Origin of the sequence: Pleionea sediminis (assembly GCF_007570825.1) — a bacterium.
Classification (GTDB): domain Bacteria; phylum Pseudomonadota; class Gammaproteobacteria; order Enterobacterales; family Kangiellaceae; genus Pleionea; species Pleionea sediminis.
Genome location: NZ_SUNB01000001.1, coordinates 1,153,430 through 1,384,115, shown reverse-complemented (window position 1 = coordinate 1,384,115; position 230,686 = coordinate 1,153,430). Strand labels below are relative to the sequence as shown.

The following is a 230,686-nucleotide window of genomic DNA, read 5'->3' as shown; positions in this document are numbered from 1 at the left end:
ATAACTACGCCCTCTCCTCCCGGAGTACCAACACCGCCAGCAATCGACCTTTTGACGGCAGATTGCGTTTATGTCTCCGCACCTATTGATGAAGTTGATGCATCACTACTTAAAATTGGACAACCGGTGCGTGTGAGTCTTGATGCTTATCGAGATATAACGTTTCAAGGGAAGTTAACTCGTATATCACCTTATGTTGAAGATTTTGCAAAACAAGCAAGAACTGTCACTATAGATGTCAACTTTGACACTCAAGAACAGTCATTACTTGTGGGCTACAGCGCTGACGCCGAAGTTATTCTCGCCAATCGAGAAAGTACGATCAGGATCCCCACGGAAGCTTTAATAGAGGGCAATAAGGTTTGGATAGTCAGTAAAAACAATATTGTTGAAGAACGTGAAATAAAAATTGGTATTGGAAACTGGAAGTTTACAGAAGTTACTGAAGGTCTATCACCGGGTGATAAAGTGATAACCTCTTTAGGTCAAAATGATTTAAAGCCAGGCATTACAGTGCGTACATCAATAACGGATTAGCTCAATGATTTTACTGAAAGATGTATGCAAAACTTACGAATTAGGAGAAACACCTCTAAAAGCACTCGACCATGTCAATTTGTCTATTAACCCGGGCGACTACTTATCGGTTATGGGTCCATCTGGCTCGGGAAAAAGTACCTTACTTAATATGATAGGTTTACTGGATCGCCCAGACTCAGGTGAACTATATATCAATGACATTGCAACTCACTCTTTGATCGAAGAGGAGCGAGCAAAATTACGCCAAAATAACATTGGATTTATTTTTCAATCATTTCATCTGATTCCCAGATTAACTGCCTTGGAAAATGTAGAAGTCCCGCTTATGTTGAGCAAAACCCCTAAGCATGAGCGTCGCGAGCAGTCAATGAAGATATTGGAACAGTTGGGCATTAGCAGCCGCGCCGATCATTTACCAAAGCAATTATCGGGCGGTCAATTACAACGCGTAGCAATTGCACGGGCCTTGTTGATGAAACCCAGTATTCTATTGGCCGATGAGCCGACAGGGAATCTTGACAGCCGATCCGGAAGTGAAGTGATTGAACTTTTAGAAAAATTCAATCAGGAAGGCATAACATTGATGATGGTGACCCACGATGTTCAACTCGGCTCCCGAGCTCCGAGGAAATTACAGATCATCGATGGAAAATTGTCGGAAGTAGAAAAACACCATGCGTTTAGTTGATTATTGGGAATTTAGTGTTCCTGTATTTAAACGTCACATACCTCGCACTTTATTATTAACATTAGCGATAGCAATCGGTGTCTGCTCTGTAATTTTATTGACTAGTCTGGGTGAAGGTGCTCGTCGATTTATAGAGCAAGAATTTTCAAGTTTGGGAGCCGATTTACTCATCATATTACCTGGAAAGAAAGAAACCCAAGGAGGAGCACCACCGATTTACGGAACAACAACGAGAGACTTAACACTCGAAGATGTTCAAGCTATTGAGCATATAAGCACAATTGATAAAATCGCTCCCATAATTGCCGGTACTGCATTAATAACGTTTCAGAATCGAAGCCGAGAAGTGATTACAATGGGTTCAACACCTGCAATATTTCCTATTCGGGATCTTACTCTTGGCGAAGGACGAGCCTTACCGGAAAACTCTTCAACTCAACATGTTCCCGTTATTGTACTGGGCTCAAAAATAAAAAAAGAACTTTTCGGAAATCAGTCAGCTGTTGGAGAATGGGTACGTGCAGGTGATTATCGCTTTCGTGTAATAGGAGTCCTTGAAGAGCGTGGTGAATCACTCGGTCTTGATCTCAGAGATATGGCAATAATTCCGGTGCGTTCTGCAGAAATGCTGTTCAATTCTCCGGCTCTTTTTAGAGTCATCATTCAACTGTCGCAAAGTAATAGCGAAGCCTATACCGAACAGCGTATTCGCAAAATAATTGCTGAACGACATGAAGGAAAAGATGATATTAGCTTTGTTAGTCAAGATTCTATCCTGAGCGCATTCAATTCAATAATGCTCACCGTTACTGCGGTTGTTGGTGCGATAGCCGCAATTAGTTTAGTGGTTGCTGGCGTTTTAATTATGAACGTTACTTATATCTCAGTAGCTCAACGACGCCATGAAATCGGATTATTAAAAGCTCTTGGCGCAACTGGATTACAAGTAAAACGCATATTTATTGGCGAAGCTCTATTGCTGACCACTGCCGGCTCAGTCATCGGTATGCTTCTCGCCTTTTCTGGTATTGAGTTTGTGCGCTGGTACTGGCCAGATTTCCCCATTGCAGCTACTTGGTGGGCTGTCATTTCGGCTATTGTAACCGCATTTATTATGGGCGCTCTTTTCTCCTGGTTACCTGCAGCTAAAGCGTCCAAACTGGATCCCATACTTGCGATGCGAGGTTTTTCATGAACTGGGCCGATCGTTTCGAATGGGTATTTCGCTCGCTGAGCTCCTACCGTTTAAGAAGCTTATTAACTATTTTAGGATTTGCAGTAGGCATAGCATCGGTAACATTACTCTCAGCGCTTGGTGAGGGAATGCGGCAGTTCATAATGAATGAGTTCACTCAATTTGGTAGTCGTATTATCGCGATTACTCCCGGTAAAACTGAAACCTTTGGTTTTGGTGGTCTCCTTAATACAACACGACCGTTAACTCTCGATGATGCTATTCAATTAAAGTCATTAAGAGCCGTAGAGCATGTGGTTCCGGTCGTATTTGGAACTGGTCAAATAGAGTCAGTAAATCGAAGTCGTTATACGGATATTGCTGCTGTTGGTCCTCAAGCTGCGAAAGCATGGAAAATAGATGTTGCACAAGGTCGTTTTCTTCCAGACGATAACATTCAACAACCAAGAGCCTATGCAGTATTAGGTAGCGAATTAAAAAAAGAACTTTTTGGCAACAAAGGAGCTCTTGGAGAAATTGTGCGTATTGCGCAAACTCGCTTTCGTGTTATTGGGGTTATGGAAAGTAAAGGCGAATTTTTAGGTACTAATCTAGATGATCTTATTTATATCCCGGCACAAAAAGGCCTGCAATTATTTAACAGAAACAGTTTGATGGAAATTGACGTTTTTTATTATGAGAATATTTCTTCTCACGACATTGCTGAGCTAGTAAAACGAAAATTGATTGAGCGTCATGGAATGGAGGATTTTACATTAATCACACAGGACGCCATGCTTGATAGCATGGATGATATTTTACAAATAGTTAAAGTCGCAGCAGCCGGTTTAGGTAGCATCGCACTATTGGTCGGGGGAGTTGGGATTCTCACAATCTTTAGTATTACTGTTACCGAAAGGAAACAAGAAATTGGATTGCTGCGCGCTCTCGGATTTACGTCAATTCAATTAAGAAATTTGTTTTTATATGAAGCCATCGCCCTTGCAATTTTTGGTGGATTATTAGGCTACAGTTTGATTTTACTGCCTTCTGTTGTCGCACACTATCTCTTTCCTGATTTTCCAATAGAGCTCGAACTGTCTGTGCTAATTTTAGCGCTGCTGGTATCAGCAATAATAGGTGTAATTGCCGGCCTTAAACCGGCTATCGATGCCTCAAAACTTCCACCTATTGAAGCGTTAAGAGATGAATAAAACTGCCAGTTTAGTATTTAAAACAGTTTTTATTCAATCTAACTTGGGGTAGTACAATAGAATCTCCTAAAGGCAAATATTCAATTACTTCTTCCCGCTCTTCAACTTTAATTGATATGGATTCTTTTATATCATTAAAAACGATACTACCACTCATTAGCTTCTGGCCGTCTCTCAAACCGGCTTTATAGGCAGCAGAGTTCTCTTTAACACCAGATATAATATGTGTATCAATAGAAGTTTTATGATCAAAGCCACTATCCCAGGTAGCTTTGTCTTCTAAAGAAAAAATAGCGCAATTTCGTAAAGACCAGCGTTGCCAATCTGGCATACTACCATCTTTAATAAAAGACATAAGTCCATCCATTTTATTGGGTGGTATTTGATATTTTATACTCTCTCGAAAAACGGAGTTATCGACACCGCCTTTCCATTCGTCTGAAATCAACCATTCTTTAATAAGCTTTGAAATATCGAATCCCTGTCTTTTTTGTAATGATATATCCAGTAACAAAGCCGCCAACTCACCTCTTAAATAAGGTAGTTTTTGATAGTCCTGCGACATCCAAAAGTTTTTAGCGATCGATACGTTAGTCGCGTTTTTCACGGGGTTTGTACTATATTCTTCCAAAGTTTTATTTAACTCAATTTGAAACTTCGAAAAATCAATGAGTTTACTCTTCAATAATACTTTCCTAGTTAAATAATTAGTAAACCCCTCTGAAAACCAATACATGGTGCCTTCTTCGACAGAGCTTTTTTGCTGCAGCTTGCCACCAATCCACTCATGCATCATTTCATGTGCTAATAAATTAGTAACCGGAGAGCCCTCAGATGTATCAACTTCAATTTTTGTTGCTGGATTTAAAAACAAGGCAAAGTTATTATGCAGTTTTGTGCCACCAAAACTATAGCCGTTTTCTAATGGTTCACCAACACTGATTGCATTTATCCAGTAGAATGGAAAGTCATGATCTTCAAAGTAATCTCTCTCTGCGGCTGTAATTGTTTCAGCTATATCGGCTAATTCTTTAAGTTTAAAATTCCAGTTTTCGCCATGAAGCGTTATTAAAAGTGGGTTTCCTTTGATCATTCTTGTTTCAAGTTTTAACGGACCTGCAACAAATAACGAGTTATGAAGTTCCGATAAATTGGCAACAAATGTTTTACTGCCATTTTGAAGACCTAAGGATGAGACTGTTTGCCATTCTCCAATATTTTGCCATGTAATGTTAACGCCAAGTTTTCCATCGAGATGTTGTGGAAGTACCAGTCCAGTGCTTCCAACCATATGGAAAAGTTGACTATTAACAATAGGGCGGTAATACATTCGGTCACTATTAGATAGCTGACGCTCATTTACTTCTAACGTGTAACTAATCGTTAAATTTAACTGGTGAGCATGATCAACTCGCCAGTGACCATCCGCAATTTCAGAAAAATCTAATTTTCTGCCAGCAGTTTTCACCTGAAAGTTTGTTATATGAGAAGATAGATTATCGAGTCCACCCCATGAATTAAGCTTTAATTCAGTAACTCCGCTTTCATGACCAATGAACTCAATTTCAATATTTACACTATTGTCAATTTGCTTATCAAAGGAAATAAATAGATCCGGAATTTTTGGTCGAGTATCCAATCCTGATTGGTGCATGCACCCTGATAATGTAAGTAATAAGACAATCCAAATATACTTCACCTTTACTCTCCAAAATAAAATTATGTCGTAACTGACTTAAAATCATGAGTCCACTTATGTTTCAGACAAAACCAATAACTCATTTATACTTCAAAGGGACCATATGATTCTCTCAAGCAAGCAATGCCATAAAACGATAGAATAACCTAACTAATGTATTGCGTAATAGATATTGAATGAAAAATACACTTCTCTACATTGCTACAGTAATTATTTGGGGAACTACGTGGTTTGCTATTGAATTTCAACTCGGTGAAGTCGCCGTTGAAGTGTCTCTTATCTACCGATTCTTAATTGCCGCGATCATTATGTGGACATTTTGTTCATTTGCAAAAATATCACTTAAATTGAGAGCAACGGATCATTTCTTTATCTTCATTCTGGCTGGATTTAACTTTGGCTTTAACTATCTCATTCTTTACTGGGCGCAAGAATATCTTACATCGGCCATGAGCTCGATTGCATTCTCAACACTTTTGTTAATGAATATTGTTAATACAAGAATATTTTTCGGCAAACCCGTTGCAAAGCGAGTAATAGTAGGCGCTTTAATGGGTGTATGCGGTATTGCTGCCTTATTTTGGCAAGATATTAAAGATTTTAATTTAACAGGTGCCGCGATTACCGGTTTACTGCTTGCTTTAGGAGGGACGTTTCTTGCCTCACTCGGTAATATGGTTAGTGTACGTAATACATCTAAAGGAGTCTCAGTCATACAAGGTAATACTTGGGGGATGCTTTACGGCACAATAATTCTTGCACTCTATGCTTTGGTGAGAGGTTCGGAGTTCACAATAAGCTTGCTACCCAGTTATTGGATCTCACTGCTCTACCTAGCTATATTCGGCACAGTCATTGCGTTTGCTTGTTATTTCATCTTATTTCAAAACATTGGTCCAGAAAAGGCGAGTTACGTTATTGTCTTATTTCCTCTCGTTGCGGTCATACTCAGTACCCTTTACGAAGGTTTTATTTGGCACCTGTCGACAATTATTGGCTTTACACTTGTTTTATCAGGTAACGCATTAGTTTTAACCCCACCCGAAAAATTCTCACGTTTATATCGTTGGTCACTAAGGCAAAGTTCGCCTCAAAAGACTACTGACAAGTGTAATTTTTAGGTTTGTTTAATCCTTTTTACTCCTGATTTGCCGTCTTACGTGTAAGACGGCTTTTTTAATGGAGCCAATCAAACTTAGTATGGAATTTTGTTTTCGTTAGAAATCCAGCTGTCAAAAACTTTAGAAGCCTCTTCCATTGGCATGTGCTCGCACGGTACAAGCTTCTGATTTTTCATATCGGCTATCGCTTCGTACAATACCTCATCATCAAAACCGGCTTTAGCAGCTCCGTAACGAGTTTCTGCATAAACTACTCGATCCACTCTTGCCCATACCGCCGATGAAAAACACATGGGACAAGGCTCACATGAAGAATACAGAACTGCTCCAGACAGTTCATTTGTATTGAGAGCGTCGCAAGCACGCCGTATTGCCACAACTTCAGCATGTGCGGTTGGATCTTTTGATGAAACGACTTGATTCCATCCTTCAGCGATTATTTCTCCGTTTTTTACAATAACGGCGCCAAATGGACCATTGTCTCCAGCTTTTGAGTTTTCAGCTGCTAAAGCAATTGCCCTTTCTAAAAATTCTTTATCACTCATAAACATCTCCGTAAAAATCGACGATATTATACAAGATGAATCGAATAATAGAGCAGATTGCGTTAGCAAATTACTAAGCTCGCTAGTGACACTCAATATTCATTAATTATTTTAAGGTTAATAATACCCAAGTTTTGTACAATTAAGCCTCATAATGACTGTTTAAAAAATTTAAGAATAACCTATTACTCACGAACTCAAGCCTTAAAATAAGTTTTCCGGAACGTATTATAGTTAATATTACCAACAACTTAATGCACTTAGACGTACAAATACTAACCCTTCAAAGCCTTTAATCTCACTTGCCAATAATTATTAAAATAGTGCGCTTGTCACATTTTTTTAACAACTTCAGTAAATCTCTTATTTTCATGACTTTTTTTAAATTTGATTAATTTTTCTAATGCGAATTAAAAATAAAAATACATTGAGACAAATTCATTTCTCGCAATAATACGCGCAAGTTTTCGTTATCCAGTCGAAACAATTATTAGGAGATCTACCATGAAAGGTTTTACCAAAGTTTTAGCATCTGGCGTAATCGTATTGGCAAGCAGTGCAACTTTCGCGAATGACTTTTTTAACTTCAGCGAAAGCGATTCAAAAACGTTCAGCTCAGAAAATGGCGTTGAATCAACAGTACAAGTAATCGACACTAGCGGCAATTGGAAAAAATTTAATCAATACTTAGGTAAAGAGAATCAATGGATTTGGTCAACAAGTAACAGCCAAGTTCTTGGATGGTACTCAGAAAACGGTGACCGTCAAGTTCTTGTAAACTTCGAAGATACAATCGGAACGACTTACAACGTCGATATCGATAATTGTATCAATCAAGCAACGATTGCATCAAAAGGGCAGACAGTTGTTACTTTAGCAGGCACTTTTAGCGATACTGTTGAGCTAACATTCTCTGGCGACAGAAGTTGTGCGGCGGCTGGTATAAGTTCCGCTATTTTCGCGCGTGGCATTGGTTTGGTTTCTTATTCAAGACCAATCTACGGAAATATCGCATTCGAAACTACAAGACTTACTTCCGCAATCATTGATGATGTTGAATACCCTATTTTTAACGGTATTGAAGTATCTGCTAAATTTCCAGCTGGCCGAGTATTGAATAACCACATCGATAAAGTTTCTGCGTACTTAACTATCGAGAATAAAAGCGACAGTGCTCAAGCTTTCACTTTTAACTCATCTAAACTTTTCGATATCGTAATTTTTGATAGCAATGGCGTAGAAGTTAATCGTTGGTCTGCAAATAAACGTTTCTTAATGGCCCTCCAAAATGTTGAAATAGCAGCTGGTGAGTCAAGAACTTTTGGTGGTGACATTAGCTTAGTAAATATCAACACTGGTCGCAGCTTAGACGTCGGTTCTTACACAATTCGAATCGAATTAGCTGGCACTAACAAACCTGAAGCAAGTGCTTTCGACTCAGTTCCTTTTGCTGTTGAATCTCCACTTTATATCGACCAACGCGTTTCTCTTTAGTCGATTAGATTAGCAGTAAAATTCTAAAGGCGAGCTTAGCTCGCCTTTTTCTGTTATACCTTGACCGAATCAGCCTTTTACTTTCCTAATGCTTTGAATCAATGCACAAAATCAACATCGTTCCTTTGACTTCCTGAAGCTCCCTATTCTAATCTAAATGGCATCATAAATGATGCGAGAAGATTCGTGAGATTACTCAGTTATATTCTACTTTCTTTATTCGTTACTGGATGCTCAAATAACAACGTCAGTAAACAAAATCCGTCTAAGCCAATGGCGAGAAGTATTTCCGCGGCCGAAAGCTCTCAGAATAGACAATCTTCGTTATCAAAATTTGATTTCAATAAACCTTTTGCTGTTCGATTTGCTGCTATGGGATGTGGTATTGGCTGTCCAATTTACCAGCTGGTTATTCAAGGTGATTTTTCAGCAACCTATAAAGGAATCGCTTTCGTTAAAGAAAAATCTGAAACTCAGTTCTTGTTGATGTCAAATCACAGGTTGGCTCTCAAGGAATTCTTATCCAGCGAAACGTTTACCAACTTAGAGTTATATCCGCCGACTTGCAAATACCTCCCCACCGACAATGTAAGGTACCGAGTAACAGTTATACAAGCTAATCAAGAATTCAATACAATTATCGAGCAAGGATGCCAAGATGCTGCTTTAAAGCCATTGGAAAAGCTTCTGGATGACATAGTTGGCCGTTGGAAAGGACGATACAACAAGGCCGTTAGGTAGCCTTTCCCCCAAGCCTAAAATCAACTCAATCGAGAGATATTTTATTCAACATTGTGACAATCTCAAGAAATTCGGCAGAACGTTTGTGAGACATTGACGCTTTGTATTGTAATGCTAGTGACTTGCGCCGTGAGTTATCTAAACTAGTAATGAGGTCCCAGATAATAGTCTTTCTCGGACCAAAAACATCATTCGCACGGATAACGAGGTAAAGGCGATGCAATCAAAAATCAAAGTACTTATTATTGAAACTTACGGTATTGATATCGCACATGGCATTGAAAATAGTCTTGAACTCGGTGGCTGTGAAGTAACAACTTCTACCTCCCATGCTTTGAGTCTTGCTCTTATTAACAATGAAACCTACGACATCATATTGATAAATATGGAACCCGATGGAAATGGAGGAATTTCTGGCATCAACTATTTGCATGAAATTCTGGAACAAAAGCATTTACAAAACTCTGTTTGCTTCGGTGTCAGTGCTCAGTCGGGAATTTCAGTATTATCCGCTCATTCAGATTATATCCAAGATCTTTCAATTTTAGTCGGTTGGCTAATTTTGCCAATCATGCCAGAAAAAGCGACTCAACTAATATTAGACGCTGCGTTCAACCGAGAGCGTTTATGTATTCAATCAAGAATTCATAAACGAAAAGCAAAAAGCCAAATTAAAGTCGCTTAAGATTCTACGGATATCAAAAAATGGCGTCCTATAGGACGCCATTTTTCATTACTCAAATACAAAAACATATTTTCTACTGAGGCAAATAATAGTTCTCTTGTGTCGGACATCTACCATGAATTGTCTGGCTACCTTCATACCAGGCACCACCACCCCACCAACCTTTACTTTTAACAGTGACCGTTGTTCTTAGACAACGGGTTTTATCAGGATCTGGGGCTATCGTTTGCGATGCACTACCATCTCTGGGAGAGTTTGACCTCGCAACATTTACATGAGCGCCTGCTGGAGCTCGATTCCCATGATTGTATAATACATTCCCATTAATTTGCGTATATTGCTCACCAGTATCGACAAGACACTCATTATTGGTTAAACAGACTTTTGCAGTTCGAGTACCAGAGTTTCCACCACAAAACGCTCCACAGTTATCTACATAAAAGTATGGAATAGTTGATGTATTTTGTTCTGGTGAAGCAACGCTATATAAATCCGGAATATTGTTATATGCATAATTGACTACATTCGTATTCACAGGATTTTGACAGCTTGGCCACTCTTGCCCAAAAGCACATCGCTTAACTTGTTGTCCTAAATTAATTGCTGCACTATTGCAACGATATTTATATTTGGAAGATCGTATCTGAGCATCAACATCTTCAAGAGCAACACAACGACCATGAACCTGACTATCAAGAGCAATCCAACGAGATAGTTGTTTCTTTATAGGACGATAGTCTCTAAATACTTGAAAGTGATTTAGATTATTATACTGTAATGGCACGGGATAATAACTCAACTCTTTATCCAATGCGACATAACCACTTTCATCAACACTATCAATAAAGTCGTCAAGATAATCTCTTACTCTATCTAGAGATAAATTTCTTATATTCGATGATTGAGAGTTTCCACCTTCAGTAAGGACTTTTATGCGAATCTGATTTTGCTCAAAAAACTCTCGCGTTTCCCTCGAAATATTTCCCGAAGAATTTGCCTCAATTACACTACTAAACTTAATTTGAGCTTCATAAGATATATCTTCCATTTCTGTGGTTTTTATATTTTTATTGCTAATTTCTAACAATAGAAATGCTCGCGCACCAGTCACCACAGAACTAACATATTTATCACCACATAAGTTTCTAAAGTGAGTTTCTGTTACAGTAGATGAATTATTTGGATTGATATAATTGTTTACGTAATAATTTTTTAAAGATCTCGGACTTGAAGATCGTAACGTCAATTTTTTACCCCGACGCTGCCACTTCACTAAAACACGAGAGAAATCTTGTGACATTTCAGTTTCTCTAAAAAGCTCATAGGTTCCTTCAGCTTGGGCTGAAAATGCGCCAATTGACATCGACATATCGGCAGAAATATCCATGTCTAATTTTTTATAAAGGTCTTCAGAGGTTTCGATTTGATAATAGTCTAAAGTGTCATTTAATAGAGGTTGCTCTTGAACATAGAGATTATTTGTTTTCATACAAATATCTTCTGGTGCATAGCGACCTTCGGTCAGCAAAAAGCCAATACCTAAATTAAATGGTTGAGTATTCGAAGTTCTTGCGGCAGACCCCGATTTAAATTGAGAGCCTGCTTGATTACGTCGAGAAACATCGACAAAGCCCGGATTTGCGGCTTTAAACACAGAGTCGCCCTGACGGGAAGATTCTAATCCAGGATATAAAGAAGAATAGTTTGGCTCTGTTACTTGACTGACTTTCATTTGAAGTCCAGTACGGAAAGAACTACAACCTTTTGTGTTACAACCACGAACTCGATATTTGTAATTTCCGTTACTCTTATTGTTAACTGTAAAATAAGTTCTAGATCCAGAATAAATTTGTTGCCATGACCCATTATTTCTTTGTTCTTCTAAGCGATAGCTCACAGAGTAATTGTAACCATTACTTCGTCCCCAAGTTATTTTGTTATCTCCATAAGTAAAGGCGTCGTATTGAATACTTGTAGGAGTTGAAGGTGCCCTGTAGGGGCCCGTAGGTCCACCGCCACCATCGTCACAATCATCCGTTGGTGTTGGAATTCTCATAGAATTAGTTTTAGCCGCAATGGGACAAGGAAAGTCAGGAGGAGAGGCTGCTTGATTTTGTTTTTGAATAGCGTTTTGCTCTATCACCTTACTTTTATCTTCATCCGCGATAACAGACGCACTCAAAAAAAAAACTATTGAGCACGTTAACAATTTTATTTTCATTTTATTTCTCCAGTTAAAAATGACCGTTCATCTCAAATATCAAAGTCAACTCGATAATTGAGGTTAAAATTTGACACAAACAGAGAAAAAAAAATGAAGGTGAAGTGAATAATGCATTAAGAATTTCATATAAAGTAAGTATGATTGTGAAGCAAATATTAAAAATGACGATTCTGTATGGGAAGTAATCAAAATAAGTTTTTAGTGAATGGAAGAATAGTCGATGCCCGAACTTTGACTATATCTCATAACATGAATAGCCAAAAAATAGAACCAAGAGTTTTAGATGTGCTTTTATTACTCGCTAAATCTCAAGGAGAGCTAGTAACTCGAGAGCAAATATTTTCAGAGGTATGGAAAGACAGAATCGCTAGCGATAATTCATTAAATCGAAATATCGCTACTTTAAGAAAAATACTTGATGAACCAGAGAGTAAAGAGAGTGTCATACAGACGGTGCCCAAAAAGGGTTACATATTACGTTCTCCAATAGAAGTTCAATCATCTTCAACCAAAAGATCACATCAATTAAGATTAATGCTTCTTATACCAATATTTGGGTTCGCGATTTACGGCCTTTATAGACTATTCTTCTTCAATGATAGTTTGAGCGTCAATGCCCCTAAAATAGCAATCCAGTTTGAGTATTTAACTGATGAGTTTGCAAATAAGAAAGATATACAGTTAATTTCTAATAAATTCATTGAGAAATTAATGAAATTAGAACCTATTAATATATCGTCACTTACTGTAAAGACTTATCAACTCGAGGCTCCGTTAAATTATGATGCTTTAAATTCAGATTACTTGTTGAGAGGAATACTATTACCCGATGATGAAAATGCAACGCTTTCTTTGTACTTAATAGATCTGAAACATTCAATTTACCTCTGGAACTACAGTTTAACTTTAGAAGACATAACTCCTGGATATTTTGAGCTTCCTTTAATAGAAGCTGTAAAACAGATTCAGTCAAAATTGAAATTATCCAATACAGAATCAGACTCACCCATTAACCAAATATCTGATGTTGAAACTATTAACGAGACTCGATTGCATCCAAAAGAAAAAACTAGAGCTTTTTGCTTAGATGGTGTCGACGATTTTGTTGAAATTCCACATCGTTCAGAAATTGACATATCTGATAATGACTATTCCATAACCACATGGATTAAAACTCTAACTCTAGACACGCGAGTAATCATAGATAAACGATTCGAAAAGTTTGAAGGAAATGTTAAGGGATACAGCGTACATATACATAATGGATTTATTGGAACACAACTTGCTGACGGAAAAGGTTCTTGGTATTGCGACGGAGACCCGAAAAACTCTTCATGTACTAATTATATTTCCAGAACTTTTATTGCTGATGGTCAGTGGCATTTTCTCGCAATAACGGTTGATCGCGATCAACCCGATGGACTAAAAATTTATATTGACGGCCAATTAACGGATACTCATAACCCAACTGTTCGTCAGGGGAGCTTGTCAAATTCAAAGCCATTAAGAATTGGTAGTCGCTCTTCCTCAGTATCTGGTCTGTTTAAGGGAAGCATTGGAGAAGTCGCTATTCACAACTTTTCGCTTTCACCGGAGAAGATTGGTATCTTATACAATGAAGGTGCGTCTCGGCATTGCGAGCTTCCGATGAAATTACAAGTTATAAGTCGTAAATGATAAATGGGCTTATTAAACCTTATCGTCATGTTAACCGCCTGCAATTCTCTAAGCCACATCCACCAAGGATTGATCTACCCCCGATTTGACGGACACCTTATATTGATGGGAAAAAATATCCCATCAATATAAGGTGTGTTGATGAAAAGAAACAAAGACGAACGTTTACTCAAGAGAATAAATTATAAGCGGTTAAGTTAGCGAAAAGCTCCGACAAACCTATGTAGCAGATAGCGCGAGAGCTAGATATCATCTCAACTCCGACGCTTCAAACTTTCTTCATATATAGAAAATTTTGGACTCTCGTCGACTACAATAGATAGTAGGTCGAAGTTCTTTAATCTTGCTTGAAGGTTCTTTAGCGTTAACTTTTTGAATTTGCATAAAAAAACCTGAGACGATGCTCAGGTTTTAAAGAATTCGAATGGTGGCCCGGGGCAGAATTGAACTGCCGACACAAGGATTTTCAGACCGTTGAAAGCTAACACGTTTTACCACATTCATTCTTGACTCGTGAAAATATAAGAAGTAACTACTCATCATTGCACGATGTTCCTCAGGAATGTGGACACTTTTGTGGACTTCGAATTTTTGATTAAGCTATTTCCACAAGTGTTTTTAGCTAAGTATTATTGTTCACTTAAATGATTTTTGTTTTGCTTGTCTAAATAAATTTATTCTGCTGTATAGCGACTACACAGATGAACTGCTGGTAGCTAGATACATCTGAAGAAGTAAAAGTATTTGAATTTAACAATATCCTAGTAAATAGCATATTGTTCGAGAAGTGTGTTGAAGTAGACACGGTATCTCGAGTTAGAAAAAGAGTCTTGAAAGTGCATTATGTCTTGGTAATTTGATTTTGCGTTCTCTGCAAGTGTTTCTTTATCTCCATTATTATAAAGTGATGCGAAGAATAAATATGACCGGTAAAAAATATAGCCTGCTTCAATATCATGTTTTTCCCCTAAAAACTCTTCTTTAAGGAAGTCTAAGCTTTCTTTTGCTTTAAATAGATGATTTTTTCCATTTGAATTGATGAACCTCTTAGTTAGATAGTAACTATCACTTGGGTGCATCTGAACATCTGTTTCTGGACCAAAAAACAAGTAGAGATAAATAGCTGTGTAACGGCAGCTCACAGAACTAGGATACTTGAATATACAATGGTCTACAGCTATTTGAGCATTTTCAAAGCTTTTTTCAATGTTTAAATTATAACCTTGGCGATATAAGTCTGCTTTCATAAAAAGAAAGGACTCTTCATTGGGATATTTAGAAACAAGTTTTTCTATATTCTCTGTAGTTTTATGCCATCTTCGTGAAATGAGTGCTTTTTCTTTTTGGTCTTTAATAAGTGGAGGAAAAATATCAATCTTGCTTTTAAAAAACTTATGCTCTTTTAATAATTCCTCCCAGAGAGCTTTTTCATCATTGCTTAATTTCTTGGTATCCAAGTCAGGAGTTTGATTTTTGCAGCTTTGAAGAAATAGTATTATTGAAAAAATAACTAATCCAAATTTAAAAGGTTTTTCCATTATTAAATCGCCTATAGATTTACAAAACTAAGCTTTGCTTAAATATCAGTTTATCAAAAATCTTCAAATTAGTCTTACATGGAAGTCGAGCTCTAAAAGACCTAAAAAAGTGGAATTAACTTCCTAGAAATCTTTTAAAAATTAAATTTATGGACACACAAATATATAAATAAGAAGCTTAATTTTTAGGAATATTTTGACTTAGTCAGTAACTTATTGATTTAAAAGGAAAACATAGGGCTACTACTAGGAAAAATGGTGGCCCGGGGCAGAATTGAACTGCCGACACAAGGATTTTCAGTCCTCTGCTCTACCAACTGAGCTACCAGGCCATCTAGATAGTTTGAACAATATTTGCGTTTTAAAAACTATCCAATCGCAATCGCTATATATGAGCGTTTGCGAAAGAGCGCGTATTAAACCGATTTAGCGATTCGAAGTCAAGCCCCGGATGTTAAATTATTGGCTTTTTTCCGGAGGAACGTATCCTTCGGGCATATCGTAATCACCTCCGAAAAGAAACTTCTCCATTTCTCCCGCCAAATAAGTACGTGTTTCTGGTTCTATAACATTCAAACGTTTTTCATTAATGAGCATCGTTTGGTGCTTAAGCCATTGTTGCCAAGCTTCTTGAGAAACATTGTTGTATATTTTTTGTCCGAGCTCTCCCGGGTATGTCGGTGCATTTAATCCTGGAAGATCCTTTTGTAATTTCTGACAAAAGACAGTTCTAGACATATTTTATCCTATGGCGACCAATGAATGATTTAAATTTGAAAGCAACTTTAAAACGGGACTGGGTAAGCCCACGTCATGCAATTTGTTGAGATCTTGCCATCGAAAACGGTCATCGTCCATAACTTGAGGATTTAGTTGTTCGACACGGTAGATGATTGGTTGAATCATCAAGTGGTAGTGACTAAATGTGTGTTTAAACTCAGATAGTTCTTCCTGGTAATCCGTTTCGATATTTAAACCATAAATAAATTGTTCAAGCTCTTTCTTTTCAGATGATTGAGGTAATGACCAGAGACCACCCCAAATTCCCGATGACGGACGCTTTTCGAGCAAGACTCGATCTTGGTGATGAATTATCGCGAACGCTGCCTGCTTGACTGGCTTTTTCGTTTTGGGTTTTGGATTCGGATAGTCATGTGGATTGCCTTGCTTTAGAGCAACACAATGTGAATTTACGGGACACTCTACGCACAATGGATTTCGGCGTGTGCAGATGGTGGCTCCCATGTCCATCATAGCTTGGTTATACTGCGCAACTTCTTTTTTTGGTGTTAGCTTTTCAGCAATCTCCCATAAAGAATTATGCACCGCGGTTTTTCCTGGCCAGCCGTTAACTGCATAAAATCTACAAAGTACTCTTTTGACATTACCGTCCAAAATAGTCGCAGGCTGGCCTGTAGATAATGAGTGAATTGCGCCGGCGGTAGAGCGACCGATACCAGGAAGAGACTCTAATTCATCAACATTATCTGGCCAATTACCTTGGTAATCATTTATTAGAGTTTGCGCGCATTTATGTAAATTTCTCGCTCTGGTGTAGTAACCGAGTCCTGTCCAAAGAGTAAGCACATCATCGACAGAAGCTTGCGCCAAGGCTTCTAAGGTAGGAAAGCGATCCATAAACCTTTGATAGTAAGGGATGACGGTTGCAACTTGAGTTTGTTGCAACATAATTTCTGAAATCCAAACTCGATAATGAGTTTTGTTATGTTGCCACGGTAAATCTTTACGTCCTTTTTGTTGATAAAACTTTAAAATGGCACTTTGAAATGCAGAAGGCTCCAAATTCGGTTTCCTGTGAGTATAGTGTTTGCGTAGTGTAATTAATTTGAGAGAGCGACTAAAGGTTTTAGCCGCTCTACATCTCTTTATTGCGGTGTAAGAGGGTGCATTATTGGAATGACAAAAGATAGTACTAGCCACATTAAGATAACGAGTGGTACACCAATACGAACGAAATCGGAAAAACGATATCCACCGGCATTCATGACTAGCAAGTTGGTTTTGTAAGCAACAGGAGTGGCATAGCTCATGTTAGCACCGAACAACACAGCAATTACAAAAGGCTCGGGAGATAAATTCAATTGTTGTGCAACTGATATGGCGATAGGCGTGCCGATAACGGCTGCTGCATTATTTGATACGACATTGGTGAGCAACGCCAGTAAGAGCATGAGAGCACTAAGAATGACGACGGGAGGTGCCCCAGAAAATATTGCGACGAAGCTCTCTGCCAGATAATCAGCCCCGCCTGTTTTCAGTAGTGCATCACCTAATGCCAGCGATGCCACGACAATTAGAACCACTTGAGTACTTAACGCAAGAGAAGCATCTTTCCAGTTCATGCAGCGTGTAAGAAGCATTAAAATAACGCCGCAAAGTGCGCTTACCGCTATTGGTAACAAGCCAATCGCTGCGAAGAAGATAATGCTCGCCATAATTAGTAAAGCAATCGGTGCTTTTTCTGAATGTGGTAAATCGGTTGTAGCATCAAGAACCAGTAAATTGCCCTCTTTTTTCATGCTGGCGATGTTCTCCCTTGGTCCTTGAACCAGTAATACGTCACCAACATGCAATGAAACATTGCCAAGTTTTCGATAGAGGTCAATCGCTTTACCGCCTCTGTGCAGTGCGATTGCAACAAGTTTAAATTGGTCTATGAACCTGACATTTTTTAAAGTAGAACCGGCCAGCGGAGAACCCGGAACTACGACAACTTCCGCTAATTGTTGATCCTCGGCAATTAGCGGATGTTCATCGTCAACTCGGTGTTTTCCTTTAAACAATTTCGCACCAAGAGAAGCTTCGTAGTCTTTTAGATTCTCTGGTGTGTCCGATACTCGTAATCTGTCGCCCGCTTTCAATACAACATCCGGCATCGGCATAATTCGTGTTTCATTAGTCTCACCACGCTGAATTCGCTCTACTTTTAAGTGACCACCGGCATGCTCGATAACGTCAGCGAGACGTTTATCAACCGCATAGCCATCTTCTTGAATCGTTAAGTGGGCTGTAAATAATCGTGGCGAACTGTCGCTCATGGATGCCTGTCTGTTTGGCATGATGCGCGGTGCTATAAGCCAAAGGTAAGCAATTGCAAAACTTCCCGCGATAGCTGCTGTTGCAAGAAAGTCGAACATTTCGAGACGTCTCATCCCCATGTCCGCTGCAACTGAGACAACAAGTAAGTTGGTAGATGTACCAATACTGGTTGACATTCCACCAACAATCGTTGCTAGTCCCATCGGCATTAATATCCCGGAAGCAGATGACTTTGTGCGCAAAGAAACACTGATTAAAATTGGAAGTAATAGGACAACGATTGGAGTGTTGTTCATAAAAGCACTTAAAATCGCACCAATTACCAAGGTTAAAAGTAAGGAAATTGCAGGTGCGCTTTTCCAGAGTTTTGCCAGTAATCTTCCTATCGGTTCTAATGCGCCGGTTCGAACGAGGCCTTGCCCTGCCATCATGAGTGCACATACAGCGACCAATGCTTCATGTCCGAAACCAGAAAAAAAGTCGGTCGCTTTGACGACGTTGTCTCTTCCTTCTGGAATAAAAGGAAATACCTCAAAGCCGATGATTAATGTTAAAAGCACTCCGAGGCAGCTTGTCTCAAGTGGAATGTCTTCTCGCCGAAATAAATACAGTGCGAACACCGTCAGTAGCAAAACGGCAAGCGCATGGTTATTAGGAACCGCAGGTAAATCGAACATGAATTAAGCAACTTTCATTTAGATTATCGTTAACTTTAGTGACTTTGATTGTAAAAATAAAACTTTTTAAGAATAAGTTGGAATAATTCATATAAAACATCAGTATAAAGAGCATAATGCTCAAAAAGATGTCAGTTTTTCTACTCTTTGGTACAATCTCGCTCATTAATTTTTACGGCATTTTATTTCTTAGAACACACTACTATGACGGATAACAATAAACCGAAGCACATGCGCGAGATTCGCAGTTTTGTCAAACGAGAAGGACGGATGACAAAGGGGCAGCAACGTGCAATGGATGATATTTTTCCGCATATGGGGGTTAATTTTGCCAAGGAGAAACTCGATTTAGTCTCGCTGTTTGGAAATGATAATCCCGTCATTTTAGAAATTGGCTTTGGCATGGGAAAGTCGCTCGCTGAGCAAGCTGCAAATTATCGGGATAGAAATTATTTTGGTATTGAGGTTCATAAACCAGGTGTCGGAGCTTGTTTGTTATTGGCGGAAGAGTTTGAGTTAACAAACTTAAGAGTGATTAATCATGATGCGGTTGAAGTTCTTAACAAGATGATTCCAGATAACTCTGTTGCGGGAATTCAAATTTTCTTTCCAGATCCATGGCATAAAACGCGCCATCATAAAAGACGAATTGTACAAAAGAACTTTGTTGAATTATGTCATTCGAAATTAATGCTGTCAGGCTTTTTACATTTGGCAACCGATTGGGAAAACTACGCACAGCATATGTTGTCTGTTTTAAAAAGCTGCGATGGTTGGAAGAATTTATCGGATGACGATAACTATATTCCTCGCCCTGATGATCGACCTCTCACAAAATTTGAGCATCGAGGAGAAAAGTTAGGGCATGGTGTTTGGGATTTGATGTTCGAGAAATGTTAGTCAACTTTTTTAATATTAATTTTTTCGGGTATATTTGTATTTTCGGACATAAATATTTCAAGTAGTTCATTGAGAAACTGGTGGCCCAACTCAGTTGTTTTTATATAGCCATTGGTTACTTCAATCAAATTTTTTTCTCTAGCTTTTTCCATCGAATTATCAATGCTATGTATTGATAAACCTGTTCTTTCAGTAAATAAAGAAAGTGGAATTTCTTGCTTTAGTCGAAGTACGTTCATCATAAACTCGAGTGGAAGATCATTACTCGCTATGACTTTTTTATTTTGAGTAAAAGGCTTATCTTTGTTTAAATAATCTTTTGGATTTCTGAACTGACTGTATCTTAAAATTTTATTTTCTGCGGGCATTGTGAGTTTACCATGAGCGCCTGCTCCGATAGCCAAGTAATCACCGAAAGACCAGTAATTTAGATTATGGCGGCTTCGATCAGTTTGTGATTTAGAAAAAGCAGATACTTCGTATTGGTTAAATCCCGCTTTTATTAATGTCTTTTCTCCACTCTCTTGAATATCTGCGAGGGCATCATCTTCGGGGAGTTTGGGCGGCTTTTGGTAAAATAGAGTGTTAGGTTCTAATGTTAATTGGTACCAAGAAAGATGAGAAATACCTAATGAGATTGCGGTATCAAGGTCTGACAATGCTTCATTTATGGTTTGACCAGGTAAACCATGCATAAGATCAATATTCACCCGTTCAAATTGCGCATCGTGGGCAAACTGTACCGCTCGCTTTATTTCGTCAGAACTGTGTATTCGACCGAGTTTTGCCAGGTGCTCATTGTTAAAGCTTTGGCCACCAATCGAGAGTCGATTAATTCCAGCTTGGAAAAAGCCCTTAAACTTGCTGGCTTCAGCGGTACCTGGGTTAGCTTCCATTGTAATTTCAATATCAAAAGCAAAAGGAATAAGTGCTCTTATCTGACTTATCAAATATTCAAATGATTCTGTTGAGAATAAACTGGGGGTTCCGCCACCTATGAAAATACTTGTGAGCTTGCGTCCCCATACATTGGGAATTTGTTGCGTCAGATCTTCTATTAAAGCATCCACATAATCTTTTTCTGGTAAAGTTTGGTGTTCAATTCCATGCGAATTAAAGTCGCAATAGGGACATTTTTTTACACACCAGGGAATATGTATGTATAAAGATAACGGAGGAAGGCTAGTTAGAGAGAGCATTAAAATTTTATGTCTTTGAAAGCAGCAAAAAGTTGTGACAAAGCTTTACCCCGGTGACTAATAGAGTGCTTTTGTTCGGCTGTTAAATTCGCTGCAGATGTTTTATGTTCTGGGCAGAAAAAAAGAGGATCGTAACCAAATCCACCATCGCCTTGTGGTTTTGTAAGAATACTTCCTTCCCAGTGTCCCTGACAGATAAGGGGTGTTGGGTCTTTATGATGTTTCATGTAAACAATGACACACTGATAGCGTGCTGTTCTTTTTTCTTGTGGAATATCTTGGAGTTCGAGTAACAATTTTTCGTTGTTACTTTGATCGGTAGCATTTTCGCCAGAATATCGAGCTGAATAGATTCCAGGACGGCCCTTCAAAGCATCAACTTCAATGCCTGAGTCGTCCGCGATTGCTGGAAGTCCACTGTGTAAGCTGGCATGTCGTGCCTTTTTAATTGCATTTTCTACAAAACTTAAACCATCTTCTATTGCATCCGTTATTGATAAGTCTCGCTGAGGAATAATCTCGTGTTCGAAATTTTTCATGATTTCACGAAGTTCAGAAACTTTCTTAGTATTTCCACTAGCAAGAACAATTTGAGACATGGTTTAAACCAGGATGGTGGTTAATTAGGCTGGTATTATAAGGGACTTGATTTAAAGATGCATCAATCAAGGCTAGCTAGAAGCTAGACTTGATATCTATTTATCCATATAAAGTTTCTTATCGAACTCTAAAGAGAGCTCTTTATCAACGCCATCGGGCTTTATTGTTAAACGGAATGACAGTTGTTCTTGATCGGCAAAACGTAGATTTGCAAAGTAATAAACTGCATCGGTTTCTTTGACTTCTTTAAAAGCTAAATCTTTTTGCTGGCCTGCAAGATTATAAGCCTTGCCAGATATTTGAGCAGTAATTGCTTTATTGTTCGCAGTATCTTTGACTGTAATGTTAACTAACGCTACCGATTTAGAGCGCTTTAAACCATATTGGTTTGCCGTTTCTGGTTGCAAAAAAGTGCTGTTAAACACGTTGTAATGGATAGTGTATTCACCAATTTGTTTGGTGTTCTCATCAGCCAAAGAGCTAAAACTAAATAAGGAAACGAGCATTAGACTGATAAAACGTAAGTAACGATTCATTGGTCTCTCCCGAGATTTAAGGGGCAACTGGTACCCCATAAGAAAAAATTTAGGTTCAATGTTTAGTATAGCGGCTTTAGCAAAACTTATCGACGTGCAGTAGCAAGTTCCACCACATTTGATGTTGGCTTTTTAGGAGCTGAGCTACGTAGTTTTTCTACCGAAGTACTTGCATTGTGCACTTCTGTTTCCAACTCAAAAATAAGCGCGTTTAATGCTTTTAATCGGCCTTCGACAGTCGCTTCATTTTTTTGTAATGAAATCAGCTGGTCGTGGTTGTCTTCTAAAGTATTGCGTAATGAGTTGACCTGCTGGACCAAAGGCAACATGACTTCATGTGACCATTGCCTAACTTCTTTTCTAACACGTTTGAAAAAGATGGCAACGGCACTAACCGTTGACGTGAAAAAGCGTCGAACAGCAACGCTTTGTTCAGTCAGCGTCAGCATCAGGTTTCTGTTCAACTGATCTGCATCGTCGAGAATGTTTTGTAGTTGACGTCGATAGTGTTTGGCTTTCAGATAACGAGCTTGAAGCAACTCAATGTCGAAGTCTCTCGAAAACTTTTCGAACATAGATTCAGCCATTTTGTTACTCAGTTCTGCTTCGCGGCAAAACTCGTTCATCATATTTTCAATCGCTTGGTAGAAGCGTTTTATGGTACGCATCATACCAACACTAGTTTTGCTTTCGACAAGTTCTTTTAGTGTGCGCTCGATAATTTCTTCGAGTGCATCGTGTGAAATGACATCAAGCAACACTTCTGATTGTCGCTCCAGAAGTCGTTGGCTGGGTTTTAAAGCCAGGTGACGTTTTTTAAATTCGGTACGGGCAATTCTGCTTTTTTCAACCAAGTCATGTAACTGGTTTTCATTGTTGCCTTGTAGCCCTTTTATTTCATCTCGTTGCTTTTCAAGTTGTTCTTTTCTGCTCTGTAAAACTTTTTTGGCATCTTCCATCAAGTGTGTGGACTCACCTAGAATATTGTCCCACATTGCATTTTCTTTATTACCCAATACGGTTTTTGACAAAACATTTTCTATCTCGTCAATTTGACTACGGGCTTTTAAAGGTTCATCGTCTCGTATGCGCGCAAGTAAGGCTTTTTGCGCTGAAACGGGAAGGATGTCTTCATCAGATATTTTTAAATGTCTAGCGGTTTGTTTGACAACTCGACTTATGGCTTTTTCGGTTTTCTTTTGGTCGCTCAGTTCGTCCCATAAAACGTCAATTTTATTGAGTACGGCGTATATGCCTAAATTAGGACGATTTTTAAGTTGTTCAATGTGCTCTTCCCAGATTTGCATATCGCTAGCGGTAACACCGGCGTCTGCTGCAAGTACAAATACCACAGCCTGAGCTTGTGGAAGAAGGTTGTATGTTAATTCTGGCTCGCTACCCAATGCATTGAGGCCCGGAGTATCAACGATTCTCAGGCCTCTTTTCAGCAACGAATGATTGAAACTAACCATAGCATGGCGCCACGCTGGAATTTCTACTTTTTCAGGGTTCTCTTCACACTCATCGAGCATATTTGAGTCGAATCCTAGCTCCAACGCTTCTTTACGAGATACCGACTTTGTCTGCGTGATGCTTTGCATGGCTTGTGCCATTTCTTTGGGTTCATCAGTGAGGAGGGGTATTTCAATCCATGACTCTTTCATATTTTGGTAATCAGAAAGAGGAGTATCTTTCAATCGAGTTTCGATCGGTAACAGTCGAAGATAAGAGCTCTGGGCTTGAATATCGTAAAACAACTCCGTTGGACACATGGTTGTCCGACCGGCTTGTGATGGCAAAATGCGTTGTCCGTATTCGGAGAAAAATATGGCATTGATCAGTTCTGTCTTTCCGCGAGAAAACTCGCCAGCAAAAGCAATCGTTAGATACTCGCTATCTAGGGTAGAGAGCATTTGTTTTATTCGGGTATCGCTCTCTTCATTGCTAAGTTGATTGCGGCGCATCCACAAACGAAAGCCTTTCAGCTCGCGAGCAATAGATTGCTTCCATTGCTCGAAATCGTTAATCGATTCGACAAATTGACCTTGATCCATAGATTCACTACCTGAAAGGATTTGGTTAAAAACTAAACAAGTATTCTAGCAGAAAAAGCCCGCAAAAACGTGACCTTGCGAACATTTTTTCAGAATTAATCTGAAGTCTGTGGGCAATATTACCCTTATTCTTCTTATTCAATTACTAAACGGAGCTTAAAGCAACTTAATATGTTGATATCCGGTGTTAAGCCCTCCAGTGAGGAGATATCTTAACACCAGAGACAGATTCTTGTCTCAAATAAAGAAAAGACCAGGAGCAATTGACTGTGCTACCTTATTTAGCACCATTTGGCTTACCCATATAGCCGCAAACAGAAGTATCGGCGAAAAGTCGAGTACGCCAACCGGAGGAATAAGTTTCTGAAATGGTCGCATGATTGGTTCGGTTATTTGAAATATCATCTCGGCAATAGGATTTTGATGAAATCCTTGCCCCATCATTACAAAGCTCATAATGATTCTGATAATTAAAAGGAAAAAGAACAGATTGAGTATGGAGTAGATGAGTTGGCCGATAAATAAGATTAAAAAAATAAAAAGGTTAGATAGTGATATTGCTTGCCAAAGATTAAACGCGAGGCTTAGAACGATACTAGAGATAATAAGAGCAAGAACTAGGCTAGCGATATCCATGTTCCGAAAACCAGGAATTATTTTTCTTAGTGGAATCAATGGCGGATTGGTTAATTTCACTATCGATTGAGACACCGGGTTGTAAAAATCAACGCGAAAATACTGCATAAAAAACCTGAGCAGCACAAAAAAGCCGTAAAATTTTAAAGCGTAAACTGCTAAATTAAAAAGTATGTCCATTGGTTTTCCATCGTTATTTTTATCTTTATATATGGGCTTATAGCAAACTCTAAAGCCCATACATATATTTAAATACAACTTATTTAGCTATCAGCCAGTTCTTGGCCACGCTTCACAGCAGCATTAACAGCATCTTCAGCCATTTTGGCTATTCCACTGTGCTCCAGACTATCGAGTGCAGCTGCTGTGGTTCCATTGGGTGATGTGACCTGTTTTCGACGTTCACTGATTTCAATGTTAGGATGATTATCGATTAAAGTTGCGGCACCAAGAGCGCTTTGCACCACTAAATTGCGGGCTGTTTTTGGAGGCATACCTTGCTTAATCCCTGCTTCTATCAGGGTTTCCATGAACCGGAAAAAGTAAGCAGGTGAGCTTCCTGCAAGGGCTGTCACGGTATCCATTAAATCTTCTTTAGGTACCCATTCAAATTTACCAATGGCGCCAAACACGTAATTAACCGCGCTACTGTGTTTAGCCTTGGTATCATCATCAGCATAAAGCCCGGTCGCACCACACAGTTCAATTGATGGGGTGTTTGGCATAGAGCGAACAATGGCGACATTGTTGTTTGTAAATGTTTTCAGTTTTTCCGTAGGTAACCCTGCGGCTACTGATATTGCGCATTGCACAGAAGTGAAGTCGAGACGTCCGATAGCGTCAGCCATCATTTGTGGTTTAACTGAGAGTAAAACGACGTCTGCTTCCTGACAAACTTCTTGATTGTCTTGGGTGGTTCGGACAGAGAGCTCTGCAGCTAGATCATCTAGTTTGCCTTTACTACGGTTCGACATAATAACTTTGTCTGGCGCATGCCCTTTTTTGATTAGGCCTCGCGCAATAGCTGAAGCCATATTGCCGGCACCAATAAAACCAATGGTTAGCTTTTCGTTAGAATCAGTCATGAATTACCTTTGAGTTGCTGTTTCCAGTTTTCGGGGCGAGCGCCAAACAGAGCTGTTCCTACTCTGACCATGGTGCTGCCCTCTTCGATAGCTGAGATCATATCACCTGACATGCCCATTGAAAGGGTGTCGACCCCAGAATATGTCGACTTGATGCGGTGAAATAACTCCTGAAGCTTATGGAATTGTTGTTTTTGAGCCGCTTCTGATGATTGTTTGGGAGGAATGCTCATCAATCCTTTCAGGTTGAGATTGGGTTGTTGGTTGATAAAGTCCAATAAATCGTAAATTTCAGTAATGCTTGCGCCTTGCTTTGTTGACTCATCAAACATATTGATTTGTGCCGTAATATTGAGTGCTCCAAGGTTTTCTGGGCGTTGTTCACTAAGTCTCCGCGCAATTTTAATTCTGTCGACACTCTGAACCCACGCAAAATGACTCGCGATTTCTTTGGTTTTGTTGCTCTGTATCGGACCAATGAAGTGCCACTCTATTGGGTATTCTTTCAATGAAGCTATTTTGGGAATGGCTTCTGAAAGATAACTTTCTCCGAATAGTTTTTGTCCTGCTTTAAATGCTTCTTCTATCTTATTGATTTTCTGAGCTTTACTCACTGCTAACAATGTGACAGAGTTAACGGCTCTACCTGCCTTATGCGTGGCATCTTCTATTTGCTGCTCTATTTGGCGTAAATTTTCTGCGATCGACATGCTCATAACTTCGTTCAATGAACTGATGTTCGTAATTCTACGGTAGAAATGCGAAGGAGGGTCTAAACTATAGTTGGAAAACCTTCCTTAACGGATGTTTTGTGCATTATTACGAAATTAACTTAACGAATAAACTGGATGAGCAAAATTCCGGGGTCAAATACTGATGGATATTACTGAGTTACTAGCGTTTAGCGTAAAAAACAAAGCGTCAGACTTACATCTGTCGGCGGGTCTACCACCAATGATTCGTGTCGATGGAGATGTCCGGCGTATCAATGTTCCACCATTGGATCATAAGACAGTGCACTCTTTGGTGTACGATATTATGAACGATAAACAGCGAAAAGACTTCGAGGAGTTTTTGGAAACTGACTTCTCATTCGAGCTACCTGGCATTGCTCGTTTCCGTGTCAACGCTTTTAATCATAATCGGGGCGCTGGCGCGGTTTTCCGGACCATTCCGTCCCAGGTACTAACACTGGAAGAGTTAGGTGCTCCAGCGGTTTTCAAAGAAATTTGTTTGCACCCTCGAGGACTTGTCTTGGTTACGGGACCTACCGGTTCGGGTAAATCAACAACACTTGCGGGCATGATTGATTATATTAATGACAACGATTATGGCCACATTTTGACGGTCGAGGATCCGATTGAGTTTGTGCATGAGAGTAAGCGTTGTTTGATTAATCAACGTGAGGTACATCGAGATACTCTCGGTTTTAATGAAGCATTGCGTTCTGCGTTGCGGGAAGATCCCGATATTATCCTGGTTGGTGAGATGCGGGATTTGGAAACTATCCGCCTGGCATTAACAGCTGCGGAAACGGGTCACTTAGTATTTGGTACGCTACATACCTCTTCTGCTGCCAAAACAATTGACCGGATTGTTGACGTATTTCCTGCTGCCGAAAAAGACATGGTTCGCTCGATGCTCTCAGAGTCCTTAATGGCGGTTATTTCGCAAACGCTTCTAAAGAAAGTCGGTGGTGGTCGTGTTGCCGCGCATGAAATCATGGTGGGTACACCAGCGATAAGAAACTTAATACGAGAAGATAAAATCGCACAGATGTACAGTTCGATTCAGACAGGTGCTCAATACGGCATGCAAACACTGGATCAGAATTTGAAAGACTTGTTAGGAAAAGGTCTAATCACGCGCCAAGATGCTCGTGAGAAAGCTAAGAGTAAAGAAGATTTTTAGTTGAGAATTGAAAAAGCTTGAAAATTAATAGAGCCGCATAGAAGGACGAACTGATGGATTTTGAAGCCCTGCTGAAATTAATGGTGCAAAAAAAAGCATCGGATTTATTCATTACCGCAGGTATGCCCCCGTCGATTAAGATAAACGGTAAAATTATGCCTGTTACACAGCGGGCATTAAATGGTGAGAAATCACGTGAAGTCGTGTTGTCGGTTATGAATGAAGAGCAACGTCGTGAATTTGCTCGTCATCACGAATGTAACTTTGCGATTAGCGCTTCGGGTATCGGGCGTTTTCGTGTTAGTGCATTTCAACAGCGCAATGAAGTTGGAATGGTACTGAGACGGATTGAGACAACAATTCCAACGCTAGAAGAATTGCGTTTACCGACGGTACTGAAAAAGTTAGCTTTGACGAAGCGTGGTTTGATCATTTTCGTTGGTGCGACAGGTACCGGTAAATCGACATCACTGGCGGCAATGATTGGCTATAGAAATCGAAGTACGACAGGCCACATCATAACAATTGAAGATCCAATCGAGTTTGTCCATCAACATAATAAGTGTATTGTTACTCAGCGTGAAGTGGGTCTTGATACGGAATCATTTGAAACAGCGTTAAAAAATACGCTGCGACAAGCTCCTGATGTCATTCTGATTGGTGAGGTGCGAGCTTCAGAAACTATGGACTACGCAGTGGCTTTTGCGGAAACGGGTCATTTATGTATGTGTACATTGCATGCCAACAACGCGAATCAGGCGTTAGACCGTATCATTCACTTTTTTCCCGAAGAAAAGCGGCATCAACTGTTGCTTGATCTGTCTTTGAACTTAAGAGCCATAATTGCTCAACAATTGATACCAACTCCTGATGGTAAAGGTCGTAGAGCTGCAATTGAAGTTTTAATTAACACGCCGTTAGTGGGTGATCATATTCGAAAAGGTGAAATGCACTTAATCAAAGACTTAATGTCGAAATCCACCGAACATGGAATGCAAACTTTCGATCAGGCTTTATTCCGCTTGTTTAAGAGTGGTGAGGTTACTTATGAAGATGCGCTGCATCATGCTGACTCGCCTAATGACTTGCGCTTAATGATAAAACTTGACGGATCAAATAAAGATCCTGAGTTACAGATTGGAGCAGGTGAAGCTCAAGGTATGAGCTTGGAAGATGCTGACGATAATCCATTTTAGACCTGGCAATGGAGCATTAGACTTCGGCGTTCTCTGAAAACCAGGACTCGAGAATAATGACTGCTGAGGCGTTGTCGACAGCGCCTTTGCTTAACGCTCGATACCCGCCCTCCTCGAACAATCTTGATTTAGCTTCTACGGTGGTGAGTCGTTCATCAATTTGTTCTACTGGTAAGCCAAATCGTCCGTGAAGTCTCTTAGCAAATTTTCGAGCGCGAATGGTGAGCTCTTGTTCGGAGCCATCCATATTTAATGGACAACCAACAATGAGTAAGTCAGGTTTCCATTCTTTGATTAACTTGCTTACTATTTCCCAGTCAGGTTGACCATCTCGCGCTTTCAAGGCGGTTAGTGGGCGCGCACTTTGTGTGATTATTTGACCGACTGCGACACCAATTGAGCGGTCGCCAAAATCAAAGCCCATAAGCTGTTGATATTTTTTTTCCATGAATTTTGTCTATGAATCAGGCGTGACCCGCCTCAAATGAGAGTTGAGAGATATCGATACCCAGTAAAGCCGTTGCTTTGTTCCAGCGTTCGCTGACTTTGGTCTTGAATAAAATATCGGCTGAAGCAGGAGTGCTCAACCAGGCATTTTCGGCCAATTCATTTTCCAGTTGCCCTGGCCCCCAGCCAGCATAGCCTAGAGCAATAAAAGCGTCGGACAGCGTGTCGTCATGTGGAAAGGCTTTTAAAATGTCTTGCGAAGTTGTAATGATAATATCTTTACTAACCTCTAGACTCGACTGCCAATGTTTATCATTTCGGTGAATAACGAATCCGCGGTCGGTTTGAACGGGTCCACCCGCTAGCACTGGTCGTTCGTTAAAATCAGGGCTAATTTTAATTTCCAGGTGATCCAGAAGTTCCGACGTGGTCACTTCGGTAGGATGGTTGACGACAATCCCCATTGCACCTTCTTCGTTATGCTCACACAGAAGTGTAACGCTCCTAACGAAGTTGGGGTCCTGAAGACTGGGCATTGCTATCAGGAAATGATTTTTTAAACTTTGAAACTCGCTCATACCCTAATTGTTGGGGTGGATGAGCGAAAATACAAGAGAAATCAGATAAAGCGTTGCATATAGCTAATTAACTGTTATCGCGTTGTTACGATATCTCCGGGTTCAAATTGCCAAAGTCTGACAATTTCTAGAACGTCTGTATTCTTACGTAATTCTTCATCAAAGGGTGCGAAAGGAGCGGCTTGTCGAACAATTCTTATGGCTGCATCATCTAGTACCTTGTATCCTGAACTGCTCATAACGGTTAAATCTCGCACTGTACCATCCGAATTTACAGCAACCTTCAAGATAAGTTCACCATACACTTTGTTTTGTTTGGCGAGTTCGGGGTAATTGCGATTACCAACTTCCTCTATTCTGCGGCGCCAGGTGTCGAGATATAGCGCATCCGTCGACTGATGAATTGACGCTGATACTTGGCGTTTTCTGAGGTTTCTTGAAGCCAGTTGATGCTCTTGATCAAGTTGAGCGTTCAAGCCTGACAACTCATAGCTTTTTTGAATCAGGGTTGCTGTATCCATCAAAGGTTGATCGGATTGGTCGGGCGCGTCCACCCGTTCTTTCAGGAATATTTGATTTTCAGAATTACCTGTCATCATTTCGGGGGTTGGCTGAATCTTTTTCGCAGCGGATGATTGCATCGCTGAGACCGATGCTTGTTTTGACGGATCCGGTATTTTGGCTAACTCAGTCGTTGTTGGCGCCTGGATTATATCTTCTTGGCCGCCGCCTTGTTGATTGTCTTGCCCAATAAAGTCGGCTTTTTCGGGTTTCTCAAGTGCATGGTATTGAGCTAATACCACTTGCATAACTGGAGAGGATGCCTGAGTTTGTTCTTCTGGCAGAGTAAAAGCGATTCCCAAAAATAACATGGCGTGAAAAGCAATAGCCAAAATAGCCGAGAAAGTCAGGCGGTCTGACTCTCGTACTTTAGGATTCTGTTCTTTGTCGATACCAGTTTCAATCATATTAATTGCTACGTTTTGTTAGTTCTTTTTCTAATACATTCCATAGTTTAGCAGGAATCTCAGTATCAAATTTCGAATCAATTTCTCGGATGCATGTTGGGCTTGTTACATTGATTTCTGTGAGATGGCCGCCGATGATATCCAGACCAACAAAATAGAGGCCTCTTTTCTTCAGCTCTGGGCCAACAATATCGGCAATTCTTTGCTCTTCTTCAGTTATTGCCATTGGTACGCCTCTTCCACCTGCGGCAAGGTTACCTCGGGTTTCTCCATCCGCCGGTATTCGTGCGAGAGTATATGGAATGGCTTCTCCGTTGACCATTAGTATTCTCTTATCTCCTTCTGTGATGGCAGGAATAAATTTTTGCGCCATGGCAAGTTGGGCTCCATGTTGGGTTAGCGTTTCAATAATAACGCTAACATTGGGATCACCAGTTTTTATGCGGAAAATCGAAGCTCCGCCCATTCCATCGAGTGGCTTCAAAATTACGTCGTTTTGATTTTTGATGAAATCTTTGATTAGGTTTGCGTTGGCTGTAACTAATGTTTTGGGACAAAGCTCGGGAAACCAGGCTGTAAATAGTTTTTCATTACAGTCTCGTAAACTTGCAGGGTGATTGACTACCAGACTTCCACCTTCTTCAGCTCGCTCTAAAATGTAGGTTGCATAAACAAAGTTCATGTCGAACGGAGGATCTTTACGCATTAAAATGATATCTAACTGCGTCAAGTCGATATCTTGTTCAGAACCTAATTTAAACCAGCAGTTCTCGTCTTCAAATACGTCAAGAGGCGCACATAGTGCGAAAGGCTTCCCATCTCTAAGCAGTAGATTTTCAATTTCAATATAAAATATGTGATGATTACGCGCTTTTGCCTCCAGAAGCATGGCAAAAGTGCTATCTTTTTTAATGTTGATCTTGGATATTGGATCCATGACAACGCCAACAGAGATGGGCATGATTAGACTCCGTGGTGGTAAATCAGTATAAAGGTGTTGAGCACATTTGTGCTTTAATTAAGAGACTGTATTTATTTCGAATCGTGAGTATATCGTTCAAAGGCTTCATTCTCTAGTAGTTACAGATTTTCAAAAATAGCGATTTTACTTTAGCTTTGTTAGCTAACTTATTCTATATTAAGTAAAATCAGAGTGGATCAATAGATTCACTTATGGTAAAACCGGTGCTATAGAGGGTGAATAATTGTTTGTGTATCTCAATTAATGATATAAAGTGGGCGTTTTACAATACCCACGAGGGTGTGTGAATGGAAAATTCCTTCGAAGGCTTAAAAGCAATGGTGATCGATGATAGTAAGACTATCCGTCGAACAGCAGAAACTTTACTCAAAAAGGTTGGCTGCGAAGTTGTCACCGCGACTGATGGTTTCGACGCGTTGGCAAAAATTGCAGATCATAAGCCGGACATAATTTTCGTTGATATTATGATGCCTCGACTCGATGGTTATCAGACTTGTGCTTTAATTAAAAATAACAAAGCGTTTCAATCAACGCCTGTGATTATGTTGTCGAGTAAAGATGGTTTGTTTGATAAAGCGAAAGGGCGCATCGTAGGTTCTGACCAGTATCTCACCAAGCCTTTTAGTCGAGACGAATTACTCAATGCTATTCGATCGCATGTTAGTGGCACCCAGCAAACTGCTTAGGGTGGAACCTTTTAATTTTAATGAATATCCTGAAGTAAGAGGGGGATTTTAAATGGCACGCGTATTAATCGTAGACGATTCGCCTACAGAAACGCATGTTCTTAGTAGCATTTTGGACAAGCATGGACATGAAGTGCTGACTGCAGAAAATGGTGAAGCAGGCATTGAGGTTGCAAAAGCAGAAAAACCCGATTTAGTTTTGATGGACGTAGTTATGCCCGGACTTAACGGTTTTCAGGCAACTCGTCATCTTAAGAAAGATCCTGAAACATCGAACATCCCAGTCATCATTGTAACAACTAAAGATCAGGAAACTGACAAGATTTGGGGTATGCGTCAAGGCGCTAAAGACTACCTCACGAAACCTGTGCAAGAGAGCAATTTGATGAAAGTCATTAACTCAGTTCTTGAGGGTTAATGGGGGTATCCAAGACTCTAGGATAAGGTCGCCTATTAAGTATGGTTGAAGCTACAAATAATCCCGCTTTTGAAATTCTAGCGGACATCGAACAGCGCAGCTATGGCGCTTCAGCTGTACCTCGTGCCGAGCAGTCGGGACGTTTCTGGACAGGTATCGGCTTTCGTTTGAATGAAAGTCGATACGTTGCACCACTTCAGGAAGTCGCTGAAATTTTACGAATGCCAAATTACACCAAAGTTCCCGGGGCTCGTTCTTGGGTCAAAGGCATTGCGAATATTCGCGGCACTCTTTTGCCCATTATGGATTTGCATGGCTTTTTGGGGCGAAAAGTTCCATCGTCTATGAGGCAACAGCGGGTTCTCGTTATTCAACATAATGGTATCGATAGTGGAATTATCGTTGATGAAGTTTTAGGGCTTCAGCATTTTGAGGACAGTGAGCGTATCACTGACGTTAATGATGATGAGGCCATTACACCTTTCCTTTCAGGCCGTTTTGAGCGAGGCGGTGACGAGTGGAAAGTTTTCAGTCCTTATGCTTTGGCTGAGCACCCCTCGTTTTACGAGGTAGCACTTTAATACATTGGCATTCGGCGTGCCGACGTATTGAATACATTTTCATAAAGTTACGTAGTTGGGAAATAAACTATGAATGCACCAGTAAAAGATAAAAATCTACAAGAAGGTGGGAGTTCTGCCCGATTTGTAATCTTCTTTCTCTCCCTCTCTCTGATTGTAACGATAGCAAATTTATTTATGGGTTATCGTACCGGTAACAATGTTCAGAGTTGGTCAGAGAAAGCTGAGGATCTTCGTGTAATTTCTCAAGAAATTGCAAAGAATGCGTCAGAGGCTGCTCAAGGTACGCAGCCTGCGTTTGAGGCTCTCGGAAAATCGGTGGCTCGTTTCGATTATTTAGTAGAGCAATTAGACAATGTGCAGGGAAGTAATCCTTTAACCAAAATTGATGATACGCCTGACTATATAAAAACAAATGAGTTTTCCGCTCTTAGAAGCACTTGGGCAGACGTTAAAGGTGACGCTGATGTCATATTACAGAGTGAAGAAACGGTTACTGGTCTTTATTCTATTCAAGCTGAATTGTCAGCAACTATTCCTCAAATTCAATTTCTCTACACGACAGTCAACGATATCTTGCTAGATTCTGGTGCATCTGGTGAGCAAACGTTTTACTCAACTCGCCAATTATTTACTGCCGAACGTATCGTTCAGAGTTTCCAAAAAGTTTTACAAGGTGGAGGCGATTCTGCAAATGCCGCTGAAAACTTTGGGCAAGATGTGGAGCAATTTGGCGGAGTTCTTGATGGGATGCTAAATGGTGATGCCATGATGGGCATCAGTCGAGTAAGAAACCCGGAAGCTCGTGAAGCTCTGAATGAAGTGGCAACTCTATTTCAGAGTGTAAAAGAAAACGTGGATTACGTAATCGGGCAAACGGATGCATTATTTAAAGTGCAAGAATCCTCTTCACGTATTTTTGATCGCTCGAACAAACTGTTCGATCAAGCGGATCTTCTCGCTGACGCTTATCGTAATTATGGAACTAAGCTCGATTACAATACGGGTAATTATTTAGTTTCAATCGGTGGCGGAGCGTTTATTCTCTTTTTCTTATTTCTCTTAACACTACAAATTCGAAGCGCGGATAAACGTCGAGAAGCGCAAGTGCGGGTTCAAGCTGATAGAGAAAGAGAGCAAAACGAAAGAAATCAACAAGCGATCATTCGACTTCTTGATGAAATGGAAGGACTGGCTGACGGGGATTTAACAGCCAATGCAACGGTAACCGAGGATTTCACGGGAGCGATAGCCGATGCGATGAACTATACCATCGACCAACTCAGGTCTCTGGTATCGACGATAAACGAATCGGTTTCTCGACTTTCAAGTGCAACAGAAGAAACCCAGGGCATATCGAACGAACTGGCACAAGCATCTAAAAATCAGGCGCAGGAAATTACTGGGGCGTCTGCCGCGATCAACGAAATGGCGGTATCGATTGAGCAAGTATCTGCAAACGCAGCTGAATCCACCCAGGTTGCGGAAAAGTCGGTTGATATCGCTAAGAAAGGTTCCGAAGTTGTACGGAATACAATTCGCGGGATGGATACTATTCGTGAGCAAATACAAGAAACTTCAAAACGTATTAAACGTCTGGGTGAATCATCACAGGAAATCGGTGATATCGTATCGTTGATCAACGATATCTCCGAACAAACAAACATACTCGCACTTAACGCGGCAATACAGGCATCGATGGCGGGTGAAGCCGGACGTGGTTTCGCGGTTGTTGCCGACGAGGTACAGCGACTGGCGGAACGTTCCGGTAACGCAACCAAACAGATTGAAGCTCTGGTAAAAACGATCCAGACGGATACTAACGAAGCGGTTATATCGATGGAAGCTTCGACATCTGAGGTGGTACGTGGAGCAAGGTTGGCACAAGATGCGGGTGTTGCACTGGAAGAAATCGAACGCGTATCGTCAAATCTTGCGGAATTAATCCAAAACATATCGAACGCCGCGAGACAGCAAGCTGCCTCGGCCGGTCACGTATCTAATACGATGAATGTAATCCAAGAAATCACTAACCAAACTCTGCAAGGTACATTAAATACAGCAAGCAGTATCGGTAAATTGGCCGAACTGGCAGATGAGCTCAACGGCTCTGTTGCCGGATTTAAATTACCAGAAATGTAAGCAACGGGATAACAGCCTAATATGGCGGCTTATGATCAAATGCCAGATATGGACTCAGAAGAGTTCAAACGTTGGCAGTCATTATTGGAAGAGCGAACCGGTGTTTGGTTGTCTGAAAATAGAAAATCTTTTCTGATAACCAATCTAGCGCAACGCATGCGAGAAAAAGGTTTCGACTCATACCAAGCTTATTTTGAAAGTCTAGACCGAAGTGTGGGCTCGGCAGTTGAGTGGGCGAGTCTCGTCGATCTATTAACGGTTCATGAAACGCGATTCTTTAGAGATAACGAGTCTATTGAGCTGGTTAAAAAGCACGTTGAAAAAATGATTAAAAATGCTTCTAAATCCGATTCAGCCCAGCCATTAAACGCGCAAGTTTGGAGTGTTGGTTGTTCTACGGGCGAAGAAGTGTACAGCTTGGCAATGATGTTAAGCGATTTGGATACCTCTAAACTAGAGCGTACGAAAAAGTTTTATTTTGGATTAACAGGAGTCGATATTAGCTTTCCCGCTTTAGCTCAAGCAAGGGAAGGTATTTATCATCAAAGACGATTGATGCATGTATCTCCTGTCTTAATCGAAAAATATTTCGACAGTTTAGCTGATGGTTATTATCAGGTGAAAAATCAACTCAGGCATCGAACCTGTTTCGTTCAGGCAAATATACAAGAACTTGAGTCGTCGCCAAAGCAGTTATACGACGTGATCTATTGCCAAAATGTATTGATTTATTTTCAAAATAATCGACGCCAACAAATTGTTGAACAGCTAGTTAACCGACTTGCACCTGGTGGATTATTAGTATTAGGACCCGGAGAGCTTAATAATCTTTCCCACCCTTTAATAGAAAAAGTATCCACCAAACACTGCCAAGCTTATTTACGTGCTGGTGGTTAAAAACAGAAGTTACACGGAGCAGGCATGATGGCCGATTCGAATGAACAATTAGCACTGGGTTGGGTGCGCAAAGAAATAAACAAATCTCTGGATCAAGCACGTCAGGGTTTGGAAGCCTTTGCCGAAAATGACAGTGATGTTACGCAAATACGTTTTTGTATAAGCTGTTTGCATCAAGTACGCGGTACTCTACAAATGTTAGAGTTTCGTGGTGCTGCACTGTTTGCTGAAGAAATGGAATATCTGGCTCAAGCAATTGCTGATGGAAAATTTGTTGCTAAAGAAAAAGCTTTAGAAGTTTTGATGGCAAGCATGTTGCAGCTGCCATCTTATCTGGATCGCGTTCAATCAGGTCAACGAGATGTTCCAGTTATATTGTTGCCGCTACTTAACGACTTGCGCAGCTCGCGTGGAGCAGGACCTGTTTCTGAGAGTGCTATATTCACACCTGATATTTCTGGTGTGGAGCCTCCATCATCTGCAGCAGGTAAAAAGCCTGTCGACGAAAAATCTTTCTCTGAATTTGCAAAGAAATTTCGTGCTCATTATCAAAAAGGTTTACTTAATGTAATGCGCGGACAGGGTGTCAAAGAAGGCATCCAGCGAATGCATAAGGTTCTAGAAAAGCTTGAAGAAGTTACCTCTGGATATTCTGTTGCGCATTTGTGGTGGGTTGCCGATGGATTTTTGTTTTCGATCCTTGAAAAGGGATTATACAAAGACGCTGCGGTTCACGGTTTATTAGGAAAAATAGACCGTCATATAAAACGTCTCGCAGATCTTGGGGCAAAAGCTCTAGAAGACACTATTCCAGATGAATTATTGCAAAACTTACTGTATTACGTTGCTAAATCAACTTCTAAAAATGAGAAAGTTGTTCGTTTAAAAGAGCGCTTTAACTTAAGTTCTAGCATGCTTACAGACGATGAAGTTGAAGAACAGCGACGTCGATTGAAAGGCCCAGACAGTGGCGCGATAGAAACTGTTGTTAGTGCGATAAACGATGATTTAATTAATGTAAAAGATACGCTCGACTTGTTTGTTAGAGGTGGCGATAAGAGCAATAGTAAAATAAAAGATCTTTTACCTAGCTTAAAGCAAATTACTGACACGCTTGGAATTTTAGGGCTTGGTATACCACGGGATGTTATTAAGCAACAAATCGCAACACTCCACAAAGTTGTTGAGTCAGGTGAAGAAATATCTGATGCAATTGTAATGGACGTAGCTGGAGCGTTACTTTTTGTTGAAGCTAACTTGGCGAATGTGAAGTCTGAAGATGTTGGCTTATCTGAAGAAAATACTCCTGAAGAACTGGCACAAAAACAAGATCAAGCTGCTGCAGAAGCGCAGCTTGACGATGCCAAAATGCAGTTACTTAAAGCCAGCCGTGGTAATTTGCAAAAAGCAAAAGAGAAAGTTGTCGATTTTATCGCATCGTCTTTTAACTTCGACCTCCTAAATGATGTCCCCATGCTGTTGATTGAGATTCAAGGCGGACTTCAAATTGTAGGCTTTTCAGAAGCGTCGGAGCTTTTGGCTAAAGCCCATGAATTTATCGAGCGACGACTATTAAAAGATCACTATAAGCCTGAAGAAAAAGTCATGGATGCTTTGGCTGATATTGTGACTTCAGTTGAATACTGCCTTGAGAATTATGGTGAAGTTGCTTCGGCAGCAACACATTCAATACTGAAAGCGGCTAAAAATAGCGAAGCAATATTAGATGAAGAGCTTGCGAAAGCTAGCCCTGAGCAACCTCCTGAGGTTACTCCTGAACCTGAAGTTGAAAAAGAAGTTACTCCAACGGAGCCCAAGCAGCCTGAATCGAAGCCAGCTGAAGCAGCGGCAGAGCCTCCCAAGCAACCGCAAAAGGAGCCTGAAAAGCCACAACCAGCAAAAGATTTCGATGAATCGCTTATCGATGACGATGTTTTAGAAATCTTTTTAGAGGAAGCGGAAGAAGAGCTTGAGAGTATTAATAGTCTTTATCCTAAATTGGTTGCTGATCGTGATGATTCTGAATCTTTATCAACAATAAGACGCTCGTTCCATACTTTAAAAGGAAGTGGTCGGTTGGTCGGTGCGAGCCTAGCTGGAGAGCTGGCTTGGTCGATCGAAAATATGCTAAATCGTGTTATTGATGAAACGATCAATCTGGATAAAGATGCTCTCGATGTCATGAAAGATGCAACAGATTTCATGCCTAAACTGGTAGATGCGTTCTCTAAAAATAAAGTTCCAGATGAAACACCAGATGAAATAATGGCGCGGGCTCATGCCATCGCTAAAGGTGAAAAATATGTTGCGCCAACAGCTGAGGAAAAACCCGCAGAACCTGTTGCTACTGAGACACCACCGCCTGTTGAAGAAACGCCCCCGCAAGTTGAAGAAACAACTCCTCAGGTTGAAGAACAAGAACCTGAAATTACTCCGGATGTTGAAGTAATATCTTTAGAGCCAGAACCGGAAGAAGAGTCTGTTCCTGAACCTCAATTGGAAGAAGAAGCAATTGAGTTACCGGAAGAGGAAGTTCCAGAAATTGAATTGACCGAAGAAGAAATTCCAGAACTCAGTGAAGAAGATTCTGAAGGTGACTTTGAGCCTGTCGGTGTTGATGATGTGCTTGAAATTTCTGAGAGCATGGCAGAAGAGTCAGACGAAGAAGATATACCTGCTTTAGATTTGTCTGATAGTGAGGCCGACGTAGAATCTTTGGATACAGATTTTCCTGATGTCGAAGAGCCTGAATCGGCTCGTCCACAAATCGGAGCTTCAAAAGCAACAGAAGAATCGATTAGTTCTGATATTGATCCCGTATTACTTGAAATATTTGTTCATGAAGCTGAAGGTCACTTAGAAGTCATCACTAATACGATTGATAATTGGCAGAATGAGCATGGTTCAAAAGCAACAGATGAACTTTTAAGAGCAATGCATACCTTAAAAGGTAGTGCTCATATGGCCGAGGTGCCTGAGGTTGCTGATTTAGCTGGACCCCTTGAATCCTTAGTAAAAGAGTTTAAACAACGGGACGTTAGCCTTCATGATGATTTTAGAGATGCCTTAGTTGATGCGAATGAGTATTTAGGACATTGCATTGACTCATTGAAATCACATAAGCATTACATCAGCGATCAAAAAGACAAGTTGATGCAAGTATTCAATGACCAACGGTCTGCATTGTTGCAATTATCAGGAGAGCCACAGTCTAAAGAAGCTCCTGTTGTTCATCGCGATCCAGAATTATTAAGTATTTTCCTTGCAGAGGGAATGGACATTGTTTCTGAAGCTCAAGACTTATTGAATACTTGGCAAAATAAAGGTTCTATTGAAGCTCAACATAATTTGCAAGCTGAAATGCACACCTTAAAGCGTGGTGCGAATATGGCAATGCTTGAAGAGGTTGAGTCTTTGGCCACCGCACTTGAAAGTTTCGTATCAAAGCCCGATCAATTAACAATGGATGACGAATTTTATACTCTGGGATCTCGCGCATTAGACTGCGTGCTGGAGCTATTAAATACGGCCGCTGTTGAGCACAAACTTGATGACCCAAGTGAGCTCATTCAAGAGCTCAAAGAGTGGCATGCTAAAAAGGCAACGTCTCAACCACAAATTGTTACTCATAAACCAGAGCCTGTTGAGGAATCTGAAGAAGTTTCTGAGACCATTCGTCCGGAAGATGTTCATGAAGCCGAAGATGAAATTGACGAAGAATTACTTGAGTTCTTCCTTGAAGAAGCAGAAGAACTGATTGAAGAAATTGAAACTAACTTAGAGAGTTGGAGCGAAAAGCCACAAGATCTATTGCCGGTTAATAATCTTCAAAGAAATTTGCATACTTTTAAAGGTAGTGCTCGTATGGCGGGCATCATGAGCGTTGGTAATCTTGCGCATGCCTTAGAAGATTTATATGAGGCCATTAACACTGAGCAATTAGAGCCATCGCCTGCACATGCGCAACTTTCTTATGAAGTATTGGATAATTTCCGCAATGTTGTCGAACAACTAGGTGACGACGGAAGTTATGATCAAGATGAATCGCTCATTGAAAAAATACGAAAAGCGATTGCAGGTGAAGCGATCTCTATTACTGAGCCTGAAACTACTCCGGCTGAAACTGTCGAAGAAGAGCAAGTAACAGAAACGCCTGAACAAGCTGCTGAACAACCAGCAGAGGCTGAAGCTCCTGCCGCGGAAGGTGAAGTACATAAAGTTGAATTAGATGAGGATGGCGAGGAAGTCCTCGAAATTTATCTTGAAGAAGCTGAGGAAATTCTGCAAAACATGGATGAAGCACTTCAACATTGGAGTGCCGAACCATCAAATAAAGAAGACATCGAAAAATTACAACGAAGTCTTCATACGCTGAAAGGTGGTGCACGACTTTCTAATCTTGAGTCATTGGGTAATTTAACTCACGAACTAGAAACCTATTTTGAAAAAGTAGCTGAAGGTTCTATTGAACCCAAACCAACTCATATTCAATTTGTAATGCGCGGTTATGATGTCATTCATAAGATGGTTGATGAAGTTGGTGCTTCAAGAATGTTAACCACACCTGCTGCTTATATGGAGCAGTTAGACGTTCTTAGTAAGACAGGAGACTTACCGGCAGCGCCAGCTCAAACTTCTGTTCCAGCTCCGAAAACAGAAGCGGATGTTGTTCCAATTGTAAAACCCGAAAAGAAAAGACCTGCGGAAAAGCGCGAGCGAAAAGCGTCGGGTGATAAAGATAAGCGCGCGAAGCAACAAGAAGTTGTGCGTATAGCTTCCGACCAACTAGAAAGTCTGGTTAATCTGTCGGGTGAGACCTCAATATTTAGAGCGCGTCTTGAACAGCAAGTGACGGTGCTAAGATACAACCTTGATGAGATGACGCAAGCGCTAGAGCGAATGCGGGAGCAATTGCGTAATCTTGAAATAGAAACGGATGCACAAATTGAGTATCGACGTGAAATAGCGGGTGTCGATTATGAAGAGTTTGATCCGCTAGAGTTTGACCGTTACACACGTCAACAGGAATTAACTCGAAGCCTTGGTGAGTCGGCGGCTGACCTTGCAAACTTAAGAGATACTATCGATAACCTGGCTTCTGATTCGGAAACTTTGCTGTTGCAGCAAGGACGAGTGAATACCGAAATGTCCGAACGTTTAATGCGGACACGTATGGTTCCTTTTGAAAGCTTGGTTCCACGACTGAGAAGAATTGTGCGTCAAATTGGTAATGAATTGAACAAAGCCGTTGACTTGTCTATCGTGGCAGAAGGTGAGATGGATCGCACAGTACTTGAGCGTATGATTGCTCCGATTGAGCACATGCTTCGAAATGCCATGGACCACGGTATTGAAAATCCTGAAGAGCGTCAAACTTCTGGTAAGTCTGAGACCGGTAAAATCAGAATTCGTTTATACCGTGAAGGTTCAGAAATATTTATAGAAATACAGGATGATGGTCGTGGATTAAACATGAGTGCTATTAAAAAGAAGGCACTCGAAAGAGGATTAATTACCGAGCAGTCTGAATTAAGTGATCATGAGTTACAGCAAATGATTTTTGAAGCAGGCTTCTCGACGGCACAAAAAGTGACTCAAATCTCGGGTCGTGGTGTCGGGATGGACGTTGTAAGTAGTGAAATTAAGCAAATGGGTGGGGTTGTTGAGATCCACTCAGAGCAAGGTAAAGGTGCCACCTTTACGGTTAAACTTCCTTTCACGGTGTCCGTGAACCAGGCATTAATGATCAAAGTCGGCGAAGATGTTTATGCGGTACCGCTAACTAATATTGAAGGTATTGTTCGAGTCAGTCCATTTGAAATACAAGAATATTACGACAATCCTGAAGCACGTTTTGAGTATGCTGGAATGCCATATCACATGCGTTATATGGGTAATTTGCTAGACCACCATACTCGCCCCGATTTAGAAGGCATTACTAAGCCTTTACCTGTACTTTTGTTGCATGGCGCAGAGCATCCGACAGCTGTTCAAGTTGATGAATTGATGGGTAGCCGTGAGATCGTTGTGAAATCTGTTGGCCAACAATTAAGTCTTTTAAGCGGCTTGTCTGGCGCAACAATTCTTGGTGATGGCCGAGTCGTATTAATACTTGATGTACCTGCATTAACGCGTCGTGCAGATGCTGTCATGGATATTGACTCCGCAGTTTATGAAGAAGTTGAAGAAGATAAAGTACCGACCGTAATGGTTGTTGATGATTCGATAACGGTCCGTAAAGTTACACAGCGCTTGTTACAACGTCATGACTATGAAGTTGTTCTGGCGAAAGATGGTGTTGATGCTCTTAATGTTCTTCAAGAACATCAACCTGATGTTATGTTACTCGATATTGAAATGCCTCGAATGGATGGATTCGAACTCGCGACCATCATTCGGCATGATGACAAGTTAAAGAAATTACCTATCATTATGATCACATCTCGTACTGGTGAAAAACACAGAGAGCGAGCTGAGTCAATTGGTGTAAACCGCTACATGGGTAAACCTTATAATGAAGTCGACCTGTTACAAACAATAGAGTCACTATTACCCGGAAAGCAGTAAATGAGTAGTGGGGAAAGTTTATCAATTGGGCTCATCACTTCAGGTGGTGACGAATCTCAACGTTATGCAGAATTGCTTGAGCAACGAGGCATTCCTTTTTTATGCGAAGTTGCTCCTGCAGAAATTACCGCAGAGCATATTGATCGTTCAGATCTCCATATTTGGTTATTGGATATCAATGATGAGGACTGGACCGATCAATTAGATGATTTATTAGACCAGTCTAAAGTGGCTGTATTTTTTCATGAACGAGGATCTCTGACAAAACAGACACATCCAGAATTCTGGATAGAAAAACAAATCGAGCGCCTCTACGATATGGCGGGCGTCGAAATGCCTGCTCAACGACAGGAAAGTCAAGACACTCCTGATTCTCAGCAGTCCTCTGAGTCGGATCAAAGTGACCTTTCTTTAGATAGTGAAGAAACAGACGGTTCCGTTGACCGATTAAATGAGGCAACAGAAATGTTGTCCGATACTCTGCAAGATTTAGCTGATATAGGAGAAGCCAAGTCTGAGTTGGCAGATCCCATTCAACAAGTTGCTGATGAGTTATCGAGTACTCTTGATGTTGTCAGTGAAGATGCAGAGAATGAAACTTCAGCTTCAGAAGATGCACACATTGATAATGATTCATCAGGACTAGAGGATATATCAGAAAACTTATCATCAGTATCAGATTTAATGGATGCCGACAGTTATGACTTGAGTGACGTCGCGGATCAAGATGGGAATGATTCGATTGTTGAGCAGGAAAGCACGAGCGCTAGTTTTAGTGTCGAAAACTATTCGAACGATATGGACAGTTTTGAATCTGAATTAGATGCTTTTCTTGAGTCTAGCGGTCGCGAAGTTGTAGAAAAAGAAAATTCAAAAGAAGAGTTAGATGAGCCCGAAGAACCAGTGGCTACTGGATTGACTGTCGAAGATTCTTCAGAATCAAAAAGCGATGAGAGCATCGTTAATGAAGAGTCTCCGATGTTGCTAGATGAAGAACAACACTCATCGGACCAAGAAAGTTTTACTGACTCGTATGAAAGTGAACCCCCGGCATTAAATCGTGAAGATCATACTGAAAAGCCAGAACCATTTTTTGAAGCACCAGAGGGTTTCGATTTAGATGAAGATGACTCAAGTTTTGAGCTATCGGATAGTGATGAGCTTTCATCAGAAGAAGCCTTCGATTTGTCAGATGGGCTCGAACTGAGTATTGAAGACGAAAGAAAATCGGAGATCGAGTCCGATTCACAAGAACAAAATATTGTTGAACAACATGAAAGTCTTGATCTTGGAGGTGAGTTAGATTCAACTCCCGATTTCGAAAACACTAAAGACAATGACTCTACTGAAGATTTTTCACTAAGTTTTGATTCAGAGGATAATTTTTCAGGAAAAGTCGAGCCATCATTTGATACGCTCGATTCTCAGGAAGAATTTAACCTTGAGTTAGATTTGTCGAGCGATGGTGACTCGAATAACTCTCAATCTGATTCTGAATCGAGTGATATTAGTTTTGATTCTTCAGAATGGACGTTAGAAACAGATTCTGACTCAGAAGAAGTTAATGACTCCATAACTCCAATAGATGCCACCGAATCAGAACTCTCTTTGAGTTTAGAAGCAGAAGATGAAAGCGATGATTCAAGTGATGAAGAATTTTCACTCGATATTGAAGATCATGAAATAGATGAACTTGAGTCTAAATCAGAGTCACCGACGTTGTCTTCAGAAGATCATCAAGAATTAGAATTAAACGAACTGGGTGAAAGTTTAATGAATGAAGGATTGGAATTTTCTACGGACACTAATCCTGTTGTTCATCCTGATGAGGAATCATTGGGTGATGTTTACCCCACGGATCTTCCTGAACATGAATTAGAATGGAAGGAGCACCCAACAGAACATGAAAATGGTTCTATTTCAGGACAAGAGTTTTTAGAGTCGGATGACGCTCAGAACGAAAGTTTGGAATTAGGAGTTCCCGAAAGCGAAATTGAACTAGCAGAAGTTGAAGAGAACGAAGATATTCCGTTACTTGATGATACCGCTGCAGATATGCAATTTGTTGAACTCGAAGAAGAGTTTGAAGATGTGCCAGACCAACAACTGTGGATTCTTGGGGCTTCGTTAGGTGGGCCGGCTGCGGTAAAGAGGTTTTTGCAAGCTTTACCCGCTGAAACTGAGTCGGCATTTGTTCTTGCACAACATATTGATGAAAGTTTTTTGCCTGTACTTTGTAATATTTTGGATTCTCAAACAGCATTTCGCTCAGTTATTGTTGAGCAGCAAATGAAAATAGAAAAAGGATGTGTTTACATAGCACCAATAAACAGCAAATTAACTTTTGATAAAGATGGCTTTGTTGATGTCACTAGTGAAAAATGGACACCACCTTATTCTCCGTGTATCGATGATGTGATCGTTGAGGCGGGACAAGTGTATCAACATAATTGTGGTGTTATCATATTTTCTGGAATGGGCAATGATGGTAGCGTGGGTGTAGAGCAAGTCGCTAACCATAAAGTCAGAGTTTGGATACAGTCGCCAGAGTCTTGCGCTAACAGCAGCATGCCAGAAAGTATACTTGAGAAAGAAAGAGCGGATTACGTTGGGAATCCAGAAGAACTTGCCGAACACTTAACTGAGTATATGCACAACGCGCGAGTTAAAAGCGCATAACCGATCGAGGTGAATCAAGTGTCAGAATCAACGGTACCAGAAGTTTACAGCTTAATGATTCCAATCATCGAACAAAGCATTCTTCTTCCTAATGCAACGGTTTCCGAGATTGTTCCTTTTAGTGATGTTGAGCTCGATAAAACAGGACCAGATTGGTACATTGGTACAGTTCATTGGCACGGGCAAGATTTGCCGATGGTGTCGCTTGATGTTATGAATGGCGCATCAGATGCGCAAGCAAATAAACGAGCTCGTGTTGCAATAGTAAATACCTTGAATGAACACGAAGACATGACTCACATAGGAATTGTCGTGCAAGGTATACCTAGACTAACCCATGTTACAGAACCTTCTGTTTCCATGGTTGAAGGTGCTGAATTAGGAGCTGCTGATAAAGCCAAAGTGCAAATTGGTTCTATCCAGTCCACCATTCCAGATCTTGATAAAATTGAGTCGTTAATTAGAGAGCTTCGAAGTGCTTAGTTTCAACTGATTGGTTTTAAGCTGGTAATTCTTGCATCCATTTAATACTACTCCCGATAGATGGATTTTGCTGCCACGGCCCTTGTCCGGTGAGAGCAATCTGTCGCATAGCACTGACTAATTCTCGCGGTGCATCAGGTGTCACGTTCTCTCCACTCGAATCGAGTCGTCCCCGGTATTGCAACTCCATACATGCGTTAAATCCGAAAAAATCAGGAGTGCAAACAGCACCATAGCGTTTAGCAACTTCCTGAGTATCATCAACGAGGTAAGGAAAGCTAAAATTGTATTGGTTAGCGACAGTTTTCATGTACGATAATGACTCTTCTGGAAATTGCGATGGATCGCTAGAGTTAATTGCTACCACACCAATTCCCATTTTCTGCAGCTCTTTAGCGTCGTTGACTAAATGTCGGCGAATTGCTTTCACATAAGGACTATCGTTACATATGAACATTACGAGTAGTCCCATTGCACCACGGCATCGCTGCAGATTACAGATGGTTCCGTCGACATTCATTAAAGCAAATTTTGCGGCTGGCCAACCGAAATTACAGGAGGGTGTCTGTAATCTAGACATCAGTTCGATTCCGTGAGTCATTAAATCAATAAATGGCGCGTATTTTATCGGTATTCCCTTGTAATATTAAGACCAAACTTGCGATAAGATTAGCAGTGTGAATTAGTTCACTTTCTAAACATTCGGTCAAAATCGAGATATTTGTAAATATCTAGTGATTCAGTTCCAGAGGATATTTTGTAACGTAGAATCAAGCATTAAAGTCTGATACGTTGAGTAGTCACAAAAAGGGTGAAAGTTGCGTCGGATCACAGTAGAATTGGGCGCATTTGGAAGTCTAGCAGTCTGCTAAAGAGCGTGAGACTCTTATCATATTGAAATCATTGAAGATCCCGAGGGTTCGGGACTTTTATTAACATGAGGATTTATAGCCAATGGCGGAATATCAAATATTTACTTCAGAATCTGTTTCCGAGGGCCATCCCGATAAAATGGCTGACCAGATTTCTGACGCCGTTCTCGATGCAATCATCAAAGACGATGCAAACGCAAGAGTTGCTGTTGAGACCATGGTTAAAACAGGCATGGCAATTATAGCTGGAGAGGTGCGTACCTCGACATATGTCGATTTGGAAGATGTTGTTCGAGAGGTTATTCGAGACATTGGATACACGAGTTCGAAAGTTGGTTTTGACGCAGATAGCTGTGCTGTTTTGAATGCGATCGGTAAGCAGTCGGCTGATATTGCAATGGGTGTAGATGAAGCTGATAATAAAGATTTAGGTGCTGGTGACCAAGGTTTAATGTTTGGGTTTGCAACGAACGAAACAAAAGTTCTCATGCCCGCTCCTATTCATTACTCGCATCGGCTTGTTGAGCGACAAGCTGAAGTTCGCAAAAATGGAAGCTTGCCTTGGCTTAGACCTGATGCAAAGTCACAAATTTCGATGCGTTATGATAATGGTAAACCAGTCGCGATAGATGCTCTCGTTTTATCGACACAGCACGACCCCGAAGTTAGCCAATCACAAATTCATGAAGCCGTGATGGAAGAAATTATTAAACCGGTTATTCCTGCCGAATGGCTTCATAGCGACACTAAGTATCATATAAATCCAACGGGGCAATTTATCATTGGTGGGCCGGTAGGTGATTGTGGACTTACCGGTCGTAAAATTATTGTTGATACATATGGTGGAATGGCCCGACATGGTGGCGGAGCTTTCTCAGGTAAAGATCCTTCAAAAGTCGATCGCTCTGCTGCATATGCGGGACGTTATGTCGCTAAAAATATTGTTGCAGCTGGTTTGGCCGACCGTTGTGAAATTCAAGTGTCTTATGCAATTGGAGTTGCAGAGCCAACTTCAATTTCTATCAACACGTTTGGTACCAACAAAGTTGACGAAGGACGAATGGCAGAGCTTGTTCGTGAACACTTTGATTTACGACCTCAAGGCATTATTGACATGTTAGATTTGAAGCGTCCTATCTACCGAAAAACTGCCGCATATGGCCATTTCGGTCGAGAAGATGTCGATTTTACTTGGGAAAAAACGGATAAAGCAGACGCTTTACGCAAAGCAGCTGGTATATAATAGCAAAATTTCCACCCAACTGAGGGGCGCTGCAGCGGAATATTTCTGTCACGCTCAGTTGGGATCTCACACTTTCTAAGGGCGCCCATTCGAATAGAATGGAGAGACAATAATATGTCGAATGCAGAGCAGAAGGTTCATGATATGACCTCAGATTTTAAAGACTATCATATTAAAGACATTTCTTTGGCTGAGTGGGGCCGCAAAGAAATTAAGATCGCAGAAACGGAAATGCCTGGATTAATGGCAATGCGCGAAGAGTATGGCGACAAGAAGCCGCTTAAAGGCGCTCGTATAGCTGGCTCATTGCATATGACGATTCAAACTGCGGTTCTCATCGAAACTTTAACAGCATTGGGTGCTGAAGTGCGTTGGGCAAGTTGTAATATATACTCAACACAAGATCATGCTGCGGCTGCAATTGCGGCAACAGGCGTCCCTGTTTTTGCCTATAAGGGCGAAACCCTTGAAGAGTACTGGGAATTTACTCATAAAATTCTTGATTTTGGTAATGGCGAAACAGCAAATATGATTCTGGATGATGGCGGTGACGCAACGATGGCTGTCGTTCTAGGTCGAAAAGCGGCTAAAGATATTTCTGTTTTAGACAATCCAGACAGTGAAGAAGCCAAGTTTTGTTTTGCTTCAATTAAAAAGCAGTTAGAAATTGATCCCGAATTTTATGAACGCGCAGCTAAAAGCATTCAAGGGGTTACCGAAGAAACGACGACTGGTGTTAATCGCCTTTATCAAATGCAAAAAGAGCCAGAAGGTTTACCTTTCCCAGCAATCAATGTAAATGATTCAGTAACTAAATCTAAGTTCGATAACTTATACGGCTGCCGTGAGTCGTTGTTAGATGGTATTAAGCGAGCTACTGATGTAATGATTGCGGGTAAAATGGCAGTTGTTGCTGGTTATGGTGACGTTGGTAAAGGTTGCGCGCAATCATTGGCTGCACAAGGCGCAACAGTATTTGTCACTGAAATTGATCCAATCTGCGCACTTCAAGCAACAATGGAAGGTTTCCGAGTTGTAACAATGGAAGAAATGGCTCCTATGGCCGACATCTTCGTTACTACAACGGGCAACTTTAATGTGATTACCGAAGAGCATATGCTTGCTATGAAAGACCAAGCGATCGTCTGCAATATCGGACACTTCGATAATGAAATTGAAGTCGCAAATCTTAAAAAGTACGAGTGGGAAAATATTAAACCACAAGTTGATCATGTCATTTTCCCTGACGGTAAACGCATCATATTGCTTGCTGAAGGTCGCTTGGTGAATTTGGGTTGTGCAACGGGGCATCCAAGTTTTGTTATGTCTGCCTCATTCACTAATCAAACCATTGCACAAATTGAGTTATGGGCAAATGGCGATAACTATGAAAAGCAAGTTTATGTTTTACCAAAACATCTTGATGAAAAAGTTGCTCGATTGCACTTGAAAAAGATTGGAGCCAACTTAACAGAACTTTCAAAAGAACAAGCTGACTACATTGGCGTTCCTGTTGAAGGTCCTTACAAGCCAGATCATTATCGTTATTAAACGTTACTTAGGTGATGTTGCAAAAAGCCCGCATTAAGCGGGCTTTTTTTGTTGTCAGTCTTAAACCACCTCCTATGGAGGTGGTGATCGTTCTTGGGGGCTGTGCCCTAAAGGTGCCCATATTAAATACTTATTTCGTTTTGTTGGCAGCAAAAAGAAGAGAGGTAAATAACATGAGCTGATACAAGCAGGCTTCGCACGTATTTTATAGTTGTCAGTATCACATAGTTTGGACACCTAAATATAGATACAAAATCTTAAAGGGTAATGTCGGAAAAGAGGTTTATAGAAGTATTTATGTATATTGCAGTATGAAAAGGTGTCATGTTGTCGAGTTAAACGTTCAGATTGACCACGTACACTTAGTAGTACGCAACCACCGAGTGTGAGCGTTTCAGACTTAATGGTGTTCATCAAAAGTCGAATAGCAATAAGGTTATTTAATAAGTTTCCGTATTTAAGAAAGAAGAAACTTTAGGGTAACCATTTTTGGCAAAGAGACTACTTTGTTGATTCAGTCGGTGCGAATGAAGAAATTATTCGTAGTTATGTGAAGTACCAAGATATAAAAGCTAAAGAGGATGAAGAGCGTTAAATGAGTTTGGATATGGGGACATAATGAGTAGCCTCCTTCTCTAGTCAGCCTTTAACCACTTCCTATCAAGATGGCTTTTACAATTGTATTCAGATATTTTCGAAATTAATGAGTATCCTCACTGAATTTAGTGGAACGATAGAAAATAAAGCTCGGTCTGATTAGCTCTCAGGAAACTCTCTTTATTTGGCTTTCTATGGATGAACATTCATTCTACGAGCATATCCTTGCTATTCGCATTCCCTGGATTTTTGAACATGTCGAGTTTAACAATCAAGAAAATACCGTTTACGTCAACTTGTCATCGGATAAACAGCAGGCCTATGCTTGTCCGAATTTAGGAAAGTCCGCCAGCTTATACGATAGTCGTCGTATTCGAGAGTTAGAAAAGCAACTGAGATTAGTTGAAGAGGAAAAAGAAATCCTAAAAAGGCTAGCCGCACTTATGGAGAGTTCGTTTTTTTATGACAAAGTGTTGAACTGTTTGTCGAAGACCGAAAGCGGGGTGACGCTCAGTTACGGTTACAACAACAAATCGTTTTTAAGCGATATTACCATCGGCGATGCAACGCGTGAGTTCCAATACGATGCCAATGGCAACATGATACAAAAAGAGGATATGTTTTTTGGATTTAATCAAGCTAATCGACTGAGTTCGATGACTCAAGGTTCAACAACAGCGTCGTATTTATACAACGCGAGAGGCGAAAGAGTTTATAAAGAGGTTAATGGCCAAAAGACTTATTTTGTTTATGATATTACGGGACAATTGATTGCTGAAGCAAGTGACAGTGGTGTAACTAAACAGTATGTTTATTTTAATGGTATGCCTTTAGTTCAGTTTTCTAGCGGGAATACTTATTTCTATCACAATTCTCACTTGGGAACATCTGAGTTTATGACCAATGCCGGTAAATCTGTAGTTTGGGAAGCTCAATACACACCTTTTGGTAAGGCTAATGTTTTATCCCAGATAGTAACCAATAATATTCGATTCCCGGGGCTGTATTTCGATGCAGAGTCTGGGCTTCATTACAATTATTTCCGTGATTACGATCCAGAAACAGGACGTTACATTGAAAGTGATCTGATAGGATTATCGGGAGGCTTAAATACTTATTCTTATGGACTACAAAATCCTATTTATTTCATAGATCCTGATGGTCGGATTCCTTTACCTCTTTTTACTGGTGCGATTGGAGCTCTCGCTGGAGGTATTGGGAATTTAGTTGGACATTTATTTACAGGTGATTGCATTGATTGGGGAAATGTCGCAATTGCTGCAGGTACAGGTTTTGTTGCGGGAGCTGCAGCCCCATTTGTAGCAACAAGCTATGCTGGAGCTATGGCTTTAGGTGCAACAGCGAACGTTGCTCAATATGCTGCAACGCAACTCTCTAATGGCGACCCGATATCTGCTGGAGGTGCTTTAATTAATGCGGGTACAGCAGGGGCTCTTGGTGGTGCAGTTGGAGGTCCAGTCTCTAGATACAGTGGTTTAAGATGGGCTGAAAATTCACCTTGGCTAGATAGTGGAGTTGCTCGAAGTATAAATAATAGTTTGGATGTAGGTGCAAATTCAGGAGCTTCAAATTTAGCTAGAAACCTTGGTGCAGGAGTAACTTCAAATATTGATCCAAATGATGTTGACCCTACTGATGGATGTGATTGCTAATGAAATTACATTTTAATTTGGTTTCTATTTATTTAGTATTTTCGTCGCTTTATATCTGTATGCTAATTGTTGCCTTGACTATAAATTTTCCTGGGCTTTTCGAAATAGAGATAGATATCGAAAAAGAGGCAGTTTTATATAATCGACTTTGTTTTGTTTGTTAGTGCATTTGTTTTTACTGATATTTTACTAAATCAGGTAAGAACAAATATCACCGAGAAAGGCATCGATAAGAAAGGGTTATTTATCTCAAACAGGTTGGAATGTCATGAACTTGAAAGCTGGAATTATAGTAGCACCTTATTAATTCTTTATTTTAATAAAAATAAAAGTGTAAAGTTAAACTCTGCGTTTATAAAAAATATTGAAGAAGTGGTGACGTACTTAAATAGTAATTATCCAAGTTTGGAGAAGTAGTCTGCAACTATTTAAGAGATATTTGAACGTTCATATTCGGTGCTCTAGCGAGCACCGAATATAACCATCGTTTTCCCTTTCACGCGAATGTGTTCTTGCTCTTCGAGTACTTTAAGAACGCGCCCAACCATTTCGCGAGAACATCCGACTATGCGACCTAGTTCTTGTCGAGTAATCTTGATTTGCATGCCTTCTGGATGGGTCATTGCATCTGGCTCTTTACTTAAATCAAGAAGTGCTCGTGCAACACGTCCGGTGACGTCCATAAAGGCCAAGTCGCCGACTTTTCGACTGGTGTTTCTTAGTCGAATTGCCATTTGGGCCGAGAGTCGCATTAATATTTCAGGGTTTTCTGTGGTGAGCTGCTGGAATTTGTTATAGCTGATTTCAGCAATTTCACTCTCGACTTTAGCTTTTACCCAGGCACTGCGGATATCTTGACCATCGAATAAGCCCATTTCTCCAAAGAAATCTCCGGCATTTAGGTAAGCTAAAACAAGTTCTCGTCCATCATTATCTTCAATAACAACACTGACAGAGCCCTCAAGAATAAAATACAATGATTCAGATTTATCACCCTGATAGATTATTGTACTTTTCGCTGGATAACGCCTTCTATGGCAGTGTGAGATGAACCATTCCATCGTTTCGTCTTTGGCTATAAATCTCGGTAATGACATATGAGTCGACGTCCTTTATTAGTCTACCTCTGGAAAGATTATCTTTAACTTTAGCACAAAGTCAAAGTATTGGTGTAGATATAAATAAATCAAGAGCTTATCTTAATGAGTTAACAGTTTACTTAATTTGGAGAATAAACTTTGAAAGCACAAGTCACTTGGCAAAAAAATTTGAACTTCGTCGCAGAATCTGACAGTGGACACCGTATAAATCTTAGCGGAGACGGAGAATTCCTATCTCCAATGGAAGCTGTTTTACAGTCAGTAGGCGCTTGCTCTTCTATTGATGTAGTGATTATTTTAGAAAAAGCACGGCAGCAAATTACAGGGTGTCGTTGCTTATTGGAAGCTGAGAGAGCTCCCAGTGATCCTAAGGTGTTTACCAAAATAATGGCAACTTATGTCATTTCTGGAAAGGACATTTCTGAAAAACATGTGAAGCGCGCGTGTGAGCTTTCATTAGAGAAGTACTGCTCTGTTGCATTGATGCTTAAAGGAAATGTCGAGATCGAGTATCAGTATGAAATTAAAGAAGACGCTTAAGGTAAAGCGAATTTAAAGTTAGGTATCACTTTGTGATTTGACATAAAATGTCTTGACGTTGTGTATTCGAATGTATACAATTGTATATAACAAGCTTGTAGTGAATACGGAGTTATTCAATGACCGGTCGGACAGTTCCTTTGAGTGTCCGTGTCTCTCCTGAAGATGCTGAATTTTTAGCCTCTTTTGAAATGGAGGGCGCGGATACTCCAAGCGAGAAACTTAGGGCGTTAATTTCTGAAGCTCGAAAAAGACAAGATTCCATGAGTGGATTTTCTGAAGCTCAAATGGAATTAAGGCGGACGATTCAACCGCTTATGGAAAAAATTCAAGATCATGAAGCAGCTCACGAAACTTATTCGCAGCTGTTGCACCTAGGTCTGGAGTGGATTCCTGAGGCAATGGCTGAGTTAGTCGCTCAACGCTTTAGAATCACGAAAGATGCTTCTGAAGAAGAGATGATTCAACTAGAGCGTAGAGTGACTGATAGAGTTTTCCGCCTAATAGAAGGTTTTTTGCGACTTGCTGTTACGCAAGATTGTGAGGGGTACGATCCTCAGGTTATAAAAAAGCGACTTCCCAGAGTTCAACAGTTGATTGAATTAGTGAGAATAATGGAAAAAGAAGCGTCTACCTGAGATCGAGTGCCAAATTGGTAATCGTATTAGAAAAGGAGGCGTTTTATGGGGATTATAGTCGTTTTGATCGGTGTGCTGATTTGGTACCCAAGTTTTTTTAATCTTGCTCTATCTATATTGGGTATGGCTTTGTTACTAAAATATGCATTTAAAGTTTTAAAAGTAAATTCCACGGGTATTGCTGCTCAGGAATCACTGAATAATTTATAAGTTAAATATCTGGGAGTTTATTACATGAACCGAATTTTTCTGGGGATGCGTGGAGTCGCTATCTGTATCGACAAAAAGTCTGGTGAAATTGTTTGGAAGACTAAATTAAAAAGCGGCAGTTCGGTAACGAATGTTACTGTTGATGGCGATGATGTGATTGTGTATTCAGGTGGGCATTTATTTTGTCTGGATATTGATTCAGGGACAGAAAAATGGTCGAATTCCTTAAAAGGAATGGGTTATGGCCATTGTATTATTGCAAGTGAAAATAGTGCCTCAGCTGTTGCTGCAGCACAGTCTTCGCAAGCTGCAGCGGCCAGTGTGGCAGCTAGTACCGCTGCTATTGCAGGCTCAAGTTAGAATAGCTGCCTGCATAAATTTAATTAAATGTGGTAAACCGTTTTGGTCATGACTTTAGACATGACAGTCATAGCAAATTTGATCGGTTTTGGAAGTTCAGCTCCTCCAGCTTGTAATGCGGTTGTTGCATGCTGTTGCTCATCATCTTTCATAACTTCTAAAATTCGGATCGAACGCTTATCATGTTCAGGTAATTGTTTGAGGTGACTTTCGAGGTGTTTTACGACCTGACGTTCTGTTTCAACGACAAATCCAAGGCTCCATTTGTCACCTGCGAGTCCTGCAAGAGCTCCCAGGCTTAAAGAGCTTGCGTACCAAAAAGGATTTAGATAACTGGTGTGTGTATCGAGTTCTTCAAGACGCTGGTGGCACCACTCGAGATGGTCGTTTTCCTCTTTAGCTGCTTCTTGCATTTTGTTTCTTATTTCGGGCAATTTAGCAGTTAATGATTGACCTTGATAAAGGCCTTGTGCACAAACTTCGCCACAGTGATTGATGCGCATTAACCCGCTTACTTTTCGTTTTTCACTGTCGCTGAGTGTTGTTTCGGGTTCTTTTTGAGCAGGTGACGTACGGCTTGTCGTTTGATAGCCTCCCGCTAATGTTCTTAATACATTATCGGCAGTGCCAACCAGAGAGTCGATGAATGTGTAACGTCGCATAATGGCCTATTATTCAAGTGAATGCTCAGATTATACGGCGAATCATAACGAATTGCCTATAGAACTAAATGACGTGGGTCAAATTTAACCAATTTATTAGTGGGAAATATTAGAAATGATAAGTCATGGCGATCGTCACGACCTGGAAATATTAATTGATTCCAGAAATCCAATTATAAGTATAGAAACACATGAAGAGACACGGGCACTTCAGTTATTAGCCGATATTGCCCGTGATTTAAACAAACCTTTATTTACATGGGATGTTGTTGATGGTCTAAAGAGGTTTGGGTTATTTGATATTGTAGACCCGTTAAGTGATACCCATAATCCAGAAGATATGTTAAAACATATTTTATCCGCGCCGCGACCATCTATATACGCTTTATGTGACTTCCATCCTTATCTTGAAGAGTCTCCACAAATTATCCGCCTAATCAAAGAAATTGCGTTAAAACACTCCGATCTTGGGCATACCATTGTCTTTGTTTCACACGAGTTGAACTTACCAAAAGATATACAGCGTTTTGTTAGTCGATTTAATATGGCACTCCCTAATAAAGAACAGCTCGATAAACTCATTCGTCGAGAAGCGCTAGTTTGGTCGCGAAGAAATGGGAAGAAGGTTAAAACTGATTCTCGCACGCTAGAGCGATTGATCAGTAACCTTCAGGGATTAACTTTGAGTGATGCACGTCGGTTAGTTAGGAATGTGATTAGAGATGATGGTGCTATTACAGAAGATGAGTTACCTGCTATTAACAAGGCAAAATTTGAATTGCTTAATATGGATGGCGTACTTAGTTTCGAATATGAAACATCTAAGTTTGCTGAGGTTGGTGGACTTAATAATTTGAAAAGGTGGTTAAAACAGCGAGAGGTTGTTTTTCATCGGCGGGAAAAAATAAAAATTGATCCACCAAAAGGACTTATGCTTGTTGGTGTTCAGGGTGGAGGTAAAAGCCTTGCGGCAAAGGCGGTGTCAGGTATGTGGAATGTACCACTGCTACGTCTTGATTTTGGTGCTTTGTATAACAAGTATCATGGTGAAACAGAGAAGAATTTAAGAGAAGCTCTTAAAATGGCTGAGCTGATGGCTCCTTGTGTTTTATGGTTTGATGAAATAGAAAAAGGAATATCCACTCAAGATAACGATGGTGGCACATCGCAACGTGTTTTGGGTACTTTATTAACCTGGATGGCTGAAAATCAAAAGCCAGTATTTATAGTGTCGACTGCAAACGATATTTCACGACTGCCACCAGAATTAATTCGTAAAGGTCGTCTTGATGAGATTTTCTTTATTGATCTTCCTGATAGTGAATCTAGGCGAGAAATATTTGCAATACACTTAGATAAGAGACAGTTAAAGTCTGAAGATTTCGATTTGCATAAATTGTCAGAAGTTTCTGATGGATTTACAGGTTCTGAAATTGAACAAGCTGTTGTTTCGGGTTTATATCATAGCTATGGGCAAGATTGCGATTTAACAACAGATATATTAATTGATGAAATCACGAATACGAGGCCTCTTTCCGTCGTTATGGCAGAATCATTAGCTGCTTTAAGGCAGTGGGCTGCTGGCAGAACTATAAGCGCAAATTAAAGGAAAAATATGAAACTTTTCATTTCAACAGCGTCTCCTTATGCCAGAACAGCGCAAGTGGTTTTGAGAGAAGTTGGATTAGATCCAAAACTAATCGAATCGGAAACACATCCGTTTAATAATGAGCAGGAATTTTTACGAGCGAATCCATTAGGCAAAGTTCCCTGTATGTTATTAGATGATGGTAGTTCAATTTATGATAGTGAAGTTATTTGTCAATACTTAGACTTTGAGTTTAATCAAGAAAAGCTTTGGCAACCAATTATGCAAAGTTGGTCGCTTAGAACACTGTACTCACATGTGTCAGGACTTCTTGATTTAGCTGTTGCTTTAAGACAGGAAAAAATGCGAGAAGAAGAAAAGTTGCGTTCAGATTTTTGGTGGTCTCGATTTGAATCTGGGTTATTGAGAGGATTTAGTTTTTTGGAAAATAATATCTCTCGCTTGCCTAACGATTTGTCTTTACTGCATATAAATTTAACATGTTTAGTTGACTATATGAGCTTTCGTCACTCTGACATTAAGTTGAAATGTGATCAAGTAAACCAATTATGCCTTGAGTTAAAAAGCCGGCAGTCGTTTAAAGCAACGGAACCGAAAGGGTAATTAGAGTATTTGTTTTTAAGCAATATTTAAGGAGCTTATATAATATGGAGATTATATTGGAGGTTGTAAGCCATTCCTTTAGATTTATTTTATATTTTCTTTGGGACGTTGTTTTTGAGTTTTTAATTCGACTAACCGGTTATTGGATATGTCGCATTTTTAGTAGCAGTGTGAAAGAAGAGAGTTTACTTACGGTGTTTGTAGGTTTGGCTTTCTGGGTGTTAATTGTTTTTATTATTTTTGGTGTACTTATCTAAGTAGGCGCCTATTCAGGCGCCCAATCTATAAAAAGGTCTTTACGGTTTTTAAGGTTTTTTAATCCACTTACCATCCGCATAAATAAAGTGACCTGACTTTGTTTTTTCTAAAGCTTTTTTACCAGCGATAACTTCCACTTTGCTTAGAGCAATTTTCCGTTGATCTGCAACCTCTTGATATTTCGCTTTTCGCTTTTCGTTAACTGACTTAATCATTGCTTTTACATCATCGGGCGCATTTTTTACAACCAAACCGAGATAACCATCAGGTTTTTCTCCGATGAGTCCCTGAGCTTTTGCCGAATCTAGATCTGCCGCCCATGCTTGTAGTGAAGCAACAGATAAAAGAGCTATTGCGATAAATTTTTTTAAAAATAAGGTGATTTTCATGTGCATCTCCTAAAATAAATCGTCATCACTAAGAATATCTTCGACATCTTTTTCGACTTTAATCAATATTTCGTGTTTAATATTGACATTGAACTCCATCGGCTTATCTCCCCCTTCAAGTCGAATGGTGGGATTACATGCACATAAGAGTACTGCAGTTGAGAGCGCTATTGTCGTTTTTAACATTGCTTGCCTCCAATATAAAGGGCTATAGTTGGCAGACTATAACACTAATTGTTAACGCAACCTGAATATAACTTTTCTTTGTTTAGTTTTTGTATGTTGTCCTGGCCCAATAATAGTAGATAAAGTAAGTTTACGTTGGACTTCGGATTATAGTTTATATTGAATGCCTGATTTTTATCACTACCCAAGTCAGGATTTCTTCCTTCGAGTCTAATTTTTATATCAAATTCACAGGGGCTTCCGTGGTCAAGTTTAATTTTCATTAAGTCAAAATGAAAGTTTTGTAGTGTAATATTAGCAATATTAGAGATGTTTTCCTGAGTTAGGGCTATTTTTTTTCCTTCTGGTAAATAATTAATCGTTCCCTTGCTGGAATCGAGCTTGCCATTATTTAGGTGGAATACTCCGTTTTTATTTGAAAATGGAATCTCACCTGAAACTATGCCTGTCATCTTTAGTTTTGGGTCATTCATAATTTCCGACACTTTACTTAAGTCTATAGACTCCAATCTTATTAAACCACTTAAGTTGCTAATAGTAGTCAATTCGCCTTGAGTATTAGCAAATATTTTGCCATTTAACATGTTTGAACTGTATTTAAGACTACCTATTTTAATTTCAGGATAAATTGATAAGTTGCTCTCTAGATTATGCTGCTGTAGATCTTTTTTTAGGTAATTTATGGTTGTATTTACTTTTAAGGAAGGAGTGCGCCAGCTTCTTTTATTCCAATTTAGATCAATATTGGTATTACTAAATTCGTTATCTGCCAGTATAACCGTGTTGCTCTTTGATTCAAGTTTACCACTAAGTTCAATATTCTCTAAAAAACTCTCCGATAAATCTTCCATTTTACCACTGATATCAAGGGATATATTAATATGATCTTTATTGATAGTAATAGTATCCAATATTTCTATTTGTTGGGGTAAATAAGTTTTCAGTATTTCTCGGATACTAAAAATATCCAAATCATTTTTTGTTGTGAATGTAAGGCTCGCGCTATTATCTTCTGACTGGGTGGAAAAAATTCCTGAGAAGCTCCCTGTTATTGACACAGAGTTACTCTCTGAACTACTTTTGTATAATGTGCTGAGTAAATATGTATTTTTATTCTTTATTAATTTGCTTTCCAAGTCAATTTTAGTAGAGGCTTTCTTGTCTAAGCTTTGTAGTTCTAAATCTTTAGCGCCTAAGATAATAGACTTAAAAGGTATGTCTGAAAAACTAAACCTTGGTTTCCAGTTAGGACTTATAGTCATTTTTTTTACTGAAGAAATTATCTTGTTTTTATAATGAAATTCTTCAAAATTAATGTCGTTGTTCTTGAGGTTCTCTATATACCAATTACCATCTTTCAAAAGTTTAAAATCAAACGTGGTACCAAGTTTATTAAAGGATATATTTTCAAAAATAGGCGACCAACTTTGGTCTAAATTATAGATTTGAATGTTAACTTTATGTTTTGATGCAACTGATGGATTTAAGGGAATCTCACTTTTAAGTTCAAATAATTGCTCATTATCTAGCTTAATGTCTATATTTGAGAATATAGCATTGTTCGTCAAACTTAAACTCTTAATTTGGCCACTGAAATGAATTCTCTCCTTTTTTAAAAGAGGCATCGGTTCAATGAAATTGAAATATCCTTGAATTGAAGATTGTTCGATATTCAAGAAATCTCTTTTATTCAGTATTATTTCACCGCTTACTTGAGTAAAGTTTATATTCTCAGTGCTAAAATTAACTTTTGAAAGCTGAAGAGTAGATTTGATAGCTTCGATATTGAACCCATCTAATGATTGTTTAATATGAGCTTGGTATTCTCCGTCGAGTCTTCCGGAATAATCAGATATCGGTAGTTTAGTTAGTTGTTCAATCACTTTAAGATTAGTTAAATCAAGATTGATAAGTTGTCCATTAACATAAAAATCAGATTTATTTTCGCTATTAAGTGAGAAAGCTCCAATGGTCTTGTCATCAGAATCAACGTTTATTTTTGCGCCAATCGAAAGATTACTTAAATTAAAATTACCATTGATGTTTATTTTGGGGTAGTTTTCTACTGTAGAAGTAAGAGAAAAAGACTCAATAAAAGTTGGTGGAATGTTTAATTCAGAAATTGGAACGAGAGTTGTTTTATCGGTCTCTTCATTATCAGATATTTCTGACAACTCAGCCTGTATGTTTTTTACGTTAATTTGAACAATCTCTAGTGAAGTAAGTGAATAGTTAATATCGATTCCGTTGAATGCAATACTTCCACTTTGATTTTTAATAAGCTTTAATTTTAAATTTTCTATTTTTAATTGATTTAGGCTCGGTCGTTCAACTTTCAAGTTAATCAACTTTAGATTATCAGGAAGCTTTTGCTCAATAAGATATGCTGCGATGGATGGGAAAAATGCGTATCCACCAATTAGCATTAGTAAGCTGATAATTAGGCTAGAGATTAGAGCTCGTTTTATATATTTCATAATAAAAAGGACACTTAAGTGTCCTTTAGCTTTTCCTATTGTTCTCGAGCAATCGCTCGATGTCCTATGTCAGTTCGATAATAAACATTATCCCATGTTATCGTTTTGACTCGTTCATAAGCTTTTTGTTGAGCTTCCGTAACTGTATCTCCCAGACCTACAACGCAGAGTACTCGTCCGCCAGCTGTTACGATATGCTCACCATCCTCTTTTGTTCCAGCTTGAAAGACTTTCGTGTCAGGAATATCGTCACCTAATCCAGAAATTGGATTGCCTTTTTCATAATCTGCTGGATAGCCTCCGGCGGCTAAGACAACGCCTAAAGCTGCTCTACTGTCCCATTCACAAGTTGCTGTATCTAGTTTTTGTTGATTGGCTAACATGCAAAGTTCAACCAAATCCGATTTCATCCTGCTCATTATGGGTTGTGTTTCGGGATCTCCGAATCGGCAGTTGAACTCTAATACTTTTGGAGTGCCTTCAGAATCTATCATTAATCCAGCATACAAAAAGCCTGTGTAGGGATGCCCTTCTTCTGCCATTCCTTTTACAGTTGGAATGATAACTTCTTTCATTGCACGATCGTGAATTTCTTGAGTAACCACCGGGGCTGGAGAATAAGCTCCCATTCCGCCTGTGTTTGGACCTATGTCTCCATTATCTCTTGCTTTGTGATCTTGTGATGTGGCTAATGGAAGAATATTTTCACCGTCAACCATTACGATAAAGCTTGCTTCTTCACCTTGCAAAAATTCTTCAACAACAACTCGAGAGCCAGCATCGCCAAATTTATTTCCTTCAAGCATGTCCTCAATTGCAGCAAATGCTTGGGTTTCGTTTTCGGCAATTATCACTCCTTTACCTGCGGCTAAACCATCCGCTTTGATAACAATGGGAGTTCCTTGCTGCTTTACGTAGGCTTTTGCTTCATCGATATCGGTAAAGTTTCCATAAGCAGCTGTTGGAATTTTGTGTCGAGCAAGAAAGTCTTTTGTGAAAGCTTTAGAGCCCTCAAGCTGTGCGGCCCCTTTAGTAGGCCCAAATATATTGAGTCCTGCACCTTGAAAGCTATCAACGACACCTAGAACGAGTGGTGCTTCTGGTCCCACGATCGTCAAGGTAATTGAGTTTTCCTGGGCAAATTTCAAAAGTCCTTGGATATCATCGGCTTGAATAGCGATATTTTTTAGTTTGGATTCTGTTGCTGTGCCTGCATTGCCAGGAGCAACAAATACGGTAGTCACTTCAGGATTTTGCGCTGCTTTCCATGCCAGGGCATGTTCGCGGCCACCGCCGCCGATTACAAGGATTTTCATAGCTTATGCTCACTCTTAAATCGAAGAGCGAATTTTAGCGTGAATAGCGATAAGGATAAAGTTGAAAGGCCGCTAAAGCGGCCTTTACTGGTTATGAAAAAGAACTAGAACTTCAATGAAACGCCAACACCATAAAAGTCATCATCTCGATCAGTCATGTCGTAGCGGACGTAGGCGCCAAAATTGTCTGTAAAACTTTGACGTGCACCAATTCCTATTGTTGTGACTGTGTAGGAGTCAATATTTCCATTAGTAACTTCTCCGAATAACTCTGTGCTGTTTGTAACCATTGAGCGAATACCAGCAGATAAGTTGTAACCATCTTCCGAAAAATCGCCAAAGTCAGTATCGACAGAATAGTCGGTATACTCTAATTGTCCGTACAAAGAAGTACTTGCACCGATGGTCGTTTTATAACCTGCACCAATTGAGATGGCTGTCAAATCATCACCAGCATCATCCTCAATCTCGTAAGAAGCAACACCATAAAAATTTGTATTAAACTCGAAATTACCCAAAACTTTCTTTGAGTCGCCGTCATCATATTTGACGATACCGGCCTCAACAAAGTTGAAAGATGGTTCTGCAGTAAAGCCAGATACAGAAGCTGCTGTTAACGCTGTTGCGATTAATAATTTTTTCATCTCAGTTTTCCTTATTAAGTATATTAAATTTTACATTCGCAAATAGTGATTGCTTGAGGTGCATTCTAAGGAAGTTAGCTGAACGAAAACTGAATTAAAAAAATAAAAAAAGGCGAACAAATATTCGCCTTTTTAAAAAGTTAAATATCTAAATTAGTGTCGGAAATGACGCATACCTGTGAACACCATCGCTAAATTGTGTTCATCTGCAGCTGCAATTACCTCTTCATCGCGCATTGAGCCGCCAGGTTGAATAACAGCGGTAACGCCTGCTTCTGCTGCTGAATCGATACCGTCGCGGAAAGGGAAAAAAGCGTCAGATGCCATAACGGATCCTTTTACAATAAGGTTTTCATCAGCGGCTTTTATTCCTGCGATCTTTGCTGAATAAACTCTGCTCATTTGACCAGCACCAACACCAATTGTTTGTTCATTTTTCCCATAAACTATGGCGTTTGACTTAACAAACTTTGCAACTTTCCAAGTAAATAGTAAGTCACGAATTTCCTGTTCGGTAGGCGTTCTTTTGGAGACTATTTTTAGATCATTGATACCAATAGAGCCCGTATCGCGGTCTTGAACTAGCAAACCTCCATTGACTCTTTTAAAGTCGAGTCCAGATGTTTGAGATTGCCATTCGCCGCAAGCGAGTAATCGTACGTTTTTCTTTTCGGCAATGATTTTAGCGGCTTCGTCTGATATTTTAGGTGCGATAATGACTTCTACAAATTGTCGATCAATTATTGCACTGGCCGTTGCTTTATCGAGTTCTCGATTAAAAGCGATGATTCCTCCAAATGCAGACGTTGGATCCGTTTGATAGGCTCTATCATAGGCTTCAAGAATGTCTTTTCCTTTAGCTACACCACAAGGGTTTGCATGTTTTACAATGACGCAAGCAGGGGATTGGAAACTTTTGACGCACTCAAGCGCGGCATCTGTGTCTGCAACATTGTTAAAGGATAATTCTTTACCTTGAATTTGCTGCGCCGTTGAAACGCTGGCTTCTCTCCCATTTTGTTCAACGTAAAATGCAGCTTTCTGGTGTGGGTTCTCGCCATAACGCATGTCTTGGGCTTTGGTAAATTGCATCGACAAGACTTCAGGAAACTCACAGGGCTCTTCTTTGCTTTTCAGTCGAGCGCTTAAATAATTGGCAATCGCACCATCGTATTTTGCCGTGTGAGCAAAAGTTTTTGTTGCCAGCTCAAATCGTAAATTTAAATCAACGCCATTGTGTGACTTGAGCGAATTAATGACCTTGGAGTAGTCGTTGTGATCGACAACAACCGTTACATCATTATGATTTTTTGCTGCTGCTCGCAGCATGGTTGGTCCGCCGATATCAATATTTTCTATGGCATCAGGCAATGTGCAGTCTTCTTTCGAAATAGTTTGCTCGAAAGGATATAAGTTAACACACAATAGATCGATGCCGATAATATCATGCTCAGCCATTACTTCATCATCTTTTCCTCGGCGTCCTAATAAGGCGCCGTGAATTTTAGGATGCAGTGTTTTGATTCGCCCATCCATCATTTCGGGAAAGCCGGTGTAGCTGGAAACTTCAGTAACTTTTACATTATTTTCTGCTAATAGCTTTGCAGTTCCACCTGTAGATAAAATTTCAATATCGAGATCTGAAAGTTGTTTTGCAAAATCGATAACACCAGTTTTGTCCGATACACTGATCAAAGCGCGTCGGATCGGTCGTAACTCTTGCATTGAAAGCCTCTTTATAGAACGAGTAAAGAAAGTTGATTTTTAAGGGTGCTAGAAATGAAAAAGCCGACGCAGCGTGGGCTGGGTCGGCATTAAGTAAAAATTAGTTTAAGCCGTAGATTTTAAGTTTCTTACGAAGCGTTCCTCGATTCAAACCTAAGATGATAGCTGCTTTGGTTTGGTTGCCTCGTGTGTATTCCATTACGCGCTCTAGTAATGGCGCTTCAATTTCCGCTAGAACCATATCGTATAATTCTGATGGAGTTTGACCATCAAGAGAATCGAAATAGTTTTTGATTGCTGTATTAACACTTTCACGTAAAGTCGGTTGCTCCGTTACCGGATTGGTATTTACGCTTTCAGTTGCTTGTACGGTTTCCATTGTTTCTAGAATGCTCATGCTACTCTTGCCTGTTTCAATTTTTGTTGTTGAAAGAACTGCTTCGCAGCCAATAACTGTTCACTTGCTTGTTCAATACGAACAAAAGCATTGCGAAACTCTCGGCTATCGGACTGCTCCTTCAAATACCAGGAAACATGCTTCCGGGCGATGCGTGTTCCCTGACCTTCCCCATAAAACGAATGCAGATGACTAATATGTCGCAACATAATGTCTTCTACTTCGCCTATATCTGGTTCTGCTAACCTTTGTCCTGTTTTCAAGAAATGATCAATTTCTCGAAATATCCAAGGACGACCTTGAGCTGCTCTACCTATCATCACTGCATCCGCCTCCGTATATTGGAGTACTTTCAGTGCTTTTTCTGGTGATGTGACATCGCCATTGGCAATGACAGGAATAGATACGCTTTGCTTGATAGCGCGGATCGTATCGTATTCGGCTTCACCTTTGTAGCCACAACTTCGGGTTCGACCATGTATGGCCAGCGCTTTAATGCCTGCTTGCTCTGCAAGTCGAGCTATTTCTAGCCCATTTTTATTATCACTGTCCCACCCAGTACGAATTTTCAACGTAACTGGAACCGAAACGGCACGTGTAACAGCGTTTAAAATGTTCTCAACTAAGCCAGGGTCGCGCATTAAAGCTGATCCAGCTGCTTTATTGCAAACTTTTTTTGCCGGACATCCCATATTAATATCGATAATCTGGGCGCCTTGATTCACGTTATATACTGCAGCTTCCGCCATCATGGCAGGTTCTGCACCGGCAATTTGTACTGATCGAATGCCAGTTTCGCCACTATGATCGGAGCGAAGCAGGCTTTTCCGAGTATTTCGTAGCTTTGGATTCGCCGCTATCATTTCCGACACGGTCATGCCAGCGCCTAGCTCTTTGCACAACATTCGAAAAGGACGGTCGGTTACGCCTGCCATAGGTGCCAGAACCAACTGATTGTCCAGTTCGTACGGACCTATTTTCATCAACTGCGAAAAACCCTAATCAGACCTGGTTAAGAAAGCGCCAAATCATACACTTTTTAATCTAATTTGAAAACGAAAAATTTGAGAGATTTGGACTTGAATTTTACTAAAACAGTTAAAACAAATAGTTAGGATAACAACGTAAAGTTATAGAAGACTGTTATCTATACATATGAATAGTTTAACCGGTATTTTGAGTCGTTAATTTTACCTATTTGAAATTTTATTAGATCTGACTTATCTGAAATCAAACTCAAAGCCAAAAGCATTAGCGTGGGATTCTTTGGCAATGACTAAGATTAATGCCTGCTGATTGGGTGGCATTAAAGTATCTTTCAGTTCGTTTGATAAATAGTCATTTGGTGTGTGAACTTCTGTCGAGACTACTTTTCCTTTTGTATCCGTAAAATGTATTTCAACACTAGGATAAGGTTGTTCGAATGTGGCGTTGTTACGAATCATCAATTTAAATTCTGAGCGATTCGGATCATCTTCACTCGGACGAATATCCCTTTGGATCAACTCGATAGCTTTTACATCTCTTCGTTGCTTCAATTCACAAGGAGCAATGGAGCACATCGAATGAACTAATGAGCCCCAAGTGTCGTCCCATGCGAGCGTTTGGCGTTCAACCCAGAGAGTTGTAATTCCCCAAGATAAACCGGCAAGTACAATACCGACACCTGCTAGCCATTTATACTTGTGGCTTTTTTGCTCAATAATTTCATCAAATTCATCGAGTGGATCGGGCTCTAATGTTTCACCTTGAAGTGAACTTTTTACATTGGCAATGGGAACGTCTGAAGTTTCAGATTGTTTTGAATTGGAAGTCGTTGCCTTTGTTACATCGCTCATAGACATGGCTTCATCAATAATGGCTTCTTGCTCCGGCGACGGTTTTAGATCTTCTTCATTCGGTTTAAATCGTTCAAATTCAAACTCAGGTATTTCATCATCATCTAAGTTGCGGTTTGCTTCTTGCTCTTGCTCTTGCTCTTGCTCTTGCTCTTGCTCTTGCTCTTGCTCTTGCTCTTGCTCTTGCTCTTGCTCTTGCTCTTCGATGAGATCAATTAAAGGCTCATCGATAATTTCGTGATCGTTTTCTAACTCCAGTTGCAAATCTTCTAAATTATCAAAATCACTGTCCAGATTGATTTCGTCTTTAAAATTTTCTACTTTTGAATTTTCTGCGTTTGATTCGTGAGATGAGTCATCATTTGGAGTAATTTCTAATAATTCGGAATCATCATCTGGCGGCAATAATTCATTTGTCTTTGCAAATATTTGTTCTTCGTCTTCGATAATATCTGATGTGTTTTCTGTGTTTTCTGTGTTTTCTGTGTTTTCTGTGTTTTCTGTGTTTTCTGTGTTTTCTGTGTTTTCTGTGTTTTCTGTGTTTTCTGTGTTTTCTGTGTTTTCTGTGTTTTCTGTGTTTTCTGTGTTTTCTGTGCTTTCTGGTAAAGCAGTTGATTCTTCATCCGAGTTTATTTGCGGTTGTTCAGAAAAACCGGCGGGTTCAGAGAACGGTTCACTTATTTCTGTATTTTCAATATCGGCAGGTGTATCGGGTTCGTCGACTTTAGGAGCAAGTTGAACTTCATTATTAGTTTCGATTGAGGATGTTGAGATTTCTGAAGATAAGTTTGATGCGGCTTCTTTTGACGGTGCTTCGGTTGAGAGTTCGTTTTCTTCGACTTCTTTCTTTTGTTTGGGTTTTACTAAGTTCTCAGTTGCTTTAAATACATGCAAGCAAGCACCGCATCGCACTCGACCTTTCGCTGTTTTCAACTGTTGCTCGGCAATGCGAAACACCGTCGAGCACTCTGGACATCGGGTGTAAATGGATTGCGCCATTGAGTATCCTTTTGCTGTTGGCTTACCGGAGCAACCGGCGTCTATTTTTATTATAAGATCATTTTAACGCTTTGTATTAACGCTTCGTACCTTCGAGTCTTATCCAATCCTCTTTGTCGACAGCGGGTTTCATATTAAACCATTTGCTATAGCATTGGCTAATTTCATCAGCTTGCTCTTTTAGGAGGCCAGAAAGAACGAGCTTGCCCTTAGGATTAACTTTTTCTGCGATTGATGGTGCCAGCTCTTTTAATGGTCCAGCTAATATATTTGCAATGACAATATCAAACGATTGATTCTTAGCAATTTCGGGAAGACCGCGTTCAATACTAGAGTCTGGTAAATGATTGCGCGCCATATTATCTGTCGTAGCTTTAATTGCTTGGGGATCGATGTCAATTGCTGTGACTGACTTGGCACCTAACTTAGCCGCAGCTACGGCAAGAATACCGCTGCCACAACCGTAGTCGAGAACAGAACAATTTTCAAAAGATGCGCCATCCATCCATTCTAAGCAGAGCGCGGTCGTTGGGTGTGTTCCTGTGCCGAATGCTAAACCGGGGTCTAGCAGTATGTTGGTTGCCTTTGGATTGGGTGGTTCATGCCAACTCGGAACAATCCAAAGACTGTGTCCGAACTGAATAGGATGAAAGTTATCCATCCAGGCTCGTTCCCAATCTTTATCCTCAAGTTGTTCGAACAGAGGATTTTTAATGCTTTCAGCAAAATTACTTTGCTGAATAATATCCAGAACATCAGCTGTATTGCAGTTGGCATCAAATAGGGCCGAGACAATTAAATTATCCCATAGAGGTGTCTCACCGGGGAGTGGCTCCAAAATGGGGTTGTCTTGAGCGTCTTCATAGGTCATTGATAGAGCACCAAGTTCCATCAAATAATCAGATATATTATCGACGTCTTGTTGTTCTGTAGAGAATTTTAATTGAAGCCAAGGCATGTATTTATTCTTGTGTATTTAGAGTGTGTTTTTAATGATATCAAAGTCTACCGCTCCGTTTAATCTCAAAATAGCTATTTACTATTCGACTGGCCAAATGACTGGGTATGGTATCGAGAGCGATGACCCCTCGATTGACGCATTGATTTTGAACCTTCTGTCGTTGTCTTATAAAGTTTAGGGATTCTGTATATTTTAATGCATCCTCGAAATTAGCTACTGGATTTTCAATACTTTCATCAAGTGCGTGCTCTCTTAGGTTTGCTAGCATTACTAAATGATGCTCGTTCAGTAATTTGATGGCTGGTTCTAGCTCAAACAAATCTTCATCCCGGCAGTTGGTAATTAACACAACCAATGAGCGCTTTCTTATCCGTGAGTTGAGTTCAGTAGCTGCTTCAATAAAATCTGATGCGTTTAATGTTGGGTGACAGTCATAAACTTGATTGAGGATCATGTTGATAAAGTGAGTGCCCTTTTGAGGTGAGAGCCATCGAGATATTCCTCCAAAACTTAGAAAGCCGACGGCGTCTCCTTGCTTTAAACCGATGTAAGCTAAAAGTAACATGGCGTTGAGAGAATGATCAAAATGACTTAAATCTTGATCTTGAGTTCTCATTCTGCGCCCACAGTCCAATAAAAAGACAATATTTTGGTCTTTTTCTTCCTGGTATTCTTTTGAAATTAACTTATTTAATCGAGAGCTTGCACGCCAGTCTATTTGGCGTAATGAATCACCAATTCTGTACTCTCTTAACTGATGAAATTCTAAACCATCACCTCTGCGTTGCGAGAGCCGAATGCCCATTTGAGACGACTGTTGATCTGCTGATAGTAAAATATAATCGTGAATAGCGGCAAAGTTAGGATAAACTTTGATCGTTTCACAAGTACCATCTTGAATAACTTTTTCCCAAAGACCAAGCGTTGACTGAATTAGAAGTCTAATTAAACCAAATTCAGCATCACCTCGGTGGAGTATTCTTATTTTGTAGTATAACTCTGCAAAGCTTCCCGTATTTATAGTTACTGTTTGGGGTAGGTCTTTAACTTCGCTATGCTGTGGATAATGATCGCTAACGAAGATATTCAGAATTCGATTTGATCGGTTGTTTATTTTCAAACTAACAGTTGTGGTTGCTCCTACAGCAAGATTTTTAGTAACTTTTCGGGATGCGCTTACATGCTTACTTTCTTTTAAACTCAGTAAATCAAAAAATAGTAAAGATCCGCTGATAGCGCTTCCCCATAGCCAAATTTCATACAGGTATGCCGACAATATAGGAAATGACTCGAACGCACTCTCTAATATTGCTGAAAGTGCCGACAATAAGGCGACGAACAACCAAAACAATATTAATTGAATTAAGCGCTTAGCTGGTCTCATTTGCGAGGTGCTTCTACTTGATTGAGTATATCGTCGATAACATCGTCAATTTGTATTCCCTCAATTTCCAACTCGGCTGAAAGCTGGATCCTATGTCTTAGCACAGGCATAGCGATTGACTTGACTTCATCTGGAGTTACGTAGGACTGACTTCGAATTAGTGCTAGAGCTCTGGCGCAACGAATTAATGCAATGCTGGCCCGTGGACTAGCTCCCATTCTTATTCCTGGCCATTCCCGGGTTGCTGCGACAATTTTAACCGCATATTCGAATAACGAATCATCGACTGGAATTTCTGCAGCTAGTTTTTGTGCTTTCAAAATACTCTCTGGAGAGGCAACTTTGTTCACTGCGTTCAGAATGCTACTGCTCGATACCTTACCCGTAGTGACATTTTTAACTAATGTTACTTCATCTACCTGACTTGGGTATCGCATATATACCTTCATAAGGAATCGGTCGAGCTCCGCCTCGGGTAGTGGGTAAGTCCCTTCTTGTTCAAGAGGATTCTGTGTTGCCAAAACCATAAATGGTGGCGCTGTTTTATAAGACTTACCTTCGATAGTGATTTGTTGCTCTTGCATAACTTCAAGTAAAGATGCTTGGGTTTTTGCTGGAGCTCTGTTTATTTCATCAGCTAATAATAAATTTGTGAATGCTGGACCTTTTCTAATTTGAAATTTTTCAGATTTAGGGTCGTAGATTGCATGTCCCGTGACATCGCTTGGCATTAAATCTGGTGTAAACTGAATGCGAGAGAAGTTGCCATCAAAGCATTTGGCGAGCGCACGAACTAAAAGGGTTTTTCCAATTCCCGGAACACCTTCCAATAGCAGGTGCCCTGCAGCAAACAAACAAACTAATGAATGTTGTAAAACTTCTTCTTGACCGATCAATACTTGGTTTATTTCGTGCGTCATTTTGTTAATTAATTGAGCATAAGACTCAGTTGATATTTGCTCAGAGCTTTCAGGTTTTGGTATTTGTTCATCACTCATAGTGTATTCCCATGAAGTAGGTGTCGCACCTTTTGCAACGTTTGTATTTGATTAGTGAATTCAATTGGATTGTTAGGTTCAGAAAAAAAAGCTTTCTCTAAATCATTTGTATCGATATTTGTTAACTTATGCATATAACTTAATTGTTCGGCTTTATCTTGACTCTTTAATAGCGGATGGCTCCTTTTTAAACGGCGTTCAACGTCTTCGCGTGTGTCTGTCAATAATTGACTTTTGTTACCGTAACGCCACTTAAATTCAGAAGCTGCCAAAATATGTTGCATTAACTTTCTGCTATCAAATGAAAATATTGGAAATATAGGCCCTGTTTTTATTTGATAAAACCAAATGATTACTAATAAAAGTAAAAGCGCATTTAATATAATATGATGACCATGTTTCCATAGTAGTTCTATAAATGACTCGTATTGGGGATTATAAACAATCCATACTTTTTCGGAGTCTTCAGTCAGTTGATAGAGGAACATAGCGTGATCTTCGGCGTTGAGCTTCTTATTACTCCAAATATATGTACTACTTAATACGGTAATTAAGCCTTCCCCATAGTTATATTGAAGTACATGTCTCGAACTGTCGGTTCCTGCGTTAAAGACAGCGTCGCCGGATGCATCAAGTAAATAGTGAAAGTTTGGAAATATTATTGATGTTTCCTGTGAGTAGTTTTTAAACTTAATTTTTGTCTTACTGCTAGAATCATAAAAACGATCTTTTTCTATGTCATCGAGTGCATCCCATTCATCAGGCGTTAAAGTATTGATATCACCGTAATTACGATAAAGTCTAGCGCCTATTTCGTCTAGAATTGGAGCACCGCTGCTACCAGTGTCATCCTCAAAATTCTCTACCGCAGCGAGAATTAAATGACCACCTTGTTTTACGTAGCTTTTGATGACTTGCAGTCGACTTTCACTCAGAGTTTTTCTGCTGTTGGTAATAATCAAAGAATGATTAACAGGAATTTCGCTATCAAAAATATTGTAATTTCTAGTTAACTCGACCTGGATTTCTTGGTTTTCAAGAAAAAACTCGGCTGCTAAAAATGGATTTTTTTTTGCTTGTTGTGAGTACCCTTGATCCTTAGTAACGTAAACGGTTTCAGAATGACTAATAAGGTAGGTCCAAATTAAGCCTGGTATTAAAATCAATATTGCGGTTAGCCAAACAATAGGGCGAACAGTTATATCTGTTGATATCATTGTGCTGTACCTTCAGCATTTGATTGGCTATTGGGACTAAAAATTAAACTCCATTGATGACAAAGCTCTTCGACATCATTGTGCTCTGGTATTTGCTGTCCATAGGCGAACCTTCGCCATATTTGAATAAGATTTGCAAAGTATTGGCTCAGATTTACAGGCGTTTCTGCCTTAACTATTTTGGCACATTCTAATTCTGTGTACCCATCTTCGAACTCGCAATTGTATTGTGAAATGATCTCTTTAAGGGTTGCTCTTAAAAGAATAGATAAAGATTTTCGATATTGTTTTTTATTCCACAGTTGCAAGGCCACCTCTGCTGGGTTGTCCGGCAGTGATTCTGGAGACATGGATATTCCAAATAAAGCATCGGGAGACGACTTACTGTTGTCACTTGGATTTATTCTTTGGAACATTGAGCGATTTTCAATGACTTTATATACAAACCAACCAATTAATCCAAATACAAACACCCAAAGTAATAGTTCAACCAGCTTCGCTACCCCAGTAAAAATGCTGGCGGAATTATGATTATATTGGTCTTCACTACTCGACTTTTCTGTTTCGAAATTGTAGAAGGTTTCTTCTTCTGTAACTTCACGTTTAAACGGTTCTTTGTTTAAAATTTCTTCTACTTCTTGTTTTGCTGACTGGTGTGTGAGTTTTTCTTCTGTTTCCGCTTTGGCTATATTAGAATTTGTCGCAAAAATACTGGCTATCAGAAGAGGCGCACAAAGACTTCCTAATAGTTTTTTGCGTTCTGTTTTCTTTTTATAATCTTGCATGCGGTTTGCTAGTTTTCGAAACACTAACTCTATATCCCAAGCTTCTAAAATAGTTCTTTGATTGATGTAAGTGGTAAATCCACATGTAATGTAGAACGGACTGAAAAAGCCAATGATAAGATACATCAAAAAAACTTGAATTGTTTGTCCAGCATTGGAGTTTGAGGCCCACAAAAAGTCGCCAAAGTGGTCGCCAATATCTTGTAAATAAATATCAGGTATAAACCATAAGAGTAATATAATGATATTGAAGTAAAAAAAGACATGTAGAATTAAAAATAAAACGGTAAGCCAAGATGCTGTTCCGGTATTAAAGGAGTGTAATGTGCGTATTCTATTCGCTCGGCGAGATCCTTTTAGTCCCTCAAGTTGACTGACGGCCAAATCCATTGATCGAGTAGGGCTAAGCCTTCGCCATGATAAATTAGAAACTACCTGTTTAAACGCATAAGTATGGAAATCTTTAAGAGTTTGTTTAATTGTTGGGTATTCTCCAAAAAGAGCTCGACTAACGTAATTTAGTAAAGCGGAATCAAATATTGGTTTTAGCCACCAAAATACAACAATTAACCAAAAAAGATGTTCTTGTAAAACAGCAACACCCAGCACGAAAATAGGCAGTGTTACAGTAAACCAAATTCCATAAAGTGATCGCCAGTGGTGTTGAACCATTTTAAATCCGAGGTCAAGGGATTCCCAACCTCGTCTTGGCTTAATTTTGGCCGTTACACGTTCGAGATTCATTTGCTTACCAACTTTCTTGGCCAGAGTAAGTAAACATAAACGAAAATCCAGAGGAAAGTGCCCACAGAATATTTTGTGGTTGTGGTCAGTAAAGTGCTAGAAGACCAAAAAGCTTCAATAAATGCTGCAATTAATAAGAAAAGAGCTGCACCATAAACAAGAAGAACCGCTTTTTCTGTCGCTAATTTAAGCGAGTCTAAACGAGTTAAGTTGCCTGGCGCAATGATTGACCAACCTAGCTTAATACCCGCCATCCCACAAATGACAATTGCTGTAAGCTCAAAAGAGCCATGACCTATTACAAATGGAAAAAACGTGGAAGTATATTTAATGTTTATTATATGGGCACTGATAGCGCCAAAAAAGAGCCCGTTAAATGTTAAGAAAAAAATAGATCCCATTGTAAAAAGAATGCCGGTAGCGAAGGTTCTAAAACCAATTCCTATATTGTTCCAAATATAATGACCGAACATGTAAAAGTCGGAGTCAGACTCTCTTTCTCGTCCAAGCACGCTTGCTTCAGGGTCATACATAGATTCGATTTGACTCACCTGGTTGGGAGGAACAATACTATAAACAAGATCGGGATTGAGTATTGTTAGAGTCAACAAAATTAGACTTGGTCCAAAAAAGATAAGCATACTCATCCAGAATAGTAACTTCTGTTTTTGTATTTCCGAAGGAAAGCCATGAGCAACAAAGTGGATAATTTTATATAGAAGATATGTTCGTTTGGAATAAAGTATTTGATGTCCGCGTAGTACGAGATTATCGAGATATTCAATTAAGTATGGACTGTACTGGCGCTCTTTAGCTATCGCTAATGAGTGACAAAGGGCGCGATATAGATTGGGTAGTTGATTCAGAGTCTCTTGATCTAATTTTTTTCTTTCTGAGCGAGAGTCGAATTGATTGAATAACTGTTCTGACTCTTGCCAAATTGATGTGTATTGTTTTTCAAATTCTTCTTGTCTCATCGACGACCCCTGAACCAATTGGCCATAGATACGATGTTTGACATTCGTTCTTTGGCGTCTTTTCCTTCTAAAATAGGCGATAATATATCAGCGAGCTCATGATTTCGTGCTTCGCTTAATTGGTGACTCCGTTCACCAAAATGCAAAATTGCGCGTTGTTCTTCTAGTGTAAGGTTAACAGGAGCTTGTTGTGGTTTTTCATTTTGCAAGCTGCCTGAGGGTGTATAACTATTTTTATGAATGACGAGAGTGCCTGCCGCTAAATCTCCGAGCCGTTTAAATTGATGGTGAATCATCATTGATATCAAACCAACCAGGTAGAATACTGGAAACGCATCTGCTGCGCGGAGTAAGTTGCGGACTATCGAAGGGCCCCAAGTAATTGGAGTTCCATCATCATTAACAACCTTTATTCCCATCATTTTTTTGCCTGGCGTTGCTCCTTGATTATAAATTTCAAATAGAATTGGGTAGGCCCATTCCAATAAAAAGATAAAAATCAAAAATAATCCGCCACCAAAGCGGCCCATTACGCCAAATATTGTACCGATAACAAAATAAACACCAATGCGTATGGCCATATCTATCATGAATGCCAATGACCGCACAACTGGACCTGCGAGAGGTAAGTTAAGTTCTATTCCTTCGGGTACTTCTACCGTGTGATTCGTGTCCAGCATAGTTAATTATTAATTTCTTCGTTGAAGGACCTTAATTTTTTTATTCGTGCTGATAAGACTTATTTAGAAGTCGTTTTGCAGAGTCGAGAGAGTATCGGTTGCTATAAGTGTACTTTATTTTCATGATAGTGCCCACATGTCTCAGGGGATGTTCCTGTTTCGTGATGAATTGGCGATTAATCAACCTAAAATGATAACCGATTCTCAAATTGCTTTGTTACTACTTTATGTTTTAAAAGCAACTAGTTATGGTGTTTTTGAAGGCTGTTAATTGACTCAGAATTCCACGGATCGGTTGGCTTTCTCGCCCCGACTAAGCCATGAATAGGTAGGTGCATTCTTAATCTGAGTTAACAATGGTTTTCATCCTAGTTGAACTGACTGATATTTCGACCCCTAATTTTGCCTCGTCTTTGACGAGGCTTTTTTTATTCGCTTCTTCTAATTATTCCTATAACTTGCAGTGAGAACAATTAAGTGATTAATTATTACCACACAATAAAAAAGTGAATAATAGCATGACAATAAAGTTAACCGAATACAGTCATGGTGCGGGCTGTGGCTGTAAGATAGCACCAAATATTTTAGATAAAATACTACAGACAGGCTTTAAATCGCTCGTCGATCCTAATTTGCTTGTGGGTAATGACAAAAAAGATGATGCGGCAGTTTATCGTTTGAATGATGAAATTTCGGTAGTCAGTACCACCGATTTCTTTATGCCGATCGTTGACGATCCTTTTAATTTTGGCCGAATAGCTGCAACCAATGCGCTTAGTGATGTTTATGCGATGGGCGCAACTCCAATTATGGCAATTGCTATATTGGGATGGCCTGTTAAACAACTTTCTGTTGAGATTGCGGCAAAAGTCGTCGATGGAGGAAGGCAGGCGTGCAAAGAAGCCGGTATTGTTTTAGCCGGTGGCCACAGTATTGACGCTCCGGAGCCAATTTTTGGATTGGCTGCTACTGGGCAGGTACCAACGGCATTTATTAAGAAAAACCATACCGCAGAAGTGGGTGATCGTTTGGTTTTAACCAAACCACTTGGTGTTGGTATTTTAACAACGGCACAAAAGAAAAAGCGATTGTCGTTAGACGATGAATCTCGAGTCATTGAGGCAATGTGTCAATTGAACTCTTTAGGTGCGGAGTTAGCAGCTAAAAAATCCATACATGCAATGACAGATGTTACTGGATTTGGATTGGCAGGTCACTTGATTGAAATGTGCGAAGGCGCAAACGTTTCGGCACAAATTAACGCCAACAAGCTCCCTTTATTGCCTGGAGTACGAGATTACATTGAGCAAGGGTGCATTCCTGGTGGTGTCGAGAGAAATTGGCAAAGCTATGGCCAACATATTCATGTCGAGCAAGAATTAATTCGGACGATTATATGCGACCCACAAACCAGCGGTGGTTTATTGATATCTGTGAGTCCGGATGAGGCGGAAAGAATTTTGTTGATGGCACAAGAAAGAGGCTTTATCGCTTCGGATATTGGCGAAGTTATAAATCGACAAGACAAACGTTTAATTGTATCGGAGCGTTAAAATTCATGAACTGGATTGTAGCTGATCAGTTTGAGTCTCTCTTTAAATACGATACTCCTTTCATTGATGTACGTGCGCCCATTGAATCAATAAAAGGTACTTTTCCAACAAGCTTTAACCTTCCTATTTTAAATAATGATGAGCGTGCCAGAGTTGGCACAGAATATAAGCGAAACGGAAAGAGCGCTGCTATTGAATTGGGATACCAATTGATTCAGGGCGAGACAAAAGAAGAGAGAGTGAGGAGTTGGATAAGCTTTTTTCAAAAGTATAAAGAGTCTTGCTTATATTGTTTTCGGGGAGGACTACGTTCAAAAATATCAGCTGAATGGTTATTGGAGCAGGGGATTTCTATTCCTGTGATAGAGGGTGGCTACAAGGCGCTTCGTCGATTTTTACTGAAAGTAATTTCTGATCTGAAGCCCGAAAAATTTCGAATATTAAGCGGCATGACTGGTGTTGGTAAAACTGAAGTTATTCGTCTGTACTCTAATGCTATTGATTTAGAGAAGTTGGCTAACCATCGTGGTTCCAGCTTTGGTAATTATGTTTCCTCTCAACCTTCGCAGGCGAGTTTTGAAAATAGTCTGGCTATACAGTTAATTAAGCTATCCGAAAGTACGGATATTTTGCTTGAAGATGAAAGTCGATTGATAGGTAAATGTTATATTCCAATAGAGTTACAAACAGCGATGAGGCAGGCTCCTGTCATTGTTATTGAAGAGGTATTTGAAGAACGAATCGAAAGAATTTATCAAGAGTATATAATTAGAATGATTACAGATTTTCAAACAGAGTATCCTTCAAGCTGGAAGGACCATTTTGAGCTCTATTTAATGAATAGTTTGCTCAAAATGAAAAAACGCCTTGGAAACGAATCTTATTATGATATTTCTAGACTTATTCAATATGCGCTAAAAGGGTCATTTTTTGAAAATAAACATGAGCAGCATTATGAGTGGATAAGCTTACTTCTAATAAACTACTACGATCCTATGTATCGATATCAAATCGCGAAGAAAGCTCAACGTATTGTTCATAAGGGCAATTTAGAGAGTGTTAAAGCTTATCTAAAGGTCTTTGAATGATTCGAAAGCTTGGCTTTTATATTGTTCCTTTATTTATGGGTTTGGTAACTACTTCTGTTGCCGCCGACAGTCAATGCTATGGTACAACAGCAAAAGGTAAGTTAAAGAATGGCGTCGAGTTACCCATGTTAGGCAAGAATTTTGTCAGCTATGGTCAGTTAGCAGGAGCGTTGGGGCGCACCTATGTTCATAGCACTGTAAGAGATATTGTTTTGGGTGCGTATCATTCTTTGCAAAGCTCGCATCCTGATAAAGTGTTTAAATATGCTGAGACAGGATTTAAAGAGGGCGGTCGATTTAAACCCCATAAAACTCATCAAAATGGACTATCCGTTGACTTTATGACACCTGTAATTGATATCAATACAAAAAACTCTGTACATTTGCCAACACATGCGCTTAATCGTTTTGGGTATGATATCGAGTTTAACAATAATAGCCGCTATGAAAATTATCAAATCGACTATGAGGCAATTGCAGCTCACCTTATTGCGCTTCACAAAGAATCGATAAAGTATGGTGTGGAAATTTGGCGCGTAATATTCGACCCGAAATTACAACCAATGTTATTGAGTACATCGGGTGGCGAGTACATTAAAGCAAATATTGAATTGTCGAAACGACGATCTTGGGTGCGGCACGATGAACATTACCATGTTGACTTTAATATTCCCTGTTTACCATTAAAGTAACAGATTTTATCTCTTCAACTAAACTTCCTTCTAATTCTCTCTATAATATTTTAATTGGATAGCTTTATGTAACGTTGCGGTGAGTAAATAAACCAAGTGTTTTTTTAGACTATAGATGGGAAATCTGATGGAATCATTATTTGGCTTAGACTGGCAAGAAATTTATGAAAATTTGATAAAGTTAGGTGCTGCATACTTATTCTCGCTTCCCATTGCTTATGACCGCGATAAAGAAAGTCGTGGTGCTGGATTGCGGACATTTCCTTTAGTTTCATTGGCTGCTTGCGGATATGCATTAGTGGGTATGTCAGTTTTAAGCTCAACAGAAGCAGAGGCTAAAGTGATTCAAGGAATTATTACTGGAATTGGTTTTATTGGTGGCGGTGCTATATTAAAAAATAATGGCTCTACTTCTGGAACGGCCACTGCAGCGAGTATCTGGAATACTGGGCTCATTGGTGTTGCCGTTGCTTTTGAGCGGTATGAAATAGCGCTCTTGCTATCGACGATAAATTTTATAACGTTACGATACGTTAAGAAATTTAAAGATAGTGACAGTGATAATTAATGACTCTTGAGCAATAAAAAGGCCGCTAAAAAGCGGCCTTTAATATTTACGAGTATTTTAATCTCGATAACTGTCTATGGTTGGACAGCTGCACATCAAGTTTCGATCGCCAAATACATCATCAATACGATTTACTGATGGCCAAAATTTGCTTGTAATTTGATCGGCAAGTGGGAAGCATGCTTCTTTTATTGAGTAACTTTTTTCCCACACTGTTAAATCGAACTGAGTGTGAGGAGCATTTTTTAAAGGGTTATCCTCTTTATCTAATGCGCCGGTTTCAATTTTGTGAATTTCTTGCTTGATAGCAATCATGCTTTCAATAAAACGATCCAGCTCAGCTTTCGATTCACTTTCCGTTGGTTCTATCATCAGAGTTCCAGCAACAGGGAAGCTCATTGTAGGAGAGTGGAAGCCGAAGTCGAGTAATCGCTTTGCAATATCAACTTCTGTAATGCCAGTGTCTGCTTTTATTGGTCTTAAATCGATAATGCACTCGTGTGCAACGCGATCATTTCTTCCGGTGTATAAAACTGGGTAGTGATCGGCCAGCCGTTTGGCTAAGTAGTTTGCATTGAGCAATGCATACTCTGTCGCTTCTCTTAGACCCTTGCCACCCATCATGGCAATGTACATGTAGCTGATTGGTAGAATTGAAGCACTGCCGTAAGGTGCGGCTGATACCGCACCGTTTTCTCTGTTAGGTCCTTCAATTGTTTTTACTGCATGGTTGGGAAGAAACGGAGCAAGATGTGATTTTACTCCAATTGGCCCCATGCCTGGGCCACCGCCACCATGTGGAATACAGAATGTTTTATGGAGATTAAGGTGAGATACATCTGAGCCAATTAAGCCCGGAGCGGTAATACCCACTTGCGCATTCATGTTGGCGCCATCCATATAAACTTGACCACCGTGTTGGTGTACGATGTCGCAAATATCTTTTATTGATTCTTCGTAAACTCCATGAGTTGATGGATAAGTCACCATAATAGCGGCTAAGTTTTCAGAGAGTTCTTCTGCTTTTTTCTTTAAGTCGTCGATATCAACGTTGCCTTTATCATCGCAATTCACAACGACGACTTTCATATTTGCCATTTGCGCACTGGCAGGATTAGTGCCGTGAGCTGAACTTGGAATTAGACAAATATTGCGATGTCCTTCGCCGCGGCTTTCATGGTACTTCATGATAGCAAGCAACCCAGCATACTCTCCTTGAGCTCCTGAGTTGGGTTGCATCGAAATATTATCGTAGCCCGTAATGGTCACTAGCCAATCGCTTAATTCTTGGATCATTTGTTGATAACCTTCCGTTTGATCATTTGGCGCAAACGGATGGATATTGGCAAATTCTGGCCAGGTGACGGGGATCATTTCGGATGTTGCATTGAGTTTCATGGTGCAAGAGCCTAATGCAATCATCGAGTGAGTTAACGAAATGTCTTTATTTTCCAGTCGCTTTAAGTAGCGCAACATCTCTGTTTCTGAGTGATAAGAATTGAATACTGCGTGGGTTAAAAACTCACTATTGCGTTGTAACTCAAGGGGCACACTGCTTAAAGTGTTAGCAACCAGTTTCGCATCTTCTTGCTCTAAATCGAAAGCAGGTGATTTACCGGTGATAACTTCTAATAGAGTTTTTATGTCTTCTCGAGTTGTTGTTTCATCGATCGAAATACCAAGGTTACCCGTTTCATCGACTCGTAAATTTAATTGGTTGTCGTTTGCTCGTTGTAAAACGGAGGCTTTATCTGACACTTTAATTGTTAGAGTGTCAAACCAATGCTCGTTTTCAATTGTCACACCAGATTGTTTTAATCCTTCTGCCAGAAGTGAGGTGAGCCTGTTGATACGAGTTGCAATTCTTTTTAAACCTTCTGGTCCATGATACACCGCATAAAATGAAGCCATATTGGCAAGTAACACTTGAGCAGTACAAATGTTCGACGTAGCTTTTTCTCGACGAATATGCTGCTCTCTTGTTTGCATAGCCATGCGCAGAGCTTGATTACCGTGCGTGTCTTTTGATACGCCAATAATTCTGCCAGGCAAAGCACGTTTGTAGGCGTCTCTTGTTGCGAAGAAAGCGGCGTGAGGGCCGCCATAGCCCATTGGTACACCAAATCTTTGAGCTGATCCAAGTACTACATCGGCGCCCATTTCTCCGGGTGATTTTAGAGTGACTAAGCTCATTAAATCGGTTGCGACAGCGACAATGGCTTTTTTCTGGTGCAACGTTTCAATCGTATTTTCAAGAGGAAGGATATTACCAAAGCGATCTGGGTATTGAAGGAACGCACCAAATACATCGTGATTTGCGGCATCGTCCGCTGGACCGAAAATCAACTCAAAGCCAAAGTAGTGCGCCCGTTCTTTCATTACATCGATGGTTTGAGGATAAGCATTTTGATCGATGAAAAAGGCATTGGACTTTTTGTTTTTTGAAACACGTTTTGCTAATGCCATTGATTCTGCAGCAGCGGTTGCCTCGTCTAGTAAAGAAGCACTGGCTAAGTCTAATCCGGTCAAATCCATGGTCATTTGTTGGAAGTTAATGATTGCTTCCAATCTGCCTTGCGCACCTTCTGGCTGATAAGGCGTATAGGCCGTGTACCAACCTGGATTCTCGAGCACATTTCGCAAAATAACAGTTGGGGTTTTTACGTTGTAATAACCCATTCCGATGTAAGATTTGAATACTTTGTTTTTGCGCGCCAGACTATGAAGGTAGCTGAGAGCGTCAGATTCGCTTTTGGCCGCTGGGAGAGGAAGAGGTTCCGCTAATTGGATTTTTTTGGGAACGGTTTGCTCGACAAGCTCTTCAATTGAATTCATGCCAAGGGTCTGGAGCATTTCGGCAGTTTCTTCTGCACTGGGACCGATATGCCGTTGAACAAACTCTTGATTGTTTTCCAATTGGGTGAGGGTTTGAGTATTTGACTGATTCATTCGTGAACTTCTTCCAGTAATAGCCGGTTTAAGACTTCGCATTATACGGCAGTCGTTTTCAAAAATTGCAGACTATAAAAACAAAAGCCTCAACAAAAATTTGTCGAGGCTAATTGAGTTGTTTGTTTCCGACTTATTCGTCGGCGATAGACTCTTGGTAAGCTTCAGCGTCCATCAAATCTTGATAATCCGTTTCGTTGCTCGGCTGAATGCGAAACATCCAGCCATCACCATAGCAATCGGTATTAACGGTCTCTGGAGCGTCTTCCAGAGTATCATTTATTTCAATGATTGTTCCGGAGATAGGAGCGTAAATGTCCGAAGCGGCTTTAACCGACTCAACAACAGCGATTTCATCGCCAGCTCCAATATCTGAGTCAATCTCAGGTAACTCGACGTACACGACGTCTCCAAGAAGACCTTGCGCATGGTCAGTAATACCGACAACTATACTGCCATCGTCTTCCAGGCGAGCCCATTCATGGCTTGATGCGTACTTTAACTCGCTAGGGATATCGCTCATTTAAATAATCCTCGTTGCTTCATTTACTGTTATTTTAACGTAATTTTAAAATTCTTCTTAAACTATCTATCGGTCTAAACGAGAGGCTCGCCTTTACGCACGAAACATGCCTTTACAACCTTGGCAGGAACCTGCTTGCCACGCATTTCAACCATGACGGTTTCGCCACATGTTTTTGGAACCCGAGCAAAAGCAATGCTCTTTTTTAATGTGGGTGACATGGTGCCGCTAGTTATTTCGCCTTCACTGCCATCTTCACAAATAACTTTCATGTGGGGCCGTAAAACGCCTTTGCCTTCCAGAACCAATCCAGCGAGTTTATTTTTGACACCTTCTGCTTTTTGTTGGGTGAGTGCTGTGCGACCAATAAAGTCTCTGTCTTCGGGCTCCCAACTAATAGTCCAGCCCATGTTGGCTTCGAGAGGTGATATATTTTCGTCCATATCCTGGCCGTATAAGTTCATTCCGGCTTCCAGGCGTAGAGTGTCTCTGGCTCCCAGTCCGCAAGGTTGTACGCCTGCTTTTATTAGCGCTTCCCAAAAACTGGAAACCTTGTCGAGTGGAATCATGATTTCAAAGCCATCTTCGCCGGTGTAGCCTGTTCGAGCGATGAAGAATCCTTCGGTATCGACCGCGAAAAAAACGCCTAAGCCTTCAATTGCTTGCTTTTGCTGCTCACTCAATGCGGCTTGGGTTTTCTCAATTGCGTTGGGTCCTTGAACAGCCAACATGGCGTAGTTTTTATTATGGTCAACAGAAACTTCGAAGTTTTGAGCTTGCTTCTGCATCCACTCTAAATCTTTTTCACGTGTAGAAGCATTGACAACGACGCGATAAAACTCCTCGTTAATGAAGTAAGTAATCAGATCATCGATTACTCCACCATTTTCGTTGAGCATGCCACTATAAAGTGCCTTACCCGGTTTGTTGAGCTTAGCAATATCGTTTGCGAGAAGTTTTCTTAAGTATGGTTTTGCATCTTTACCTTGAACATCAACGATTGTCATATGGGAAACGTCAAACATGCCTGCGTCTTGTCGAACGGCATTGTGCTCTTCAATTTGAGAGCCATAATTGATGGGCATATCCCATCCACCAAAGTCGACCATTCTAGCCCCAGCGTCTACGTGAAGCTCATGAAAAGGCGTTTTTAAACCCATAAATAAATTCCTGTCTTTCTGGACAACACTCTATAAAGTGAACTTCACAGTTAGAGGCTGATTTTTATGCTTAATTTTTGAGCGCGAATTATACCTGTCATTGGCGTATTAACAAATCGGATTTTATTGATTCAAACAAACTGTCATTCGATTTGATTTTATAAAAGCACAGAAAAAAATTCATTATTGCTTTTATTGTGTTGTATCAGATTGCATATCACGCCCCGAATTGGCGAATACTTGCTCAACATCGATAGCATCAAACTCGTAGTGGGTTTGACAAAACTCGCAATTCATCGAGACTTTTCCTTCTTTTTCAATAATTTCTTCGAGTTCGGCTATAGGGACCAATAGCAATGAGTTTAATGATTTCTGGCGACTGCACCCACAACGGTAGTTAATTGTTTTCGGCTCAAAAAGTCTTAGGGGATCTTGGTGGAATAATCGATGTAGCACGGTGTTTGAATCGAGAGACAAGGCTTCATCTTGACTTAGTGTGTTTGCCAGTTGGCTGAGATGCTCAAAGCCACTTTCGTCGTTTTCTTCGGGCATCGCTTGTAAAAGAAGCCCTGCAGCCTTGTCTTCACCGCAAAAAAGCCAAATTCGAGTTGCTAATTGCTCCGACTGTGCAAAATAGTCTTCAATGTTTTCGGCAAGACTAGGCTTATGCATGGGGACAATTCCTTGATATCGACGACCACCTTCTGGTTCGATCGTTAATGCCATTTGTGCACCTGGCATCAGAGTTTTGATGTCTTCAGACTCAGGAACGATATCATTGTGTCGAGCGACACCTCGAAACTCATGCTCATGATTGGCCTGAATGAGGAGGATTTTTAAATCCCCGCCACTTTGAGCTTGCAGGGTTAGTCGCCCCTCAAATTTAAGCGTTTCTGCCAGTAAATTTGTCGCTAGAGCTGATTTGAAGAGCTGTTTTTTGACTGGCGCAGGATATTCGTGTCCTGCAACCAACTCTTTTAAACTGTTGCTCAAAGCGATCCATTGGCCTCTAACTGCATGTTCTTCAAATAAAAAACGTTGGATGTAGTCTGTTTCTCTAATATCGTTCATAGCACTAATTCTTTAGGAGTCAGTCGGATTGCGAGTATTTTACTCTTCTGTATTGATTCGTTTAAAGCGATGAATTTGGCGGCGTTGTTTTTTATCGGGTTTTTTCTGTGGAGCGGTGATTCCCGCTGCTTTTCTTAGGGCACGGGCTTCTTCTCGTGATTTGATGCTTTCTTCGGTTTCTTCGTACAGTTTTTGTGCTTCTGGTGCAGGCCCACGTCGATCACTGATCGATTTGATAATAATTTCTTTTTCATCAAAACCAATTCGTAAGGTTACTCGACCATCAATTTGAGCAGAGCGACCAGGTTTCACTCGTTGCCCATCATAATGGACTTTTCCGCCTTCAATTGCGGCTTTGGCAAGGGCTCGTGTCTTAAAAAAGCGTGCGGCCCAGAGCCATTTATCTAATCGGACCTTTTCTTCCATTTGCATCGTTTATAGAGTCACTTGGTAGATTGTGTTTGTGTATGGTGTGGATTGGCGAGTTCTCATAGCAAATTTTATCGAGACACGTATAGCAAAATTTATCTTAAAAGGATATTTTTGTGAATAGTACCCGGTTTACATAAGAGATCCACCAGATTTTTTGGTATGCTAGCGAGTCTTCGCGAATATGCGGTTTAGAATAATAAAATCAGGGCCTTGGCAAGGCAGCGAACTTTAGGAATTTGAGATAATGCAACTTGATGCAGCACTAGTCAATCGGTTTAACAAACCCGAACCTTGGATAAAACTGGGGAGTGGTGTGTTATTAGTGATCAGTTTGTATCTGCTCGCGAAATTGGTATGGCTTTGGGTTGATGCATCGGTGGCTGATTACCGAGTGACTCCGCCTGCTCGGCAAGCAACAGCTGGCCCTTCTCAGCAGGTGCAGGTTTCAGTTAGAGCGATTACCAGCAAGCATTTATTTGGCGATGCCACTGCAATTCCTCAGGCGGATCCCGAACCTATTGAAGAAGAGGTAGCGGGTGAAACACCTCTTCCTCTTAAATTACGAGGTATTTATGCCTCTGACGACAGCGAACGAGCTAGTGCAATTATTGAGTCGGGTGGTGCAAATCAAGAAGTTTATTTTTTAGGCGATGTTGTCAGTGGCGCTCAAGGAGCTAAGCTACATCAGGTGCAGGCCAATAAAGTTATTTTGAATAGAAATGGAAGACTGGAATCGCTGACTTTGGAAGAGTCAGAGTCTGTTATTTCTATGCAAACCGATGCTCGCCAACCAGAGATTCTGCCCGAAACGCCGGATAGAGGCGAAAGTTTGGTGGTTGATAATGCGCGCGTAAAGCGCGAGTTTGCTGATTTAAAAGAGAAGTTGCAGTCTGATCCGGCGAGTCTTAAAGATTTAATACGTTGGCAACCAGTTATGGAGAATGGTCTTATTAAAGGGGTTAAAATTTCTCCTGGTAAAGCCCGGCGGTTATTTTATGAGTTGAAACTCAGAAGAAATGATATTGTCACCAATATCAATGGAGTGCCATTAAACGACCCTTCCCAATTAATGATGTTGCAACAAAATTTAGCTAACGCCTCTGAGGTAAGCTTAACGTTATTAAGAAACGGGCAGTCTCAGGACATCACGGTCAAACTGGGTGGACAATAAGCGAAGCAATTTATTTTGGCTTTTTTAACGATAAACAACACACGATGCTTGGCAAAGTACGATAATACGAGTTATGCAGGTACACATATGATTTCGAAAGTAAGGGACCGATCAATGAAAAAATATTGCCTTATGGCGATACTGATGGTGCTTCTGACCCCTTTTTCGTGGGCGGGTAAAGCGACCGTCAATTTAAAAGATACGGATATTAAGGTTTTTATCGAAACAGTGAGTCGTTTAACAGGTAAAACGATCATTCTTAGCGATAGAGTCAAAGGGAAGAAGGTCAACGTTATTTCCCAAACTCCGCTCGATGAAGATGAGATATGGGGGCTTTTTCTGAGTGTCTTGAAACTCAACGATTTTGGTGTCGTTGAACAAGGAGATATCGTTAAAGTCGTACAGCTTCAAGAAGCCAAGCAAGATGCGACTCGTGTGGATTCTGGTAATTTAGATGCTCCTGCCGATGAACAGGTAACACGAGTTATAAAAGTTGAAAACGTCGATGTTACCCAGCTAGTTCCGGTGCTTCGTCAATTGATCCCTCAACGAATGCATATGGGGCAAATTAGAGCCACTAATGTTTTGTTACTTCATGACTCAAAAGCTAATGTGGACCGAATTGTGAAAGTAATTCAACAAATTGATCATGAGAGTAATGAAGAATTAGAAGTTATCGAGCTTGAACACGCAGCGGCGTCAGAAGTTGTGCGTATTTTAGAAACATTACAGAAACAAGGTGCTCAGAAAGAAGTGGGTACTTCGCAACCTCGGTTCGTTGCAGATGAGAGAACTAACAGCATATTGTTGAGTGCCGAAAAACGAGACCGGCTTCGATTGCGCGCATTGATTTCTCGACTTGATGCAGAAAATAACGCTGATGGAAATACCAAGGTTATTTATCTCAATTATGCGCAAGCCTCTGAAGTTGCTCAACTTTTAGAGGGCGTTGGAGAATCCATCGAAGAGCCACAAGGTAAAACCCAACAACGTGCTAGCGGTAAACCCTATTCAATTAAAGCGCATGAAGGCACCAATGCACTTGTTATCACTGCTCAGCCGGACATGCTCAAATCTTTCGAAGCTGTTATTCGCCAACTCGACATTCGTCGCGCTCAAGTTCACGTTGAAGCAGTTATTGCCGAAGTTTCCGATGTTGGTTTGAAACAATTAGGGGTTCAACTTGCGTCCGCAGCTGGAGCTTTTACCAACTTTGGAAACAACGGAGCCTCAATTGTCGGTGTTGGTCAAGGCATTGCTGCTTTGCAAGGTCAAGAGACGGGCGGCGAAGCTATTTTCGATAATAATGGTAACGTAATTGGAACCAATCCGGTACGTCAGCAAGGTGACAATGGTGCGGCACTCGCTCAGGCTCTGGCTGGTTCACAAGGGGTTGTTTTTGGCTTTGGTGAATCGGATGCGAGTGGCGATTTAGAGTGGGGAGCTTTAGTTCAGGCCTTGGGTCGAGATACCGAGTCAAATGTTTTATCGACACCGAGTATCACCACTTTGGATAACGAAGAAGCGGCAATCAGTGTTGGTCAGGAAGTTCCAATTGTTACTGGGTCAGCTCTTGGAAACAATAATTCAAATCCGTTTACTACGGTCGACCGAAAGGACGTGGGTATCAAACTAAAAATTACTCCTCTCATTAATGAGGGTAATTCTGTTCGCTTACAGATTGAGCAAGAAGTCTCTTCTATCGCTGGTACATCTGGAACTGACATTATTACGAACAAACGACAAATCACTACAACAGTTCAAGTGAACGACGGCGGTATGGTGGTTTTAGGTGGTTTGATTGATGAAGATATTCAAGAGTCGCAAGAGAAGGTACCAATTCTTGGTGATATTCCGCTAATTGGCAGTTTGTTCAGTTCAAATCAAACTCGTAAAACAAAGCGTAATTTGATGGTATTCATTCGTCCCAAAATTTTACGAGACGATTCAAGCATCCATGAATTAAGTTCAAGAAAATATAATTTTATTCGCGGCAAGCAAATCGATATGCGTGCCAAGGGCGTGTCACTGTTCGATGATGATGATACTCCAATGTTGCCCACATGGAATGAGAAGTTGGAATTACCTCCAACATTTGATGAAAGTATGAAGCAGCAGAAAAACGAGACATTGCCAGAAGAGAACCAGGACAATGACAACTGAGATAGAACACGCTGACGATACTTTGCTAGATAGCACCATGCAGCCGGCTGATGAAATGCCGATAGCTGATGATGAAGCTATTGTTCATGCTCGATTACCGTTTGGTTTTGCAAAACGGCATGGAGTAGTTGTTGTTGATGATAAGGCTTCTCCTGCAGTCGTTGTTTCGCGTCAAAATGTTAGTCGAGATGCAATTGTTGAAGTGCGACGGTTTCTCGACCGAGAAATGACTCTGAAGTCGGTGCCTGATGAAGAATTTGAACAACACTTAGGCGCGGTATACCAAAATGATTCTTCTGAAGCGATGCAAGCAATGGAAGACATCGGTGAGGAAATGGATTTATTTCGCTTAGCGGAAGAGTTGCCAGAAACAGAGGACTTACTTGAGAACGAAGACGATGCGCCAATTATCAAGCTCATTAACGCATTGTTAACGGAGGCAATCAAGGAAAGTGCTTCCGATATTCATATCGAAACTTTTGAAAAAGAATTAACCGTTCGCTTTCGTATCGACGGTGTTTTAAGAGAAGTTTTATCACCTAGTCGAAAGCTAGCACCGCTACTTGTGTCACGTATCAAAGTAATGGCGAAACTCGATATTGCAGAAAAGCGAATTCCTCAAGATGGTCGTATCGCTCTAAGAATTGCAAATCGAGCAGTTGATGTTCGTGTATCAACCATGCCATCGAGTCATGGTGAGCGTGTCGTATTACGTCTGCTCGATAAACAAGCCGGGCGACTCGATTTTACTCACCTCGGAATGCCGAAGCAGTTAATGCAACAGATGAGTAGTATTCTGCATAAACCGCATGGAATTATTTTGGTAACCGGTCCTACTGGTTCTGGTAAAACAACAACACTTTATGCTGGTTTAACAATGTTGAACAGCAAACAAAGGAATATTTTGACCGTCGAAGATCCAGTTGAGTATTTGCTCGATGGTATTGGTCAAACTCAGGTTAATACAAAAGTCGATATGACCTTTGCACGCGGGCTGCGTGCGATTCTTCGACAGGATCCTGATGTTGTGATGGTTGGTGAGATTCGAGATTTAGAAACCGCACAAATTGCTGTTCAAGCGTCATTAACGGGTCACTTGGTTTTATCTACTCTACATACAAACACTGCTGTTGGTGCGGTAACTCGATTAGTTGATATGGGCGTCGAACCATTTCTATTGTCATCTTCAATGCTTGGTGTGTTAGCTCAACGACTAGTACGTACACTTTGTAACGACTGTAAAGAACCTTATTTGCCCGACGAAACAGAATGTCGATTGATGGGATTTGATGAGACAAATCCGCCACAAATATATCGAGCAAAGGGTTGTGAAGAGTGTCGGAATCTTGGTTATCGAGGTCGACAAGGTTTATTTGAATTGCTTCTAGTTGATGATGAAATGCGAACCATGGTCCATAACGGCGATAGTGAGCAAAAGGTTGAGCGTCATGCCCGTCAATTTAGTCCTTCAATTCGAGAAGACGGAAAAAATAGAGTGCTGGAAGGCATGACCACCATCGAAGAAGTTCTCAGAGTAACGCGAGAAGACTGATGGCAGCATTCGAATACAAAGCACTGGATGCAAAGGGGCGTCAAAAGAAAGGTATTTTAGAAGGCGATACCCCGAGACAGATTCGCGCAAATTTACGTGATAAAGGATTAGTACCTTTAAGTGTTGAAGCGGTAACGGAAAAACACCGCAAGCAACAATCCAAAAAGCCTATTTTTGCTTCGCCAGGAATGAATTCAACTGACCTGGCATTAGTTACCCGTCAACTTGCAACGTTGATTAATGCAGCTATTCCGGTGGAAGAGTCACTAAAAGCCGTCGCCGATCAATGTGAAAAACCAAAACATCAAACGATTATGATGGGTGTTCGTTCGCGAGTTGTTGAGGGCCATACTCTAGCCGATGCACTCAGAGAATATCCGCGAGTCTTTGACGATTTATTTTGCTCTATGGTTGCAGCTGGTGAAAAATCTGGTCATTTAGATGAAGTTCTAGAGCGTTTAGCCGACTACACTGAGCGGCGGCAAGAAATGAAGTCAAAGATTTCTTCGGCTATGGCTTACCCAATTATCTTAGCCTTTGCGAGTATTGCCATCGTTATCTTTTTATTGGCTTACGTAGTCCCACAAATTGTTGATCAGTATCGACATATGGGTGGAGAGTTACCTGCCCTGACTCGCGGATTAATTTGGACCAGTGAATTTGTTCAAAACTGGGGCGTGATGATCTTTATCGCTTTTATCTTAATTTATATTGGTGTGAAAACCTTATTAGCGAATCCAAAGCGTAAAACAAAATGGCATAGAACTATTCTAAACCTGCCATTTTTAGGAAGAGTTTCCAGAGGTGTGAATGCAGCCAGATTTTCCAGAACCTTATCTATTCTAAATTCAAGCTCAGTTCCTTTGCTTGATGCCTTAAAAATTTCAGGTGATGTAATGACAAACCTCGAACTTAAAGATGCAGTTCATGAAGCTGCCTTTAAGGTTCGTGAAGGAACATCATTAAAAGCTTCTCTACAAGCAACCAAACATTTTCCACCCATGATGTTACATATGATAGGCAGTGGAGAAGCTTCGGGTGAACTTGATCGTATGCTTGAAAAAGCAGCGGACAATCAAGACCGCCAATTTGAAACTTTAGTTAATACGGTTACTAATTTGCTTGGACCATTGATGATTTTGATTATGGGTGGTTTTGTTGTCACCATTGTTCTAGCAATTTTGTTACCAATTTTTAATATGAATCAATTACTTAATTCGTAGTTTTAAGGAGTCTTTTCGAATGCGTCGTCAAAACGGTTTTTCATTAATGGAAATATTAATAGCGCTCGTGATTATTGGAATCTTGGGATCGCTTGTGGTTGGAAATTTTATGGGAGCTGTTGATGACTCTCGGTTCACAAAATTAAAGTCAGACTTTAAGGCTTTCGAGAGTGGGTTGATGCGATATTACAGCGACAATGGTTTTTACCCCTCGACTCAACAAGGCTTAGCTGCTTTAGAGCAACGGCCAGATAGTAATCCCGAACCGACGAATTATCCACGCGGCGGTTATTTAAAAATTGAAAAAGATCCATGGGGTAATGAGTATTTGTACCTTTCTCCTGCAGAATATGGAGAAGGTGATTATGAAATAATTTCTCTAGGTAATGATGGTCAAGAAGGTGGCGAAGGTATGGCAACTGATATTGCGAATTGGAACGTCGATGAATACGTTCAAAGTATGAAGCAAGCGAATCAGTAACATTTGAAAATGCATAACCATCAATCTCTCAAGCGCAAAAATGGTTTCACATTAATCGAAATTTTGATTGGATTGGTGGTTGTCGCACTATTAGCTTCGTTATCAGTTGTCGCATTCTCTGACAAAAGAAAAGAAGAACTCGAAGAGCAGTCATACCGACTTTATGCTTTGTTAAGTCAAGTTAAAGATGAAACCTTATTACGAGGAATCGATATCGGTTTGAGGTTAGAAGAGCAGAAGTATTTGTTTTATGTGTACGACCTTGAAAATGAAAAATGGCTGCCACTAACTGATGATGAACTTTTTCGGGAACGAGAAATTCCTGAAATTTTAGAATTAAAAGTTGTTGTTGATGGTAATACCATCTTCTCTGAAGATGATGCGGAAGATGTCGATATTTTTGAAAAAGATGTTGATATTTTCGAAGAAGAAGAGGAAAAAATTGAGCCGCCTCAGATTTATGTATTGTCTTCTGGAGAAATGAATGATTTTAAAATTGCGCTTGGATGGATTGATGAGGATCCTAAATATTATTTGATCTCAGGCAATGTATTGGGTGAGCTTGAGTTAGAGGGACCTCTGTCTGGAAATATGAGAGATGAAGTGAATGACAACAGCCTACTTAATTTCGAATAAATCCAAAATTAAAGGGTTCACTCTACTAGAGGTTTTAATTGCTTTGGTTGTTTTAGCCTTAGCTTTTACAGCTTTGAATAACTCAATTTTTGAATCGGGAGAGTCGCAACTCTATAGAAAAGAGAAAACGCTAGCCCACTATGTTGCTATGTACCGTTTGAATGAAGTAAAGCTTGAAGAGCCGTGGCCTAATATCGGTACAACCCGCGGTGAAATTCAAATGGCTAAACAGAACTGGACATGGCAACAACAAGTTTTAAAGACAACTGAAAGTGGATTTAGAAGAGTCGAAGTGTCTGTTGGGTTAGAAAGAGATCCTGATTATAAATTGGCAAAAGTGGTCGCTTTTGTTGCAGAGCCATCAGAAGATGGCCAACGTCGCTAAATAGGTATTGTTAGATTGTTTAAGAGTCAAGGTTTTTCATTGCTAGAAATTATTGTTGCAGTAGCTATTACTGCAATAATTTCTGTCTTGGCTTTTCAGCAGCTAAGTACGGCTGTAGGTACTCAAGAAAGTGTTAAGCAAAGCGATGACGCGTTAGCACAATTGCAGCGTGCGATTAATCGCATTTCGACGGATCTCCAGCAAGTTGCAGCGAGATCTGTGCGTAATGAATATGGTGATAAAGTTCCAGCTTTGATGGGTGATAAAAATGGTGCTGAGAGTTTTTTGAGTTTTACGCGTCAGGGCAAAAGAAACCCGGCAAATTTGCCAAGAACTGAATTAGAACGTGTTACCTATCGTTTGGAAGAGGACAAGTTAGTTCGCGAACAATGGGCTACCCTTGATATTGCCTTAGAAGAACAAAAACTTCCATTAACCTTAATGGAAGATGTCCTCAAGTTTGAAGTTGAATTCTATGCCGACGAAGAATGGATGGAATCTTGGCCCATTGAAGATTATATGGGAGCACCTCAAGAACAATTATCTAATAATTTCCCTCGTGCCGTTAAAGTTACCATTGAAACAGCCACCCTTGGGCAATTGATTCAAATTTACCCATTAGGAATTGGGTCATGAAAAAGCAAGGTGGCGCAACATTATTGATCGTCTTGATGGTGATGGCATTAGCGACGCTTATTGCAACTCAGTTAACGGAGCACAGTGTGTTCAGTAAAAGACGTACTGACTTAATGTTAGGACGAGATCAGGCGCACCAATTGGCTTTAGGTGGAGAGGCTTTAGCAAAACAGTGGTTAGCAAAAGGATTTGGTAAAGATGCGAGTACGGTTCACTTGAAACAACCTTGGGCAACAACACCTTTTGAATTTCCTATCGAGGGAGGCTGGATAAAGGGAACTGTAGAAGATGCGTTGACTTGCTTTAACTTAAACTCTCTTGATACCGCAGCGACAGAAGGTGGAGATGGAGGTCCAGGTAGAGATGGAGATCCAGGTGGAGATGGAGGTCCAGGTGGAGTTCGAAATGGAACTCAGAGAGAGCCCGAAGCACAAATAGTTTACAAAAATCTGCTAACTGAAGCTTTAAGAGAAGTGGATGATATAGAGCTACAACCGGATAATCTTATTGCTCCGGTTGTTGATTGGATAGACTCTGATATAAATCCTACGGGGATTAATGGTGCTGAAGATATGTTGTATACGGGATACGAAATCCCATATCGAACGGCGAATAGTTGGATGGCGAGCAAATCAGAATTGAGAGTTATTCAAGGTTATACAGCTGACGTTTATAAAGCAGTGAAAGATTATGTCTGCGCAATACCGGCTAATGATATCAGTAAGATCAATATTAATACTGTTACCGAAGAAAAAGCCGCTGTATTAGCAGCTGCTCTTAATACTGATACGGGAAAAGCTCAAGAGATTATTAGCAATCGCCCGGAAGATGGATACAGTGACGTTAACGAAATTAATGAGTACTTACCCCAGGGGCAAGGCACGAATAGAGGCGGAGCTCCGAGTTTAGAACGCGTCTCAGTAACTAGTAATTTATTTGTGTTAAATATAGAAGTCGAATTTAAAGGTGCAAAATTTAGGATGAGTTCGTTAGTTGAACGGTCAGGAGATGCCAAAGATGCACCCTTTCGTGTGAAAGCACGATATTTTGGAGAGTTTTAATGAAGAAACGGCTTTTTATTCAATTGCCAGACGACCCTAATAATGCGCTTATTTGGGGACAATGGAATTCTGATGATGAGCGATGGGACGATCGAGGTGAAGTTTTGTCGGTTGACCTGGTTGCGTTAGCCGAAAGAGCTCAAAAATGCGAAACGATTGTAATAGTGCCCGCAAGTAAAGTGACTTATAAGCAAGTTACAACGCCTGCGAAACAGTTAAAGCAAATTCAAGCGGCTGTCCCTTATATGCTTGAAGATCAATTAGCGAATCCGATTGATCAACTTCATTTTGCTTACGGAAAGCGAAATAAAGATGGGAAAGTTGATGTCTTTTGGACGACTCACGAGCAGATGGAACAATGGCTCGAATGGTTTGATCAAGCAGAAATAGCAGCTGATGTCATTGTAAGTGAAAATGCTTTATTAAAAGACGCCACCGACGCAACTGAAATTATTCTTAACGATAGATTTGCATTGGTTAACGAGGTGGGTGGAGAATGTTGGAGCTGCCAGCGAGATCTGCTCCCTTTAATATGGAAACCAAGCTCTGATCAAGCAGCAGGTGATTCTGAAGAGAAAAGTTTAGAAAGCGAAATTGATCTTACGATGATCCGTATTTTTCATACGGGTGAGCTTGAGTCTGTATGGCAGGAAAAAGAAAATGTCATTGCACAAGCTTTAACAGAGTACGAATTATTGGATTTGTTTTGTCAAGAGTACAGTAAAAATGCTGTCAATCTTCGACAGCTTGAATATGTTGTAAAGAAGCAGTCTAATCTTCAATGGAAAAAATATAAAGCACTAACCTATGTTTGCGGGTTCTCTTTTGTAACCTTTCTAATTTACCAAGGTTCTAGCTTTTTTGTTTTACATCAGGAAAACAAAGTTGTTCGCGAACAAGCTGAACAAAAATTCCAACAGGTGTTTTCAAGAAGGCCTCGTGCTGGCAGCATTTTTGGGCAGGCTAAGCGATTAATTCAACGCCAGGGTTCTGGAAACGAACAAGGCGAGTTTCTTAAGTTGCTTGAACAAACGTCAACTCAAATCGCATCTATCGATCAAATTCGGCCGACAAGTATTACCTATGATGGACGAAAGGGAGAGTTAAGACTCGATGTTCTTGCGCCAGACTATCAAGCTCTTAATAATTTCAAAGACACTTTAGTCAAAAGCGGTTTACAAGTTGATATGTCATCCGCTAGTGCTCAGGGTGATGCTTACTCAACAAGGCTAGTGATAAGGAGTCGATCATGAATCAGATAGTTCAATGGTATGAGCAGCTTGCTGAGCGTGACAAGAAAATTGTCCAAATCGCAAGTCCGGTAGTTGTCTTATTACTAATTATTTTTGCCATTATTTTACCTGTGAACAATCTTGTATCTGACTTAAGAGATGATGTGAAAGATAATAAGCAGGCTGTTGTTTATTTACATCAGCAAGCTCCTCAGTCATCTGGAAGTGGTAAACGAAGCTTTTCTTCGCTTACCAGTGTTGTTACGAGCACGACTCGACAAAAGCAATTTCAACTAGCTAGATTTGAGGAAAAGAAGAACGGGGAAATTAATGTTTGGTTTGATGAAATCTCTTTTGACAAGATGTTAGAGTGGCTTGCTGATTTAGAAAACGATTATGGAATTACAACTTCTTATATCAATATTAGTCAAACACAAGAGATCGGGATTGTCAGAGCGAATGTGCGTTTGGTTTCAAGCTAACAACGAATCAAGTTGTGTCAAAATTGCATTCGATACAGCGAAAAAATTGAGTTTTATATGACTAAAAAAACATTATTTTTATCAGTTTTATTGTTTTTAATTTTTTTGATTGCGACAGTACCTGCTCGCACGGTAGTTAACTTACTGCCAGAATCCTTGCCTGTGAAAGCAAGTGGTATTTCTGGGAGCCTTTGGTCAGGATCCGCCGCGTCATTACAAATTAATCGTCAAGGTATATCTAATGTTGAGTGGTCGCTAAATCCTATTTGGTTGTTCACTGGTAAAATTGGTGGTTCTATTTCAATGGACGATGATAACGTTTCAGCTGATGGTGGTTGGAAAGTTGGATTCGATGAAACCTTGTACCTTAGTAACATGAATGTGAAATTACCTGCTGACAAATTGTCTGGGTATTTACCAATGCAAGGCATGAGACTGAGCGGTGATTTTCGTCTTGAAATTAATAATTTATCTTTTAATGAAGTCGAAGGGCCAAAAGATGTATCTGCCAATATTTATTGGATGAAAGGGGCTGCTTCAATTGCGGGACCAATTATTGATTTAGGTGATTTTACACTTGCCGCAGAATCAAAAGATGATTCAAAGATTGAAATAGTTGTTAAACCTTCAAAAAATGTTCTAGACGCACAAGGATCTGCAGTTGTAAATTGGCCAGAAGATGTTGCTTTAGATATCTCCGTAACCGAAAATGTTCCTGAGCAATTAAAAAGTACAATCGCTTTTTTGAAAAAATCAGACAATAATCGTCGTACTCTTCAAATGACATTACCACTTAGGCGATAAACATATGCCTGTATCTCTCGACTGGAGTGCTATCGATACGGTTTTACTCGATATGGATGGCACAATTTTAGATCTCCATTATGATAATTTTTTCTGGCTTCAATATTTACCTGGTGCTTTTGCGGCAAAAAATAATATTGATGAGCAAGAAAGCCGAGAGATTCTCAAAGCAAAATTTGATTCACAAAAGGGTAAGTTGAACTGGTATTGCTTAGACTATTGGACGAGAGAGCTTGATCTCGATATTGTTTCTTTGAAGAAGGAGATCGAGCATAAAGTTGCCTTTCGGCCAAAAGCCGTAGATTTTTTGAAATATCTCAATCAAATCCAAAAGCGAGTGATACTTGCAACGAATGCACATCAGCAAGTACTTGAAATAAAACTTTTGAATACACAATTTCATCAGTATTTTGAAGAACTTGTTTCATCTCACGAGTTTGGTTTGCCAAAAGAAGAGCAAGGATTTTGGATGTGTCTTGAAGAACGATTAGGTTTTGATAAGAATCGGACTTTATTTATTGATGATAGTATTGATGTGCTAAACTCTGCCCAAGAATACGGAATAAGATTTTTATTGGGTATTGAACAACCCGATAGCCAGCAAAAACCCCGGTCGATGAAACCGTATGGAACTCTTTCTTGTTTTTCTGAAATAATGGCCATTGAATGAATAAAAAGCCAAAAATCCTTAAGCAAACAGAAGTAGCGCGAACACGAATTTTTTGTGTTGAAGAGTTAGAGCTAGAGTTCTCCAACGGAGAACAGAGAATATATGAAAGACTTAAAGCGGGTGGTTCAGGTGCTGTGCTTGTTGTGCCAATTAACGAAAACAATGAGTTGCTAATGATCAGAGAATATTCTGCAGGGATAGATGATTACGAGCTTGCATTGCCCAAGGGACTTATAGAAAAAGGAGAGCCGGTGTTGGATGCCGCAAATCGTGAGCTGAAAGAGGAAGTAGGCTTTGGTGCTAACCATTTAACCGCATTAAAAACTATAACGCTAGCGCCTGGCTACTTAAGTCATAAAATGGATATTGTGTTAGCTCAAGATTTATTTCCTGAGAAGCTTGAAGGTGATGAGCCAGAACCAATAGAAGTTGTGCCTTTTAATTTCAATCAGATGGATGAGCTTATTGCTCGAGAAGATTTTACTGAGGCTCGTAGTATCGCTGCCTTATATCTTGCCCGAGAATACCTTAGTAAAAGAGTTAACTAATAATCGCCTGTAATCACTCGTTGAATAAAAATAGACAGTAGGAATATCACGTGGACTACCAAGAATTAATAGAACCAGTCATAAACATTTCAAAAAAGGCAGGTGAAGCCATTTTGAAAATTTATAATTCAAGTGATTTTGGTGAAAGAATTAAAGAAGATAAATCACCATTAACGGAAGCTGATTTAGCTTCTCATCAAATTATTTGTTCTGAATTGGAAAAGTTAACACCGGAAATTCCCGTTTTGTCGGAAGAAAGCAAAAATATCACGTTTGAACAACGGCAATCGTGGCAAACGTATTGGTTGGTGGACCCATTAGATGGTACGAAAGAGTTTATCGCGAGAAATGGAGAATTTACGACAAATATTGCTCTAATTGTTGATGGACGACCTATTCTAGGCGTGATTTTCGTCCCTGTTAAAAATACGTTTTATTATGGCGCGCGACATTACGGTGCTCATCGAATTATTGCCGGTCAGCCGGTAGAAAAAATCCAAGTGCGCTCCGTTCCCTTGGAGCAAGGTGAAAAACATTACACTGTCGTTGCGAGTCGCAGACATGGGCTCGATAAAGTCGAAGCCTTGTGCCAAAAGATGTCGAATGTCGATCTAACGAGTAAGGGTAGCTCATTAAAAATGTGTATGGTTGCTGAGGGTGAAGCTGACTTTTATCCGAGACTTGCGCCAACCTCTGAATGGGATACTGCTGCAGCGCAAATTATTGTTGAAGAGGCAGGCGGGCAAATTGTCAAAACTGATTTTTCTCCACTTGAATACAATACCAAAGAAGAGCTTTTGAACCCGCACTTTTTAGTGCTTGGTGACTCAAATGAAAATTGGCAACAACTTCTTAAATCATCTTGAGTTTATATCTGTGAACTAACTTCATTTATGAATTTGTAATAATTCGTCGAGTGTGTAGACTAGTTCGGGCGTTGGAAGTTATCGAAAGGAGCATAAATGTACAAACCCTGGATACTTATATTGGTTGTGCTTTCGCTTTGTGCTTGTGTCAGCAAAGAAGAACAACTATCTGAGTGGATAGCTGCTGATATCCCGCAGGTTGAGCGAAGTTTAGCCAATTTGAAATCTCAACTGGACGCTGGGAAACTGACAAATGCGCGAAAACTAGAATCATACGCGAATGCCATGCGAAGGGCTCAACCTCAGTATGCTTCTTTATTCGATAATATGTCGAAGAATGCACTGTCTAGCGGACCCATGTTTCAATCGTTGGAAGAGCGTTTGCGAGAGGTTAAGACTAAACCTGGCAAAAGCATTACAGAGCTAGAGAAGAGTTTAAATGAACTCTATTACTTGAAAGAAGCTGCACAGCCTAAAGTTTTTAATGATGCACTTTCTGATAGCGTCAACGTTTTAGCTGACATGTCTGGTGGTAAGTTAGACCGAGTGCAGGCAGTATCGCGAAGAACTGAGAAAGCCAGTAACCCCGACATTAATTCTGCTCCAGGCTCACAATTAATCGGCAATCCTCAATATGGTCAGTGGGTTGATGATGGTAGTGGCGGTTTTATGTGGCAATGGTTTGCTGCTTATTGGCTCTTTGATGAAGTCCTTGATCTGGACGACGTTTTCGAACGCAAAAGATATTATGGGTATTCCAGTTGGTCTTACCGAAGACCTTATTCGTATTATCACGATTATGGAAGATACCGTTATACCAGCCCAAAAAGAATTCAAAAACAAAGCCGTATAGAGCAAAAAACAGCTAAAAATTATCGGCAGAGTGGTAAGCGATTCAACAGTCCTTACGCTAAAAAACGAACCGGTGCGAGTCGCTTAAGTAGCGTGAGTCAAACCCGGCCTTCATCTGGAAGTTTCCGAAAGGCATCTTCGTATCGAAATTCTTCTACCAGCTCAAGTCGACGCGGATACTCACGCACTAGCCGTGGTCCGAGTCGAGGAAAATAGATTTTAAGGGGACATGAGTATGCAATTTAATTCTATTGATATTTGGAGTTTACAAGCAGTTTTGCTCGACTTGCTTGTCGTTGTCGTTCTACTTGTGAGTCTCAAGTTCGTTAAAGGTCTTTTATCGAACGTAAATTCTCAGAGTGAATTGGTGGATAAAAATAATGCGGCGTTTGGAATTAGTTTTGGCGGCGGTATTTTGGCATTAGGAATCGTGCTTACAGGTGTCTCTTCAGGAGAGTTTGCTGATTCGCTGGTACAAGAAGTTTTATCTATGGCCGTGTTTGGTGTTGTTGGTTTAGTACTAATTCTTGTTGGTCGTTTAGTACAAGACAAACTCGTATTAAGACAAATTGATATTCACGGTGAGCTCGCTAAGAATAATGTTGCATGTGCTTTAGTGGATGTTGGTCATATGGTTGCTATTGGCTTGATTATACGAGCGGCGATGATTTGGATTCCAACGGCAGACTTTTCTATTATTCCTTTGCTGCTTGTTGCATTTGTCCTTTCACAACTTGTTATGTTATTGGCTTCCGCTTATCGAATTAAATTATTCAAGTCGCGTAATACAGGCCATTCTAATTGTTTACAATCTGCTATTTCCGAGGGCAACGCTGCGCTTGCGTTGCGTTATGGAGCGTTTATGGTTGGTGCTGCTTTAACGGTTACAGCTGCTTCTCACTTGGTAGTCTATAATCCTGACAACCAATGGTTATCTGCCGTGTTCTGGTCCGGAATCTCCGTTGTTTCTGTTTTAGTTTTTGCCTTGCTTGTTTTGATAGTGCGAAAGCTTGTTCTCTCTGGGGTTGATGTTGCTGAGGAAGTTGACCGTGAAAAGAATACTGGTATAGCTGCCGTTGAAGGAGCCATTTTTGTTGCTGTAGGTGCTGTTCTAACAGCCTTGATCTAAGTCCTTTTATGCAGCAAATCTTTCAGTCGCGCCGCTGGCAGCTGATTTCTCATGATGCCTTTTTACTAGGCATCATGATGGTGTTAGCTGCGTGCGGGCTAATCTACGAATATCTGTTATCACACTATGCTGGACGTGTTTTAGGCGTCATGGAATCTACTATTTATGCCATGATCGGTTTAATGATTGTGGCCATGGGTCTAGGAGCATGGGCAGCAAAATGGTTTAAAAGTCCTTATTCGGTTTTCGCTTGGTTAGAAGCAACAATTGCTCTAATTGGTTGTACTGCCACTTTAGTGATTGCCGGAGCCATTGCGCTAACGGGCCGATTGCCAGAACTAATTTCATCAGCTTATAACTTACCTCCTGATACTGTAATTAGCGGTGGCGTTTTCGAGCAGCTGCAGGTTATTAGTCGATATCTTCCTTATTTCGCAGGATTTGTCTTGGGATTGTTCATCGGAATGGAAATTCCACTTATCGCAAGAGTTCGAGAAGATGTCTATGGTCAGCATCTAGAAAATAATGTTGGTACGATTTATGGAGCCGATTATATTGGAGCAGGGTTTGGCGCGGTTATTTGGATAACTTTAATGTTGTCGATGGATATAACCGTAGCTGCGATTTGGACCGCTCTTTTTAATGTGTTGGCTGGTTTTTTGTTTCTCTGGAGATACTGGAAAAAAATAAAATTTCCCAAAGCTTTAGCTGCTCTCCATGTGGGGCTTTTAGCCTTGCTTATCGTTATTGCAGATAGCGGAGCGCGTTGGATGAGTGATTTTTCCAATGTTCTTTATCGAGACCGAGTCGTCTATCAAACTCAAACTCGCTTTCAGAATATTACATTTACTCAACGCTCTTTTGGCTCTCGACAACAGCCCGTGATTGATATGTATCTCAATGGCCGGCTTCAGTTCAGTAGTTTTGACGAAACGATTTATCATGCAATGCTCACCTATCCAGCGTTGTTGGCTTCTGCGCGCCAAGATAACGTATTGGTTATTGGTGGGGGGGATGGATTGGCTGTTCGAGATATTCTGAAGTGGGAGCCTGAATCGGTGACTCTAATTGATCTTGATGAAGGTCTTGTGGAATTGTTTTCAGAGCGTTTTGCGCAGTCGAGAGATGAAGAGTCTGAAATTCTAAGAGAGAAGCTTCTGGAGCTCAATGAGTCGGCATTTGAGGATCCAAGAGTAAATGTGATCTTTGGCGATGCGTTTGTTGAGCTAGACAAGCTGCTTGAGCAACAAGTTTATTACGACACGATTATTATTGACTTGCCGGACCCAAGCCATCCGGACTTAAATAAGTTGTACTCAGACCACTTCTACGCAAGAATTTCCAAGCTTTTAGTGGGTGATGGTGTACTGGTCGTCCAATCAACATCTCCATTTCATGCTAAAAATGCGTTTATTAGTATCGGCAAAACAGTTGAATACGCCGGATTCACTAATGTTGAGCAATATCGGCAAAATGTACCTTCCTTTGGTGAATGGGGCTGGACTATCGCAACTAAAATGGGCCAGTCAGCTAAGCAACGAATTCAAAACCATACTCGACTACCGGTTGAAAGCAGCTATATTAACAAGGACATTCTGATGGCAGCATTTGCTATGCCGAATGACTTTTACCGGGGGGCAGACGATGTATCTGTTAATATTCTCGGTACAGGAACGATTTATCAATACCATACTCAGGCCTGGCAAAAAGATGTTGGGGTTTATTCGTCCGGGCAATAAAGAAAATTTAGTTAAAGGGCTTGACATTTTATGTCGAGTTTCGTATCTTATTTCTAACGCGACATTTTATGTCATTAACAATGAGGATAAAAGAACCATGTCATTAAAGGAACTGGCTATCCAACTCAATGGTTTTATTAAAGATGGTTTCACTCTAGATGTATTGCCAATGCAAGAGAGTGGGGATGGTGAAATTACCGTACTTCAAGTTGTTGTTGAAGGATTTGACGAGTTACCAATTTTTGTCACTGCAACAGAAGAACAAATACTTTGTGTAACGAATTTGTTTACCAAAGATGAAGTTAAAGCTGACACTTTGGATGAGCTTAATGCAATGCTTCTTAAATTAACGGTAAATGTGCCATTAAGTTCGTTTGGCATGATTGATGACCAGTACGTTTTATTTGGAGCTATGAGTGTGACTACCTTAGTTGACAATATTGCTCACGAATTGGTTACTCAGGCAGAGAATTCACTTGAGGCTTTGGAAGCCTTAGAACAGTTTTTAAATTAATCAGCATGGACGTTTAAGCGTTAGGAGAAATAGTATGAGTATTTTAAAGAAACTTGTTACAGCCATTCGTGGTGGTGCTCGAGAAGTCGGAGAGGCGATTGTTGATACCAATGCTATTCGAATTCTTGAGCAAGAAATTAAAGATCAAGAACGAGCTATTGCAAAAGCGAAAGACTCTTTAACTGATGTCATGGCAGATCAATCAAAGACAGCTCGGCAAATTAATGCTCTTAATGATCGAGTCGCGGAACACGAAGGTTATGCAACTCAAGCACTTGAAAAAGGCGATGAAGCTCTAGCGTTAGAAGTCGCGGAAAAGATTGCTGAATATGAGAATGAAAAAGCAGAATTGGAACCTGTTCTGGCAAATTACAAAGCAAGTGTTGCTAGTTTAAAAGACCAAATTCGAAGAGCTGAGAAAAGCATTCAAGAACATAAGCGTGAATTGTCGGTAGTTAAAACGACAGAAAGTGTACAAAAAGCTCGAGTTTCGGTAAATGAGTCTCTGTCATCAAACTTGTCTAAAACAACGGCCGCTCGTGATTCTTTAAATCGAATTAAAGAGCGTCAGCAACGAACTGAAGATAAAATAAAAGCTTCGGAAGAGTTAAATGCTGAAGGTAGCGATAAGGCACTTAAAGACAAGTTAGCGCAAGCTGGAATTGGTGAAACTAAAACTAAAGCTAATGATATCTTAGCTCGGTTAAAAGATAAAAAATAAATATTGAGGAAGGGTTATGTTCGGTAAGTGGTTTGGTAAAAAGGAAGAGAAAACCCGTATTCTTGAAAAGCCAGAAGAACTTAATGTTGGTGATATGGTTGAAATGGTTGACTCATTCGGTCTTCCTGCAGAAATACGCGGCGAAACATTTCAGATAATGGAAATCAACACTTACGAATATAAACATGCGCGCGAAACGGAATTTTTACTCCAAGGATCGGAGGGAATTCCCCTTCATTTAACCGTCGAAGTAGAAGATGGTGAAGAGTGGCTCAACTTCACTCGAAAAATTGAACGCAGTGATGTTGAGCAGCTTTTTGATATGGATGCTTTTGGTCTTGTATTTGATGAAGAAGTTAGTAGAGAAAGCATTCGTGTCATTGGAGATAGCTCGAAGTATGAGCGATGGCTAGCAGACAGCTACTATCAAGAAGGCGAATGGACGCGAGGGTATTTTCATAAGTCCGACTTCCGAAAAAAATCAATTTCTCGATATGAAGACGACGACAATGGAGAGGCTTTTGAATCTGTTTCTTTAGTTTCCGAAGATGATATGCACCGAGTGGAAATAGAGGTGTGGGAAGATGGAACTACCGATGTTTCTATTGGCGTATCACGACCTATTGCTGACATAAAAGCTTTATATGGAAAAACTTAATTCCGATGGCGAAATCAAATCAAAAGTGGGATAAGCAAGCTCAGGCGGCGAAGGCTACTCAAGTTGCTTTTGACGTTAGCGAATCAGTCCACAATTACATACAGTTGCAGTCTGTGAAAGATCAATTAAAACCGTCCGACTATATCCGAAAAATTTTAGGACTGGACTTCAAACGCAAAAAAGTGCGTCCCAGACTCACAGTGACTCTCAATGAAGATGATTATGACTTTTTAGGGAAAGAGTTTGGAATCGATTCTTCGGACCGAATTGCGATTAAGCATGCTGTTACAAAGCGACTTATTGAACTAGCAGAAAATAAAGAATAAAACTATGTTTCGTCGATTAGCAAAGTTACTACAATGGCGAAGAAAACGTCTTTTGTCGAAAGGATTGGTTACAAATACTAAGAATCGCATTCGACAACTCTTTATAATGGTTTTAGCCATTATTTTATTACACACCATTGCTATGGTTGTATTTGAAAAACTATCGTTTGGCGATGCTTTATGGCTGAGCTTAACAACGATCAATACGACAGGGTATGGTGATCTAAGCAGTAGTACATTCGTAGGAAGATCATTTACCGTCATTCTCATGTATGTGCTTGGTATTACTATTATGGCTCAGTTAGCGACTGAGTATATAGAGTATCGTATTGAAAGAAAAGATCGCAAGATTAAAGGCTTTTGGAACTGGAATATTATGAATCAACATATTGTTATTATTAATACACCACAACATAATCCAGAACTTTACTTGGAAAGACTATGTGGTCAATTACGCAATACACCTGCATTTAGTGAAACGCCTATTTGTATTTTGTCCGATAAGTTCCAAGATGGTTTACCCGTAACTTTAACGGATCAAAATGTTGTTTATGTTCATGGTGATGCTCGTGATCCAATGGTACTCGACAGAGCGAATGTTGATGAAGCTTCGCATATAATTTTAATATCGCCTAACAGCGCTCTAACTTCATCGGACTCAGTTACCCTTGACGTTTTATTCCATTTAAAAGACCGTAATTTAATAGGAAAAATAATTGCTGAAGCCGTTAAAGATGAAAATCGTAAACGCTTTTCAGATATAGGAGCATCCGCTGTTATGCGTCCAATTAGAGCTTATCCAGAACTAATGGTAAGGGCTCTCGAAGCACCAGGTACTGAACAGTTTATGGAAAATCTTTTCGGTCACGATGGCGATCGACCGGTACGTTATGATCATTCATTTAAAGTTTCTCAGTGGGCCAATTTGGCGTGTAGTATTATGCAAAAGGGTTTGGGTACGCCTGTTGGCTTTATAGATTCTACCGGAGATGTTCACACTAACCCTGCTCCGTTAAAGCCTGCCGTTGGCGAAGCTATTTTATTATTAGTTCATCATGAACACATTCCAGATAAAAATCATGTTATAGAAGCCATTGAGTCGGTTTCAAAGGAGGTTGAAAATGCATAAGCCAAAAGGTGCAGGTGGAACTAGTGGCGGTATTGGTCGATTTTTAATTGGCTTAATTATGATGTCAGTTGGCGGATATTTATTTCTCTCAAAAGTTTTGATAACTACTGCAAACTCGATGCGCGGCTTTGGTTTTGGAACTAGCTTATATTCATTTGGTGGCGGTTTTTCCATTACAGGTGGCATGATTTTTGTTCCATTTATTATCGGAATTGTCATGATATTTTGGAATAGTAAAAATATTTTCGGCTGGATGCTTAGTGGTATTAGCTTAATTGCATTTATCGTTGGCGTTATTGTTAATATTCGAGTTTCCTTAGCACCAATGACAGCATTCGATATAGTTGTATTGATTATCCTAATGGCTGGTGGAGCAGGAATGTTTTTTAGCTCACTCAAGAACTTTGACGCAAGTGAAATCTAAATGATATCTTAACTAATTAATCATTAGTTAAGATATCAAGAACCTGGACCACAGCTAGAAGATAAAACTCAAAAATTTAAAAGCTTACTTTTGGGTTTTATCTTCGATACTGAACGGATTTATATCCTAAATAGATTACAAGCATCAAGATAATTAAAGCGATAATGAGTAAGTAGGATAATATTTGGCGAAGAAAGAACCGGTTTTTATCATGAACACTAGCTTCTTCAAATATCAATCCTAAAGAAGCCTCTGCAGAGTGTATTGGGTTATAGAACCATTTGTGTGGCACATTATCTATTGTTTGAATTGTATTTCCTTGGTGACCTTTTATCATTTCTTTTCCAATAAATTTTATTGATTCATTTGGATCATTGAGTATATTAAATCTCTTCGATAATTTTAGGCCCTCACTGTCAGTCGAATGCTCGCCATCTTTATTGACAATTTCTGATACAATAAAGTTTGGATTCCAATGATACCAGTAATACCCATCTCGACTTAGTACAACCATTTTCGTTGTAATATCCATTTCCTTTTTTAATTCAAACTCAAATTCCTTAAGCCAACCATTAAATAGCTCCCATGGAAGAGTTGCGCCAATTAGTCCTATAATTTCGTTTTTATTATTCTGTATCGGATGGGCGACTACGATTTGTTTCGTATTAGTTGTGTAAGATACCATTGGATTAGAGACGTAAGTTGATGGGTTGCTGGGTCTTAAATAACCTACGGTTTTTAGCCAGTAGTCACGATTGTCGATTTTCTTTTTTGGGGAATCTGGTATTTTGTCGTTATGGGTTCGATACATTCCTTGCGCTGGGTTTCCCCCTGATGTGTTCAGAAAGTTACCGTGAATATCTCCTATAATAAATTTTTCATACTTAGTGACTTTTGATTCTAGATAATCGAATAAGAAGTTTCTTGCGCTTAAGAACTCTCCTTTTCTTAAAGCGGGATGTGTAGACAATGCCTTAACCTCATGTTTGTAGGCCTGAACTCTGCCCGATAGTTTTTCAGAAAAATATGCGGTTTTTTGGTTTAGGTAGTTTTCGACAGATTGGTTAGTGTATTGCTCGATTGTAGAGTAAATAAAACGTACCATGCCCGTTAAAAGTATAAAGGTTATGGTAAAAAGAAAAAGTAGCCGTTTTTTATAACTTGCCATCAACAAAAGAGCCAAATAAAGATAATTATAGAAAACAATTTGTATTATGTCTCGGCAGTGTATTCTGAATACTTCTTCTGTTAGATTGGTCGCTAATAGTTCAGAGTAAAGCAGATTCACGATTAATTAATTGAGTGAGTACCATAGTTGTACTATCGAGAAGTTAGTGAGTATCCAATAGAATAAAAAGCTAACGTCTTTATTCTATTGGAATCTTTATACTGCATAATTTTAAGAACTTTTGTTCGTTATACTTCTCAGTTTTGCCTCAATTTCTGACATTTTCTTATGTGTCTTTAAGTCAAGGTCCAGCTTTCCGTCCATTACTCTAACCAGTGGTAGCAGCGTATTCTCGAAAGTCTCTGCAATAGTCTTAAGTAACTGATCAATCCCTGGAACAGGTTGATTGATGACTTCAATATTGGGTCTATTTTCTTGCCAGCTGTCAGATAATTTGGCTAGTTGATAGCATATTTTTTCAATTGCCGGTGTTGTGCTATCTATCTTGTCCTCAGCGGTTGTACGTTTCCCTAACTTTTCGACTTGTTTAACGAGATCATTGAGCTGTAGAACAATCTTCTTTCCTGAATCGGAATCATCTCCACCCATAGATTGATTGCGTTGAAAGTTCTGTTTAATTTCTTCCCATCGAGTCTCTTGTTTAGTCGTCATGTTGCCACGTAGTTCGGCTAATTTAAGTAGATTTTCCTCAGCTCCTGTTGTTAAAAGCTGTGCTTCTCCTTGATAATGATCGCTTATCAGTTGTAATAATTCATCATCTGTCATAACAGAAGAAACTTTTTCCGCCATTTTATTCATATTACGGTAAGAGCCTTGAAGTTTGAATGGGGGCTCCGTGCGATAGCGATCGTCTTGAGCGCTAGACGATATGTAGTTTTGATTAATCCTAGATACGATTTTTTGAATCGTAAACATCTTCTTTAAAATATCGGTTATCTCATTTACTTCTGCGCCACTGTACTGATAACTTAAATCTGTTGTTGCTGTCGATCCTCCCTTGGCAATATCAATAAACTTGTAGACATCACCCATTTCGCGTGTTGCCAATGGCGCTAATACTCTATTTGACGTTAATGAGTTCTCGATATAACTCAGCTCAAAAACGTCTTCTTGACCTGAAAGCATGTCGCCTAAGTTGTAGATGTCTGCGCGGTTAGCTAACATATCTGGAATCTTGAAAAGTTCGCCAGATTCTGTGTATGGATTTCCAGCCATTACCACGCAAAATTTACTTCCGCGCATATCGTACGTTTTCGACTGACCTTTCCAGACACCTTCTATTCGGCGTGTACCGTCACAAAGCGAAATAAATTTTTGTAAAAATTCTGGATTAGTGTGTTGAATATCATCAAGGTAAAGCATGACATTGTTGCCCATCTCCAGAGCAAGATTTAACTTTTCCAACTCTTGTCGGCTTGCGCTATTGGTTGCTTGAGCAGGATCTATTGACGTAATATCATGCCCGATAGCAGGACAATTTATTTTCATAAATATAAGCCCAAGTCTATCGGCAACGTACTCCATGAGTGTTGTTTTACCATATCCGGGGGGCGAGATCATAAGTAATAAACCCATTAAATCGGTTCTTTTACTATCGCCTAACGTTCCCATTTGTTTAGCGAGGTTGTCGCCGATAATAGGTAAATAAACATCATTAATTAGCTTATTCCTAACAAATGATGTTAGGGGTTTTGCTATAAAATCATCGACGCGTAGTTCTTCTTTCAATCGCTCAATTTCTGTGTGTCTAATTTTTTGATATTCAAAATATTTTGGTATAACTTGATAATGATGACGTGTCATAGATTCTAAAAACACATCGAGATTTATTGTGAGATTTTGATCTTCAAGCTTCGAGTGTTGACCAAGAAGGTCAGATATTTTAAATTGAAGATCAACTTGATGTAAGTGGCGATCAAGTGCTTGATCGACGATTATCAAACATACCGCTTCAGGAATATAGTTTTTTAACTCTGGTTCCTTGTGATGCACAAATCCACTAATCCAGTGAGATGCAAGATACCAGCGCTTTCCTGAATGACCTTCTAATTCATGCAGTGCTGCTAAAAAGTCTTGCCATGCTCCCTCCGATTCTAAATACAACTGAAAGCTTTTTTTGAGTTGCTCAGCGTATTTTGAAATAGCGAACTGAACAGGTTTTTGTCCAAGCTCTTCAATAAGATATTCTGAAGCGCGGTCGAGTGCGTGGTGTGATATATCGAGAGAATTGAGCTTTACGTAATCTATTAGCTTTGACTTTATATCCAGTTTAAGTTGCGAAAAATAGGAGTTGTCAGAAAATAAAGCTCGCATTTTTAATGCATTTTGAGCTCTTTGGTGCCAACTATTATGCTGAGCGTCTCTCTGAAATTCTGACCAATATAATGTTGCTATCGCGCGACTTAATGGAGTAAATTTTAGCGAACCAGCTGCTTCGAAATTAGGAACAAGTTTCTGCAAAAGTTTTGCCGCATCATGATCGTGTATTCCTTTTTCATAGCCCTCTTTATATCGTGGAGCTATATAGTTTTTAATCAATGCCAATAGTTCTTCTTCATTTGCCGTAGCTTGAGAAAGCTTTTGCCAATCAAATCCATCTGAGTTGCTTCGTGCTGAATCAAGAATAGCAAATGCAAGGTATTCACCTCGATAGACATCTTCGGACTCTGAAGGAAGGTTCATTTTCCAAAAGTCACGATAATTATTAAGTGGGCTGTCTATGAGTTCTTCATAATAATCGGTACCAGAGAGATGTACATACATTCGTTCATTCCGAGGAAGTAATGTAATATCCAACTCTTGAGTATTTACACTAAACTTGTGTTTAGTGCCCAACTTAATTATTTTTCCGCCCTCCTCATAGATGTCACTTTTGTCACGCAATGCACGAATGGCATTTTCTTTTGCTGACTTTAATTGTGATTCAAGATCATCTGCTTTTACTGAGTCCTCAAGTTCGCGTAATTGTTGAGTTAATTGTTGGAGCTTTCGGACCAATCCATCGGATGCAAAAAAAGAGTTAAGCTCATCTTGTTCGCTAATTCGCTGTGCTCGACGACTAATGCTTTGAATAATTCTGGTGGCGGCATCAAATAAAGTTTGAGCTTTTCGTTGCCTGGCATCAATAAGACTTTGTTTATGTGACTCAAATGTTTCAAAAATCTCTTCGCGTTTGCTTAATATATCTGCCAAGAAGTCGTCGTATTCACTGAACTGTCCTTCCAGTTCCTCTAGCTGAACCATTAATCGAGAGAGTTGCTCATCACATTTTTCGGGAGTCTTGGCTAAACCCAGTGCATTTTGAACACTCTGTGATAAAAGTTTAAACTGAGCTGCAAATTGTGCTGTTGCTTCTTCAGAACCAAAACTTTGTTTTTGATGTTGGAGTTTTGCTTTAAGTTGATTGAGCTTTGAGTAAATGCTAGATATGGATTCGATTATTTGGGTCTGCAATGTTGCGTCTGGCACTTTGAGTGATGCCATTAACTCTGACAGCAAATCGAGAGAGTTTGCCATCTTATCGACTGACTCCATTAAAGGAGACAGTTCTGAAGATGTTTTACATTGTTCTCGCTCTTGGTGAATGTGTCGAATATCGTCTTCATAACTGGATAAAGCATCTGGACTTGCTAAAAAGTCGACAGTTCGATCGTTAAGTTGTTCTTCTTTTTCTATAAGTTCTGATTCCAACTCATCAATTTTTTTACGGTCAATATAACGTAGCTCTCGAATTGTTAATAAGTGACCTCTTTGATGATTAAGCCTTGAAAGTGCTTCAACAAAATCTTGAGCGTTATGCCAGTTTTCTGACTCTAAGTCGCGAACCAATGTTTCTTGTTCTACTATGGCTTCTCTGAGTGCTTTAGCGGACTGCTTTTGGATATTTTCAACTTTCTCATACTCGTCGATGACAAGTTCAGATGTTTTGCTTATTTGCTTTAAGCAACTTTCAATATCTGTCATTTCTGAAGCTGTTAGCCAGTGATAAGAGTCAAAAATCTTAACACTCCGTTTTGCCAAGTCGTTGTAGTGCACAACTGACGCATCTTCAGATTTTATTAATCTAGATATCGAGAAGAGTTCAGAAATGCCTCTTACAAGTTCAGCATTACCAATTTTGCCAAAAAAGCTCACACTTTCTGGTTGGCTACTTGCAAATTCATCGGAGAAAAATGGCGTTTGCCAGATTTGAAGAGGATGAATTCTTGTCGCTTCATCCTGAGCATAAAAAATGAGTAAGCGACCATCGGGATAAAAGCCGTAACCATGTCCAAACAAAGGGTTTTGCAGCGACTTGTTGATCAAGTTGTAGGCATATAGGCCAACAATATTCGAGTCGGGCTGATAAAAAACGTAAAGAACATCCTCACCATTTGGTGATCGCATCGTGCGTTTAAATTTTAAGTTTGTATACTCATGGTCAAAACTTTTAAATTCACCCGTTGTTAAATAATATCCACCGGGAAACATCAGGCCGTGGTCTTCTGGTAATTGAACGCAAGAATCGCCAATGGCATCAATTCTGATAACTTGTTCTGTGTTCTTATTGAATACAAGATAGCGCCAAATCTCTTCCTGATAAGGACGTATTCTTAAAAGTATTAATGAGCCAACTTCACTGTATAAGAATTCTGCATCATCTAAAGACTGGGTTGAGTCGTCAACTGGTTCCGAGTAGATTCCTTTCCCAGAGTTAGTGTTATTTTCAATTTTTACTGTTAAATCGCTGCCTAACGTATCAACAAAAATAGTGTCTAGAATATTAATATGTGGATGACGGCCATTGATAACATCTTCCCGCTGGCATTCTATCCATTCAAAATCATGGCTAGCTGGCAATTCAATATCTCGTTCGCCTCTATTGTCAATATATTGAATGCTTTTTCCGTCATCTGAAATATTCCACCGAAATACACGAACGTCGGTAATGCGTTCTCCTATTTGAAAAGATGCGAGTAATTTATTATTTTTGACAACTAATTGGGACAGAGCTGTATCTTTGTAGTAAGTGTATAGCTCCCTAAAATCACCAACAAATTGCTGATCGGATAGAAAAGTGCTTTTTAAGTTTACGGGGTCAAGATCGTAGCCATCTTCTTTTTCTTTCAATCGATAAACAGAAAATACATCCTCGACTAGAGTTTCTTTTTTTAAACCCAAAAAAACGTTATAACCGAATAGAACTAGGTCGCCAACGAGCACTAAATCTCGTGCCTCGCAGTTATGCTCTGTGCGTAAACGTAACCGGCTGAGTACCTGCATTTCGGTACTGCCAAATTCTTCTTGCCGTTGTTGGTTAAGATTTTGAGTTAGTTCAGAGAGTTGTTTTCCATGATCGAGTAAGCGCTTACGAATAACTTCGTATGCTCCGCCTTCAGCGACGGCTTGTTCTATTCGACTCTCTGACTCAGAAGTAGAATTTGATTCAGCCACAATAACCTTTCCTTAAAATAGAAAATAAGCACAAATGAAAGAGAGCAGCACCAATAAAAGGTGCTGCCATAAGGCTTAAGCGCTGTCTTTCGGCGCTGAATTAATATCTTTGGTTGCCGCATTACCGCCCAAAAACTTTTCGAGCAGAGACGAGACAACTGGCGACTGGTCCAGGAAGCCATCGAGTGCTTTACCCATTCCCATTCCTTTGGCCATTTTGTCGAAGTAGTCATTGCTGCCACCAACAATATCAATGTTGGCGTTTTCCAGAGCTTTGGCGATAACCGATGCCTGGTCGCTAGCAACATCTTTGCTCGCATCAACTTTAGCAAGTTCTTCCTTCAAGTGGGCTTCAAGTTTCATTTTAAATTGTTCAAACTCACGAGCTTCAGGAGTCATACCATTCATGGCATTAAACTTCTCAATTAATCCTGCAGCTTCAGCTTTTGCTTGTTCAACCGTTACTGCTGCTTGAGCTAAGCCTTTTTCTTTTGCGGCATGTGCTTCGGCAAGTCCTAACTGTTCAAGGCCTCGAGCTTCTGCAGTATGTTTTTCTTCAAGAACTTTTGCTTCAGCGAAACCTTCTTTTTCAAGAGCAACAGCAGCAGCTTCTTTAACTCGTACTTCTGCAAGACCTTCTTTCTCTTTCGCATCAGCTTGTGCATGAATAACTTGTGCCTCTGCTAAGCCTGAAGCAGCCATTTGAGCTTGTTTACCTTCGGCTTCTTTCTTTTGAGCTTCTGATTTCTTTGCTGATGCTTCAAGTTCTGCTTGTGCGATCATATTGATTTCTTTCGCACGATGTTCAGCTGAGCGTTCGTCGGCCTCCGCTTGTTTAATAGCTTTGATCATTGCTTCTTCGGCTTCAGCTTGAGCTTCAAGTACTCGGACTTGTTTTTGCCTTTCGGCGTCAGAAACAATTTGAACTTCTTTAATACGCTCTTCTTCTTCGGCAACTTTCTTTTCGACTGCAATGCGCTCGCTAATCGTTTGAGCAATAATTTTACGCTCTGCTTCAAGTGCTTTTTCTTTATTTATAGTTTCGAGCTCAACTTCACGCTGGCGATTTACTTCTTCAAGCTCTTTCGCTTTGATGACTTTTTCTTGTTCAATCACAACGGCACGTTGTCGATTTTGTTCTGCGACTTCAATTTGTCGCTTTTTGTTTTCTTCACGAATCGCAACTTGTTCTTCAGTAGCAATTCTTGCTTCTTCCGATTTTAATTGTTCTTCATAGCTAACTTTCTTCGTTTCTGCTTGTTCTCGAGCCTGTATCGTTTCGACTTCGCGTTTTTGTTTGGCAGTTGCATCGGCTTCTTGGCGTTCTAGCGCGAGCAAAGCTTCTTTTGTTTCTACATTTTTCTTAGTGATTGCGAGTTCTTCATCTCGCTCAAGTCGATTGGTTTCAACGTTTCTTGTCGCTGTTATTTCTGTAATTCTTCGAATACCTTCTGAATCAAGAATGTTAGAGCGATCGAGGTGAGATTTTGGTGTTTGTTCTAAGTAATCTATGGCAACATCTTCCAGAACATAGCCGTTCATGTCTTCGCCAATGACTTCGACAATTTTTTCTCTAAATGAAATCCTATTTTCGAAAAGATCAAGGAAGTCCATTTGCTTACCAACCGTTTTTAATGCTTCAGAAAACTTTGCATTAAACAGGAGGTTCACCGCTGCTTTATCGGAAGCTCTATCGACACCGATAGACTTTGCAACTTTCAGCACATCATCAGCGGTTTCATTAACTCTTAAGTAAAAGGCAACAGTGATATCAGCACGCAAATTGTCTTTACAAATTAAACCTTCTTTTCCTCGGCGATCAATTTCCAAAGTGATTAAAGAAATTTTCATCACTTCCATTTTATTGATCACCGGGATAACCATCGAGCCGGTAAAGCTAACCTTTGGCTTGCTAGACATGTTATTGACGATTAATGCGTAACCTTGAGGTACTTTTTTATAGACTGAGGCAATAAAAATACCCAGTATCACCAAAAAAGCTAGTGCACCACCGACTATGATAAATATTAAGTCACCCATATTTCCCTCGTTATATTAACTGTTATGAAAATCGTTTTTATCGACTAAAAAGTAAACACTTTTAGTAGCATCATAGTCGACAATGTAGGCGGTATCACCGCGCTTAAATTGGTATTTTTCGTCTGCACGAACTTTTAGTAGTAAACTGGCGCCATCAAAATCACAAACTGCCTCACCAAAAGTTTTATTTACCTTTGAGGAGCGAACTCGGCAAGGACGACCCAATAAGTTTTTGTTATCGCTACCGCCGTGAAGTTTTTTAAATAATTTTCTTAATGGGCGTATACACCAAGCAGTAATAGGAAGAGCAAGGGCAAGGCTTCCTATCGATGTAAGGCTTCCAATTAGCCACATTAAGCTTTCACTCTCAACCCAAAAAAATAAATATTTCGATGCAATATAGCTAATGAGCCAGGCGCAAAACATTAGTATTGTTAATACGATGGTAATAGGTACACCTGTTAAACCTAGTGTTGCGAGAAATGTGGCAAACCCGCTCAGATCGGAAACATCTGCATCGGTATCGATATCTAAATCGAAAAAATCAAAGTCGAGTAGTCCGAATGCAACTATTAACCAATATCCTATTAATATTAAGTTTATTGTCGTAAAAATAGACGTTGGAAAACTACTGGCAATACTCCAAATTTCATTCATAAGCTTTCCCCCGAAGACTTTGAGTTTTCTTTCACTAAGTAGGCAGCGATTATGCCGCAAATAAATCCTGCTAAATGTCCTTCAAAACTGATAAAACCGCGAAAATCGATTAAGCTAAAAAATAGGCCACCATAAATAAACAGCGCAACAAAACTAAGTAATATATTTTTAATCGAATGATTGATCCAACCATTGGCGAGTAAGAATCCCCAATAGCCAAGTACTAAACCTGATGCACCAATATGATACGCATGTCGCCCGACCAACCATACAATTAAACCGGAACCTAGCCAGACAATGAAAGTGACTGCGAGCAAGTTACGTGTTTGATGAACTAAAAATGCAAGTATTGCAAGCGGAATGCTATTCCCAAGCAAGTGCCAAAGTCCACCATGGATGAGCGGAGCCGTGAAAATGCCGTAAGCATGTGACCATTGTCTTGGTAAAATACCAAAACTTTCAAGCGCTCGCCCTGTGAATATATTGATAAATTCCACAAGCCAAAGGATCGCTATGGCAAATAGTATAAATTTTATTCCGTTTAGTTGATATTTCACTCGACATTCATTTCCTTGACAGTAACCGTTAATCCAAAGATTTTGTTGTTACTATGATAGTCAAAGAATGCCGAGTTTTATTACATTTTATTGTTAATATGAAAAATTAATCAGGAAGGATAACTGCTGTTCGATCAAGGTTAGTTTGCGTCTTATCGACAAAGCGAAACTTGCTATAGCCAATCTCTATTAGATCACCATTGTTAAGCTTTTGTTTTTCGATTTTTACGCCATTAACACGCGTTGAGTTGGTACTTTTTAAATCTTCAATTTCATAGTGATTTTGATCTTCGAGATATTCGTCTTCCTCGTGCAAAATTTGAGCATGAAAGCTGCTGACCGAATTATCCTGAATTTGCACGTCATTATCGGGTGCACGACCAATTGTAAGTACACCGTTATTCAATTCGAATTTATTGACAACCACGTCATCAACAATTAATCCTAAATAAGCCATTAATTACTCCACTGTTAATGTTGAGCTACAACGATTAATGATACGTTATCTGGCGCGCCTGCACTGAGCGCTTCATCAAGTAATTGTTTAGTTGATTCGTTTAATGCGTATTGTTGTAGTGTATCGCTAATAAATGCGTTTGACATGCAGTTGCTTAGACCATCACTGCATAACAAGAAACGATCTCCTTGCTGAATCGCGATTGACAGAATTTGTGGTGTCAGCGTTTCTTTAGAGCCCAATGCCTGAGTGAGCACATTTTTATAAGGCGAGCTATCGATATTTTCTGGACTAATTTGACCTTTTTCGAGCCAGCTTTGTATGAGTGTATCGTCTCGAGTAAGCTGTTGTAATTCGTTGTTGCGAAAGCGATAACATCTGGAGTCGCCAATGTTGACTATCCAGCACTGATTGGCGTAGAGAATGATTGCAACCATTGTCGTGCCAAGACCTTCATCTTCTGGATGTTGCTTGGCATGCTGCTTAATCTGAACGTCAACTTGAGAGACGTAGTCCGACAAGGCTTCACGCATTGTTTGTTCGTTAGGGAAACTATCGTTTGGGCTCGAGAATAGCTCTTCAACCAAATCTAGAAATTGAGTTCGGGCGATATTACTTGCAACCTCTCCTGCGGCATGTCCGCCCATTCCGTCAGCAATAACAGCGCACAACCAACCCTTGTCAGCATCGACTTGCCAGCCAATAGCATCTTCGTTGTTGGGGCGCTTTTTGCCCTGGTCTGACATTCCGGTTACCTTCCATGTAAAAGGTTTCATGGGGTAAGAAGAATCCTCTAGTTAAACGGGCTGAGATTAAAATCGCGCCTTAAAGCATTTTCTAAGGCTTCTTGAAACTCATCGACCGATTGATATCGCTTTTCAGGCTCTTTCTGTAATGCCTTATTAATAATTCTACTCGCACTTGGCGGTAAATCAGCCCGAATTTTGCGAACCTGTTCATGTTTCTTAGTAGTAATTTTAAGAGCTACCGTTGCTAGCGAGTCTCCAGTAAATGGAAGTTCACCGGTCAGAAGCTGGTAGAAGGTTACACCTAAACTAAAAATATCACTGCGACCGTCGACACGTTTACCCTGAATTTGTTCTGGAGACATGTAAAAAGGACTGCCCAAAATAGCACCAGTCCGAGTTTTACTTTGATCTGTGACATGCGCTATGCCGAAGTCGGTGATAATAACGGAATGCTTTTCGTCATCGTAAATGATATTGGCTGGCTTAATATCTCTATGAACAACACCTTTTTGGTGGGCATAACTAATCCCTGCTGAGATTTGAACTAAAATCTGATAGACCAAAGGTACGGCCAAAAGCGTATTGGGTTTATTATGTTTATCGAGAGGTACGCCCGGTAATAAATCCATTGCGATAAACGCGAGTTCATTTTCTTCACCCACATCGTAGATCGTAACAATATTCGGATGATTGAGCTTTCCTGCAGTTTCTGCTTCACGGAAAAAACGCCGTCTTGCAGTTTGCTCTTCGCCATCATCGAATTCCTCTGACAAGGCAAGTGTTTTAATGGCGACTTCGCGATTAATTGCGGGATCAATACCGCGATAAACCACACCCATTGCCCCCTTTCCGAGTACACTGTCAATTCGATAACGACCCAGAGTTGGTGGTTGAATGGCGCCACCTGGCACCATCAGCGTACTTTCTAGAGCAATAGTCCCTGTGAAACCTGGATTGGTTTGCCGTATTTGAGAGAGACGCTCGAGTTTGGCATGACTGTCTTTAAATCCTTTGCCTTTACTCAGAGTTTGGTATACCTCTTTGGCGAGCTCGTATTCTCTTTTCCTTTCACAGTGTTCGGCAAATTGATAACTCAATTCCAGAACATCACGGTGCTGCCCCAGTTGCTTGAGAATCTCCCAGGCTTTACTGAGTTGATTTTCATTCTTAAAATATTTGGCAGACAAGAGTCCCCACTCTCGCCGAGATTCAAAAATATTTTGCAAAGGGTATTCGTGATATTTTTCGATAAGTCCAAAAACCCAACCTAATAAAATAAATGCGGAATACTCAATAATTGGAAATTGCAATTGTTTGGACGCTGCATACCACCAATACCCAGCCCAAAAAATCATGCTGCTTACCAACAAAATAAGTGTGCTAACGCTTATTTTTAGTCGATATGCTAAGACAAAACTGGTAATGCTTATGAGTACGCCAATGCCGACTATGATATCCAGATAAGGCGTTGGACCAGTAATTTTGGCAACGATCAGCTGGTTGATGGGTCCATATAAAGGTATCCAATAGCCTGCCCAATGGCATATTAGTACGCCAGCGGAAGACACTAGCAACATCATTAGCCATCCGCTCGAAAAGAGTGATAGCACATTGGGAGATTTGGGCCTGAATAGCATCTAGAGTATTTGTATTATAAAGCCTCGTAAGATATTGAGCATAACTGATCATCTGCGATGTCTCAAAAAGAACCTGTTATTGATTCTCGAAACAGCGAACTACTCCGCGGTAATGCATGGGGGATGATATCTGCACAGATGAACTTTGAGCGTTCTCATGTATAATCGCGTTTCTAGTATTCGAGATTCTTTTTAGTACAGGTACATTATTCATTATGTCGGCAACACCTTCTTCGATGGTTTTATTGATCCTCGATGGCTGGGGATACAGTGAAGAGCCAGAAAACAATGCTATTTTGGCGGCAAACACCCCCAACTTCGATCGGTTATGGAGCAATTCTCCTCATACATTGATATCAGGTTCTGGAATTGATGTCGGCTTACCCCAAGGACAAATGGGTAACTCCGAAGTGGGTCACTTAAACCTGGGAGCGGGTCGAGTGGTTTACCAAGATTACACGCGTATTTCAAAATCGATTCAAGATGGCGATTTTTTTGAAAATCCAGCTTTGACAGCAGCAATCGATAAGGCGATCAAGAATGATGGTGCTGTCCATTTGATGGGCTTACTATCGCCTGGCGGAGTCCATAGCCATCAAGACCACTTATTTGCTTTGATGGAAATGGCGAAAAAGCGCGGTGCTAAACAATTGTATATTCATGCCTTTTTGGATGGTCGAGACATGCCTCCGCGCAGTGCAAAAGAGTCTATCGAGGCCGTTGAAAAGAAAATAGAAGAACTTGGTCTAGGAAAAATCGTTTCCATGACTGGGCGTTATTTCGCGATGGACCGAGATCAACGATGGGATCGAATCGAAAAAGCTTACGATATGATGACTTCAGGCATCGCCGATTTCCAGGCAACGTCCGCTTTAGATGCTTTAGAAGCTGCCTACTCTCGTGACGAAAATGATGAGTTTGTTCGCACAACGCTAATTGGCGACCCTATTACCATTGGTGATGGCGATGCTTTATTATTTATAAATTATCGAGCTGATCGAGCACGGCAGATTTCTCGTGCTTTTGTTGATAAAGAGTTTGCGGGCTTTAAGCGTAAAAAGAACCCTAAGTTAGCGGACTTTGTGATGCTCACTCAGTACGCAGCGGATATAGATGCTCCTGTCGCTTTTCCTCCTCTCCGGCATAAAAATGTTTTGGGCGAATATATTGAATCACTGGGCTACAAACAATTACGAATTGCAGAAACAGAAAAATACGCTCATGTAACCTTTTTCTTTAACGGTGGTGTGGAAAAACCATTTGATGGAGAAGAAAGGAAGCTTATTCCTTCACCGAAGGTTGCAACCTACGATCTGCAGCCAGAAATGAATGCTGAAAAAATGACGGATGAATTGGTTGAAGCTATCGAGTCTAAACAGTTTAAAGTGATAATTGGTAACTATGCTAATCCAGATATGGTTGGACATACGGGTAATTTTGAGGCGACGCGTAAAGCGATAGAAACCATTGATGTTTGTTTGGGAAGAATAGTTAGTGCACTCGACAAAGCTAGTGCAGAGGTTTTGATTACTGCAGACCATGGTAATGCGGAGAAAATGCTTGATCATTCGACGGGACAAGCTCATACAGCGCATACCAGTGGTCCAGTTCCCTTTATTTATTATGGACGCGATGCAGACGTTGTCGTTGAAGATGGAGTGTTGGCCGATGTTGCTCCAACATTACTTTCCTTGTTGGGGCTCGAAATTCCAAAAGAAATGACGGGACGCCCCATTATGAAACTGACTGAACAATAGAGTCGGAGTTTCAATTGTCAATTTCCCGATATTTTGGATTAAGTTTGTTAAGTCTTGCTCTGATTTTGAGCTCGCTCTGGTTGCAAGCGAGCGAAAAAAAAGAGCAAGCTGAAAAGGAATTGCAGGAAGTTAAAGAAAAGATTCAGTCGGTTCAAAGAAAGCTTTCAAGTCAACGTAAAGAATACAATAGCGCTACTCAGTCCTTACGCAAAACAGAAAAAAGAATTAACTCGGCAGCCAAAATATTGAGAGCTACCCAGAACCAAATTAGTCGTGAAGAAAAAAAGCTTGCTTCCAATAAGGTCCAAGAGAAGGAACTCCAAAAACAAAAAGTGAAACATCAGGCTGTGTTAGCGCAACAATTGCGTAGCGCTTATTCAACTGGAAGGCAGGAATATTTAAAATTATTGTTAAACCAAGAGCATCCTGAAAAGTTAGGCCGTATTTTAAGTTATTACGATTACCTCAATCGTGCTCGTACTGACAGTATTAAAGAGTTAGGTGAAACGATCGTTGAGTTAGCTCAAGTGCGTGAAGATATACAAACCGCTATAAAAGAACTGGCCGTCTTAGAAGCATCACAGAAAAAAGAGCAAAAAAGACTTTTTTCTTTAAAAGAGCAACGAAAAAAAGAAGTTGCTCAGTTAGCAAAAAGCATCGCATCACAAGACAAAAAGTTATTGAACTTAAGAGAGAATGAAGAAGAACTTGAGTCTTTACTTCAGCAAATGCAGCGAGCTTTGAGGGAAATTTTTAAACAGCAAAACCTGGAAGGCTTAGCAAAAGTTAAAGGTAAACTTGCCTGGCCGATTAAAGGACGACTTTCTTTAAACTATGGTGAAAGAATTAACCAGGGAATTCGAAGTAATGGTATTCGGATATCAACTTCGGAAGGTAAAGAAGTTGCCGCTGTTTTCCATGGAAGAGTAATTTTTAGTGATTGGTTAAGAGGATTTGGATTGTTAGTTATTGTCGATCATGGCAAAGGCTATATGAGTTTGTATGGAAATAATCAGTCTTTATTCAAAGAGGTTGGTGACTGGGTGGAAGCAGGAGAGATGATTGCGACTGTAGGACAAAGCGGAGGTAAGCAGTCTCCAGGGTTGTATTTTGAAATACGTCATCAAGGTAAAGCTCGAAACCCCATGCAATGGATTCGCAGTTAAGTTAGCCCCAGTGCATTTGAGTGAGCATGAATGGTTCATTTTAGTGCATATTAATTTCTCAAGTTATTGATCAAATTTCATTAGTTCCAGTTTCTGTGAATCAAAAATGTTTAATTTTTGTTAATAGAAAAGGTATAACTTTTTTAATAATAGTTATTCAAAGACCCGCTAAATAGAATTTAATTCTTAAAACCACTGTAGTTAGAGTGATTTTTATCATTATGAGGAATATTGCAGGCATAGATTTATTGATTGGTCTATAGTGAAAATAGAGCGGTTTTGAATTGAGGTCTGTATTATGCTTCGCTCCTTGTTGCGATCCTTGTCTGCATTTTTTCTTTTGTGTCTATGTTCTTCGGCTGTTGCACGAAATGCCGAAAAAGACTCTTCACGGTCGGTTGAACCTCCAATCCCAATGGAACAACTCAAAGCTTTCGCCGATACTTATTGGAAAATTAAGCAAAGTTATGTTGATCGAGTTGATGACAAACAACTATTAGAAGGGGCAATTAACGGAATGCTCAAGTCGCTGGACCCTTATTCTGGCTACTTAAATGAAGACGATCTAATGGACCTTCAAGCAAGTTCTGAGGGTGTTTACGATGGATTGGGCGTCGAAGTTGTTTCTGAAGAGAAGCATATTAAGATAGTGAAAACATTGGATGGCTCACCAGCTCAAAGGGCGGGTATAAAAGCGAATGATTTAATTGTTGCGGTTGATTCGATTGTAGTCGCAGAAGCGGGAGTTGATAAAGCCATTGATGCAATGCGAGGAAAAGCGGGCGAACCGATTCAGCTCCGTGTCGTTCCACAAGGAAAAGGAGAGGAAATTCAATATCACTTAATTCGCGAAACATTAGAGATGAAGAGTGTTATTGTGAAGGAACTCGCAGATGGTTACTGGCATGTAGAGTTAAGTGTTTTTCAACGAGATAGTGGCTACGAATTAGAAAAAGCTATTTTGAATCAAACATCAGGCAAAGCAATGAATGGCTTAATTCTTGATTTAAGAAATAATCCTGGTGGCGTTTTGAGAGCTGCTGTTGATGTTGCTGATTTACTACTCGAGACTGGAGTTATCGTTTCGACCGAAGGTCGAGCTGCTGATAGTATTCAACGTTACTTTGCAAATCCAGGAGATTCTTTAGAGCTTGTGCCAATGGTCGTGCTCATCAATGAACGATCGGCATCAGCTTCGGAAATTGTTGCTGGTGCTCTACAAGATCATCATCGCGCTCTTGTTTTAGGTAGTAAATCTTATGGAAAAGGTGTTGTGCAATCCATCTTACCCATTCGTCACAACGCTGCCATCAAATTAACAACGTCTCGGTATTACACTCCAAAAGGACGCTCTATTCATGGACTTGGTATCAAGCCAGATGTGACTGTTTCCGCAAATTCGGAGGACGGCTCTGAGGATTTGTGGTTAGAGCAGGCGGTGACCTTGCTAGCGGAGCAATCAGAGCGTAAGCTCTAGAAAAAATAACAATTGAAGTACGCGGATGTTACGAGTTTGCTGCCTGTTTATAGGTTTATTCAGCTTTAACTGTGCTGTTGCCCTGGACCGAGGCGAATACCTTCTTCCTGTGAAAAAGCCTAAATTAATTCTGATAATAGATGATCTCGGTGATAATTTTCATTTGGGAAAGCGAGTGCTTAATCTTCCCGTAGCGTTAAATTTAGCTTTTTTACCGAACACTCCTTTTGCAAAGCGTTTAGCAGAACAAGCTTTTTTGAAAGGGCACGACGTAATGTTGCACTTTCCTATGGAAGCAACAACTCGGCCAGACCTATTAGGAAAGGGTGCCTTGGTCAAACGACATAATGAACAAGAAGCCCAAAAATTGTTCGATGAAAACTTACGTCAAATTCCTTTTGTTATTGGGTTTAATAATCATATGGGAAGTGTCATGACGGGTTCAAAAGCTCATATGGACTGGATTATGAGTCATGCAGCAAAGCATGGTTTGTACTTTGTCGATAGTAAAACGGCGGCGAATTCTGTAGCCCTTCAGTCCGCTGAACTTGCTGGTATCCCTTCACTCGATCGTGATGTCTTCTTGGATCCATCAAAAGAGCAGCATGTGATTGAGGAGCAATGGCGAAGAGCTTTACAAATTGCTGATGCTCAAGGAGAAGTTGTTGTGATTGGACATCCATATCGAGAGACATTGAAGTTGTTGGAGCGAGAACTACCGAATATCGCAGAAAGATATCAGTTAGTTACCGTTTCAGACTATTGGAAAGAAAAGCTTATTCCTGAAATCAAGTTACCAGTACCTGCGATTGGTGATGGCGACAACCTCTCCGTCAGTAAGGAATCAACTCACAGAGCAACTCTAGCTCTATAAAAAGCCTTTTTGTAAAAGTAAATATTACCTAATTCTTCAGCTCATCTTTGCTTTCCGAGTAAAACTAATATTATGATGAGTGAGATTTTGAACACTCAACGATAAAAAAAGCCAGAAACGTTATGACTCGACATAAAAAGACATATTTGAGTATTGCAATTGCGGGGCTAGTTACTGCTGGTTCTCAAAGCTTATTTGCAAAACCTGTGACCACTGACTTTCCTCACTTCGATCATTACCCGAAAAATGCGATCGTCATGACGAAAGTGAACCCTAGTTCTGCGGATGTATTACATTTGATTAAGAAGAATGCAGCGGCGCTAGGTGTCGAAAACTCGATTGAATCGCTGGCATTTGCCTATAAAAAATCGAGCCTATTAGCGGAACACTATTACTTTGATCAAAAAATAAATGGGTTAAAAATTTGGAATGCTTCCTTTAGCGTTTCTATCAATAAGCGCGATAGTTCGGTCATAAAGTCATATAACACGCTGGTTGAGCACGTTAACTTAAAGTCTCAAAATTGGCCTGATGAAGCAAAGTTGTCGAAGGCAGAAGCGAATGAGGCTGGCTGGCAATTTTTACAGCCGACGGGCTTATTGTTGAGCAAGCCAGAAACAGAGCTCGGTTATTTGGTGCGCGGTGATCGTTTAGTCTTGGTCTACAAAAACCAAATTGAGCTAACTAGCCCACGCGGTGCCTGGCAACAATGGGTTGATGCGCAATCGGGCAAAGTAATTTACTCGGAGCGTTTAGACACTGCAAGAAATGATGATGCGCCATTAAAGAAAAAATACTATAAGCCTTTTGCATCGCAAAAAAACTCAATTTCCTACAGCGACGCCTTGGCGAAGTTTGAAAATAGAGCGTTAGGCAAATCAGCTTCGAAAAAAGGCAATGGTGCAATCCTGGCCGAAGGCTCTGCGACTGTTTTTGATCCCGACCCAAGAACAACATTAAATGATGAGACTATTAACCTGCGGTCGACAGAAGACGCCTTTACTGACGCTTACCTACAAAGAGTTTTAAACGATATTACTCTCGCAGATGGCGTGTATTCTCTGGTTGGTCCGTATGTTCAGATCGAAGACTGGGATTTGCCAGAGTCTCGTCCAAGTACGACAACTGATGGTCAGTGGACAGCAACGCGAGAGGATTTATCCTTTCACGACGCGATGACTTATTTCCATCTTGATCAAACGCAACGATACATTCAGTCACTTGGATTTACCGGTGACACAGGTATTCAGGAGCTATCCATAACTGCAGATTCAAATGGTATGGAAGGCGCTGACAATTCATCATTTACTCCTTCTTCGAACCGATTGTCTTATGGTCATGGTGGTGTTCCGGACCCAGAAGATGCCGATGTTTTGTTGCATGAGTATGGTCATGCGATTACTTTTGGCATCAATGAAGACTTTACAGGTGGTGATACTGGGGGTATCGGTGAAGGATTTGGTGATTATTGGGCCGGATCTTACAGTTACAGTACCCCGAATGGTCAGACTTTCAGACCTGAATGGGTCTATACCTGGGACGGTCACGACGAGGTGAATACTTGGCCCGGCCGTACGCTGGATCGTCTTGATTTAACTTATGATCCCTCAAGAAACTATGGTGCTCACGACACGATAGAAGATATTGATGACTATAGTGACCAGCTATGGTCTGCCCCCTTGTTTCAATCGTTAGTCGAAATTATTAATCAAGGCGGAACACGTGAAGAAGTTGATCAAATTATGCTTGAAGGACAATTTGGTCTTGGAGCAAACGTAACGATGCCAGAAATGGCGGTCTCCATTATTCAAGCGGCGCAAGCGCTCCAGCCTGATGGCGTTCATGCAAATGTTCTTTATTCCATGTTCAAACAAGTGAACATTATTCGACCCCTGTCGCGAAATGAAATTGTTTACGAGCGCGCTGGTGAAAATGGAGCTCCTGATCCCGGCGAGAAAATAGAATTTAAAATACCACTTCGTAACGCCAACACTTTGGCAAGTGAGGGTGTAAGCGCTACAGTGACTGTTAGCAATGAACTGGTGGAAGTGCTTAACGGAACATCCACATACCCAGACCTTTCGACCAGTGCACAAGCGCTCAACACGGATAACTTCGAATTAAAAATCGATAGAAGTTTAGTGTGTGGAGCAAATATCGAAGCGCAGCTTGATATTTCTTTTAATATCGAGGGAGACAATGAAAATGAGCAACAGGAGTCTCTCGACTTTATTATCCCGACGGGACGGCGAGTTGTTAATTCATACTCTGGAAATACCGAGTTAAGAATCCCCGATGCAAATACAACAGGCATTAGCTCCGATGTTGAGGTGGCAAATGCTGGTAATGTCATAGACGATAATTTTAGTGTTGATGTTGAGATCACCCATGAAAATGTTGGTGATTTAACAATATCTTTAGTATCTCCTACAGGTACAGAAGTTGTCCTAATCAATGCAGACATCAATGACAATCGCCAAAGTTTGATTGGAAATTTCCCAGACGACTTTGAACCTGTCGGGGATTTTACTCGATTTAATGGTGAAGACTTCAATGGTGATTGGGAGCTCAGAGTTAAAGATATTTTCGCCGAAGATGAAGGAACCTTGACGTCTTGGCAACTTAATTTATCTGCCCCCCCCACATGTGAAGATACAAGTCCTGAGGATAACTCGACGCAGAACACATTGTATGCACTTGCTGGCATTATCTTGTTTGGTACGGAAGCAGGGAGCTTTGGATACGTATTAATCTTGTTGCTGTTACTGGCCCATCAACGCCGACGTTGATCATTCATTTTTGGTGTGTTGCGCAGTCTCTTTGCGTAATACACCAATGATGATTAAATGTCAGAATAATTACTCCTTATAAACCAATGGCCTACAGCTATTTTTGCACCACAATCGTTTTTTGCGCATAATGCCTGCCCCAATACAAAACGATAACATCTTGCTAGGGAAACTATGCAACAATTTGTTGAATTTTTATCCAATCATCCTGTGTTAACAGGCGCTTGGTTGTTAGTCGCAATTCTTCTTGTTGTGGCTCAAATTAAGCATTTAAAAGTTGGTATTAAGGCGCTTGTTCCACAAGAAGTGACCTACCTGATTAATAAAAAAGATGCGGTAGTCATTGATATGCGACCAATTGCTGACTTTAATAAAGGTCACATCGCGGGATCAAAAAATATACCTCAGTCGAAATTAGATGACAGTCAAAAAGAACTTGAAAAGCATAAAAACAAACCCATTATCATGGTTTGCGCCAACGGTATCCAGGCTGGACCCGCTGGAACCAAACTTAAACAAGCTGGGTTTGAAGAAGTGTTTAAATTATCTGGCGGTTTTCAGTCTTGGTTAGGAGAAAACCTTCCGACGGTAAAAGGTTAACTGCCATTGTAAAGGCAGATTTTTAGGGGACCGATGCTAAGCAATCGGTAATTATTAGTCCTGATGTGGTGTCTAAACCAGAATTATCAGGAAACAAAATTATAGATGTTAAAGTGAGATTATTATGACAGATCAAGTAGAAGTTAAACCAGAAGGCGCGCAATCTAACACTCAGACGCCAGAAGGCGTTCAAGTTGGTATTCAACGTGTTTACACAAAAGACGTTTCTTTTGAAGCTCCAAATTCTCCAGAAGTTTTTCAAGATGCTAATTTCAAGCCTGAAGTAAAAATGGAAATGAACAGCAAATCACGAAAGATTGCTGATGATTTTTACGAAGTTGTTTTGACGATTACCTTAACGGCCGCTTCTGGCGAAACAACTGGATTTCTAGTTGAAGTTCAGCAAGCTGGTTTATTTGGTGTTCGTGGTTTGAACGACGGTCAGTTACGTCATCTACTAAGCACTTTCTGTCCTGAGTCTTTATATCCCTATGCACGTGAAGTGATTTCAAGCTTAATTACTAAAGGTGGTTTCCCTCCTGTGTATTTGGCACCTGTTAATTTCGATGCTCTTTTCCGTCAACAAATGGAGCAACAGGCACAACAGCAAGGTGCTGGACAGCCTGAAGGCGAGAAAGCAGAGTAATTAGTGTGACAACTGCACCAGAGCAGTTTTCACCAATAGCAGTACTGGGAGCCGGTTCTTTTGGTACTGCTCTAGCCATATTATTGGCGGGTAATGGAAATCCGACACGCTTATGGTGCCGCGATCCCGACCAAGCAAAGCACATGCAGAATGAAAACTGCAACACCAAATATCTGCCTGAAGCTCCCTTTCCATCGACACTCGAAGTATCCGATAATTTAGAACAGACGCTCAAGGGTGTTCGTGATGTTTTAGTGGTTACTCCTAGTGGCGCATTTTCTGAGACATTGAAAAAGATAAAGCCATTGGTGCCTAAAGACGTTCGAATCGTTTGGGCGTGTAAAGGGCTTGAACCTGGCAGCGCTCGATTTTTACATGAAATTGCGCTTGAAATCTTTGGCGATAAAACTCCGATAGCTGTTCTATCTGGACCTACTTTTGCTAAAGAGCTAGCAACAGCGATGCCAACGGCAATAACCTTAGCCTCAAATGACGAAGCCTTTTCTGAAGAGTTAGCTGAGCGACTCGTGAACAATACGTTTCGAGTCTATACCAGTTGTGATTTAGTCGGTGTGCAGATTGGTGGTGCTCTCAAAAACGTTATTGCAGTTGGAGCTGGTATTGCAGATGGTATGGGGTTTGGTTCAAATGCTCGCACAGCATTAATCACTCGTGGATTAGCCGAGATTCAACGACTGGGATTAAAGCTAGGCGGACGTCCTGAAACTTTTCAAGGATTAGCAGGTCTGGGTGATTTATTGCTAACTTGTACAGATAATCAATCGAGAAATCGACGATTTGGATTGGCTGTTGGTTCGGGAGAACCTGTAGAGTCGGCGATCGAGAAAATAGGGCAAGTTGTGGAAGGCGCAAAAAACGCGCATCAGGCTGTGTTGCTTGCTGAGAAAAACAACGTTGATATGCCCATTTCAAATGCGATTTATCGAATTGTTCATGAAGGCGCTGATCCTGAAGAGCAGGCTTATTTATTATTAGGTCGCCAGATGAAGTCCGAGGGCGAATAGATTGAAAGCCGTCGTTTTGGAAAAAGTTGTCTTTGTGATTCTACTGATTGCTGCAACCGTGATTTCTTATTTTTGGGGGCAGCAAGTTGGACAAGAGAGAGCAGGAAAGCTCTACCAAGAGCAGACAACTATTCATACTGTTGAACAGCTTGGGCAAGATATTCAAAGTTATACTCTAATTAACCTAGAAAAATTAGAAGAGCTGAAAGCTTTATTGAAAAGTCGAATTCTCTCGAATAAAACCGCTTTAGAGTCTCAAGTTGCTGATCAAGAAAGCAAAAATAAACTTGTCTCAGATGCGGTGTTTACGGCTAATTCTGTTCTAAAACATTAGGCTCTTGTTCGTCCCTGATGTGTTTCAAACTCCTCTACTTTAAACTCACTTATACCGATATCGATAAGATTAGCTTATAAGCAAGCGAATCGATAATTCTCTACTATTATTAAGAGAGTAGAATTCAGGTTCGTTAAGATAGTGCCATATATTTTTTGCTTAATTCTTATAATCTTGTCGCCTAACCTTTTGGCAGCTAGTTTTGAGCTGAAAGAGTCCCGAGAGTATTCTGTTGGTCAATCTATGGAATGGATGACTTTGGATAAAGAAGTATTTATCGATGAGGTAATCTATAAAACTCAAGACTGGAAATCTTTGCCTGATAACAATACTACATTTGGCTCGGTTGCAAAGGTTCATTGGTTTCGTTTAAAACTTAAAAACTCCTCTCCTAATACGGATTGGCTATTTTCTTTTGACAATAACACACTACAAAATATTGATGTTTGGCTGGTTAGTAGTAGCGGCAGGACTCAACAATGGAAATTGGGCGGCAATTTTTCAACAGAAGTGGGCAGAACATTCTGGTTACCTACTTTAAATCGACGATTAGTTATTCTTGAAAATCAAACAGTCGAACTTTATTTTAAGATTGATCAAAAAGCAATTCTTGATGTTGCCTCCAAAATTTCTCCATTAAAGGAAGCTTTGAATGACAATATAAAAGATCTAGCTTTGGATGCATTTTATTTTGGCTTGCTTTCAATACTTGCATTATACCATTTATTATTATTTATCGGCTCTCGCCAATCATTTTATCTATTTTATTCAGTATTCACATTATCAATTATTCTTCTGTTAGCGTTTGTTCAAGGTTATTTGTATTTTGTATTTGATAATTATTTTTTCTTAACTTTTCCAATCGGCCAAAGTTCATTAGCAATTCTGTCGATCGCGAGTTTATGGTTCTTAGTTTCATTTTTTAGTTTGCACGTGAAATTAAAATGGATAAAACCTGTGAACATAGCTTTTTCTGGCGTTGCATTGCTATTAGTTTTATCCAGACTGATTATACGTCCTGATATCTTTATTAATTTATCATTAATATTTATGTTCTGCTGTAGCATTTGGGTTTTGTATTTGATTGTGACTTTAGCATTTAAGATGAAGCTAAAGTTAGCGATGTACTTTTTTATTGGTTGGTCTGGTTGGATTCTTTGGGCTATTTACATCATTCTAGGTGCATTACAGGTCTATTCATTTTCACTGGCTGAAAACTGGTTTGGCTTTAAGTTAACCATTCTATTTCAGTTTTTATTTTTTGCTTGGTTAATCTCACTTCGAATACAGGATCTTAGAAGGCAGGCAGAGTTTGCTGAAGCAAGAGATGTGGCAAAAAGCCAATTACTGGCTCGTGTTAGTCATGAGCTGCGTACACCCCTCAATGGAGTTATTGGCATAACAAAAATGCTGGAAAATGAGCGTATATCAAAAGAAGGGAAAAAGTTACTTAAAGTTTTGAATAGTAGTAGTGAGTCGTTAATTAGTATAGTGAATGACTTGCTAGAAGTATCACGACTTAATCAAAACAAGATAGAATTAAATTACGAAAACATAGAAGCACGCCCCTTCTTTGAGTCGATTTGGGGATTGTTTGAGTTTCAAATTAAAAGTAAAGAGATAAAGCCCGAGCTAATTTTGGATGAGTCGCTACCACGATATATTAAAGTCGACTCCGAACGCTTAAAACAAATTTTGATAAATTTAATTGGAAACAGTTACAAGTTTACGGATAAAGGCTCGATAAAATTTCAGGTTGCGTTTAACGATATGAAATTAGAGTGTCAGATTTCGGACACTGGAAGAGGAATTAAGTCGGAAGATATTAATAAAGTATTTGAGCCGTTTGAGCAAATCATTAATGAAAGTGAGGAAGTAAAGTCTGGTACTGGACTAGGGCTTTATATAACAAAAGAACTTATTCGTCGCATGAGTGGCGAGATTAGTGTTGAGTCAAAGCTGCGAGAGGGCACAACATTTAAAATCTCGATACCATGTGAAGAAGTAGAAAGCTTCGAAAATATTATATCGCCTAACCCGGTGATGGGACGAAAGCTTTCCATTTTAGTTGCAGAAGATAATCCTGTGAACTTTTTAGTGATTAAAAATTTATTGGAAAAGCTGGGGCATGATTTAGTGCATTCGAAAAATGGAGAAGAAGCTTTTAATTGGTATAAAAGTCATTATAGTGAATGTGATATCATTTTAATGGATTGTGAAATGCCTATAATGAGTGGATATCAAGCGGCAGAAGAGATAAGACGATATGAACTCGAAAACTGCATGACTCGTATTCCCATTGTCGCTGTCACAGCTCATGTCTATGATGAACACTTTGAGAAAATCAAACTTGCCGGTATGGACCGACAAGTCAATAAGCCACTGAAGGAAGCGGAAGTTAAACAAGTTTTAGTCGAGTTAACCTCTTAAGCTGTTAATACTCGAGCAATAACGCCTTTAATATATTCAGTTTCAGGAATTGATGGGTGAATTGGATGATCTTGTCCTTGGTGACAATGCTCAAGCAGTTGAACTGTTTTATCTAAGTGGCGACCAGCTCCCCTGACACAGTCTTGTAATTCATTCGACTTCAAATGCATTGAACATGAAGCTGATAGTAAGATGCCGTCTTTTTCCAATAATCTTATTGCTGCTTCATTAACTTTACGATAAGCGCTTAATCCTGCTTTATGGTCTTTTTTCTTTTTGATAAAGGCAGGTGGATCGACGATAACAATATCAAATTTTTCACCTTGTTGCTTTAATTCTTTCATTGCTGTGTGAGCATCGCCTTCAACTAAAGTTATTTTATCATCAACTTTATTTAATACTGCATTTTGCTCTTGTTCATCTAGGGCTTTTGCTGAAATATCAATTGACCATAGTTCACTGGCACCGTGTGAAAGCATTTGCAAACCAAAAGCGCCAATATAGCTGAATACATCAAGAACTCGCTTGCCTTCGCAGTACTTGGCTATTTGCTGTCGACTTACTCGATGATCATAAAACCACCCTGTTTTTTGTCCGGTGTGCGGCTTGATGAGAAACTGAGTATTATTTTCAGTAATTAAGACTTCGTCGGGAGTTAATCCTTCTGCTTGCTCTATTTCAGGGGAGAGCGCTTCTGCTTTTCTTGCATTCGAATCATTTCGCAGCAAAATGGAGCTTGGTTTATAAACTTTGCTGAGCGCCTCCACAATATCATCTTTTATTGCTTCCATACCTGCGGTAGTAATTTGTACTACCAAATGTTCTCCAAACCGATCGACAATAAGTCCGGGCAATCCGTCACTTTCGCCATAACAAGCCCTATAAAATGGTTGTTTGAATAATCGTTCTCGGATGGACTGAGCTATTTTAAGACGATGAACAAATAATGATTTGTCTATCGGTCGTTTGTAATCGCGGTTAAGGATGCGTGCGCAAAGTAAGTTGTTTGGATTGATATAGCCAACTCCCAATGGCTTTCCCTGAGAGGATTCAATAATAATTTGTTGGCCTACGTTAAATTGCTTGAGCGGTGTCGCTTGGATATCAACTTCATTGCTGTATATCCACAGGTGTCCACTTTTAATTCGCTTTTCTTCGTTCTTTTTTAGCTGGAGTTTAGCTAAGCTCATAAGGTAGGCTCTTACTATTAAAATATATCTTCTTCATATTGTAACAACGAATAAAGGATGTAAGCCATGAAAATGAAGTTACTGATTTCAGTGTTTGGGAAAGATCGCCCTGGACTTGTAAAGCGAATTTCAGATTCTGTACGAACTCAGGGTGGTAATTGGCTAGAAAGTCGGCTTTCCCATTTAGGAGGCAAGTTTTCTGGTCTCGTTTTAGCTGAGTTTGAACAAAGCAATGTTGAGCAGGCTAAAAGTGAACTTTTGCAGTTGAGCGATGACCAATTGGATGTTTTGGTCGAAGCGTCTGTAGAACCATTAGATGGTGAGTTAGTAAAAGTTCAGTTAGTTGGAAACGATAAAACGGGAATTGTTTATGAAATAGCTGATGCGCTCAATCAATTGAATGCCAATGTTGAGAAAATGGACAGTCAAATTGAGCCTGCTCCCATGTCTGGAGGGGAACTATTTAAAGCAAAGCTGCTCGTGAAGCTACCTTCTGGGTTAAATTTTTCCGATGTTAAAGAAAAACTAGAATCTTTAGCGGACGATTTAATGGTTGACCTGATCATCGATTAATAAATTTTGTGCGAAAATAAGTATTGGCTAATAGTTTGAATATTTGTGGGGCGAGTTCTTCTGATGGAGAAAATTAATTCATTTGTCCGAAAATCTTTGATAGGCGGCATGTTGGTTGTATTGCCTATCGCTATATTTTTTATTGTTTTTCGATGGTTGTTTTTTCTTGTAACAGACCTGATCCAACCGCTAACAGATTGGCTTGTTCCACGACTGCAGTTGCCTGAGTTGGTGGCCGACGGTATTGTTGTTGTTTTACTGGTACTGGCATGTTTTCTAATAGGCACACTTGTCTCTACAGGCATTGGAAAGTGGCTTCATCTTAGATTTGATGGCTATTTGACTCGGCTGGCGCCAGGGTATCGAATCATTAAAGAAATCATCGGGCAATTTATGGGAGACCCTGAGTCTTCGCCATTTTCGAAAGGCGAGGTTGTTCGAGTTAGACTCTTTGGCGCGCAATCACCAACAACTGTTACCGCGATAACAACATCTCGTAATAGTGATGGTACGATGACTATTTTTATGCCGACCGGCCCGAATCCGACCTCTGGCAACATTTACCATGTGCCCGAAGAACTAGTGGAGGTCATTCACGGAGCGACAGTAGAATCAATGATGCGATCGATTATTGCCTGTGGCGCCGGTTCAGATAAACTTTTTCAATCAAAAGCAGGTTAAATATTGAACAAAATCACAACTAATGTGGTCAAAATGATGTAGAATAACTAAAGAGTTCGAAAGAGTATCCGTTTTATTCTCTAACGAGATGAAATTAAACGGATTTTTCCATTCCCGATTGCATAAAGTCATTAGTCTTATGGTTGAAGATATCGTTTTAGAGAGCCCCGATCGTGCGGCATCTCAGTTATTACCTCCGGTTGATAAAGCTCGTCACGTGAATTATGAGTACGAGGTCAAGCCTAAGTTTTCACCAAATCAGTACTGTTATCGCATTTTTAACAATGCATTTTTGGAGATTGAGAAACGAGATAAGCATGGAAAGAAGATCGCTCAAACGGCGTTTCACCTCGGACTACTTGAACCAAAACCGAAGAAATCCAGAAGCACAGCCTGGTTTATGTTCATCGGGGCCATTTTAACGGCTGTTGCTGCTATGACGATGGGGCTTTATTTAAATGATTTGGTATTGGCAGCAGGCACAGGTGCATTTAGCTTGATGCTATTTATTGTTCATTATTGTTCTTATCGTGAAATATCTTTTTTCTACTCTCGATCTGGTAAAGCTCCGTTGGTCGCCTTGAGCCATCGCTGCGGTTGTAAGAAAAGCTTGCGCAAATTTGTTGAGCATTTGAAACGCGGCATCGAGAAAAACACGCTTCCCGCCTCCTCTCAGTATTTTGCCGAAGAAACCAGATGGCACCGAACGCTAAAAGATGAAGGCTGGATATCAAACGAAGACTATCAAAAAGCACGCAATCGAATTATGAAACAATTTAACCGGCGTGTTCGATAAGTTTATCGGGATTTTATTTTTAAGGATGAATTAAAAGTTTTTCTATTCTGTATCGGGCATTTGTAATAACAAAGCGACTCGTCTGTTTTTTTGCCTTCCTTCTTCAGTCTCGTTACTGGCTAAAGGCTTTGTATCAGCATAACTAATAGCACGCAATTTGTTCTGCTTCATTCCTTGTGACACTAAGAATTTAACGACACTGCTAGCCCGAGATGCACCGAGTTCCCAGTTAGAGGGAAAACGGCTTGTATCAATAGGCACATTGTCAGTGTGACCTTCAACCAGAATTGTGCCTGCAGACAATTGAAAAACTGGAAGTAAATTTGAAAGCACTTGCTCTCCCTCGGGCTTTAAAGTGGCCTTACCTGAATCGAATAGCATTTTATCTTCAATTTGGATAGCAATGTAGTCGTCATCCAGTGTCAGTGCAATATCGTCACGTAATTCGATCGAGTCCAATACTTGATGAACGCGTTCTTGCCAATGCTCTAAAACGATTGAGCTCCGTCCTTCTTGTTCCAATTGACGCAATGGTTCAATTTTTTCTTGTAATTGATCGATTTTTTTCGCTTGAGCTTCCACTTGATTGAGAGAAGTCGTTAAGTCGTAAGATGACAAAGACAATAAAACAATAAACATCATTGTCAGCAAAATAAAAACATCAAGATAAGGGAGTAACCAGCCATCTTCTCCATGATGGTGCTTTGACTGTGTTAAAAGTCGCTCAATCGGATGTAGATTTTCGCTATTTTTCATCTTTAAGAAAGATCTTTAGGTTCAATACGATGTCGCATTTCTCTATCAGAGTTACGCACAACCCTATCAGAACGTAGTGACGGGTCATCTAATTCCTCTAAATCAACCGGATCATGTAATTCGTCTTCATGTTGGGCAATGAATGAATCCAGTGTCGCTCGAATAAATGAAGGTGTTCTACGTTGGCTCATCAAGGTAATTCCTTCCATAACCATCGTCATTAACATGACTCGCTTTTCAGTTCTGCGCTCTAGTTTTGTAGCAATAGGTTTAAAAATAAGATTGGCTGCCAGCAGGCCATAAAATGTGGTTACTAATGCGATTGCCAGGTTAAATCCAATTTCTGTGAAGTCCCGATTGTCCATAATACTTAACATATTAATCAGGCCAATTAATGTCCCAAGCATGCCAAAGGCAGGAGCAAAACTTGCCATCGACATAAACATTTGTGCCTCGGCTTGTTCTTGTGCTCTAAGCCTGGTAATTCGCCAGTGAAGCAGATCGATAATATCTTCCAATGGTGTTTTGTCGATAACTAGCTGAACGCCTGTTTTAAGAAATTTATTATCAATACTTTCAATTGCTCTTTCGATTCCACGAACATCATCACGAAACCACTGGCGCGCGAGTTGTTCGATCTCGACAATTTGTTCTTTCGCACTAACCTCATTGTCATAGAGAACCAGACGAATAAGTTTAAATATTCTGAAAAACTCTTTCCCTGGATAACTGACCATCGTCGCGGCTAATGTACCGCCTAAAACTATGATTATTCCTGGTACATTTAAAAATGACATAGGATCAATAGCACTAATTAGAACAACAAATGTAATAATCGCTACACCAATAATAATTCCTAGAATGGTCGAAAAATTCACATTATTTCCTGATATCGAGTTGGAGTTTTTCAGTTACCTACTTAATAAAAGTCAGTTACGATTAAAGCTTTTCGATTGATGCTATTGCTAGCATTTACCTCTTCTGTAACTGATATAAGTGTAGTCGATTGTGAGCAAGTCGGGATGATCTCGCATCATGGTATAATTGAAACTTTTGAAAGTATTGGATTAATTGAGTGTTCAGGAACTTATATTTACATTTGCAGAACAAATCGATGCACCGACAAACGTTCGCTCTCGCTATTCCTATGATTTTGTCAAATCTTACGGTTCCCATTACTGGCCTTGTAGATACGGCCGTTGTGGGTCATTTGGACCATGCACATTTTTTGGGAGCTACGGCAATAGGAAGCTTAATAATCACCATGATTATGTGGGCCATGGGATTCTTAAGAATGAGCACAACTGGCTTGACAGCTCAGGCTAATGGCTCGTCCGATGGATATGCGATACGACAATCATTGTTTAATGCAGTATTACTGGCATTGGCAATTTCACTCATTGTGTTAGTGCTAAGAGGAACTATCTGGCAGTTAGCCATGGCATTTATGGGAGCAAGTGACGCTGTCTATAGATTTGCAACTGAGTACTTCGACATAAGAATTTGGGCAATGCCAGCGTTATTACTTCGATATGTTTTTATCGGATGGCTTTTGGGCATGCAGAATGCGAAAGTGCCTCTATTTATCTTGTTCATTTCTAACCTGGTCAACATCGGTCTCGATATCCTTTTTGTTGTTTATTGGGATATGGGAGTTGCTGGTGCGGCCTGGGCTAGCTTGATTGCCGATTATAGTGGATTAGTTATTGGTGCACTGGCGGTCTATTGGGTATTAAAAAATATACCTCGAGAAAAGGAGAGCCGTCCTCTTTTTGAATCATCTGCATTTAAGCGTCTTTTAGGGTTAAATCGCGACATTTTTATTCGTACGCTAGCATTGGAATCGGTTTTCTATATTCAAACTTCGGTTGGCGCCAGTTTGGGCGACAATATACTGGCCGCTAATGCAGTATTGATGAACTTTGTTATGATAATGGCACATGGGTTGGATGGATTTGCTAATGCCGTTGAGGCTCTTGCAGGTAAAGCTTTTGGTAAAAAATATCACAAAGAATTTTGGGACGCTTTAGTAACTTCTGGATTTTGGTCTCTAATATGCAGTGGTTTCTTTGTCTTACTTTATTGGTTAATCGGCGAGTGGATGGTTAGGTTCATGACGGACATTCCTGAAGTGAGAAATGCGGCTTTCGTATATTTACCCTATCTGGTGTTTGTTCCGTTGATTGCCGTCTGGAGTTATTGGCTAGATGGTATTTTTGTTGGAATAACACGTACATCGGAAATGCGAAACAGTATGTTGATTGCCGTAATATTTGTTTTTATTCCAGCTATGTTTTCAGTAAAATTGTTTGGCAATCATGGTCTTTGGCTGGCTTTCTATTGCTTTATGTTAATGCGAGCATCCGGGCTTGTTTATTACTTGATTAAGCTCGAGAGAAAGCAATTGTTATGTTAGTTAGATTAGTGTTTATTTAAGGTTAAATAATGAAAGAGAAAATTCGGTCATTTGTCGAGCGGAATGGGTTTCAAAATTTTATTATCGCGGCCATTGTCATTAACGCCATTATTCTTGGTCTCGAAACCTCGTCAGTTGTTATGGCAAAAATCGGAGGTCTATTATTAACGTTAGACTCAATAATACTGGGAATTTTTGTGGTCGAGATAGTGCTTCGTTTATATGCTTATCGGTTGAAGTTCTTTAAAGATCCTTGGAGTTTATTCGATTTTACTATTGTAGTTATTTCGCTCATACCTGCCAGCGGTCCTTTTGCTATTTTACGAGCATTGAGAGTGCTTAGGGTTTTACGGCTGGTTTCTGTTGCTCCCAGTATGAGAGCCGTTGTGACTGCACTTATTCAATCTCTGCCCGGAATGGGGGCAATTGTTGCCTTATTAAGTTTAATTTTTTATGTCTCTGCAGTAATGGCAACAACATTATTTGGTGAAAACTTTCCTGAGTGGTTTGGCACTTTAGGTAAGAGTTTTTATACATTGTTTCAAATAATGACTCTTGAAAGTTGGTCTATGGGAATTGTAAGACCGGTAATGGAAACTCAGCCTCATGCTTGGATTTTCTTTGTACCATTCATTTTGATTGCGACTTTTACCATGCTTAATCTTTTTATTGCGGTTGTTGTTAATGCCATGCAGACTCGGCATGAAATGGATCAAGGTAAGTCTGATCGAGAAGCACTCGAAGAAGCACATGATGAAAGGAAAGTATTGTATGATGAAATATCAATTCTTCGAGAGGAAATGAGAATATTAACCACTCGTTTAGATCGTGAAAATAAAGAATAGTATCTTTGGGCTCGTATTTTTTATTTATCAAGGATTACGAGATCCTTCATCTCCAATTAAAATATAAAGTCGACGCTGCATTGAAATTCTTAAAAAATTCAGTCTTATTAGGAATTTTTTACTATCTTAGAGATTAAAGATTCGATGGAGCGCAAAAATGATAGTTCGTTACAGCTTGTTATTTATTTTATTTATGATTATGGGCTGCACATCCAAACCCTCACTGGACTCAGTAAAAAAGGAAGTTGCTGAGTACTTTAAAGCCCGAGGCAGTTGTTATGCATCACGATTAACAATGGATCCTCTTCAACATCAACCAGTATATAGTAATAATTCGAGTAGTTTGTCTTGTGAAGAAAAATCGCTCGATGAAATAACAAGTGCAGTAACACTTTTCTCGGATAACCGATGTACCAAGCCATTTAAGTTCAATCCAACGACAGTTAAAGAATTTTGTGATGAGCTAATGGCGGATGAAAGGGATTATTTGGGTAATGCGGCTTCTTGGTACTGGCGTGAAGATGAGTGGACATTACAACCTTCTTCAAGACTCGACTTTAATTTGATATCAACCAAAAATAACCTTCAGCCCTTTATGCTTCGAAAGCGATATAAAAACGTAGCAAGTTACGATGAATATGCGTCTTTTAATGAGCAAAAAAAATTAGTGCTTAGAGGGTTGGGTGAGTGTCAGTTAGAAATGAGAGTTTATAAAAATGATGTAAAAGCGACAGGCCTAAAATCATTAATAATTTATCATGGCGGTGGTTGGGCATTCCGAGGAACTGGAATCGCTGCAGTTGAAAGCGCAATATCACACTTTACAAAACGTGGGTATGTTGTGTATTTGCCATTTTATCGCTTGGCTGGTGAGCATGATGGTAACTATGAATGTAATGGAAGTTACTGGCGTGAAATTACTAGTGACGCATACGACGCTTATAGCTGGGTCAAAGATAACGCTAGTGAATATGGTTCGGATAGTGGGTCAATAGATTTATTGGGTGGTTCAGCAGGCGCATTTTTGGCAATTTGGCTTTCTGTATATCATCCTGAGTCTATCAACAAAGTTGGCGCCTTTTATGGGCCAACAGATTTTAAGTACTACGCCCAGCAAGCTAAGTTAAGCCCAGGTTTACTCAAGGGTGAAAAAATTATGCGTCGATTTTTAGATGAAGACGTACAAACCATTAGTGAAGAAAGTGAAGCTATTGTAAGTAACACATTGACTGAAATTGTTGTAAATGCTCCACGTAATTATCCCGAATATTTTTTATTGCATGGAGTTAGCGATACGCTAGTACCATCTGATCAGTCCGTTCGCTTTTGTAATGCCTTGTCTGGAAATATAGAACAAGGACCTGCCGAAAATTTTGGAGGCAATCCTGAAGAGGGTGAGTATCGTAAAATATACCATTGCTCCAATAGAAACCAGCTACATTTGTTTGCGGAAGCGGAACATACTTTTGACTTTTGTATTCAAGGTTTAGAGTGCAACGCTGGTTCTAAGCAAAGCCAGAAAGTTATACGAGAGTCTATGCAGCAATTATTCGATTGGTTCTCTTCATAAAATTAATACCCAAAAGCATTGGCTATGGTATTGAGGAGTAAGTATGTTTAGAAATACGCTGATTATTATTATCTTTTTTTTGTTATTTGGATGCAGAACTTTTCCTGATTACATTAGACTTGTTAGTCAACCTCCAACGATGGCTCCTTTATCAAAACCTCTCGCTATTGTTGATAGGAATAATATTTTCGCTAAAGTAGGTGACGATATTATCATCTCGGCACAAAAAAGCCGATCGTCAGATCTCTCCCTAATAAATTATTCATGGAAGGTTATTGAACGACCTAATGGGTCTGGTTCTGAATTGGCCAATAACGATCGCAGTGAAACTTCATTAAAAATAGATATGGCTGGTCAATACAAAATTGAATTAGAAGTTAAAAATAACTCTGGAGCTGATAGATCTTTTGTGCTTATTTCGACAAATCAAAATGATTTACCGACAATTAACTTTATTGCTCTTGGTGATTATGGAAAAGGAAATGATATTCAGTACGCTCTTGCTAAAACTATGGTGAATGTATGTCAACAAGAGTCATGTGACTTTGTAATTGGCCTCGGTGACAATATTTATCCCTTTGGAGTTGAGTCGACTAAAGATTCCTTATTTGAAAAAAAATTCGAAGAACCTTTTTCGGAGGTCGCTATACCATTTTATCAGGTGCTCGGTAATCATGATAATTCTGGTATTTTGAAAGAAGGAAGTGGTGCTTTAAACTATCGAGGTGATCTACAAATCGCTTATTCAAAACGAAAGAAAAAAAGCAGTTTTCAATTTCAACTACCAGCACGATATTATCATTTTGATACTCCGTTGGGTAATACAAAACACCCATTAATTCGATTTTATGCGCTAGATTCAACGGTTTTAACTTCTCCAGTTGGCGTTGAGAAAAGCTATCGAGCGAAAGATTACACAAGTCGACAACAGAGTTGGTTAAAGCAACGAATTAATCGTTCGAAAGCAATGTGGAACATTGCTTATGCACATCATCCTTACCGCTCTAATGGTGAACATGGTAATGCAGGTAATTATGAGGATTTAGATCTTGCTAAGAGTAACAGTCCTGATGGATTGCAACGCGCTTTAGGTGTTTGGTGGAAGGGTTTTATCGAAAATAATGTATGCAATAATGTTGATGTATTGCTTGCAGGTCACGAACATAACCTTCAATACTTAGAGAGTCCAAATAAATGCAAAAGTACTGAATTATTTGTCTCTGGATCTGGGTCAAATATTACTCCTTTAAAACAAAATGCAAATAATAACCTTAAGTGGTATGAAGACAAGAAGCCTGGTTTCTTCTTTTTTTCTATTAAGGGAAATACAGCACAAGTAACTTCATTCGTTGTTGAACCCGATGGTTCATATTCAGCTTCAAAAGTTACCGAGTTGAGAAAATAAAGACTGCATCCTTGCAGTCTTTATTATTGCTAGAAGTCTTGTCTTTTTATTAGATATTGATTTGATTGAAACTCATTGCCTCGAATATTAATGAATATTTCTGCAACATTTGAGTTGTCAGTTCCATCATTCGCTTGAACTTCAATAAGATCTGTTCCAAAAAATCCTGGGCCCGGAGTGTAAATATAAGTGGGGCCATCGCCTGATATTGTTCCAAAGAAAGGTCCTCCAACAATGGAGAAGGTTAGTGGATCGCCATCAGCATCCGAATATCTAACGGTAAACTCAAGCGGTGTGTCTTGGAAGCCAATAAACTGGTCATCCTCGACAACGGGTGGCGTATTTTCAAATGGAGCGACATTGAGCGTAACTGTCGCAATATTTGAGTCTACTTGGCCGTCATTGGCTTTAAAGCTAAAGCTATCGGTGCCACTAAATCCACTATTTGGAGTGTAAACATAATTTGGTCCAACACCTGTTAACACACCTTGACTAGGCTGCGACGTAATGGAGTAAGTCAACGAGTCATTGTCGCCATCGGTAGCGACAACGGTTATGTCTTTTGGTGTGTCAACAACAACATCAAAAGTCGCATCTTGTGCAACAGGAGCTTCATTTAATTCAATTACATTTATTGTAATCGTCGCAATATTGGAATCGACAAGTCCATCATTGACTTTAAAGGTGAAGGTATCGGTTCCAGTAAAGTTGAATGGTGGTGTATAAAAGTAACCATTACCACTGCCAAATAAAGAACCATTGGGTTGACTGACAATAGTATAGGTTAGAGGATCACCATCGCCATCGGTTGCAGTAAGATTAATAAAGAAAGATGAGTTTACATCCACTTCAAATGAGTCATTTTGTGCGATAGGAGCGACGTTAACTTCTAAGACTTCGATGGTTGCTGTCGCGACATTTGAGTTATCTTGACCATCACTCGCTATGAATTCAAATGAATCCGTTCCAACAAAACCTGGATCCGGTGTGTAGATATAATTTGGTCCATCTCCGGTTAACGTTCCGTTCTCTGGTTGCGTAACTATGATGTAGGTTAGTGGGTCGTTATCCGAGTCGGACGCGACAACCGTGACATCGAGAGGCGTATCTTCTAATCCTTCAAAAACGAGATCTTCAGCCACAGGCGGGCTATTCAAATCTGCAACGTTTATTGTAATTGTCGCGGTATTTGAGTCTGCTTGACCATCATTAGCAATGAATGTAAAAGAATCTGAACCACTAAAATTTAAATTAGGTGTGTAAACAAAGTTTGGACCATCACCAGTTAGTGTTCCATTTTCAGGCCCTGAAATAACTTGATAGGTAAGAGAGTCTCCATCTGCGTCAGTGGCATTAACGGTAATGTTTAATGGTGTATCTTCTTGCCCTTCAACTAATGAGCTTTGCGCAATGGGAGGATTGTTACCAGCGTTGATTTCAACCGTGGCGGTAGCGACATTTGAATTATCTTCGCCGTCACTCGCAATGAATTCAAAGGTATCGATACCCGTAAATCCTGGATCTGGCGTATACACATAGTTGGGCCCGTCACCGGTAAGTGTACCATTTTCTGGTTCAGTAACGATGATATAAGTTAGCGGGTCGCCATCTTCGTCTGTTGCTACCACATTGATATCGACGGAAGTATCCTCTGGGCCATTAACGAATAAATCTTCTGCAACAGGCGGATTATTCACTTCGATGATTTCTAAAGTTGCTGTTGCGACATTTGAATTATCTTGTCCGTCACTTGCAATGAACTCAAAGGTATCTGTACCTGTAAAACCAGGATCTGGCGTATACACATAGTTGGGCCCGTCACCGGTAAGTGTGCCATTTTCAGGTTCAGTAACGATGACATAAGTGAGTGGGTCACCATCTTCATCAGTTGCTACTACCAACACATCTAGAGGACTATCTTCCTGACCTTCTGCAATTATGTCTTGCGCAACTGGAGGATTATTAACGGGTATCACATCAATAATTACAGTTGCAATGTTAGAGTCGTTCTGACCATCATTGGCAACAAATGAAAATGTATCAATACCAGAAAAATCTGGATTTGGTGTGTAAACATAGTTGGGACCTTCACCAGTGACAGTCCCTTCGGCTGGTGGTGTTACAATTTCATAAGTTAATGGATCTCCATCAACATCACCGGCTTCAACAAAAATATTCAACGTTTCATTTTCTAACATACTAACCCGACGATTCTGGGCGACGGGTGGTGTGTTAAACTCTTTAACTTGAATCGTTCCTGTAGCAATGTTTGAATCGTCCTGGCCATCGTTCGCAACGAAAGAGAATGTGTCGATACCTGTAAATCCTTCGTCAGGCGTATAAACAAACTCAGGTCCGCTTCCAGTAATTGTTCCATTTTCTGGTTGCTCTACGATAATGTAAGTTAGAGGATCCCCATCGGGATCACTTGCTTCTACCTCTAAGTCAATGGACGTATCAATTAATGTGCTAACCGTTAAGCTTTCAGCAACAGGAGGTTGATTAGCGTCAGGTATAACTTCTATTGTTGCTGTTGCTGTATTGGAATCGACTTGTCCATCATTCGCGACGAAAGTAAACGTATCTGTACCACTAAATCCTGGATTCGGTGTATAAATATAGTCAGGTCCGTCACCAGTAAGTGTCCCGTTTTCAGGAGGCGTTACAATTCTATAAGTTAAAGGATCATCGTCGGCATCAGTCGCAATGACTGTGAGTGATAATTGGGTATCTTCGGCAGCTTGTGTTTCCAAATCTAATGCGACTGGAGGAGAGTTATCATCAAGCGTACAACTGCCCATTCTGAGAAATTCAAAAGATAACCAGCCTTGTCCGTTTAATCGATAATCGATCAGTTGAATAGTTGCAAATTCAGAAACTTGATAATCGAAATTACTACCTTGTCCTCGATTGCTTGACCAGACAGGTATATCAATAGGAACACCGATGAGAGCATCCAAATTATCACGGATAGCTCGACTATTTTTAACACCGGGACGACCTTGAACAAAATCACCAATTGATAATTCAGTATCACTTGAATTATCTGGGTTAATGTAGTTATCGCTATTACCTGGAGGAACTAAGCTTTCAGCCAAACTTACTGCATCATTCGCACCATCCCAAGTTAACCAACTGTAATTTCCTGGACCAGTGCCGGTTGGAATTTCACTAAATTGGTCGCCGGTTTCCGCATTTGTAAAAAATGTTTGAGCTACTGTGATTGGATAAAGTTCACATAATGCTTGCGAGACATTTAAAGTTACTGTTGCGAGTTGTGAGTCAACTTCGCCATCATTGGCGATAAAAGTAAATGAATCGGTACCTATAAATCCTGAATTTGGAGTGTAAGTATATTCGGGTCCTGATCCTGTTAGTGTTCCGTTTGTTGGTGAATCAATGACAGAGTATGTGAGTTCATCACCGTCAGCGTCGAGAGCTGAAACATTAAATGTTACAGGTGAGTCAGTTGTACCATTAATTGTTATGTCTTCCACCGTCGGTGCTTCATTTCCTTCGGGAGAGCAATCGTTAATTCCCAAGTAAGTAAACGAAATCCATCCCTGACCATTGAGGCGATAGTCGATAAGTTCAATAGAAGCAAAAGTCGCTACTTCATAATCAAACAAACTACCTTGTCCACGATTACTTGACCAAACAGGGACTATAATTGCTTGTCCGAGAAGAGCATCTAATCTATCACGAACTTGTCGACTGTTCATGACGCCAGGACGACCTTGCACAAAATCGCTAACTGATAAAAACGTATCACTTGTATCGTCTGGATTAATATAAGTTTCGACATTTCCGGGAGGCACTAAACTTTCTGATAAGGTTACAACATCGTTAGAACCATTCCACGTTAACCAGCTGTAATTGCCCGGGCCTGTACCATTGGGAACTTCTGAAAACTCTTGACCAAGAGTTGCATTTTCTAATAGCGTTTGCGAGACTGTTAGTGGATATATTTCACAATGGTCACTTGCTTTGGTTTGAAAGGAAATAAAAGTTATAAAAGACAATACAACTAGGTTAATCGTTCGCATAGTACACCTCTGATTAAATACTTCACCCATTGTCTTAGTACAACTTACTACAGATATTCATTATTAATTTGCGATATTAAAAAACTAAATAGTTTTTTATTGCAAGGAGTCGATAAGGTTTCCTCGTTTGTGTTTTAAATCACTTTATTTGATTCGTAATTAGAACCTGAAATTTGCTTGAATTGTGCTAGTTTTAATTATGAGAATAAAAAAGGGGAACCTTATGAAAAACATAATAAACATTTTTATAGTAAGCCTTTCTTTGATGCTTTTTTCAGGAAATCTATTGGCAAAGGGGGTAAACGTTACTGTTACACTAACGTTTAATGCTGATCCGAGCTGTATCGTGGATGGAAAAAAACAGGAAGAGCGAACATTTCGAAAATACGATGAAGATTCTATTTCTTGGTCTACAGGATGTTCAATAAGTTTACCAAAGAAAATATCTCACTGTGCGCTAACTGGACAAGGTGTGTATGACTCTGACTCCATTTCGACATGGTCAAGTGTTTACTCTGGAGGTGAAATCTTGACTGAGCTTAAATCGGAAGCTGATATCAACACGACTTTCGGTAAGCTTTACGTTACTTATTATTGTCATTGAAATTAAAGTTATCATCGATTTTAAGAAGCTTGACGGCGCTTCAGGCTTCTTAAAACCAACCTTTCACTTTTAAATAAATTATTTCAATAATCGCAATTATTAACAACACAGAGCAAACCCACCAAAAAGCAGAATTTGCTTCAACGCCCGGCATACCGCCTACATTAATACCCAATAACCCAGTTAAAAATGAGACGGGAATAAATATTGCGGTGATCACAGAAATTAAATATAAATTTTTATTTACTCGCTGAGAAAGTTTGTTTGAGAGTAAGTTTTCTAGTTGCTGGCATCGTTCTCTTACAAGAGCTAGCTCTTCTACTTCATAAATCATTTCATCTTCAAGCTCTTGTAGTTGATGTTTCGTTTCAGTATTTAGCCAGCTAACGGAAACACGTGTTAACTTTTCCAAAACATCTTTTTGTGGTGAAAGGTAGCGCCATAACTTAGCTGAGGTGCGTCGAATATTTTCGACCTTCTCAAAATCAATGTTTTCCCCACTGTCGACGGCATCTTCAAGATCGTCCAGTTTATTCGCCAAAGACGTTACTTGCTTCTCGATTCGAAATAAAATTTCTCTTAGTAGGTGAGTAAATAACAGTTGTAGGTTAGGCAGCTCTGTTGGATTTTTTTCTAGAAATTGACGTGTTTCTGAAATTGTTTGTAAACGTCGACTGCGAAAGCAAAGTAAGTGATTTTGATCAAAGTAAATTCTAATACTTACCATGTCTTCAGGCTCAGACTCTGGATTAAGATTAATTCCTCGAATAAACAGTAATATCTTCTCGTCAGAAGTGACCAAAAGCCTGGGTCGAATCTCGGGGTCGACTAATGCATTTCGCTGAGTTTCCGATAGAGGCAAAGAATCGAAAATTGATAATAGATTACTTTCATCTTTATAATCTAAAGTGAACCACTTTGAATGACTTGAATGGAACAAGTCAATACTTTTACAGGATTCCCACTGTCCATCTGATAGTTGCATTAAAATGGGTGGATTAGTCATTAATTTTTAAGCTCCTTTAGTCTTATCACTTCGAATGTGTAAGTCTCTTTGTGGAAAAGGAATTTCAATACCGTTTTCTCGGAATGATTTATCGATTTGGTAATTTAAATCACTACGTACATTCGGGATATCTGAAATATTATGAAGAAATACTCGAATTTCAAAATTTAAACTGCTGTCACCAAAGGACGAAAAATGGATCTGACAAGGATAATCATCATTATCTGAAATTGTTAACGGATGATTTAATGCGATCTCGGTGAGTAATTGTTTAACTTTCTCCGTATCACTACCATACGCAACACCAATGACTAATCGGAGCCTTCCAATTCGATCATTAAGCATCCAGTTAGTAACTTGAGTTGTAATAAGATCGGAGTTGGGAATGATGATATCTGCTCGATCGAATGTTTGTATTTGAGTCGCTCTAATATTGACATTCTTAACTATTCCCTCTGTATTTCCTGTTATTATCCAGTCGCCTTTTTTAATGGGGCGTTCAATTAATAGGATAAGACCTGAGACAAAGTTACTCACAATATTTTGTAAACCAAAACCTATACCGATACTGAACGCGCCTGCTACCAGAGCTAAATTTTGAACCGAGAAGCCGGCAATTGAAAGAGCTATTAAGGCTGATGTGACTACGGCTGAATACCAGAAAATCGCAGCTATTGCTTCTTGCCCATTTTTGGCGATATTTTCGTTAACAGAATCATTTTTTTCTAACCTGGCTTTTAAGAGGCTTGAAAAACCTAATAGCATACCGAAAATTACTGTTGCCTCTAAAAGAGATCGAATAGAAACAGTAATAGTTCCTATTTGAAAACCTTCGTTAATGGCTGAACTTATTTGCTCTGTATAATAATCTGGGATCCCAAGAATAGTCATTTGCGACATAAAAACGAGAAGCGATATGCCTATAGTTAAACCCCAACGAATCCATCCCTCTCCGGGTAGCAATGGAGCATTGCGTTCAATTGACTTTAAAAAATTTATTTTAGAAATTAACCAAAAATAATATCGACAAATGTCTGGTCCTACATCGTGAATCAATTTCACAAATAGCCATAGCGTGCGGAATGTGATTGAGGTTAGAATTAATTGATGAGCTAATTCATGAAAACCTGTCGCATCAAGTGCTAACACGAAAGTCGTTGAAAGCCAGAAAATAAGTTTTTTCCTGTTGCTTAGTGAGCTAAAAGATAAGTAAAGAATAACAGCCCAAAAACATATTAGGGAAAAGTCTGCGATGAGTAACCAGTAGTTGTTGCGATTAACTAAATCACTTGTTAGTAAATCTGCACTGAAAACTGAGCCTGAAAATAGAAGCAAGCATTTAATGAAAGTACTGAATTTAAACTTTTTTAGCCAAGACAAATAAAGCGATGCAGTGAATAACAGTGTGTACCAAGTTTCAATTTCATAGTAGTGTGTTGTGGTATTTGTAAACCAAATGGCAATAAATGCTATGGTACTCATTATTAATATTGAGTGAAGTGACCAGTGTGTTGATTGATTGTTTCTATTGTCAATACGGTTTAGCTTTTTCAATATAAGCCATGAAATAACAAAGAAAAGGGTTCCTACGAATAAATTTTCTTTAAAGTTAACTTGGATGTATTTAACAATAGATGGTGATTGGTGTGTCGTATCCGTACTACTTTGGAGCAGCGATGTTCTCCGAGTTTTGTAGCGATAAAAAGAAAAGCTATTTAATTTCGTAAGTACTTCTTTTTTTACCAACATTGTCTCATCGGTTAATTGTTGACAATCTTTGGCACTTAGATTGTGACCTAATGTTTGGATTGTTGAGTCTTTTGAAGGATCTTGAGGTTGGTTTGAGCAACGAAGCAATCGACTTTCTAATTTATTCAATGTGCGATAAATAAGTTTTAGCTTTTCTTCGTCAATACTACTTTCATTCTCGATATATCTTCTGGTGTTATTGAGACTGTCTAATAATTCCGGTGCGGTAGTATTTAAAGTAACTCGCAACTTCTCTTGGTCAAAAGAAAAGCACAGTGGAGTTAAAAGACAAATAACAATGATTGTCCAAAGATTTTTCATGATTAAAGCCAATATTTTTATTTTCTTGAGAGTATGTTGTACTCAGTCTTAAGTCTAACTCAAGTATATACTATAGGATTCATTAATAACTCAATGACTTTAATATAGAGTGGGTAAAATTGCTTCTTAAGTAGAAGCCTCTGGGAAGGGTTTTGATAACCTCTCCATCGCTGCCTATAGCATCTGTAAGTATTTTGGAGTTCGCTGCTTTCGGCCTCACTTGTAGAGCCTGACCAAATCTCGAGTTAAGTTGTCCAAGTTCTCCTAGCATTACCTTTTCCATGGTTTCTTCCCAGTCGCTGCGGAGAGTGGCCTCTTGTTCAGGCGTAGGTTGCCAGAGAAGAGGTGTTGCAACTACGCGATCTTTTATTGCCAGATTTTTTGTACTTATGATGGGAACCCAAAGGACATGATTTAATTTTCTTTTAACCAGACTATTTTCCCAGGTTTCTCCTTGATTATTGATCAGGTGAACAACACTTACATAAGTCGACTCTAAAGGTTTACCAGTCTCGTCGATAGGGATGGTCTTTAACTCAATGCCTAGATTGGGAAAGTCGGGTTGCGGTAATGAGCCTGAACTGGCTCCTAATATAAATTCGATAAACTGGCCAATCCAACCTTTCTCGAGTTTTAATGTTTCAGGCAGTTGGGCAGCATACTTTTCTGCGATATTGCTGAGTTTAAATCCAGCGAGACTCTCGGCTCGAGTCATAAGTTCTTTGGTAGTCTTCGGTGGCGTTATACGTTGACTCAATTGATACTCCAGTTTTCTATTGGCCAATTGTTATTTTGCGCGACTTCTCTTAGCGTATCATCTGGACTAATAACAACTGGAACCTCTACTTCACGCAATAAAGGAAGATCATTATGTGAGTCGGAGTAAAAAGTTGATTGTTGCAAAGAATATGGCTTTTCAGCGAGCCACATTTGTAAGCGACGGATTTTGCCTGCTTGATAACTTGGAAGGCCTTTAATGTTTCCCGTATAGTTGCCATTGATTTGTTCAAGTTCGCTGGCGATTAAGCCATCGATGGGTAAATGCATTGTTGCCCAACCCGCGAGAAAGTGATTGGTTGCTGTCACGACAAGGCAGCAGTCATTATTTTCTTTATGCTGTTGGAGTCGATCAATTCCACGGGGCCTTAGTTTCGGCTTTACTTTTACTTGCGCAAACTCTTTTCCTAATTCTTTAAGTTCTGAGTGAGAAAATGTTGCCAGGGTCTTTGCTGAAAATTCGAGAAAACTTTGAATATCTAATTGGCCAGCTTGGTACTCGCTAAAATAGCGATTTTTTTGAGACTGATAAAACTCAACATCGACCAAGCCCTTTTCTGAGATAAAATCTCCCCATAGCTGATCACAGTCGCCTTCAAGCAGTGTATGGTCGAGGTCAAAAATAGCCAGTCGCAAAATAAATCAATCTCTGATGTCATCAATTGGTGGCCATTGTAAACCATGACTTCAATCATTTGGGGGACATTTCATTTGCTGAAATCAAAAACTTGTGGTTGAATGAGTTTAAGAAAAATTTAATTGGTATTTATAAGTGATTGATTCAGAAGGATTTCGTGCCAATGTTGGCATAATCGTCTGTAATGAATCTGGTCAATTACTTTGGACACGCCGTGCAAGGCAGAATTCTTGGCAATTCCCTCAGGGCGGGGTCAATGAAGGTGAAACACCCGATGAAACCATGTATCGGGAGCTTTACGAAGAAATTGGTCTCTCTCGGCAAGATGTAAAGATCTTGGGCTCAACCAAAAACTGGTTGCGCTACCGGTTGCCAACGCGTTATATCCGCCATGACAGCGTTCCTTTGTGTATTGGTCAGAAACAAAAATGGTATCTGCTAAAATTAATTAGCGACGAGAGTCGAATTGATTTTGACACAACCAATCACCCTGAGTTTGATGACTTTATGTGGGTGGGTTATTGGTATCCGATTCGGCAAGTCGTCGCATTTAAGCGAGATGTCTATCGCCAGGCGTTGATGGAACTGCTGCCAGTTATGCACGAGCAGCAACGGTTCCAGAGGCAAAAACGCTCCAGAAGGCGGCATCATCAACAACGGAAAAAATAAGCAGATTAAAAAATTGCAGGAGGGCTATGCTGGAGCGCGTCAGACAGATTACTCAGGAAGTTAATCGTGCAGAAAACACTCAGCAAGCACTCGAAGCCGTTGTATTGCGAGTTTGTGAATCTTTGGGTAGTGAGGTTTGTTCGGTATATTTAGCTGATTACGACCATCAGCGACTCACGCTTATGGCTAGCAAAGGATTAAATCCTAAAGTTGTTGGTCAGCTTCAGTTAGATTTTCATCAAGGCATTGTGGGACTCGTCGCGCAGCGGGAAGAGCCGATCAATCTAGATGATGCGCCAAACCATCCTAATTTTGAGCCGGTCGAAGACGCTTCTGAAGAGGCTTATCAGTCCTTGTTAGGAGCGCCGATCATTCATCAGCGACGTGTTCTGGGCGTTCTTGTTGTTCAGCAAAAACAACGTCGAAAATTCTCTGAGCCTGAAGTTAATTTTCTTGTTACTTTGTCGGCTCAATTGGCTTCGGTAATAGCTCGTTCTGAAAGTCGTGACCAAATAACCGCTCCAGTTAGTGATCCTCATGCTATTCGCAAGCTAAAAGGCTTTCCTGCGGCAAGTGGAATAGCCATTGGCGAGGCGATGGTGTTTTATCCGCCTGCCGATTTATCAGGTATTCCTGACAAGCCCGCCAAAAGTATTTCTGCAGAATTAAAGCGCATAAAAAAAGCGTTTCAATTAGCACAGGCTGAGGTTATTGCGCTAAAAAGTCGAATGGAAAATACGCTGGGCTCGGAAGAACTCAGTTTGTTCGATGCCTATTTGAATATACTCAATGATAATGGATTGAAGCGAGATGTTATTGCCGAAATTGAAGAGGGGCATTGGGCTCCTGCAGCTTTACGTCGCGCAGTCGACCAGCATATTCGAGTATTCGAAACAATGGAGGACACCTACTTTCGAGAGCGGTCGTCAGATTTAAAAGATTTAGCGCGCCGCGTACTCGTCTATCTTGAAGACGATCGAACAGCACGGCCAAAGTTAACGAAAGCTTCGATTTTAGTGGCGGAAGAGATCACTGCTGCAATGCTTGCTGAACTTCCCACAGAAAAGATTTTAGGTATGGTCTCGATGCGCGGTTCACCAACATCGCATGCGGCTATTTTGGCAAAAGCATTGGGTATTCCTTCGGTTTCTGGGTTTGATAACGTACCGATTAATAACTTTGAAGGAAAAGAATTAATTGTTGATGGATACAAAGGCTTGCTCTTTTTATCTCCGTCAGAAGGTTTAAAGCACCAGTACGAACATCTCATTATTGAAGAACGACAACTGACACAAGAGTTGGAAAGGTACACTAGTAAGCCAGCTAAAACGATAGATGGTAAAGTTATTCCATTATTGGTTAATACCGGATTGATGGCTGACTTTGAGAAAAGTTTGCATGTTGGTGCTGACGGTGTTGGATTATATCGAACGGAAATTCCATTTTTGTTGCGTGAGCAATTTCCTGGCGAAGAAGAACAGACTCGAATTTATCGTTCTGCACTCGAGGCTTTCAAAGGTAAGTCAGTAACATTTAGAACATTGGATATCGGTGGTGACAAACAACTACCGTATTTTCCAATTGTTGAAGACAACCCTTTTTTAGGATGGCGAGGTATTCGAATTACGTTGGACCATCCTGAAATTTTTCTTGTTCAAGCGCGTGCTATTTTTAAAGCCTCCCGTGACTTCCCTGACATTCGCATTTCTCTTCCAATGGTTTCCAGCGTTGATGAAGTTGATGAGGCGATGCGTTTGTTGGAGCAGGCATTGTATGAAGTTAATCACGAGCTTGGGGGCGTTCCACGAGAAATGCCTGAAGTTGGAATTATCCTTGAAGTGCCATCTGCCATCTATCAAATCGCACAAATTGCCAAGCGAGTTAACTTTTTATCTGTCGGCAGTAATGATCTTGCACAGTATTTATTGGCGGTAGATCGAAACAATACTCGCGTCTCAACTTTATACAGTTACTATCATCCTGCTTTGATTACGGTTCTTGACTTAATTGCCAAAGAGTGTTCGGAACAAAAAATTCGATTTAATATTTGTGGCGAAATGGCAGGTGATCCTATGGCTGCTGTTCTTTTATTAGGCATGGGTTATCAAGGGTTGAGCATGAATGCTCGCAGTATTCTTAAAATAAAAAAGATTATTCGTCATTTCGACTCGGCTGAAGCCAAACAATTAGTTGCTCATGTTTTAAGTCTCGAAAAAGCCAAAGACGTCCATACATTTCTATTTGAAGTGCTTGAAAATAAAGGTTTAGGTGGTTTAATCCGAGCCGGAAAATAGCTTTTAAATTCACCAAGTTATTCATTTAGCATTTTTTTCAATTTACTTAACTCTTTGCATTGAAAGCAGTCCACTTCAGCATCCGCTAGCATTAACTCGACTTTACTTAAAGCTATAAGGGCGTCATCGTGCTTATTAAGGTCTATAAGACTTTTGGCGTATTCAAGATTAATATCTGGGTGAAAAGGCCATTTCGATAAATAAGATTCTGCAACTTCAATTGCCTTTTGGATTTCACCTGACTTGCGGTAAGTTCGTATTATGGATTCTTCAAGCAATGCGTCAAAATTAGGTGTTATGCTAGGACTTAATAATAAGTTCCTCGTGGCATCGGTATAGTTCTTAAGTGCGCTATTCCACTGCTTTTTAGACTCATCAATGCGTGCTTGTGTATAAAGTAAAAGATAGTTGAGTTGTCGTAGGTTAAAGCGCTCGACAACCTTTTTAACTTTAATATGAGTTTTTTGAGCTTCGTCAAATTTATCGCTTTGTATTTGAATAAAGAGAGTACCAAAGTCGACCAGTTCTTGGAGAGATGGGTCAATTTTTTGTTTAAGAGCCTGTAATTGATTTTCAATAGTCCCTCGCTTGTTGGCTGCTAGGTAAATTTCTGTTCGTGATACATATCCTCCAAATATGATATCGAGCGGTTCTTCAAATTCATTCAGTGACTGTTGAAACTCTTCTAACAAGCTATAAGCCTTTTGCGGTTGGCCAGAAAGTATCGCCACTCCCATTTCATTTTGTTTCAGTCGTGCGAGTTGTCTTGGAGCTTGTGAGATTAAAGCGGCTTCGTCGAGCTTTTTTTGCATCGTTTTCAAATCGCCACGTCGATAAGCTAGATTAGCGAGCGCTAAGATTGGAGAAACTTTGTCTCCTTCAAGTAATGATGCTTGTACGAAAAACTTCTCTGCCGCTTCTAGGTTTCCTACATTAAGTTCTATTTTGCCAAGTTCTAACAATGGTCGATATGACTTAGGGCGAAGCTCTCGGTGTTTTTGAAACATTTTCTTAGCCATAGATTGATTTTCTATCGCTAGATAGGCCTCTCCCAATCGCTGATAAACTTGTGGTTGTGCCGGGTTTAAGGCTAAAGAGTCTTTCAATAATTGAATAATTTCTGCTCTATCATTTGTTCTAAACTGAAGTATGAGCGCCAAATTATTTTTTGGCTCGTAGTCATTAGGGTATAACTCTATCCAGTTGCGAAATAGGTTAATTTGTTCTTCGGCATTTTGCTCAGTCGCATGAATGGAAGCTCGAATAGAAAGAGTTAGGCGAGGGGTGAGCTTATAATCATACGTCAATGCTTTCCGAAAATGCATATTTGTTTGTTCCAATAGACCTTGTTCTGCAGCTAAATGGCCAAGTCGAATATGAGCCAGTGCAAAGCTGGGATCTAAATTTATTGCATTCTGCGCATATTCAGTAGCTTTTTGATAGTCGTTATCAAAAGTCTTTGCTAAAAGGCTTTTGACAAAAGCTTCCAAAGCTTCCAAATTATTAGTCGAGTGTTCGCTTGCAGGAATTAAATTCAGATTTGAGGATGGCTCGATAGGAATTTCAGTTATGTTTTGTAGCTTATTGGTTGCTTTATCGGTGAGCACGAATAGACTTTCATCTGATATAGATAATGTTTTTATTTTTTTAGACGTCGACGTTTCATACACTTCTAAATTTAGCTCATACTTTTCGTTTTTCTTTAGTGAGCCGCGGATAAAAAAGTGAAGGTCGCTATTAAGGGCAACCCTTCGAGCTAAAGATAATGGAATATTTAACCCATCTTTAAATCCTGCGCGTCGAACTTCCCAATAAAAGTTATCATCAAATAGTGATGTAGCGTAAAGTTCATCGCTTTGACGCAGTTGTAAACTCAAAAGTAATGTCGAGGCATAACCTAGCCAGTTTTCACTCGCATTAGAAGATTGATACTCAAAAAAAAGAATTCCAATTCTTGGAATAGTCGTTGATTCGGTTTGTTTCGTTATTGCCGATGTTACATCCCTAGCAGAGGTATTCACCGGAGTTTGAGAGCTATTATTCACTAGAAAAAGAAGTACGCCAACTAATACAAGTAAATTGGTTGGTAGAGTAACTTTTTCGATATTTCCCCACTCATCTTTACCGGGTGCTCCGTGTCGCCAAGCCAGAATTAACATTCCCGGTATCATAGTCAACATTGCAGCCAGCACATAGTCAACAAGATTATCGCTGAATCCATAACGTTCGATAATCATTCCTGAGAACTCCATTAATGCGACCGTCGCGCCTAAGTATAAGCCGGCGATTTGTAGCATTCGGCGTTTTAGAATCTCTTTGAAAAAAGAAGTTTTTTGCTGATCTGGCATTGGATGTTTTACTTCCTATTTATCAACTCGTATTTGAGGCCTTAATAGAACGCTTTGATTATTACGAACTAGTCGAACTGTACGGTCTTATTTAGTATTACAGATTTTTGCCAAACCAAAAGAAAATTATTGGCCGGCATAGTATGCTTTTCGATAAAAAATAAATCTGCTTTGCGAGCTTGTTCTTCGATATCAACAAAGTCTCTTATTCCCATTTCGGGATCTTGAGATTGGAGATAGTGGTCAAAGTCTTTATTACTTTCGCTGGTATATTCACCGCAAAAATTAAAAGGGCCATACAAGCAAAAATAACCGTTTGCTTTTAAGACTCGACCAACACCGGAGAAGAAAGATTCCACCATAGGCCAAGACATAATATGGGCGGTATTGGCACTATAAATACCTTTTGCCGCTGTTACTGGCCATGAGTTTGTAACATCGAGATCAATCGGTCGTAGCAAATTATCGCCTGAATAGTCATCAATCCAGGCATTTATGCCAGGATGGTTTTCTTTTTTATCACTGGTTTGCCAAGTTAAATGTGGCAAATGCTCGGCAAAATAAACGGCATGTTGTCCTGTTCCGCTACCAATTTCTAAAACCGAATCTGTATTTTCAAAGTAGTTTTTTATGACATCTAATATTGGTTGTTTATTATTTTCACAAGCTTGTGAGTATGGCTTTCCCATTGTCGATGTCCTTTAAACTAAGTGGAACTGAATATTTTTGAATGACGGTTCGTCAGGTAAATGTTGTTTTTCTATCATATGAACCTGCCCATTCTGATCCGCCATAATAATGCACGATGATCGAGTTCCATACAGTCTACCCGAACTATTAAAGGGTTCAACAAAAAGGCTCGAATACCGATGTTCTGCTGAGCGTGCTAACCCCGTATCAGGAAGACGATCTAAATCAGATTTTTCTGTATTTTCTAATAGAGAAAAAAATTGGTCGGATGATAAATCATTTTGTTCGATCAGATGTGTCAGATGAGTTCTTAGCTTTTGCATTTTGGGCCATTCGTTTTGCATTAGACCATTGCTTAAAGCATGAGTACCAGATGCAAGAGATGTGATATCAGTTTGTCTATTGGAAAAGTAATGGGCGACAGGTTCGCGACTGAGAATCGAGCTAATTTCACCAGCGACAAAGTTAAACCCACTATAATTGGTTTGCTGACTTTTTAGTTGAGCAAAATAGTCAGATAAATTTCCATCATACAGTAGGCAATCCGTTACAATTCCTCCTCGTGATTGGCTACCAGGTGTATCTGTTACATGACGAATATTGGTTAGCGCAGCCCAGCGACCATGAGCGTTAACTCCTAGCCAGGTTCCTTGAGCTTGTAAATCTTGGCCGGCATAAATAATGGGTTGGGTTGGCCAGGCTTTTAAGGAAGCTGTGGGTCTATCGAAAAATTCGTCACGATTGGTCAGCATGACAAAGGGATATTCAGAATGTTGAGCGATAGCAAACGCGATAAGGCACATAATTTTTGAGTTCTCCAGTCGAACAGGGTAGTGTCTGTAAAATTTCGACTGGTTGGTTCCTCCGGGCCATTTAACTATTTGTAATCATAGCGAACTATAAATAAAAACAATACCGATGATAGAGTGGATTTATTATTTAGCGGCGGGTGTCGTAGCGGGGTTGATGGCCGGCCTTCTCGGAATAGGTGGTGGTTTCATCATAGTTCCTGTGTTGCTTTTTTTACTACCTAAGTCGGGTGTTCCGGCCGATATACTGATGCACGCCTGTATCGGGACGTCGCTTGCGACGATTTGTATTACCTCGATTTCTTCTTTTCGTTCACACCACAAGCGAGGGTCTGTCGATTGGCAATACTTCAAATTGCTGGTTCCGGGGATCGTGGTAGGAGCTTTATTATCAGGAGTTGTTGCTGATTTTTTAGCCAGTGATGTTTTGGCATATATATTTGGTGCAGGCGCTATGGTAATGGCACTGCAAATCTGGTTTTCTAAGCAGCCTGAAGCGGCCGTTGAGAAGTCTGGGGCGATGACAATATTTGCAGTTGCTAGTGGTATTGGTTGTGGTTCCGGATTAGTGGGTATTGGCGGTGGGTCGCTGGTTGTGCCTTATCTCCATTACTTGGGAGAAAGAATTACGCGTTGTGTCGGCACGGCTTCGGCTTGCGGGCTACCTATTGCGCTTGCCGGTACAGCCAGCTACGTTGTTATGGGGTGGAATGCGTCCATGCCTGAATTCTCTCTGGGCTATATCCATTTACCAGCTTTTTTGGGTATCATTGTTGCCTCGAGTTTGACCGCACCGTTAGGAGTTCGGTTGGCACATTGGCTGCCGGCTCAACAACTCAAAAAAGTATTTGCAGTTTTCCTATTGCTGGTGGGCATCAGAATAATTATTAATCACTTAGGGTGAGTCTGAACGGAGTTTTTAATGGAGTTTCCACAAATTGATCCCGTCATTTTGCATATTTATGGTCCATTCGCTTTACGTTGGTATGCGCTGACTTATCTTGTTGGGATTGCCGCTGCCTGGTATTTAGGCAATCGCCGAGCAAAAGATCCCAAGTGTATTTGGACGCAAGACGAAATTTCTGATTTTATTTTTTGGGGATTTGTCGGCATCGTTGTTGGTGGTCGAGTTGGTTATGTTCTGTTTTATCAATTTTCTCATTTTTTGAGCGACCCGATTTATCTGTTCCGAATGGACGAAGGTGGTATGTCATTCCACGGTGGTATGCTGGGTGTTATCGCAGCATTTTTTCTATTCGCACGTAAATCGAAAAAGTCTTTTTGGAGTTTGGCCGATTTTATTGCTCCGTTTGCGCCAATCGGTTTAGGTGCTGGACGTATCGGCAATTTTATTAATGCTGAGCTTTATGGCAGACCGACCGATTTAGAGAGCACGCCTTGGGCGATGATATTCCCAACGGATCCTGAAAAACTTTATCGGCACCCTTCGCAATTATACGAATTTGCGTTAGAGGGTGTTGTCCTATTTATTTTATTGTACTGGTATAGTGCAAAGCCGCGACCGCGGAAAGCCGTTTCAGGCCTGTTTTTATTAGGCTATGGTACGTTCCGGTTTATCGTAGAGTATTTCAGAGAGCCTGATGAGCACTTAAAGCATATGGCGGAATGGTTGACCATGGGACAGGTGTTGAGTGCTCCAATGATTGTGTTAGGTCTCGTGTTAGTCGTATGGGCTTATAAAGACCCAGTGTACGACATTGCGGAACCGGGCTCGAAAAAGAACAACGGAAAGAAGCAAAAAGCGCAAAAAAATAAATGAATTTAGGTGAAGAGCGATGAAGCAGTATTTAGATATGATGAAGCATGTCCTGGAAAATGGAAACGATAAGGGCGATCGCACCGGAACAGGAACGCGCAGTGTTTTTGGTCATCAAATGCGATTTAATTTGCAAGATGGTTTTCCATTGGTAACGACTAAAAAACTTCATCTTCGTTCAATTATTTATGAATTATTGTGGTTTTTAAATGGTGATACCAATATTCAATATTTAAAAGATAACGGCGTTTCAATTTGGGATGAGTGGGCGGATGAAAATGGCGATCTAGGTCCTGTTTATGGAGAGCAGTGGCGAAGCTGGAAAAAACCTGACGGCACTACTGTTGACCAAATTAGTAATGTCGTATCGCAGATTAAAACTAATCCAAATTCTCGTCGTTTACTCGTTGTGGCTTACAACCCTGGTGTAGCAGATGAAATGGCATTACCGCCGTGTCACTCGTTATTCCAATTTTATGTCGCGGATGGAAAACTATCGTGTCAGTTGTATCAACGCAGCGCTGACATTTTCCTCGGTGTGCCTTTTAACATTGCTTCTTATGCTTTGTTAACCCATATGATTGCGCAGCAATGTGATTTAGATGTGGGCGAGTTTATCTGGAGCGGTGGCGATGTTCATTTATATTCCAATCATTTTGAACAAGCAAAAACACAGTTAGCTCGCGAGCCGTTGCCATTACCTAAGTTAAATATTAAACGTAAACCCGCTGATCTTTACAGTTATGAATTCGATGACTTTGAAATAGTTGGCTACGAATCACATTCTCATATCAAAGCACCGGTTGCGGTTTAATTTATAATTTCGAGAAAGACATGACTCAACCAGTAATCTCTTTAGTATGTGCCATGGCAAACAATCGTGTCATCGGAAAAGATAATGAAATGCCATGGCATATGCCAGCTGACCTAAAACACTTTAAAGAAACGACCATGGGTAAACCAATCGTCATGGGGCGTAAAACGTTTGAATCGATAGGTCGGCCTTTGCCCGGTCGACGAAATGTAATAATCACGCGTAATCCAAAATATCATCATGACGGTATTGACGTCGTCAATAGCGTTGAAGACGCAATTACTCTCTTACAGGATGAACCAGAAATAATGATTACTGGTGGTGGGAATATTTATGAGCAAACTCTAGAGCGAGCTGACAATTTATTTCTCACTTTTATTGATTTGGATGTTGATGGTGATGCGTTCTTCCCAGCTTTTGAGCACTTGAATTTAGAAGAAAAAAGTCGTGAAGAGCATAGGCCGGACGAAAAAAATATTCACCCTTACACATTTGTGAATTTCTCTGTTATTAAATAAGGCGAGTTAACATGTTTGAATGGATAGCGAGTCCTGAAGCTTGGGTTGCACTTGGAACCCTTATTGCTCTCGAAGTGGTTTTAGGCATCGATAATATCGTGTTTATTTCTATTCTTGTTGGTAAGTTACCCGAAGAGCAAAGAAATAAGGGCCGCCAACTGGGATTGGCATTAGCCATGCTTGCGCGTCTTGGGTTGTTATTTAGTATCGTTTGGGTCATGGGACTAGTTGAACCCATCTTTACTATTTTAGGACAGGAAATATCGGGGCGAGACATTATATTAATCGTTGGCGGATTATTTCTATTAGCGAAATCAACGCATGAAATTCATGCGTCATTAGAAGTAATGGAAGATGGCCAATCTTCAAAAGGTTATTCCAGTTTTGCTTCGGTAATTGCACAAATCGCTGTCATTGATATCGTCTTTTCTCTCGACTCGGTAATTACGGCGGTTGGACTGGTCGATCACGTTTCCATTATGGTTATTGCTATCTTAGTTTCTGTTACCGTCATGTTATTGGCGGCTAAGCCCATTGGTAACTTTGTTGACGATAATCCTACGGTGAAGATGCTGGCATTATCTTTCCTTATATTAATAGGTGTGACATTAATTGCTGAAGGTTTTGAGGCTCATGTACCTAAGGGGTATATTTACTTTGCTATGGCCTTCTCTTTTGCGGTAGAAATGTTGAATATTCGAGTGCGCAAAAAGAAGAAATCTCATGCGCTTCATTTGAATAAGCCGATTAAAGAAGATGAGTCGTGATTAAATAAAAGTTAAGACGTTTTAGTTAAAGAAAGATTGTTATCGTCTTATCATTAGAGTTTGTATTTAACCGTTGTTACTGAGCGCTATGTTCAATGACAACGGCATTATGATTGTGCAGACTTTCTTGGTGCTCTACTTTAAAAGAGTAGCTATCTAGAAAAGGCATTTGGCTAAGGCTCTTTTTAACTATTCTTGCTGCATCTTCACAAAACATAAGGTTCTCTGCATTTAGCATGGCAAACTCTTGCTCATCTTTTCGTTTCACGACTGTTTGAGTGGGCGTTCCTATTGCTCCCTCAAGTTGAAAGATTAATGTGGGTATATCAGGCCAAGTGTTTTGGGCTATATCTAGAGTCAACTTTACAAACGAACGCTGGCCATGAGGCGTTGCAAAAAGTGTATTTTTTGTCTCAAACCACTCTAAAAACTCTTTCCTATCAATTCTTTCAGAGGTAAACTTTTTTTGAATCTCTTTTTTAAGAATGTCTCTTGATAATGATGCAGAGCAGGGGCAAGTGCTAGAGTAGGGAATACACAGTTCAAAGCCAAATAGATATTTATTAGACCGCTTTTCCCCATGTATTTTGATGGGATAAGATTGAAATCCCCAATTATTTGTTAGCAACGATGGCTTTTTCAGTATTAAATCAAATGATATTTCTATTTTAGAATTTTGGCTTTTACGATCTTGTGACTCTACAAATTTTGAAAGTAAGCTTTCTAGTCGTTCTTTACTAATTTGTTTTTCTTCAAGTTGATTTAGCAATAAGTGCAACCTTGACATATGAATGCCTTTGGCAGTTGGATCGGCTAGGTTTACATACACGTTGACGGCTGTTGAAATGTTAGAAATGGACTGATCTAAATGCTTAATTTTCATTGGAACCGCGATATTTTCCATTCCGACCCATTGCAATGTTGTTAGAGTGATAGGTTGGCTATTTGATGTAATATCCGGTAGCGTTGTAGAGTTCAAGACAAATTCCTTATGGGTAAAACGACACTTGTATTAAAAGCCAAGAACTGAACTCCTAATATCAATAATGATTATTGCTAATATAGTTTGATTGTTTGTTAATTAATCGAGAGTTCCAGAAGTGTCCTAAAATTAAAAATAGAGAGCCAATCAGAGAGGGAATTTTTTCTTCTAAAGTACCTACTTTATATTCCTCTAACAAAGTAGCTAAAATTAGGAAGAAAAATCCCCAAAAGACTAAATAAATTGACGATAACTTTTGATGTTTTCTATATCCGATAATCATTGCAAAAAAACTGATAGGGATAATAATCAATATAAGTAAAATATGAATTAATTCATGAGCAACATTTGTAAGTGTTATCCCGGATAAGAAAGTAATGAGCAAGGGACCTGATAAGCAATGAAAAGCACAGCCCATAGATAGGCCTATCGCTAGTTTGTCAGAGGTAAGAGACATTTTTTGCATTAATAATCACTTTCTCGTTAGTGTATGTTATTAGAGTGGCAATTAGAGCAAATGCAATTCATTTCTAGCTGAGGCGTTACAAGGTGAAATTCCGCTTTTTCGACACTCGCTTTTAATTCATTAAGTGTTGATTTGCTGACACTAATTTCTTTAACTTTATCGCATTCTTTACAAATTAAAAATTGAGGTACTCCGTGATCGTGATCGCAAGTAATGTGAGAACAAGCAACGTATTTATTAGCAATATTAAGCTTATGAACTAAATGTTCGCTCTCGAGAAAGTCTAAAATTCTATAAACTGACATCGCTAATATTGATTCACCAAAGTCCTCTCTGCATAGGTTAACAATGTCGTAAGCTGAAAGTGCTTTTTGAGACTTAATAAGACTCGAAAGTACTTGTTTTCTTTTATTAGTGAGCCGAGAGCCGTTTGCTTTACAGTGCTCTTCTGCGTGATCAATAACTGTCTGTAACTTACTCATTATTCCGAACCTTTCAAAAACCTGGTTATCATCTTATACAAAATCAATTGATAATAACAAACGACGCTCTCCTGGTGTTACCGAAGGCGATCTATGAACCAGCCCTGCATTTTCATTGCCTTCCCAGGACTCTCCTTTCAATAATGCGACGTCTCCTTGTGTTAATCTTTGAATATCTCTTAACCTGGAAAAGAGACCAGAATGCTCATCGGGTTTGCCTTGGTTGCCCGCTCCAAGTTTTGTTCGATCAACGATTTTATGAGGTAGCCATTCTGTGCCGTATCCTAGATAAGTAGTTACAAGCCGGCATGGAACATGATCAACATGAAATCTTGGACACATTGCGTGATTTAATGCCGTCAGTCGAAAGCCCGCACGTTTAACGTTGAAAATACAACAGAACATATCGACTAGTGTCGTGATGTCATCGCACAACGGACGTGATTGCTCCGAATTTCCAAATGCCCGATGAATATCATCAAAAACGCTAACTACGGATACTGGTTTGATCATGTTAAAAGATGAGTTGGATTTTAAAATATGATTTACCGAGTGAGTGATGTCGTTCGGTAAACTTCGCTTCCATATGGTTATATTGGTGTCATTGCGGTAGATGTCTGCAAAGACTGTTGGTTCTTCGCTTTCAACATATCGACCAAGGCAAAACTCATTAAGGCCAAAATCTTTTTTTAGTGCCTGTGACATCACACCATCTCCTTAGTTAAGTTACTGAAGCAAATACACAAAAACTCAGGGTTATACCTACAAAATCGTTCTCTTTGTGAAGCCGATACGCATTGAAAAGTAGGATTTCTTAAATGTTATGTTATAACATAATTTGCGAGGTATAAATGAACACCTCATATTTTTTAATAAAAATAACGGATGGAGATTTTTGCGCTGATCTATAAAGTTCCTTCGCGGATTTTGCTAAACCTAAACTGGAAATTGGTTTTTATGAGAACTCTTTTGGGAAGCATTTTCATAAGAGTGATATTTGGATGACATAATTAGTTCACTTTCTGTCGATATAGTTGCGTTTCAATTTATCGACTTGGAGATAATGTGATGCAATTATTTCGGCAAATTCTCGTTGTATGGATAGCTTTATGTATTTCAAGTGCAGGTTATGCGAGCCGTTGGGAGTCAGCACATTTTTGGCCACACAAATTTGAGTTTGCATTAATTGGTGATTCACCTTATGGCGTTCTTGCGGGAGAAGACTACCCTCCTTTTGATCGACTTATCGACGAGATCAATAGTGATAGGAAAGTTCGTTGGGTACTTCATGCGGGAGATATTAAATCGGGATCAACTCCTTGTAGCGATGAGTTGTTTATGGATCGATTCAATCGATTTAGCCAATTTAACAAACCTTTTGTTTTGACTCTTGGAGATAATGAGTGGACAGACTGTCATCGCGTCGCTGCGGGTGAATACTCCCCTCTCGATCGTTTGGCAAAGTTGCGAGAGATTTTTTATCCGCAAACGGGATTAACGTTTGGTGAAAGTCCTATGCGCGTATTTAGTCAAGCAGAAATCAATGGTTACGAAGAGTTTCCAGAAAATGTTATGTGGGCTAGGTCCCGTGTATTGTTTGCTACGATCCATATGGTGGGAAGTCAAAATGGTTTAGCTCCTTTTGATGAAAACTCGTCCATGCAAAGAAGTTCTGCCGATGATGCTGAAGTAGCTCGTCGTGAACAAGCGGGAATCGATTGGCTCAATAAAGTATTTGAGATTGCAGAATCCATAAAGGCTAAAGGTGTATTTTTAATGGTTCATGCCAATCCAGCACTTGAGTTTAGAGTAGAACGGAATCGTTTAGGTTTCGAAAATACATTGTCAGTGTTAGAGCAAAAAACATTAACTTTCGGAAAGCCTGTGATTCTAGCTCATGGTGATTCGCATTATTTTCGTATCGATAAACCTCGGTTGGATCAAGTTGGATTCTTGAAAAATTTCACTCGAGTAGAAACTTTTGGAGCTTCTCGTGTACATTGGATACGAGTGATTGTTGATCCTCGATCTGAAGAAATCTTGAGCTTCAAACAAGAAATTATTGCAGCTAATAACTAGATTTAGGATTTTATGACAAAGGGATAATGATTTGATGCCAGGGATGGTCACTAAGTTATAGAACCATTTATTTTCCTTTCAGTTCTTAAGCCTGATAATAGTGTTTCTTCATTTTTCTTTGCCACCACTTTCATTTAGGAGTGTAAGATATTAGTCGATGAGTTGACTTATCAATAATGAACAGCTTATAACAAGCGACGATTTAAAATAGAGCACAAAATGCAAAGTAAAAAAACGAGATCACACGTTCAGTCATTAGCCATACATTTTTTGATACTACTATCATTCGGATTAGTACATGCGGAAAAGCCAGAAACTAGAGAATTAGGTTCTGCTGCACTTGAAGTGAAATTCGAAAAGATAAGAGAGAAGTATAAATTAATTGCTCTTGCTGGTGTCAACGTATCAGCAGAAAAACCTGATGAATTAATTACTGTTGGATATCGTACAAAGAATAAAGAGCATAAGGTTGAGCTAAGAGACCAATGGCATATTGGCTCTATTACCAAGTCAATGACAGCGACATTAGCTGCTATTTTGGTCAAGGAAAAACAGATACAGTGGAGTTCGAGTATTCAATCAATTTGGCCTGAACTAGAAACTCATCCTTCCTATAAAGACGTAACTTTAGCCGAGCTACTTTCTCATAAGGCGGGTATTACCAAAGACATTACTAAAACGACGGATTGGATAAAGCGATTTAGTGATAAAAGAGCATTAAAAGTCCAGCGGGAAGAGTGGGTTGGAAATATTTTGACATTAGAACCTGAGTCGAAAAGAGGCGAGTTTTTATATTCAAACGCGAGTTATGTTGTTGCCGGTGCGATGTTGGAAGAAGTAACCGATCAGTCATGGGAAAGCTTAATGCAAGAAAAATTATTTCAGCCTTTGGGGATGAAATCGAGTGGTTTCGGGGCTCCTAGAGGCGAGGCACCGAGGGGACACAGTTCAACGTTCTTTGGGACTAAGGCTATCGATCCTGAATCTAAAATTGTTCCAGCAGATAATCCGGCAGCAATGGGACCAGCGGGTACAGTACATGCCTCATTAGAAGATATGGTAGCTTTCATTCGTTTGCATTTAGGGCATTATCCTAAAATTCTAAATAAAGAAGAACTGAGGTATTTGCATTCTTCAACGGTTCTTGAGGATGATTATCATGTCGGCTTTAGACACGTTAATCGAACTTGGGCAAAAGGAAAAGCATTGACTCATTCGGGAAGTAATACTTTTTGGTATGCCAATCTTTGGATTGCTCCCAAAGCTAAAAGCGGCACGTTTACCGTGACGAATATAGCATCTGACGGAGCATTTAATGCGCTTGATGAGGCAACCGTAGAGCTTCTGCAACCGCTTAGCCACTGAGTGGAATCTCAAATGTGAATTCTTGAAGGAAGTGTCTCATAAAAATTTAAACTAAAAGATTGAAAAAAAATCGGTTGACCATATTTATGAAGTTGAGTGGTTAGTCTGTACCTGATAGCTGCTCAATAAGATTGTTTTTGTTTTATATTGCTTCTAATGGAGGATGTATTATGAACTCAATTGACTTATCACCACTTTACCGCAGTAGTGTGGGATTCGATCGTTTAGCTTCTTTGATCGATAGTGCCTTGACTGGCGATACCACAACAAGCGGTTATCCCCCTTACAATATCGAAGTTCTCGATGAAAATCGTTACGCTATAACTGTTGCTGTAGCTGGATTTGATCAAAGTGAACTTGATATTCAGGTAGAAAAAGGCGTCCTTACTATTCATGGTAAGCGAAGCTCAAATGAAGAGCGAGAGTTTTTATATCAAGGTATAGCAACTCGAGAGTTTGAGCGTAAGTTTAATTTAGCTGACTATGTTGAAGTCACTGGCGCAGATCTTTCTAACGGAATGTTGACGATTAATTTAGTGAAAGAAATTCCGGAGGCTATGAAACCTAAATCCATTGCCATTAATCAAGGAGGCAAAGTTTTAGAGCATCAAACGAAAGATAAAGTGAGTAGTGAAAAAAACAAAGCGGCGTAAAAAAGCAGGAGAGGATGCGTGTGAACGTGTCCTCTCCCGAAATAGAACATTAAGCAATTAGAAATTTAAAAAAGGAGCCGTTTCCAATATTGCATTGAGATTTATCGCAAAGCTCAGGCTGCTTTGAGCTACCTACTGATCTGGAGCAATATATAGTTTAAGAACATCTTTCAAAATGGACGGCTTATTATATTGCCGATAGAGGATATACGATGTTCAACCGCGCAATTACCTTATATGAAGACGAATCTCACAAGTGTTTAATGTTTTCTGACCTAGTAAAAGGCAGTGGCATTCAAGCAAATCAATTTATGATTGTTGATAACAATCGAGCAGCGATGATTGATCCGGGTGGCGACTTAACTTTTGCTGCTTTAAGTATTGAGATCGCTAAACATGCATCACTCGATAACGTCGACTATATTTTTGCTTCTCATCAAGATCCAGACATTATTGCTAGCTTGCCCAAGTGGATTATCAAGACTCCTGCAAAAGTGGTTACGTCAAAACTATGGTCTCGATTTCTCCCGCATTTAGTGCCGGGATATTTGAGCGATCATGATGGCCTTCGGTTGGATGAGCGAATGATATCTGTGGCAGATGAAGGTGATGTGATTAAGCTAGGTAATAGTGCGATAGTCGCTGTTCCTGCTCACTTTTTGCACTCTGTAGGGAATTTTCAGTTTTTCGATATGAAAAGTCGAATATTGTTTTCTGGCGATATGGGCGCTTCTCTGTCAGATGATGATCAACTTATTAAACCGGTTTCAAACTTTAATGAGCACATTCCTTCTATGGAAGGATTTCATAAACGCTACATGACGAGCAACAAAGCGTGCCGTTTGTGGGCACAAATGGTTCGAGAAATGAGGGTTTCAATGATCGTTCCTCAACACGGTCGTTGCTTTAAAGGACAACAAATTAACGAGTTTTTAAATTGGATTGAAAACTTGGAGTGTGGTGTTGATTTGCTCAATGTGGATAGTTATCGACCTGTGACAGATGTACTCAAACTAGCCATTTAGGGCTTGTTTGAGAGTTTAAGAGCAGTCTTTGTTTCCTGAAACCCAATCAATTCAGAGTTAACATTCAAATCTTTTAATTTTCTAATTCTATATTTCGAGCTTTTCTCGGTATTAAAAGTGGTTATATACAGAAAAAGTCACTTAGTCTCTTTGAAGAGGATCTCTAAGTCGTTGATTTTGAATTAAGGTCCAAATTTTTATACTTTTTGTCGTAATTGTGCAAATAGGATTTATTCAAAATTTTTGGGACTTTGATAAGCTACTCGTCACTTTCGACGAGAGATTGAACTTTTAAGATTAGTAATTTTGTACTTTTAATTCAATCTTTCGCTGTTTAGGTAAGTCGTCTGTAGCATCTTGGATCGATAGTTGAGTTTGGTGCGGTATATACAGGGAATTGGGAATATTAACATCCTATATTGTGAGCGTCGTCACATTTGATAAACTCCGGCAACTTTTGAATTATGGATAATTTTTGTGAAAGTTATAAAACCTATCACTTGCTCTTTAATGAGTAAGTTATGCTCTCTCTTTTTAATATCAACCTTAGTTGTCGCTTGTGGCGGCTCAGGTGGAAAGAAAGATCGAGAAGCACCTGTTATTAATCTTGTTGGAAGTGCTGAAGTAACTGTAGAAGCAGGCACTGAGTACACTGAGCTTGGAGCGACGGCAGAAGATAATCGAGATGGTGAAGTAAACGTTGTAATTGAAGGTACTGTCGATACGTCACAATTAGGCGTACAAACAATTTTATATTCAGCATCTGATAAACGTGGAAACTCATCAAGCATTACTCGAAAAGTTATCGTCGCCGATACAACACCACCACAAGTTCAACTCAACGGCGAAGCTCGCATAACACAAGAAGTGTTTAGCGAGTTTATTGATCCAGGTGCTAGAGCGGAAGATAGTTTTGAAGGTGAGTTGGTAGTCGAACGTCAAGGTTCGGTAAATACCGCGCAGCTTGGCGAACAAGTTTTAAGATATGTTGCTAGTGATAGCTCTGGTAATTCTTCAGAAGTAACCCGAACCGTTAATGTTGTTGATACGGTTGGTCCGGTAATTACCCTAAATGGCCCATCCGAGCAAATTTTAGAGGTGTTCGGAACTTACGTAGAGCAAGGAGCAACCGCTTTCGATCGAGTTAATGGTGAAGTCTCTGTCCGCGTCGAGGGGACAGTAAATAACGCTCAGTTAGGTTCTAATACTCTTCGATATATTGCTACTGATAATTCGGGCAATACAACTCAAATTACACGTTCGGTTGTTGTTGTGGATACAACTGCGCCAACGGTTACTCTCAATGGTTCATCGAGTTTAACTTTAGATGTTTTTAGCGAATACGTTGAGCAAGGAGCGACGGCTTTAGATAACTTTGAAGGTGGTTTAAGTGTCAGCATAACAGGGGAAGTAAACACTGCTCGTCCAGGAATTTATAATCTTACCTATACAGCTCAAGATAGTTCCAACAATCTTGGTCAAGTTAATCGTCAAGTGCGAGTCGTTGATTTAGTTGGACCAGTCATTCAATTAAATGGCTCGCCAGTTGTTGAGTTAGAAGCAGTAGTTGATGAATATTTTGAGCAGGGAGCTATTGCTATTGATGCTTTGGATGGTCAAGTATCAGTAACTACTGAAGGGACTGTTAATACGAGTCGACCGGGTACTTATAACATAGTTTACCAAGCACAAGACATAGCAGGAAATGTTAGTGAGATTTCTAGAGAAGTTGTTGTTCAAGATACGCTACCACCAGAAATCACTTTAAATGGAGAGGCGGGTATAACTTTAGAAGTTTCCGCGTTGTATGAAGAGCAAGGTGCAACGGCAACCGACTTAGTTGATGGCGAAGTGTCCGTCACTATTGAGGGGCAAGTAGATACTGAAGCACTAGGTGTTTCAGTGGTCACTTACCGAGCGACCGATTCTGCGGGAAATCAAAGCGAAATTACTCGTGAAGTTCGCGTAGAAGATACAACGCCACCAGAAATCACTTTGAATGGTGAACCGCAAGTTTTCTTAGAGGTGTATCAAGTTTATGAAGAGCAAGGTGCAACAGTAATTGATAATTCAGGTGAAGAGATTGTTGTCACGATAGAAGGCGAAGTTGATATCAGTACTATTGGAACTTATGTTGTTGTATACACGGCTCAAGATAGCAGTGAAAATAGCCGAGAGATTCGTCGAGAAGTTATTATTCAAGATACAACTCCTCCAGAAATCAGTTTGAATGGTGAATCGCGAGTTTATTTAGAAGTCTTTCAGGTATACGAAGAGCTTGGTGCGACAGTGTTCGACAATTCGGGTGAAGAAATTGTTGCTGCTGTAGAAGGCGAAGTTGATATCAGTACTATTGGAACTTATGTTGTTGTATACACGGCTCAAGATAGCAGTGAAAATAGCCGAGAGATTCGTCGAGAAGTTATTATTCAAGATACAACTCCTCCAGAAATTAGTTTGAATGGTGAATCGCGAGTTTATTTAGAAGTCTTTCAGGTATACGAAGAGCTTGGTGCGACAGTGTTCGACAATTCGGGTGAAGAAATTGTTGCTGCTGTAGAAGGCGAAGTTGATATCAATACTACTGGAACTTATATTCTTGTATACACGGCTCAAGATAGCAGTGAAAATAGCCAAGAGATTCGTCGAGAAGTCATTGTTCAAGATACAACGCCTCCAGAAATAACATTAACTGGTGATACGTTTATTACCATTAGTGCTTTCTCATCATACGAAGAGCAAGGAGCTACGGCCGAAGATAGTTATGACGGTGAAATTGAAGTTACGATTGATGGCTTCGTAGATGAAGATGTTATAGGCACCTATACCATCACTTATTATGCGATTGATAATTCGGGCAATGAAAGTGAAGTTACTCGAATGGTTAGGGTTCAAGACTCGTCAGCTCCAGTAGTCACTTTAAATGGAAATACACAAGTTAGAGTAGAAGTCTTTTCTTTTTATGAAGAACTTGGAGCCAATGCAAGTGACGAAGTGGATGGTGAACTTTCTGTAACCATCGAAGGTGCGGTTAATACCGATATTATAGGTTCTTATGTCGTTACTTACAGTTCAGAAGATAGCCAAGGAAATCGTGGTGAAGTTCGTCGCGAAGTTATCGTCGAAGATACAACATTACCAGAAATTACTTTAAACGGTGAGTCGCGTATTCTGCATGAGCTTTTCGTTCCGTACGAAGATCTTGGTGCAACTGCATTCGATGAGTACGATGGCGACTTAGATGTATCAATACAAAATAATGTCCATATTTTTACACCTGGTCTTCAGACCGTTATTTATTCAGCGAGGGATAGCTCGGGTAATTATCGAGAGATAGTGAGAGAAGTGGTTGTTCAAGACCGCACAGAGCCAGTTATTACCTTAAATGGATCTTCGTTTATTATTGTCGAGAAAGATGCTGACTATCAAGAGTTCGGGGCGACGGCATATGATGAGGCAGACGGAGAGATAGACATTATAATTCAGGGTGATGTTGATACTTCTACTCCCGGGGAGTATACCGTTGGGTATTTTGCTGCTGATAGTGAGGGTAATCGAGCTTCTATTTCTAGGCGAGTTCTAGTTGCGGAACAGAGACCTTTTGTTACGCAATGGCAGGTGGATTCTAATCCGAGTTTTATTTCTTTTAATGTACCAAGAGGGAGAACTGACGGTGATTTAGGTTTTAGAAAAACCTACTTTGTCGACTGGGGTGATGGAATCACGGAAGAAGTCACCCAAGAAAATCGTCGAACTGTACATCATTTTTACGAACAAGGTGGCGACTATATAGTCAAGATTTATGGCCAATTACCAGGAGCTCTATTTGGTAATCGAATAAGATGTGAAGGTCTAGTTAGTATCGAGCAGTGGGGTGATATTCAATGGCAGGATATGACTTCAATGTTTTATGGATGTGAAAATGTTGAAATTAATGCATCGGACTCTCCTGATCTTTCTGAAGCTCTGAGTCTCGAGGCGATGTTTAAAAACGTTGAGCAAATTAATGCTGATTTAAGTCATTGGGACGTTAGCCAAATAAGAAATATGGATTCCATGTTTGAAGGAGTCGAGACTTTAAATACCGACCTAAACAGATGGGATGTAGGTGAAGTTGTTCGAATGAACAATATGTTCAAAGATGCTGTTAATTTCAACGGCGATATCAGTCAGTGGAATGTCAGTAGCGTCAATATGATGATCGGAATGTTTGAAGGAGCTAACAACTTTAATGGTGATATAAGCCATTGGAATGTTTCTAATGTTCGATATATGCATAGTCTTTTTAATGGAGCAAAAAGTTTCAACGGCGATTTAAGCGCTTGGGATGTAAGTCGGGTGAGAAATATGAACAGCATGTTTGCTTTTGCAGAGAGATTTAATAGTGATCTCAGTCAGTGGAATGTTGCTCGTGTACACGATATGAGATTTATGTTTCGCGGAGCTCAAAACTTTTCCAGTGATTTAAGTGCATGGGATATTGAAAGAGTCGGAAGAATGAGTGGGATGTTTTGGGGTGCTCAAGCGTTTGATAGTGATCTTAGCCAATGGAATGTTGATAGTGTATACGATATGAGCTTTATGTTTCACGGAGCTAAAAGTTTTTCCAGCGATTTAAGCGCATGGGATGTGAGTCGAGTAAGAAATATGAAGGGCATGTTTGCTTCTGCGGAGACATTTAATAGTGATATAAGTTCGTGGGATGTAAGTCAAGTGACTAATATGAGCAGGATGTTTTATAGAGCCGAAAACTTTAATAGTGAGCTTAACTGGGACGTGAGTAAAGTAGAAAATATGAGTAGTATGTTTTTTAGAGCCGTAAACTTTAATAGTGAGCTTAATTGGGATGTGAGTAACGTAGAAAATATGAGTAGTATGTTTTTCGGAGCAACTAGATTTAATAGTGACCTCAGTAATTGGGATGTTACGAATGTTAAATACTTTAACGGTTTTTTACGTGAAAGTGGAATGACAACTGAAAACTACGACCGATTATTGAACAGTTGGAGCAACTTAGAGCTGGAGGAAAATATCAGATTTGATGCAGGTGAATTAATGCATTCATCTGATTCACAGACGGCGAAACAGTTTATCATTGATAACTTTGGTTGGGATATTGTTGACGGTGGCCTTTTATCCGATTAACTAATTTACTAAAGTAAGCACATCAGCAAAAGCATTCTAGAGTTTTATTATCTAGAATGCTTTTGTGTTCTTTAAGCCACAATAATTGTCGATTATAGAAAATTTAATGATTGAACTTTTAGTGGCACTGACCATTGACGTGAGCATGGCCATGCTCTAATTCTTCAGGAGTTGCTGGGCGTATTTCTGAAACTTCGACTTCTACGGTAACTGGTTGTCCTGCCATTGGGTGATTGGCGTCAACGGTCACTGTACTATCCGTGATTTCTGTTACGGTAACCGAGTGAGTTTGACCATCTTCTGTTTGTGCTGAGAGGCGTAAACCAACTTCCAGATTATCAATGTCTTTTAGTGCTTCACGAGGGACTTTATTGATGAGATCTTTGTCATACACACCGTAGGCTGCCTCTGGTTGTAATGCGACTTCAAAGGTTGCGCCTTGTTCTTTGCCTTCTAATTCCGGCTCTAGGCCTGGAATAATTCCACCAAATCCGTGCAAATAAATCCAGGGCTCATCACCTTTCGATGTTTCCCATACGTTACCTTGACTGTCCTTTAGTGTGTACTCGATAGAGACAACAAACCCTTTTTCTATTTTCATAGCTAACCTTACATCATGTGCTGAAACCAGCTGATCGATAAACTGACCGTCCATGCCCATAAAATCCAGGTACCCAAAAGATAACTGTAAAATCGATGTTTAATTCGATTGGTGGTGCAATGAACGATCGCGTGAATGATGCGCATGATAACGAATCCGGCAGCTAAATAAAAATCCAACCAGGTTGCCCAGCCAGTTACTAACAGCAGCATTACGATTGCGTAAAAAATAACGGGTATTTCAAACTGGTTTTTAAAGTTATTAGAAGTCGCGTTCGATTGTGGAAGTAGACGTTCGAGTTCGGCACGATCGACCACTTGGTTGGGGTGAACCTTGTTATGCTTCATTGCTTTTACCCGGTCTCGATACATAACCGCTTGTACGATAAAGGTAAGAATGAAATTAATGATGACCGGTAATACCAACCAATTGGGATTCATAAAGCTCTCCTAAGCCACGTCTTTAAATTTTGTTGAGGGTTTGTTATTGATTAAGTATTGCAACAAGCAGTGTACTTCTGCAGATTGTTTACTGAATTTGGCATCTTGATACTCGCAAAATGCCATGATTAAACCAAGTCCACAGAGGAGTAACGGTAACGCCATAAAATTCCAAATAACAGAAGAAATGGTTAGTACATAAGTTCCTGCCACCAAAATAATTGCTGCTGTGGTGATCAGTAAGTGAGTGAAACGAAACATAACATGCTCCAGGGTTTGGTAGTAGACGATTCTATTACAGCGCAGTTTTTGTTCGCCGACAAACGTAAAATATTCAGGGTGACAGGTGAATGTAATTCACTTGGAATGACCTTATGAGTCTAAAAACCTGACTTCAGTTGAGTTGCATTCGTTACAAAGGACTTTCAATTTGCCTCTGCTAGGCATAATTTGATGTTAAAATTGTTCTTTAAACCATTGGCAAAAGGTTCGAATTTCAGGGCGCTGATGGTCTTCTTTGCGATAAACCAGGTAGAGACATTCTTTCATTGGGAATTGAACGTCAAAAGGTTGAATGAGAGTACCTTGTGCTAATGGTGCTTGTTCTAGCTCGATTAATCCCATCGCAATGCCTAGGCCCTGCTCGGCTGCTTGAATGGCAATATCATAATTATTGAAGGTTAAACCGCTATCAACGGATAAGTGTTCCAGCTTGACTGCTTCGGCAAATTTGAGCCAGGTGTCGGTCATAAACGAATAGCTAATTAAAGGGGCGTGTGCGATATCTTCTATCGATTGTAGTTGTTGTAGATTCTTAAAGCTTGGGCTACACATGGGACTCGCATGCATCTGACATACCTGGTCCACGGCGAGGCCTGGCCAATTTCCTCTACCATAACGAATGGCAAGATCGACATCAGAATGATTGAAGTCCACCATTTGGGAGCTTGCGTCGATAACCAACTCGACGGAGGAGAGCTGTTGCCTCAAAGAAGATAATCGGGGAATGAGCAAATGCCGGGCGAGCGATGGCATAAGTGAAATTTTTAATCGCTTTTGAGTGAAGCGATTCAAAACATCGCTGGTACCTTTGTTTAACTTATGAAAAGTTGAAGCAATCACATCGAAGTAGGCTTGTCCGCCTGCTGTTAGCTCAATACGACGATTTAAACGATAAAACAGTTCAAAGCCTAATTGTTCCTCGAGAGATTTAATTTGGTGGCTCACCGCCGATGGTGTCAAATGCAACTCTTCTGCAGCTTGCTTAAAGCTTTGGTGGCGTGCCGCGGCTTCAAATATGCGCAACAGGTGAAGAGAAGGAGCCCGTAAACCCATTAGTCTGAGCTCGGTTCTTTTGCTACCGCTAAAGGCCCCCAAGCCTGACAGGTCGGCATCACCTCAATGGTGTTAATGTTGACGTGCTCTGGCTGATTGGCTGCCCAAACGACACTGCGTGCAATGTCATCGGCAAACAATGGGTGAGTGTCTTGATAGACGTTTTTCGCTTTATCGATATCGCCATGAAACCGAACAACAGAAAATTCCGTTTCGGCTAAACCCGGCTCAATATTCGTTACACGTACTTTTTTACCAATTAAATCGGCGCGTAAATTTCTGGAAAATTGTTGCACGTACGCTTTGGTGCCACCGTAAGCATTGCCGCCAGGATAAGCGTAACTGCCAGCGATTGAACCTATATTTATAATATGGCCTTTGTTTCGCTCGACCATGCCTGGTAAAACCGCTCGCGTCACATAATTAAGACCTTTAATATTGGTGTCGATCATCGTGTCCCAATCTTCAAGGCTTGCGTTGTTTGCTGGTTCGAGTCCCAATGCTAATCCTGCATTATTAACCAGTACGTCAATATTTCTCCAGTCATCTGGAAGCTTATTGATAAAGTCTTCAACACTACTATTATTTCTTACATCAACAACTTCAATGAGAACATCGGTCGATTCAATGAGTTTGTGTGCTAGTTCTTCTAGTCGGTTTTGTCGTCTTGCACACAAAATAAGCCGAGCTCCAAGTTTAGCAAAATGGTGAGCACACGCTTCGCCGAAACCAGAGCTAGCACCAGTAATTAAAACGGTCTTCGACATAGAGAATCCTTTAGTAGAGTTGCGACTTCGTTGAATAATCTGCAAAATATATGTAATAGCGAACAATGTAAAATTGTAAGGTTTTTTTGGGGAGTTGTAACCTTGAGTCCAAAATCAGACATTCTTGAGTTTGAAATAGAAGTAGATTGTGAATATTTAGAAGATCAGTCAAAACCCGATAGCGATCAATTTGTGTTCGCTTACACTGTTAACATAACAAATACAGGTGAAGTCGGTGCACAATTATTGCGCCGTCATTGGATTATCACGGATGCTAACGGCAAAGAGCAAGAAGTTCGAGGCGATGGTGTCATCGGTGAACAACCACATATTGATCCTGGTGAAACCTATCAATATACCTCAGGTGCGATATTAAAAACACCTCTTGGAACAATGGAAGGCAGCTATCAAATGCAATCAGACACGGGTTTGGAATTTGACGCTCCAATTCCACTATTCAGCCTTACTAAGCCAGGCATTCTTCACTAATGGCCACTTACGCTGTAGGTGACATTCAAGGATGTTTCGACGGCTTAATTGCGTTATTGAAAAAATTAAAATTTAATTGGCAAAATGACAAGTTGTGGTTTTGTGGTGATTTGATTAACCGAGGTTCGCAGTCGCTTAATACTTTACGTTATTTATATGAACATCGTGAGCGTATAAAAGTTGTATTGGGAAATCACGATTTGCACATGCTTGCCGTCGCCAATGGAGCAGAGTCATTAAAGTTTAAAGATACTTTTCAAAAAATAATTGATGAGCCAAGAAATCAAGATTTGGTTGAGTGGCTTTATCGTCAACCACTTGCGCATTACAGTAACAAACACAAAACTTTGATGGTGCATGCTGCAATTAGTGCTAAATGGAGTTTAAAGCAAACATTGGCTTGCTCTGATGAGGTGACAAATACTTTGTGTGATTCTCAACGGAGAGCTGACTACTTTAAAGCGATGTATGGTGACACTCCCGATGAGTGGAATGATCAATTAAAAGGGAATGATCGACTAAGATACATCACTAATGTTTTCACTCGAACACGCTTTGTATATCACGATGGTCGGTTAGAGCTTGGATTTAAATCTGCACCCGGCGATCATCCAAAAGACTTAATGCCCTGGTACGACCAACCGTTAAAGATAGAAAAAGATATCCGTATTGTTTTTGGTCACTGGGCTGCTCTTCAAGGCAAGTTAGCAACCAAGCGTTTTCAAGCATTAGATACTGGATATGTGTGGGGCGGGACACTGACTGCTTTGAATTTATCAACGGGTGAACGCACTTTTGTCTCCAGTCGATAATTTTTATTAATTGTAATGTGCCTATTATTTTTATATAAAGTTTTCTGAAAATCAATCATCCCTCAACTTAGCAAAATCAATCTATGAACTATCCTGATACTTATTACTCTTCAACGATTAATACTCGCCCCAATACGCATAGTTTTGAGTCAAACTCTGCATTTGACGTCTGTATCGTTGGCGGAGGATTTGCTGGATTAATGACCGCACTCAGTTTGGTTGAAAAAGGCGTTGAAAGTATTGCTCTAATTGAGCAGCATCAGGTTGGTTGGGGCGCTTCGGGAAGAAATGGCGGATTTGTTTTTGGTGGATACTCCTTAGGACCACAGTCTTTGGTTAAGCAAGTGGGTATCGAAAAAGCACGAGCTCTTTATCGTGAAACAACTTTAGCGGTTGATCTTATTCGCGACAGAATCAAACAGCATGACATACAATGTGACGTTGTTGATGAGGGTGTGTTATTGGCTAATTGGTTTAAAGACCAAAAGCAACTTTTTGAATTACAATCGTTCATGAAAAACAGCATGGGTGTTGATTGGCATTATTTGTCGCCCAAAGAGTTAAGAGAGCGTATTAGAAGTGACCGTTATCATGGTGGGTTATTTGAACCTAATGCAATGCATATCCATCCATTAAATTACGCATTAGGGATTGCAAAGATTTTATTATCTAACAATGTCAAAATATTTGAGAGCGTTCGTGTTCTTAAGGCGACAACAGAAAATAACTTTCACAAACTAGAGACTTGTCAGGGTGAGTTAAAGTGTGAGCACTTGGTCATTGCTGGTGGCGGTTATTTAGGAAAAACTTTCAAAAATGTTTCGAACTCAATTTTACCAATTGCGACATATGTGATGACCACTGAACAGATAGGTTCTTCGATTAATGAGCTTATGAGTACTCAAGCTGCTATTTACGATACGCGATTTGCTTTTGATTATTACCGTCCACTAAAAGACACTCGAATCTTATGGGGTGGCCGAATTAGTGCTAGTAAAGTTGCGCCAGAAAATTTGGCTGAAGTATTGAGACAAGACATGCTCAAAGTTTTTCCGGACTTGTCTAACATTAAAGTAGAGTACTGTTGGCAAGGATATATGGGATATGCACGACATCAGATGGCAACGATTGGTCAGCTGTCGAAGAATGTGTGGTATGCCAATGGTTTTGGCGGTCATGGTGTTGCTCCAACTACTGCTGCTGGGGAAATTCTTGCTTCTGCTATTGCAGAAAACGACACCCGAATTTGCGAATACCAACATTGGAAATTACCGTGGAATGGTGGCCCATTGGGTCCGCTAGCAGCACAGATGAGCTATTGGTGGTATCAGGCAAGAGATTGGGTTGCCGAGCACGCTGGAGGCTGACTTAAAAATGGATGAGTCGAGATGGCGTCAATTGATGTTAGCATTAGAATTCCCGCTTTGTCTGGAAACGTATCAACAGTTAGTTAATGCTTATAATCAATCACATCGGTTTTATCATACAAAAGAACATATTAGTGCGATGCTTCGCCATGTCGATCTGATTTCAGAAAAACTAGAGCGTCCTTTTTTAGTCGAGCTAGCGATTTGGTTTCATGATGCGATTTATAAGCCGTTTTCAAAAACGAATGAACGGGATAGCGCCCAATGGTTAACTGATTTTATGAAGAGTAATAATGCTTCAAAAGATTTTATCGATTACTCTTTTCAACTAATTATGGCTACCACACATAATGGGGATTTATCTGAGAATGATGAAAAGTATTTAGTGGATATAGATTTATCTATTTTTGGATCCAGCGAAGAGGTTTATCGAGAATATGAGCTTAATGTTCGAAAAGAATATCGCTGGATACCATGGTTTTTATTTAAAAAGAATCGCCGAAAATTACTAGAGAGTTTTAGTAATACGGACTTTTTTTATAATACCGAATATTTTAGAAGTAAGTACGAGAAAACGGCTAGAAAGAACCTTTTGATGGCAATTAAAAGATTAAAATAAGTTATTGCTTTTCCATGCAGGGATAGTTTTTGTGTTCCTTTTGTGATATCGGGTAAATCTTCATATTAGCCGTTAAATTATCGCCTTGATTATTAAAGTTGATGCGACCGCTGTATCCTGAATATTTGAATGAGCCATACTTTTTATAGAGTGCAACTATATCAGGATAGTCAAAGTGACTTATTGGATAGCCATTAGATGTAAGTCTCAACATTGTTTTTTTAAAGTCGAGATCAAATTTATCAGAGAGAGCTTTTGCCATTGAAAATAAAATAATGGCATCATAAACATAGGCGGCATCAAAACCTGCAGAATCTCTATTTAATAAAGCGATGACTCTATCTCTTAGGTCGGGAGATAACTCGGTAGGTGACGATACATAAGTTAGGATGCAATGGGAGATTTCTCCTAAATTTGCGTCAATAATATACTTTGGCTTTACAGTGTCAGCAGCCAATATTAATGGGAAGCTGCCCTGCCAATAACGACGGATTTTTTTTATGATTGCTAGCATTTGATCTGTTGGCAATGTAAGTACAATTGCCGTTACATTTTTAGATTGAATAGCTCTTATTTCATCTTCTAAATTCATGCCATCTAGGTAAACTAATTTACTGATAGCTAAGTGGTCTGATTGAGCGTTTTTCGTATTGCCATAGTGAACTTTTAAGCCGTGAATAATTTCTTTACTGTAGATATCTCGGCCTCCAATAATAAAAATTTTTTTATGCTGCTCTTTGGTGTATAAATAATTAAATATCAAATCAATTTGTTGTTGGTTATTGGCAACCATGCGCCAGAATAAGTGTTTGCCCCCAATGTCGGACAGCTTCATTGCTGAGGCCGCTTGAGTTATTAGAGGAATGTTTTTCGGAATAGCCACTCTCTCTAAGACATCTGCAACACTATCGGAAGTTGCAGGACCAACAATTGCTTTAACATTATGCCGCTTGACTAGTATGTCGGCTAAGTCTGCTGATACGTGAGTATTTTCTTGATCATCTGCTCTAATGATTGCGAGTCTTTGTCCATTGATGCCACCATGGTTATTAATGTGCTCTGCTGCAAGGTCTGCCGCAGCAATAATTTCTGCAGAATAGATGGGAAAGCTACTAATTGGAGCTAGTATGCCAAAATTGACTGAGCTCTCTGATACAGGGTTTATATCTGATTGAAAAATTCTTTCTTTGGTATAATTTACGTCAAGAGGAATATTCATCAATTCTTTAATGCTGAGCGTTGTTAGCTCTTTGCTATGCTGATTTTTATGCATAGCACCAGTTGAGAGGCAAGAAAGCAGAAATATAATTGAAATAACAGCGTTAATTATTCGTTTCATAAAAGTTTATTGCATGTTCCTTGCTTCTTTCGTTTAATTCGATGAAAAATTCAGACGTTGTTTTATTGTAGTTAAAAAAATAATAAACATTGATGAGAATTGAAAATATGAATTACATATTACAACATGATTGTGAGATGAGATAAGTTGTGTTGAATCTCTGGTCTGACCTAGCTTGCTAATAACGTTTTAGCATAATCTAGCCAAGCTGATAAAGCACTTCGTTCGATATAGTCAACATCATTTAACTCCTCTTCGTTCTCTAGAAATTCACGACCTTTCTTGGCAATTAAAGTTATGATATTGGATACGTCATCGTGTGACAGCGGTTGGTTTTCAAAAATTGTATTTTCGGTTTGAATATTTCCAGATTGAGCCTCATTTCTTAGCTTTAAAGATAATGATGGAATATCCTGCCTGATAAGATCGGCAGAATACTCCAAAATTTCTTGTGTAAAACCGTGTGAGGGCACGATCAATTATCCAGCCAGTTTTTTATCACATTGGGTCAAACGATTGCGCGCATCCATATGATTTGGGTAGCGATTTAAGAACTTACGATAAGATTTAATTGCATTTTGATAGTCACCAGCTTCTTGATAAATGTAACCTAAATTAAGACTGGCACTAGGAAAGTTATCGCTGATAGACTCAACTTTTTTGTAAGCTTGAACAGCATCTTGTAACGCTTCCCGTTTGGTGCACAGCCAACCAAGATTATAGAGTGCTGCCTGATTGTCAGGATCTATTTCTAAACAACGCTTAATATAGGCTTCTGCTTCATCAAAATCTTCGTTATGAGCACATGCCGCTGACATTTGAAGAAACTCTTCCATACGATAATCAGGAATGTTTCCTTCATTAATTTCCTTATCAATAGAAACTCTTGATGGCATTGCCTGGTTCTTTTTCTCTTCGGGCAGATCATTGATGATGACGTAAGCGAAGTTCATAAATCCACATTGACATTTCATGGCGCCCCGATAATAAATCAGGCTAGCCATTTGTTTTTTTGGCCCAAGGTCACCTGTTACAAACTGTCCTTTGTCGCCACAAGACAAACAGGTATGTTCGGCGGTTAGTGACTCCAACTGGGCTTCAGTAGAGGGTCGATAAGCATAGCGCAAAGAAAGTCCATCAGAGTGGTGATTATCCACGGTTGCTGGATGTGACATTGTTTCCTCCTTTAACTTACGAAATCTGATCGCGTGTAAATCTGACTCGAATTCTGCCTAGTTCCGACTGAACTTGTTTTTCTTTGATTAAGTCATTAACAGGTTGGTTCGATTTTTTATTTTCGATTGTGGACTTATCGGCTAACTTAATTTTAAATGGATTCACTTCGCGACCGAATCGTTCAGCTTCTTTATTAAATTTCATCTGGACGGGTAGCTCTACCTCTATCTCATCCATGTTATATCTAAACTTACTGTCGGACTTTTCAATCTGTTGGTTGGCTTGTTGCAAAGTGTGATGAAGAGCCACAAATAGCTGATGCAGTTCTTTCTCAATTGAAGACTCATCATTTTCTGAATGTTCGTCAGTTCTATCGTTCATAATTATTCTCGTCTTTGTTAGAGATAAAAGGGTCAGTCCTTAGCATTGGAGTAGAGGGTATAGCATAGGAGTTTTGACCCATCAAGAAAGTCAATGCGGTAATCTCTAATTACTATTTTTAGTAAAACATCATGAATATTAACAGTGGCGAATAACTCAATATTGATTGAGAAAATGACGTGTTATGTTGACCGCTAGCTCACTTTGAGAACAATCTCAAATTACTCCTTGAGGCTTTCAATTTTTAATCCTAAACCAATGAAGCTTGCTTTGAGTCATTCAAGGAAGCAGACAATTTTAACTAACATTTTAAGAGGAATATATTATGGCTAATGCTGCAGAACTTTCAGGATATATTGTTGCGTTTGCGGGTGCTGCTCGTGTTGCTCAAGCTGCTATGTCTTCGGGTGCAGATCCAATGACAATTGCTGAGTATCAATTCGAAATCAATATTACTGCTGACTTCGAATTAAAAAGCGAAACTGATGTATCTCTTAATATTTGGCGTTTAAATGTGAAGCAAAAAGTGACTATGGACTACAAAAGTCATTGGGGCATCACAGTTAAGTGTCTTATCAAGCCTTCTGCCGTTCTGGCTTCTGAGTCATAAGAAACTGGGAAGCGCTGCAGGTCTTTCTGTGGCGCTTTTTATAATTCATGAGCTTAAAAAGTTTAACACCCATCGGAAGACGCGGATTATCAATGGCATATGCATTCAAGCCAAAGTCGATCGCTCAGCGTAACCAAATTCCAAATCAGGTAGTGTGTTTGTCTTGTGGTGTGCAAGGGCAATTTATTAATGGTGACTCAGGTCCACTGAGACAAATCGAATCCGTAGTTTATTATCGAGCGGGCTTAATTTGTCAGTGCCATTATTTAAATTTTGTTAATACAATTGTTAACGATATTCCGGAAGAAAATACGAAAAACAAGGTATCGACGGAATCTGCGTTAGAAGATTTACAAGCAAAAGAGAAAATGCCTGATTGGAGAGATGAAGAGCTTATTACGCTCTCTGCAGCGGCTGCGCATAATCAGGAGTTTGAACTGGCTTCGACGTTAGTCGATATAGCTTTAACCATTTCACCATTTTCGCAAGCGGCCTGGTATAATCGAGGTTGGCTTTATGCGAACGATAAAGATTTAGATAGCGCAATAAACGCCTATAAAAAGACCTTGATTCATGGTGATGATTTCCCCAGTGCTTATTTGAATCTCGGATATATTTATCAAGAGTTTCATCAATTTGAAGAAGCTGCTCGGGCATTTAAAAAGTTTTTAGAGCACTACCCAACTCATCCGGATGCACTGAGTCGTCTTAAAGATTGTGAAGATAAATCAGAAGATTAAACTATTTTAATAATCAACGGCTTTCTTTTTATTGCTAGCAATAATGACCGATATCAGAATGATGCTTCCTCCTGCTAGCAAAGGTAGCCAATCGATATTTCTTTGCCAAATAACAACATTGACCAACAATCCTACCGGAATTAATGCATTGTTCATTGTTGCCAGCTGCCCTGTATTTACTTGCTTCGCACCATAGTTCCAGCAAAAGTAACCGACTCCTGACGCAATGAGTCCAAGCCATAATATAACGAGTACCTCTGTTGGATTGTCGGGTATTTTATTGAAGTTGCCAAAAGCGATTGCAGCAACAGAACAGAGTAAACTGGCTCCTAAAAAGAAAAACAAAAAATGAGCTTGCTGATTTTTTCGGGAGCCCAGCTCTAATCGTTTGTAAGCCACTTGCCCGAAAGCAAAGCAAATGTTGGCTAACTGAACTAGAAGCAGTCCAGTATAAAAGTCTTCACTGACTGAGTGATACCGAATAATAGCCGCGCCAATAACCGATACAACGGCTGCACTCAACCATTTGAAGTGAAATTTTCTATTGAAAACAAGATCATCGATGATAGAGACATAAACAGGAGTCAATATTGTAAAAAGAAGAACCTCGGCGACTGATAGATACAAAAAGCTGTGGTAAAAAAATAGATACATCAGTCCAATCTGGACTGCTCCGATAAGCATTAACTTGATGGCTGATGGCCAATTTATTCTACTGAGTTTTACAAAAGGGATAAATACGACGAGCGCGAGTAAGGTTCGGCTAAGGACAGCAACATAGCTATCTACTTCGCCCGCCAGATATTCACCAATTAAAGAAAAACTGAATGCCCATAAACAGGTTACTGCGATTAACCACTTCATAGGTAATTACAAGTGTAAATGAGCTTTCAAGCGAGCGAGATTTTCATCAGCGAACTCATAAATTTTAGAGCTAGGTGTGTGCTGTTTCTCCATGGTTTCTAAGTAAAACTCGATACTGCACAGAATATCGGCAAGCAGCTCAAGTGCTTGCAGAGTGGCAGGTTCCTTTAAGAAATACTTATCTGCCAAATTGATAAGTTCGTTTATTAAGTCCACCATGTCTTGATTGTCTAAGGTAACCATTTCATTAGCAGCTCTCTCCAGCGAGGCGGGCATGGAGCTTAGCAACTCTGGATCGTGATCTTTCAGGCTGTAATTTTCGAGTTGATTGATAACCTGATGGATTTGCTTGCGGCCATTTTTGCAGGAGTCGAGCTGCTCTTTTGACAGTTTCATTCTGTTCAAGCTGGTTTTAGCACCAGGACGACCGCCGGACTGGTCGTTAAGAATAGATTCTATTTTTGATAGAACGCCGCTTATAAATTGTCGGTCGGAGTCTGGAAGAGCGACATTTTTGTTGACGGTCAACTCAACTCTTTCCACCGCTTCTTTTAATGAAATTTCAATATTCTCGAATTCCAATACCGAAAATAAGCTATGAAGTTGCTTCAGTTGATGAAGCAAATGCGTGAGTTCATTCGATTCTGGCTCATAGTCTTCGGCAATTAAATCAGTTTGCAGTCCGAGGATATCTTCTAGAATGGTACTGAATAATGACTGATAATCATCTTCTTTAAGACCTTTTAGCAGTAAAAACTCTTGTGTTAGATTTCGCTCTGTCAAACCGGTATCAGGAAGTCCGAAATGCTTTTTGAGCTGTTTAGTGAGTGGTTCGTCGGCGTCTGAAAGGCTAACCAGGTATAAGAGATCAAACGATAACTGTTCTGCTTTTTCTCGCATTTTATAGTTAATATTGTGATTAACCTGTCCAAGCTCCCGCATTTGCAAGTCGAGTTTGGTGAACAGCTTTATTCTCTCTGGCGATAGAACAAGTCCGCCATCATGAAATCCTTCAATGGCACCGGCGGCGATCCACCACATGTTTGGTGCATTGGGACTACCGCATTGTTTGTCAAATCGTTTCGTTGCCCTGAGCATCATACTCAAGCCGCCTGGAATGTTGGTTTTTCGAATAATTTCAATCATTCCCATTTGAAACATTTGACGTAATCGCCGCGATGTTTTAACAATTTCATAGTTGTCCAGACGATGTGATGAATCGAAGTTTTCGCGCACTTTGCGGTGATTGACGTCAAAAAAGCTCGACTCAGGAAAGTAGGGCATGTGAGCGGTTTGGCGCAAATCATTTATCGGCGTGAATAAAAGCTGCGGTAAATCGAACGGCTTATTACAGATAAAATCAATGTATCGTTCTAGTAAAGATAGACTGTAGATAATTGCCTCTAAGCGATCCTCGTCTTCTTCGTGGAACGGCTCACTTAACCCTTTGATTATATTGCAAATATCCTTTGTGAGAGTCGCTGCTGCTGGTAGCTCGATAAAGGTAAATACACGATTCAACTGGTAAACCGTGGTCCAGGCAGATTTTCTCGCCGGAGAAGGTGTGGTTTCGTTATGGAAAGTTTCAAGCGAGCTTATCGCTTCGTTCGCCGTTTCACGGATGTGATCGGCGATTAGTGAAACGGAAGATATTTGATCTTGATAAGGCATTGGTTGACCAACTTTCCTATTTGATTTTATTAAGAGATACTACTGAATTTTTCATTAAATTCAAACATATCCAAAGACTTTCTCTAGTAATACATAGTCAGTTTGTGAGTTAAGCGCAAATTTTACCAAGAGTATTCCTGTTTTTATCTCCAGGATCTTAAGTTTGCTGAATACATCACGCTATCGTCTTGATTATGTTGTGAATTTGCCATTCGTGATCTAGATTTAATCAAGGGCGGTAAACGGAGATATCCGAATCAAGCAAATGGCCGCTAAGATGCCTTGCTTACTGGAGAGAGCATGCAATCAATAGAACAAAAAGTAGAGTTATTAAAACAGTTTACTGCATTTGAATACTTGAACGTGAAGCAGTTAGCGATTGTCGCGGGTCAGGTTGACGTCATTAAGGTTGAAAAAGGGCAAGAATTATTTCAGCTCGGAAATGACGATCGGTATGATTATTTCTTGATATCCGGAATTTTGCATATGGTTGCTGGAGACGGTAAAAGTTATTCACTAGAAGCTGGTACTAGCGATACTAAACGTCCTATCTCTACTTTGAGACCGAGAAAATATACGGCAGAAATTCGGGCAACGAGTATTTTACTCAAAATTCAACATGAGCTTTTGACCTACATTATTAACCAGCATAACAGTACCGAGTTTGGTAGTAATTTAGTTGAGTTTTCCAATTCTCAACTCACGCCAGAAATGGTGACCTCTGAAATAAAGCAAGCCATTTTACACGGAGAATTAAAACTTCCATCGTTGCCCGATGTTGCAATGCGGATTAGAAAGTTTTCACAAACGAATGGAGATTCTGTTGAGCAGATGGTTCAGGCTATCATGCTTGATCCATCAATTTCTGTAAAAGTCATTCAATGTGCTAACTCGCCATTATTTCGAGGGGTCAATCCTATCAGAACATGTACGGAAGCCGTCATCCGACTCGGTAAGGATACAACCATACAATTGGTTACCATTTTTTCGATGAGAGAGCTTTTTAACTCGGATAATGAAGAATTAAAGAAGAAGTTTATAGATATTTGGCGTAAAAGTGTTGATGTTGCGGTAATTTGTGCGGTGCTTGCTAAGAAAAGTAAATTAGCATTTGAGCCTGAAGTTGCCATGATGGCTGGCTTATTACACCGACTAGGAGAGCTTTCTATCTACTCTTTTGCAAATGACTACCGCGGATTCTTGACATTAGATGAAGTCATTGAGCATTTGGTAAAAGATTATAAGTCTCAAGTTGCTTGCGACATTATTCAGCAATGGCAGTTGGGTGACGTTTACTATCAATGCATGAAGTATTTAGAGCACTGGGACAAAGAGCAAATAATGTCTCCAGATTACTCTGATTTGTTAAATGTTGCAGTATTGCATGAATACATTAGAACGCACGACTATCACAATCTACCTCACTTCGATCAACTACCTTCTTTCAATCGTATTCAAGTCGGTCCGTCAACACCAGAGTTAAGTATTGAGGCCCTTGAAGAATCAGAGAAAGAGCTCAAAGAGCTCAAAGCAATGTTAACGGGTTAATTTCTCTTAGAATTCTTTCTACAGATTAGTTTTCGATAGATGTCATCCAATGTTATTATCCTGCGCCAAAGTATGAAGACCGCTTGGTCTGGCATTAATTAGTAAAGAAAAGAGTGAACTCTGTATGGATGTAGTAACTGATCTGATTGCTATTTTAGAAAATCACAAACTGATCGGTTCAGTGGTTTTTATTCTTATTGTGATTCTAATCCGTGAGTTACTAATTAAAGTCGTGCGTAAACGGGCAAAGCGTAAACAAAAAGATAGACGTTCAACTGTAAGTACTATTCGAAATTTGACCAACTTTATCATGTTTATCATGATATTCATTATTTGGTCAGTAGAGATTCAAAGCTTTGCTTTATCGATTGCTGCTTTTACTGTAGCGATAATATTAGCAACTCGAGAATATGTACAATGTCTTTTGGGGTTTGTATATATTTCTAGTACACGATCATTTTCTGTCGGTGATTGGATTCAGGTCGATAACTCAATTGGTGAGGTTGCCAATAGAGATTGGCTAAAGGTGAATTTGCTAGAAGTTGATCAAACTGATTATGGTTATACTGGAAAATCGTTATCTATTCCAAACAATCGTTTTATTACCCAGTCGATAAAAAATCTAAACTATTTGCGTCGTTACGCTTCTCATACGTTTGAAATTACAGTTCCTGCTGAATTTGATATTTTTCCTTTTCGCGATGCCATAATGAAAAAAGCTGAAGAATATTGTGAGCCATTTCATGAGGTTGCTCAACGTTATAGTGTACTAATTGAAAAGCGACTCGAAGTAACAATTAGTGGTCCAGAGCCCTATGTACAAATTCTAACGAACGAATATGGCAACGTTATCATGGCAATTACTATCTTTTGTCCAACCGAGTTGGCGATTGAAATAGAGCAAAAATTAACTCGCGACTTTATGGGAATGTGGTTTAAGAAAAACGAAGCTTAATGAAGTCTGTTATCGATAGTAACTAAATACTTTGCGAATTAAATTGCTGGCTTGCTCAACCGGATTGGCTCGTATTTTCTGTTCTACTTTGGCAACTTGATCAAAAACAGCCTTAACTGCTTTATCTGTGATGTAGCTATCAAGGTTGGCTTCTGCAGGCAATTCGTTGCCCGTTAGTGCAGCATAAGTATTTAATTTTCGACTGAGAGATTTGTACTTTTTAGTTACACCCACTCGATTGGTTGCAGACTGTACGATGGGTAAAAATTTACTGCTTAAGGTTCGAGACGATGATTTTTTGAAATAGTCTGTGGCCGCTGTTTTTCCTCCTTGCATTATTCCGATAACGTCTCTAAGAGTCATGTTTTTTACCGTTTGCTTAAATACGGAGAGAGCTTCTGGAACGGCTTTCTCTGCGGCATTATTCATGCTTAACTCAAATTCATCTACATAACTTCCAAGTCCGTATTTACGGGCATCAGCTGCTATCTTTTCAATATTCGAGGGCAATGGAATTTTATATTGGCTTTGGCTAAATCCATTGGGGCGTCCCAATTGTTTGACGGCTTTCTCAATGCCTTGATCTAGCGCTAACTTAATTGCATTCGATGTTTCTTGTTGGCTTGGTGCCTGGTAACCCTGCGTAATTGCATTGACGGTTTCAATGGCTGGTGTTAAGTCTTTACAACTAGCTAATAATAATGAAACGATAGAAAGAGAAATTAAATATCGAGTTGTTGTAAATTTTAACATGCCTTTTCTCCACGAAAATACTGCAACTAACAGACAGATGGCTAGTACGTTTATGTTATTGAGCCAATTCTAGATTGACACTAACAACTTTATATTCCGGACACAAGGTCTCAGAGTCACACTCGTCACTGGTGAGGCGATTGATCATCATTTCTGGAAAATGAAATGTAGTGAAGACTATACCTGGGTTAACACTGTCGCTAATTTCAGCACTTAGTTCTACTTCTCCACGCTCTGAAAATAAGCGAACACGATCATTGGTTCTTATATTTTTAGATTTCGCGTCTTGCGGATGAATAAGCAGGCGATCTTCGCTAACAATTTGTCGGTTATTGGTGCGTCGTGTCATTGTGCCACAGTTGTAATGTTCGAGAATTCTTGAGGTCGTTAAAATAAAGGGAAAACGTTCTTGATTGTTTGTAATTTCTTTAGATTCTTCCCAATTAAAATAATGGAATTTTCCTAAACCTCGCTTAAAGTTTTTTTCGTGTAAGATCTTAGTATCTTTTCCGCTGGCAAGAATTGGCCATTGCTTTCCATTATCACCCAAATCATCCCAGCGAGCGCCCTCAAAAAAGGGAATGACGTTAGCGATTTCGTTGAGAACATCACTGTGTGAAAATTCAGATTGCTCATATCCAAATAAATTCATTAAATCAACAATGATTTGGCCATCGGGTTTGCAGTTACCGACGGGAGGAATGGCTGCTCTGACCGCTTGGACACGGCGTTCCCCATTAGTAAACGTTCCTGATTTTTCCAGAAATGAGGTTCCCGGTAATATTACATCTGCGAGCTTAGCGGTTTCACTTAAAAAGATTTCTTGAACAACTAAAAAATCGAGAGATTTTAAGCTCTCAATAACATGCTGCGAATTCGGATCGGTTTGTGCAACATCTTCACCCATTATAAAAAGTGCCTTAAGAGATTTTGATTTAGCAGCACTAAACATCTGGGGAATTTTGAGTCCGGGTTCGAGAGGGAGATCAACTCCGTATTTTTTCGAGTAGTAATTTTGCCATTCGGGAGAATCGACAGGCATGTATCCGGCACCCTGATGAGGCTGACAACCCATATCGGCTGCACCCTGAACGTTATTTTGTCCTCTTAGTGGATTAACTCCAACTCCTGGTCTGCCAATATTGCCGGTCATCATTGCCAAATCGGCGATACACATTATTGCTCTTGAACCCTGCGAATGTTCTGTCACACCTAAACCATGAAAACTCATTGCTGCAGCAGCGTTTGCATAAGCTAGAGCTGCCTCTTTGACGAGAGTACGAGGAACACTAGAAACACGCTCCATGTCATCCATGTTTAACTGCGTTATAGCATCGACGTAGTCTTCCCAGCATTCTGTGCGTTCGGCAATAAATGTTTGATCAATGGCTCCTGCTTCGATGATGTAATAAGCCATCATGTTAAGAATTGCAACGTTAGTTCCTGGACGTAGTTGTAAGTGAAAAGTTGCATAACGGGCAACTTCTGTTTTTACCGGATCAATTACAATCGATGTTGTTCCTTGCATCAGTTTTTGTTTTATCTTGGCTCCTGTTACAGGGTGAGCCGATGTTGGATTAGCACCAATTATCATAATGCAGTCAGTGTATTCTAGATCAGCAATTGAATTAGTTGCTGCTCCTGTACCAAAACTTTGTTGCATTCCGTAAGCTGTTGGTGAGTGACAGACTCGTGCGCAACAATCGATATTATTGGTGCCAATGGCTGATCGCATAAATTTTTGCATCAAATAGTTTTCTTCATTGGTACATCGCGATGAAGAAATTCCAGCGATTGCATCAGGACCAAATTGACTTTTGATAGCACCAACTTTATTGGCGATTAAGGTATAAGCTTCTTCCCACGAGGCTTCAATAAACACATTATTCTTTTTGATTAGCGGCTGCTTAAGACGATCAGGGTGATTGTAAAATCGCCAAGCATAACGACCTTTCAAACAAGTGTGTCCTTGATTAACTTCAGCATCTTTAGCTGCAGAAATTGAAAGAATTTTGTCGCCGAGTGTAGCGACTTCAAGATTACACCCAACGCCACAATAAGAACAAATGGTTCGTGTTTTCTTATCTGCCGCTTGTGACTTGGAGTGAAATTTATCAGAAATAGCCGCAGTCGGACAGGTTTGAGCACAGGCACCGCAAGAAACACAGGGAGAGGAATTAAAGTCGGTATCTGCTCCTTTAATGACTCGGCTATTAAATCCTCGGTCTGAAACACTTAAAACCATTTCTCCTTGAATTTCATCACAGGCTCTAACACATCGATAACAGTTAATGCATTTGGCAAGATCTGATCTCATGTACGGATGCGATGTGTCTTTCATATAGTGTAAATGAGAGGCTTTTGATGGATAGCGAACGTCTCGAATACCTACTTGAGCGGCAACATCTTGCAGTTCACAGTTGCCGTTAACTTCACAAGTCAAGCAGTCCAAAGGATGATCGGTTAGCACCAATTCAATTATATTCCGCCTTAAATGATTGACTTGCTCACTGTGTGTATAAACTTTCATCCCACTATTGATTGGTGAATGGCATGCGGCAACTATTTTCGGTGAGGATGAATTGTTTGTTTTAATTTCGACAGAGCAAACACGGCAAGAACCAAATGGTTCGAGCCGTTCGTCGTAACACAAGGTCGGTATTGACGAGTTATGACGATTTAAAAACTGTAATATAGTTTCTCCAGCAATAAACGCGTAAGGTTTATCGTTGATAAAAGCTATGGATGATGAGTCAAGGTTCTCAATCGAGCTTTTACTGGAAAGAGGCATCACTACTCTTCCTTTACAGGAATCCGATCGGATTGCTTAGATGTATCAATATAGGGTATTAGTTCTTCACTAAAATATTCCAATATATTTTGAATGGGAAGTGGCACACCGCCTCCTAAAGCACATAGCGAACCTAGTTTCATCGTTGACAATAAATCTTCTAATAGATTAAAGTCAATTCGCGTATCTCCGTAAATTGCCTCTTCAAAAATTTCTTTGCCCCGAATTGCGCCGAGTCGACAGGGAAAGCACTTTCCACAACTTTCCTTGGCAGTAAATTCAAATAGATGCTGAATATATCGAACAAAAGGAAATGAGGCAGGAATACCAATGATGGATGCATGTCCTAGTAGAAAACCTTGCTCATCAAAACTTTCATAATCAACATTAATTTCATCTATTTTCCATTGAGGAACTACTCCGCCTAATGGTCCACCAATGTGAAGTGCTTTGACTGGTTGACTAAACCCTCCCGCTGCATCGATGATTGTTCGTAATGGTGTACCCATATCAACTTCATAAATACCTGGAGTTTTAAATGCGCTATCTAAAGACAATAATTTTGTTCCGGAAGATTGTTTACTACCACGTTGAATAAATTTTTCAGCTCCATGTTCAAAAATCCAGTGAATAGCAGAAAAGGTTTCTACATTATTGACAATGGTGGGTTGATTAAAAAGTCCTTCTTCTGCAGGATAGGGAGGACGGATGGAAACCTCCGGACGCTGGCCTTCAATAGATCGAAGTAACGCTGTTTCTTCGCCGCAAATATAAGACCCAGCACCACGAATGACTTTAAAGTTAAAATCGAAGTTTATATTTAATTGTTCAAATTCTTCAATAGCTTGCTCACAAAGGTCAATCGCATCGGGATACTCATCTCTAATGTAGAGAATGCCAATATTCGATCCAACAATATAGCCAGCCATTAACATTCCAAACAGAACTGAGTGAGGATTCTGTTCGAGTAAATAGCGGTCGCTAAAAGCTCCTGGATCGCCTTCATCTGCATTACAGACAATGTACTTGTCTTTACCCAAAGCATTTCGGCATGTTTGCCATTTTATTCCCGTGGGAAAACCAGCTCCACCTCGGCCTCTTAAATTTGATTGGATCAATTGCTTCAGCAAACTTTCCGGCGACTCTTGAGACGTTAATTTGTCGAACAATGCGTAGTATTCAAACACATCTGATATTTTTTGTGTTAAAACAGGTTCGGTACAAAGGGCAGTTACATTGTATTCTTCATTATTGTCATACTGATGGTTTAAGATTGAGTCGAGTTTTTTAATGTCATTGCCAGAATAATTCTGACCATCAATTTGAAATGCATAGTTTTCATGACAACGGCCCAAGCAAGTAACATGACCAATACTGGTTTGTTGAAAATGTTGGAGTAAAGGAGCTATAACATCTGCTTGAGAGCCCGCACATAAGCAGGAGGTACCATTGCAAACGAAAACTTTATGTTCTGCTTTTTTGTGGTTAATAAAATCGTAGAATGAAGCTGTCCCTGTTACAACGGCTTCGCCAACGAGATATTCTTGAGCGATTTCAGAGTGAGATTTTGGATTGTTCTTATCTGTTACTTGTTCCAGTAATGTCTTATTGAGTCCCTTTCGTTTAAATAGCATAGAGAGGTTTTTAGACATGGTAGACCTCTTTTCACTTATTTGAATTCCGGTTAATTTGTTAGTCGCCAATGACCATTATAGATATTGAAGCGATCATTCCTATTAAATCCAATCAGGGTAATTCCAAATCTTCGAGCAGTCTCTACTGCGAGATGAGTCGGTGCGCCTACAGCAACAATAATTGCTACACCAGCCATTATTGCTTTTTGAACCATTTCATAACTTATTCGACCACTTAACCAAAGTATGTGATCATTGGCTGGTAATTGCCCGTTTTCAAGGTGAAATCCTACCAGTTTATCGAGCGCGTTGTGTCGTCCTACATCTTCTTTAATAGATAATATCTCTTTTGAGATTTCAAAAAGAGCGCAGGCATGCATACCTCCTGTTTCAGAAAATCCTAATTGGTAATTATTTATCTTTGAATTGAGAGTGCTTAATAAGGTTTGACTTATTATCGGATTATCTCGATTGATAGAGGGTGGGCTTTTCAATTCAAGACTTTGGATTGATGTTTTACCACAGACTCCACACGATGAGTGCGTCATTTGATGGCGTGATAAATTTAAAATCCATGCAGGTACGTTTCCAGTTAATTCAATGAGCCATTCATTACTGTTCATTAAACCTTGATGATCAACAGACGGTGTTATATTTATTATTTCTTCAAGAGATTTTATGATCGATTCAGAAAATAAAAAGCCGATGATAAGTTGACGATCGTCGCCGGGAGTACGCATTGTAATACTTAGAACAAACTCTTTATCATCATATTTTAAACTGATCTGCAATGGTTCTTCGACTGCGACTGAGTCATCACGCCATTGGTCTAAGTGACTATCGTAGACTTGGTATTGTCTCGAAAATTTAATGTCAGAGTCTTTCACAATGGATCCAAATAAAGAGAATTATTCGCTTTCAGAGGAATATATTTGAACTTGGTCTCTGCCGTCGTTTTTTGCCTGGTATAGTGCTTTGTCGGCGTGTTTAATTAACTCTTCCAGCGAATTGTGTTTGTAGCAAGCAAGGCCAATACTTATGGTTAATTTGTCTTTAAGCCCAAGAGATGACCAATCCGCCTGCTTGACACATTTTCGTATACGCTCGGCAAAAATAAGTGCTTCGTCTTGCGCGATTTCAGGTAATACAATTAAAAACTCTTCTCCACCGACTCGTCCAAGTATATCAGCTTTTCGTACCTGTTCTTTTAAGATAGATGCAAGCTTCGTGAGTACATCATCACCGACTTGATGACCATAGGTATCGTTGACCGCTTTAAAGTGGTCAATGTCTAGCAGTAACAGACATAGGTGTTCTTGATAGCGAATGGTTTTTTCAAGTGTCTTTGTTGCGAGTTGATAGGTATGTTGACGATTAAAAATTTTAGTCAGTCCATCAATCGTTGCTTTTTGATAGAGCTGTTCCTCTCGACTTTTTCTATCGGACAAGTCGCGTTCAATAAACAAAAAATGGGTTACTTCACCGCGGTCGTCGTAAAGGGGAACCATTTTAAGATCGATCCAAAACTTTTTACCGTTTTTTCCATAATTAGCAATTTCGGTGTGGATTGGCCATCCTTGAGTTATTGCTTCGCGAATCTTGTCTCGTGATTTTATGTCAGTATCTTCACCATGGAGAATGCGAGCGCTTTTACCGATGACTTCATCTTTTTCATAACCAAATAAATGAGTAAAAGAGTCGTTAACGTAAATAATGGGATTATTGCCGGGGTCGTTTTTATCAACTTCAGAGATGACAATAATATCCAAAGCATTATCTAATGCTTGCTTGTAGATGTAATAAGGAATATTGTCAGTCACATTCATTTGATATTGAATATCTATTCCTTAAGAGTCGCTAAAAAAGCCAAAAATATCAAGTGATTGGGCTTTATCTTTCAAAATTTAACTTTCGATTTTCCTAATAGTTGTAGTTGATCGCTGTGTTTTGGCAAAAAAGCCAATATGTATCACTTTATATTAAATATTTAGTGGGAGCGTTTTTATTATTTTATTCATATTTTCGGGTTTCAATCTTGACCTGAGTTGTACAGCAGTTTACGTTGCATTTTCATTTAAGAATCAAGAAGTAATGTATGGCAGTGGATTATCCGAATAGAATTGTTTGTTTAACAGAAGAGACGACAGAAGCGTTGTATTTAATGGGCGAAGAAAGTCGATTAGTTGGTATTTCTGGCTATACGGTTCGCCCTGCGCGTGCGCGAAAAGAAAAGCCCAAAGTATCTGCATTTACGAGTGCAAAAATAGATAAAATATTAAATTTACAGCCTGATTTAGTATTAGGTTTTTCTGATATGCAAGCTGATATATGCTCGGAACTGGTTAGGGCTGGTATTGAAGTTCATATATTTAATCAACGGAGTATTGACGAAATATTTCGAATGTTACAGACCTTGGGCTCTCTGATTGGGAAGCCTGAGAAAGCTAATATGTTAATTGAAAAACTTGCCGAAAATTTATCTGACATTCGAGAGTTGGTAAAAAATCTGGATAAAAGACCTAAGGTTTATTTTGAAGAATGGTATGACCCCTATATCTGCGGGATTCGCTGGGTATCGGAATTAATTGACCTTGCGGGGGGGATTGATTGTTTTGCTGAGCAGGCTAAAAATAGCTTAGGAAAAGATCGCATAATCGCCGATGATTCGGCTATTATTAAAGCTAACCCAGATATTATTATTGGTTCCTGGTGCGGTCGTAAATTTAAGGCAGAACGAGTAAAAGAACGACCCGGCTGGGAAGCGATTAATGCAGTTAAAAATGATAATTTGTTTGAAGTAAAATCGGCTGATATTTTACAGCCTGGGCCAGCCTGTTTAAGCGATGGTGTACGGCAACTTCATCAAATTGTGACAGACTGGGCGCACCGAAACTAACAGAAAAGTTGATGAGTTTCGGGTATTTAGCGAGAAAACGATGGTAACGCACGCTTAATTGTTAATTGGCGCACAGTTCATTTTGATAAATTCTTAGACAATGCAACCTATTGAAACACGAACCGATAAGGAGTGTCATGTCTACGGTTAAAGCTCTGATCGTTGATGATTCCCGCTCTGCTTGTTTGATGCTGAATCGAATGCTAGCGCGCTATGAAATTAAAAGCGAATCCGTTTATTCGGCTGCCGAAGCTTTTGAGTATCTTAAAAAGCAACGACCTGATGTGATCTTTATGGATCATTCGATGCCCGACATGGACGGACTCGAGGCAGTCAAGAAAATCAAAGAAGAAGCGACTTGGCGTGATATTCCTATTTACATGTTTACTGCGAAAGCTGGAAATGACTATCTAAAAGCGGCTAGTGATGCTGGGGTGGTTGAAGTCATTCCTAAAGCTTTAAACTCCCGACTGCTTGGACTGGCATTATCTCGAGCTAAATTAATCGAACCTGTGCCCAAACCACAAGAGCCAGTGGAACTTACGGCAGAACAGAAAATGCAGGTTTGGCTTGAGTCTGTCATTGAGAATAAATTGGCACCTGCTTTGACTTATCGTGTCGATAAATCAACTAGAGAAATGCGAGAAGAGACAGAGCAGACAAGTAATCGATTGTATCGTGAGAGCTTAAAGTTCCATATGCGTCAACAGCAACAGCTCGTGCAGCGGATTCAGGCAGAGCGAGACTTTCTATCTGCGGCCTACAAAGATAGTCATTCAGGTTTGTTTAAAAAGATAGCCGCAACACTATCTGTTTTTCTACTCGTGTCATTAGCTTTCTTTATTAACTTATGGCAGCAAAACTCAGAGCTGAATGAAAGCCTCGAAAAACAAATGACAGAGATCCAGAATTTAAAGTCGCAGCTTGGGCAACGCCAGTCGGCAATATCAAGCAAAGCACCACCAAAATCGGCTCCGAAAAAGCGTTCGACGTCGGAATCGCAATTTGTTGTTGATCTTCAGGGGAATGTCATCGCGGAAATTGTTGACTTATCGATGGATGGTTCACGTGCGTTAGCTAAAACACGCGAGAATTTTATTTTCCATATCAATGATGGAAAGCGAGTTGAAGTTTATCAGGGAGATCGGTATTTCGCTTCTCAAAATTGTTTTGGCGATAGTTGGATTCCTGCTTTAGCTGGCGAAGTATATGCCGATCAGGAAAACCGAATATGGTACACGCCAAAAGATATTGATCCTGAAATGATCGCTGTATTTTCTTTGATGACGGCAGAAGGCAAGTGTAATGAAGCTCAAGGGCAATTGGAGTTGGTGCAGTTACGGCCTAATGACGTGCAAATTACTGGTATTGAAAGCCCGTTTGTTCGTTTAGCTGAAGGTGAAAGAGCTCGTCGATAATTAACGGATTTGTTTATCAACGAATTCTTTAAAGCCATTAACTAGTTTTTGAGCTTCAGGACCGGAGCACAGTTGTTGTCCTGCGTCGGTGTCTGTGCAAGAGACTTCAATAATTATTTGGGTGTTTGTTTTTGAAGGTAAGCGAGAGAACGATATACCGACGTCAGAATCTTGCTTGGGTGCTGAAGTCAAAATAATAGTATCAGTGACAACTTCCAGCCGACCACTAGAGTTTGATTGAGCGTAGACTTGGGCGAGCTGCCAAATATTTTTACAGCTTTGTGAAGTATCACAAGTCATCATCAGCACATTATTTTTTTGTTCACTGTCGGAATCATTCTTAAAACGATGTGCCATACGTTTTGCTTGTAATTCTTTAAAACGAATAATGTCTCTTTCAAATTCTTCTTTGATTCTATTGCCTTCCTCTTCAATAGCTTTTTCATTGGTTTCTCGGTTAGCTATTTGTTTTTGCAGTGTAGCAATATTTTCAGTTAGGTTTTTTGGTACCTTTTTACCAAGTCGCTCGTAGTCGGCGGCTCTTCTTTGAGAGTCTTCCAGAGAGGCTTTTATTAATTCTTTTTCATTTTTATTAAGTTCGCTTCTTTGCTGTACTCCGAGTAACGCGGCGTCTCGAGCTCTCATGATATCTTCGACGGTGCTAAACAAACGCAGTAATTCAGCATCGCGGCGAATTTGTCGTTGCCGCTCACGTTCTTTGCGCTTTAATTCTTTTTCTTTTTCTTTTTCTTCTTCCATTTCTCCCAGAGTTTTTGCTGGCCCTACACGTTGCACCAGCTGTCCCCGTTCATTAATTATTTCATAACCTTTTTCTATGGCTTCTGGTGACAATTGATCGAGCAATATTGTTTGACCTTCAGAGTTTTTAAAGCGGTAAAACTTTTTTGCATCAACAGAAGTGCAGCACAGACTGAGTCCGACCACCAGGGCCAAAGCTTTCATGGGATATGGGAGAATGTTAATTGCCATCATAAATGTAACTTTAGCAGACAGATTAGTTATTTACACCGTAGAGAGAACGATATTCAGCTATTTTTTCACTGAAAACAGCGAGTTGGTTATCATTTTTGATGAAATCTGCAAGGTCGTTCAAGCTGACAATCGAGAACACAGGAATTTTGTATTGTTTTTCAATTTCCTGTATCGCAGATAAGCTATCTTTTCCTTTTTCTTGTCGATCCAGTGCGACTAACACTCCAGCAGGTTGTGCACCATTTGATTGAATAATATCGATGGATTCTCGAATCGCGGTACCTGCGGTAATAACATCGTCAACGATCATGACTTTTCCCGAAAGTTCTGCACCGACCAGAGAGCCGCCTTCGCCATGAGTTTTTGCCTCTTTTCGATTAAAACAGACGGGGTAATTTTTTTGGTGATTGCCATAGAGTGCGCTTGCGGTTGTTGTTGCTAAAGGAATGCCTTTATAAGCGGGTCCAAAAAGCATATCGAATTGTGCATTTGAGTGAATGAGTGTTGCAGCATAAAAACAGCCTAATTGATGTAAGTCTTTGCCGGTTGAGAAAAGACCTGCATTAAAAAAATAAGGACTGAGGCGCCCTGATTTTAATGTGAACTCACCAAACTTCAGAGCTTGACGTTCAATTGCGAGTTGTAGAAATGCTGTTTTAGTATCTTGCATAACGACCTAACATTCAGATTAAAAGAGGTTTAAGACTATTTATTATCATACCCTTTTTGTCATTTGAATCCCATTAGGACTCAGTATCTTGTCATCTTTTTTTTGCAGTTAAATAATTCGCTATTCTGATGTATTGATCGAGCGTTAAATTTTCAGCTCGTTCTGTTGGTTTTATATCTAATTCATTCAATTCATCTTCGGATAAATGACTTTTTAAACTATTACGTACTGTTTTTCTGCGTAAGCTAAAAGCCGATGTGACAACTCCATTGAGTGTTTTAACATCAGTCTGATCATGTTCGTTGTGTTCTTTAGGTGTTAAACGAATGATTGCAGAGTCGACCTTAGGTGGCGGATTAAATGCTCCGGGTTTAACTAGAAACATAAATTCTGGTCGTGCGTAATATTGCGCCATGATGCTAAGTCTACCGTAGTCTTTTGTGCCTGGTACCGCACACAGACGGTCGACGACTTCTTTTTGAAGCATAAAATGCATATCTTTAATAACCTCTAAATGTTCGAACAAATGGAATAGAAGAGGTGTTGAAATATTATAGGGAAGATTGCCAATAATTCTAAGTGAGCGTGGAGAATCACTAAACTCTTTAAAATCAATTTTAAGGGCATCCGATTCGATAATTTCTAATTCACCATCACCGAAGCAATACATTCTTAATTTTGGAATAACTTCTCGATCAAGTTCAATCGCGCGCATTTTCCCGGCCTGTTTTAATACTGGCTGTGTCAGAGCTCCCGGCCCCGGACCGATTTCGATAATGTTGTCTCCCGGTTTAGGATTGATGGTGGAAACAATACGGCCGATAACGGTTGGATCATGCAAAAAGTTTTGACCAAATCTTTTCTTAGCTTTGTGATGAATGGGTTTCATGAATTTGTCTTTAACCGAGATTGTGTTGCGTTTTTTATTGCGTAGGTAAGGGCATATTTCATACTGGACTCAGAGGCGCAAAATTGGTTCGCAATATCGAGGGCTGTACCATGGTCGACTGAGGTTCGTATGTAGGGCAAACCAAGAGTTACGTTGGCGCATTCACCAAAACTGGCATACTTAATAACGGGCAGGCCCTGATCATGGAACATGGCCAGGAATAAGTCGGTGCTGTTTAAGTTATTTTTAGTAAATGCTGTATCAGCTGGTATTGGTCCCATAATTTTAACCTTTGGATGCTCGAAGGTTTCTATTGCGGGACGAATAATATCGAGTTCTTCACGTCCGAGGTGTCCGTTTTCGCCAGCATGGGGATTGAGTCCCAAGACTTGAATTTTAGGTTTAGGAACACCTTGTTGGTATAAGCTGTTAGCGCAAATTGAAAAGATTTGCTGAAGTCTCTTGATATTGAGAGACTGGGCGACGTCTTTAAGGGGTAAATGAGTTGTCGCCAAGGCGACATTCATCGGCTCGCTGGCTAACATCATTACAACACGTTCTACGCCACAGTGATCCGCTAGGAATTCTGTGTGGCCGGTAAAATGAATTCCGGCATCATTAATAACGCCTTTATGAACCGGGGCGGTAACAATGGCATCAACCTGGTGATTAAAGGCTAGCTGATGAGCTTGAGACAGTAATTCTATGACGTAAGAACTGTTTTCGACGTCGATCACGCCAAGACTCGCCGGATGACTTAATGAATGATGGAGCACTTGAACTAAACCAGGTTCGTGTGCGCGTGCTTCATCAATGTGGTCGATTTTTTCAATAGTAAGACCTAGCTTTCCCTTGGTATTTATTTCTTCAATCCAGGGGCTATCTCCGAGTACAGCTATTTTCGCGAGGTGTTTTGACCGGAGAGCCTTTAGAGTGACTTCTATGCCAACTCCAGATGGCTCTCCTGTGGTAATTAATATGCGTGGAAGGTCATGGGCCACGTTAAATTCTATTTCTTTTCATTTTCGTTTTCGATGAGCACTTCAACATAAGAAGTGTCTCGTAATTCTCGTAACCAACTTTCGACTTCTTCATCAAACTTACGTGATTGAAGGATTCTTGCTGCCTTTTCGCGTTTGAACTCGTCAGTTTGGTCTGCTGCTCGTCGATCAAGCACCTCGACAATATGCCAGCCAAATTGAGTTTGTAACGGTTCACTCACTGTTTTTACCGGTAAAGTTTCTACTGCTTTTTTGAATGGGCCTACAAATTTATCGGGGGTGCTCCATCCCAATTTTCCACCCTCTCTGGCAGAGCCTTTATCATCTGAGTGCTCTTTTGCTAAATCACTAAAGTCTGCGCCTTGTTTAATTTTGTCGTAGAGCTCATAAATTTCTTTTTTAGTATCCGCTTCGTTACGAATCGTATTGGGCATTAACAAAATATGACGAGCATCAACTTGTTGCACGATGTGCTTTGTTTCACCGCGCTTATCGATCAATTTTATAATGTGGAAGCCACTACCTGAACGTAAGGGAGCACTGACATCACCAACTTTAAGTGACTTGGCCGGTCCTGCAAAAAGTGTTGGCAATTGCGGTGCTGGCCGCCAACCAAAGTCACCACCTTGAAGAGCTTCCTGTCCGGCAGAATGTTGTATCGCCAAGTTTGAAAAATCTGCGCCGTTTCTTAATTGTTTAACCAGATCTTGTGCTTTTTCTCTGGCTTCTTGAATATTTTTTGAATCACTGGCATTGGTGATAGGAATAAGAATGTGGCCAAGATGATATTGAACATTTTGCTCGCCTTGTGCATCAATTAAGCGAACTAAATTGTCAACTTCTCGCTCGCTAACTTCTATTCTTCGAGCAACCTGACCTTGACGAACGCGTGCCGCCATAATTTCTTCTCGCAAGTCTTCTCGAAAGAGTTCCCAATTGATGCCGTCTTGGATCAATGAGGTTCTTAAGCTTTGAATGGTCATTTGGTTTTGTTTTGCAATGTCAGCAACTGCAGCATTGAGCTCTTGCTCACTGATTCGAACACCGGCTCGTTTGGCCATTTGGACCTGTAATGAATCAATAATTATTCGATCCAAAACTTGGTCTTGAAGAATCTTCATGGGAGGGATCGACTGGTTATTTTTTTGTAATTGGCGAACAATGGATTTCATACGTCGTTTTAGTTCGCTTTCAAGTATTACATCTTGCTCGACAATGGCGATGGTTTGATCGAGCTTCTCTTCTGCTTTGATAGAAGTCACTGCGAAACTAAGCGCAAGAGCGATAGCTAGAGAAACGTATTTTGTCATGCTGTTTTCCATATTACTTCAATTGTTGTCCGGTAAAGGACATTGGTTACTTCTGACTCAGTGGTTATTTCTTAAACTCACTGCTGGTCAATTATTGCGTCAATCGGCTGTCGAGCTGAGAGCGAAGGCCTCTTCGACCTGTTCCTGATAAGCCTTTGAATACAAACTCAAAGAGCAGATCCTGATTAAATCGCCCGTCTTGGTCCGCGATTATAGCGCCATTTGCGTCGAGACGCGCGTTTAAATAACGGCGTGAGACCAGTCGGATTGCCCAGCAACAAGATTCATATTCTAAGCCTGCCATGGTCTCAAGACTTTGTTGATTGATCAAATCATAATTCCAGCGACCCACTGCTTTCCAGCGATCTCCTAGCGGAACGAAAAAAGATAGTTCACCTTGCTCTTGATTTGAACTTTTGTATCTGTGCGTTAGGTTGACCATCAAATTGTCATCAGGTTCAAAATGAATACTTGTATTGCCTTGTTCAGTTTCTTTCGTGGAGGCGTCGTAACCAATCGCAGCGCTGATCTGCCAGGCATTGCTGGGATGCCAGGTGATTTCCGACACGATATCGGACTGTTTCCTTGTTAGGTCGGTTGCGGAGTCTAGTGCAATTTGTCGGTCTTCGAAGTAGAAGGCCTGACCAACCGACCAGCTAAATTTTTCAATATCATCGGTAAAGTATCGGCTAGTGAGCGCAACTGAAGCCTGCTGGGTGTCGCCAATTCGGTCATAACCCGTGAATCGGTTTTCAGCAAATAGCCGTTCGAACCGAATTTCGGGCAGTTGAGTGTCGTATAAGCCAAACTCTGATTGTTCTTCATGGGGCACATAAAGCAAGAATAAGCGCGGCTCCAGCGTTTGCCTGCCGCTGTCCGTTGCTCGCTCAAAGATAATCTGGCTATCGATACTCACAATTGGAACATCAACCGAGAGGGACTCAGAGGGCTCAATAATGGTCGACTGATCGTACTGACGGTGATAAATGCTTACACTGGGACGAATATATCCCCAGCTCTTCTCGAGTGGGTAACTTATGCGTGCTGCAGCAAGTGCTCTGTCGGCTTCGGGAAGGGTTATATCGTCGTTCCTAAACTGAGAATAATTTCCCCAGATTTGAAAATTGACGCCTTCAATTGAGCTTGTTGGCTGCCACCATAAACGTGCCTGGGGTAGTTGTCGATAAGGTGTTTGAGTTAATGACAAGGGCTGAAATTGGATCCAGCTGATTGTACTTTCGAAGTGCGACGTATAGTAGCCAACTTCGCCGTAGCGAGTCAGGTGATCTCGGTTGCTCACCGAAAGGTTGGTTCCCAAGTCGAAAAAGTAATTGCGATCACTCACTCCGGTGGCGTCAATTGATGCTTGCCAGTTATTTAACCACTGGCCAGTATGCTGTAGTCGGTATGACCATCGATTGTCACTAATGGTCGCATCTTCTTGACCTCGGTCTTGTAAGAACTCAATTTGTTGAGTACCACTGTGTTGTCCGAATAAATAGCGAAATTCCAATCCCAGTTGAGTGCCGCGGTTTTCAAGGTAGCGTGGTGTTATCGTGGCATCGTAGTTCGGCGCAATATTCCAGTAAATAGGTTGAACGTAATCGAAGCCATTGCGATCACTGGAGCGGATAGATGGTGGTAAAATACCGGTGTGCCTTTGATCGTCGATGGGAAACTTTAGCCAGGGAATATAAAAGACGGGAACGTCTGCAATTCTTAAAACGACATTGTCGGCTTCTCCCCAACCAGAGTCGCGATCGACAGTTAAATTGTCGGCATACAGACGCCAACTGTTATCGCCTTGCGGACAGGTGGAGAAGTTGAGCTCTGACAAATCCAATTGATTGTTCTTCTTCAGGGTGATTGAGTCAGCATTGCCATTGCCGCCATTTCCGAGCAGTGAAAATTGAGCATCGGTTAATTCTGCTTCTCCAGAATTTATGTTCCCGGTTGCCTGTTGGGCAGAAAATTGACCTGAATTGTTCTGAATCGTGACAGATTGTTTGGCGGCAAACTCACCTTTCTCTTGATCGAGCGTTATCAATTCGGATTGCAGATGTAGGTCGACGTTCGAAAGTTGTACGTTTCCGCTGAGTTCGATGGCATTTTCATTTGGGCTTTTGGCCGAGTCAGCACTCAAACTGATATCAGTTGGTTGTTCATTAGTTGACCTATCAACCAGGCTGATAGGGCCAAAATTGGTTGGACAAAGAGCGGAAGACTGCTCTTTTGACTCGGCAGGCGACGATTGAGAGTCAGAATTGAGACCTTTGTTTTGCAGTTTGCCCCGGCGCTGATTATTATTCACCGTTTCGTTCGTCTGCTGCTGGGCTATCTGGCTAATCAGCGAAGAAGAACTAAGCTCAGTCGCGGCGACCGGTACCAGGCTCAAGAGGAGCGTTACAAAAGTAGCGGAACTGTGTGTCGTCAATGAAGTCTTTGTCCTATATTCGTTTCTTAATGGACTTGAAAAGGCGCATGATAAAGCAAATTCACAAACAATGGGATTCTAACGGACAATTTCTATGACAGATGCTCGAAAAAATCAGCTAGCATCTTGGGCCGCTAAGCAGCTCAATCAAGCTGAGCAATCTTTGTCGGTAGTGAGTGGTGATGCCAGTTTCCGCCGCTATTTTCGTTTGCCTATTGCTGATACTTACTCAAACTCTTCTTCAACGAGCAACGCAGAGCAATCTGTTATTGCTGTTGATTCGCCTCCCGACAAAGAACCCATAGAGGCTTTTTTGCGAGTGGCTTCAATGTTTCATGCCGCGGGTGTGAATGTACCGCAAGTGATCGCCAAGGATGCAACGCAAGGCTTTATGTTGCTTTCGGACTTTGGCGACCAGCTGTATTTACCTCAACTAAAAAATGGCGCGGAGGATGCTCTTTATTCCTCTGCGATAGATGCTTTGGTTCAACTTCAAGTTGGATGTTCTGACTGCCAGTCTCAGTTACCCAAATATGACTCGGCTCTACTTCATCGAGAGATGGAGCTATTTCGAGAATGGTTTTTAATGAGTCACCTGGGTATCACACTGACAGACAATGAGCATTCGATGTTAAGCGACTGGTTTGAACAATTGTCTGTTAATGCTCAGCGTCAACTACAGGTTGCGGTTCATCGCGATTATCACTCGCGCAATTTAATGATTGTTCCGAAGCACTCACCAGGTGTGATCGATTTTCAGGACGCGGTTGAGGGACCTGTTACTTACGATTTAATTAGCTTGCTCAAAGATTGTTATGTGGTTTGGCCCCGAGCCAAGCAGCTTGACTGGTTAGAAAGTTATGTTGAGAAAGCGACTCAAAAAGGATTGAGCGTGTCCTTTGATGAAGCCTTTATTCGCGATTACGACTGGATGGGATTGCAGCGTCATATCAAAGTTGCAGGGATATTTTGTCGCTTAAATCACCGTGACGGTAAGCCCGGGTATATGAAGGATATTGCATTAACCCTAAGCTATATTGTTGATGTTTTAGTCCGTTATGAGGAATTTGACGAAATAAAAGCATGGTTTGAAAAGCGCTTAAAACCAGAGTTGATCAATACGCAATTAATGTGGCGGAAGCTCGAATGAAAGCATTTATTTTAGCGGCGGGTCTCGGAACTCGAATGCGCCCACTGACTAATAACACTCCCAAGCCGTTACTCAAAATTGGTTCGAAACCAATAATTCATTACCCGATTGAAAAATTGAAGCAAGCGGGAATCGAATCTATTGTAATTAATACGGCTTATCTTGGGCAGTTGATCAAAGATGCTTTAGGCGATGGTTCTCGGTTTGGAGTTAATATTGCCTATTCTGATGAGGGCGAGCCGCTGGAAACCGGCGGAGCGATAAGACACGCGCTTCCACTGTTAGGAGATGAACCTTTTATTTTAGTGAATGGTGATATCTATACAGATTTTCCGTTTGAAAATTTATTGGGTAAATGTCCCGAAGTGGCGCACCTGGTATTGGTAGAAAATCCATCCTTTAAAGAGGTTGGTGATTTTGGAATATGCGGAAGTCGGTTAACGAATGATTTATCTCAGTCTTTCACTTACTCGGGAATTGGTGTTTACAATCCAGCATTTTTCCAACGTTATGCCGCCGGTAGCTCGTTTCCGTTAGGGCCCGTTTTACGCGAACAAGCTGAACAGCAATTAGTTTCCGCTGAAGTTTACCGTGGTTGTTGGATGGATATAGGGACTCCAGAAAGATTGCATCAAATTAATGAATTGCTGGCTTAAATGATGAAGTTGAGTTTCAGTAAAGTATTAGAATCAAAAGTTTGAGGCCCAAGGTTAATGAGCTGGTGGGGAAAACTGATTGGCGGAATTTTTGGTTTTGGCTTGGCTAAGTTACCGGGGGCAATTGCTGGTGTATTAATTGGCCATAGTTTTGATCGTGGATTAGCTCGAGCGACATCGTCTAAGTCAGCTCCTGAACAATTGCAACAAGCATTTTTTAATGCAACGTTTATATTGATGGGAAGGTTGGCAAAAGCTGATGGAAGAGTAACTGAGAGAGAAATTGCAGCAGCTGAAGCAATTATTAAGCGAATGGGATTAACGGGGGATATGCGACAAAAAGCGATTGAGCTTTTTCGTAAAGGTAAAAATCCCGGGTGTGATTGGGAAGGTGAGTTGAGCCATTTTTCCAAATTGTGTGGTCGTCAAAGAAACCTGAAGCAAATGTTTCTCGAGATTCAAATACAGGCAGCATTTGCTGATGGTCCGATTCACCCAAGTGAAAAAGAGTTACTTAAAGTTGTCACCAAGTCGCTGGGTTTTTCTAAACTGGTGCTTGAGCAATTATTAATGATGATTCAGGCACAACAATTTTTCTATCGTAAAACTCGTAATAACCATCACTACGGTCCCTCTCAGTCTAGTTCATCGGGTACAGGTGTTACTGTTGAAAATGCCTACAAAAGACTGGGGGTTGGAAAGTCCGCGTCGGATGCTGAAATTAAAAAGGCGTATCGTAAATTAATGGCGCAGCATCATCCCGATAAGCTTGTTGCAAAAGGATTGCCAGAGCAGATGGTTAAAGTAGCAACACAAAAAACTCAAGAAATTAAAACTGCTTACGAAGCAATCAAAAAAGTTCGAGGAATATCATGAGACTTAAAATATTGATGTTTTTGCTGAGTCTCTCGACTTTGGCGAATGCTAAAGATAACGTTTATTTTGCTTATGGTTGGGGAATGGACGACACCCTCATACAGTCGGGTAGTATTGCGTCGACGCAAGGTATGGGAATTGGATTTCAATATGATCTTAACAAATCTTTTGAAGATAAAATATTGGGAGTCGGTCATTGGTATCTTTCGACCGAGTGGCATCGTTTAAAAGGTGCACATGCCAGCGAAAATTATGATATGACTATTTGGGCGATTAAACCTACATTACGCCTTTATCATAATGACGATATAAACAGTGACTGGAGTTATGAAGCGGCGCTAGGAATCGCGCATTTAAGTACAACGGAATACGAAGAAATTAAAATGTCGAGTGATTATAATTTCGCTATGCATTTTTCGGTCGCTTATCATTTTGGTAAACAGCACGAATGGAGCTCTTCATTGCGTTATAATCATTATTCAAATGGTTATCTAGAACAGCCGAATCCAGGACTCGATTTCGCATCGTTAACCATTCACTATCATTTTTAATACAATTTAAACCTAAAAAAACCGGAAAAATAAATGGCTCAAAATACAGAATCTTTAATTACTCCATTAACTGTCATGCTGGAAATGCAAGATGCAATGAATAAGAAAGTGCATTCAGACTGGTTTGACAAAAATTTTGAATGGTATCGAGCGATTTGGATTGAATGCGGGGAAATGCTTGACCATTACGGTTGGAAATGGTGGAAGCACCAAGAGCCAGACTTAGATCAAGTAAAATTGGAGTTGGTTGATATATTTCATTTTGGGTTAAGTTGTCGTATTAATGGCGTGGACAATTTCGAAACTATTGCGCAACAATTAGCAACTGAAATGTCACAGGCAAAACAGGGCGGTAGCTTTCGTGATACATTAGAAATGTTGGCCGCTTCAGCATTAACAACACAGGGTTTTGATGCAGAAGCTTTTGCTGGCTGCATGTGGCAAATCGATATGTCATTTGATGAGCTTTATCGAAGTTACGTTGGAAAAAACACATTGAATTTTTTCCGCCAAGATCATGGTTACAAAGATGGTTCATACATTAAGGTTTGGAATGGAAAAGAAGACAATGAGCATTTAATAGAAGTTTTAAACGCATTAGATATAAGCGATTCTGATTTTCGAGACAAAGTCTATGATGGACTAGTGAGTCGTTATCCTCAACCGTAAACTTAGAGTAGTAGGGCAAACAGTGAAAGTTTTTTTTATTATAATAGGTGTTATTGCATTACTGGTTGTTTCTGTTATTGGAGCTGGCTGGTGGTGGTTGAGTAGTAATGAAGAAAAAATTAGGCAGCTGTCTGAAGAAGCGGCTTTGCACGCTACTCAAGTTGCTCAGTCAGGTGATAGTTTAGCTTGTGTTGATGCATCTAAACAGAGAATAATTAATTGCAAAGAGCTTGTTTGTCAGGTAACCGAGCGACTGTTTCTTGAAAGTTGTTTAGATATGGCAAATTATAATGCTTCTATGTGTGACTCAGTTAAAAATAAAGGCGGTACTGATTGGGCGTTAGAACAATGTCCTGAGTCGGCAGGTAGCCAGGTTTGTGCAGTGGTACTCAGCGCAGCTCCAGATTTTTGCTCCGATAAAGCGAAGCAAAATTAATTCGACTGATTTTATAGTTAAGTTGGTAGGGATTTAAAAAAGCCTTGAAGTTATTCAAGGCTTTTTTCTTTCAGATAAATATTAAAAGAAATTTAAACTTTAACTTTTTGGGTTATTAGTGTGAGTTCTTCTGCCATTTCAGCGAGTGATGAGGATAGTTCATTAAATTTTCGAACACTTTCGTGTATCTCGCTAGTAGACTCTGAAATTTCATTGACGTTTAGACTAATGTCTTCAGCAACGGTTGTTTGCTCTTCTGCGGCAGTGGCAATTTGTGTATTCTTCATGTGGATTTCGTTCACGGCTGAAGTTATTTCATCTAACGATGCGCCTGCTTGATTTGCTTGGTCGACACAGGTCGATGTCGATTCTCGACCTTGTTCCATTGCGGCAACCGCATCTTTCGCTCCGGTTTGAACATTCTCAATAATCTGTTGAATTTCTGCCGTTGATTCCTGAGTTCGTTGTGCTAAATTTCGAACTTCATCGGCGACAACGGCAAAGCCTCGACCTTGCTCTCCTGCTCGGGCGGCTTCTATTGCTGCATTTAGTGCGAGCAAGTTGGTTTGCTCTGCAATGCCACGAATTACATCCAACACAGTACCAACACTGTTGGTGTCTTCTTCTAGCTTTTGAATTACATTGGAAGCTTTAGAGACTTCGTCAGATAAAGCATTAATGGTTCTGATGGTCGTTTGCATTACATTACGGCCATTTTGTGCGGATGAATCAGCTTGAGAGGCTGATTCCGCTGCACCAATCGCATTCTGTGCAACTTCTTGAACAGTTGATGTCATCTGAGTAACTGCTGTGGCGGTTTGTTCAATGCGTGAAGACGTAGTTTGTGTTCCATGTGCGATTTCTGCAGAAGCTCGACTCACAGTGTCTGCATCTTTATTGAGGCGACTGGAAGTCGATTTCACCTGTCCCATGAGCTCTTGCAAAAACTCTTGCATGTTAGCCAGCTGCTTTTTCATTTGAGCCAGCTCGTCGGTACCACTTGCATTTATGTGCTCAGAAAAATCGCCTTCACCAAATCGACGTATGATGCTGAGTAATTCGCTAACGGGCTTGTTAAACTGAGAATTTAAAACGAAAAATAAAATGAGTAACAACACAGCTGTTAGTAACACTATAACGGTAATCGATATAAAACTGGTTGAGCCTGCAGATTCGTGTGCCTGTGCCGAATCTTCAGTAGCTTGCGCCGTGACTATTTTGCCAAACTCATTTAATAATTTGGCAGGTTCTCTATCAATGCCACGAACCGACTTATCTGCGAGTTTGTGGTCAAAATTGTTGTTAATAAATAACTCGTATCCATTTTTATATTGACTTTCTAATTCAGCATGAGATTCGATAAAATTTTTCAATATTGTTTGAGCGCCACCTGATTTTATAATGGGTAAGAGTTTTTTAGCTTTGTCCTGAATTTCATTTTGTTTGTCCAAAAACCGGTTCCAATATTTATTCCTGTCGTCGGTATCGTGTCCCCTTAAAAGAACATTTTTCCATTCTTGAACTTGGGTTTTGAATAGTGTTGCTATTTCTGCCGAAGTTCGCTTTTCATTAATGAGCGACTCGACAACATCGTCAAAATGATTAACACTGCCTTGCAAGCGAAACATCATTATCAGAGATGTAACTGCTATAGCAATGAGCGCCCCTGCGGCGATTATTAAAATCTTTGCTCGTAAACTGTTGCTAAAAAATCCCATTTCCATTGCCTCATTGTCACGCTTTAGGGCCGAAATTGTCGGTTTGTAAAGCGTTCTATCTTTTTTCAGTTGTTTTACAGGTTCAAATCTTGCAGTAAGATAAGTTTAGATAATGTAAGAGAAATTGCTAAGAAATGAACAACTCAGACATTCAAAATCTTTATGAGTGGTTGACGCAAGCCGAATGCATCACCGTAATGACCGGTGCTGGCGTGTCAGCAGAGAGTGGAATTTCAACATTTCGAGACGCTCAAGAGGGCTTGTGGTCTAAGTATGATCCAATGGAGATGGCGAGTCCTGAAGGGTTTTCCCGAGATCCTGAGTTAGTCTGGAGCTGGTATCAATGGCGCAGACAGCAGGTGCAACAAGCGAGTCCCAATGCTGCACATCTTGGTATTGCTGAGTTACAAAAGCGATTGAAGCTCTACCTTATTACGCAAAATGTCGATGGGTTACATCAGCAAGCGGGCAGTACGGAAGTGATTGAGCTGCATGGTCATTTATTTGAAAATCGCTGTCATAATTCGCAATGTGATTATCATGAGTCAGTCGTTGATATTGAAGAGCCCCTAAAACGGTGCAACCAATGTCAATCGGCTTACTTGCGGCCGTCTGTCGTCTGGTTTGGAGAAAGTCTTGATGCATCCGTTATTGATATGGCGCAAAAAGTGAGTCAACAATGTGATTTATTTCTTTCTGTGGGGACTTCGAGTGAAGTTTACCCTGCTGCAGGATTTGCTAATGTAGCCTTGCAAGCCGGAGCAAAGCTCATTGAAATCAATCCTAATGCAACATCTTTATCGAGCAAAGTGGACCTCCTTATAGCAAAGCCAGCGGGACAAGTTTTTAAACATCTCATGTCACTTTTTGATGACTAGGTATCTAAGTAATGATGTTGATCTTTTATTAATACACGTCAGCAGAGAACTCTCCTTGCTTAATCAATTGATCTGACTTAATTCCTCAATCCGTTATAATATTGCGCGATTTTCTTAGATTAAGTGTGGGTATTTGTGGGTTACGGAAAGTTTATATTCGAAAACTATCGCTTCTTGTTGTTTGGTTTTGTGCTCGTGTTTGTTGGAAATTATGGACAAACCTTTTTTATATCCGTCTTTGGTGGTGAGTGGCGAGATTCTTTTTCACTAAGCAACACGGAATACAGTGCTTATTACTCGATAGCTACGTTAATTAGTGGGTTCACGCTAATGTTAATTGGCGGTAAGTTAGATACCAGTTCTTTGAAAACCTTTACCTTGTGGGTGTTATTTGGAACTTTCATTGCAACAATGGTTCTTGCCTTTGCAGTTAACGAATATTGGCTGTTTGCTGGTTTTCTATTGATTCGATTTTGTGGTCAGGGGTTAACTGGACATACTTCATTTACAACAATGGCTCGATACTTTGATAAAAATCGAGGTAAGGCAATAAGTGTTGCATCTATGGGCATGCCGCTGGGTGAATTTATTTTGCCAATTTTGGCAGCTATCGCAATTGCGTATTTGGGGTGGCGCGAAGTATGGATGGGATTGGCGGTTGTTTTAATCGTTTTATTTTTACCCCTTTTACTTTGGACCTTGGGAGATGAGCGTGCAAAGCATCCGATAAGTCAGTCATCAACACCAGAAAGCGAAGCGGATAACATTAAACATTGGGAGCGGCGAGATGTTATTCGTGATGGCCGGTTTTGGTTAACCATTCCGGCTATTCTCGCTCCGGCTATGTTAATTACTGGATTGTTTTTTCATCAGGTGGCTTGGGCAGAAGGTCGAGGGTGGTCTTTATCTGCAATTGCATCCAGTATGACCTTGTATGCGATTACTCACGCGTTAGGTTCTTTGTTTACAGGCGCGTTGGTTGACCGCTGGGGCGCTAAAAGAGTGATGCGTGTGTATTTAATCCCGCTCACATTAGGCATCAGCTGCCTGATTTTTGATTCTCTTTTTGGGTGGATAGCGTTTATGTTTTTGTCTGGATTTTCAGTTGGTGCTAGTGGGCCAACGATTGGTTCTTTATGGCCAGAAGTTTACGGAACACGGCATTTAGGAAGTATTCGATCATTAGTTAGTGCCCTTATGGTTATTTCCACGGCAATTGCGCCCATCGTTTTGGGAGCTTTAATCGATTTTAAGATTGATATTGCTTTTATTATGGTAGGCTGTATGGCGTATTCGTTATTTGCCTGGTTGATTTGTCAGCGTGTTTACCAGAGTTAATCAAAGTTACTCATTTAAACCATTTAACAATATCGAGCGTCTTAGTTAGTAAGAGTTAAAACTGGGAGTTTAATGTGAATAATACAAAACTATTTCGACCTGTGATTGGTTTACTTCTCACGATTGCGGCCGGGTTTTCTGGTAGTGCTTTAGCGGATCGCACCATCAATAAGTCATTTGATGTTGAAGGAGCCGGTCATTTGGAAGTTAAGACGGACGTTGGCTCTATTCAAGTACGCACTCATAATCAGTCAAAGATTGAAGTGTCCGTAGAAATAGAAGGATTTGACGAAGATGAGTTCACTGTTGAGTTTGATGCTTCCAGTCGTGGGCTGGAAATAAAAGGTGAAGGTGATTCAGGCTGGGGCTGGGGCTCAGGCAGTCGTCGAGTACATTTCGATATTCGATTACCTCAGCAATACGATGTTGATCTCAACACATCGGGAGGCTCCATTCAAGTTGGCGATTTAATTGGCGAAGTGAGAGCCAAAACATCGGGCGGAAGTTTACGGTTTGGAAATATAGAAGGAAGCATTGATGGAAAAACATCGGGTGGTTCGGTTTCGGTAAACTCTTCTAAAGGAGATGTTAAAGTCAAAACCAGTGGTGGCTCACTTAATATCGGTGATGTTGTTGGTGATGTTTACGGTCGAACTTCGGGCGGTAGTATAACGTTGGGTGTTGTCTCCGGCACCGCCGATGTCGCCACTTCGGGTGGTAGCATTAAAATGGGAAACGTTGGCGGAACAGTATCTGCAAAAACATCGGGTGGTAGTGTTACTGTATCAATGACAGAACAACCCAAAGGTGATTCTGAGTTATCGACTTCAGGTGGTAGTATTCGAGTTGAACTGGCCAGCGGTATTGCGGTTGACTTATATGCTCGAGGGCGGAAAGTATATAGCGACTTTGAAATAAATGGTCGTTCTGAAGCAGAATATAAGTTGAAAGGACCCATTAATGGTGGTGGACCGCAGCTCGAGCTACATACGAGTTCTGGAAACGTTTACATCGAAAAACAATAGAATCAAAATTACCCCTCACGATAAAAGGCAGATCCTCGATATCTGCCTTTTTTTTATAACTTGCCAATTTATAACGCTGTTCTAAGCTTTAGGTACGTATTCCACGGCATTTTTCAATTATGGACTTTAAAGACTACCTTAAGATTTTGGCTTCTAAAGATGGGTCTGATTTGTATTTTAGTACGGGAGCTCCACCCTGTGCGAAATTTCAAGGTGTATTAAAACCGATCGAACGTGATCCTTTAACGCAAAAGCGAATAAAGGAAATTTCTTTGGAAATAATGAGTGAAGCACAGGCTAAAGAGTTTGATGAAACATTAGAAATGAATCTTGCTATTTCTGAAAAGGGTGTTGGACGATTTCGTGTAAATATATTTAAGCAGCGCAATGATATTGCAATGGTTATTCGTAATATAGTAACGGAAATTCCAAATTACAAAAATTTAGGTTTGCCTGAAGTTCTAACCAAAGTGATCATGGAAAAACGTGGTTTAATTTTGTTTGTTGGTGGTACCGGCTCGGGTAAATCCACATCGTTAGCTGCGCTTATCGACTATCGAAATAGTAATGCGAAAGAAGGCGGTCATATAATTACAATTGAAGATCCCGTAGAGTTTGTTCACCGTCATAAGCGTTGTATCGTTAATCAACGTGAGGTTGGTGTTGATACATTAAGTTTTCACGATGCATTAAAAAATACATTGAGACAAGCACCAGACGTCATACTTATCGGTGAAATCCGAGATCGAGAAACGATGGAGCACGCACTGGCATTTGCTGAAACAGGGCATCTCGCAATATCAACATTGCATGCAAACAATGCCAATCAGGCATTGGATAGAATCATAAACTTTTTCCCTGAAGAGCGTCACAAACAATTATTGAATGATTTATCATTAAATTTAAAAGCTTTTATCTCGCAAAGACTCGTGCCAACGGTAGATGGAAAACGATGTGCGGCAATAGAAATTCTTTTGGGAACACCAACCGTACAAGAAATGGTAAAGCGCGGAAATGTGCATGAAATAAAAGAAGTTATGGAGAAGTCCCTTAACTTGGGAATGCAAACTTTCGATCGGGCTCTGTATCGACTTTGGGACGATGGTAAAATATCGCTTGATGATGCAACAAAAAATGCTGACTCTCCAAATAATTTGAGGTTAATGATTAAGCTTGCTGGTAAGTCAGAAAATGGCTCTGAAGAGCCAGTTGTCAATGATAAGGTTGATGATGAACAACAAAGTTCGAGTGAGAAAAATGAGCAAGAAGAAATGAAAAAAGAAGAAGATAAAACAGTGAAAACAAGTGATGGATTAACATTGGCATTAGAAGAAATTGAAGAAGAAAAAGAGGAAGAGAAAGGCAATGCTAATGTGGGAAAAGCATCCTTTTCTATTGATGAGGGTGATCCGGAGTCAAAAAAATAACTATTCTTATTTCATTAAATAGCAATGCTATTCTTAAGAGCCAAGCTCAAGTTAAGTTAACAGGAAGTCTTTGTTTTTTAATCAATGTTTAAACTGAATCGTATTGTTTTTATTGGAAAAAATATCTTTAGAAACTAGCTGCTCATAGAAAGAAATTTTTTCAGCATCAACAATAGCGCTGAGAGTATTTAAGTTCTTTTCATTTTTACAGCACTCTAAACTAAGTGTTCGGCATTCACAGTCCCCTGCGATAGAACTTGTTACTATAGATAGTCTGTTTTGACGAGACTTTTGATGTTCGCAATAGTACTTTTTTGACTGAAGGATATCGACTGCATATTGACCATTGAGCTTCTGTAATTTTATAAAGCGGCGGCTATCTATCCAGCTAGCATCTACGCCATCGCTCTCTAAAATTGCAGTTAGTATCTTTGCTGACCATATTTCTCCGAAAGCAATGATTTCTTCTTGGTGTTGTTGAACTCGATTAATTTCAATTAAGTGTTTTATCCATAAGCAGTCTTGATCAAAGCTTTTAAGAACCTGGTTTTGGGAGTTTAGTGGTAGACAGCCTTTTATTATCGTTTTGTGATGAATGATAACTGAATCCAATTTATCCGTAGCGCTTTTTTCGTCATTGCATAATTGCATGAGTGATTTCTTAGTGTCGCCGGATGATGAAAGAACAACTAAGTCATTACTACTCAAATTATCTTTTATGAACTGAGCAACTTTTAAAAAGCAACCTGCGGACTCTATTGAAACACTGTCGATTTTAATAATCGACTTTGGGAGCGTTAATTGTCTAAAAGGTTGTTCGTAAACATTTTGATTCTGTAAAAGCATATTACACCGCCTGTTGGGTTATGCGACATTGATTAACGTATTGAAATGCTCTGTCGAGATCGCTAATGAGGTCTCCTGAATCTTCAATACCGAGGGAAACTCTAAGTAGATTGCTTTTTATTCCTGCCGTTTGACGTGCTTCCGGATCCATTGCAGCATGAGTCATCGACGCGGGATGGCAAATTAGCGATTCGACTCCGCCTAATGATTCTGCGAGTGAAAACTGATTGAGCGAACGGATAAAGTTTTTGATATCTAACTCATCTCCTGCCAACTCAAAGCTAATCATAATTCCAAAGCCTGACTGCTGATGCTTGGCAATTAAATGACCCGGATGTTGCTCAATTGAAGGGTGATAGACTTTATCGACTTGTGAATGCTGTAGTAGATATTCAAGCACATCTTTGGTGTTTATTTCATGTTGCTTCAGTCGAGCGCTGAGAGTTCGTAAACCACGCAAAGTTAAAAAACTATCAAACGGACTGGCAGTAATGCCCACGCAGTTTGCCCACCATTTTAATTGTTCAGCAAGCTCTTCCGTTTTTCCAATAACAGCGCCACCAACGACATCACTATGACCATTAATGTATTTGGTAGTTGAATGAACAACGATATCTGCACCGAGTTCAAATGGTTTTTGGTAGATTGGTGTCAAAAATGTATTATCGACAGCGACTAAGCAGTGATGCTGATGGGCAAGCGTACTGAGCTTTTGTATATCAACAATGCGAAGTAATGGGTTACTGGGTGTTTCAATCCACAAGAGTTTTGGGTTATGAGAAAAAGCATCCTGCAAAGCAATAGGATCATTCTGATCGACAAATAGAATTCGAAAATGACCTTTGTCAGCCAAATTACGAAATAATCGATAAGTTCCTCCGTAGCAGTCATGTGGAGCAATCACTAAATCACCTGCCTTAAGCAGTTGTGTTACTAATAGAACGGCAGACATTCCCGTAGAGGTGATGACTGCGCCAGAGCCTCCTTCGAGATCACTCAGTGCATCCGCTAATAGATCGCGTGTTGGATTTCCCGAGCGAGAGTAGTCGTACTGCCGGGGCTCTGCAAAATCACTAAATGTATAATTGCTCGATAAATACAAAGGCGGCGTAACCGCACCATATGCTTTGTCTGCTTCAATTCCTGCCTTAACCGCAACAGTCGATGCTGAGCAAGTTTCCTTGGTCGTTGTCATAGTCATCTCTCACTTCGTTAATTTTTAAAAAGCGTTTAATTATCCAGCTAATAGCCTCAACCTCTTTTAAAAAGGCATCGTGCCCATATTCAGAAGAAATACGAATAAAGTGGCCATTGGCATTTTCCGCTGTCTGTTTAACTGATTCGAACGGAATTAATTGATCGTTGGTAATTCCGACGCAGGTGATTGGAAGATTTATTTTGGTCGCATCAACGTTATGTAAATCGATAGACTGAGAAAGACAATAAAATGCTTCAGCACTAAATTGGCTCGCGAATTGATTGCCTCGGGATGACAGATAATTATCGATTTCTGATTGATACTGGCCATTGTTAATTTCAGTTGATGAATCAAATCGCTTGGCAAACTCTTCTGGAGAACGATAAGTGATCATCGCTAAAGCGCGGGCAAGAGCGAGTCCTGCTTGTGCTTGAGTAGTTGAATGAGTGAGTTCAACTATTTGCCGCTGAATACTACGTAGACCAGAGCTTTGAACACTGGTTTTCTCTGCGGCACTAATAATGAGTGCCTGGCTTACCAGTTCTGGAAATTCTTCGCATAAAGCGAGCGCCACCTTTCCTCCATAAGAACTTCCTATTACAGCATGGAGGCGATTAATTTTTAGAGAAATAATGAGGTAAGCCAAAGCACGAGCTTGATCACGAGTATCGATAACTGGAAATTGGTCATTTTTATTGTACGGGCCACTGGAATTACCGTTGCCACCCAAATAATCAAAACCCAGTACTGAATAATCATCTAAGTCTATAGCTTTACCGTCACCTATCTGAGAAGACCACCAGCCGCTGGCATATTCTCCAGTTTCGTGTGCGACATCTCTTCCTGCAGAAATGCCTCCCAAAACTAAGATGCAGGGATTTTTGATATTTCCGTAGAGGGTGTAAGCAATTTGCCCTTTAGGGATGATGTCTCCATGAACTAATTTCCAATCGTAAGGAAGTGCAATGCTACGACGTTGAACGCTTGCGTCCTGGGCAAGATTTGTTAGTGATCCTGATTCCATGTGAAAGTTCTTTTTAGACGTTTAGATGGCTAAATGCTAGTTTGGCGTTAAGTGGAAGTCAAGACGTTTAGATGTCTAGGGTATAATTTTTAGTTATCTCAATTGACAGATCCCACCAGCAGGGTAAGATCTCCGGCTAGAATAGAGCTGAGGTGATTTATGGTTGAAAAAGTGGATGAAGCAATGTGCCCTTACGCAGAGCACGGAAAGAAAAGCCAAGAAGTTAAAAAAATCACTGTATCCATACCGCTCAAAGTACTAAAAATTCTTACCGATGAGCGTACACGGCGTCAGGTTAATAACCTACGACATGCAACCAATAGTGAGTTGCTCTGTGAAGCCTTTTTGCATGCCTATACCGGCCAGCCTCTACCTTCTGATGAAGATCTTTCGAAAGCGAAGGCAGAAACGGAATACTGGTTAGAAAATCAGGAAGATTAAAATACCTGGGTACTGAAAAGTACCGACTGCTTAGTGCTGTTTGCTCTTAAACAGTCTTTTCAAGTTATTTATATTTTATGCCTCGATAACTCGAATTAGTAAATAATGAACCCTGTCTCAACGGATGAGTAATTCGATAAATAAGAGATTGATGCGCTGCACAATGAGCATGTTTTGTTTCCTAAGTTGATTGTTTGCTTGTTTATACAACCGTTTTAAACTTTTCCAGCATCCATAGATAGTTAGCGTGTTTTCCTTCGAAATTGTCTAGTTTACAACTTCAGAATTTGAGATTTTTTGTCATTCTCATTCGCTTTAGTCACTTTCCTCGTCTAATAAATTAAGTTCAGTGGAGAAAAAGAGAGAGCGATAATGGAACTGGTTGATTCGAAGCATAAAGATAATAAATACAGCCTTTTTTACCGCTCGAGCCGAGTATTTCGAGTGAAAAATGGATGGTATTTCGAAGACGCAAATGGTGATCCCTTTGGCCCTTTTGATTCGAAAGATAAAACGATGCAAGCGGTGCGAATTTATCGTGATGTCAAGCAACGTGGTGTCAGAGTGCCATTCGATCGAGTGACCAAGGTTCTTTAAAGACTGAGCTTGCGGTTTCGGTTCATTTGACCAATTTACTAGAGAATTAGTCATTACTGATTGTAAAAGCTACACCGACTTTAAGGATTGTTCACAATTCTTACCTGAATCTCGTACATAAGTCCTACTTGTTAAATATTTACCTCGAAAAGCGATAATGAGATCTGTAGTATCCGCGCCTCAAAGTTATTCAAGGAGACAGGAAGCGTGGATGCAAGAGTCGATAACGGGTTGTCGCCCGCATACAGTTTAGCGGTTATTTTTAAATATCTAGACATAAATGCTTCTATTGAATCTCTAGCGTTGGATCATGGATTTGAGCTTGAATCACTTGATGAGTTGGCTTTTTTAAAGCTTGCGAAAGAGGCCGGATTAAAAGCCGCTAAAAAGCGAGTGGATGTTGAAAAGCTAGAAAATACCTTATTGCCCTGTGTTTCGATATTAGATTCCGGCGAATACATTGTACTTGTTCGAATCACCGAAACCGATGTTATTTTTCAGAAATGCGGTGCTTCATCAACCGAATCAATGAGCAAAGCTGACTTTTCAGAGAGCTATTCTGGTTTCTCCGTATTTTTTAAACGCAAGCTGTCTTTGGACAGTTTAAAGAAGTCATTCGACATTTCTTGGTTCATTCCCTCTTTACTAAAATACAAAAAACTGCTTATCCAAGTATTAGTTGCCTCTTTCGTTATTCAATTGTTGGCGTTAGTTTCACCGCTTTTCTTTCAGGTTGTTATTGATAAAGTATTAGTGCATCAAAGTTTAACGACACTCGACGTATTATGCATTGGTCTGTTAATTGTGTCGTTGTTTGAAGTTGTACTGACTGGCCTAAGAACCTATGTCTTTTCACACACCACAAATCGCGTTGATGTTGAGCTGGGTTCTAAATTATTTAGTCATCTGGTCAAATTACCGATTAGCTTTTTTGAGTCTCGGCAAGTCGGTAATATTGTTGCGCGTGTGAAAGAGCTCGATAGCATTCGTAATTTCATTACGGGAACTTCACTGACATTGGTCATCGATATTCTATTTAGTGTTGTATTCTTTGCCATTATGTATTACTACAGCACAACACTTTTTGCAGTGGTAGCTCTGTTGATGCCATTGTATATAATTCTCTCTGTAGTTATTACGCCTATTTTAAAGCGCCGGCTAGATGACCAATTTAAATACGGTGCTGCAAATCAAGCATTTCTAACCGAAAGTGTACATGGAATTGAAACTATAAAGGCTCTTGCTTTAGAGCCAAAAGTAAAACGCCGATGGGAAGAACAGTTAGCCCATTACGTTACCTCAAATTTTAAAACTGCAAATTTAAGTAATATCGCAAATCAAATCGCGGGCTTTATTAATAAGTTAACAACCGTATTAATTCTTTGGATAGGTGCTCGTTTAGTTATCGAGCAAGAGATTAGCATGGGCCAGCTCATTGCGTTTAATATGTTTGCAGGTCGTGTTTCTGGTCCGATCTTACGATTGGTTCAAGTTTGGCAAGATTTTCAACAAGCTCGTGTTTCAGTAGAACGACTTGGTGATATTCTAAATACACCTACGGAGCCTACTCTAAATTCCAGTCAATCTGCCGGAATTAATTTAAAGGGCGATATAGACTTTAAAAACATTAGCTTTAAATATGCGGCAGATATGCCACGTGTCTTAGAAGATGTCAGTATAAAAATTAAGTCAGGATCGGTAGTTGGTGTCGTGGGACGCTCGGGTTCTGGCAAAAGCACATTGACGAAATTGATTCAAAAACTTTATTTACCTGAAAAAGGAAAGGTTACCATTGATGGAACAGACCTTTCGTTAATTGATCCAGCATACTTGCGACGTAAAATTGGAGTTGTTCTTCAAGAGAACTTTTTATTCAACAAAACGGTTAAAGAAAACATTGCGTTTGGTGATCCTACGGCTTCTATGGAGCGAATCATTCAAGCTGCCAAAATGGCTGGTGCGCACGAGTTTATTGTTGGAATGGCCAATGGCTATGATGCCATGGTTGGTGAACATGGAAGAAATTTATCTGGGGGACAAAGGCAACGTCTTGCTATTGCACGAGCGTTGTTAACTAACCCAGATATTCTAATTTTTGACGAGGCAACGAGTGCTCTCGATTATGAATCAGAAAGAATTATTCAGGAAAATCTAAAGGACATCTGTCAAGGCCGAACCGTTATTATGATTGCTCACCGTTTATCAACTATTCGAAATGCAGACACAATTTATGTGCTCGAGCAAGGAAAGTTGATTGAGCAAGGTAATCATGACGATCTTATTGAGAAAAATGGCTATTACGCGAAACTGAATGGATATCAATCATCATGAAGAAAATAGCAATTGCAGATAGCACTGGCGGTATCAAAGAAACGGAACTTTATGAGTTTTTACCCGCTGTTCTTGAAGTAACTGAAACACCACCTAATAAAGTCGCACAGTGGATTACATGGAGTATTATTATACTATTCCTCTCCGCTATCGCTTGGGCGTGCTTAAGTAAAGTTGATATTGTCGTGACCGGTCGCGGTGTATTAGAGGTTGTTACTGATAACAAAGGTAACCAAAGCTTGCAAGCTACGGTTCAGTTTGAAAATAAAGACATTGGATTACTGGAGAGAAATATGCCAGTTGCTTTAAAAGTCGATGCGTACCGGTTTTCAAAGTATGGCATGTTAGACGGAAAACTAGGCGAGCTTCAATTAGATGAAGCGAGTAAGAAAACTGGCACTTTTATTTTTAAAAGCCAGGTAGATAACATTGAAAACAATATTGAAATCGATGGAAAACCAGCAAGTTTGATGTCCGGTATGACATTGATTTCAGAAGTTAAAGTCGGTGAACGAAGAGTAATAGATTTTATTTTATCACCGATCAAGAAAACAATTAAAGAAAGTAGTCGGGAAATATAATAAAGGCAAGGGGGAAGATATGATTGGTTTGATGGTTTTATTTATATATTTTGTAATTGTCTTAATGGCTTGGGGGATATCATCTGCTTGCTTTGACGAGAAGAGTAAAAGGTATGCATTAAAAAGAGGGGGGGTTACCTTGGTTGTCGCTATTTTTCCTCTTTATATCTACATTCCTAAGAAAATATATCATGACAATAAGTGCTCAGAAGTTTTCTACTTTCATCCTGATACTAGGCTTGAAAGACCTAGCTCAATATTCGTAAATGGATTATTTCCATTCGATAATGATACATATTTCGATTCAGATGTTGCAAAAAGATATGTAGAAAACTATAAAATAGATTTTCTTATAACATCGCCTTCTCACGATTTTTCTATTGATAAATATAAGAGTGGTGGAATGGAGTTTAAGATAAATGGGCTTAGTAAAGAGTCATATTCTCGGTCATGGTTTAATAAAATTATATCTAATACTGGATATGCTTTAGTGTCTAGAAGTACGCAGTTTTTTGGTTTTGTTGAAGAAGAAGTTTATATTTTTGATTTAAAAGAAGGCAAAAAACTTTCTGGTTATTCACTTTTTTATCCTGTTAATAAAGGAAGTGATTCTTTGGAATCTATTTTGTCTTTTGGTTTTAAAAGCTGCAATGCAATCAACTCAAAAAGTAGAGTGGTAAGCCATCAGAGAGAGTTGATTAAAGATACATTTAAGTAAGGAAATTCTAATGAGTAGTATAGAATCAAAATTTATTCATTCAATGTTGAGTGTTGCCTCTTATGTTGAGTTCGAAGAGGGAAAATATCTTTCTGATGAAATTGTTGAGAAAAGCCTGAGCAACAATGGTGACTGGAATACAAATAGTCAAAAAATAAAATTCTTTGTTAAAAATTTCAGTGTTGCTTATCATCAGCCTGACACAGAACTATCAGATTTTTCAGCAACTATTTTTAAACTTAAAGAGAGCGATTTTAATCGAGCCTCAACTACGCCCTATATTTTCTCTGCAAGGGGTACAGCAGGGATGAAGGACATTCTTGATGCAGATATTGATGGAATAGTTAGGAGCGGAATTCCTAAGAATCAAGTTTTAGAGTTAAAGAACTTAATTAATAAACTTAAGACACCTCTAAATCAACCGTATGAATACACGTCACGTAATTTTACATCTGAGTTTGGATTTGGACCGGTAAGGATGGGTGAAGAAATCACGACTGAGTTACGGTATGATGGATTAGGTTTATCTGAAATATTTCAAAGTAAAATGAACTCTACCGGTCACAGCTTAGGAGGAAATCTTGCCGCGGCTTACGGTAGACTTTTTCCTGAATTGGTAAATGATTACTATAGCTATAATAGTGCTGGTACAGCAGGACTGCTCGAGAAAGTTAAAATTAACTTTTGGAGAGAAGAGTCTAATGAAGACAAGTTTTATAAAGATATAGGGGGGCAAAGTAGTTATAATAATTTTGGTAACTCTTATAATGTTTTTGCTGAAGACGGATTAGAAGTAGTCACAAGCGACTTTTGGTTTGAGCAACTTGGTACACGTATTCCTGTAAATATAGAGTATGGAGTTCCTGGTACAGATCATTCATCTGTTGGCTTGTCTGACTCTTTGGCTATAGCTTGGTTGTTTTCAAAAATTGATGAAAGATTCACTCTTAGTGATTATTCAAAATTACTTGATAGTACATTCCACCTAGAGAATTATTCTTATAAGCTATTGATATCACATTTAGGAAAAGCTCTCTATGACAATACTTATTCAGATCATTGGACAGGTATTTATGAAATTTCTGAAAAATTAAAAGCAAATCCGATAAGATCGAAGATAGGAATTTTAAGTGGAAAAACGTATAGTGAGTTACTGGATTATTATGATAACGGAAGTGATGTGCGGAAGAAGGCAGTTATATTTGCTATAAATAATGCTGCTCCATTTACTATTGAAAAAAATTTAGCGTCCTATAACCAAATTGATCTAGAGGCGTATAAAACTGATACTATTAGTGCTCTTTTGCAGATGCATCGTGCTAAATTAGATTCATTCGAAAATGATCGTTATACAACTAGGTTACTATCTAAAGTTCCAGACCTTGCAAATGCTTCTTATCAAACAGTGAATGATATTGAAGTAACTAATAGAACCGGTTTTACTTTGAGTTTTGATAAAGAATTTAAGTTTGGTAACAGTGAAAATAATACACTGGTATCAGAAGGCTTAGAAAGTGAGTTATTTGGTTTTCTGGGTGATGATAAGTTAAATGGAGGAGCAAAAAACGATCTTCTCGATGGCGGTTCTGGAAATGATGAATTAAAAGGCCTAGAAGGTGTTGATACTTTAATCGGGGGTAAAGGCGATGACACTCTGGTTGGTGGAAAGGATAGTGACATTTTATGGGGTGGACAAGATTTTGATACATATGAATTCGACCGTTTTTCAGGAAATGACACTATTGAGAATATTTATGCAGTATCTACTGGTGATATAGATGGCGAAATAAAGTTTGAAGGTCATGTGATTGATGGTACAGGAGCTAAGAAAAAGAGTAAGAGCTCAGCTATTTTTTACGATAAAGATAATGGCGTTGTTTACTCTCTTATCGAGAAAGATCTAACGATTGAGTTCGAGGTTGAAGGTAAAGTTGCTTCGTCTGTTACGGTTCGTGGTTTTAAGAATGGAAATTTAGGTATCAACCTACCCATCGACTCAGACGAAGTGGATGAACAAGAAGACAACACAACTTCTTCTATAACTCTGACTGATTATTGGAATCGCTATGAAAGAAGCGAATCGATTGATGAGTATATGAGCCGTGCTGAGCCAGAAATGCAGTATCTTGCATATTCGATTTCTGATAATGAGAGTGACAGAGGAAGTCAGTTAGTTACTAATGATACTGAATACCGTAGTCGGATAGTTGGTCATCTCGGTGATGACAGATTAATAGGCGGTAATGTCGACGACAAAATATGGGGCGGTTCTGGTAATGATTACCTAGCGGGAAGATCTGGTGACGACAACCTCGTGGGGGATGCTGGATCTGACTACTTAGATGGTGGTGACGGCGCGGATATGCTGAAAGATGGCGATCACTTTATCAAAGACATGATATGGCGAAATGAAGGCGTCCAGGATGATGAAATACCCTACACAACACGAGAAGAATTTAATGCGATAGCTGCATATCGTCATGATAGAGATACACTAATCGGTGGTATTGGCGATGATGATTTACGAGCAAGTCGCGGCGATGATTATCTGAATGGTGGTGAAGGAGAAGATCGTTTAATTGGGGGGGCGCATAATGATCGCTTAGAAGGAGGGGCTGGCGATGATGTTATTTTAGCCGATGGAATGTGGTCGGTTCGCTACGTTATGGATTGGTCTGATGATGATAAGGTTTTAATACAAAATCGTGAGCCTGGCAACGGCAACTGGAATTTAATCCCTTATATTGAAAATGCAAAAGAGCATGCTGGTGACGATACCATAAACGGTGGAGATGGCGACGATTATATTGTTGGCGGAGCGGGCAATGATGTTATTTACGGTGGCGATGGAAAAGATCAGATTTTAGCTGATGGAAATTATGATGCCGAAGCCAAAGAGACAACCATTGAAGTGGAAGAGCAATTTAATGGTGATGATATTGTTTATGCTGGTGCTGGAGATGACAAAGTTATTGGTTACGGTGGTGACGATACCATTGATGGTGGAGCAGACAATGATGAGTTGATCGGTGACCATGAGGATATGCCTGAAGAGCTTCATGGAAAAGATATCATTAAGGGTGGCGCTGGCGACGATAAAATTCGTGGTAATGGCGAAGATGATAGACTCTACGGCGGAGCTGGAAAAGATATTATTGGCGGTGATAAAGGTAATGATTATTTAGAAGGAAATGAAGGAGATGATGAACTGCAGGGCGGTGAAGGAGATGATCGCTTATTAGGTAATGCTGATAATGATGTTCTATTTGGTGAAAAGGGAAATGATTATCTCGATGGCGGTTCGGGCGATGACAAGCTTGTCGGTGGAGAAGGAAAAGATATTTTAATCGGTGGCCTTGGTAAAGATGAACTTTGGGGAAGCGAAGGTGAAGACCGTCTGTCAGGTGGCTCCGGAGACGACAAACTCGATGGCGGTGCTGGAAACGATATTCTAGCCGGAAACTCAGGGATTGACCGATTAGATGGTGGTGCTGGGAATGATATTTACATTGCAAATATCGGCGATGGCACTAGCTATATTGTTGATGAGTCTGGAACAAATACTATCCGGTTTGGTGCAGGAGTTAGCGCTGCTACTTTATCTGTAATGCAAATGGATACTGGGATAGAAATCAATTACGGCGCAGGCGACCGCATACTACTCAAGAATTCTAATATAGGAAAAATAGGTAATTTAGAATTTATTAATGGTCAATCTATGAGTATGGCTCGACTGCTGAACGACTTAGAACCCAAGCCAACGACAAGTACATCGACATGGATGAATGCGAGTATAAATGACTTATCTTATTCGAGAGAGAACAATTCATTAATAGTTCGATACACTGGTGAAAATGCCGATTGGATCAATACAGCGGGATTAGATGTCGGCCGCTACTTATATACTATGGAGACAGTGACTGAAAATGGTAAGACATATCAGCAAATTCGTTTTATT

At 40.0% G+C, this 230,686-nt stretch carries 205 protein-coding genes, 1 tRNA gene, 1 pseudogene and 1 riboswitch (2 of these 208 cut by a window edge); of the genes and pseudogenes, 115 read left to right on the top strand and 92 right to left on the bottom strand.

The genetic code is table 11. The features are described from left to right. The 4 genes in view from FAX86_RS05600 to FAX86_RS05585 are tightly spaced (at most 4 nt apart) and all read left to right on the top strand, a layout consistent with a single transcriptional unit that may run on beyond the window. Positions 1 to 537: the end of an efflux RND transporter periplasmic adaptor subunit gene (locus FAX86_RS05600; RefSeq protein ID WP_144392357.1), read on the top strand. Its footprint begins 594 nt before the window's first position; only the last 537 of its 1,131 coding nucleotides appear in the window; its start codon lies off the left edge, out of view; it ends in the stop codon at positions 535 to 537. Between the two features lie 4 nt (positions 538 to 541). Continuing rightward, the gene (locus tag FAX86_RS05595) at positions 542 to 1,228 is read left to right on the top strand and encodes an ABC transporter ATP-binding protein (protein WP_144392356.1); all 687 of its coding nucleotides are present in this window, start codon (positions 542 to 544) and stop codon (positions 1,226 to 1,228) included. Further along, a complete protein-coding gene (locus tag FAX86_RS05590; RefSeq protein ID WP_144392355.1) occupies positions 1,215 to 2,423 on the top strand; it encodes an ABC transporter permease in 1,209 nt (402 codons plus the stop codon). Before FAX86_RS05595 ends, FAX86_RS05590 begins: the two co-directional genes overlap by 14 nt. Further along, positions 2,420 to 3,616: an ABC transporter permease gene (locus FAX86_RS05585; protein WP_144392354.1), complete on the top strand. Its 1,197-nt coding sequence runs from the start codon at positions 2,420 to 2,422 to the stop codon at positions 3,614 to 3,616. The genes FAX86_RS05590 and FAX86_RS05585 overlap by 4 nt, the downstream gene beginning before the upstream one ends. Before the next feature lie 10 nt (positions 3,617 to 3,626). Here the strand turns inward: FAX86_RS05585 and FAX86_RS05580 are convergent, their stop codons facing one another. Next, positions 3,627 to 5,315, bottom strand: a complete 1,689-nt coding sequence (locus FAX86_RS05580; RefSeq protein ID WP_144392353.1) for a M61 family metallopeptidase — start codon at positions 5,313 to 5,315, stop codon at positions 3,627 to 3,629. A 176-nt stretch (positions 5,316 to 5,491) separates the two neighbouring features. On the opposite strand from FAX86_RS05580, the gene FAX86_RS05575 reads away from it, so the two are divergent. Beyond that, the gene (locus FAX86_RS05575) at positions 5,492 to 6,436 is read left to right on the top strand and encodes a DMT family transporter (RefSeq protein WP_144392352.1); all 945 of its coding nucleotides are present in this window, start codon (positions 5,492 to 5,494) and stop codon (positions 6,434 to 6,436) included. 74 nt (positions 6,437 to 6,510) lie between these two features. Here FAX86_RS05575 and FAX86_RS05570 read toward each other — a convergent pair whose 3' ends face one another. Continuing rightward, positions 6,511 to 6,981, bottom strand: coding sequence for a nucleoside deaminase (locus FAX86_RS05570; protein ID WP_205859104.1), 471 nt, complete (start codon positions 6,979 to 6,981; stop codon positions 6,511 to 6,513). Positions 6,982 to 7,485: 504 nt separating this feature from the next. On the opposite strand from FAX86_RS05570, the gene FAX86_RS05565 reads away from it, so the two are divergent. The 3 genes from FAX86_RS05565 to FAX86_RS05555 all read left to right on the top strand — a co-directional run bounded on the left by FAX86_RS05565 (position 7,486) and on the right by FAX86_RS05555 (position 9,901). Beyond that, positions 7,486 to 8,475, top strand: a complete 990-nt coding sequence (locus FAX86_RS05565) for a BsuPI-related putative proteinase inhibitor (RefSeq protein WP_144392350.1) — start codon at positions 7,486 to 7,488, stop codon at positions 8,473 to 8,475. Between the two features lie 186 nt (positions 8,476 to 8,661). Then, a complete protein-coding gene (locus FAX86_RS05560) occupies positions 8,662 to 9,216 on the top strand; it encodes a DUF6438 domain-containing protein (protein WP_144392349.1) in 555 nt (184 codons plus the stop codon). Between the two features lie 217 nt (positions 9,217 to 9,433). Continuing rightward, positions 9,434 to 9,901: a response regulator transcription factor gene (locus FAX86_RS05555; protein ID WP_144392348.1), complete on the top strand. Its 468-nt coding sequence runs from the start codon at positions 9,434 to 9,436 to the stop codon at positions 9,899 to 9,901. Between the two features lie 73 nt (positions 9,902 to 9,974). On the opposite strand, the gene FAX86_RS05550 is transcribed toward FAX86_RS05555, so the two are convergent. After that, complete coding sequence (locus tag FAX86_RS05550) at positions 9,975 to 12,122, bottom strand: fibronectin type III domain-containing protein (protein WP_144392347.1); 2,148 nt, start codon at positions 12,120 to 12,122, stop codon at positions 9,975 to 9,977. A gap of 177 nt (positions 12,123 to 12,299) precedes the next feature. On the opposite strand from FAX86_RS05550, the gene FAX86_RS05545 reads away from it, so the two are divergent. Beyond that, positions 12,300 to 13,802 (top strand): LamG-like jellyroll fold domain-containing protein, encoded by a 1,503-nt coding sequence (locus tag FAX86_RS05545; RefSeq protein WP_144392346.1) that lies wholly within the window; start codon positions 12,300 to 12,302, stop codon positions 13,800 to 13,802. A gap of 761 nt (positions 13,803 to 14,563) precedes the next feature. Here the strand turns inward: FAX86_RS05545 and FAX86_RS05540 are convergent. From FAX86_RS05540 to FAX86_RS05520, 5 genes are all read right to left on the bottom strand, one after another. Continuing rightward, positions 14,564 to 15,340 (bottom strand): hypothetical protein, encoded by a 777-nt coding sequence (locus FAX86_RS05540; protein WP_144392345.1) that lies wholly within the window; start codon positions 15,338 to 15,340, stop codon positions 14,564 to 14,566. A 256-nt stretch (positions 15,341 to 15,596) separates the two neighbouring features. Beyond that, positions 15,597 to 15,672 (bottom strand) — tRNA-Phe (locus FAX86_RS05535). 127 nt (positions 15,673 to 15,799) lie between these two features. Beyond that, a complete protein-coding gene (locus FAX86_RS05530; protein ID WP_144392344.1) occupies positions 15,800 to 16,078 on the bottom strand; it encodes an oxidative damage protection protein in 279 nt (92 codons plus the stop codon). Between the two features lie 3 nt (positions 16,079 to 16,081). After that, on the bottom strand, positions 16,082 to 17,143 hold the full coding sequence (gene mutY / locus FAX86_RS05525) for an A/G-specific adenine glycosylase (protein WP_144392343.1): 1,062 nt from the start codon (positions 17,141 to 17,143) through the stop codon (positions 16,082 to 16,084). A gap of 83 nt (positions 17,144 to 17,226) precedes the next feature. Continuing rightward, positions 17,227 to 19,077 carry an SLC13 family permease gene (locus FAX86_RS05520; protein WP_144392342.1) on the bottom strand — a complete coding sequence of 617 codons (1,851 nt, stop codon included), beginning with the start codon at positions 19,075 to 19,077 and terminating at the stop codon, positions 17,227 to 17,229. 204 nt (positions 19,078 to 19,281) lie between these two features. Between FAX86_RS05520 and trmB the strand changes: the two genes are divergently transcribed. Continuing rightward, positions 19,282 to 19,977 (top strand): tRNA (guanosine(46)-N7)-methyltransferase TrmB, encoded by a 696-nt coding sequence (gene trmB / locus FAX86_RS05515; protein WP_144392341.1) that lies wholly within the window; start codon positions 19,282 to 19,284, stop codon positions 19,975 to 19,977. On the opposite strand, the gene hemW is transcribed toward trmB, so the two are convergent. From hemW to FAX86_RS05480, 7 genes are all read right to left on the bottom strand, one after another. Further along, the gene (gene hemW / locus FAX86_RS05510) at positions 19,974 to 21,176 is read right to left on the bottom strand and encodes a radical SAM family heme chaperone HemW (protein ID WP_144392340.1); all 1,203 of its coding nucleotides are present in this window, start codon (positions 21,174 to 21,176) and stop codon (positions 19,974 to 19,976) included. The genes trmB and hemW overlap by 4 nt on opposite strands. After that, complete coding sequence (rdgB, locus tag FAX86_RS05505; protein ID WP_144392339.1) at positions 21,176 to 21,775, bottom strand: RdgB/HAM1 family non-canonical purine NTP pyrophosphatase; 600 nt, start codon at positions 21,773 to 21,775, stop codon at positions 21,176 to 21,178. The genes hemW and rdgB overlap by 1 nt, the downstream gene beginning before the upstream one ends. Positions 21,776 to 21,871: 96 nt before the next feature. Further along, a complete protein-coding gene (locus tag FAX86_RS05500; protein ID WP_164503472.1) occupies positions 21,872 to 22,312 on the bottom strand; it encodes a DUF4426 domain-containing protein in 441 nt (146 codons plus the stop codon). An 86-nt stretch (positions 22,313 to 22,398) separates the two neighbouring features. Beyond that, the gene (locus FAX86_RS05495; protein ID WP_144392337.1) at positions 22,399 to 24,366 is read right to left on the bottom strand and encodes a dynamin family protein; all 1,968 of its coding nucleotides are present in this window, start codon (positions 24,364 to 24,366) and stop codon (positions 22,399 to 22,401) included. Between the two features lie 237 nt (positions 24,367 to 24,603). Continuing rightward, entirely contained in the window at positions 24,604 to 25,182 is a 579-nt protein-coding gene (locus FAX86_RS05490) for a YggT family protein (protein WP_164503471.1), read from the bottom strand. An 83-nt stretch (positions 25,183 to 25,265) separates the two neighbouring features. After that, complete coding sequence (gene proC, locus FAX86_RS05485) at positions 25,266 to 26,087, bottom strand: pyrroline-5-carboxylate reductase (protein ID WP_144392335.1); 822 nt, start codon at positions 26,085 to 26,087, stop codon at positions 25,266 to 25,268. Then, positions 26,084 to 26,797 carry a YggS family pyridoxal phosphate-dependent enzyme gene (locus FAX86_RS05480; protein WP_144392334.1) on the bottom strand — a complete coding sequence of 238 codons (714 nt, stop codon included), beginning with the start codon at positions 26,795 to 26,797 and terminating at the stop codon, positions 26,084 to 26,086. The genes proC and FAX86_RS05480 overlap by 4 nt, the downstream gene beginning before the upstream one ends. Positions 26,798 to 26,963: 166 nt before the next feature. Between FAX86_RS05480 and FAX86_RS05475 the strand changes: the two genes are divergently transcribed. Further along, entirely contained in the window at positions 26,964 to 27,998 is a 1,035-nt protein-coding gene (locus FAX86_RS05475) for a type IV pilus twitching motility protein PilT (protein ID WP_144392333.1), read from the top strand. A gap of 53 nt (positions 27,999 to 28,051) precedes the next feature. Next, complete coding sequence (locus FAX86_RS05470) at positions 28,052 to 29,194, top strand: PilT/PilU family type 4a pilus ATPase (RefSeq protein WP_144392332.1); 1,143 nt, start codon at positions 28,052 to 28,054, stop codon at positions 29,192 to 29,194. A gap of 16 nt (positions 29,195 to 29,210) precedes the next feature. Here FAX86_RS05470 and ruvX read toward each other — a convergent pair whose 3' ends face one another. From ruvX to gshB, 4 genes are all read right to left on the bottom strand, one after another. Next, positions 29,211 to 29,642, bottom strand: a complete 432-nt coding sequence (gene ruvX, locus FAX86_RS05465; protein ID WP_144392331.1) for a Holliday junction resolvase RuvX — start codon at positions 29,640 to 29,642, stop codon at positions 29,211 to 29,213. A 16-nt stretch (positions 29,643 to 29,658) separates the two neighbouring features. Continuing rightward, entirely contained in the window at positions 29,659 to 30,219 is a 561-nt protein-coding gene (locus FAX86_RS05460) for a YqgE/AlgH family protein (protein ID WP_144392330.1), read from the bottom strand. A gap of 74 nt (positions 30,220 to 30,293) precedes the next feature. After that, complete coding sequence (locus tag FAX86_RS05455; protein WP_144392329.1) at positions 30,294 to 31,187, bottom strand: energy transducer TonB; 894 nt, start codon at positions 31,185 to 31,187, stop codon at positions 30,294 to 30,296. 1 nt (position 31,188) lies between these two features. Beyond that, a complete protein-coding gene (gshB, locus tag FAX86_RS05450; protein WP_144392328.1) occupies positions 31,189 to 32,148 on the bottom strand; it encodes a glutathione synthase in 960 nt (319 codons plus the stop codon). 308 nt (positions 32,149 to 32,456) lie between these two features. Between gshB and pilG the strand changes: the two genes are divergently transcribed. From pilG to FAX86_RS05410, 8 genes are all read left to right on the top strand, one after another. Beyond that, positions 32,457 to 32,855, top strand: a complete 399-nt coding sequence (pilG, locus tag FAX86_RS05445; RefSeq protein ID WP_144392327.1) for a twitching motility response regulator PilG — start codon at positions 32,457 to 32,459, stop codon at positions 32,853 to 32,855. Positions 32,856 to 32,907: 52 nt separating this feature from the next. Further along, on the top strand, positions 32,908 to 33,273 hold the full coding sequence (gene pilH, locus FAX86_RS05440) for a twitching motility response regulator PilH (protein WP_144392326.1): 366 nt from the start codon (positions 32,908 to 32,910) through the stop codon (positions 33,271 to 33,273). Between the two features lie 41 nt (positions 33,274 to 33,314). After that, positions 33,315 to 33,854: a chemotaxis protein CheW gene (locus tag FAX86_RS05435; protein WP_144392325.1), complete on the top strand. Its 540-nt coding sequence runs from the start codon at positions 33,315 to 33,317 to the stop codon at positions 33,852 to 33,854. 69 nt (positions 33,855 to 33,923) lie between these two features. Next, positions 33,924 to 35,996: a methyl-accepting chemotaxis protein gene (locus FAX86_RS05430; RefSeq protein WP_144392324.1), complete on the top strand. Its 2,073-nt coding sequence runs from the start codon at positions 33,924 to 33,926 to the stop codon at positions 35,994 to 35,996. 21 nt (positions 35,997 to 36,017) lie between these two features. After that, on the top strand, positions 36,018 to 36,893 hold the full coding sequence (locus tag FAX86_RS05425) for a CheR family methyltransferase (RefSeq protein WP_144392323.1): 876 nt from the start codon (positions 36,018 to 36,020) through the stop codon (positions 36,891 to 36,893). A 24-nt stretch (positions 36,894 to 36,917) separates the two neighbouring features. After that, positions 36,918 to 43,460, top strand: coding sequence for an Hpt domain-containing protein (locus FAX86_RS05420; RefSeq protein WP_144392322.1), 6,543 nt, complete (start codon positions 36,918 to 36,920; stop codon positions 43,458 to 43,460). Continuing rightward, on the top strand, positions 43,461 to 46,139 hold the full coding sequence (locus FAX86_RS05415; RefSeq protein WP_144392321.1) for a chemotaxis protein CheB: 2,679 nt from the start codon (positions 43,461 to 43,463) through the stop codon (positions 46,137 to 46,139). An 18-nt stretch (positions 46,140 to 46,157) separates the two neighbouring features. Then, the gene (locus FAX86_RS05410; RefSeq protein ID WP_144392320.1) at positions 46,158 to 46,622 is read left to right on the top strand and encodes a chemotaxis protein CheW; all 465 of its coding nucleotides are present in this window, start codon (positions 46,158 to 46,160) and stop codon (positions 46,620 to 46,622) included. Positions 46,623 to 46,638: 16 nt separating this feature from the next. Here FAX86_RS05410 and FAX86_RS05405 read toward each other — a convergent pair whose 3' ends face one another. After that, positions 46,639 to 47,202, bottom strand: coding sequence for a thioredoxin family protein (locus FAX86_RS05405; protein WP_144392319.1), 564 nt, complete (start codon positions 47,200 to 47,202; stop codon positions 46,639 to 46,641). A 374-nt stretch (positions 47,203 to 47,576) separates the two neighbouring features. Between FAX86_RS05405 and metK the strand changes: the two genes are divergently transcribed. The 4 genes and pseudogenes from metK to FAX86_RS05385 all read left to right on the top strand — a co-directional run bounded on the left by metK (position 47,577) and on the right by FAX86_RS05385 (position 52,558). Further along, a complete protein-coding gene (metK, locus tag FAX86_RS05400) occupies positions 47,577 to 48,737 on the top strand; it encodes a methionine adenosyltransferase (protein ID WP_144392318.1) in 1,161 nt (386 codons plus the stop codon). 15 nt (positions 48,738 to 48,752) lie between these two features. Further along, a riboswitch (S-adenosyl-L-homocysteine riboswitch) is annotated at positions 48,753 to 48,831 on the top strand. Positions 48,832 to 48,851: 20 nt separating this feature from the next. Beyond that, positions 48,852 to 50,288: an adenosylhomocysteinase gene (gene ahcY, locus FAX86_RS05395; protein WP_246128501.1), complete on the top strand. Its 1,437-nt coding sequence runs from the start codon at positions 48,852 to 48,854 to the stop codon at positions 50,286 to 50,288. 224 nt (positions 50,289 to 50,512) lie between these two features. Next, positions 50,513 to 50,883 (top strand): annotated as a pseudogene (tnpA, locus tag FAX86_RS05390) (IS200/IS605 family transposase). A gap of 196 nt (positions 50,884 to 51,079) precedes the next feature. Further along, positions 51,080 to 52,558, top strand: a complete 1,479-nt coding sequence (locus FAX86_RS05385) for an RHS repeat-associated core domain-containing protein (protein ID WP_144392317.1) — start codon at positions 51,080 to 51,082, stop codon at positions 52,556 to 52,558. 461 nt (positions 52,559 to 53,019) lie between these two features. Here the strand turns inward: FAX86_RS05385 and crp are convergent, their stop codons facing one another. Beyond that, on the bottom strand, positions 53,020 to 53,655 hold the full coding sequence (crp, locus tag FAX86_RS05380) for a cAMP-activated global transcriptional regulator CRP (RefSeq protein ID WP_144392316.1): 636 nt from the start codon (positions 53,653 to 53,655) through the stop codon (positions 53,020 to 53,022). A gap of 141 nt (positions 53,656 to 53,796) precedes the next feature. Here crp and FAX86_RS05375 point away from each other — a divergent pair, with 141 nt between their 5' ends. The 4 genes from FAX86_RS05375 to FAX86_RS05365 all read left to right on the top strand — a co-directional run bounded on the left by FAX86_RS05375 (position 53,797) and on the right by FAX86_RS05365 (position 55,406). Next, positions 53,797 to 54,198, top strand: coding sequence for an OsmC family protein (locus FAX86_RS05375; RefSeq protein ID WP_144392315.1), 402 nt, complete (start codon positions 53,797 to 53,799; stop codon positions 54,196 to 54,198). Positions 54,199 to 54,317: 119 nt separating this feature from the next. Beyond that, entirely contained in the window at positions 54,318 to 54,836 is a 519-nt protein-coding gene (locus FAX86_RS05370; protein WP_144392314.1) for a hypothetical protein, read from the top strand. A gap of 45 nt (positions 54,837 to 54,881) precedes the next feature. Beyond that, positions 54,882 to 55,046: a hypothetical protein gene (locus tag FAX86_RS22160; RefSeq protein WP_164503470.1), complete on the top strand. Its 165-nt coding sequence runs from the start codon at positions 54,882 to 54,884 to the stop codon at positions 55,044 to 55,046. Positions 55,047 to 55,070: 24 nt separating this feature from the next. Further along, positions 55,071 to 55,406, top strand: a complete 336-nt coding sequence (locus FAX86_RS05365; RefSeq protein ID WP_144392313.1) for an outer membrane protein assembly factor BamB family protein — start codon at positions 55,071 to 55,073, stop codon at positions 55,404 to 55,406. Between the two features lie 23 nt (positions 55,407 to 55,429). On the opposite strand, the gene coq7 is transcribed toward FAX86_RS05365, so the two are convergent. Further along, complete coding sequence (coq7, locus tag FAX86_RS05360) at positions 55,430 to 56,068, bottom strand: 2-polyprenyl-3-methyl-6-methoxy-1,4-benzoquinone monooxygenase (RefSeq protein WP_144392312.1); 639 nt, start codon at positions 56,066 to 56,068, stop codon at positions 55,430 to 55,432. Positions 56,069 to 56,183: 115 nt separating this feature from the next. Between coq7 and FAX86_RS05355 the strand changes: the two genes are divergently transcribed. Genes FAX86_RS05355 through FAX86_RS05345 form a run of 3 tightly spaced genes read left to right on the top strand, consistent with a single transcriptional unit; the run spans position 56,184 to position 58,537 of the window. Next, entirely contained in the window at positions 56,184 to 57,674 is a 1,491-nt protein-coding gene (locus tag FAX86_RS05355) for an AAA family ATPase (protein WP_144392311.1), read from the top strand. A gap of 9 nt (positions 57,675 to 57,683) precedes the next feature. Next, the gene (locus FAX86_RS05350) at positions 57,684 to 58,280 is read left to right on the top strand and encodes a glutathione S-transferase family protein (RefSeq protein ID WP_144392310.1); all 597 of its coding nucleotides are present in this window, start codon (positions 57,684 to 57,686) and stop codon (positions 58,278 to 58,280) included. A gap of 44 nt (positions 58,281 to 58,324) precedes the next feature. After that, entirely contained in the window at positions 58,325 to 58,537 is a 213-nt protein-coding gene (locus FAX86_RS05345) for a hypothetical protein (RefSeq protein WP_144392309.1), read from the top strand. A 48-nt stretch (positions 58,538 to 58,585) separates the two neighbouring features. On the opposite strand, the gene FAX86_RS05340 is transcribed toward FAX86_RS05345, so the two are convergent. The 16 genes from FAX86_RS05340 to FAX86_RS05265 form a co-directional block, all read right to left on the bottom strand. Further along, positions 58,586 to 58,927, bottom strand: a complete 342-nt coding sequence (locus FAX86_RS05340; protein ID WP_144392308.1) for a YdbL family probable chaperone protein — start codon at positions 58,925 to 58,927, stop codon at positions 58,586 to 58,588. Between the two features lie 9 nt (positions 58,928 to 58,936). Further along, entirely contained in the window at positions 58,937 to 59,113 is a 177-nt protein-coding gene (locus FAX86_RS05335; protein ID WP_144392307.1) for a YnbE family lipoprotein, read from the bottom strand. A 44-nt stretch (positions 59,114 to 59,157) separates the two neighbouring features. Then, positions 59,158 to 61,590 (bottom strand): intermembrane phospholipid transport protein YdbH family protein, encoded by a 2,433-nt coding sequence (locus FAX86_RS05330; protein WP_144392306.1) that lies wholly within the window; start codon positions 61,588 to 61,590, stop codon positions 59,158 to 59,160. Positions 61,591 to 61,625: 35 nt separating this feature from the next. After that, on the bottom strand, positions 61,626 to 62,906 hold the full coding sequence (purD, locus tag FAX86_RS05325; protein ID WP_144392305.1) for a phosphoribosylamine--glycine ligase: 1,281 nt from the start codon (positions 62,904 to 62,906) through the stop codon (positions 61,626 to 61,628). Positions 62,907 to 63,010: 104 nt separating this feature from the next. Further along, positions 63,011 to 63,550 (bottom strand): hypothetical protein, encoded by a 540-nt coding sequence (locus tag FAX86_RS05320; protein WP_144392304.1) that lies wholly within the window; start codon positions 63,548 to 63,550, stop codon positions 63,011 to 63,013. A 153-nt stretch (positions 63,551 to 63,703) separates the two neighbouring features. After that, complete coding sequence (gene purH, locus FAX86_RS05315) at positions 63,704 to 65,275, bottom strand: bifunctional phosphoribosylaminoimidazolecarboxamide formyltransferase/IMP cyclohydrolase (RefSeq protein WP_144392303.1); 1,572 nt, start codon at positions 65,273 to 65,275, stop codon at positions 63,704 to 63,706. Positions 65,276 to 65,375: 100 nt separating this feature from the next. Beyond that, complete coding sequence (gene fis / locus FAX86_RS05310) at positions 65,376 to 65,654, bottom strand: DNA-binding transcriptional regulator Fis (RefSeq protein ID WP_210247472.1); 279 nt, start codon at positions 65,652 to 65,654, stop codon at positions 65,376 to 65,378. 14 nt (positions 65,655 to 65,668) lie between these two features. Further along, positions 65,669 to 66,655, bottom strand: coding sequence for a tRNA dihydrouridine synthase DusB (dusB, locus tag FAX86_RS05305; RefSeq protein WP_144392301.1), 987 nt, complete (start codon positions 66,653 to 66,655; stop codon positions 65,669 to 65,671). A 237-nt stretch (positions 66,656 to 66,892) separates the two neighbouring features. After that, entirely contained in the window at positions 66,893 to 68,509 is a 1,617-nt protein-coding gene (locus FAX86_RS05300) for a DUF3426 domain-containing protein (RefSeq protein ID WP_144392300.1), read from the bottom strand. Positions 68,510 to 68,585: 76 nt separating this feature from the next. Further along, positions 68,586 to 69,467 carry a 50S ribosomal protein L11 methyltransferase gene (prmA, locus tag FAX86_RS05295; protein WP_144392299.1) on the bottom strand — a complete coding sequence of 294 codons (882 nt, stop codon included), beginning with the start codon at positions 69,465 to 69,467 and terminating at the stop codon, positions 68,586 to 68,588. 40 nt (positions 69,468 to 69,507) lie between these two features. After that, positions 69,508 to 70,854, bottom strand: a complete 1,347-nt coding sequence (locus FAX86_RS05290; protein ID WP_144392298.1) for a DUF58 domain-containing protein — start codon at positions 70,852 to 70,854, stop codon at positions 69,508 to 69,510. Next, positions 70,851 to 71,852, bottom strand: coding sequence for an AAA family ATPase (locus FAX86_RS05285; RefSeq protein WP_144392297.1), 1,002 nt, complete (start codon positions 71,850 to 71,852; stop codon positions 70,851 to 70,853). The genes FAX86_RS05290 and FAX86_RS05285 overlap by 4 nt, the downstream gene beginning before the upstream one ends. Continuing rightward, positions 71,849 to 73,069 (bottom strand): DUF4350 domain-containing protein, encoded by a 1,221-nt coding sequence (locus FAX86_RS05280; protein WP_144392296.1) that lies wholly within the window; start codon positions 73,067 to 73,069, stop codon positions 71,849 to 71,851. The genes FAX86_RS05285 and FAX86_RS05280 overlap by 4 nt, the downstream gene beginning before the upstream one ends. Beyond that, positions 73,066 to 74,598 carry a hypothetical protein gene (locus FAX86_RS05275; RefSeq protein WP_144392295.1) on the bottom strand — a complete coding sequence of 511 codons (1,533 nt, stop codon included), beginning with the start codon at positions 74,596 to 74,598 and terminating at the stop codon, positions 73,066 to 73,068. Before FAX86_RS05275 ends, FAX86_RS05280 begins: the two co-directional genes overlap by 4 nt. Then, positions 74,595 to 75,575: a stage II sporulation protein M gene (locus tag FAX86_RS05270; protein ID WP_144392294.1), complete on the bottom strand. Its 981-nt coding sequence runs from the start codon at positions 75,573 to 75,575 to the stop codon at positions 74,595 to 74,597. Before FAX86_RS05270 ends, FAX86_RS05275 begins: the two co-directional genes overlap by 4 nt. Then, positions 75,572 to 76,255, bottom strand: a complete 684-nt coding sequence (locus FAX86_RS05265) for an RDD family protein (RefSeq protein ID WP_144392293.1) — start codon at positions 76,253 to 76,255, stop codon at positions 75,572 to 75,574. Before FAX86_RS05265 ends, FAX86_RS05270 begins: the two co-directional genes overlap by 4 nt. Before the next feature lie 518 nt (positions 76,256 to 76,773). Here FAX86_RS05265 and selD point away from each other — a divergent pair. The 4 genes from selD (at position 76,774) to FAX86_RS05245 (ending at position 80,156) form a co-directional block, all read left to right on the top strand. Next, positions 76,774 to 77,808: a selenide, water dikinase SelD gene (selD, locus tag FAX86_RS05260; protein WP_144392292.1), complete on the top strand. Its 1,035-nt coding sequence runs from the start codon at positions 76,774 to 76,776 to the stop codon at positions 77,806 to 77,808. A 5-nt stretch (positions 77,809 to 77,813) separates the two neighbouring features. Further along, entirely contained in the window at positions 77,814 to 78,896 is a 1,083-nt protein-coding gene (gene mnmH, locus FAX86_RS05255) for a tRNA 2-selenouridine(34) synthase MnmH (protein ID WP_144392291.1), read from the top strand. Continuing rightward, positions 78,893 to 79,588, top strand: coding sequence for a penicillin-insensitive murein endopeptidase (locus FAX86_RS05250; protein WP_144392290.1), 696 nt, complete (start codon positions 78,893 to 78,895; stop codon positions 79,586 to 79,588). The genes mnmH and FAX86_RS05250 overlap by 4 nt, the downstream gene beginning before the upstream one ends. A 127-nt stretch (positions 79,589 to 79,715) precedes the next feature. Beyond that, positions 79,716 to 80,156 (top strand): MgtC/SapB family protein, encoded by a 441-nt coding sequence (locus FAX86_RS05245; RefSeq protein WP_144392289.1) that lies wholly within the window; start codon positions 79,716 to 79,718, stop codon positions 80,154 to 80,156. A 57-nt stretch (positions 80,157 to 80,213) separates the two neighbouring features. Here the strand turns inward: FAX86_RS05245 and gcvP are convergent, their stop codons facing one another. From gcvP to hslR, 5 genes are all read right to left on the bottom strand, one after another. After that, positions 80,214 to 83,105, bottom strand: a complete 2,892-nt coding sequence (gene gcvP, locus FAX86_RS05240; RefSeq protein ID WP_144392288.1) for an aminomethyl-transferring glycine dehydrogenase — start codon at positions 83,103 to 83,105, stop codon at positions 80,214 to 80,216. A gap of 133 nt (positions 83,106 to 83,238) precedes the next feature. Continuing rightward, positions 83,239 to 83,628: a glycine cleavage system protein GcvH gene (gcvH, locus tag FAX86_RS05235; protein WP_144392287.1), complete on the bottom strand. Its 390-nt coding sequence runs from the start codon at positions 83,626 to 83,628 to the stop codon at positions 83,239 to 83,241. Positions 83,629 to 83,702: 74 nt separating this feature from the next. Then, the gene (gene gcvT / locus FAX86_RS05230; RefSeq protein ID WP_144392286.1) at positions 83,703 to 84,788 is read right to left on the bottom strand and encodes a glycine cleavage system aminomethyltransferase GcvT; all 1,086 of its coding nucleotides are present in this window, start codon (positions 84,786 to 84,788) and stop codon (positions 83,703 to 83,705) included. Between the two features lie 192 nt (positions 84,789 to 84,980). Further along, positions 84,981 to 85,859, bottom strand: a complete 879-nt coding sequence (gene hslO, locus FAX86_RS05225; protein ID WP_144392285.1) for an Hsp33 family molecular chaperone HslO — start codon at positions 85,857 to 85,859, stop codon at positions 84,981 to 84,983. A 39-nt stretch (positions 85,860 to 85,898) separates the two neighbouring features. Continuing rightward, positions 85,899 to 86,285 (bottom strand): ribosome-associated heat shock protein Hsp15, encoded by a 387-nt coding sequence (gene hslR, locus FAX86_RS05220; RefSeq protein ID WP_144392284.1) that lies wholly within the window; start codon positions 86,283 to 86,285, stop codon positions 85,899 to 85,901. A 250-nt stretch (positions 86,286 to 86,535) separates the two neighbouring features. On the opposite strand from hslR, the gene gspC reads away from it, so the two are divergent. The 24 genes from gspC to FAX86_RS05100 all read left to right on the top strand — a co-directional run bounded on the left by gspC (position 86,536) and on the right by FAX86_RS05100 (position 107,693). Next, positions 86,536 to 87,462, top strand: a complete 927-nt coding sequence (gspC, locus tag FAX86_RS05215; RefSeq protein ID WP_144392283.1) for a type II secretion system protein GspC — start codon at positions 86,536 to 86,538, stop codon at positions 87,460 to 87,462. 114 nt (positions 87,463 to 87,576) lie between these two features. Next, positions 87,577 to 89,625 (top strand): type II secretion system secretin GspD, encoded by a 2,049-nt coding sequence (gene gspD, locus FAX86_RS05210; RefSeq protein WP_246128500.1) that lies wholly within the window; start codon positions 87,577 to 87,579, stop codon positions 89,623 to 89,625. After that, complete coding sequence (gspE, locus tag FAX86_RS05205) at positions 89,615 to 91,177, top strand: type II secretion system ATPase GspE (protein WP_144392281.1); 1,563 nt, start codon at positions 89,615 to 89,617, stop codon at positions 91,175 to 91,177. Before gspD ends, gspE begins: the two co-directional genes overlap by 11 nt. Next, a complete protein-coding gene (gene gspF / locus FAX86_RS05200) occupies positions 91,177 to 92,400 on the top strand; it encodes a type II secretion system inner membrane protein GspF (protein WP_144392280.1) in 1,224 nt (407 codons plus the stop codon). Before gspE ends, gspF begins: the two co-directional genes overlap by 1 nt. A 19-nt stretch (positions 92,401 to 92,419) precedes the next feature. Continuing rightward, positions 92,420 to 92,881: a type II secretion system major pseudopilin GspG gene (gspG, locus tag FAX86_RS05195; protein WP_144392279.1), complete on the top strand. Its 462-nt coding sequence runs from the start codon at positions 92,420 to 92,422 to the stop codon at positions 92,879 to 92,881. Positions 92,882 to 92,890: 9 nt separating this feature from the next. Further along, positions 92,891 to 93,517: a type II secretion system minor pseudopilin GspH gene (gene gspH / locus FAX86_RS05190; protein WP_144392278.1), complete on the top strand. Its 627-nt coding sequence runs from the start codon at positions 92,891 to 92,893 to the stop codon at positions 93,515 to 93,517. Then, the gene (gspI, locus tag FAX86_RS05185) at positions 93,489 to 93,902 is read left to right on the top strand and encodes a type II secretion system minor pseudopilin GspI (RefSeq protein WP_144392277.1); all 414 of its coding nucleotides are present in this window, start codon (positions 93,489 to 93,491) and stop codon (positions 93,900 to 93,902) included. The genes gspH and gspI overlap by 29 nt, the downstream gene beginning before the upstream one ends. A gap of 15 nt (positions 93,903 to 93,917) precedes the next feature. After that, positions 93,918 to 94,538: a type II secretion system minor pseudopilin GspJ gene (gene gspJ / locus FAX86_RS05180; protein WP_164503469.1), complete on the top strand. Its 621-nt coding sequence runs from the start codon at positions 93,918 to 93,920 to the stop codon at positions 94,536 to 94,538. After that, positions 94,535 to 95,599, top strand: coding sequence for a type II secretion system minor pseudopilin GspK (gspK, locus tag FAX86_RS05175; RefSeq protein ID WP_144392275.1), 1,065 nt, complete (start codon positions 94,535 to 94,537; stop codon positions 95,597 to 95,599). Before gspJ ends, gspK begins: the two co-directional genes overlap by 4 nt. Then, positions 95,599 to 96,852: a type II secretion system protein GspL gene (gspL, locus tag FAX86_RS05170; protein ID WP_144392274.1), complete on the top strand. Its 1,254-nt coding sequence runs from the start codon at positions 95,599 to 95,601 to the stop codon at positions 96,850 to 96,852. Before gspK ends, gspL begins: the two co-directional genes overlap by 1 nt. Continuing rightward, complete coding sequence (gspM, locus tag FAX86_RS05165; RefSeq protein ID WP_144392273.1) at positions 96,849 to 97,313, top strand: type II secretion system protein GspM; 465 nt, start codon at positions 96,849 to 96,851, stop codon at positions 97,311 to 97,313. The genes gspL and gspM overlap by 4 nt, the downstream gene beginning before the upstream one ends. A gap of 57 nt (positions 97,314 to 97,370) precedes the next feature. Continuing rightward, positions 97,371 to 98,117: a type II secretion system protein N gene (locus FAX86_RS05160; protein ID WP_144392272.1), complete on the top strand. Its 747-nt coding sequence runs from the start codon at positions 97,371 to 97,373 to the stop codon at positions 98,115 to 98,117. Positions 98,118 to 98,121: 4 nt separating this feature from the next. Then, complete coding sequence (yrfG, locus tag FAX86_RS05155; RefSeq protein ID WP_144392271.1) at positions 98,122 to 98,787, top strand: GMP/IMP nucleotidase; 666 nt, start codon at positions 98,122 to 98,124, stop codon at positions 98,785 to 98,787. Then, complete coding sequence (gene nudE / locus FAX86_RS05150; protein ID WP_144392270.1) at positions 98,784 to 99,335, top strand: ADP compounds hydrolase NudE; 552 nt, start codon at positions 98,784 to 98,786, stop codon at positions 99,333 to 99,335. The genes yrfG and nudE overlap by 4 nt, the downstream gene beginning before the upstream one ends. Positions 99,336 to 99,385: 50 nt before the next feature. Continuing rightward, positions 99,386 to 100,201 carry a 3'(2'),5'-bisphosphate nucleotidase CysQ gene (gene cysQ, locus FAX86_RS05145; protein ID WP_144392269.1) on the top strand — a complete coding sequence of 272 codons (816 nt, stop codon included), beginning with the start codon at positions 99,386 to 99,388 and terminating at the stop codon, positions 100,199 to 100,201. Positions 100,202 to 100,297: 96 nt separating this feature from the next. Further along, the gene (locus FAX86_RS05140) at positions 100,298 to 101,269 is read left to right on the top strand and encodes a CHAD domain-containing protein (protein WP_144392268.1); all 972 of its coding nucleotides are present in this window, start codon (positions 100,298 to 100,300) and stop codon (positions 101,267 to 101,269) included. Positions 101,270 to 101,288: 19 nt separating this feature from the next. Beyond that, positions 101,289 to 102,182, top strand: coding sequence for a DUF350 domain-containing protein (locus FAX86_RS05135; protein WP_164503468.1), 894 nt, complete (start codon positions 101,289 to 101,291; stop codon positions 102,180 to 102,182). A gap of 8 nt (positions 102,183 to 102,190) precedes the next feature. Continuing rightward, positions 102,191 to 103,921 carry a polyamine aminopropyltransferase gene (locus FAX86_RS05130; protein WP_144392266.1) on the top strand — a complete coding sequence of 577 codons (1,731 nt, stop codon included), beginning with the start codon at positions 102,191 to 102,193 and terminating at the stop codon, positions 103,919 to 103,921. Next, positions 103,893 to 104,435 (top strand): DUF2170 family protein, encoded by a 543-nt coding sequence (locus FAX86_RS05125; protein ID WP_205859102.1) that lies wholly within the window; start codon positions 103,893 to 103,895, stop codon positions 104,433 to 104,435. The genes FAX86_RS05130 and FAX86_RS05125 overlap by 29 nt, the downstream gene beginning before the upstream one ends. 34 nt (positions 104,436 to 104,469) lie before the next feature. Beyond that, positions 104,470 to 105,156 carry a PspA/IM30 family protein gene (locus FAX86_RS05120; RefSeq protein ID WP_144392265.1) on the top strand — a complete coding sequence of 229 codons (687 nt, stop codon included), beginning with the start codon at positions 104,470 to 104,472 and terminating at the stop codon, positions 105,154 to 105,156. 16 nt (positions 105,157 to 105,172) lie between these two features. Further along, complete coding sequence (locus tag FAX86_RS05115; RefSeq protein WP_144392264.1) at positions 105,173 to 105,814, top strand: hypothetical protein; 642 nt, start codon at positions 105,173 to 105,175, stop codon at positions 105,812 to 105,814. A gap of 5 nt (positions 105,815 to 105,819) precedes the next feature. Then, the gene (locus FAX86_RS05110) at positions 105,820 to 106,140 is read left to right on the top strand and encodes a hypothetical protein (RefSeq protein ID WP_144392263.1); all 321 of its coding nucleotides are present in this window, start codon (positions 105,820 to 105,822) and stop codon (positions 106,138 to 106,140) included. A gap of 4 nt (positions 106,141 to 106,144) precedes the next feature. Further along, positions 106,145 to 107,269: an ion channel gene (locus tag FAX86_RS05105; protein ID WP_144392262.1), complete on the top strand. Its 1,125-nt coding sequence runs from the start codon at positions 106,145 to 106,147 to the stop codon at positions 107,267 to 107,269. Further along, positions 107,262 to 107,693 carry a hypothetical protein gene (locus FAX86_RS05100; protein ID WP_144392261.1) on the top strand — a complete coding sequence of 144 codons (432 nt, stop codon included), beginning with the start codon at positions 107,262 to 107,264 and terminating at the stop codon, positions 107,691 to 107,693. Before FAX86_RS05105 ends, FAX86_RS05100 begins: the two co-directional genes overlap by 8 nt. 97 nt (positions 107,694 to 107,790) lie before the next feature. Here the strand turns inward: FAX86_RS05100 and FAX86_RS05095 are convergent, their stop codons facing one another. From FAX86_RS05095 to FAX86_RS05060, 8 genes are all read right to left on the bottom strand, one after another. Then, the gene (locus FAX86_RS05095; RefSeq protein ID WP_144392260.1) at positions 107,791 to 108,861 is read right to left on the bottom strand and encodes a PDC sensor domain-containing protein; all 1,071 of its coding nucleotides are present in this window, start codon (positions 108,859 to 108,861) and stop codon (positions 107,791 to 107,793) included. 231 nt (positions 108,862 to 109,092) lie between these two features. Then, complete coding sequence (locus FAX86_RS05090) at positions 109,093 to 114,315, bottom strand: DNA repair ATPase (protein WP_144392259.1); 5,223 nt, start codon at positions 114,313 to 114,315, stop codon at positions 109,093 to 109,095. Positions 114,316 to 114,390: 75 nt separating this feature from the next. After that, entirely contained in the window at positions 114,391 to 116,355 is a 1,965-nt protein-coding gene (locus FAX86_RS05085) for a flotillin family protein (RefSeq protein WP_144392258.1), read from the bottom strand. A gap of 15 nt (positions 116,356 to 116,370) precedes the next feature. Next, positions 116,371 to 117,012 carry an OB-fold-containig protein gene (locus FAX86_RS05080; RefSeq protein ID WP_144392257.1) on the bottom strand — a complete coding sequence of 214 codons (642 nt, stop codon included), beginning with the start codon at positions 117,010 to 117,012 and terminating at the stop codon, positions 116,371 to 116,373. Next, positions 117,009 to 117,569: a rhomboid family intramembrane serine protease gene (locus tag FAX86_RS05075; RefSeq protein WP_164503467.1), complete on the bottom strand. Its 561-nt coding sequence runs from the start codon at positions 117,567 to 117,569 to the stop codon at positions 117,009 to 117,011. The genes FAX86_RS05080 and FAX86_RS05075 overlap by 4 nt, the downstream gene beginning before the upstream one ends. 106 nt (positions 117,570 to 117,675) lie before the next feature. Then, positions 117,676 to 118,026 (bottom strand): FHA domain-containing protein, encoded by a 351-nt coding sequence (locus FAX86_RS05070; protein WP_144392255.1) that lies wholly within the window; start codon positions 118,024 to 118,026, stop codon positions 117,676 to 117,678. A gap of 14 nt (positions 118,027 to 118,040) precedes the next feature. Further along, positions 118,041 to 118,802, bottom strand: a complete 762-nt coding sequence (locus FAX86_RS05065; RefSeq protein ID WP_144392254.1) for a PP2C family protein-serine/threonine phosphatase — start codon at positions 118,800 to 118,802, stop codon at positions 118,041 to 118,043. 17 nt (positions 118,803 to 118,819) lie between these two features. Then, a complete protein-coding gene (locus FAX86_RS05060) occupies positions 118,820 to 120,355 on the bottom strand; it encodes a serine/threonine protein kinase (RefSeq protein WP_164503466.1) in 1,536 nt (511 codons plus the stop codon). Positions 120,356 to 120,627: 272 nt separating this feature from the next. On the opposite strand from FAX86_RS05060, the gene gpmI reads away from it, so the two are divergent. From gpmI to FAX86_RS05010, 10 genes are all read left to right on the top strand, one after another. Then, positions 120,628 to 122,169, top strand: a complete 1,542-nt coding sequence (gene gpmI, locus FAX86_RS05055; RefSeq protein ID WP_144392252.1) for a 2,3-bisphosphoglycerate-independent phosphoglycerate mutase — start codon at positions 120,628 to 120,630, stop codon at positions 122,167 to 122,169. A gap of 14 nt (positions 122,170 to 122,183) precedes the next feature. Continuing rightward, positions 122,184 to 123,335 carry a murein hydrolase activator EnvC family protein gene (locus FAX86_RS05050; protein WP_144392251.1) on the top strand — a complete coding sequence of 384 codons (1,152 nt, stop codon included), beginning with the start codon at positions 122,184 to 122,186 and terminating at the stop codon, positions 123,333 to 123,335. 298 nt (positions 123,336 to 123,633) lie between these two features. Beyond that, positions 123,634 to 124,812 (top strand): S41 family peptidase, encoded by a 1,179-nt coding sequence (locus tag FAX86_RS05045; RefSeq protein WP_144392250.1) that lies wholly within the window; start codon positions 123,634 to 123,636, stop codon positions 124,810 to 124,812. A gap of 109 nt (positions 124,813 to 124,921) precedes the next feature. Beyond that, a complete protein-coding gene (locus tag FAX86_RS05040; RefSeq protein ID WP_164503465.1) occupies positions 124,922 to 125,686 on the top strand; it encodes a divergent polysaccharide deacetylase family protein in 765 nt (254 codons plus the stop codon). 122 nt (positions 125,687 to 125,808) lie between these two features. Next, positions 125,809 to 128,475: a proprotein convertase P-domain-containing protein gene (locus FAX86_RS05035; protein ID WP_144392248.1), complete on the top strand. Its 2,667-nt coding sequence runs from the start codon at positions 125,809 to 125,811 to the stop codon at positions 128,473 to 128,475. Positions 128,476 to 128,649: 174 nt separating this feature from the next. Then, the gene (locus FAX86_RS05030) at positions 128,650 to 129,075 is read left to right on the top strand and encodes a rhodanese-like domain-containing protein (RefSeq protein ID WP_144392247.1); all 426 of its coding nucleotides are present in this window, start codon (positions 128,650 to 128,652) and stop codon (positions 129,073 to 129,075) included. Between the two features lie 124 nt (positions 129,076 to 129,199). Beyond that, complete coding sequence (gene secB / locus FAX86_RS05025) at positions 129,200 to 129,721, top strand: protein-export chaperone SecB (RefSeq protein ID WP_144392246.1); 522 nt, start codon at positions 129,200 to 129,202, stop codon at positions 129,719 to 129,721. A gap of 5 nt (positions 129,722 to 129,726) precedes the next feature. After that, positions 129,727 to 130,746 carry an NAD(P)H-dependent glycerol-3-phosphate dehydrogenase gene (locus tag FAX86_RS05020; protein WP_144392245.1) on the top strand — a complete coding sequence of 340 codons (1,020 nt, stop codon included), beginning with the start codon at positions 129,727 to 129,729 and terminating at the stop codon, positions 130,744 to 130,746. Position 130,747: 1 nt separating this feature from the next. Beyond that, positions 130,748 to 131,080 carry a hypothetical protein gene (locus FAX86_RS05015; protein ID WP_144392244.1) on the top strand — a complete coding sequence of 111 codons (333 nt, stop codon included), beginning with the start codon at positions 130,748 to 130,750 and terminating at the stop codon, positions 131,078 to 131,080. A gap of 243 nt (positions 131,081 to 131,323) precedes the next feature. Then, positions 131,324 to 133,510, top strand: a complete 2,187-nt coding sequence (locus tag FAX86_RS05010; RefSeq protein WP_144392243.1) for a hybrid sensor histidine kinase/response regulator — start codon at positions 131,324 to 131,326, stop codon at positions 133,508 to 133,510. Here FAX86_RS05010 and FAX86_RS05005 read toward each other — a convergent pair. Continuing rightward, entirely contained in the window at positions 133,507 to 134,700 is a 1,194-nt protein-coding gene (locus FAX86_RS05005; protein ID WP_144392242.1) for a class I SAM-dependent rRNA methyltransferase, read from the bottom strand. The genes FAX86_RS05010 and FAX86_RS05005 overlap by 4 nt on opposite strands. Before the next feature lie 66 nt (positions 134,701 to 134,766). Between FAX86_RS05005 and FAX86_RS05000 the strand changes: the two genes are divergently transcribed. From FAX86_RS05000 to FAX86_RS04990, 3 genes are all read left to right on the top strand, one after another. Beyond that, on the top strand, positions 134,767 to 135,273 hold the full coding sequence (locus FAX86_RS05000) for a glycine cleavage system transcriptional repressor (RefSeq protein ID WP_144392241.1): 507 nt from the start codon (positions 134,767 to 134,769) through the stop codon (positions 135,271 to 135,273). Positions 135,274 to 135,336: 63 nt separating this feature from the next. After that, entirely contained in the window at positions 135,337 to 135,954 is a 618-nt protein-coding gene (locus FAX86_RS04995) for a DUF502 domain-containing protein (RefSeq protein WP_144392240.1), read from the top strand. 139 nt (positions 135,955 to 136,093) lie between these two features. Further along, positions 136,094 to 136,750, top strand: coding sequence for a hypothetical protein (locus tag FAX86_RS04990; protein WP_164503464.1), 657 nt, complete (start codon positions 136,094 to 136,096; stop codon positions 136,748 to 136,750). 42 nt (positions 136,751 to 136,792) lie between these two features. Here the strand turns inward: FAX86_RS04990 and FAX86_RS04985 are convergent, their stop codons facing one another. Together FAX86_RS04985 and FAX86_RS04980 are read right to left on the bottom strand one after the other, a co-directional pair. Next, a complete protein-coding gene (locus FAX86_RS04985; protein ID WP_144392238.1) occupies positions 136,793 to 137,506 on the bottom strand; it encodes an OmpA/MotB family protein in 714 nt (237 codons plus the stop codon). Positions 137,507 to 137,508: 2 nt separating this feature from the next. Continuing rightward, the gene (locus FAX86_RS04980) at positions 137,509 to 138,384 is read right to left on the bottom strand and encodes a motility protein A (RefSeq protein WP_144392237.1); all 876 of its coding nucleotides are present in this window, start codon (positions 138,382 to 138,384) and stop codon (positions 137,509 to 137,511) included. Between the two features lie 236 nt (positions 138,385 to 138,620). Here FAX86_RS04980 and FAX86_RS04975 point away from each other — a divergent pair, with 236 nt between their 5' ends. The 4 genes from FAX86_RS04975 (at position 138,621) to FAX86_RS04960 (ending at position 143,742) form a co-directional block, all read left to right on the top strand. After that, positions 138,621 to 139,922, top strand: a complete 1,302-nt coding sequence (locus FAX86_RS04975; protein WP_144392236.1) for an MATE family efflux transporter — start codon at positions 138,621 to 138,623, stop codon at positions 139,920 to 139,922. Positions 139,923 to 139,951: 29 nt separating this feature from the next. After that, positions 139,952 to 140,767 carry an ion transporter gene (locus FAX86_RS04970; RefSeq protein WP_144392235.1) on the top strand — a complete coding sequence of 272 codons (816 nt, stop codon included), beginning with the start codon at positions 139,952 to 139,954 and terminating at the stop codon, positions 140,765 to 140,767. Positions 140,768 to 140,924: 157 nt separating this feature from the next. Next, positions 140,925 to 142,337, top strand: coding sequence for an alpha/beta hydrolase (locus FAX86_RS04965; protein ID WP_144392234.1), 1,413 nt, complete (start codon positions 140,925 to 140,927; stop codon positions 142,335 to 142,337). Between the two features lie 43 nt (positions 142,338 to 142,380). Next, entirely contained in the window at positions 142,381 to 143,742 is a 1,362-nt protein-coding gene (locus tag FAX86_RS04960) for a metallophosphoesterase (protein WP_144392233.1), read from the top strand. A gap of 29 nt (positions 143,743 to 143,771) precedes the next feature. Here the strand turns inward: FAX86_RS04960 and FAX86_RS04955 are convergent, their stop codons facing one another. Continuing rightward, entirely contained in the window at positions 143,772 to 147,788 is a 4,017-nt protein-coding gene (locus tag FAX86_RS04955) for an Ig-like domain-containing protein (RefSeq protein ID WP_164503463.1), read from the bottom strand. Positions 147,789 to 148,011: 223 nt separating this feature from the next. Between FAX86_RS04955 and FAX86_RS04950 the strand changes: the two genes are divergently transcribed. Beyond that, positions 148,012 to 148,392, top strand: a complete 381-nt coding sequence (locus FAX86_RS04950; protein ID WP_144392231.1) for a hypothetical protein — start codon at positions 148,012 to 148,014, stop codon at positions 148,390 to 148,392. A gap of 49 nt (positions 148,393 to 148,441) precedes the next feature. Here FAX86_RS04950 and FAX86_RS04945 read toward each other — a convergent pair whose 3' ends face one another. The 4 genes from FAX86_RS04945 to FAX86_RS04930 all read right to left on the bottom strand — a co-directional run bounded on the left by FAX86_RS04945 (position 148,442) and on the right by FAX86_RS04930 (position 152,881). Next, on the bottom strand, positions 148,442 to 149,398 hold the full coding sequence (locus FAX86_RS04945) for a CorA family divalent cation transporter (protein ID WP_144392230.1): 957 nt from the start codon (positions 149,396 to 149,398) through the stop codon (positions 148,442 to 148,444). A 6-nt stretch (positions 149,399 to 149,404) separates the two neighbouring features. After that, positions 149,405 to 151,468: a mechanosensitive ion channel family protein gene (locus FAX86_RS04940; RefSeq protein ID WP_144392229.1), complete on the bottom strand. Its 2,064-nt coding sequence runs from the start codon at positions 151,466 to 151,468 to the stop codon at positions 149,405 to 149,407. A gap of 82 nt (positions 151,469 to 151,550) precedes the next feature. Beyond that, positions 151,551 to 152,225, bottom strand: a complete 675-nt coding sequence (gene mutH / locus FAX86_RS04935; RefSeq protein ID WP_246128499.1) for a DNA mismatch repair endonuclease MutH — start codon at positions 152,223 to 152,225, stop codon at positions 151,551 to 151,553. Beyond that, the gene (locus FAX86_RS04930; protein WP_164503462.1) at positions 152,222 to 152,881 is read right to left on the bottom strand and encodes an HAD family hydrolase; all 660 of its coding nucleotides are present in this window, start codon (positions 152,879 to 152,881) and stop codon (positions 152,222 to 152,224) included. Before FAX86_RS04930 ends, mutH begins: the two co-directional genes overlap by 4 nt. Positions 152,882 to 153,017: 136 nt before the next feature. Between FAX86_RS04930 and rppH the strand changes: the two genes are divergently transcribed. Beyond that, on the top strand, positions 153,018 to 153,551 hold the full coding sequence (gene rppH, locus FAX86_RS04925; RefSeq protein WP_144392227.1) for an RNA pyrophosphohydrolase: 534 nt from the start codon (positions 153,018 to 153,020) through the stop codon (positions 153,549 to 153,551). A gap of 26 nt (positions 153,552 to 153,577) precedes the next feature. Next, positions 153,578 to 155,845 (top strand): phosphoenolpyruvate--protein phosphotransferase, encoded by a 2,268-nt coding sequence (gene ptsP, locus FAX86_RS04920; protein ID WP_144392226.1) that lies wholly within the window; start codon positions 153,578 to 153,580, stop codon positions 155,843 to 155,845. 17 nt (positions 155,846 to 155,862) lie between these two features. On the opposite strand, the gene FAX86_RS04915 is transcribed toward ptsP, so the two are convergent. From FAX86_RS04915 to FAX86_RS04905, 3 genes are all read right to left on the bottom strand, one after another. Then, positions 155,863 to 158,193: a tetratricopeptide repeat protein gene (locus tag FAX86_RS04915; RefSeq protein WP_144392225.1), complete on the bottom strand. Its 2,331-nt coding sequence runs from the start codon at positions 158,191 to 158,193 to the stop codon at positions 155,863 to 155,865. 68 nt (positions 158,194 to 158,261) lie between these two features. Next, a complete protein-coding gene (locus FAX86_RS04910; RefSeq protein WP_144392224.1) occupies positions 158,262 to 158,882 on the bottom strand; it encodes a DUF938 domain-containing protein in 621 nt (206 codons plus the stop codon). A gap of 12 nt (positions 158,883 to 158,894) precedes the next feature. Further along, a complete protein-coding gene (locus tag FAX86_RS04905; protein WP_144392223.1) occupies positions 158,895 to 159,686 on the bottom strand; it encodes an NRDE family protein in 792 nt (263 codons plus the stop codon). 115 nt (positions 159,687 to 159,801) lie between these two features. On the opposite strand from FAX86_RS04905, the gene FAX86_RS04900 reads away from it, so the two are divergent. The 5 genes from FAX86_RS04900 to FAX86_RS04880 are packed head-to-tail and all read left to right on the top strand — an operon-like array spanning position 159,802 to position 163,568. Further along, positions 159,802 to 160,596, top strand: coding sequence for a TSUP family transporter (locus FAX86_RS04900; RefSeq protein WP_144392222.1), 795 nt, complete (start codon positions 159,802 to 159,804; stop codon positions 160,594 to 160,596). Between the two features lie 18 nt (positions 160,597 to 160,614). Next, entirely contained in the window at positions 160,615 to 161,472 is an 858-nt protein-coding gene (gene lgt / locus FAX86_RS04895) for a prolipoprotein diacylglyceryl transferase (protein ID WP_144392221.1), read from the top strand. A gap of 16 nt (positions 161,473 to 161,488) precedes the next feature. After that, entirely contained in the window at positions 161,489 to 162,283 is a 795-nt protein-coding gene (gene thyA, locus FAX86_RS04890; RefSeq protein WP_144392220.1) for a thymidylate synthase, read from the top strand. Between the two features lie 20 nt (positions 162,284 to 162,303). Beyond that, entirely contained in the window at positions 162,304 to 162,801 is a 498-nt protein-coding gene (gene folA / locus FAX86_RS04885) for a type 3 dihydrofolate reductase (RefSeq protein WP_144392219.1), read from the top strand. Positions 162,802 to 162,812: 11 nt separating this feature from the next. Further along, positions 162,813 to 163,568, top strand: coding sequence for a TerC family protein (locus FAX86_RS04880; RefSeq protein ID WP_144392218.1), 756 nt, complete (start codon positions 162,813 to 162,815; stop codon positions 163,566 to 163,568). 76 nt (positions 163,569 to 163,644) lie between these two features. Here FAX86_RS04880 and folE2 read toward each other — a convergent pair whose 3' ends face one another. The 4 genes from folE2 to FAX86_RS04860 all read right to left on the bottom strand — a co-directional run bounded on the left by folE2 (position 163,645) and on the right by FAX86_RS04860 (position 166,203). Next, positions 163,645 to 164,547 (bottom strand): GTP cyclohydrolase FolE2, encoded by a 903-nt coding sequence (gene folE2, locus FAX86_RS04875; RefSeq protein ID WP_144392217.1) that lies wholly within the window; start codon positions 164,545 to 164,547, stop codon positions 163,645 to 163,647. A gap of 61 nt (positions 164,548 to 164,608) precedes the next feature. Beyond that, positions 164,609 to 165,016 carry a MerC domain-containing protein gene (locus FAX86_RS04870; protein ID WP_144392216.1) on the bottom strand — a complete coding sequence of 136 codons (408 nt, stop codon included), beginning with the start codon at positions 165,014 to 165,016 and terminating at the stop codon, positions 164,609 to 164,611. Between the two features lie 17 nt (positions 165,017 to 165,033). Beyond that, a complete protein-coding gene (locus FAX86_RS04865) occupies positions 165,034 to 165,498 on the bottom strand; it encodes a Fur family transcriptional regulator (protein WP_144392215.1) in 465 nt (154 codons plus the stop codon). Between the two features lie 33 nt (positions 165,499 to 165,531). Next, positions 165,532 to 166,203 carry a DUF1826 domain-containing protein gene (locus FAX86_RS04860; protein ID WP_144392214.1) on the bottom strand — a complete coding sequence of 224 codons (672 nt, stop codon included), beginning with the start codon at positions 166,201 to 166,203 and terminating at the stop codon, positions 165,532 to 165,534. A gap of 363 nt (positions 166,204 to 166,566) precedes the next feature. Here FAX86_RS04860 and FAX86_RS04855 point away from each other — a divergent pair, with 363 nt between their 5' ends. The 5 genes from FAX86_RS04855 to FAX86_RS04835 all read left to right on the top strand — a co-directional run bounded on the left by FAX86_RS04855 (position 166,567) and on the right by FAX86_RS04835 (position 175,765). Beyond that, positions 166,567 to 167,577, top strand: a complete 1,011-nt coding sequence (locus FAX86_RS04855; protein WP_246128547.1) for a metallophosphoesterase — start codon at positions 166,567 to 166,569, stop codon at positions 167,575 to 167,577. 219 nt (positions 167,578 to 167,796) lie between these two features. Further along, the gene (locus FAX86_RS04850) at positions 167,797 to 168,942 is read left to right on the top strand and encodes a serine hydrolase domain-containing protein (protein ID WP_144392212.1); all 1,146 of its coding nucleotides are present in this window, start codon (positions 167,797 to 167,799) and stop codon (positions 168,940 to 168,942) included. Between the two features lie 170 nt (positions 168,943 to 169,112). Then, the gene (locus FAX86_RS04845; RefSeq protein WP_144392211.1) at positions 169,113 to 169,595 is read left to right on the top strand and encodes an Hsp20 family protein; all 483 of its coding nucleotides are present in this window, start codon (positions 169,113 to 169,115) and stop codon (positions 169,593 to 169,595) included. Positions 169,596 to 169,807: 212 nt separating this feature from the next. Next, the gene (locus FAX86_RS04840; RefSeq protein ID WP_144392210.1) at positions 169,808 to 170,620 is read left to right on the top strand and encodes an oxygen-binding di-iron domain-containing protein; all 813 of its coding nucleotides are present in this window, start codon (positions 169,808 to 169,810) and stop codon (positions 170,618 to 170,620) included. A 477-nt stretch (positions 170,621 to 171,097) separates the two neighbouring features. After that, positions 171,098 to 175,765 carry an immunoglobulin-like domain-containing protein gene (locus FAX86_RS04835; protein WP_144392209.1) on the top strand — a complete coding sequence of 1,556 codons (4,668 nt, stop codon included), beginning with the start codon at positions 171,098 to 171,100 and terminating at the stop codon, positions 175,763 to 175,765. A 118-nt stretch (positions 175,766 to 175,883) separates the two neighbouring features. Here FAX86_RS04835 and FAX86_RS04830 read toward each other — a convergent pair whose 3' ends face one another. From FAX86_RS04830 to FAX86_RS04810, 5 genes are all read right to left on the bottom strand, one after another. Next, a complete protein-coding gene (locus FAX86_RS04830; RefSeq protein WP_246128498.1) occupies positions 175,884 to 176,420 on the bottom strand; it encodes an FKBP-type peptidyl-prolyl cis-trans isomerase in 537 nt (178 codons plus the stop codon). Further along, positions 176,375 to 176,806 (bottom strand): MAPEG family protein, encoded by a 432-nt coding sequence (locus tag FAX86_RS04825; RefSeq protein ID WP_144392208.1) that lies wholly within the window; start codon positions 176,804 to 176,806, stop codon positions 176,375 to 176,377. Before FAX86_RS04825 ends, FAX86_RS04830 begins: the two co-directional genes overlap by 46 nt. Positions 176,807 to 176,815: 9 nt before the next feature. Further along, positions 176,816 to 177,067 (bottom strand): hypothetical protein, encoded by a 252-nt coding sequence (locus FAX86_RS04820; protein ID WP_144392207.1) that lies wholly within the window; start codon positions 177,065 to 177,067, stop codon positions 176,816 to 176,818. Between the two features lie 195 nt (positions 177,068 to 177,262). Next, positions 177,263 to 178,141 carry a transcriptional regulator GcvA gene (gene gcvA / locus FAX86_RS04815; protein WP_144392206.1) on the bottom strand — a complete coding sequence of 293 codons (879 nt, stop codon included), beginning with the start codon at positions 178,139 to 178,141 and terminating at the stop codon, positions 177,263 to 177,265. Beyond that, positions 178,141 to 178,908, bottom strand: coding sequence for an SDR family oxidoreductase (locus FAX86_RS04810; protein WP_144392205.1), 768 nt, complete (start codon positions 178,906 to 178,908; stop codon positions 178,141 to 178,143). Before FAX86_RS04810 ends, gcvA begins: the two co-directional genes overlap by 1 nt. Positions 178,909 to 179,010: 102 nt before the next feature. On the opposite strand from FAX86_RS04810, the gene apaG reads away from it, so the two are divergent. From apaG to FAX86_RS04790, 4 genes are all read left to right on the top strand, one after another. Beyond that, complete coding sequence (gene apaG / locus FAX86_RS04805; RefSeq protein ID WP_144392204.1) at positions 179,011 to 179,397, top strand: Co2+/Mg2+ efflux protein ApaG; 387 nt, start codon at positions 179,011 to 179,013, stop codon at positions 179,395 to 179,397. Beyond that, positions 179,397 to 180,209, top strand: a complete 813-nt coding sequence (locus FAX86_RS04800; RefSeq protein ID WP_144392203.1) for a symmetrical bis(5'-nucleosyl)-tetraphosphatase — start codon at positions 179,397 to 179,399, stop codon at positions 180,207 to 180,209. The genes apaG and FAX86_RS04800 overlap by 1 nt, the downstream gene beginning before the upstream one ends. Before the next feature lie 83 nt (positions 180,210 to 180,292). Then, a complete protein-coding gene (locus FAX86_RS04795) occupies positions 180,293 to 181,576 on the top strand; it encodes an NAD(P)/FAD-dependent oxidoreductase (RefSeq protein WP_144392202.1) in 1,284 nt (427 codons plus the stop codon). A 34-nt stretch (positions 181,577 to 181,610) separates the two neighbouring features. Then, the gene (locus FAX86_RS04790; RefSeq protein WP_144392201.1) at positions 181,611 to 182,195 is read left to right on the top strand and encodes an HD domain-containing protein; all 585 of its coding nucleotides are present in this window, start codon (positions 181,611 to 181,613) and stop codon (positions 182,193 to 182,195) included. A 1-nt stretch (position 182,196) separates the two neighbouring features. Here the strand turns inward: FAX86_RS04790 and FAX86_RS04785 are convergent, their stop codons facing one another. The 4 genes from FAX86_RS04785 to FAX86_RS04770 form a co-directional block, all read right to left on the bottom strand. Next, positions 182,197 to 183,534, bottom strand: coding sequence for an ABC transporter substrate-binding protein (locus tag FAX86_RS04785; protein WP_144392200.1), 1,338 nt, complete (start codon positions 183,532 to 183,534; stop codon positions 182,197 to 182,199). A gap of 170 nt (positions 183,535 to 183,704) precedes the next feature. Then, positions 183,705 to 184,007: a hypothetical protein gene (locus FAX86_RS04780; protein ID WP_144392199.1), complete on the bottom strand. Its 303-nt coding sequence runs from the start codon at positions 184,005 to 184,007 to the stop codon at positions 183,705 to 183,707. 6 nt (positions 184,008 to 184,013) lie between these two features. After that, positions 184,014 to 184,709: a tetratricopeptide repeat protein gene (locus FAX86_RS04775; protein ID WP_144392198.1), complete on the bottom strand. Its 696-nt coding sequence runs from the start codon at positions 184,707 to 184,709 to the stop codon at positions 184,014 to 184,016. Between the two features lie 16 nt (positions 184,710 to 184,725). Continuing rightward, positions 184,726 to 185,091 carry a hypothetical protein gene (locus FAX86_RS04770; RefSeq protein ID WP_144392197.1) on the bottom strand — a complete coding sequence of 122 codons (366 nt, stop codon included), beginning with the start codon at positions 185,089 to 185,091 and terminating at the stop codon, positions 184,726 to 184,728. Positions 185,092 to 185,416: 325 nt separating this feature from the next. Here FAX86_RS04770 and FAX86_RS04765 point away from each other — a divergent pair, with 325 nt between their 5' ends. Both FAX86_RS04765 and FAX86_RS04760 read left to right on the top strand, forming a co-directional pair. Beyond that, complete coding sequence (locus FAX86_RS04765; protein ID WP_144392196.1) at positions 185,417 to 185,701, top strand: hypothetical protein; 285 nt, start codon at positions 185,417 to 185,419, stop codon at positions 185,699 to 185,701. A 47-nt stretch (positions 185,702 to 185,748) separates the two neighbouring features. After that, positions 185,749 to 186,441, top strand: a complete 693-nt coding sequence (locus FAX86_RS04760) for a tetratricopeptide repeat protein (RefSeq protein WP_144392195.1) — start codon at positions 185,749 to 185,751, stop codon at positions 186,439 to 186,441. A 6-nt stretch (positions 186,442 to 186,447) separates the two neighbouring features. Here the strand turns inward: FAX86_RS04760 and FAX86_RS04755 are convergent, their stop codons facing one another. Both FAX86_RS04755 and FAX86_RS04750 read right to left on the bottom strand, forming a co-directional pair. Beyond that, entirely contained in the window at positions 186,448 to 187,305 is an 858-nt protein-coding gene (locus FAX86_RS04755) for a DMT family transporter (RefSeq protein WP_144392194.1), read from the bottom strand. Positions 187,306 to 187,311: 6 nt separating this feature from the next. Then, positions 187,312 to 188,976, bottom strand: a complete 1,665-nt coding sequence (locus FAX86_RS04750) for a FimL-related protein (RefSeq protein ID WP_144392193.1) — start codon at positions 188,974 to 188,976, stop codon at positions 187,312 to 187,314. Between the two features lie 300 nt (positions 188,977 to 189,276). Between FAX86_RS04750 and FAX86_RS04745 the strand changes: the two genes are divergently transcribed. Then, positions 189,277 to 190,524, top strand: a complete 1,248-nt coding sequence (locus tag FAX86_RS04745; RefSeq protein WP_144392192.1) for an HDOD domain-containing protein — start codon at positions 189,277 to 189,279, stop codon at positions 190,522 to 190,524. A 124-nt stretch (positions 190,525 to 190,648) separates the two neighbouring features. Further along, on the top strand, positions 190,649 to 191,479 hold the full coding sequence (locus tag FAX86_RS04740; protein ID WP_144392191.1) for a mechanosensitive ion channel family protein: 831 nt from the start codon (positions 190,649 to 190,651) through the stop codon (positions 191,477 to 191,479). A gap of 9 nt (positions 191,480 to 191,488) precedes the next feature. Here FAX86_RS04740 and FAX86_RS04735 read toward each other — a convergent pair whose 3' ends face one another. Genes FAX86_RS04735 through FAX86_RS04715 form a run of 5 tightly spaced genes read right to left on the bottom strand, consistent with a single transcriptional unit; the run spans position 191,489 to position 198,483 of the window. Next, complete coding sequence (locus FAX86_RS04735; protein WP_144392190.1) at positions 191,489 to 192,232, bottom strand: DUF4197 domain-containing protein; 744 nt, start codon at positions 192,230 to 192,232, stop codon at positions 191,489 to 191,491. A gap of 55 nt (positions 192,233 to 192,287) precedes the next feature. Next, positions 192,288 to 195,023 (bottom strand): formate dehydrogenase subunit alpha, encoded by a 2,736-nt coding sequence (gene fdhF, locus FAX86_RS04730; protein ID WP_144392189.1) that lies wholly within the window; start codon positions 195,021 to 195,023, stop codon positions 192,288 to 192,290. 2 nt (positions 195,024 to 195,025) lie between these two features. Further along, positions 195,026 to 196,675, bottom strand: a complete 1,650-nt coding sequence (locus FAX86_RS04725) for an NADH-ubiquinone oxidoreductase-F iron-sulfur binding region domain-containing protein (protein WP_144392188.1) — start codon at positions 196,673 to 196,675, stop codon at positions 195,026 to 195,028. A 32-nt stretch (positions 196,676 to 196,707) separates the two neighbouring features. Further along, on the bottom strand, positions 196,708 to 197,544 hold the full coding sequence (fdhD, locus tag FAX86_RS04720) for a formate dehydrogenase accessory sulfurtransferase FdhD (RefSeq protein WP_164503461.1): 837 nt from the start codon (positions 197,542 to 197,544) through the stop codon (positions 196,708 to 196,710). A gap of 21 nt (positions 197,545 to 197,565) precedes the next feature. Next, positions 197,566 to 198,483 carry a GGDEF domain-containing protein gene (locus FAX86_RS04715; protein WP_144392186.1) on the bottom strand — a complete coding sequence of 306 codons (918 nt, stop codon included), beginning with the start codon at positions 198,481 to 198,483 and terminating at the stop codon, positions 197,566 to 197,568. Positions 198,484 to 198,752: 269 nt separating this feature from the next. Between FAX86_RS04715 and FAX86_RS04710 the strand changes: the two genes are divergently transcribed. Both FAX86_RS04710 and FAX86_RS04705 read left to right on the top strand, forming a co-directional pair. After that, positions 198,753 to 199,553: a cobalamin-binding protein gene (locus FAX86_RS04710; protein WP_144392185.1), complete on the top strand. Its 801-nt coding sequence runs from the start codon at positions 198,753 to 198,755 to the stop codon at positions 199,551 to 199,553. A 137-nt stretch (positions 199,554 to 199,690) separates the two neighbouring features. Continuing rightward, a complete protein-coding gene (locus FAX86_RS04705) occupies positions 199,691 to 200,971 on the top strand; it encodes a response regulator (protein WP_144392184.1) in 1,281 nt (426 codons plus the stop codon). Here FAX86_RS04705 and FAX86_RS04700 read toward each other — a convergent pair whose 3' ends face one another. The 6 genes from FAX86_RS04700 to FAX86_RS04675 form a co-directional block, all read right to left on the bottom strand. Next, positions 200,972 to 201,964 carry a hypothetical protein gene (locus tag FAX86_RS04700; protein ID WP_144392183.1) on the bottom strand — a complete coding sequence of 331 codons (993 nt, stop codon included), beginning with the start codon at positions 201,962 to 201,964 and terminating at the stop codon, positions 200,972 to 200,974. A 22-nt stretch (positions 201,965 to 201,986) separates the two neighbouring features. Further along, complete coding sequence (gene pyrE, locus FAX86_RS04695; protein WP_144392182.1) at positions 201,987 to 202,634, bottom strand: orotate phosphoribosyltransferase; 648 nt, start codon at positions 202,632 to 202,634, stop codon at positions 201,987 to 201,989. A gap of 91 nt (positions 202,635 to 202,725) precedes the next feature. Beyond that, positions 202,726 to 203,523, bottom strand: coding sequence for a 16S rRNA (adenine(1518)-N(6)/adenine(1519)-N(6))-dimethyltransferase RsmA (rsmA, locus tag FAX86_RS04690; RefSeq protein WP_144392181.1), 798 nt, complete (start codon positions 203,521 to 203,523; stop codon positions 202,726 to 202,728). Then, positions 203,520 to 204,524, bottom strand: a complete 1,005-nt coding sequence (gene pdxA / locus FAX86_RS04685) for a 4-hydroxythreonine-4-phosphate dehydrogenase PdxA (RefSeq protein WP_144392180.1) — start codon at positions 204,522 to 204,524, stop codon at positions 203,520 to 203,522. The genes rsmA and pdxA overlap by 4 nt, the downstream gene beginning before the upstream one ends. Positions 204,525 to 204,532: 8 nt before the next feature. Further along, complete coding sequence (surA, locus tag FAX86_RS04680; protein WP_164503460.1) at positions 204,533 to 205,834, bottom strand: peptidylprolyl isomerase SurA; 1,302 nt, start codon at positions 205,832 to 205,834, stop codon at positions 204,533 to 204,535. A 91-nt stretch (positions 205,835 to 205,925) separates the two neighbouring features. Next, positions 205,926 to 208,268, bottom strand: a complete 2,343-nt coding sequence (locus FAX86_RS04675) for an LPS-assembly protein LptD (protein ID WP_144392178.1) — start codon at positions 208,266 to 208,268, stop codon at positions 205,926 to 205,928. Positions 208,269 to 208,362: 94 nt separating this feature from the next. Here FAX86_RS04675 and FAX86_RS04670 point away from each other — a divergent pair, with 94 nt between their 5' ends. Genes FAX86_RS04670 through FAX86_RS04645 form a run of 6 tightly spaced genes read left to right on the top strand, consistent with a single transcriptional unit; the run spans position 208,363 to position 212,606 of the window. Next, positions 208,363 to 209,418 (top strand): aminoglycoside phosphotransferase family protein, encoded by a 1,056-nt coding sequence (locus tag FAX86_RS04670; protein ID WP_144392177.1) that lies wholly within the window; start codon positions 208,363 to 208,365, stop codon positions 209,416 to 209,418. Then, positions 209,415 to 210,074 (top strand): N-acetylmuramate alpha-1-phosphate uridylyltransferase MurU, encoded by a 660-nt coding sequence (gene murU, locus FAX86_RS04665; RefSeq protein WP_144392176.1) that lies wholly within the window; start codon positions 209,415 to 209,417, stop codon positions 210,072 to 210,074. The genes FAX86_RS04670 and murU overlap by 4 nt, the downstream gene beginning before the upstream one ends. A gap of 57 nt (positions 210,075 to 210,131) precedes the next feature. After that, positions 210,132 to 210,950: a co-chaperone DjlA gene (gene djlA / locus FAX86_RS04660; RefSeq protein WP_144392175.1), complete on the top strand. Its 819-nt coding sequence runs from the start codon at positions 210,132 to 210,134 to the stop codon at positions 210,948 to 210,950. Next, a complete protein-coding gene (locus tag FAX86_RS04655) occupies positions 210,947 to 211,501 on the top strand; it encodes an acyloxyacyl hydrolase (RefSeq protein ID WP_144392174.1) in 555 nt (184 codons plus the stop codon). The genes djlA and FAX86_RS04655 overlap by 4 nt, the downstream gene beginning before the upstream one ends. 33 nt (positions 211,502 to 211,534) lie before the next feature. Beyond that, a complete protein-coding gene (locus FAX86_RS04650; protein WP_144392173.1) occupies positions 211,535 to 212,170 on the top strand; it encodes a dUTP diphosphatase in 636 nt (211 codons plus the stop codon). A gap of 22 nt (positions 212,171 to 212,192) precedes the next feature. Continuing rightward, positions 212,193 to 212,606, top strand: a complete 414-nt coding sequence (locus FAX86_RS04645; RefSeq protein WP_144392172.1) for a hypothetical protein — start codon at positions 212,193 to 212,195, stop codon at positions 212,604 to 212,606. 92 nt (positions 212,607 to 212,698) lie between these two features. Here the strand turns inward: FAX86_RS04645 and FAX86_RS04640 are convergent, their stop codons facing one another. After that, entirely contained in the window at positions 212,699 to 214,324 is a 1,626-nt protein-coding gene (locus tag FAX86_RS04640) for a methyl-accepting chemotaxis protein (protein ID WP_164503459.1), read from the bottom strand. A gap of 134 nt (positions 214,325 to 214,458) precedes the next feature. Here FAX86_RS04640 and FAX86_RS04635 point away from each other — a divergent pair, with 134 nt between their 5' ends. From FAX86_RS04635 to FAX86_RS04620, 4 genes are all read left to right on the top strand, one after another. Beyond that, positions 214,459 to 215,202 carry an SIR2 family NAD-dependent protein deacylase gene (locus FAX86_RS04635; RefSeq protein WP_144392170.1) on the top strand — a complete coding sequence of 248 codons (744 nt, stop codon included), beginning with the start codon at positions 214,459 to 214,461 and terminating at the stop codon, positions 215,200 to 215,202. 135 nt (positions 215,203 to 215,337) lie between these two features. Next, complete coding sequence (locus FAX86_RS04630; RefSeq protein ID WP_164503458.1) at positions 215,338 to 216,540, top strand: MFS transporter; 1,203 nt, start codon at positions 215,338 to 215,340, stop codon at positions 216,538 to 216,540. Between the two features lie 74 nt (positions 216,541 to 216,614). Continuing rightward, positions 216,615 to 217,565, top strand: coding sequence for a DUF4097 family beta strand repeat-containing protein (locus FAX86_RS04625; protein ID WP_144392168.1), 951 nt, complete (start codon positions 216,615 to 216,617; stop codon positions 217,563 to 217,565). A 119-nt stretch (positions 217,566 to 217,684) separates the two neighbouring features. After that, positions 217,685 to 218,992 carry a PilT/PilU family type 4a pilus ATPase gene (locus FAX86_RS04620; RefSeq protein ID WP_144392167.1) on the top strand — a complete coding sequence of 436 codons (1,308 nt, stop codon included), beginning with the start codon at positions 217,685 to 217,687 and terminating at the stop codon, positions 218,990 to 218,992. Between the two features lie 81 nt (positions 218,993 to 219,073). On the opposite strand, the gene FAX86_RS04615 is transcribed toward FAX86_RS04620, so the two are convergent. From FAX86_RS04615 to metX, 3 genes are read right to left on the bottom strand one after another with little or no spacing between them, the layout of a single operon-like run. After that, positions 219,074 to 219,838, bottom strand: a complete 765-nt coding sequence (locus tag FAX86_RS04615; protein ID WP_144392166.1) for an amino acid kinase family protein — start codon at positions 219,836 to 219,838, stop codon at positions 219,074 to 219,076. Position 219,839: 1 nt separating this feature from the next. Beyond that, a complete protein-coding gene (gene metB, locus FAX86_RS04610) occupies positions 219,840 to 221,033 on the bottom strand; it encodes a cystathionine gamma-synthase (protein WP_144392165.1) in 1,194 nt (397 codons plus the stop codon). After that, on the bottom strand, positions 220,987 to 222,060 hold the full coding sequence (gene metX, locus FAX86_RS04605; RefSeq protein WP_144392164.1) for a homoserine O-succinyltransferase MetX: 1,074 nt from the start codon (positions 222,058 to 222,060) through the stop codon (positions 220,987 to 220,989). Before metX ends, metB begins: the two co-directional genes overlap by 47 nt. Positions 222,061 to 222,219: 159 nt before the next feature. On the opposite strand from metX, the gene metJ reads away from it, so the two are divergent. The 6 genes from metJ to FAX86_RS22590 form a co-directional block, all read left to right on the top strand. Beyond that, positions 222,220 to 222,501 carry a met regulon transcriptional regulator MetJ gene (gene metJ / locus FAX86_RS04600; protein ID WP_144392163.1) on the top strand — a complete coding sequence of 94 codons (282 nt, stop codon included), beginning with the start codon at positions 222,220 to 222,222 and terminating at the stop codon, positions 222,499 to 222,501. A 372-nt stretch (positions 222,502 to 222,873) separates the two neighbouring features. Beyond that, entirely contained in the window at positions 222,874 to 223,098 is a 225-nt protein-coding gene (locus tag FAX86_RS04595; protein ID WP_144392162.1) for a DUF6316 family protein, read from the top strand. 207 nt (positions 223,099 to 223,305) lie between these two features. Beyond that, positions 223,306 to 225,429, top strand: coding sequence for a peptidase domain-containing ABC transporter (locus FAX86_RS04590; protein ID WP_164503457.1), 2,124 nt, complete (start codon positions 223,306 to 223,308; stop codon positions 225,427 to 225,429). Next, positions 225,426 to 226,010 carry a beta-barrel domain-containing protein gene (locus FAX86_RS04585; protein ID WP_144392161.1) on the top strand — a complete coding sequence of 195 codons (585 nt, stop codon included), beginning with the start codon at positions 225,426 to 225,428 and terminating at the stop codon, positions 226,008 to 226,010. Before FAX86_RS04590 ends, FAX86_RS04585 begins: the two co-directional genes overlap by 4 nt. A gap of 19 nt (positions 226,011 to 226,029) precedes the next feature. Next, entirely contained in the window at positions 226,030 to 226,728 is a 699-nt protein-coding gene (locus FAX86_RS04580) for a hypothetical protein (RefSeq protein ID WP_144392160.1), read from the top strand. Positions 226,729 to 226,738: 10 nt separating this feature from the next. Further along, positions 226,739 to 230,686, top strand: partial view of a calcium-binding protein gene (locus FAX86_RS22590; protein ID WP_144392159.1) — the beginning only. It continues 4,347 nt past the right edge of the window; only the first 3,948 of its 8,295 coding nucleotides appear in the window; it begins with the start codon at positions 226,739 to 226,741; its stop codon lies beyond the right edge, outside the window.

Bases quoted from the DNA above. Each gene is read 5' to 3' on its own strand.
- FAX86_RS05115 (WP_144392264.1), top strand. From the start codon at position 105,173: ATGTTCGGTAAGTGGTTTGGTAAAAAGGAAGAGAAAACCCGTATTCTT.
- selD (WP_144392292.1), top strand. From the start codon at position 76,774: ATGACAATAAAGTTAACCGAATACAGTCATGGTGCGGGCTGTGGCTGT.
- FAX86_RS05590 (WP_144392355.1), top strand. From the start codon at position 1,215: ATGCGTTTAGTTGATTATTGGGAATTTAGTGTTCCTGTATTTAAACGT.
- FAX86_RS05070 (WP_144392255.1), bottom strand. From the start codon at position 118,026: ATGGCTTATTTAGGATTAATTGTTGATGACGTGGTTGTCAATAAATTC.
- purH (WP_144392303.1), bottom strand. From the start codon at position 65,275: ATGCAAGAGTTACGACCGATCCGACGCGCTTTGATCAGTGTATCGGAC.
- gspH (WP_144392278.1), top strand. From the start codon at position 92,891: ATGCATAACCATCAATCTCTCAAGCGCAAAAATGGTTTCACATTAATC.
- FAX86_RS04650 (WP_144392173.1), top strand. From the start codon at position 211,535: ATGGCTCAAAATACAGAATCTTTAATTACTCCATTAACTGTCATGCTG.
- FAX86_RS05540 (WP_144392345.1), bottom strand. From the start codon at position 15,340: ATGGAAAAACCTTTTAAATTTGGATTAGTTATTTTTTCAATAATACTA.
- FAX86_RS05350 (WP_144392310.1), top strand. From the start codon at position 57,684: ATGAAACTTTTCATTTCAACAGCGTCTCCTTATGCCAGAACAGCGCAA.
- proC (WP_144392335.1), bottom strand. From the start codon at position 26,087: ATGACTGATTCTAACGAAAAGCTAACCATTGGTTTTATTGGTGCCGGC.
- FAX86_RS04845 (WP_144392211.1), top strand. From the start codon at position 169,113: ATGAACTCAATTGACTTATCACCACTTTACCGCAGTAGTGTGGGATTC.
- FAX86_RS05265 (WP_144392293.1), bottom strand. From the start codon at position 76,255: ATGCTGGACACGAATCACACGGTAGAAGTACCCGAAGGAATAGAACTT.
- FAX86_RS05245 (WP_144392289.1), top strand. From the start codon at position 79,716: ATGGAATCATTATTTGGCTTAGACTGGCAAGAAATTTATGAAAATTTG.
- prmA (WP_144392299.1), bottom strand. From the start codon at position 69,467: ATGCCTTGGCTTCAATTAAAATTCTCTACAGAACAACAAGACGTCGAT.
- FAX86_RS05570 (WP_205859104.1), bottom strand. From the start codon at position 6,981: ATGAGTGATAAAGAATTTTTAGAAAGGGCAATTGCTTTAGCAGCTGAA.
- FAX86_RS05105 (WP_144392262.1), top strand. From the start codon at position 106,145: ATGTTTCGTCGATTAGCAAAGTTACTACAATGGCGAAGAAAACGTCTT.
- FAX86_RS05300 (WP_144392300.1), bottom strand. From the start codon at position 68,509: ATGGCGCAATCCATTTACACCCGATGTCCAGAGTGCTCGACGGTGTTT.
- FAX86_RS04795 (WP_144392202.1), top strand. From the start codon at position 180,293: ATGAACTATCCTGATACTTATTACTCTTCAACGATTAATACTCGCCCC.
- FAX86_RS05415 (WP_144392321.1), top strand. From the start codon at position 43,461: ATGAGTAGTGGGGAAAGTTTATCAATTGGGCTCATCACTTCAGGTGGT.
- FAX86_RS05045 (WP_144392250.1), top strand. From the start codon at position 123,634: ATGCTTCGCTCCTTGTTGCGATCCTTGTCTGCATTTTTTCTTTTGTGT.
- FAX86_RS04840 (WP_144392210.1), top strand. From the start codon at position 169,808: ATGTTCAACCGCGCAATTACCTTATATGAAGACGAATCTCACAAGTGT.
- FAX86_RS04715 (WP_144392186.1), bottom strand. From the start codon at position 198,483: ATGAATGTGACTGACAATATTCCTTATTACATCTACAAGCAAGCATTA.
- FAX86_RS05080 (WP_144392257.1), bottom strand. From the start codon at position 117,012: ATGAATGAAATTTGGAGTATTGCCAGTAGTTTTCCAACGTCTATTTTT.
- gspC (WP_144392283.1), top strand. From the start codon at position 86,536: ATGCAACTTGATGCAGCACTAGTCAATCGGTTTAACAAACCCGAACCT.
- FAX86_RS05550 (WP_144392347.1), bottom strand. From the start codon at position 12,122: ATGAAAATAAAATTGTTAACGTGCTCAATAGTTTTTTTTTTGAGTGCG.
- dusB (WP_144392301.1), bottom strand. From the start codon at position 66,655: ATGAAAATAGGTCCGTACGAACTGGACAATCAGTTGGTTCTGGCACCT.
- FAX86_RS04910 (WP_144392224.1), bottom strand. From the start codon at position 158,882: ATGGGAAAGCCATACTCACAAGCTTGTGAAAATAATAAACAACCAATA.
- FAX86_RS05320 (WP_144392304.1), bottom strand. From the start codon at position 63,550: ATGAAAAAATTATTAATCGCAACAGCGTTAACAGCAGCTTCTGTATCT.
- FAX86_RS05035 (WP_144392248.1), top strand. From the start codon at position 125,809: ATGACTCGACATAAAAAGACATATTTGAGTATTGCAATTGCGGGGCTA.
- FAX86_RS05385 (WP_144392317.1), top strand. From the start codon at position 51,080: ATGGATGAACATTCATTCTACGAGCATATCCTTGCTATTCGCATTCCC.
- FAX86_RS05085 (WP_144392258.1), bottom strand. From the start codon at position 116,355: ATGGGTGACTTAATATTTATCATAGTCGGTGGTGCACTAGCTTTTTTG.
- FAX86_RS04905 (WP_144392223.1), bottom strand. From the start codon at position 159,686: ATGTGCCTTATCGCGTTTGCTATCGCTCAACATTCTGAATATCCCTTT.
- FAX86_RS05565 (WP_144392350.1), top strand. From the start codon at position 7,486: ATGAAAGGTTTTACCAAAGTTTTAGCATCTGGCGTAATCGTATTGGCA.
- FAX86_RS05355 (WP_144392311.1), top strand. From the start codon at position 56,184: ATGATAAGTCATGGCGATCGTCACGACCTGGAAATATTAATTGATTCC.
- rsmA (WP_144392181.1), bottom strand. From the start codon at position 203,523: ATGAAACCCATTCATCACAAAGCTAAGAAAAGATTTGGTCAAAACTTT.
- FAX86_RS04760 (WP_144392195.1), top strand. From the start codon at position 185,749: ATGAGCTTAAAAAGTTTAACACCCATCGGAAGACGCGGATTATCAATG.
- FAX86_RS05010 (WP_144392243.1), top strand. From the start codon at position 131,324: ATGGAATGGATGACTTTGGATAAAGAAGTATTTATCGATGAGGTAATC.
- FAX86_RS05140 (WP_144392268.1), top strand. From the start codon at position 100,298: ATGTACAAACCCTGGATACTTATATTGGTTGTGCTTTCGCTTTGTGCT.
- gcvT (WP_144392286.1), bottom strand. From the start codon at position 84,788: ATGGGTTTAAAAACGCCTTTTCATGAGCTTCACGTAGACGCTGGGGCT.
- FAX86_RS04955 (WP_164503463.1), bottom strand. From the start codon at position 147,788: ATGCGAACGATTAACCTAGTTGTATTGTCTTTTATAACTTTTATTTCC.
- FAX86_RS05480 (WP_144392334.1), bottom strand. From the start codon at position 26,797: ATGTCGATCGCAGAAAATTTACGCCAAATAGAGCAGCAAATAGAAGAT.
- FAX86_RS05000 (WP_144392241.1), top strand. From the start codon at position 134,767: ATGAAAATGAAGTTACTGATTTCAGTGTTTGGGAAAGATCGCCCTGGA.
- coq7 (WP_144392312.1), bottom strand. From the start codon at position 56,068: ATGCGACGTTACACATTCATCGACTCTCTGGTTGGCACTGCCGATAAT.
- FAX86_RS05065 (WP_144392254.1), bottom strand. From the start codon at position 118,802: ATGAAACCTTTTACATGGAAGGTAACCGGAATGTCAGACCAGGGCAAA.
- FAX86_RS05030 (WP_144392247.1), top strand. From the start codon at position 128,650: ATGCAACAATTTGTTGAATTTTTATCCAATCATCCTGTGTTAACAGGC.
- FAX86_RS05270 (WP_144392294.1), bottom strand. From the start codon at position 75,575: ATGAGACAAGAAGAATTTGAAAAACAATACACATCAATTTGGCAAGAG.
- pilH (WP_144392326.1), top strand. From the start codon at position 32,908: ATGGCACGCGTATTAATCGTAGACGATTCGCCTACAGAAACGCATGTT.
- FAX86_RS04945 (WP_144392230.1), bottom strand. From the start codon at position 149,398: ATGACTAATCCACCCATTTTAATGCAACTATCAGATGGACAGTGGGAA.
- FAX86_RS04915 (WP_144392225.1), bottom strand. From the start codon at position 158,193: ATGCCAGATCAGCAAAAAACTTCTTTTTTCAAAGAGATTCTAAAACGC.
- FAX86_RS04860 (WP_144392214.1), bottom strand. From the start codon at position 166,203: ATGTCACAGGCACTAAAAAAAGATTTTGGCCTTAATGAGTTTTGCCTT.
- FAX86_RS05530 (WP_144392344.1), bottom strand. From the start codon at position 16,078: ATGTCTAGAACTGTCTTTTGTCAGAAATTACAAAAGGATCTTCCAGGA.
- FAX86_RS04870 (WP_144392216.1), bottom strand. From the start codon at position 165,016: ATGCAAAAAATGTCTCTTACCTCTGACAAACTAGCGATAGGCCTATCT.
- FAX86_RS05470 (WP_144392332.1), top strand. From the start codon at position 28,052: ATGGATTTTGAAGCCCTGCTGAAATTAATGGTGCAAAAAAAAGCATCG.
- FAX86_RS05005 (WP_144392242.1), bottom strand. From the start codon at position 134,700: ATGAGCTTAGCTAAACTCCAGCTAAAAAAGAACGAAGAAAAGCGAATT.
- FAX86_RS05330 (WP_144392306.1), bottom strand. From the start codon at position 61,590: ATGAAATATATAAAACGAGCTCTAATCTCTAGCCTAATTATCAGCTTA.
- metB (WP_144392165.1), bottom strand. From the start codon at position 221,033: ATGACAACGACCAAGGAAACTTGCTCAGCATCGACTGTTGCGGTTAAG.
- thyA (WP_144392220.1), top strand. From the start codon at position 161,489: ATGAAGCAGTATTTAGATATGATGAAGCATGTCCTGGAAAATGGAAAC.
- FAX86_RS04975 (WP_144392236.1), top strand. From the start codon at position 138,621: ATGCACCGACAAACGTTCGCTCTCGCTATTCCTATGATTTTGTCAAAT.
- FAX86_RS05575 (WP_144392352.1), top strand. From the start codon at position 5,492: ATGAAAAATACACTTCTCTACATTGCTACAGTAATTATTTGGGGAACT.
- FAX86_RS05110 (WP_144392263.1), top strand. From the start codon at position 105,820: ATGGCGAAATCAAATCAAAAGTGGGATAAGCAAGCTCAGGCGGCGAAG.
- gpmI (WP_144392252.1), top strand. From the start codon at position 120,628: ATGTCGGCAACACCTTCTTCGATGGTTTTATTGATCCTCGATGGCTGG.
- FAX86_RS04640 (WP_164503459.1), bottom strand. From the start codon at position 214,324: ATGGGATTTTTTAGCAACAGTTTACGAGCAAAGATTTTAATAATCGCC.
- FAX86_RS04615 (WP_144392166.1), bottom strand. From the start codon at position 219,838: ATGCTTTTACAGAATCAAAATGTTTACGAACAACCTTTTAGACAATTA.
- surA (WP_164503460.1), bottom strand. From the start codon at position 205,834: ATGACAAAATACGTTTCTCTAGCTATCGCTCTTGCGCTTAGTTTCGCA.
- FAX86_RS04705 (WP_144392184.1), top strand. From the start codon at position 199,691: ATGTCTACGGTTAAAGCTCTGATCGTTGATGATTCCCGCTCTGCTTGT.
- gcvP (WP_144392288.1), bottom strand. From the start codon at position 83,105: ATGAATCAGTCAAATACTCAAACCCTCACCCAATTGGAAAACAATCAA.
- gspD (WP_246128500.1), top strand. From the start codon at position 87,577: ATGAAAAAATATTGCCTTATGGCGATACTGATGGTGCTTCTGACCCCT.
- FAX86_RS05120 (WP_144392265.1), top strand. From the start codon at position 104,470: ATGAGTATTTTAAAGAAACTTGTTACAGCCATTCGTGGTGGTGCTCGA.
- lgt (WP_144392221.1), top strand. From the start codon at position 160,615: ATGGAGTTTCCACAAATTGATCCCGTCATTTTGCATATTTATGGTCCA.
- fis (WP_210247472.1), bottom strand. From the start codon at position 65,654: ATGGAAACCGTACAAGCAACTGAAAGCGTAAATACCAATCCGGTAACG.
- FAX86_RS04670 (WP_144392177.1), top strand. From the start codon at position 208,363: ATGACAGATGCTCGAAAAAATCAGCTAGCATCTTGGGCCGCTAAGCAG.
- FAX86_RS04750 (WP_144392193.1), bottom strand. From the start codon at position 188,976: ATGCCTTATCAAGATCAAATATCTTCCGTTTCACTAATCGCCGATCAC.
- FAX86_RS04745 (WP_144392192.1), top strand. From the start codon at position 189,277: ATGCAATCAATAGAACAAAAAGTAGAGTTATTAAAACAGTTTACTGCA.
- nudE (WP_144392270.1), top strand. From the start codon at position 98,784: ATGAATAAAAAGCCAAAAATCCTTAAGCAAACAGAAGTAGCGCGAACA.
- gshB (WP_144392328.1), bottom strand. From the start codon at position 32,148: ATGCCCATCTCTGTTGGCGTTGTCATGGATCCAATATCCAAGATCAAC.
- FAX86_RS04990 (WP_164503464.1), top strand. From the start codon at position 136,094: ATGGTTGAAGATATCGTTTTAGAGAGCCCCGATCGTGCGGCATCTCAG.
- ahcY (WP_246128501.1), top strand. From the start codon at position 48,852: ATGTCGAATGCAGAGCAGAAGGTTCATGATATGACCTCAGATTTTAAA.
- FAX86_RS04940 (WP_144392229.1), bottom strand. From the start codon at position 151,468: ATGAAAAATCTTTGGACAATCATTGTTATTTGTCTTTTAACTCCACTG.
- FAX86_RS05280 (WP_144392296.1), bottom strand. From the start codon at position 73,069: ATGATATCAACAGATATAACTGTTCGCCCTATTGTTTGGCTAACCGCA.
- FAX86_RS04655 (WP_144392174.1), top strand. From the start codon at position 210,947: ATGAGACTTAAAATATTGATGTTTTTGCTGAGTCTCTCGACTTTGGCG.
- metX (WP_144392164.1), bottom strand. From the start codon at position 222,060: ATGGAATCAGGATCACTAACAAATCTTGCCCAGGACGCAAGCGTTCAA.
- FAX86_RS05435 (WP_144392325.1), top strand. From the start codon at position 33,315: ATGGTTGAAGCTACAAATAATCCCGCTTTTGAAATTCTAGCGGACATC.
- FAX86_RS04865 (WP_144392215.1), bottom strand. From the start codon at position 165,498: ATGAGTAAGTTACAGACAGTTATTGATCACGCAGAAGAGCACTGTAAA.
- hemW (WP_144392340.1), bottom strand. From the start codon at position 21,176: ATGCTCTCTCTAACTAGCCTTCCTCCGTTATCTTTATACATACATATT.
- gspL (WP_144392274.1), top strand. From the start codon at position 95,599: ATGAAGAAACGGCTTTTTATTCAATTGCCAGACGACCCTAATAATGCG.
- FAX86_RS05405 (WP_144392319.1), bottom strand. From the start codon at position 47,202: ATGTCTAGATTACAGACACCCTCCTGTAATTTCGGTTGGCCAGCCGCA.
- FAX86_RS05420 (WP_144392322.1), top strand. From the start codon at position 36,918: ATGATGGCCGATTCGAATGAACAATTAGCACTGGGTTGGGTGCGCAAA.
- FAX86_RS04765 (WP_144392196.1), top strand. From the start codon at position 185,417: ATGGCTAATGCTGCAGAACTTTCAGGATATATTGTTGCGTTTGCGGGT.
- FAX86_RS04965 (WP_144392234.1), top strand. From the start codon at position 140,925: ATGATAGTTCGTTACAGCTTGTTATTTATTTTATTTATGATTATGGGC.
- FAX86_RS04725 (WP_144392188.1), bottom strand. From the start codon at position 196,675: ATGTCTAAAAACCTCTCTATGCTATTTAAACGAAAGGGACTCAATAAG.
- FAX86_RS05290 (WP_144392298.1), bottom strand. From the start codon at position 70,854: ATGAGACCAGCTAAGCGCTTAATTCAATTAATATTGTTTTGGTTGTTC.
- gspE (WP_144392281.1), top strand. From the start codon at position 89,615: ATGACAACTGAGATAGAACACGCTGACGATACTTTGCTAGATAGCACC.
- hslR (WP_144392284.1), bottom strand. From the start codon at position 86,285: ATGGAAGAAAAGGTCCGATTAGATAAATGGCTCTGGGCCGCACGCTTT.
- FAX86_RS05490 (WP_164503471.1), bottom strand. From the start codon at position 25,182: ATGGACATACTTTTTAATTTAGCAGTTTACGCTTTAAAATTTTACGGC.
- gspM (WP_144392273.1), top strand. From the start codon at position 96,849: ATGAATCAGATAGTTCAATGGTATGAGCAGCTTGCTGAGCGTGACAAG.
- FAX86_RS05460 (WP_144392330.1), bottom strand. From the start codon at position 30,219: ATGAGCGAGTTTCAAAGTTTAAAAAATCATTTCCTGATAGCAATGCCC.
- FAX86_RS05130 (WP_144392266.1), top strand. From the start codon at position 102,191: ATGCAGCAAATCTTTCAGTCGCGCCGCTGGCAGCTGATTTCTCATGAT.
- FAX86_RS05060 (WP_164503466.1), bottom strand. From the start codon at position 120,355: ATGATGTTGCTAGTGTCTTCCGCTGGCGTACTAATATGCCATTGGGCA.
- FAX86_RS05345 (WP_144392309.1), top strand. From the start codon at position 58,325: ATGGAGATTATATTGGAGGTTGTAAGCCATTCCTTTAGATTTATTTTA.
- pyrE (WP_144392182.1), bottom strand. From the start codon at position 202,634: ATGCAAGATACTAAAACAGCATTTCTACAACTCGCAATTGAACGTCAA.
- FAX86_RS05555 (WP_144392348.1), top strand. From the start codon at position 9,434: ATGCAATCAAAAATCAAAGTACTTATTATTGAAACTTACGGTATTGAT.
- FAX86_RS05125 (WP_205859102.1), top strand. From the start codon at position 103,893: ATGTTGGGGTTTATTCGTCCGGGCAATAAAGAAAATTTAGTTAAAGGG.
- FAX86_RS04830 (WP_246128498.1), bottom strand. From the start codon at position 176,420: ATGGACGGTCAGTTTATCGATCAGCTGGTTTCAGCACATGATGTAAGG.
- FAX86_RS05160 (WP_144392272.1), top strand. From the start codon at position 97,371: ATGACTAAAAAAACATTATTTTTATCAGTTTTATTGTTTTTAATTTTT.
- FAX86_RS04985 (WP_144392238.1), bottom strand. From the start codon at position 137,506: ATGAAAAATAGCGAAAATCTACATCCGATTGAGCGACTTTTAACACAG.
- FAX86_RS04740 (WP_144392191.1), top strand. From the start codon at position 190,649: ATGGATGTAGTAACTGATCTGATTGCTATTTTAGAAAATCACAAACTG.
- FAX86_RS04735 (WP_144392190.1), bottom strand. From the start codon at position 192,232: ATGTTAAAATTTACAACAACTCGATATTTAATTTCTCTTTCTATCGTT.
- FAX86_RS04970 (WP_144392235.1), top strand. From the start codon at position 139,952: ATGAAAGAGAAAATTCGGTCATTTGTCGAGCGGAATGGGTTTCAAAAT.
- djlA (WP_144392175.1), top strand. From the start codon at position 210,132: ATGAGCTGGTGGGGAAAACTGATTGGCGGAATTTTTGGTTTTGGCTTG.
- FAX86_RS05365 (WP_144392313.1), top strand. From the start codon at position 55,071: ATGAACCGAATTTTTCTGGGGATGCGTGGAGTCGCTATCTGTATCGAC.
- FAX86_RS04785 (WP_144392200.1), bottom strand. From the start codon at position 183,534: ATGAAACGAATAATTAACGCTGTTATTTCAATTATATTTCTGCTTTCT.
- folA (WP_144392219.1), top strand. From the start codon at position 162,304: ATGACTCAACCAGTAATCTCTTTAGTATGTGCCATGGCAAACAATCGT.
- FAX86_RS05430 (WP_144392324.1), top strand. From the start codon at position 33,924: ATGAATGCACCAGTAAAAGATAAAAATCTACAAGAAGGTGGGAGTTCT.
- FAX86_RS04790 (WP_144392201.1), top strand. From the start codon at position 181,611: ATGTTAGCATTAGAATTCCCGCTTTGTCTGGAAACGTATCAACAGTTA.
- FAX86_RS04580 (WP_144392160.1), top strand. From the start codon at position 226,030: ATGATTGGTTTGATGGTTTTATTTATATATTTTGTAATTGTCTTAATG.
- FAX86_RS05370 (WP_144392314.1), top strand. From the start codon at position 54,318: ATGACCGGTCGGACAGTTCCTTTGAGTGTCCGTGTCTCTCCTGAAGAT.
- FAX86_RS04900 (WP_144392222.1), top strand. From the start codon at position 159,802: ATGATAGAGTGGATTTATTATTTAGCGGCGGGTGTCGTAGCGGGGTTG.
- secB (WP_144392246.1), top strand. From the start codon at position 129,200: ATGACAGATCAAGTAGAAGTTAAACCAGAAGGCGCGCAATCTAACACT.
- FAX86_RS05455 (WP_144392329.1), bottom strand. From the start codon at position 31,187: ATGATTGAAACTGGTATCGACAAAGAACAGAATCCTAAAGTACGAGAG.
- yrfG (WP_144392271.1), top strand. From the start codon at position 98,122: ATGCCTGTATCTCTCGACTGGAGTGCTATCGATACGGTTTTACTCGAT.
- FAX86_RS04820 (WP_144392207.1), bottom strand. From the start codon at position 177,067: ATGTTTCGTTTCACTCACTTACTGATCACCACAGCAGCAATTATTTTG.
- FAX86_RS04770 (WP_144392197.1), bottom strand. From the start codon at position 185,091: ATGAACGATAGAACTGACGAACATTCAGAAAATGATGAGTCTTCAATT.
- metK (WP_144392318.1), top strand. From the start codon at position 47,577: ATGGCGGAATATCAAATATTTACTTCAGAATCTGTTTCCGAGGGCCAT.
- FAX86_RS04960 (WP_144392233.1), top strand. From the start codon at position 142,381: ATGTTTAGAAATACGCTGATTATTATTATCTTTTTTTTGTTATTTGGA.
- FAX86_RS04635 (WP_144392170.1), top strand. From the start codon at position 214,459: ATGAACAACTCAGACATTCAAAATCTTTATGAGTGGTTGACGCAAGCC.
- FAX86_RS04855 (WP_246128547.1), top strand. From the start codon at position 166,567: ATGCAATTATTTCGGCAAATTCTCGTTGTATGGATAGCTTTATGTATT.
- FAX86_RS04595 (WP_144392162.1), top strand. From the start codon at position 222,874: ATGGAACTGGTTGATTCGAAGCATAAAGATAATAAATACAGCCTTTTT.
- trmB (WP_144392341.1), top strand. From the start codon at position 19,282: ATGACGGATAACAATAAACCGAAGCACATGCGCGAGATTCGCAGTTTT.
- gspF (WP_144392280.1), top strand. From the start codon at position 91,177: ATGGCAGCATTCGAATACAAAGCACTGGATGCAAAGGGGCGTCAAAAG.
- fdhF (WP_144392189.1), bottom strand. From the start codon at position 195,023: ATGCCTCTTTCCAGTAAAAGCTCGATTGAGAACCTTGACTCATCATCC.
- FAX86_RS04880 (WP_144392218.1), top strand. From the start codon at position 162,813: ATGTTTGAATGGATAGCGAGTCCTGAAGCTTGGGTTGCACTTGGAACC.
- FAX86_RS05545 (WP_144392346.1), top strand. From the start codon at position 12,300: ATGGGAAGTAATCAAAATAAGTTTTTAGTGAATGGAAGAATAGTCGAT.
- FAX86_RS05340 (WP_144392308.1), bottom strand. From the start codon at position 58,927: ATGAAAATCACCTTATTTTTAAAAAAATTTATCGCAATAGCTCTTTTA.
- gspI (WP_144392277.1), top strand. From the start codon at position 93,489: ATGACAACAGCCTACTTAATTTCGAATAAATCCAAAATTAAAGGGTTC.
- FAX86_RS04810 (WP_144392205.1), bottom strand. From the start codon at position 178,908: ATGTCGAAGACCGTTTTAATTACTGGTGCTAGCTCTGGTTTCGGCGAA.
- FAX86_RS05135 (WP_164503468.1), top strand. From the start codon at position 101,289: ATGCAATTTAATTCTATTGATATTTGGAGTTTACAAGCAGTTTTGCTC.
- FAX86_RS05100 (WP_144392261.1), top strand. From the start codon at position 107,262: ATGCATAAGCCAAAAGGTGCAGGTGGAACTAGTGGCGGTATTGGTCGA.
- FAX86_RS04850 (WP_144392212.1), top strand. From the start codon at position 167,797: ATGCAAAGTAAAAAAACGAGATCACACGTTCAGTCATTAGCCATACAT.
- FAX86_RS05275 (WP_144392295.1), bottom strand. From the start codon at position 74,598: ATGAATCTCGAACGTGTAACGGCCAAAATTAAGCCAAGACGAGGTTGG.
- FAX86_RS04620 (WP_144392167.1), top strand. From the start codon at position 217,685: ATGGACTTTAAAGACTACCTTAAGATTTTGGCTTCTAAAGATGGGTCT.
- FAX86_RS05095 (WP_144392260.1), bottom strand. From the start codon at position 108,861: ATGGCAAGTTATAAAAAACGGCTACTTTTTCTTTTTACCATAACCTTT.
- FAX86_RS04710 (WP_144392185.1), top strand. From the start codon at position 198,753: ATGGCAGTGGATTATCCGAATAGAATTGTTTGTTTAACAGAAGAGACG.
- gcvH (WP_144392287.1), bottom strand. From the start codon at position 83,628: ATGAGCGATATCCCTAGCGAGTTAAAGTACGCATCAAGCCATGAATGG.
- hslO (WP_144392285.1), bottom strand. From the start codon at position 85,859: ATGAACGATATTAGAGAAACAGACTACATCCAACGTTTTTTATTTGAA.
- gspK (WP_144392275.1), top strand. From the start codon at position 94,535: ATGAAAAAGCAAGGTGGCGCAACATTATTGATCGTCTTGATGGTGATG.
- FAX86_RS05475 (WP_144392333.1), top strand. From the start codon at position 26,964: ATGGATATTACTGAGTTACTAGCGTTTAGCGTAAAAAACAAAGCGTCA.
- FAX86_RS05285 (WP_144392297.1), bottom strand. From the start codon at position 71,852: ATGAGTGATGAACAAATACCAAAACCTGAAAGCTCTGAGCAAATATCA.
- FAX86_RS04800 (WP_144392203.1), top strand. From the start codon at position 179,397: ATGGCCACTTACGCTGTAGGTGACATTCAAGGATGTTTCGACGGCTTA.
- FAX86_RS05585 (WP_144392354.1), top strand. From the start codon at position 2,420: ATGAACTGGGCCGATCGTTTCGAATGGGTATTTCGCTCGCTGAGCTCC.
- FAX86_RS22160 (WP_164503470.1), top strand. From the start codon at position 54,882: ATGGGGATTATAGTCGTTTTGATCGGTGTGCTGATTTGGTACCCAAGT.
- FAX86_RS05425 (WP_144392323.1), top strand. From the start codon at position 36,018: ATGGCGGCTTATGATCAAATGCCAGATATGGACTCAGAAGAGTTCAAA.
- FAX86_RS05595 (WP_144392356.1), top strand. From the start codon at position 542: ATGATTTTACTGAAAGATGTATGCAAAACTTACGAATTAGGAGAAACA.
- FAX86_RS04755 (WP_144392194.1), bottom strand. From the start codon at position 187,305: ATGAAGTGGTTAATCGCAGTAACCTGTTTATGGGCATTCAGTTTTTCT.
- FAX86_RS05250 (WP_144392290.1), top strand. From the start codon at position 78,893: ATGATTCGAAAGCTTGGCTTTTATATTGTTCCTTTATTTATGGGTTTG.
- gcvA (WP_144392206.1), bottom strand. From the start codon at position 178,141: ATGGGTTTACGGGCTCCTTCTCTTCACCTGTTGCGCATATTTGAAGCC.
- FAX86_RS04950 (WP_144392231.1), top strand. From the start codon at position 148,012: ATGAAAAACATAATAAACATTTTTATAGTAAGCCTTTCTTTGATGCTT.
- ruvX (WP_144392331.1), bottom strand. From the start codon at position 29,642: ATGGAAAAAAAATATCAACAGCTTATGGGCTTTGATTTTGGCGACCGC.
- metJ (WP_144392163.1), top strand. From the start codon at position 222,220: ATGGTTGAAAAAGTGGATGAAGCAATGTGCCCTTACGCAGAGCACGGA.
- FAX86_RS05500 (WP_164503472.1), bottom strand. From the start codon at position 22,312: ATGAATCGTTACTTACGTTTTATCAGTCTAATGCTCGTTTCCTTATTT.
- FAX86_RS05520 (WP_144392342.1), bottom strand. From the start codon at position 19,077: ATGTTCGATTTACCTGCGGTTCCTAATAACCATGCGCTTGCCGTTTTG.
- FAX86_RS05335 (WP_144392307.1), bottom strand. From the start codon at position 59,113: ATGTTAAAAACGACAATAGCGCTCTCAACTGCAGTACTCTTATGTGCA.
- FAX86_RS04995 (WP_144392240.1), top strand. From the start codon at position 135,337: ATGGAGAAAATTAATTCATTTGTCCGAAAATCTTTGATAGGCGGCATG.
- rdgB (WP_144392339.1), bottom strand. From the start codon at position 21,775: ATGTCTCAAATTGTTCTTGCTAGTGGAAATACTAAGAAAGTTTCTGAA.
- pilG (WP_144392327.1), top strand. From the start codon at position 32,457: ATGGAAAATTCCTTCGAAGGCTTAAAAGCAATGGTGATCGATGATAGT.
- mnmH (WP_144392291.1), top strand. From the start codon at position 77,814: ATGAACTGGATTGTAGCTGATCAGTTTGAGTCTCTCTTTAAATACGAT.
- FAX86_RS04775 (WP_144392198.1), bottom strand. From the start codon at position 184,709: ATGTCACATCCAGCAACCGTGGATAATCACCACTCTGATGGACTTTCT.
- FAX86_RS05495 (WP_144392337.1), bottom strand. From the start codon at position 24,366: ATGGATCAAGGTCAATTTGTCGAATCGATTAACGATTTCGAGCAATGG.
- FAX86_RS04585 (WP_144392161.1), top strand. From the start codon at position 225,426: ATGAAGAAAATAGCAATTGCAGATAGCACTGGCGGTATCAAAGAAACG.
- FAX86_RS04825 (WP_144392208.1), bottom strand. From the start codon at position 176,806: ATGAATCCCAATTGGTTGGTATTACCGGTCATCATTAATTTCATTCTT.
- crp (WP_144392316.1), bottom strand. From the start codon at position 53,655: ATGTCATTACCGAGATTTATAGCCAAAGACGAAACGATGGAATGGTTC.
- gspG (WP_144392279.1), top strand. From the start codon at position 92,420: ATGCGTCGTCAAAACGGTTTTTCATTAATGGAAATATTAATAGCGCTC.
- ptsP (WP_144392226.1), top strand. From the start codon at position 153,578: ATGCTGGAGCGCGTCAGACAGATTACTCAGGAAGTTAATCGTGCAGAA.
- murU (WP_144392176.1), top strand. From the start codon at position 209,415: ATGAAAGCATTTATTTTAGCGGCGGGTCTCGGAACTCGAATGCGCCCA.
- purD (WP_144392305.1), bottom strand. From the start codon at position 62,906: ATGAAAATCCTTGTAATCGGCGGCGGTGGCCGCGAACATGCCCTGGCA.
- FAX86_RS04700 (WP_144392183.1), bottom strand. From the start codon at position 201,964: ATGATGGCAATTAACATTCTCCCATATCCCATGAAAGCTTTGGCCCTG.